Source organism: Kluyvera sp. STS39-E, assembly GCF_040932435.1.
In the GTDB taxonomy this organism is placed as follows: Bacteria; Pseudomonadota; Gammaproteobacteria; order Enterobacterales; family Enterobacteriaceae; genus Kluyvera.
On the sequence record NZ_JBFQGA010000005.1, the window covers coordinates 1 to 230,686 of the forward strand.

The following is a 230,686-nucleotide window of genomic DNA, read 5'->3' on the forward strand; positions in this document are numbered from 1 at the left end:
GTGTGCGTAGTGGCGAGTCGGGGTGTCATATTCAACGTGGGAAGTGTTGATGGTGATACCACGAGCTTTTTCTTCTGGTGCGTTATCGATCTGGTCGAAAGCACGAGCAGCGCCGCCGTAGGTTTTAGCCAGTACGGTGGTGATTGCAGCAGTCAGAGTAGTTTTACCGTGGTCGACGTGGCCGATAGTACCAACGTTGACGTGCGGTTTTGTACGTTCAAATTTTTCTTTAGACACGGCTATATTCCTTACTATAGTGCTCTCCCCTTTGGAGAGAGCACGGGACTTAGGTTTTAATCCTGTGGCTTATTTACCACGGGCTTCAATAACGGCCTGAGCAACGTTGTTCGGCGCATCGTCATACTTCAGGAACTCCATGGAGTAAGAAGCACGACCTTTGGTCAGTGAACGCAGTTGAGTTGCATAACCAAACATTTCAGACAGCGGAACTTCAGCATGAATCTGAACACCAGTAGCGTTAGATTCCTGACCTTTCAGCTGACCACGACGACGGCTAAGGTCACCGATAACGTCACCAGTGTTCTCTTCCGGAGTCTCTACTTCAACCTTCATGATAGGCTCAAGCAGAACTGGTTTTGCTTTCTTAAAGCCATCTTTGAAGGCGATAGAAGCGGCCAGTTTAAACGCCAGCTCAGAGGAGTCAACGTCATGGTAAGAACCGAAGTGCAGACGCACGCCCAGATCAACAACCGGATAGCCAGCCAGTGGGCCAGATTTCAGCTGTTCCTGGATGCCTTTATCAACGGCAGGGATGTATTCACCAGGAATTACACCACCTTTGATGTCGTTGATGAACTCGTAGCCTTTCGGGTTAACACCCGGCTCCAGTGGGTACATGTCGATAACAACATGACCGTACTGACCGCGACCACCAGACTGCTTAGCGTGTTTACCTTCGATATCGGTAACTTTCGCGCGAATCGCTTCACGGTAAGCAACCTGAGGTTTACCGACGTTCGCTTCAACGTTGAATTCACGCTTCATGCGGTCAACGATGATGTCGAGGTGCAGCTCACCCATACCGGCGATAATGGTCTGGTTAGATTCTTCATCAGTCCATACGCGGAATGATGGATCTTCTTTAGCCAGACGGCCCAGAGCCAGACCCATTTTTTCTTGGTCAGCTTTGGTTTTCGGTTCTACTGCGATGGAGATTACCGGCTCAGGGAATTCCATACGCTCCAGAATGATCACGTGGTCTGGGTCACAAATGGTGTCACCAGTGGTCACGTCTTTCAGACCGATAGCCGCAGCGATGTCGCCTGCGCGAACTTCTTTGATCTCTTCACGCTTGTTAGCATGCATCTGTACGATACGACCAAAACGTTCACGAGCCGATTTCACTGGGTTGTATACAGTGTCACCGGAGTTAACAACACCTGAGTACACACGGAAGAACGTCAGGTTACCCACAAACGGGTCGGTAGCAATTTTGAATGCCAGAGCAGCAAATGGCTCTTCATCGCTAGCGTGACGCTCAGCTGGAGTATCTTTACCGTCATCCAGCATACCGTTGATCGCAGGTACGTCGACTGGGGATGGCAGGTAATCAATTACCGCATCCAGCATCGCCTGAACACCTTTGTTCTTGAACGCAGAACCACAGGTTACGAGGATGATTTCGTTGTTCAGAACGCGCTGACGCAGAGCAGTCTTGATCTCTACTTCAGTCAGTTCTTCACCACCCAGGTATTTCTCCATCAGCTCTTCTGAAGCTTCCGCAGCGGACTCAATCAGGTTCTGGTGCCATTCGTCAGCCAGTTCCTGCATGTCTGCTGGAATATCTTCATAAGTGAAGGTTACGCCTGCATCTTCTTCGTTCCAGTTGATGGCTTTCATTTTCACCAGGTCAACAACACCGGTGAAATGTTCTTCAGCACCAATTGCCAGCTGCAGCGGAACCGGAGTCGCGCCCAGACGGGATTTGATCTGACCAACAACTTTCAGGAAGTTAGCACCCATACGGTCCATTTTGTTAACGAACGCGATGCGTGGAACTTTATATTTGTTAGCCTGACGCCATACGGTTTCAGACTGTGGCTGAACACCACCAACTGCGCAGTAAACCATTACCGCACCATCAAGAACACGCATGGAACGTTCTACTTCGATAGTGAAGTCAACGTGCCCTGGGGTGTCGATGATGTTTACACGGTGTGGTTCATACTGCTTAGCCATACCAGACCAGAATGCAGTAGTCGCCGCGGAAGTGATGGTAATACCACGTTCCTGCTCCTGCTCCATCCAGTCCATAGTAGCCGCGCCGTCGTGAACTTCACCGATTTTGTGGTTTACACCGGTGTAGAACAGAATACGTTCGGTAGTAGTGGTTTTACCGGCGTCGATGTGCGCACTGATACCGATGTTACGGTAGCGTGCGATGGGTGTTGTACGAGCCATTTGATTCCTCGTTTATCTTTTTAGGCGTTCAGTTAAGTAACCCAAAGCGGGCAGCTTCTCTGAAGCGCCCGCCTGGTGACTAATACTCCGAAGGGATTACCAACGGTAGTGTGCGAACGCCTTGTTGGCATCTGCCATACGGTGAACGTCTTCACGTTTCTTAACTGCAGTACCTTTGTTGTCTGCAGCATCAGAAAGTTCGTTCGCCAGGCGCAGAGCCATGGATTTATCACCGCGTTTACGAGCGGCTTCAACGATCCAACGCATTGCCAGAGCATTACGACGAACCGGACGGACTTCAACTGGTACCTGATAAGTAGAACCACCAACGCGGCGAGACTTAACTTCGACAGTCGGGCGTACGTTTTCGAGGGCTACTTCAAAGGCTTCCAGACCATCTTTACCAGAGCGCTGAGCCAGGGTCTCCAGTGCGCTGTATACGATGGTTTCTGCGGTAGATTTTTTACCATCTACCATCAGGATATTTACAAATTTAGCCAGCAATTCTGATCCGAACTTAGGATCCGGCAGGATTTTACGCTGACCAATGACGCGACGACGTGGCATGGGAATACTCCGTTGTTAATTCAGGATTGTCCAAAACTCTAAGAGTTTATTTTGACATTAATATAAAACGTTTGGCCTTACTTAACGGAGAACCATTAAGCCTTAGGACGTTTCACGCCATACTTGGAGCGTGATTGCTTACGGTCTTTAACGCCGGAGCAGTCAAGCGCACCACGAACGGTGTGGTAACGAACACCCGGAAGGTCTTTTACACGACCGCCACGGATCAGGATCACGGAGTGCTCCTGCAGGTTGTGACCTTCACCACCGATGTAGGAAGTCACTTCAAAACCGTTAGTCAAACGCACACGGCATACTTTACGCAGTGCGGAGTTTGGTTTTTTAGGAGTGGTAGTATATACACGAGTACATACGCCACGTTTCTGCGGGCATGCTTCCAGTGCAGGCACGTTGCTCTTTGCAACTTTGCGTGCGCGTGGTTTGCGTACCAGCTGGTTAACTGTTGCCATTAAATAGCTCCTGGTTGTAGCTTTCGCTTCGTAAACACGTAATAAATCGCCTCATGCAATATGAGGACGCGAAATTTTAGGGCTATGCCGATAGGGTGTCAAGAAATATACAACGGTACGATGTTACCAAGCGACCTGCGCCGAGTGTTTTACCGTGAGCCTGACGAAGTCAGTATAGCTGACCATGATAGCATCGCTCGAAATTTGAGCACAAAGACCGCGCGCCTGCGTATCCTCTTTCAACACATAGACAGATATGGGGGCACGGCGAAGAATTTCAACAAAGTGACTGTTTTCTACCGCGGCCAGCACGCCATCCGCTATTAGCAGTAAGTCATCGCCCTCGTCCATCAGACGGAGCATGCCAGGGATATCGGCATGCCACGGAGAGGTACTTAGCATATGCAGCATAGAAGCCTCAGAAACGTAAAATCACGTCGAATTCATTAAGCTGCTGGCGCAGCGCATCCGGTTCAAGCGGTTCAACGTCAGTCACAAAACTCACATCCGCCGCCAGCCCGCGCTCGCGCATGGAAGCGGCACAAATCCAACAGTTCTCGATATCGTAAAGGGCCAGCAGTTTGAAGGTTGCGATGTAATCGCGAGCCAGAATCACACCCGGCTTCTGCTGACTCAGCGGCTGAAACACCCCGTCGCCAATGAAAAAGACGCCGAGATCGTCGCTCAGCGCCGACGTCGCCAACAACGCGTCCAACCCTTCCCGACCCGCAGTGCTGCCATGTGGCGCAGTGGAAAAAACAAAGGCAACGCGTTTCATTAGAATTGTACCGTTCGATCACAGGTCAATGCGGCCTCAGCCAGCGCGCCTAGCCCACTCAGGGAAAAGCCCGGCTGTAGGTTGAATCCGGATAGCCCTAACCGAGCAGCTTCCTTCTCATCGGTTATACCACGACGCAGCGCCGCGGCGACGCAGATATGTAACGCCACACCGTGCTGGTCATGCAGTGACGTCCACGCACGAACAAGGTCGAATTCATCGCTAGCAGGAGAAGTCAGTTGGTTGGCGTTATACACGCCTTCGCGGTAGAAAAAAACGCAGGCTAACTCATGGCCTTCCGCCAGCACCGCCTGAGCAAACAGCAGCGCGCTGCTTGCCTGCTGTGTGCCATACGCAGGCCCCGTTACCATCAGGGCAAAACGCATTACTTATCCTGCCCCACAAAATCGCCGCTTTTGAACTGGCGAATGTAGAGGTAGACCGTATGTTTGGAAATGTTCAAACGATCGGCAACCTGGTTGATAGCGTCTTTGATATCAAAGATCCCTTTCTCGTAGAGGTTAAGCACGATCTGGCGATTTTTAGCGTTGTTGGAAACATTACGATCGGCATTCACCTCTTCGATGGTGAATTCAAGCGTCTGGGTAACCAAGTCCTCAACCGAGGAGGCAAAGTTAACCGAAGAGCCCACTTCCGGCGTTTCCGGCGGAATAAAGGTATTCATAATCTGTGAGAACGGCACATCGAGGTTCATGTTGATGCACAGCAAACCGATGACCCGGTGGTCACGGTTACGAATGGCGATAGTCTCGGACTTCATCAATACGCCACTTTTAGCGCGAGTAAAATAGCATTTGGAAACGCTGCTATCCGCTCCGGTCATATCATGCAACATACGCAGCGCGAGATCGGTAATCGGGGAACCGATTTTTCGCCCGGTATGTTCACCGTTGGCAATGCGTATTGCCGAGCACTTCAGATCCTGCAGTGAGTGCAACACAATTTCACAGTGGGAACCAATGAGCATCGCCAACCCGTCCACAACCGCTTCGTAGGATTTAAGGATATCGAAGTCTGTTTGATCGAAAGGACGTTGATCCAGTAAATCTAGTTCACTGGTTTCGTTGGTTAAAAGCGACCTGGACATGAAAAAAAGCACTCCTTTTCAGGAGCCTGTCGTTATGTTGTCAGGGCAGGCTCATCACTATTAGGGGCATCTAAAGTAATACAGCGCATACGGCGCTTTCCAGCATTAATTATATCCTGCAGATAATAAAAAGCCGCCGCCCTATAGGCGGCGGCTTTTATGCTCTTACTTTTTAGCGGCATCTGCGGCTTTCGCAGCCGGTGCTGCTTCTGGCTGCGCATCCGCTTTCGGCGCCTGTTTGATGTCTAACAATTCAACATCAAATACCAGCGTGGAGTTTGCCGGAATACCTGGAACGCCGGTTTTGCCGTAAGCCAGATCCGGTGGGATGACCAGTTGAATTTTACCGCCTTTCTTGATGTTTTTCAGACCTTCGGTCCAGCCTGGGATCACGCCATCCAGACGGAAGGAGAGAGGCTCACCGCGGGTGTAAGAGTTATCGAACTCTTTACCGTCGGTCAGAGTACCTTTGTAGTTAACCACTACGGTGTCGCTGTCTTTCGGCGCATCACCGGTACCTTCTTTCTCAACTTTGTACATCAGGCCGGATTTAGACGTTTTGACGCCCTTCTCTTTGGCGAATTTCTCGCGGAAGGCCTTACCTTTCGCTTCGCTGTCAGCAGCGTCTTTTTCCATTTTCGCCTGAGCAGAAGTCTTCACGCGAGTTTCAAACGCCTGCAGAGTTTGTTCAATTTCCTGATCGGACAGTTTGCTCTTATCCGCAAACGCGTCCTGAACACCGGCGATCAGCTGGGCTTTATCCAGTTTGATGCCCAGTTTTTCCTGTTCTTTCAGAGAGTTTTCCATGTAACGACCCAGCGATGCGCCCAGCGCATAGGCAGATTTCTGGTCGTCATTTTTGAATGCCGCTTTGCTGTCCGCAGCGGGTGCCGCTTTTGCCGCAGTATCAGCAGCAAAAGTCAGTGGCGCATTCAGTGCAACGGCCATTGTGGTTGCCAGAAGCGTTACTTTAAACAGTGATTTCATCCATCTCTCCAGGGCCGGGGCCTCTCGCCCCAATGTTAACTAAATGAGAAGCGTACTATAAAACGTTGTAGAGGAAATCTACATACGAACGCCTCTTATATCGACTCTTTTCAGACTCTTTTTGTTTAAATTAGTTTCCGCTCACGTGACACAGTGCTGCGCAAGCGAAAAAAGTTGCGTAGAATCCGCGCGTCAGAAACGATTTTGGCGATAACAGTAGAGAGAGACATCATGAAGGAAACAACTATCGAAGTACGTTTGGCTGAGCTTGAAAGCCGACTGGCCTTCCAGGAGGTAACCATTGATGACCTCAACCAAACGGTCACCGCCCACGAACTGGAAATGGCAAAACTGCGCGAACACCTGCGACTACTGACCGACAAGTTGAAGGCTAGCCAGCCGTCCAACATTGCATCCCAGTCGGAAGAGACGCCACCGCCACACTATTGAGGCGAAAAAAAAAGCGGGAATATCCCGCTTTTTTTGTGCTGAGTAGCAACGTAAACGTCCTACCCAAGCTGCTATAAGCCTGATTAGCGTAGCGCCATCAGGCAATCAGCCGATTAGTGGCAACCGCAACCGCCGTTACCGCAACCGCCTTTACCATGTTCATGACCGTGGTCGTGGTCATGGCCGTGGCCGCCACAGCAACCATCATGGCCGTGATCGTGGTCATGGTCGTGGCCGTTAGCACCGTGAACGTGGCCGTGAGCCAATTCTTCTTCGGTTGCTTCGCGGATAGCGACAACTTCAACGTTGAACTTCAGGTTCTGGCCAGCCAGCATGTGGTTACCATCAACCACAACGTGCTCGTCTTCAACTTCGGTGATTTCAACTGGAACTGGACCCTGATCGGTTTCAGCCAGGAAACGCATGCCAACCTGCAGTTCGTCAACGCCCATGAACACGTCTTTAGGAACGCGCTGCACTAGGTTTTCGTCATACTGACCGTAAGCGTCGTTAGCTTGAACAGCGACGTCAAATTTATCGCCAACTTCGTGACCGTCCAGCGCATTTTCCAGGCCGGAGATCAGGGAACCGTGACCATGCAGGTAGTCCAACGGAGCACTTACCGGAGACTCATCAACCAATACACCGTCTTCTGTACGTACCTGATAGGCCAGGCTAACCACCAGGTCTTTTGCTACTTTCATGATATCTCCTGAGCATGGGAATATTTAGTGGCGCAGATTGTAGCGGAATTCTGCACCCGTGTACCCATAAGCTTAAAAAAAGACAGCACGGATCGCTACTCCGGATGAAAAATACCGATAACTTGTTCTTCTTTGCGCACGTGTTCCTTGGCCTGTTTATCCGCCTCGCGCATCTGGTGTCCGCACTTAACGCATTCAACCACATCAATATTATTTTCGCGCCACATTGCCATCGAATCCTGTGCCTGACACGACGGGCATTTTGCGCCCGCAATAAAACGTTTACGTATCGCCATCACTCACCTTCTATTCAAATTCGTCCCAGCCGTCCAACTGCCGCCTTTCCTGCTGCATTTCGCGCTGGAAGATCTCTTCCAGCTCGCGTCGGGCTTCACGCACGCGTGAAATCTGCTGCGTATCGCTGTGCACCGGCATCAGTTCGCGCAGCATCCGCATATCCAGCCGCTTAAAGTGCAGCTGCGCACGCTGCGCCTGATGCGGATGCATGCCGGTGGAGACCAGCGCTTTGCGCCCCAGCTCCAGCGCACTGGAGAAGGTCTCTCGCGAAAACTGTACCACGCCCGCCTGCAGCAGTTCGTGCGCCTCCACACGTCCTCGCGCTCGCGCCATAATATGCAAGTGTGGAAAGTGCTGTTGACAGATATCCACCAGCTTCATGGTGTCCTCTGGCTCATTACAGGTGATAACAATCGACTTCGCCTGTTCAGCCCCTGCGGAACGCAGCAGCTCGACCTGTGTCGCATCGCCGTAATAAACCTTATAACCGTATTTACGCATCAAATTGACCGCGCTGATATCTCGCTCCAGCACGGTTATCCGCAATTTGTTCGCCATCAGCAGGCGGCCAATCACCTGACCAAAACGACCAAAACCAACCACAATCACCTGCGGTTTATCATCTTCAACCCACGGTGCCTCATCCTCTTCTTCCGGCGTGTTAAAGCGCCGTGAGAGCACCCAGTCAACGATCTTCAATAACAGCGGCGTCGTCATCATCGAAAGGGTCACGGTAACCAGCAGCAGCGACATCTGATCGCCTTTAAACACCTTCAGCGATGAAGCCGCGGAGAACAGCACGAAAGCAAACTCGCCCCCCTGGCTCAACACGCCGGCAAACTGCATGCGTTCCGAGCTGCGCAGACCGTGAAGGTGAGCAAGTAAATAGAGCACCAGCGTCTTCACCGCCACCAGCACCGCCACGCAGGCAATCACCAGCAGCAAGTGGGTATAAAGCACGCCCAGATTGAGCGACATACCTACCGAAATAAAGAACAGCCCCAGCAGCAGCCCCTTAAACGGGTCGATGGCGATCTCCAGCTCGTGGCGGTATTCGCTCTCCGCCAGCAGTACACCGGCGATGAAGGTGCCCAGCGCCATCGACAGGCCGAGCGCATCCATGAACAGCGCGGAACCGAGCACCAAAAGCAGCGTCGCTGCAGTAAACACTTCGCGAACGCCGGAGCTGGCAATAAAGCGGAATACCGGTCGCAGCAGGTAACGCCCGCCAATCAGCATCCCGGCAAACGCCAGCACTTTTAATCCTACGGTATGCCAGTCAAAATGATCCTCCCCGGTGCCCGCCAGCAAAGGTACCAGCGCCAGCGCCGGGATCACCGCTAAATCTTGAAACAGCAGTACCGAAAAACCCAGTTGCCCAGACTCGCTGCGGTTCATGCCTTTTTCGCGCATCAGCTGTAGCGCCATCGCCGTCGACGACATCGCAAGGCCAATACCGCCAATCACCGCCGCTTGCCAAGAGAAGTCCGTCAGCATCAACAAGCCGCCGAGGATCGCCGCGCTAAAAAGCACCTGAGCAGCACCAATGCCAAAGATAGGACGCCGAAGCTGCCACAGCTTCGCCGGGTTCAGCTCCAGCCCGATGATAAACATCAAGAACACCACGCCCAGCTCGGAGAAGTGGAGGATTTCATCGACGTCGCTGATAAAGCCCAGCCCCCACGGGCCGATGGCGATCCCCGCCAGCAGGTAGCCGAGCACCGCACCAATACCCAACCGCGCTGCCAACGGCACCGCGGCTACGGCAGCAAAGAGAAACAGTACCCCGGCGAGTAATAAATCAGAACCTTCCATCATCGTCCTCCTACCGCTATCGGTGCGGCCAACCAGTCGGCGTAGGCGCGAGCATGGTTTGCCAGCTCATCAGGTGGCTGGCGACGCGCCCAGTAGACGATAATCGGGCTCATCCAGTGCATATGGCACATGGCGGCGGTCAGCTCAAACGGGCGCAGAATATCGCTCATCGGATAGCGATTCAGACCATCGTGCCGATAGGCGCTTTCAGGCTCACCGGTTGTGATAACGCTACGCCAGTACTTTCCCGCCAGCTCATTGCCCCCGACACCGCTGGCAAAGCCACGGCTTAACACGCGGTCTAGCCACTCTTTGAGTAGCGACGGGCAGCTATAGGTATACAGTGGATGCTGAAAAACAATCACATCATGCTCACGCAGCAACGCCTGTTCACGAGGAATATCGATAAAGAAATCAGGATAATGTGCATAAAGATCGTGCACGGTTACGTTGCTTAACTGCGAAGCCGGTTTAAGCAGAACCCGATTGGCCACCGAGTCCTGAGATTCCGGATGGGCATACAGCAGCAACACCTTCGCTGTCTGGGACATCATTCCCCTCCCGGTTTTGTCTTTTTGTCTATTTTCGACGTTTTAGGCTACCATTGCGCCTCGGTGCGGTACATCGCGCACACATTACATTATCACAATGACAATTTAACATAGTCAGAACATACGGCGCCTTATGATTGTTTTCTCCTCGTTACAAATTCGTCGTGGCGTGCGTGTCCTGCTGGATAACGCAACGGCCACCATCAACCCTGGGCAGAAAATTGGCCTAGTGGGGAAAAACGGCTGCGGCAAATCCACGCTGCTCGCTCTACTAAAAAACGAGATTGGCGCCGATGGCGGCAACTTTACCTATCCGGGAAACTGGCAGTTGGCATGGGTTAACCAAGAGACTCCGGCCCTAGCTGAACCGGCACTGGACTATGTGATTGACGGCGACCGCGAATTCCGCCAGTTGGAAGCGCAACTGCATGACGCCAACGAACGCAACGACGGGCACGCCATCGCCACCGTACACGGCAAACTGGACGCGATTGACGCGTGGACTATCCGCTCTCGCGCTTCCAGCCTGCTGCATGGTCTGGGCTTTAGCAATGAACAGCTCGAACGCCCGGTCAGCGACTTCTCCGGCGGCTGGCGTATGCGCCTGAACTTGGCGCAGGCACTGATTTGCCGTTCTGACCTGCTGCTGCTCGATGAACCGACTAACCACCTCGATCTCGATGCGGTTATCTGGCTCGAAAGATGGCTCAAAAGCTATCAAGGCACCCTGATCCTGATTTCTCACGACCGTGACTTCCTCGATCCGGTGGTGGACAAAATCATTCATATCGAACAGCAAACCATGTTCGAGTACACCGGCAACTACAGTTCGTTTGAGCGCCAACGCGCCACTCGCCTAGCCCAACAGCAGGCGCTGTACAAAAGCCAGCAGGAGCGCGTATCGCATCTGCAAAGCTACATCGACCGCTTCCGCGCTCAGGCCACCAAAGCTAAGCAGGCGCAGAGCCGCATCAAAATGCTCGAACGTATGGAGCTGATTGCCCCGGCCCACGTGGACAACCCGTTCCGCTTCAGCTTCCGCATGCCAGAAAGCCTGCCGAACCCACTGCTGAAAATGGAAAAGGTCAGCGCGGGCTACGGTGACCACACCATTCTCGAATCCATCAAGTTGAACCTCGTGCCCGGCTCGCGCATTGGTCTGCTTGGCCGCAACGGTGCGGGTAAATCGACGCTTATCAAACTGCTGGCCGGTGAACTGGCTCCGCTGCACGGCGAAATCGGTCTTGCGAAAGGTATTAAGCTCGGCTACTTCGCCCAGCATCAGTTGGAGTTCCTGCGTGCCGACGAATCGCCAATTCAGCATCTGGCGCGCATGGCGCCGCAGGAGCTGGAACAAAAGCTGCGTGATTACCTCGGCGGCTTCGGTTTCCAAGGCGATAAAGTGACCGAGCAAACCGCCCGTTTCTCCGGCGGTGAGAAAGCGCGTCTGGTGCTGGCACTGATTGTCTGGCAGCGCCCGAACCTGCTGCTGCTCGATGAACCGACCAACCACCTCGATCTCGATATGCGCCAGGCCTTGACCGAAGCGTTGATCGACTTCGAAGGCGCGCTGGTTGTGGTTTCGCACGATCGACACCTGATCCGCTCCACCACCGACGATCTTTATCTGGTACACGATAAAAAGGTCGAACCGTTCGATGGTGACTTGGAAGATTATCAGCAGTGGCTGAGCGATGTGCAAAAACAGGAAAACCAGAGCGATGAGCCGGCGAAAGACAACGTCAACAGCGCCCAGTCGCGTAAAGACCAAAAGCGCCGTGAAGCTGAGCTGCGCACTCTGACCCAGCCGCTGCGTAAAGAGATCACCCGTCTGGAAAAACAGATGGAGAAGCTCAACGCCCAGCTAGCAGAGGCTGAGGAAAAACTCGGAGACAGCGGCCTGTACGATCCAAGCCGCAAAGCGGAGATGACCGCCTGTTTGCAACAGCAGGCAAGTGCCAAATCCGGGCTGGAAGAGTGCGAAATGGCGTGGCTCGATGCGCAAGAGCAGCTAGAGCAAATGATGCAGAACGACTAACCACGAAGGCCGGACGATGAATCTATCAATCACCGACGATATTACCTTCCGCAAGCTGACCATCTTCATGACCTTTATGGAGAAAGGCAACATCGCTCGCACCGCTGAAGCGCTGGATATCAGCGGCGTTAGCGTTCATCGAGCGCTGCATACGCTGGAAGAGAACGTTCGTTGTCCGCTGTTCGTGCACAAAGGACGAAACCTCATCGCCCAACCCGCGGCATGGACGCTGCTGGAGTACTGCCAAGAAGTGACCCAATTGATGGAGCGTGGTCTGGAAGAGGCGCGTAAAACCGCCGGCGTCGGCCAAGGCCGTCTACGCCTCGGCACGCTCTACTCGCTGACGCTAGAAACGGTGCCGCATCTGATTATGGGCATGAAGCTACGTCGTCCGGATCTGGAGCTGGATTTGACCATGGGATCTAACGAAGCGCTGCTGAAAATGCTGGAAGACGGCACGCTAGACGCGATCCTTATCTCCATCTCCGAAAGCGAAATTGACCGCAACAGCCTAGAAGTGCTGCCGCTGTTCCACGATGATATCTACCTAGCCGCACCCATGTCTGCCGCGTTAGATCCCGACATGACGGCGGATCTACGCGACTACCGCAACGAGAAGTTCGTCTCGCTGGCGGAAGGGTTTGCCACCTACGCGGGGTTCCAAGAAGCCTTTCATATAGCCGGGTTTGAACCGGAGATCGTCACCCGGGTAAACGACATTTTCTCGATGCTGAGTCTGGTGCAGGCGGGCGTCGGCTTTAGCTTAATGCCTGGCCGGATGAAAAAGATGTATGAAAATACCGTGAAGCTGCAAAAGCTGTCCGACCCGTATCAAATGCGGCAGCTCATTGCAGTGGTGTTTGCGCGCAACCGCGAGCGCGACCCAAGCCTGCTGGCGCTGGCCGCCGAAGGGCGCATGTATGCGCGTAGCCTCAGCCCCGGTGCCTGATTGCCGGATGGCGTCGCTACGCGACTTATCCGGCCTACAGCCTACGTAGGCCCGATAAGCGCAGCGCCATCGGGCAATCTCACAGCCCCCGCAGCCTTTTAGCTAAATGCACTGCAACCTCCACGCCGCTGCGCTCCAGCGAAATAGACTCCCCTTCCCACGCAGCCTGACGCGTTAAACAGGTCAGTATGCCGCCGGGCGGCATCTCAATCGCCAGCCGTGCTTCACGTTCATTGGCGGAGATCACCGCCTCCTGCCAGCGCACCGTGCGCGCCATATTCATCGCTAAATCATCGGCAATACGTTCCGGCTGCCACAGCACACGACCGGTACTACCGCTCAAGTAGGCGTAACGCGGTCGGGAAAGCGTCACATGGCTGAACGCCTCAACCAGCTTGTGCGCGGGCTCGGCCAACAGTTCACAGTGCGACGGCACGCTCACCGCCAGGCGAGGCGCTTTGCTGGCCCCTTTGGCCATCGCACGTTTCGCCACTTCGGCCATCGCTTCATCAGGACCGGCAATCACAATCTGCGTTTCGGCGTTCAGGTTGGCGATATAGGTCCCGCTGCTTTCTACCAAGCGCTCAACCTGATTCAGCGTCAGCCCCATTATCGCCGTCAGACCGTAGCCGTGCGGGTAGGCCTGCTCCATTAAATCGCCGCGCAGCGCCACCAGCCTCAGCGCATCGGCAAAATCGAGCGCACCGGCAATCACCGCCGCCGGATACGCGCCAATGGAGAGTCCACTGACGATATCAGGCGCTACACCACGACGTTCTAACTCGCGTGCCCATGCAACGCCCGCAATCAGCAGAGACAGTTGAACGGCTCGGGTATGTTTGAGCGCCTCAGGGGTATCCAGCGTATCAACCTCAGCGCCAAGCACCTCACGCGCCTGGGCCAGTTCCGTCCCCGGAAGGTTTTGCAGCATTCCTGCGTGCTGCGTTCCCTGCCCCGGGAAGGTAAACAGAATTTTCATCACTCCTCCCTGCCCCACGGGTCGCGAACCAACTGCGGCCCCTGCGAGGTTTTTAACAGTGCTTTTCCATCACGCAGCCATTCATTGAGGGCAAAGCCGCCGCGCGGCGTATCCACTTGGGTATCAGCCCGGCAAAGTCCAGCCGTTAGCTGCTTCTGCCACGTTTCCAGCGCTTCACGGGAGAGCGGCTGCGGCGCGCGGATCAATAAATCCAGATCGCTTGCGGCATGGATAACAGGGATCCCGGTCGCCAGCGCGTAGCCGGTACTGCCGGTGATGCCCCACGTCCACGTCCACGGCCATGTCTGCTGCGCCAATAACAAAGCCACCTGGACCGGTGGCTGAGAGATAAAGGGCGAGCGCAGCAGCGACAGCGGGTCCACCAGCGACTCAGGCGAGCAGACGCGGACGACCGCCTCTGCTTTCACCCAACCGGCGGCACGCTGGTCGCGTTTCATCCCGCGGACACCCACGGGAATGCGCCCCTGCGCATCAACATCACGTCGCACCACTACCGGCAGGCCGCTATGCCAGACGGTATCCACCCAGGATTCCGTGACATCTTCAAGCGCGTCGCGCGCATTCAGCCAGATAAGGTCGTGGGGACGTAATGTTGTGCTCATGATTTAAATTCCTGAAGTCAGCGAGATAAACAGCGGCAGCGACAGGATACACAGTACTGAGCTCAACAGCAGCACAGCTTCAGCATCCGGTGACTGCACGCCAAAACGGTTGCCGAACACCACGCCGAAGAAACCCGCAGACAGAGCAATCATCAAAATCGCCGTGATAGCCACGGAACCATGCAGGCCGAGGATCAGTACGATGCCCCAAGCAATGGCCGGTTGGATCAGCAGTTTGGCGATAGTGGAGGTAATCACCACGGTGTTGATTTGCAGTTTACGCGCAGAGAGGATCACCCCGGTCAGGAACAGTGCAGCAGCGGTTGCCGACAGGCCCAGCGGTTTAATCGCCGCCAGCACGAGGTCTGGCATTTTGATGCCAATCGCCGAGAGAATAACCCCCAACAGCGGGCCCATCACAATCGGTTTTTTGATAGAACGCCACATCAGCACTGGCAGCATAGACAACGTTGAACCAGAGTTACCGCCTTCCGCACGCGCTTTTTCGCGCTCCAGAATCAGCAGACAGAACGGCGTCATCAATACAGAACCACAGGCGATAGACACGGCCACAGAGAGCGAAGTGGATGACGCTTCGCCCAGCACGCTGCCTAGAATCGGCAGACCCAGCGCAGCGTAGTTTGGCAGTGCGACGGTCAGCGTCAGTACGGCGGCATCCTGCGGAGATTTTTTGAAGACCTTCGTCGCCATGAAGTAGATGGCAGCATAAGTTATCCACATTGCCAGCGTCAGCACCACAATCAGCGGCGACTGCGCAACGATACCGGCCCATGGGGTTTGAACTGTCGCGCTAAACAGCGCGGCGGGTAATGCAAAGTCCATGACGAAGATGTTGAGCAGGGAGACATTCTTGTTGTCTACCATTTTGGCCTTCCCGGCCCAGAATCCCAGCAGCATGATGACGAAAATCGGAGCAAGAGCATGAACAATTACGTAAGTCATATTTCACCTGTAATGAAAAAAAGTTAGCACTGGCGCGATGATTATTATTTTCAGGATGCAGACTGCCTCACGGGCGCAATGGGCGCGCCCGCGGGGTCTTGCATCTGGCAGGTCTCTTTTTTCTTACCAGCTTGCCCGCATGCGTTCGCGTACGATGGCAGAGCTGCGGCGATTGTCAGCGCCCAAACGGCTTTTCAGCGTCGAGTCCTGACGAGCGTCTTTGATGGCCTGTTGCAAGGTGTTCACCACCAGCGTCAGATCGTTTGCAGATGGAGCATCTGGATTGCTGATATCCAGCAGGTTTTCCAGCAGCCCCAGGGTGGCGTAGTTACTGATGTCATACGCCATTGGCGGAATGGTAGCCGCCAGTTTTTCCAGCGCGTCAACGGTACGCAGGGTGATACGCGCCGCTGACTCTTTACCCATTGCGTGGATCAGCACGCCTTTGTCGTTAAAGGCAATCAGACGGTTGGCCTGGTAGCCGTGTGCCAGAAACGCACCGGACATGGCTTTGCCTACAATCAGACCAATCACCGGGTGGCCCGCCAAACGTGCATTGGCATACGCCGCCGCAGCACCGGCCAGCGCCTGGTGAATACCAAAACCTTCTTCACGACGACCGTACGCCTGGCTTGGCACATCAATGACTGCCACAATCGGACGTTTCACCGCGCTATTGGCATCAGCAGCGATGGTTTCACTGACAACTTTCGCCAACGTCCAGCCTTCCAGCAACCCGACTTCGCCTTTTGCAGCGCGTGGATAGTGGTTATTAGCATCTGGAACCACGGCAATAAAACGCACCGCTTCACCGTTAAGTTCGCCATCAGCAGCCTGTACGGACGGGCACAGCCCTGCCAGACGTTTGGCGTTCGGTACGAGGGTTTCTAGCCATAATTCGCCACGGCTTATTGAGTTACTCATCATTTCACCTCCCGGGCGAAAAGCGCATGAATCTGTTCAGTATCCGCCTGTTTACGCGTATCGAAATTTGTCAGACGGTCGAGATACCAGTCGTAGTTATCAGTGCGATGTTTAGCCGGTACACCTTTTGCCAGCGCATCGTTCATTGCCGCTTTCACCGCATTCACGCCGTCGCCGACCAGCGCTTCCACCAGCCCACTTTGGTAGCGGATTTCACCGCCGGTCATGCTCCAGATAAACGGACGGTCACGGGAGTCGTACTCTTCAATCCCGGCTTCCTGTTCGATAACCTGCGGACCATTCAGTCCCAGACGCGCTTCACGGGTGACGATCAGATAGCTACACAGCGCCGCTGCGATAGACATCCCGCCAAAGCAACCGACCGTACCGGCAACAATGCCGACAACCGGGGTATAACGGCGCAGGTCAACAATCGCCGCATGAATATCAGCAATGGCGGCAAGACCGAGGTTAGCTTCCTGCAAGCGCACGCCGCCGGTTTCGAGGCTTAGTACCGCCTGCGTTGGAATACCATTGCGGTTGTCTTCTGCCGCCAGCTCTAACGCCGCCGCCATTTTGGCACCGGACACTTCGCCCATGCTGCCGCCTTGGAATGCGCCTTCAATCGCCACAACCACAGCCGGTTTGCCGTTGATGGTGCCTTTCGCTACCACCATGCCGTCATCCGCCTGGGGAACGATGCCCTGTGCGCCTAGCCACGGTGACATCACGCCTTCAAATGGGTCGAGCAGTTCACGGTAGCTGCCTTCATCAAGCAGCGCATGCGCACGCTGACGTGCTTTTAATTCGATAAAACTGCGGTCATCACGCATAGCTCACCTCTTCAAAAACCTGTTCGATACGAATGCGCGCCACGCCAGGCGTTGCGCCGAAATCGTGGATCGTCAGTTTCCCGGCAGGCAGACTGCTTACCGTTTCTAAACGGTTAAACAGCGCTTCCCAGCGGCTACGGCTGTTATCGACGGAAGTGGTGATATCAATGGTTAACGTCTGGCTCTGGTCGGCGGTGAATAACACCTCCATATCCCCGGAGCCCACAACGCCGGCCAGCGCTTTACCGCTTAGGGTACGGCTGGCGGGTACGGTTAACGTAATGTGTTCCATAACATCCTCTTAATGCTTTAAATAAGGCGATTCGATGCGATCGAGAAACAGGGTAGCGGCCAGCAGATCTGCCGCACCGCCCGGTGAGGCGTTGAGCGCCAGCATCTGACGGTCGAGCACCGCCAGCGCCATCTGACCTGCCGGATGCGCGCTGCCACCAGCATTTAGCACAGCGCGCGCGCCGTCCTGCATGGCATCAAGCCCTTCCAGCCCCGCGCGGGACAGCACGCAGGTGTCGGTCAACGACGTCATAATGGCCATCAGCGCATCGAGTCTGGAGTGAGTTTCTCCGCTGCCATTCAAACGGCTAAGCCGCAGTTGGGGCAACGCACGCTGCATCACGTGTGGAAACGCCTGCTGAGCCTCTTCCCGTGCGCCTGGCACCTGATATCGGTGGGTGGCGCGCAGACCTTTGCTGAAGACCTTGGGAGCCGCCGCATCCGGCAGCTTCGCAAGCTCTGCGGCAGTCGCCGCAACCTGCTGCGCGCTGCCCGTGCCACCGTGCATTGCCACGGCGCTAACCAACAGCCCCAGCGCCCAAATGGCACCGCGGTGGGTATTCACGCCGTCGGTGGCGGCCATCATCTGTTTCTCGCCTTCGCGGCCGAGTCGCCCTACGATTTGTCTGAGAGCAATATCTGCCGGACGCTGCCAGCTTTGTAGCGCCAGCGCCTGAAAGGTCGGGGTCAAACTGTGCGCAGAGCGCTCCATCAGCGCGAGCGATAGATCGTGGTGCGCGCCGTTCCCCCGACTGTCCACCAGACCGGGTTTTGGGCTTAATCGTGCTTCGTCAATCAGACACTGCGTGGCGGTTCGCGCCAGCCATTCGGCACCGCCTTCAACCTGAATCTGGGGCAGAAGTTTCATTACCAGCTCCGGAATTTCGCAGGTGGGTTGTAAAGACCGCCGGACCATTCAACCAGATCCGACACGCTACCGGCTGCCAGCAGAGAACGCGTGGCATCAGTGCGGCGAATTCCCATATCTTCTGGGTAAACGACCTTGCCGCTCTGACGCAGTTCGGCTACGCGTTTCGCGTCAACGCCCAGACCGATATCGGTAATCCCCGCGACGGCAGCCACCATCGCACGACGTTCTTCGAGATCTTTTGCGCGGTAGAGGTAGGCGATACCTTCTTCAGTCAGCACGTGGGTCACGTCATCACCGTAGATCATGACAGGAGCCAGCGGCATACCGGAGCTTTTCGCCACTTCAACGGCATCGAGTTTTTCAACGAACGTTGGTTTCGCGCCGGCTTGGAAGGTTTCGACCATCTGCACGACAAGTTTCTTACCGCGCTGCATTGGGTCTGGCTCAGTTATCATGTTCAGCCAGGCCGGAGTCGCGTGGCGGCGACCGTGCGGATCGTGACCCATGTTAGGTGCACCGCCAAAACCGGACAGACGACCACGTGTCACCGTTGATGAGTTGGCATAACCATCAACCTGCAAAGTGGAGCCAATAAACATATCGACTGCGTACTGACCTGCCAGCTGGCAGAACGCGCGATTAGAACGCATGGAACCGTCGGCACCGGTAAAGAAGACGTCAGGACGGGCGCGGATATACTCTTCCATACCCAGCTCGCCGCCGAAGCAGTGCACGCTTTCCACCCAGCCGCTTTCAATCGCTGGAATAAGCGTAGGATGCGGGTTCAGCGTCCAGTGTTTACAGATCTTGCCTTTCAGGCCGAGCTGTTCACCGTAGGTTGGCAGCAGCAGCTCAATCGCCGCGGTGTTAAAACCGATACCGTGGTTGAGCGACTGCACCTGATGTTCCGCGTAGATGCCTTTAATCGCCATCATCGCCATCAGGATATGTTCTTGTTTAATCAGGCGTGGGTCGCGGGTAAACAGCGGTTCGATAAAGAACGGTTTGTCGGCAACAACCACGTAGTCAACCCATGACCCCGGAATGTCGACGCGCGGAAGATCGCACTCGTCGTCCACCAGCTCGTTCACCTGTGCGATGACGATACCGTCATGGAACGCGGCGGCTTCTACCAGCGCTGGCGTATCTTCAGTACTTGCGCCGGTGTAAAGGTTACCTTTGCGGTCGGCTTTAAAACCGGCAATCAGCGCCACGTTCGGCGAGAGATCAACATACAGACGGGAATACAGTTCGATGTAAGTATGGATAGCGCCAATTTCCAGCAGGCCATCTTCCAGCAGCTGCGAAATGCGCAGGCTTTGGGTACCGGAGAAGGAGAAGTCCAGCTTGCGGGCGATGCCTTTTTCAAAGATATCCAGATGTTCGCTACGCCCGACGCTTGGCATGATCATGTGCAGGTCGTGCACAATCTGCGGGTTCACCTCAGCCAGCATGCGGGATAAGAAATCTGCCTGCTTTTGGTTATTCCCTTCTAATACCACGCGGTCACCCGGCGCGATCAGTTTTTCCAGCATGGCGGTCAGGTCTGCGGTCGGCAGTACCTTGCCCTGCACCGGAATGGAAGCCAGACGTCGCTGTTTTTCCGTGCGACGTGTGTTCCAGACGCGTGCTGGTGTTTGCCCAGATAACATTATTAACCTCCTGATTCAGCTAATCATTTTGATTGCTTAACACGGGAAAGAGTGTGCACCCTGGTGAGAAAGTCATCAATTAAGCGTAGGCACAAATCATTAGCTTAAGAGTAATAATTGAAGTAACAATTTGTGATTAGGATCAGATTCAGCGGGGACAAAAAGGGCTACCGATGCCTCATTTTCATAAACACGATGGCAAAGTGGCGGTATAGTAGGCGCCAGATTTTAAGTAAACATCGCCGAGTTATGACTGAAACTACCCACCACGACCTCAACATCGACACTTCTAGCAGCGCGGACTTCGTGCCGATGCGCGGCATCAGCAATCGTCATCTTCAGACGATGCTGCCGCGTCTTATCCGCCGCAAGCTGCAGTTCACGCCCTGCTGGCAGCGTCTTGAGCTGCCGGACGGTGACTTTGTCGATCTGGCCTGGAGCGAAGATCCCGAAGCCGCGCGTCATAAGCCGCGTCTGGTGGTCTTTCATGGCTTGGAAGGCAGTTTGCACAGCCCTTATGCTCACGGTCTGATTAACGCCGCGAAACAGCAGGGCTGGCTCGGCGTGGTGATGCATTTTCGTGGCTGCAGCGGCGAACCGAACCGTCTGAACCGTATTTATCACTCCGGTGAAACGGAGGACGGCACCTGGTTCTTACATTGGCTGCGACGCGAATTTGGTGAAGTGCCAACGGCGGCGGTGGGCTATTCGCTCGGCGGCAATATGCTGGCCTGCCTACTGGCCAAAGAGGGTGATGACGTTCCGGTGGATGCGGCGGTGATTGTCTCAGCACCGTTTATGCTCGAAGCCTGCAGTTATCATATGGATAAAGGCTTCTCACGGGTTTACCAACGCTATCTGCTGAACCTACTCAAAGGCAACGCCGCGCGTAAGCTCAAAGCCTATCCCGGCTCGCTGCCGGTGGATTTACGCCAACTGAAGAGCATGCGACGTATTCGCGAATTTGATGACTCGATAACCTCGAAGATCCACGGTTTCGCTGACGCCATCGACTACTATCGCCAGTGCAGCGCGATGCCGACGTTGAGCAAAATTACCAAGCCGACGCTCATCATCCACTCGAAGGACGACCCGTTCATGGATCACCACTCGATTCCTGCGCAGGAAGAGCTGCCGGAAAACGTGGTGTATCAGCTAACCGAGCACGGCGGTCACGTTGGATTTATCGGCGGCACCCTGCGTCACCCGGAAATGTGGTTGGAAAAACGCATTCCCGCATGGCTGATGACCTGGCTTGGGGCGAAGGCATGATGATCCCCTGGCAGGACCTCGCCCCAGAGACGCTCGACAGATTGATTGAAAGCTTTGTCTTGCGCGAAGGCACTGATTATGGTGAATATGAACGCTCACTTGCGCAAAAGGTCGCCGACGTAAAACACCAGCTACAAACAGGCGAAGCGGTGCTGGTCTGGTCTGAACTCCACGAGACCGTCAACATCATGCCCCGTAACCAATTTCGCGGTTAACTATACTTGTTATCAGGAGGCGCTCGCTTCCTGATAGTCCGTTCAGGGAGTTATTCGCATGTCTGCCAAACATCCAGTTATTGCCGTCACCGGCTCCAGCGGAGCGGGCACCACCACCACCAGCCTCGCGTTTCGTAAAATATTCGGCCAGCTCAATCTACGGGCTGCGGAAGTTGAAGGGGATAGCTTTCACCGTTATACCCGTCCGGAAATGGATATGGCGATTCGTAAAGCTCGCGACCTCGGTCGCCATATCAGCTATTTCGGCCCGGATGCTAATGACTTCGGCCTGCTAGAACAGACCTTTCGCGACTACGGCGTAAACGGTAAAGGACAATCGCGTAAATATCTTCACACTTACGATGAAGCGGTGCCGTGGAATCAGGTGCCGGGAACCTTTACGCCCTGGCAACCGCTGCCGGAACCTACCGATGTGCTGTTTTATGAAGGGCTGCACGGCGGCGTGGTCACACCGCAGCATGATGTCGCGCGTCATGTCGATCTGCTGGTTGGCGTGGTCCCTATCGTTAACCTCGAGTGGATCCAGAAGATGATCCGCGATACCGGCGAGCGTGGACACTCACGCGAAGCGGTAATGGATTCTGTTGTGCGCTCAATGGAAGACTACATCAACTTCATTACGCCGCAGTTCTCCCGCACCCATATCAACTTCCAGCGCGTTCCTACGGTCGACACCTCAAACCCGTTCGCCGCGAAAAGCATTCCATCCCTTGATGAAAGTTTCGTGGTGATTCATTTCCGGAATCTAGAAGGGATCGATTACCCCTGGCTGCTGGCTATGCTGCAGGGCTCGTTCATTTCACATATGAACACGCTGGTGGTTCCTGGCGGGAAGATGGGGCTGGCGATGGAGCTCATTATGACGCCGCTGGTGCAGCGTCTGATGGAAGGTCGCAACTAAACCTTAAGCCTGATAACGCTTCGCTTATCAGGCCTACAGGATATTGCGGAACGTGTAGGTCGGGTAAGGCGCAGCCGCCACCCAACAGTAGCGCGGCGTACGCCCTTGTTAAGGCTTTACCCTTCAATCACTTCGTAAGAGTGGGTAATGTTCACCGCTTTTTCCAGCATCAGCGCCACGGAGCAGTATTTTTCAGCAGAGAGATCGACCGCGCGGGATACCGCGGCGTCTTTGAGCTCTTTGCCGGTCACAATGAAGTGCAGGTTGATATGAGTAAACAGGCGCGGTGCTTCTTCACGGCGTTCGGAGGTCAGCTTCACTTCACAGTCGGTCACGTTATAGCGACCCTTTTGCAAAATCGACACGACATCAATTGCGCTACAGCCACCCGCGGCCATCAGCACGACTTCCATTGGGCTTGGCGCTTTATCACCGGAGTTGCCATCCATCAAAATCTGGTGGCCTGAAGCGGACTCACCGAGGAAGGTTAACCCTTCAACCCATTTCACACGTGCTTGCATATTTTTTAACTCCAAGGTTGCAAATTTCTTCTCAGATTACGCGTACATAACAATTCTCGCAATGGAAGGCGATCGTCGTCATGCTGAAGCGAGACACCAGGAGACACGCGGCTAAAGCTATGCTAAAACAGTCAGGATGCTACGGTAATACATAAACGTACTGCAAGTATGCAGAGGACATCACATTACAGGCTGCGGCACGACTCGACAGCCGACTTCCCAGGTAACGGGAAGGATACTATTGCAACCAGTGGCTGCAATGTTTTTGCCGCTGGGAAGAGCTTATAACAGAGGATAACCGCGCATGGTGCTTGGCAAACCGCAAACAGACCCGACTCTCGAATGGTTCTTGTCTCATTGCCATATTCATAAGTACCCATCGAAGAGCACGCTGATTCACCAAGGTGAAAAGGCAGAGACGCTGTATTACATCGTAAAAGGCTCAGTGGCAGTACTCATCAAGGACGAAGAAGGCAAAGAGATGATCCTCTCTTACCTCAACCAGGGCGATTTTATCGGCGAGTTAGGCCTGTTTGAAGAAGGCCAAGAACGCAGCGCATGGGTACGTGCAAAAACCGCTTGTGAAGTTGCTGAAATCTCTTATAAAAAATTCCGTCAGCTGATTCAGGTTAACCCAGACATCCTGATGCGCCTTTCTTCGCAAATGGCTCGTCGTCTGCAGATCACCTCTGAAAAAGTTGGCAACTTGGCCTTCCTGGACGTGACCGGACGTATCGCCCAGACCCTGCTGAATCTGGCTAAACAGCCGGACGCAATGACCCACCCAGACGGTATGCAGATTAAAATCACCCGTCAGGAAATCGGTCAGATTGTAGGTTGTTCCCGCGAAACCGTGGGCCGCATCCTGAAAATGCTGGAAGATCAAAACCTGATCTCCGCACACGGCAAAACCATTGTCGTTTACGGTACCCGCTGATCCCGCATAAACGGCATATTGTCTGAACAGTATGCCGTTTTTATCTATCCCTTATGTGGCGCAGGCTGATTTACCATCCGGAAGTCAACTATGCACTGCGGCAAACGCTGGTGTTATGTTTGCCGGTCGCCATTGGCCTTCTCTTCGGGCATCTTCAGCAAGGTCTCTTGTTCTCTCTGGTTCCAGCCTGCTGCAATATCGCCGGTCTCGACACGCCGCATAAACGCTTTTTTAAGCGTCTGACCATCGGCGGTTGCCTGTTTGCTGGATGTAGCCTTGCCGTACAGTTGCTGTTGGCACGTGACATCCCGCTGCCTTTAATACTGACCTGTCTTGCACTGCTCCTCGGCGTCACGGCGGAGATTAGCGCACTGCACGGGCGACTATTGCCGGCATCGCTCATTGCCTCAATCTTTACCCTAAGCCTCGCGGGCAATATGCCAATCTGGCAACCGCTGCTGCTCTACGCGCTGGGCACGCTATGGTATGGCTTATTCAACTGGTGGTGGTTTTGGATGTGGCGGGAACAGCCGCTGCGCGAATCGTTAAGCCTGCTTTATCGCCAGCTTGCCGACTACTGTGAAGCCAAATATAGCCTGCTGACCCAGCATACCGATCCGAATACCGCCCTGCCCCCGCTGTTGAACCGTCAGCAGAAAGTGGTGGATTTAATTTCCCAATGTTACCAGCAGCTACACATGCTGGCAGCCAATCAGCATAACGACTACAAGCGCCTGCTGCGCGCCTTCCAGGTTGGCTTGGATTTGCAAGAACATATCTCCGTCAGCCTGCACCAGCCAGAAGAGGTGCAAAAACTGGTTGAACGTAGCCATGCTGAAGCGGTGATCCGCTGGAACGCACAAACCGTCGCCGCCCGCCTGCGTGTTCTGGCGGACGATATTCTCTACCATCGCTATCCCAGCCGCTTCACGATGGAAAAACAGATAGGCGCACTGGATAAGATTGCCCACCAGCACCCGGATAACCCGGTAGGACAATTCTGCGCTTGGCACTTCAGCCGCATTGCTAAAGTACTGCGCGGGCAACGTCCCCTCTATCCGCGTAACCTGATGGCGGATAAAGAGCGTCGACTGCCGCTGTTCCCGGCGCTGAAAAGCTATCTGTCGCTGAAATCACCGGCGCTGCGCAACGCCGCTCGTCTGAGCGTGATGCTCAGCATCGCCAGTCTGATGGGAGTAGCGCTACATTTACCCAAGCCATATTGGATCTTGATGACGGTCCTGCTAGTCACGCAAAACGGCTACGGCGCGACGCGGGTACGTATTTTCCACCGTGCGGCAGGCACGCTCGCCGGCCTTGTTATCGCCGCCATCGCTCTGCACTTCCATACACCGCAGGGATTGGCGCTTTCCGGCATGTTAATCATTACCCTCGGTAGTTATCTGATTATTCGCCGTAACTACGGCTGGGCGACCGTGGGATTCACCGTTACCGCGGTATATACGCTGCAAATACTGACGCTCAACGGGGAACAATTTATCGTGGCCCGCTTTATCGATACCATCATCGGCTGCCTGATTGCCTTCGGCGGGATGCTATGGTTGTGGCCACAGTGGCAAAGCGGCCAGCTCAGGCAAAACGCTCAGGCGGCACTGGAGGCCGATCAGGAAGCGATTCGTCTGATCCTAAGCCCCGACCCGCAGGCGCCAAAGCTTGCTTACTTACGCATGCGCGTAAATCAGGCGCACAACACGCTATTCAACACGCTCAATCAGGCAATGCAGGAGCCGGGGTTTAACTCGCGCTATCTGGAAGACATGAAGCTGTGGGTGACCCACAGTCAGTTTATCGTCGAACATATCAACGCCATGACCACGCTGGCACGTGAACACGAAATGCTAACGCCCAATCTGGCGCAACAGTATCTGGAGTCATGTGAAATTGGGCTTCAGCGCTGTCAGCAGCGTCTGGAGTATGATGAGGCGGGGAGCAGCGGCGAGACTAACATTATGGAGTCGCCGGACGCGCTGTCCCACGGGCCGTTAAGCACCATGGAACAGCATCTCCAGCGTATTCTGGGACATCTAAACACCATGCACACCATTTCGTCGGTGGCTTGGCGCCAGCGTCCACGGCACCGGATTTAATACATTCATCATTTTTTGAATATTATAATTATCATTTACTTTCTGTATGTAGGTGAATGAACGTAACCGACACATCTGGAAATTAAATCATCAAGGGAATGTATATTTACAAGCAAAAACATTCATCTGGTATGTTTCTTATGTAAAAAGCAATCAAAGGCACTTTGTAAATTGATATATTCCCGCACAAAATAAAAAAAATCAAAATCATCATAGTCTCAAATAATTATTAATAGAAATCACCTACACACCCGAAAAGTCCGATTGCAGACATAAAAATAAAAACAATAAAAATAAGCTTATTTTTCATAGCATGAGCGAATTACAAAATCCAATTCATTTGTTTTTTATCACACAACAATGATTTCAATCAAATCATCACTACTCAACACAATAAATAGCCATGTAGTAGATAAGTCGAAACATTGCTATTTTCATGCCTTAAATGTCAAAATATTAAGAATTAAATTGTTTACAATTAATTATTAAAAGGTCATGCAATGAAAAAAACACTGCTAAGCGCGACTCTCGTAATGGGTTTACTTTCTATGAATTCCATACAGGCAAGTAATAACATTACTTTCAATGGTAAAATTACAAGTAGCACCTGTACACCAACTATTAACGGGCAAACTGATGGAACTGTAACCTTACCAACCGTATCGACCAACGCATTTACGGGTGAAACGGCGGGACGAACACAATTCAATATTGATGCTAAAGATTGTTTGGGCACGGTAGAGAAAACTGTAGCAGCATTTTTTGAACCTGATGCTATTAACATTGATCCTACAACTGGTTTACTGAATAACGTAGCACCCGCTACACCGACACCTGCCGATAATGTGAAGTTACAGCTACTCGATGGTAAAAATGGAAATCCAATTAAAGTGGGTTACCAAGATCAATCCGCTACAGGTGGAACCACCTTTACAGCCTGGGATGCCAGTGGTAATGCCACTTTGATTTATTACGTGGAATATAAAAAAGCGGTTGCTGGCAATGTTGTTACTGCTGGCCCTGTCGTTGGAAAAGTAGTTTACAATTTAATGTATAAATAAATATGAATGGCATGTTAAATTCACAACCTAAATTACCCGAGCTAAACAAATTTAAAAAAAACAGCATCAAATATATAAAAATGATGCTGTACACTAGCATTTTATGGATCGCTAATTCTCATGCCGCGATAAGTATTAATGGTACGCGAGTTATTTATCCATCACAAAAAAATGAAGTAACGGTAAACTTAATCAACAAAGGAGATGCCCCGGTATTGATTCAAAACTGGATTGATGCCGGTGATGATAAAATATCCTCTGGAAAAATGGCTATGCCATTTTTGGTAACTCCCCCCATCAATAGAGTTGATCCGGGTAGAGGACAAGCTTTACGCATTAGTTATCTGGGTACGCCAGCATTGCCATTAGATAAAGAATCAGTATTTTGGCTGAATGTACTGGAAATTGCAGCTGTGCAACAAGGCACAGATAATGCCAGCCATTTGGATATAGCATTCCGAACCAGAATAAAACTATTTTACCGTCCTGAAACGCTAAAGGGTGATGCCAATCGCGCGCCTGAATTACTACAATGGACAGCACACAATAACGGAGCCGTGCAGGTACTTAACCCAACATCTTACTATGTTTCTTTAGGTGTCGTGACTTACCATGAAAATGGTAAGTCTCATGAGACAGAAGGGAAAATGATTGCGCCAGGTGAAACACAAAAATATCGATTTAAAAATATTTCAACTACCAATGACATTCATAAACTAAGCTATACTGCAATTAATGACTATGGTGGCGTGACAACATATAAAGCAGGGAAAAAATAGTTTTTGTCATTCTGGAGCCACTAATGTTCTTTCTAAAAAGGAATTTTAAATATTCTCTGGCGGGAATTTTATGTACTTCCCTTCAGCTTCTTGCGGCAGAAAATATGCCACCAATCGCTAAAAATGTTAAATTCAATGAAGGTTTTTTGCGCGATGGTAATAACAACATTGATTTATCACGGTTTGCTAATGGTGCCAATGCATCACCAGGGAAATATAAATCAAGTATTGTTATCAATAAAAAACACGCTAGCTATGATGTCGTAGAATTCAAAATAGCAGAAGATAACTCGGTTTATCCATGTCTAACACTTGAAATTATTAAATTAATTAACTTTAAGCCTGAGCAACTTCCCTCCAATGTCAGAAATGCTCTTTTACCTGATACATCCTGCATTAATTTGCAATATTTAATGCCTGAAACACAAATAACTTTTGACAGCAACTTACAGCAACTAAGCATTGACGTCCCGCAAATTTACGTTGATACCCAACCACGAGGAATGGTAAACCCTAAATTATGGGATGAGGGTATTCCTGCTGCCATGCTGAGTCATTACACCAATATCTATGATTCACATTACAATAATAATACTTCACGATCTCTTTACTCGTCATTAAATGGTGGCATGAACATTGGGTCCTGGTACTTCCGGCATAACGGATCATATAACTGGGAAAAAGATAACGGCGGACACTACAACACCATTAATTCATATCTGCAACATGACGTTAGTTTTCTACGAGGACGAATGATTGTCGGCCAATCAAATACTAGCGGGCAACTTTTTGATTCAATACAATTTACTGGTGTGCAGCTTGCCAGCGATGACAGAATGCTGCCAGAATCCCAGCGAGGATACGCACCAGAAATCCGAGGCATAGCAAAAACAAATGCCAAAGTCATTATTAAACAACAAGGGCAGGTGATTTATGAAACAACTGTCACCCCTGGCGCATTTGTTATTAATGATTTATATCCCTCTGGCTATGGCGGAAATTTGGATGTTTCTATCCAGGAGGCAGATGGCTCACAACAGAACTTCACCATACCTTATGCTTCTGTCGCACAGCTATTACGCCCTGGTGCACAACAGTATAGTGTCACGGTAGGGAAACTACGTGATAATACATTATCCGATGAACCCGTATTATATGAAGCCACTTATCAACGCGGATTGACGAATACATTCACCGGGTACACCGGTGGGCAGTTGAGTCAATATTACCGGGCAATACTACTGGGCACAGCCGTAGGTACGAGATGGGGAGCATTCGGCGCTGATATCACACAAGCTTATACCCAGCTTGGATCAAATGCTGGCGGGAATCTATCCGGTCAGAGTTACCGCATAAACTACAGTAAATATATTACTGAAACTCAGAGCAATATCACCCTAGCCGCCTATCGTTTTTCCAGCCGGAATTATCTGGACTATATGACGGCGATGCAAACCAGAAACGCGGCGAAAACAAGTGATAATATCAACGCTATCCAACGCTCCAAAAATCGTTTTTCCGTGACAATTAATCAGGATATTAATGATAGCTGGGGTAGTTTTTACGCCAGTGCCTCAATGGAAAATTACTGGAATTCCTCAGCTCGTCACAAACAGTATCAGTTTGGTTATTCCAACAGCTATGGCATCGCTAGCTACGATTTCAGTGTTAACCGTAGCCAGAGCGCTTACGGTGAAGCACAAACAAGCTACTCCCTGAATATCTCCTTTCCACTCTGGATGGTGCAGAAAAACCAGCCCACCGTCAGCGTTCACTATAACCATGACACTGATGGTGCCAGCAGTGAGCAAGTGGCGCTTTCTGGTTCATTGGGCGAACAGGATAAATACGGCTATAACCTCAACGCCAGCAATGATAGTCATGCAGGAAGCGCTGGTAGCATCAGCGGCTCCTGGCTGGGAAGCATGGCGTCTGTCAGCGGAAGCTACAGCACAGGCAACGGGTATCATAGTGCTTCTATGGGGATGTCAGGTTCGCTAGTTGCCCATTCGGGCGGCATAACATTATCTCCTTATACCGGAGATAGCTTTGCGCTAATAGAAGCGAAAGGTGCAGAAGGGGCGAAAATCAGCTCATACAACGCCGCAAAAGTTGATTCCTTTGGCTATGCCTTATTCCCTACCCTGAATGCGTATCAGAACAACGAAGTCACCATTGATCCACAAGGATCTTCGCTGGACGTTGAATTTGAAAATACGTCACAAAAAGTCGTGCCTCGCGCAGGCGCGGTTGTCAAAGTTATCTTTCCCACTCGCTCAGGTACTCCGGTGTTGATTACATCGCAGTTTGATGGCGAGCCAGTTCCATTTGGTGCGGAGGTATTTGATGAAGCAGGTAATTACGTCGGCGCAGTTACGCAGGGTGGCATAATTTACGCACGCGTATCCAACCAAAAAGGCATATTGCTGGTCAAATGGGGAAGCGATCTGAGTTCTCGCTGCCAAGTCAGCTATATATTAATGCCTGCCTCCGCTAATGAATCAGCAAGAAAGTACCTACAACAATTTAATGCACCATGTCAGATGCCAGCGTCCCCCCGACTACTCGGTGATACGAACACGACAATGGCTAATAATCATTAGTGATTTGACGGGTAAAGAGGAAAAATATTATGCGGTGGTATGACAATAGAACAATATTATTGAAGCGAATAAGCCTGCCCGAAGCACAGTGGCTCAAAAAGTTAGCCCCCCTATCTTATCTATTATTACTGGGAATAGGATATGGGGTTATTTCGCCTAATCTTGCTCATGCGTTTGAGTGCGCTGGTGGTATTGTATCAGCCAAGGCTACACTGACGCCATCATCAAATGGCGCACCATATCCAGATATTATCCTAACGCCTTCAACTATTTCGTGTGACGGGAAAGCCAATTATAACGATGGGTTGCGTGTATACGGTGCGCCAACGGTCAGCGGAGTCTTAAAGGGCTATGAAGTAACGCATCTAAAAATTGCCGGAGGAGACGACATTGACGCGCCGATTAAGCTGCCGAACGGAAATCAATATTGCACATGGCCAGCTACAAATTGTAGGGCAGGCAAAACTGAGACAACACGCGCCGCCCCGGTAACCATTACATTAAAGCGAGAGAGTTATACTCCCGGAATGGGGGGATTCAGCCTTCCCACTGGGACGGTAGTCGCTGTGCTAAACCAGGATCAGCGTTCAACAGTATGCGGCGGTTGGTGCGGCAACAGGTATCGATACAATTTTACCTATAAATTGTCAGCACCGCTCGTCGTTCCCGCACATACCTGTACGGTGACAAGCGAGAGCGATCAGAGCATCACGTTGCCTGCGGTCTCAGCCACAAATATGCAGTCTCACGGGACGGGGCGTTACTCTAGTGAATCACAAGCTTTCCATATTGATTTAGCCTGCGATATTCATACGATAGTCGAGATGAAATTTGATGGCACTGCAATGTCAGGAAGCACACCAGCTAATACTGTGCTCGCCAATACGGAAAGTGGCGTTAATAATGTTGGGTTTCAGATTTTATTCAACAATGACCCCCTGAAACCCGTGATACTAGGAGCAACCACTACCGTCGTAAATGACTCTGCTGTGCAGGAGTCTCTGTCTTATACAGCCTATTATTATTTTAAGGGCGGCGCTTCCTTAAACCCTGGTGTTATAACAGCCAGAGCTGTGTATACGCTGAACTATCGTTAGCGTTCAAAAACCCGCTGACATTGTATATTGTTTTTACATGATGGTCCGGAAGCGATAAGTTTTCACAAATATAACCATTTCTGGACCATCATATTACTCAAACATCCATGATAAAAACTCAATAGTTTCTGACCACCTGCGCTACCGCCTGAGCGAAGCGTTGCATCCCTTCGTCAATATCGGCCTCTTCCACCACCAGCGATGGCGCAAATCGCATCACATCCGGCCCGGCATTAAGTACCATGACGCCGATCTCAGCCGCTGCATACAGGAAATCACGTGCCCGGCCTTTGTACTTCGCATTGAGTTCCGCGCCAATCAGCAGCCCCATGCCACGTACATCGCTGAAAACATCGCACTTCGCATTAATTTGCTGCAAATGCTGAACAAAGCGTTCACGTCTAGCGCTTACGCCGTTGAGTACTTCCGACGTATTGATAATATCAAACGCCGCACCGGCGACGGCACAGGCCAGCGGGTTACCGCCGTAGGTTGAGCCATGTGAACCGACGTGGAACGCGCTGGCGATATCTTCAGTGGTTAACACAACGCTCACTGGAAATCCGCCACCCAGCGCTTTAGCGCTGGTCAGAATGTCCGGCGTCACGCCGTAATGCATATAAGCAAACAGTGAACCGGTACGCCCCATCCCGCTTTGTACTTCATCAAATACCAGTAGCGCCTGATGCTTATCACACAACGCGCGTAGCCCCTGCAAGAATTCCGGGGTTGCCGCCAGCACGCCGCCTTCGCCTTGGATTGGCTCAACCACAATGGCGCAGGTGTGATCGTCCATCACCGCTTCTACCGCATGCAAATCATTGAACGGCACGTGGATTATGTCGGCAGGTTTTGGACCAAAGCCGTCGGAGTACTTCGGCTGGCCGCCAACGGAGACGGTAAACAGTGAGCGCCCGTGGAAGGCGTTATGGAAAGCGATGATCTTAGTTTTGTACGGGCTATGACGAGTCGAGGCGTAATAACGCGCCAGCTTGAAGGCGGTTTCGTTGGCTTCGGTGCCGGAGTTCATAAACACCACACGCTCGGCGAAGGTGGCGTCCACAAGCTTCTGGCCCAAGCGCAGCGCTGGCTCGTTGGTGAACACGTTACTGGTATGCCACAACGTCTCGCCCTGGGTTTTCAATGCTTCAACCAGCGCGGGATGGCAATGGCCCAGCGCCGTCACCGCAATACCACCGGCAAAATCCACGTACTCTTTGCCTTGCTGATCCCACACGCGGCTTCCTTTGCCCTTTACCGGAATAAATTCCGCTGGTGCATAGATTGGCAAAATGACCTGATCGAAGGTCGCGCGGGTGATTGCAGGTTGTTTGGTTTCCATGTCATGCCCTTCTTCAAACGATGAAGCAATGATTGTGAGAATATATACACAAAATATGCATAAAAAATCACATCATGGCAACTACTATCGCTGGAGAAAATTGGCCAAAAGTTCGTGACCCTGCTCGCTGAGAATACTTTCTGGATGGAACTGCACGCCTTCTAATGCGTACTCACGATGGCGAATACCCATGATTTCTCCCGCTTCGCTGCGTGCGGTGATATCAAAACAGTCGGGCAACGTATCGGGGTCAATCAACAACGAGTGGTAGCGGGTGACAGTCAGCGGGTTATTCAGTCCACGAAATACCCCTTGCTGCTGATGGGTAATCTGTGAGGTTTTGCCATGCATGACCTTCGCCGCACGAACAATTCGCGCGCCAAATGCCTGAGCGATAGCCTGATGGCCTAAGCAGACGCCAAGAATGGGAATTTCACCGGCATAGCGGCGAATGACATCGAGGGAGATACCGGCTTCATCCGGCGTACAGGGGCCTGGAGAGATAACGATGTTGTCCGGAGCAAGCTGAGCGATTTCATCAGGGGTGATGTCGTCATTACGTCTGACCGTTACGCTGGCCCCTAATTCACAAAAATACTGGTAGAGGTTCCAAGTAAAAGAATCGTAGTTATCAATCAGCAGGATCATGGCGGCTCCGGTCATTTATCTGCCGCCATTCTACCGGGTGCTTACTGCTTTAGCGATAAGAGCGGCAGCCTCATGCCGACGCCGCTCTGAATCTCTTACGGCAGCACTTTGGCAGACAGGATGACAATTGGCTTAGATGGCACATTCTGGTACGGCCCTACATTATGGCTCGGCACCTGGGAAATTTTGTCCGCCACGTCCATCCCTTTCACCACTTTACCGAACACCGCATAACCAAAATCACGCTGGCCGTGATCCAAGAAGGCGTTGTCTGCTACGTTGATAAAGAACTGGCTGGTTGCGCTATCCTTATCTGCAGTACGCGCCATCGCGATGGTGCCACGGGTATTGCGCAGGCCGTTATCCGCTTCGTTTTTGATCGGTGGGTTAGGCTGCTTTTGCTGCATCTGCTCGTTAAAGCCGCCGCCCTGAACCATAAAGCCCGGGATCACGCGGTGGAAGGTGGTGTTATTGTAAAAACCACTGTTGACGTATTTCAGGAAGTTCTCAACCGAAACCGGTGCTTTCTGGCTATCCAGCTGCAGCTCAATGTTGCCAGCCGAAGTGGTCAGCAGCACGTGAGGATTGTTGGTCGCAGCGAGCGCTGCAGGAGCCATGGTGGAGAGAGCGAAAACAGCCGCCACGGCCGCCAGTGTTGATTTGAGCATGAGAATTCCTTTAACGAGTGCAGTAGAGGTAGCAAGTGGATTGATTCTAAAGAGGCTTAGCGCCCCAGGCCAGTGCTTTACCAAAGTTTACGTGGATGTAACGCTTATAATGATCAAGGTAATGATCGTCACGCCATGTTTTGTGATCTGGATCACATTGAAAACTGTAATGCGTCATCGTTTGCGTAATAAAACTATGAATACATCACCACAGTGAATAAAATCTGCCCGCTCAGCGCAGAGTCAATGCGCTTTACACAACTATTCACAGGCCAGTCATGACTAACAGCAACCGTATCAAGCTCACATGGATTAGCTTCTTCTCCTACGCCCTAACCGGCGCACTGGTGATCGTTACCGGGATGGTGATGGGCAATATTGCCGATTACTTCAATCTCCCTGTTTCCAGCATGAGTAACACCTTTACCTTCCTGAACGCAGGGATCCTGATCTCAATTTTCCTTAATGCCTGGCTGATGGAAATTGTGCCGCTGAAAACCCAGCTGCGTTTTGGCTTTATCCTTATGCTACTTGCCGTTGCTGGGCTGATGACCAGCCATAGCCTGGCGCTCTTCTCCGCCGCCATGTTCGTTCTGGGCTTGGTGAGTGGTATTACCATGTCTATTGGTACTTTCCTTATCACTCACATGTATGAAGGCCGTCAGCGTGGCGCGCGCCTGCTGTTTACCGACTCCTTCTTTAGCATGGCGGGGATGATCTTCCCGATGCTGGCCGCTTGGCTGCTGGCGCGTACCATTGAATGGTACTGGGTATATGCCTGCATCGGCCTCATCTACGTGGCGATCTTCATTCTGACCTTCGGCTGTGACTTCCCGGTATTGGGCAAGAAAGGACAACAGGAAGACCAACCGGTGGTGAAAGAAAAATGGGGGATCGGCGTACTGTTCCTGTCCATCGCCGCACTGTGCTACATCCTGGGTCAGTTAGGCTTCATCTCTTGGGTCCCTGAGTACGCGAAAGGTCTGGGCATGAGCCTGAACGATGCCGGCAAGCTGGTCAGCGACTTCTGGATGTCTTATATGTTCGGCATGTGGGCTTTCAGCTTCATTCTGCGCTTCTTCGATCTGCAGCGCATCCTGACGGTGCTGGCGGGTATTGCCACCGTGATGATGTATCTGTTCAATCACGGTGAACCGCAGCATCTGGCGTGGTTTATTCTGACTCTGGGCTTCTTCTCCAGCGCCATCTATACCTCCATCATTACGCTGGGTTCGCTGCAAACCAAAGTTGCCTCCCCAAAACTGGTTAACTTTGTCCTGACCTGCGGCACCATTGGCACCATGCTGACCTTCGTGGTCACTGGTCCGATTGTTGCCAACAGTGGTCCGCTGGCCGCGCTGACCACCGCTAACGCGCTGTACGCCGTGGTGTTCATCATGTGCATTATCCTCGGCTTCGTGAGCCGTCACCGCCAAAACGCGGCGTCTGCCTCTCACTAATCCGCCCCGCCCCTTTTCGTCATGAGAAGGGGCGTTCTTGCCTCTTATCTCCTCAAGTGTCCACTCGCCGTTTATTTGCTCATTTTGTACAAAAAACAAACAACCCATAAAGTTGAGTATTTTCCGCAACTTACAAAACCACTTAAAAATCATCACTCTACTCATTAAGGGGTAGGCAAAGGCTAAATTGATTTGAATCAATAATCGCAATAGCTGAATCGTTAAGGTAGGCAGTATTAGAATAGAAATCGAGGCAAAAATGAGCAAAGTCAGACTCGCAATTATCGGTAATGGCATGGTCGGCCACCGTTTTATTGAGGATATTCTCGATAAAGCCGACGCAAGCCAATTCGATATTACCGTCTTCTGTGAAGAACCCCGCATCGCCTACGACCGCGTCCACCTTTCATCTTACTTCTCTCACCATACAGCCGAAGAGCTGTCGCTGGTCCGTGAAGGCTTCTATGAGAAGCACGGTGTGAAGGTTCTGGTCGGCGAACGCGCTATCACCATCAACCGCAAAGAAAAGGTGATTCACTCAAGCGCAGGCCGTACCGTCTTTTATGACAAGCTGATCATGGCGACCGGATCTTATCCATGGATCCCATCAATCAAAGGCGCCGAAACTCAGGACTGCTTCGTCTACCGTACAATTGAAGATCTCAACGCCATTGAAAACTGCGCGCGACGTAGCAAGCGTGGCGCGGTGGTCGGTGGCGGTCTGCTGGGTCTGGAAGCAGCAGGCGCGCTGAAAAACCTCGGCATCGAAACGCACGTTATTGAATTTGCCCCAATGCTGATGGCTGAACAGCTTGATCAGATGGGCGGTGAACAGCTCAAACGCAAAATCGAGAGCATGGGTGTGAAAGTTCACACCAACAAGAACACCAAAGAGATCGTGCAGGAAGGTGAGAACGCACGTAAAACCATGCGCTTCGCCGACGGTAGCCAGCTGGAAGTCGACTTTATCGTCTTCTCCACCGGTATTCGCCCACGCGATAAGCTGGCAACCCAATGCGGTCTGGACGTTGCTCAGCGCGGCGGCATCATGATTAACGATGCCTGCCAGACTTCTGACCCGGATATCTACGCTATCGGCGAATGCGCCAGCTGGAAAAACCGCGTTTACGGCCTAGTTGCACCGGGCTACAAAATGGCGCAGGTTGCCGTTGACCATATCCTCGGTAGCGAAAACAGCTTCCAGGGCGCAGATATGAGCGCCAAGCTGAAGCTGCTGGGCGTTGATGTCGGTGGCATTGGCGACGCCCACGGTCGTACGCCGGGTGCGCGCAGCTATGTTTATCTTGATGAAAACAAAGAAGTCTACAAACGCCTTATCGTCAGCCCAGACAACAAAACGCTGCTCGGCGCGGTGCTGGTCGGCGACACCAGCGACTACGGCAACCTGCTGCAGTTGGCGCTGAACGCAATCGAGCTGCCGGAAAACCCAGATGCGCTCATCCTGCCAGCGCACGCCAGCAGTGGCAAACCGTCCATCGGTGTCGATAAGCTGCCGGATAGCGCACAGATTTGTTCTTGCTTTGACGTCACCAAAGGCGCACTGGTTGCCGCTATCAACAAAGGTTGCCACACCGTGGCGGCGCTGAAAGCGGAAACCAAGGCCGGTACCGGCTGCGGTGGCTGTATCCCGCTGGTCACCCAGGTGCTTAACGCCGAACTGGCGAAACAGGGCATTGAGGTGAACCACAGCCTGTGTGAACACTTCGCCTTTACCCGTCAGGAGCTGTATCATCTGATCCGCGTCGAAGGCATCAAAACCTTCGATGAGCTGCTGGCAAAATACGGCAAAGGCTACGGTTGCGAAGTCTGTAAACCAACAGTCGGTTCGCTGCTGGCATCCTGCTGGAACGAATTCATCCTGAAGCCGCAGCATACGCCGCTGCAAGATACCAACGACAACTTCCTGGCGAACATCCAGAAAGACGGGACCTACTCGGTTATCCCACGTTCTGCGGGCGGTGAAATCACCCCTGAAGGTCTGGTTGCCGTAGGCCAGATCGCCCGTGAGTTTAATCTGTACACCAAAATCACCGGTTCTCAGCGTATCGGCCTGTTCGGCGCGCAGAAAGATGACCTGCCGGAAATCTGGCGTCAGCTGATTGAAGCGGGCTTCGAAACCGGTCATGCCTACGCCAAAGCACTGCGTATGGCGAAAACCTGCGTAGGCAGCACCTGGTGCCGTTATGGCGTGGGTGACAGCGTGGGCTTCGGCGTCGAGCTGGAAAACCGCTACAAAGGCATTCGTACGCCGCATAAGATGAAGTTTGGCGTCTCCGGCTGTACCCGTGAATGTGCGGAAGCACAGGGTAAAGATGTTGGCATCATCGCCACCGAGAAAGGCTGGAACCTGTACGTGTGCGGTAACGGCGGTATGAAGCCACGTCATGCCGATCTGCTGGCCGCTGACCTCGACCGTGAAACGCTGCTCAAGTACCTCGACCGCTTTATGATGTTCTACATCCGCACCGCCGATAAACTGACGCGCACCGCGCCGTGGCTGGATAACCTGGAAGGCGGTATCGACTACCTGCGTTCCGTGATCATCGACGACAAGCTGGGCCTGAATCAGCATCTGGAAGAAGAGATCGCCCGTCTGCGTGATGCCTTCGCCTGTGAATGGACTGAAACCGTTAACGACCCGGCCGCTCAGGTTCGTTTCAAACACTTTATCAACAGCGCACAGCGTGACCCGAACGTGCAGGTCGTTGCCGAGCGTGCCCAGCACCGCCCTGCAACGCCGTATGAACGCATTCCGGTTACTCTGGTGGAGGAAAACGCATGAGCCAGTGGGTAAATATCTGCAACATTGACGCTATCCTGCCAGCAACGGGCGTTTGCGCATTGTTGGGCAACCAGCAGGTTGCCGTGTTCCGTCCGTATGCCGACAACCAGGTCTTCGCTATCAGCAACATCGACCCGTTCTTTGAGTCGAGCGTGCTGTCGCGTGGCCTGATTGCCGAACATCAGGGCGAACTATGGGTGGCAAGCCCGCTGAAAAAGCAGCGCTTCCGCCTGCGTGATGGTCTGTGTATGGAAGACGAAAGTCACTCCATCGCCCATTATGACGTTCGCGTTAAGGACGGCCAGGTACAGCTGAAAGCCTGATCGTTTTGGGCATAAGTAATAGCTAAAACTTATGACCTTTAAGGGGTAACAGCAGGAAAAATCGTGTATCCCATACGATGACTGCTGTTATCCTTACCCGCATTATTCGTCCCCCGCATTTATCTATTCCGTGAGGTTGCCCCTTGGATCACTTACCCATCTTTTGCCAGCTACGCGATCGCGACTGTTTGTTGGTCGGCGGCGGTGATGTTGCCGAACGCAAAGCGCGTCTGCTGCTAGACGCGGGCGCTCGCCTAACGGTAAACGCACGGGATTACGTTCCACAGTTCCACGTCTGGGCTGAGGCTGGCATGCTGACGTTGGTACAGGGTGATTTCCAAACCGCGCTGCTCGACCCATGCTGGCTGGCGATTGCCGCAACCGATGATGACGCGGTGAATCAGCAGGTCAGCGATGCAGCGGAAGCGCGGCGCATCTTCTGTAACGTGGTCGATGCGCCTAAAGCAGCAAGCTTTATCATGCCATCAATCATCGACCGCTCACCGCTGATGGTTGCTGTCTCCTCCGGCGGCACCTCCCCGGTTCTGGCGCGCCTGTTGCGCGAGAAACTGGAAGCGCTACTGCCACAGCATCTGGGACAGGTTGCCGCCTATGCAGGGCAACTGCGCTCACGGGTGAAAAAACAGTTCGCCACGATGGGCGAGCGCCGTCGTTTCTGGGAAAAGCTGTTTGAGAATGACCGATTGGCGCAATCGTTGGCAAACCAAGACCAGCAAGCTATTGATGACACCACAGAACAGCTACTGAATGCCCCGCTGGACCACCGTGGCGAAGTTGTGCTGGTGGGTGCCGGTCCGGGTGATGCCGGGCTGCTGACGCTAAAAGGCCTACAGCAGATCCAACAGGCAGATGTGGTTGTTTACGATCGCCTAGTCTCCGACGACATTATGAATCTGGTTCGCCGCGACGCGGACCGTGTGTTCGTGGGTAAACGCGCAGGCTACCACTGCGTACCGCAGGAAGAGATTAACCAGATCCTGCTGCGCGAAGCCCAGCAAGGCAAACGCGTGGTGCGCCTGAAAGGGGGTGACCCGTTTATCTTTGGCCGCGGCGGTGAGGAGTTGGAAACTCTGTGCCATGCCGGAATTCCCTTCTCTGTTGTCCCAGGGATTACCGCTGCATCCGGTTGTTCCGCTTACTCCGGTATTCCGCTGACCCACCGCGATTACGCCCAAAGCGTGCGCTTGGTCACCGGGCACCTGAAAACCGGCGGCGAGTTGGACTGGGAAAACTTGGCTGCAGAGAAGCAGACGCTGGTGTTCTACATGGGGCTGAATCAGGCCGCCACCATCCAGCAAAAGCTGATTGAGCATGGTATGCAGGCCGATATGCCGGTGGCTATCGTCGAGAACGGTACCGCCATTAACCAACGCGTCGTTGACGGCAAGCTTACCCAACTCGGCGAGCTGGCGCAGCAGATGGCAAGCCCTGCGCTGATTATCGTCGGTCGCGTGGTGGGGTTGCGCGATAAGCTAAACTGGTTCTCAACTCATTAAGCTAATTGGGCGCGATACCGCTTCGGATAGCGCCCTTTTTATATCACGTTACATCTATCCCCCTCACTAATTAGTTATTCTTAATCCTTTATTTAGTTAATTACACGATTAAGTTAATTGACATACTATTTGCATTTCGCGTTATATACACACGGCCTAATTCAAACGTGTTTTCGAAGCATATGGAATTATGCATACATAGAGTCATTTAACTTATAGGGATTATAGAATGAAAAACATGCTTAAAGTTGCGGCATTGCTGCTGGCAGTCTCCACCATGACCGCCTGTACCGGTAGCGTACAGAACAAAAACAAAAGCTGCTCATACGATTATTTATTACATCCAGCTATTTCTATTTCTAAAATAATTGGTGGTTGTGGTGATGCGGCAGCGGTAGAGTAAATATAGATTTATTTATATAGAAAATAAAAAACCGGGAAACATCCCGGTTTTTTATTTATCGATACGGTTATTACGGCTTCGCCACAAAGCCTATCGCTTCGTACACCGCTTTCAGCGTTTCAGAAGCACGCGCGCTGGCTTTTTCAGCCCCATCTTTCATGATTTTCTGCAGGAAGGCTTCATCGTTACGGAAGCGGTTATAACGCTCCTGCAATTCGGTCAGCATGCCGGAAACCGCTTCAGCCACTTCGCCCTTCAGATGGCCATACATCTTGCCTTCAAAGTGTTTTTCAAGCTCAGGAATGCTCTGTCCGGTTACGCCGGAGAGAATATCCAGCAGGTTAGATACACCCGCTTTCTCTGTCTGATCGTAGCGAATAACAGGCGGCTCTTCGGAGTCGGTCATTGCACGTTTGATCTTCTTCACCACCGACTTCGGCTCTTCCAGCAGGCCAATCACGTTGTTGCGGTTGTCATCCGACTTAGACATCTTTTTCGTCGGCTCCAGCAGAGACATCACGCGCGCGCCGGACTTAGGAATGAACGGCTCAGGCACTTTGAACACATCACCATAAATCGCATTGAAACGCTGAGCGATATCGCGGCTCAGCTCCAAATGCTGCTTCTGATCTTCACCAACCGGAACCTGGTTGGTCTGATACAGCAGAATATCTGCGGCCATCAGCACAGGATAATCGAACAGACCGGCGTTGATGTTTTCCGAGTATCGAGCAGATTTATCTTTGAACTGAGTCATGCGGCTCAGCTCTCCGAAGTAGGTGTAACAGTTCAGCGCCCAGCCCAGCTGTGCATGTTCTGGCACGTGAGACTGTACAAAGATGGTGCTTTTCTCCGGATCGATACCGCAGGCCAGATACAGTGCCAACGTGTCGAGAGTCGCTTTACGCAGCGCTTGAGGATCTTGGCGAGCAGTAATCGCGTGAAGGTCAACGATGCAGTAGATGCAGTGGTAATCATCCTGCATGCTAACCCACTGACGCAGCGCACCCATGTAGTTACCGATGGTCAGTTCACCTGACGGCTGTGCGCCGCTAAATACGATGGGCTTAGTCATGTTCTGATTCCTGAATTTCAAGATTAGGCAGCCCGAGAGCGGGCAAAAGTTCATTAAAATGGTCGAAGACCACATCCGGCTCACTTTGCGCGATGGCTTCGCCGTAGTTATACCCGTAGGTTAAGCCAACGGATGGGCAACCTGCCGCTTTGGCGGCCTGGATATCATTACGGGAATCGCCAACAAACAGCAGCGCTTCCGGCATCAGCCCCAGCTTTTCAGCCACTTTGAGCAGCGGCTCTGGATGCGGTTTCTTGTTCTGCACATCATCACCGCCAATCACCACCGAGAAAAAGCGGTCAATACCCAGCGACGCCAGAATAGGCGCAACAAATGGCGTTGGTTTATTGGTGACGAGTGCCAGCGGTAGACCGCTATCATGCAGCGCCGCTAAGGTTTGCTCAACGTGAGGGAACAGGAAACTGCCCTCTTCGGCAAATTCCGCATAGTAGCGATCGAATAAACGGCGCAACACGCGCAGTTGCTCATCCTGAGGGATATCGTGGCTATCGACCGACGGTTTCCCCTGCGAGGCACGGAGCGTGGCGCGCTCTTGGCGAGCCCAATTCAGCGCACGTTCCATCAGCACGTCGGCACCGTTGCCGATCCAAGTAATCACCCGCTCTTCGCCAGCTACCGGCAGCTCAAGCGCATACAGCGCGCTATCCACTGCCGCCGCTAGTCCCGGTGCGCTATCAACCAGCGTACCGTCGAGGTCAAACGCGACGCCGCGAATGGTCTGTAATTTATCCATGACTTACCTTTGCCAGTTCACTACGCATTTCATCAATGACTTTTTTGTAGTCCGGTTGGTCGAAAATCGCCGAGCCGGCGACAAACATATCTGCGCCAGCCGCGGCGATTTCGCTAATATTGTTCACCTTCACGCCGCCATCAACTTCCAGACGAATGTCGTAACCCGATTCATCAATACGGCGGCGAACTTCACGCAGCTTGTCCAGAGTATGGGGAATGAAGGATTGTCCGCCAAAGCCTGGGTTAACCGACATCAGCAGAATAACGTCAAGTTTGTCCATCACGTAGTCGAGATAGCTCAGCGGCGTCGCGGGATTAAACACCAGCCCCGCCTTACAGCCACTCTCTTTAATAAGCTGCAACGTGCGGTCAATATGCTCGGAGGCTTCTGGGTGGAAGGTAATGATGCTGGCGCCAGCAGCGGCAAAGTCCGGAACCAGTCTGTCGACTGGCTTCACCATCAGATGCACGTCAATCGGTGCGGTGATGCCGTAATTACGCAGTGATTTGAGCACCATCGGTCCGATGGTGAGGTTCGGCACGTAATGGTTATCCATAACATCGAAATGAACCACATCTGCCCCAGCGGCCAGAACACGGGCAGTGTCCTCACCCAGGCGGGCAAAGTCAGCCGACAAAATTGAAGGGGCAATAAGGTACTGTTTCATCCGCATCTCCTCAAAGCCTATCCCATTAGGCTATTAACGTTGTTTTTTGCCAGGTGGCCGATAGAGCGCTAGCAGCTCTTCCACCTTTTTGCGCGTGCCGCCGTTGCGGCTGATGCTGCGTCGGACTTTTACGGTATGAGTATCCGTCGCATTTTTGTACCAATCCAGCGTCTGCGGCGTTCGGTGGTTAGAGATAAGCACCGGGATCCGCTTAGCCATCAGTTCCTCAGCCTTCTTTGCTAGGATTTCCTGCTGCTCCAAGCTGAAACTGTTGGTGTGATAGGCGGTAAAATTCGCCGTCGCCGAGAGCGGCGCGTATGGCGGATCGCAATAGACCACCGCATTCTTCCCAGCCCGTTTCATGCACTCTTCATAAGATTCGCAGTAAAACTCCGCATTCTGCGCCTTCTCGGCGAAGTGACGCAGCTCGGCTTCCGGGAAATAAGGCTTTTTATAACGACCGAAAGGAACGTTAAACTCACCGCGCAGGTTGTAACGGCACAGGCCATTGTAGCCATGGCGGTTGAGGTACAAAAACAGCACTGCACGACGGAACAGATCGGTGCTACGGTTAAATTCTTCGCGCAGCTGGTAGTAGCATTCAGCGTTATTGGTTTCAGGCACAAACATCACCTGAGCCTGCGCAATATACTCGTCAGCGCGAGTCTTAACGATTTTGTAGAGCTCGATGAGGTCGCTGTTGATATCAGCTAGAATATAACGCGAAAAATCGGTATTCAAGAATACCGATCCAGCACCAACGAAGGGTTCAACCAGACAATCGCCAGTCGGCAGATGATGTCTTATATCGTCGAGCAGAGGGTACTTGCCCCCCGCCCATTTAAGAAAAGCGCGATTTTTTTTCATGCGGTCTGACTAATTACACCTTCTCCGGCTGTGGAGAAAGGCTCCGACAGCATCCTGCGCTTCTACGTTCCTTCACGCGAATTAGCCACGCGAAGGAACGGTTTCTATCTTGAAACGACGATTATTTCAGGTCGGTCTGAACCTGACGCAGGGGTTTCGCCCACGGGTTCTTCGCCTGCACATCGGCTGGCAGTGCAGTAACGGCATTTTTAGCCGCATCCTTCGACGCGTAAATACCACTTACCAGCACGTACCAAGGCTGACCATTACGGGTCGTTTCATACACCACGTAGTTCTTCAGGTTCGCTTTCTTCGCCCAACCGTTCAGGTTGTCGTAGTTGGAAGAGGAGCTAAGCTGCAGCGTGTAGTTTGAAGCCGAAGCCGATTTTAAGGAATTCACGTCGCCCGCTGACTTGCCGGTTGCAGCAGCAGCCGGTGCCGCAGTCGTCGCCGTGGCCGCAGGAGCCGTCGTAGTCGCTGTCGGTTTAGCAGGTTCCGCGGTTTTCGCCGGTGCCGTAGTCGTTGCAGTTACGGTAGGCTTGGACGCGGTAACTACCGGCTTAGCTTCAGTAACAGGCTTGCTTTGCGTGGTGGTCGCTGGCGTTTTCACCGTCGCCATTGGCTGAGGTTTCGCTTCGATTACCGCATGTTTACGTTCTGGACGTGGCGTGGCTGCCGTTGTCTGACGTGGCGTTTCCGGTGCGGTAACCGCTGGGCGTGCACCATTACGAATTGGTGCAACGGTTGCAGGTTCAGTCGGCAGCGTAGAGTTCACGACGGCGTTATCAATCTGGCCCTGCTGCTGAGTCAGCGCATTGTTCAGATCGCCCTGCACTTCTACACGTTGCTGGCCATCAGGAGCGGCAGCTGCCTGACCTTCGGTCGGCGTGGAAGCGATTGGTGGCACAGAAACATCCTGCTGCGGGTTGGTTTCCTGAGCAGGCTGCGCTGTGGCGTTTTGATCGGCAGAATCACCGGAAAGAGAGATGCTCTTTTCAGTTGATGCGTTTTGATCGCTGGAGGATGAAGGGGCTTTCAATGCCGAACCGATGCCCACAATCAGCACCAGCAGCACCACAATACCCAGACCCATCATGATGTACTGACGGGAAGCCGGCTTATGCGGTGCAGCATTTTTACGTTTCCGTGGACGACGCTCTACCGCTTCATTTGCGTTATCAGCATCTTCCTCATCGGATTCGTAGTATTCGTCTTCCGGCTCAGCTTCTTCACGTACCTGACGACCACGGGAAGGACGACGCTCATCAGCATCGAGTTCCACATCATCAAAGTTGATCTGTGGCTCGCTGTCACGATCGGAAGACTGACGAGAACGACCAGAACGACGATCGCTGGGATCGGGTTTCAGCTCGTCTTCTGGTTTAAATTCATCCATTTAACACCCCACTAAAAGGCTTATGCTACGACTTTTGCACATCGCCTGAAGTTAAAACACCGCGCGAACGCGGCTAGACCTTTCTTATATTTGCGCCCGCTGGGTATCAGCGATAGCGCCAAGAACCACCTCGTGGGATACGCCACCGCGTACCTCACTCGTCCCGATGGACAGCGGCAGCACTAACCGCATTTCGCCCGCCAGAACTTTTTTATCTCGCATCATATGTGGCAAATAAGCTTCTGCCGACATTTCCTGAGGCCCAGCAACGGGTAGACCCGCACGTTTTAGCAGGGTGATAATGCGCTGCGTGTCCTCAGCGGCAAACTGTCCTAAACGTTCAGAGGCGTGCGCCGCCATCACCATACCGGCAGCAACGGCTTCACCGTGCAGCCAGTTGCCGTAACCCATCTCGGCTTCGATAGCATGACCGAACGTATGCCCAAGATTGAGTAAAGCACGTAACCCGGTTTCGCGCTCGTCGGCTGCGACAACATCGGCTTTCAGCTCACAACAACGGCGAATACAGTACGCCATTGCTTTTTCATCGAGTGCCATCAGCGCATCGATGTTCTCTTCCAGCCAGTCGAAGAACGGTGCATCAAGGATAATGCCATATTTAATGACTTCAGCTAGGCCGGAAGATAACTCACGCTTCGGCAATGTTTTCAGGCAATTCAGGTCAACCACGACGGACGCTGGCTGCCAGAATGCACCGATCATATTTTTGCCGAGAGGATGGTTGACCGCGGTTTTGCCGCCAACCGAAGAATCCACCTGCGACAGCAAGGTGGTAGGAACCTGGATAAAGCGTACACCGCGCTGATAGCTCGCTGCAGCGAAACCGGTTAAATCGCCAATAACACCGCCACCCAATGCCACGAGGGTAGTGTCACGACCGTGCGGTTTTTGCAAAAGCGCGCTAAAAACGGTGTCCATAACTGCCAGGCTTTTATACTGTTCGCCGTCCGGCAGAATGACGCTATCAACTTTCACGCCAATCTGCTCGAGCACGGAACGAACCTGGTCCAGGTAGAGAGGTGCCAGCGTTTCGTTGGTGACCAGCATAACCTGATCGCCAGACTTGAGTGGTAAGAAGGAAGCTGGATCGTTAAACAAACCAGCCGCGATGGTTATCGGGTAACTACGTTCCCCGAGAGTTACAGTAAGCCTCTCCATAACGCGACGTCCACCTTAGTAACTTATATTCGCTGGCGTTCTACCTTGCGGGCCAGTACTAGTTGCTTTCCAGCATATGAATAATCTGGTTGGCGACAACTTTTGCGCTCTGATCGTCGGTGCGGATGGTGACGTCGGCAATCTCTTCATACAGCGGATTACGTTCATCGGCCAGCGCTTCGAGCACTTCACGTGGCGGTGTTTCAACCTGCAGCAGCGGGCGTTTTTTATCACGCTGAGTACGTGCTAGCTGTTTTTCAATGGTCGTTTCCAGATAAACGACGACACCACGAGCGGAGAGACGATTTCGCGTTTCACGTGATTTTACAGAGCCGCCGCCTGTTGCCAGAACGATGCCCTGCTTTTCCGTTAACTCATTGATGATTTTTTCTTCACGGTCACGGAAACCTTCTTCGCCTTCGACATCGAAGACCCAGCCCACGTCAGCGCCTGTTCGTTTCTCAATCTCGTGATCAGAATCGTAAAATTCCATATTGAGCTGTTGAGCCAGCTGGCGCCCAATGGTGCTTTTGCCGGCACCCATGGGCCCAACCAGAAAGATATTGCGTTTCTCTGCCATTTTTTTGGTACTACTAAGACTATTCGTTAATGATAAATCCGCGCCGCAGTCGAAAGCGCGTCGCAGGACATGAACTGAAACCTCTTATGCAATAGAGCGAGAGTCAGACTGAAAATTATCTCAATACTACGACGGGTTTGGCAACAGATTAAATCAGTTGCCTGTATGAGACGAGATAGTATCAGTGACACTCAAATCGGTACTCCTTGTATGCTAAATCTGGTCCCACGTCAAACCCGAGGGGCACCTTCCCCCCTAAATAGTCCTGTTTATCGACAGCTATTGTGCAGAAATAATACGCGGTGTAATGAACACCACCAGCTCACGTCGTTCGTTATCCTTTCCGTCATGGCGAAAAAGATGGCCTAACAAAGGAATATCGCCAAGAAACGGAACGCTATCGCTCGCATTCTTATGCTTTTGCGAGAAAACGCCGCCCAGCGCCAGCGTTTCGCCGCTGACCACTTCAACCTGTGTTTCAATCTCTTGCTTATCAATGGTCATAATTTCGCCATCGGCCTGTTGCAGGACCTGCCCCGGCATATTTTCACTAATACGCAGCTTCAGACGAACGCGGTTATTTTGCAAAACCGTCGGCGTCACTTCCATGCCCAGTACCGCTTCTTTAAACTCGACCGAGGTTGCGCCGCTTTCCCCACTCGATACCTGATAAGGAATTTCGCTGCCCTGTTTGATACTGGCTGGCTGTAAATGCGAGGCCAGCAGACGAGGGCTAGCGATAATATCGACCTTCTGTTGCTGCTCAAGGGCCGAAAGCTCCAATTCCAACAGTCGTCCGTTGATGCGCCCAATATTAAAACCTGTATGCGTGGTCGCATCGGCAACCGAGAGATCGCTGTTTAAGGTCGTTATTTTCCCGGCACCGACCTTGCCTTCTGCATCAGCAAGATTCCATTTCACTCCCAACTCTCGCAAACTCTTTTCATTAATTGTCACAATATGCGCTGCCAACTCTACCTGACCGACAGGAATGTCCATCTCGTTAACCCACGCGGTAAAGGCCGTGAGATGCTCGCTATCATCGCGGACAAGCAGGCGGTTAGTGCGTTTATCCACGGTCAGGCCACCACGTTTGCTTAACAGCTTAATGCCCGATTTTGCCAGCTCGTCAGCATCGGCATAGCTCAGCGTGATGCTGCTATTTCCCAGTGGCAAGGCCTGCTGACGCCGCTCTTTCTCCTTCTCCGCCCGCCCTCGAGCTTCTTCTTGCCACGCCTTGGTGTGCACGTGCAGCACCCCGCTTTCCTGACTTAATACTAAGCTGGCGCTCGCGACAACCGTCTGTAGTGCCTGCTTCCACGCAACATTATGTAATTGAAGTGAAACCACACCCTGAACATCCGGCGCTATCACCAGGTTTTTCTGTTGTAGATCGGCAAGGCTTTGCAGCACTTGGGCGACAGGCACATCATCAACCACCAACGTGACGTTTTTCGCCTGACTCCATAGCGGCACGATCAGTAACATCAGCAGACTTATCCTTTTTACCATCATGCGTTCCTTCTCTTTTCCATTGCCAAGAGCGAGGTTCACAGCCCTCTCCAGCATCAATAATCAGATGTTCATGCGTTATTTCACTGACCAGCCATCCCGTGTTGAGCCGGTTGCCCGCCTCAATACGCAGCCATTTCTTTTCGCTATTTTGCATAATGCCAATTTGCCTTTGCGATGATTGCGTTACCCCTTGATAACGCCAAAGAGAAAGCTGCGCCGTCCGGCATGAGTCAACAACCGGCGCAAAGGGGTCGCGCATAGCGCAAATCAGTGGGATAACGAGGCACAAAAGTATCCGGTGGCTATGGCGCATCATGGCGTGCCAGTTGGAAAGTGAGGCTCAACGCCTCCTTTTCAGCACGCAGGGAGAAATCGACGACCTGCATACTGCGTTCCGCCAGCATCAAAAAAAGAGGCGGCACTTGCTGCCATGGCGCTTCCAGCGACATTTCTCCCCCAGAATCCGAAGGCACCCAACTCACTAACCGCACGCTCTGATGCTGGAAATGCGCCGGTGAAAAAGCAATGCCCGGCCTTTCGCCCTGCAACATGCCATGCTGAACTTCTGCTTGTAACGGCATGATTCGCCGCCAGCTTTCCACGCTGTGAGCTCGCTCGGCCCGCCAAGAGACGTGACTTTTCAGCGCACGATGATAGGCCTGATGCCCCACCTGATAGCTGACGTAGATACCCAGTAGGATGGCAAAACATGCGCAGCCCTTCACGGCGCCCGCCGGAGAAATCCGTAAACTGCTGTCAGGGAGCCGCATTCGCTACCCCCTCCGGCAATTGGTACTGAAACTGCCAGTACCCGTCGTTTCCGCGCACTATTTTGCCCGCTTTGCCGGGCAAAAAACCCGGAACATGCTGAAGCTCCCGGTCCGCAACCGCCAGCGCGGAAAACTGCGTCAGCGCACCGGCAAGCGACAGCACGCCACGGTGGTAGGTCAGCTCAGTCAGCCAAGCCTGTTCAGGGAGATGTTCCGCCAGCCACCCAAGCCGCGATGACCAGGCCTCGGTCATTTCTTTGTTGAGTCGACGTTTCTGTGCCTGCGCGTTTTGCTGTGCTTTCACATTGAGCCACTGTTCCCGTTGCGAAATTTGCTGACGGAGGCGCTGCTCGGCTGATACGTAAACCTCACTCAGGTTGCGCTCGGCCTGCCAATAAAGACCGGCATAAAACGCGATACAGGCGCACACCAGCCAGCTACTACAAACCAGTAGCCCCCAACGCCATAGAACACGGGTGAATTGGCGCCGCCGCCAGGGCAGAAAATTAACGGCCGTATTGATCGTCATAACTCCCCCATTGCCAGCGCAATAGCTACGGCAAAATCATCGCCACGTACCGGTAACGGCGGTTGCTTTTGGGCAACAGCATCCCAGGCGTCAAAATCTAGGCTATTCTCAGTGTACGTCTGACAGCGCACGACACGGTGCGGCTCGACGCCTAGCCTTTCGCTAAGCGTTTGCGGTGATGTCGCGTCGTCTGGTTCATATCCCCAGCCCTCCCGGCTGGCCCATAGCCACTGTGCGCCGTCACGCCAGACCAGCACCGCATTATTGACCTTTATATGCGGTAGAAAGGCGCGTAGTGCACAGGCGTCAGGGGTAATAGCTGAGATCTGGAGCCGCAACATACGCGCCAGCCGCTGAAGACGCGACACATCCTGCTGCTGGGCGGCAGTGACGTTCCAGTGCGCCGGTTCCGCCGCCAGATGATAGTCAAAACAGAGTGAAGCGGCGGTCATTTCCAACTGCTGCGACATCGCGCTGGCAATCCACGCGGACTGCTCGCTTTCCCGTAGCGTCATGGCTGCGCATGGCAGGGATTTTTGTATGGTTCGGTGAGCGGGAAAAGCGATCCTAGCCGCATGCTGTCGGGGCAGCTCACGACGCCAAGGGGAGAGAACCGCCAGCAGCGCTTCATCGGCATGATGAGCTGAGGTGGTTGGCGGCAAAGGCAGTTGCCACCAGCGCTTCAGCGACCATCCGCAGCGGTTATGTACCAGAGCCACGATAAAGACATTATCCGGCTGGAGGTGAAGACCCAGTTGCCAACATTTGAAAGCCATTTCACGTTTATCCTTACATAGCCATCATAATGACGGCTATATCAATGAGTCAGGCTTGCCTTTATACTACCGCGCGTTTGTTTATAAACTGCCCAAATGACACTCAATGGGAAATCTCCGGTGAAGTTCGTAAAGTATTTTTTCATCCTTGCAGTCTGTTGCATTCTGCTGGGAGCAGGCTCGATTTATGGCCTCTACAAGTATATTGAACCGCAGTTGCCCGATGTGGCGACGCTCAAAGACGTGCGTCTGCAGGTACCTATGCAGGTCTATAGCGCGGACGGTGAACTGATCGCGCAATATGGCGAAAAGCGCCGTATCCCAATGACCCTCGACCAGATCCCACCATTGATGGTTAAAGCGTTTATTGCTACCGAAGATAGCCGTTTCTACGAGCACCACGGGATCGACCCGATCGGTATCTTCCGCGCAGCAAGCGTGGCGCTGGTCAACGGTCATGCTTCACAGGGTGCCAGTACTATCACCCAACAGCTCGCACGTAACTTCTTCCTCAGCCCTGAAAAGACGCTGATGCGTAAAGTAAAAGAAGCGTTCCTCGCTATCCGCATCGAGCAGATGCTGAGCAAAGACGAAATTCTTGAGCTGTACCTGAACAAGATCTACCTCGGCTATCGCGCTTATGGCGTCGGTGCGGCTTCACAGGTTTACTTTGGCAAACCTGCCGATCAGCTCTCTCTCAGTGAGATGGCGGTCATTGCCGGTCTGCCAAAAGCGCCGTCAACCTTTAACCCTCTGTACTCCATGGATCGCGCCACCGCCCGTCGGAATGTGGTGCTGTCGCGTATGCTGAGCGAAGGGTACATCAGCCAGCAGCAGTACGATCAGGCGCGTAGCGAAGCGATTGACGCTAACTACCACGCGCCAGAAATTGCCTTCTCCTCGCCGTATCTCACCGAGATGGTGCGCCAGGATATGGTCAAACAGTACGGTGAGCAGGCCTACGAAGATGGTTATCGTGTTTACACCACCATCACCCGCAAGAATCAGCAGGCGGCTCAGTTGGCGCTGCGCAACAACGTGATTGATTACGACATGCGCCACGGCTACCGTGGTCCGTCTAACGTGCTGTGGAAAACAGGTGAACCCGCGTGGGATAGCGCAAAAATCCGCGCGTCGCTAAGACCGCTGCCATCCTATGGTCCAATGCGGCCAGCAGTCGTTACCGCCGCCAATGCGCAAGAGGCGACCGTTGAGCTGGCAGATGGCACTTCCGTATCGATAGCCCTAGAAGGTATGCGCTGGGCGCGCCCTTACCGTTCCGATACGGCACAGGGTCCTACTCCACGAAAAGTGACGGATGTACTGCAAGCTGGGCAACAAATTTGGGTTCGTCAAAACGGCGACAGTTGGTGGTTAGGACAGATTCCTGACGTCAACTCCGCGCTGGTCTCAATCAACCCGCAAAACGGCGCCATTATTGCGCTGGTCGGCGGTTTCGACTTCAACCAGAGCAAGTTTAACCGTGCCACCCAGGCGCTGCGTCAGGTCGGCTCGAACATCAAACCGTTCCTTTATACCGCCGCTATGGATAAAGGCTTAACCCTCGCCAGCATGCTGAACGATGTACCGATCTCTCGTTGGGATGCCGGTGCAGGATCCGACTGGCAGCCGAAGAACTCCCCACCGCAGTATGCCGGGCCAATTCGCCTGCGTCAGGGTCTGGGGCAGTCCAAAAACGTGGTCATGGTCCGCGCGATGCGCGCGATGGGCGTCGATTACGCGGCAGAGTACCTGCAGCGCTTTGGCTTCCCAGCAAGCAACATCGTCCATACCGAATCGCTGGCGCTCGGCTCCGCATCATTCACCCCGCTGCAGGTTGCTCGTGGCTATTCGGTGATGGCGAACGGCGGCTTCCTCGTTGATCCTTACTATATCAGTAAGATTGAAAACGATCAGGGCGGCGTACTGTTTGAAGCGAAGCCAAAGATTGCCTGCGCTGAATGTAATCTGCCGGTTATTTATGGCGACACCCCGAAATCTAACGTGTTGGAAAATAACGACGTTGAAGACGTTGCCGTTTCCCAAGAATCGAGAAACTCTGTGGTGCCAATGCCCGCACTTGAGCAAGCTAACCAGCAGCTTGTGGCGCAAAACGGTGCTCAGGAATACGCTCCGCACGTGATCAACACGCCACTGTCATTCCTAATTAAGAGCGCGCTGAACACCAATATCTTCGGCGAACCGGGCTGGCAGGGCACCGGCTGGCGCGCCGGTCGCGACCTGAAACGTCAGGACATCGGCGGTAAAACCGGTACCACCAACAGTTCCAAAGATGCTTGGTTCTCCGGCTATGGTCCGGGTGTCGTCACTTCGGTGTGGATTGGCTTTGACGATCACCGTCGCGACTTGGGACGCACGACAGCCTCTGGCGCTATCAAGGATCAAATTTCCGGCTATGAAGGCGGCGCGAAGAGCGCGCAACCAGCATGGGATGCCTTTATGAAAGATGTTCTGGCCGGCGTTCCCGAACAGCCGTTGACCCCGCCTCCGGGTATCATCACGGTTAACATTGACCGTAACACCGGGCAGTTAGCTAGCGGCGGAAGTAGTCGTCAGGAATACTTCATTGACGGAACGCAGCCAACGCAACAGGCGGTTCACGAAGTGGGGACGGAAGTGATTGATAACGGGGAAACCCACGAACTGTTCTAACAAAAAGGCGCCTACGGGCGCCTTTTTACAATCTTCCCTGCCCTTTCAGCCATTCACGCACCAAGAATAAGGCGCTCACGTTTCGGGCCTCATTAAAATCAGGTTCGTCCAGCAGATCCATTAGCTTTGCGAGCGGCCAGCGCACCTGCGGCAAAGGCTCCGGTTCGTCGCCCGGCAGCGATTCAGGATAGAGATCTTCTGCCACGACAATGTTCATTTTGCTGGAAAAGTACGACGGCGCCATACTGAGTTTCTTCAGGAATGTCATCTGCCGCGCCCCAAAACCAACCTCTTCTTTCAGCTCACGGTTCGCCGCTTCCATGACCGCTTCACCCGGATCGATAAGCCCCTTAGAGAAACCCAGTTCATAGGACTCGGTGCCTACCGCATATTCACGAATCAAAATGACATGATCGTCGACAATCGGCACGATCATCACCGCTTCGCGCGAGGAAGGTTTCATACGTTCATAAACGCGACGAACACCGTTGCTAAACTCTAAATCAACGCTTTCTACATTGAACAGACGAGACTTTGCGACGGTTTCAACATGATGAATGGTGGGTTTCTGTAATGATTTGCTCATTGGGTCGGGATCTTTGCTGTAGTGACTTTTATCATTGTGCGATAGGTATGCTGTTCCAGCAATGCATAAAGCGCTTTATTTACATTGTTGCAACCTTACGTCTCTCATCCCTCATTTATAGATAAATGTCAAGAGCTTGAATTACAATTGGGAATTTACTGATACTCGATGTGCTATGGGTTTGTTATGCTTACGTGTTGCAAGAGTTTATATGTACAAATTGATATTCTTTGCAATACGTGCCAATGGTTTATACAAAAAGCAGGCAACTAAAGAGACCTCTAATATAAGTATGATGGGAAAAGCATGGGCACACTGATGATCTCTACCGTAGCGATACTGATCTGCGCCGTGCTGATCGGCTGGCTATTTCGTAAAAGGACTAAACGTCTACAGCTTCCGTGGCTGCAACTGTTTCCGGGAGCGACAACACGTAAACTGACCGATGAGGAACGCCAGGGGGTTGAAAATTACCTCGGCGATCTTAACCGCGACAGGCAGGTTCCCGCTTCAGGGGCAACCATTGCGTCTGCTGCGCTGATGCTCAACGCCCAGAGCCATACTGTTTTCCGGTTGACCCGCGCAATCACTCGCTACGGCATCACCACCGACGATCCCAACAAATGGCGCTACTTCCTTGATTCTGTGGAAGTTCACCTGCCGCCGTTCTGGGAGCAACACATCACCGATGAAAACAGTATTGAGCTTATCGTCACTGACGATATGCCGCTGGTTATTTCACTCAACGGCTACTCGCTCAAATCCTACACGCCGGGTAACAGGCAGTTCGTTCTCGAGTCATCCTCCTCAACTCAAGCTTCTATAAGAGGTGAGGAAAGTGAGCAAATAGAGCTGCTTAATATTCGCCAAGAGACAAACGAAGAGCACGCACTCGGCCGCCCTGACGGTCTGCGAGAAGCGCTGCTGATTGTTAGCGCGTTCTTGCTGTTCTACTGTAGCTTGATTTCGCCCGCGGTGTTCAGCCCGTGGATATTATGCGGAGCGGTGCTGCTGCTATGCGGTGGGCTGTGGGGGCTGTTTGCGCCGCCAACCAAATCGTCACTGCGTGAGATCCACTGCCTACGCGGCACGCCGAAGCGCTGGGGATTATTTGGCGAAAACGATCAGGAACAGACCAACAATATCTCCCTCGGGATTATCGATCTCATCTATCCGCGCCACTGGCAGCCTTATGTTGCACAGGATTTGGGACAGAAAACCGATATCGATATCTATTTAGATAGGCATGTTGTGCGACAAGGGCGTTTTCTCTCCCTGCACGATGAGGTCAAAAATTTCCCACTGCAGCACTGGCTTCGCAGCATGGTTATCGGCAGCGGCGCGCTGCTGGTCGTCGTGATGATGTGGGTGAGCGTGCCGCTGAACATGCCGTTCAAATTTACAATCTCATGGCTCAAAGGCGCACAAACCATTGAAGCCAATGATGTCCGCCAACTGGCGCAGACGGGTATTCGCGTCGGCGATACGCTGCATATTCGCGGCACCGGAATGTGTAATATCCATACGCCGGGAACGTGGACGGCTCAGGAAACCTCTCCATATCTGCCGTTTGATTGCTCGCAGATAATCTGGAATGACGCGCCTCGCCTGCCGCTTCCAGAATCAGAAACCGTCAATAAAGCCACTGCGCTGGTGCAGGCCGTCAGCCGACAGCTGCACCCAACGCCGGATGACGATTCTCGCGTCAGCCCAGCTCTGCGCTCCGCTATCCAAAAATCAGGCATGGTGCTGCTGGACGATTTTGCCGATATCGTGCTGAAAACCAAAGATCTGTGTGCGGCTGCTGATGACTGCATACGACTGAAAAATGCGCTGGTAAACCTCGGCAATACCCGTGACTGGGATGCGCTGGTCAAGCGTGCCAACTCCGGCAAACTTGATGGAGTGAACGTCCTGCTACGCCCGGTTAGCGCGGAATCGCTGGATAATCTTGTCGATACATCCACCGCGCCGTTTATTCTGCGTGAAACCGCACGTGCGGCCCAGTCGTTGAATAGCCCAGCGCCCGGTGGTTTTCTGATTACCAGCGATGAAGGTAGCGATTTGGTCAGCCAGCCGTATCCCTCCACAAGCCTATATGACTACCCTGCACGGGAACAGTGGGATGAATTCCAGCGCCTAGCGGGCATGCTGATGCATACTCCGTTCCGCGCTGAAGGGATTGTGACCAATGTCTTTACCGATGCCAATGGAACACAGCACATTAACCTGCATCGGATGCCGGACAGCACCGGTCTGTGGCACTACATCGAAACCACCCTGCTCATGCTGGCGATGATCGTGTGCGCCATTTACAACGGTGTACAGGCGCTGCGCCGTTATCAGCGCCACCGAGAACGTTTGGCGGATATTCAGAAGTACTATGAAAGCTGCATCAATCCCGTTCTGATCCCAGCACCGGATAACTTTAAGTCGGACTTCCCGACGGACTAAGCCCTATCACTCGGCGCGACAGGTTGTGCTACTCTGTCGCGCATTTCTTCCGTCTGGAGACTCACCATGTATTTTGATATCGCCTGGCAAGAGGTGGATACCGTTCTTCTGGACATGGATGGCACCCTGCTTGACCTCGCATTCGATAACTACTTTTGGCAAAAACTGGTGCCGGAAACCTACGGTGAAAAACTGGGCATCAGTCCTCAGGCTGCGCAAGAAGCTATCCGTCAGGAATACCATGACGTGCAACATACGCTAAACTGGTACTGCTTGGATTACTGGAGCGACCGTCTTGGTTTGGATATTTGTGCTATGACCCGCGAACAGGGTCCACGCGCGACGCTGCGTGACGACACTATTCCTTTCCTTGATGCCCTCAAGGCCAGCGGTAAGCGGCGCATCCTGCTGACCAATGCTCATCCGCATAACCTAGCGGTAAAACTTGAGCACACCGGGCTGGACTCACACCTTGATTTATTACTTTCCACCCATACATTTGGTTATCCGAAAGAGGATCAGCGGTTATGGCAGGCAGTCACGGAACACACGGGTCTGGAAGCCGGACGCACGTTGTTTATCGACGATAGCGAGCCGATTCTGGACGCTGCCGCCCACTTTGGGATCCGCTATTGCCTCGGAGTCTCCAATCCCGACTCGGGTCTGGCGGAAAAGCAGTACCTGCGTCATCCCGCGCTTAACGATTATCGTCGTTTGATCCCCTCACTTAACGTGTAGGAGTGACCGTGAAAGAGAAGTCCATCGAAGGCGTCAGGCTGGATAAATGGCTTTGGGCCGCGCGTTTCTATAAAACCCGCGCCCTAGCACGAGAAATGATTGAAGGCGGTAAAGTTCACTACAACGGGCAGCGCAGCAAGCCCAGTAAAGTGGTCGAGCTCAACGCGCAGCTCACGCTTCGTCAAGGAAACGATGAGCGCACCGTGGTAATTAAAGCCATCACGGAGCAACGACGCCCGGCGAGCGAAGCCGTGGTGTTGTATGAAGAGACTGCGGAAAGTATCGAGAAGCGTGAAAAAGTCGCGCTGGCGCGCAAACTTAATGCGCTGACGATGCCGCATCCGGACAGACGACCGGATAAAAAAGAGCGGCGCGACCTGATGAGATTTAAATACGGCGACAGTGAATAACTGTCACCTCAAGAGAGAATATTATGACCCAACACGATCAATTACATCGCTATCTGTTCGAAAACTATGCCGTGCGTGGCGAACTGGTCACCGTATCCGAAACGCTCGAACAGATCTTGGCTGGCCATAACTATCCGCAGCCGGTGAAAAACGTGCTGTCAGAGCTGTTGGTTGCCACCAGTCTGCTGACCGCAACGCTGAAATTTGACGGCGATATCACCGTTCAGTTGCAGGGTGATGGCCCGATGACGCTGGCGGTGATTAACGGTAACAACCACCAGCAGCTGCGCGGTGTTGCGCGCGTGCAGGGTGATATTCCAGCAGATGCCGACCTGAAAACGCTGGTCGGTAACGGCTACCTGGTTATCACCATTGCCCCGGCGGAAGGTGAACGTTATCAGGGCGTAGTGGGTCTGGAAGGCGATACGCTGGCGGCCTGTTTGGAAGATTACTTCCAGCGTTCTGAACAGCTGCCTACACGCCTGATCATCCGTACCGGCGAGTCAGACGGTAAACCCGCTGCGGGCGGTATGCTGCTGCAGGTGATGCCAGCGCAAGACGCGAAACCAGAAGATTTTGAGCATCTGGCAGCGCTGACCGACACCATCAAAGCCGAAGAGCTGTTTACGCTGCCGGCCAACGATGTGTTGTGGCGTCTGTACCACGAAGAAGAGGTGACGTTATACGATCCTCAAGACGTTGAATTCAAATGCACCTGCTCACGCGAACGCTGTGCCGATGCGCTAAGAACGCTGCCTGATGAAGAAATTAACAGCATCATGGAAGAAGAAGGCGAAATCGACATGCACTGCGATTACTGCGGCAATCATTATGTGTTCAATGCTATGAACATTGCCGAGATTCGCCACAACGCTTCGCCAGCGGACCCGCAGGTACATTAATTCTGACGAAGTAACCAAAAAGGCGCCAATGGCGCCTTTTTTATTGCCCTCACCGCTGCCGGATGGCGGCGTGGCCTTATCCGGCCTACCAAGGCCGACTGTAGGCCTGATAAGCGCAGCGCCATCAGGCAGCCACGAGCTCATTTGTCGAATGCCGTCAGTCTACCGCCGATAATCCAACACCACGGTTTCATCCCCCAGCACCATATCCTGCCAGGCTTTCGGTTTCGCCCCGACTTTCCCCTGCGCCACCGCCTCAAGCAGCGTTGCCTTATTAATCTCTGCCGGCAGCGTGGCATTGGCCTTGAACGCCCAACCTTTCCCTTCACGGCTAAACACTAGCACCATACGATCGCCAAAGGCATACAGCACCCATTCAGGCTGACCGTCACCGTTCAAATCCTGGCTTACCAGCACGCAGCTGTCGCTATCGCTACATGACTCAACCAGATAGCGTCGTTCTATCACCGCCGCCCACAACGCATCGTCCGGCGACGGTTCCCCCTTCGCCACCAACACATTTTTCGCCAGTATTGCTGACGTGAGCTTTTCCGTCGGCGTGAGATCGCCGTTGATGAGCCGGGTCAGTTGCCGCTGACGTTTGGCATCTTGGATAAAGTCAGCATCATTTTGCAGCGACAACAGCGCTTTACGCCCCGGATTTCCGCTATGCGAGAGCATATAAAGACTGACCTGATCGGCGTTAATTTTGCCGCTATGATAGCGTGACATATGGCTATTAACGCTGATGCGCCAGCTATCCAGCACCGGGGTATAAAGCAGTACCAGCAGCGCTAAACCTAACAGCGATACGCCCAAATGTACCCGACCCAGCGACGCGGAAGGATCGTCACGGTGGCGTAGTAGGCTCACTAGATATCCTATCGACCACGCCAACAGCACGAAAACGACCAACACGCCATGCAGGCGGTCCGTCGTCCAGCCGTACTGATCTACACGCAGCCACAGCGCCCAGCCTGCCATCAATGCATAGACCGGGGTCAGCAAGATTGCGACGAGGATGAGATAGCGTAATGCCTGAGGATAGGGAAGCCTGGACCTCTGCGGCTCCCAGACCATCGCCGTGAGCAACAGCTGGATCAGCGCAAGCGCTGAGAGCAGCCCCGCCGCCGACACACGCTGCGAGATGACCGCCAACCCGCTAAACGCCAACGTAGCGAGGAAGAGCAGCGCCAACAATGAAACCAGCGGTAGCAGGCCGGTGGCGATAAGCGCAAGTAACTTCTGAATCGCAGCGATCAGCCGAGTTTGCTGGCGGGCAAGAATCACCGTCAGCGCGGTGACGAGGCCAATAATCAGATAGGCAAACCATTGTGTCTCGAAGAACAGCCGCGAGAAGAAGCGAATATTTGCCAGCTCAAATAGCCCGCTCCAGAGCAGCAAAATGAGCCATACCAACCCGTTGGCAACAGCAATCAGCAGCAGAGTTAGCGTGTTTTGCCACTGTTGGTTATAAAAGTGCGCGTAGCGCGCCATTTCGGGATGAGGCTGTAAACGATACTGTAACCAAGGCAGCACCAGCAGTGCCATCAACAGTAGGCACCAGCCGTAGCTCCACATCGTACCGTACTGCCGCCAGATATCCCCATCGCCAAGGTTGCTCTTAAGCCACCCGCCCATTGCGAGAACCACCACCAGAATCAATGCCAGCCAGCCCCACAGCGCCCGCTGACGAAATGAAACCACGGTAAATAGCAGCACAGAGGATAATGCCAGACTTCCCGGTAGACCGTAATACAACCAACCGCTCTCTTTCGGGATCAGGTAAACCGTCAGCAAATAGCACAGCAAACCTTGCACTATGCCCGTTAGCACCATTCCCCAGCGCGTTGAGGATGAAAGAGGCATCACAGCATCCATTTAGAAAGTCCCGTTACTGAAGAAAATAATAAGGCTATTTTGGTAGCCCAATAGCATCAAAAAAACAGATTCGGCTCAGCGAGGTGAATCGATTTTTTCCATGAAAGCATTACGTAATTTTCTTTCATAAATGCGATTAATTTCACATTTATGCCGTCAATTAAACCATTTTGTAACCATTTGAGAACATTCGTGCCAAATTCATGGCTTTTCCTGTCATAATCCCTGTCGCTTCGTGACAGGAGTCACAATGTTTCCGTAAGTAAGACGTTTGTCGGGATACGTAAATCTATGAGCCTGGTCGCGGTCAACACCCCTAAAATACCCATAGAATTTATGGTAGTACATATTGGCTAAGGAGCAGTGAAATGCGTAACGGTATAACCCCGCAGGACCTCAAGGCTTATGGTATCAACGACGCACAGGATATCGTCTATAACCCCGACTACGATACATTGTATCAAGAAGAACTTGATCCTAACCTGGAAGGTTATGAACGAGGTGTGCTGACCAGTCTGGGCGCAATTTCTGTCGACACCGGTATCTTTACCGGCCGCTCCCCGAAAGACAAATATATCGTTCGCGATGACACGACTCGCGACACGGTATGGTGGTCTGATAAGGGCAACGGGAAAAATGACAACAAACCTCTGTCCCCTGAAATCTGGCAACATCTAAAAGGTCTGGTTTCAAATCAGCTGTCTGGCAAACGCCTGTTCATCGTTGATGCCTTCTGCGGCGCCAACGAAGACACCCGTCTGTCCGTTCGCTTTATTACTGAAGTGGCCTGGCAGGCGCACTTCGTCAAAAATATGTTTATTCGCCCAACCGATGAAGAACTGAAGTCATTTGAACCCGACTTTATCGTGATGAACGGTGCGAAGTGCACTAACCCGCAGTGGAAAGAGCAGGGTCTCAACTCGGAAAACTTTGTTGCGTTCAACCTGACAGAGCGTATCCAGTTGATTGGCGGGACCTGGTACGGCGGTGAGATGAAAAAAGGGATGTTCTCTATTATGAACTACCTGCTGCCGCTGCAAGGCATTGCCTCCATGCACTGCTCTGCAAACGTTGGTGAGAAAGGCGATGTGGCGGTCTTCTTCGGTCTGTCCGGCACCGGTAAAACTACGCTATCCACCGATCCGAAACGTCGTCTGATTGGCGATGATGAACACGGCTGGGATGATGACGGCGTGTTTAACTTCGAGGGCGGCTGCTACGCGAAGACAATCAAGCTGTCCGAAGCCGCAGAGCCGGATATCTATCATGCTATCCGTCGCGATGCGCTGTTGGAAAACGTGGTGGTGCGTGAAGACGGTACAATTGACTTCGATAACGGTTCCAAAACCGAAAACACCCGCGTGTCGTACCCTATTTACCACATCGATAATATCGTTAAACCGGTGTCGAAAGCCGGCCACGCGACGAAGGTTATCTTCCTGACCGCGGATGCGTTTGGGGTCCTGCCTCCGGTATCGCGCCTCACCGCCGACCAGACGCAGTATCACTTCCTCTCCGGTTTTACCGCCAAACTGGCCGGTACCGAGCGCGGAGTCACCGAGCCAACCCCAACGTTCTCCGCCTGTTTTGGCGCGGCGTTCCTGTCGCTGCACCCAACGCAGTACGCAGAAGTGCTGGTGAAACGCATGCAGGCCGCTGGCGCGCAGGCGTATCTGGTCAATACCGGCTGGAACGGCACCGGCAAACGTATCTCGATTAAAGATACCCGCGCCATTATCGACGCGATTCTGGATGGTTCTTTGGATAATGCCGAAACCTTTACCCTGCCGATGTTTGACCTGCAAATCCCAACCGAGCTGCCGGGCGTCGACACCCATATCCTCGACCCGCGCAATACTTACGGTTCGCCGGAGCAATGGCAGGAGAAAGCCGAAACGCTGGCTAAGCTGTTCAAGGAGAACTTTGAGAAGTACACCGACACGCCAGCAGGTGCTGCACTGGTGAGTGCTGGGCCAAAGCTGTAAATCCGTAGACCGGATAAGGCGCACGCCGCCATCCGGCAAGGTGTCGCGCAGTGCCTGATGGCGCTGCGCTTATCAGGCCTACACGATCGAATCTCGTGTCATCACAAACAAAAACCGCCGGGTCTCCCCAGCGGTTTTTTTTAGCTCTCTTTCGTCGGCCCCTGTACGCGGCCTGCCGGTATCGGCAACCAGGCGCGAATCAGCAATCCACCTCGTTCGCTGGTATCCAGTTCCAGCAGCCCGTTATGGTTATCGATAATACGCTGCACAATCGCCAGCCCCAGCCCCGTTCCACTGATGGTACGTGCACTATCGCCACGGACAAACGGTTGGAACAGATGCTTACGCTGTTCGGGTTTAATCCCCGGGCCATCATCTTCCACTTGGAACCAGGCTCGATGCGCTTCACGACCGCTACTGACTTTAATCCAGCCGTTGCCATAACGCGCGGCGTTGACCACCATATTCGCCAGCGCACGTTTGATTGATAACGGATGCACACGCACCGGAATTTCATCAACCAAAAGATCGGTCTGGATTTCGCGTTCGTAGCCGCTCTCTGCCGCAATCACCTCGCCGAGCACGGCGTTGAGATCGATAAACTCCAGCGGCATCTCCTGACCGGTACGCAGATAATCAATAAACTGCTCGATAATGGCATTGCACTCTTCGATATCTTTATTGATAGATTCAGCAAGGTAGCCATCCTGCTCGCCCATCATTTCGGTGGCCAGACGGATACGCGTCAGCGGGGTTCGCAGGTCATGGCTAACCCCAGCCATCAGCAATGTGCGGTCATCGGACAACATCTTCACGCCGGCGGCCATATGGTTAAAGGCTCGAGTCACCGAACGCACCTCTGACGCACCGTATTCCCTCAGCGGCGGCGGAATGATGCCCTTACCGACCTGCAGCGCCGCATGTTCCAAATCAACCAAGGGTCGGTTCTGGATTCGGATAAACAGCCATGCGCCGCCTATTGCCAGCAGCATTATCGCAAGGGTGTAGCGGAAGAGCGGAGAGAAGTCTCCCTGATGGATTTCGGTCAGCGGCACGCGCACCCAGATATTGGGTGACAGCCAAGTTTTCAGCCAAACCACCGGCGAGCTTTTATTCACTTCAACGCGAACTTCAGTTGGCCCGCCTAACTGCTGGGCCATCTGTTGGCTGAGGAATTCATAATGCTGCGCCCAACGAAGCCCCGCTTCCTCTGCGGCTTCATCGGAATACAGTGAGATGCCTAACTCACGATAAATCTCGCGGCGAAATGCCGGCGGTACAACAAGCTGCGTACCGTCTTCCAGCTGCAGTTTATCGGTCATCAGCATACGGACTTCGTAGGCTAGGACCTTATTAAACTGCTGCAGGCTTGGCAAAATCGCGAAGTTCAAGACCACTAGATAGGTTGTCACCAAGCTGACAAACAGCAGAGTGACAATCAACAACAACGTGCGGGCAAAGGAACTTCGTGGCGAGAAGCGCAATCGCCTCATGCTTTAGCGCCATCCGGAACGAAAACATAGCCCAGACCCCAAACGGTCTGAATATAACGTGGATGTGCAGGGTCCTCTTCCACCATGCGGCGCAGGCGGGAAATCTGGACGTCAATGGAGCGTTCCATCGCGGAGTATTCGCGACCGCGCGCCAAGTTCATCAGTTTGTCGCGAGACAGCGGTTCACGCGGGTGGCTCACCAGCGCCTTCAGCACCGCAAACTCACCGCTGGTCAGCGGCATAGGCTCATCTTCACGGAACATTTCGCGCGTGCCGAGGTTCAGCTTAAACTTACCAAAGGCAATCACGGCTTCTTCCTGAGATGGTGCTCCTGGCAGTTCGTTAGCCTGACGGCGCAGTACGGCACGGATACGGGCCAACAGCTCACGCGGGTTGAACGGTTTCGGAATGTAATCATCGGCGCCGATTTCCAGCCCCACGATGCGGTCAACTTCTTCACCTTTTGCCGTCACCATGATGATTGGCATTGGGTTACTCTGGCTACGCAGGCGGCGACAAATAGACAAACCATCTTCGCCCGGCAGCATTAAATCGAGCACCATCAGGTGGAAAGATTCGCGAGTCAGCAATCGGTCCATCTGCTCAGCGTTAGCGACGCTTCGAACCTGGAAGCCCTGCTCGGTTAGATAACGTTCCAGCAGCGCACGCAGACGCATATCGTCATCCACAACCAGAATCTTATAATTCTCTTGCATTGTTTTTACTCCCAAAGGTTCGCAACAATTATTTAGTACGTATTCTCAAAAAAGCCTGAACAAACGACCAGCTAAATCTGGTATATATTCCAGGCTAAATTGTTACAAAGCATATTTAACAGCGGGTTAAGTATACAATGAATCTTAGTACACATTATTTATTCTGTCGGCGTGCTTGCGTAATACGTATTGTGCGCATCAATAACTCGGCGGCAAGGTAAGCATTTAAAGATGAAAACACCGTTGATTACCCGTGAAGGGTACGAAAAGCTTAAAAAAGAGATGGATTATCTCTGGCGCGAAGAGCGGCCAGAAGTCACCAAAAAAGTCACTTGGGCGGCAAGTCTTGGCGATCGCAGTGAAAATGCCGACTACCAATATAATAAAAAACGGCTAAGAGAAATCGATCGCCGCGTGCGTTATTTAACGAAATGTCTTGAGCAGCTCAAGATAGTGGATTACTCACCGCAGCAGGAAGGCAAAGTCTTCTTTGGCGCTTGGGTCGAAATTGAAAACGACGACGGCGCAATCAAGCGTTTTCGCATCGTCGGCTATGATGAAATCTTTGGCCGCAATGACTACATCTCTATCGACTCACCGATGGCCCGCGCGCTGCTGAAAAAAGAGGTGGGCGACCTCGCGGTGGTCAATACTCCTGCCGGGGAAGCCAACTGGTACGTTAACGAGATTGAATACGTTAAATGAGCCGGAACAATCCGAACCCCCTGCTGATGGCTGGCATTTTTGCCGGCCAATCCGTATAACTGTCTCCTGATTTTATGACCTAACAGTGAAACCAAGCCATGTTGAATGATTCGCTCTGCCGCATTATTGCGGGTGAACTTCAGGCCAGAGCAGAACAGGTGGAATCCGCCGTTCGCCTGCTTGATGAAGGGAACACCGTGCCGTTTATCGCACGTTATCGTAAGGAAGTCACAGGCGGTCTGGATGATACGCAACTGCGTAATCTGGAAACCCGACTGGGGTATTTGCGTGAGCTGGAAGACCGTCGTCAGACTATCCTCAAATCTATTACCGAGCAGGGCAAGCTGACCGATGAGCTGGAAAAAGCCATCAACGGTACGCTGAACAAAACCGAGCTGGAAGACCTTTATCTTCCGTATAAACAAAAGCGCCGTACCCGCGGGCAAATCGCTATTGAAGCCGGTCTAGAACCGCTGGCGGAACTGCTGTGGACCGACCCATCCCACACGCCAGAAACAGCAGCTGAAAAATTCATTGATGCCGACAAAGGCGTCGCCGATACCAAAGCCGCCCTCGACGGCGCACGCTACATCCTGATGGAGCGCTTCGCGGAAGACGCCTCCCTGTTGGCAAAAGTGCGTGACTATCTGTGGAAAAACGCCCACCTGGTCGCCACCGTTGTCAGCGGTAAAGAAGAAGAAGGCGCGAAATTCCGCGACTACTTCGACCATCACGAACCGATTTCGACCACCCCTTCCCACCGTGCGCTGGCGATGTTCCGCGGGCGCAACGAAGGGGTGCTGCAGCTGGCGCTGAATGCCGATCCGCAGTTTGACGAGCCGCCAAAAGAGAGCTACTGCGAACAAATTATTATCGACCACCTCGGTCTGCGTCTGAACAACGCCCCGGCGGACAGCTGGCGTAAAGCGGTGATTAGCTGGACGTGGCGCATCAAAGTACTGATGCATCTTGAAACCGAGCTGATGGGCACCGTACGTGAACGTGCGGAAGATGAGGCCATCAACGTCTTCGCCCGTAACCTGCACGACCTGTTGATGGCAGCGCCTGCGGGCCTGCGGGCCACCATGGGCCTCGATCCGGGTCTGCGTACCGGCGTGAAAGTCGCGGTGGTTGATGGCACCGGCAAGCTGGTCGCTACCGACACCATCTATCCGCACACCGGACAGGCCGCGAAAGCCGCCGTCGCCGTGGCGGCGCTGTGCGAAAAGTATAACGTTGAGCTGGTCGCTATCGGTAACGGTACCGCTTCACGCGAAACCGAACGCTTCTTCCTCGATGTGCAGCAGCAGTTCCCAAAAGTCACCGCGCAGAAGGTGATCGTCAGCGAAGCCGGTGCATCCGTCTACTCCGCATCTGAACTGGCCGCGCTGGAATTCCCGGATCTCGACGTTTCCCTGCGCGGTGCGGTCTCCATCGCCCGTCGTTTACAGGACCCACTGGCAGAGCTGGTGAAAATCGATCCGAAATCAATCGGGGTTGGCCAGTACCAGCATGACGTCAGTCAGACTCAGCTGGCGCGTAAGCTAGATGCGGTGGTGGAAGACTGCGTAAACGCCGTCGGGGTAGACCTGAATACCGCTTCCGTCGCGCTGCTGACCCGTGTGGCGGGTTTAACGCGGATGATGGCGCAGAACATTGTTGCCTGGCGCGATGAGAACGGTCAGTTCCAAAACCGCCAACAGCTGCTGAAAGTCAGCCGTCTGGGGCCAAAAGCGTTTGAGCAGTGCGCGGGCTTCCTGCGTATCAATCACGGCGATAACCCGCTGGATGCTTCAACCGTTCACCCAGAAGCCTATCCGATTGTCGAACGTATTCTTGCGGCGACCCAGCAGGCGCTGAAGGACCTGATGGGCAACAGCAGCGAGCTACGCAGCCTGAAAGCATCCGAATTTACCGACGAACGCTTTGGCGTACCGACCGTTACCGACATCATCAAAGAGTTGGAAAAACCTGGCCGCGATCCGCGTCCTGAGTTTAAAACCGCGAAGTTCGCTGATGGCGTGGAAACCATGAACGACCTGCTGCCGGGGATGATCCTCGAAGGTGCGGTGACCAACGTCACCAACTTTGGTGCCTTTGTGGATATTGGTGTGCATCAGGATGGTCTGGTCCACATCTCGTCGCTGGCGGATAAGTTCGTCGAAGATCCACACACGGTGGTGAAAGCAGGCGATATCGTCAAAGTGAAGGTACTGGAAGTGGATCTGCAGCGTAAGCGTATTGCGCTGACCATGCGCTTGGACGAACAACCGGGTGAAACTAACTCCCGCCGTGGCGCCGGTGGCGATCGCAATCAGGGCGGCAATCGCCCGGCGGCGAAGGCTGCGAAACCACGCGGTCGTGAAGCGCAGCCTTCAGGCAATAGCGCCATGATGGACGCGCTGGCAGCTGCAATGGGTAAAAAACGCTAATCATAACGCCGGGCTTACCGCCCGGTTTTTCCCTGTAGGCCGGATAAGGCGTTTACGCCGCCATCCGGCAATCCAGCGCTAATCTCTGCCTGATGGCGCTACGCTTATCAGGCCTACATTCTTACATTTGGAATAGCGCGCGCCTCAGCCATTATTATTTTATTATCAGCATTTAATAATAAGCCCCATCGCGATTTATTTTATTAACCAATGAAACCTTAATTAAACATTAAGTGATGTAAATAATATTTAATTCATTTAACGCTACAAACTATTGCTTGAGTCATATCAAAAAAAGTGCAAATTTCCGTCGAAATCCCTTCCAATCGCATGTTATGTATTGATGATAAAAACCATTCTCATTATCATTATTTCCCGTAGGTCTTAACTCTTCATTTATTGACGATATCCCTGCCGCTGCCCACAGCGCACGGCGTTATCTCCTTTGTTCAGCCAGCTGATACACAAGTAGGTTATATGCAATTTACACCTGATACTGCGTGGAAGATTGTTGGTTTCTCCCGCGAAATTAGCCCAGCTTACCGTCAGAAACTGCTCTCTTTGGGGATGCTGCCGGGTTCATCATTTAACGTGGTTCGCGTGGCTCCGCTCGGTGATCCTATTCATATCGAAACCCGTCGCGTTAGCTTGGTGCTGCGTAAAAAAGATCTCGCGCTAATTGAATTAGAAATCCTTGCACAATAACTCCAGCCTGGTACTAAGAGTCTGAAATATGAAAAAATTAACCATTGGTTTAATTGGCAATCCTAATTCCGGCAAAACAACCTTATTCAATCAGTTAACCGGTGCGCGCCAGCGCGTGGGAAACTGGGCCGGGGTCACCGTTGAACGTAAAGAAGGGGCGTTCTCCACCACCGATAATCAAGTTACGCTGGTCGACTTACCGGGCACTTATTCACTCACCACCATCTCCTCGCAAACGTCGCTGGATGAGCAGATTGCCTGTCACTACATTCTCAGCGGCGATGCCGATCTGCTGATTAACGTCGTCGACGCATCCAACCTCGAACGTAACCTCTACCTGACGCTGCAGCTTCTGGAGCTAGGCATCCCGTGCATCGTCGCACTGAATATGCTCGATATTGCCGAAAAGCAACAAATCCGCATCGACGTTGACGCCCTCGCAGCCCGCTTGGGCTGCCCGGTTGTGCCGCTGGTTTCGACCCGTGGGCGCGGCATTGAAGCGTTGAAACTGGCGATTGACCGTCACCAAGCCAATCAGCCGCTGGAGCTGGTGCACTACCCGCAGCCGCTGATTCGAGAAGCCAATATTCTGGCCGGTGAAATGGCACAGGATATGCCGATGCGTCAACGCCAATGGCTGGGCATGCAGATGCTGGAAGGGGATATTTATAGCCGCGCCTTTGCCGGCGACGCCGCACACAAGCTGGAGATTTCACTCGCTAACCTGAGTGATGAAATGGACGATCCCGCGTTGTATATCGCCGATGCTCGCTACCAAAGCATCGCGGCTATCTGTGACGCGGTCAGCAACACCTTAACCGCCGAACCAAGCCGTTTTACCACTGCGGTGGACAAAATCATCCTCAACCGCGTGCTGGGCCTGCCGATCTTCCTGTTCGTCATGTACCTGATGTTCTTACTGGCGATCAACATTGGCGGCGCGCTGCAGCCTATCTTTGATGGCGGTTCAGTCGCTATCTTTATCCACGGTATTCAGTGGATAGGCTACACGCTGCACTTCCCTGATTGGCTCACCGTCTTCCTCGCACAGGGTATCGGTGGCGGTATCAACACTGTTCTGCCGCTGGTGCCGCAAATCGGCATGATGTATCTGTTCCTCTCCTTCCTTGAGGATTCTGGCTACATGGCCCGCGCCGCGTTCGTCATGGACCGTCTGATGCAGTCGTTAGGTCTACCGGGCAAATCCTTTGTCCCGCTGATCGTCGGTTTCGGCTGTAACGTACCGTCAGTGATGGGAGCACGTACGCTCGATGCACCACGCGAACGTCTGATGACTATCATGATGGCGCCGTTTATGTCCTGCGGCGCGCGTCTGGCTATTTTCGCCGTCTTCGCCGCAGCCTTCTTCGGACAGGGCGGCGCGCTGGTTGTCTTCTCTCTGTATGTACTGGGGATTGCTATCGCCATCCTCACCGGCCTGATGCTCAAATACACCATCATGCGTGGCGAAGCGTCACCGTTTGTCATGGAGCTTCCGGTCTATCACGTGCCGCACGTGAAGAGCCTGATTATCCAGACCTGGCAGCGCCTGAAAGGCTTCGTACTCCGCGCCGGTAAAGTTATCGTTATCGTCAGCATCTTCTTGAGCGCGCTGAACAGCTTCTCGTTTAGCGGTAAAATTGTCGACAACATCAACGACTCTGCGCTGGCTTCTGTTAGCCGAGCCATTACACCGGTGTTTAAACCGATTGGTGTGCACGAAGATAACTGGCAGGCCACCGTGGGCCTGTTCACCGGGGCCATGGCAAAAGAAGTGGTGGTGGGTACGCTAAACACCCTCTACACCGCGGAAAACATCCAGAATGAAGAGTTTAATCCGCAGGAATTCCATCTCGGTGACGAACTGCTGGCAGCCGCTGATGAAACTTGGCAGGGCCTGAAAGACACCTTCAGCCTGAGCGTGCTGGCAAACCCAATAGAAGCCAGTAAAGGCGATGGCGAAATGGAAACCGGCGCGATGGGCGTGATGAGCAGCAAATTCGGCAGCGCGGCGGCAGCCTACAGCTACCTGATCTTCGTTCTGCTCTACATTCCATGCATCTCGGTGATGGGGGCTGTTGCTCGCGAATCTAGCCGCGGCTGGATGACCTTCTCGATTTTATGGGGCCTGAACATCGCCTACTCGCTCTCAACGCTGTTCTACCAAACCGTCAGCTTCAGTCAGCATCCGCGTTATAGTCTAGGGTGCATTCTGGCGGTGATTCTGTTCAACGTCGTCCTGCTGAGCCTGCTGCGCCGCGCACGTAGCCGCGTAGACATCTCACTGCTGGCAACGCGCAAAACGCCAGCATCATGCTGCTCAAGCCCTGCGGGCGATTGCCACTAGGAGTCGACATGGCATCATTGATTGAAGTACGCGATATGTTGGCATTGCAAGGACGCATGGAAGCCGTACAGCTCAGTGCCCGACTGCATACGCCACAGGCGCTGATCGATGCCATGCTGAGTCGCTTAGAAGCCATGGGGAAAGTCGTGAAGATTAGCGAAGATCCTGATGGTTGCCTTTCCGGCAGTTGCAAAAGCTGCCCGGAAGGGAAAGCCTGCTTGCGGGAGTGGTGGGCGCTGCGCTAGAAATTCCCCCGACGCAGGACCGCGCCGGGGGAGATAAATCAAAACTTATTTATACACGTCCGCGTTCGCGTGGACGGTCTTCTCGTTTTTCTCCCCGGCAATCACCACGAAGTACATCCCGCCCATTTCATCGGCTTTTTTCGACAGATCGCGCTTAGCGTCCATTGGCGAAGTGGTTTTCGAGGTGGTGATGCTGCCAAGCTTGGTCAGGCTCATCTTGGCGACATCCTCTTTTTGGATCTCTTTAGCAGCAAACGCACCAAACGACAGGGAGCCAATCACCAGAGATGCAACAATACCTGTAACAAGTTTCATAGCTTCTACTCTCCTTAAGGTTATTATTTGCGCTGGGCAGGCCGAGTGGAATAGTTACCTGCCGCAACAGCTTAAGTATTGCTATGAATGCTTTTTTTACCACTTCTTCGGGCGATTAATTCTGTAACTGCGCTTTTAGCGCAACCAGCGGCGCACAGAAAGCCTGCGGATGAGAGATAAACGGCGCATGGGCCGCCTTATCAAACATCACTGATTCACTCTGTGACCAGAGCGTATCAAGCAACGGTACGATTTTGCGCGGGACCAGCCCATCAAGCCTGCCGTACATACGTAAAAATGGCAGAGACAGCTCCGCCAGCGGTTGACGAAGATCGGCGGTTTTCAAGATCTCCAGCCCACCGTTGAGCACCTCTGATGACGGCATCGGCAGTGACAGTACCGTCTGTTTCAGCGCTCTAGCATCCTGGCGCGCGCTTTCAGTGCCCATGGTTTGCAGCGCCAAAAAGCGCTCGACAGTGCGCTGGAAATCATCGCTCAACTGCTGCTGGAAACCGCTCAACACCTCAGGCTTGATTCCCGGCCAATCATCATGGGCAGCAAAGCATGGCGATGACGCGACGTTCACCAGCGCCTGTACCCGCTCGGGGTGACGTAACGCAACCTGACTGGCGACAAGGCCGCCCAAGCTCCAGCCGAGCCAGATGGCCTGCATCGGTGCTTTCTCCAGCACCATTTCCGCCATCTCATCAAGTGATAACGCGCCAAATCCCACGCTGCGCCCGTAGCCCGGCAGATCGACTAAATGCAATGTAAAATGCGCGCTCAATTCCGGCGTAATGCAATCCCATACCTGTGCATTCAGCCCCCATCCGTGCAGCAGCACAAGATGACAATTTCCTTCGCCCGTGGTTTGCCACCAGATGTCGTTCATCAGCTATTGTTCTCATTTCTTCGCTTCAAGGGGGGATTATGCTAACAGTCCACGGCTTATGCTGGCTATGCAAAATGCCGCTAGCACTGCCGGCCTGGGGCGTGTGTTCACGTTGCGCCAAAACGTTATTTAGCAAGATGTGCGGTTGCCCACAATGCGGGCTGCCATCAACCAGCGCGGAGACACCGTGTGGTCGCTGCCTGCAAAAACCACCGCCTTGGCAGCGAATGGTCGCCGTTAACGACTATTGTCCACCGCTCAGCCAGATGGTTCATCGCTTCAAGTTCAGAGGGCAGGCCGAACTTGCGCCTACGCTGGCACGCCTGTTGCTTTTAGCGGTTCTCAAGCAAAGCGGGCTTCCACCACCCGACAGACTAATCAGCGTACCTCTATGGCAGCGACGCCACTGGCGGCGCGGCTTTAATCAAAGTGAGCTGCTGTGCCAAGCGCTGAGCGCATGGCTGCCTTGCGAATACGACAGCCAAACGGTTATTCGAATTCGCCCAACCGCAACCCAGCACGAGCTTAATGCCCGGCTACGCCGACATAACCTGAGAAATGCCTTCCAGCTTGAATTTTCGGTGCAGGGTCGCCATATGGTTATTGTGGATGATGTTGTCACGACGGGCAGCACGGCCGCCGAGATTTCCCGCCTGCTTTTGCGAAATGGCGCGGCGAGCGTTCAGGTATGGTGTCTGTGTCGCACCTTGTAGGCCCCCTACTATGGGCGTATTATAACCAACTAAAGTAGTCAACTATTAGGTCAAAGCTATGATCCGTATTTCCGATACTGCGCAAGCGCACTTTGCCAAACTTCTGCAAAATCAGGAAGAAGGGACACAGATCCGCGTATTTGTGATTAACCCTGGTACGCCTAACGCAGAATGCGGCGTTTCTTATTGCCCGCCGGATGCGGTGGAAGCAAGTGATACAGAACTCAAATTTGAACAGCTCACCGCCTATGTCGATGAACTGAGCGCTCCGTATCTGGAAGATGCGGAAATTGATTTCGTTACCGACCAGTTGGGTTCTCAGCTAACGCTGAAAGCACCTAACGCCAAAATGCGTAAGGTGTCTGACGACGCGCCGTTGATGGAACGCGTCGAGTACCTGCTGCAAGCACAGGTTAACCCGCAGTTGGCCGGCCACGGCGGTCGCGTGTCGCTGATGGAAATCACCGACGATGGTATTGCCGTTCTGCAATTTGGTGGTGGCTGTAACGGTTGCTCGATGATCGACGTGACCCTGAAAGACGGCATCGAGAAACAGCTGCTGGCCGAGTTCCCTGAACTGAAAGGCGTTCGCGATCTCACCGAACACCAGCGCGGCGAGCACTCTTACTACTAATCCACGGTTTCCCCGGCATCCGGGGGCCTTCGGTACAACTCCGGGCGAAGCGTTTACGCCAACCCCGGGGTTGCTCTCTCTCCACCCAGCCTCTCTCTATGTTACCGAGTAACATCCCTCGCATTTTTGTTTCTACAACGCTGCAATAAATCGGCAATTATTTTGACTTGAGTCTCATATTTAACATTTCTATCGCAAGGGATATTCTCACCTCGCAATGTTACCCGTATCATTCAGACCTATGCCATCGTGTTAAATAATAGCCAGCTATTCTTTATCTGGGTCATACAACATGACGGTGGCGAGAACAAGTCAGTACCTATTCCCTCTGTAGGGACAATTGGAAGTTGTCGTAGCAACAATGACGTTACCCATAACAAATTAAAGGCTGGAAAAATAATGCCATTAATCATCGTAGCAATCGGGGTTATCCTCTTATTACTGTTGATGATCCGCTTCAAAATGAACGGATTTATCGCACTGGTTCTGGTGGCACTGGCCGTCGGATTAATGCAGGGCATGCCCCTGGACAAAGTCATCGTCTCCATCAAAAATGGCGTCGGCGGCACCCTTGGTAGCCTGGCGCTGATTATGGGCTTCGGGGCCATGCTCGGTAAGATGCTGGCCGATTGCGGCGGCGCACAGCGTATCGCCACCACCCTTATCGACAAATTTGGCCGTAAGCACATCCAGTGGGCCGTCGTACTGACCGGCTTCACCGTGGGCTTCGCGCTGTTCTATGAAGTAGGCTTCGTTCTGCTGCTGCCGCTGGTGTTCACCATCGCCGCTAACGCACGTATCCCGCTGCTGTACATCGGTGTACCGATGGCTGCCGCGCTGTCCGTGACCCACGGCTTCCTGCCACCGCACCCGGGTCCAACCGCTATTGCTACCATTTTCCACGCGGATATGGGCAAAACGCTGCTGTACGGCACGCTGCTGGCTATCCCGACCGTTATTCTGGCAGGTCCGGTTTACGCACGTTGCCTGAAAAGCATCGATAAACCGATTCCAGAAGGTCTGCACAACCCGAAAACCTTCACCGAAGCAGAAATGCCATCTTTCGGCGTCAGCGTCTGGACTTCTCTGGTCCCGGTTATCCTGATGGCGCTGCGCGCAATCGCTGAAATGGTGCTGCCAAAAGGCCACTCCCTGCTGCCAGCCGCTGAATTCTTTGGCGACCCGGTGATGGCGACCCTGATTGCGGTACTGATTGCTATCTTCACCTTCGGCCTGAACCGTGGCCGTTCGATGGACCAAATCAACGACACGCTGCTCTCCTCTATCAAAATCATCGCGATGATGCTGCTGATCATTGGCGGTGGCGGTGCGTTCAAACAGGTACTGGTCGACAGCGGCGTGGATAAGTACATCGCCTCTATCATGCACGAATCCAACGTATCTCCGCTGCTGATGGCTTGGTCTATTGCCGCTGTTCTGCGTATTGCACTGGGTTCAGCAACCGTTGCGGCAATTACTGCCGGCGGCATCGCCGCACCACTGATTGCCACTACTGGCGTGAGCCCAGAGCTGATGGTTATCGCGGTGGGTTCCGGTTCCGTTATCTTCTCTCACGTGAACGATCCAGGCTTCTGGCTCTTCAAAGAGTACTTCAACCTGACTATCGGCGAGACCATCAAGTCTTGGTCGATGCTGGAAACCATTATCTCGGTTTGCGGCTTGGTAGGATGTCTGCTGCTGGGGATGGTGGTGTAAAACGCCACGCACTTTAGAAACAAAAATGCCGGGGACTTCCCCGGCATTTTTATTGGTAGGCCTGATAAGCGTAGCGCCATCAGGCAATTACCGTGCACATCGCCGGATGGCGGCGTTGCCTTATCCGGCCTACAAGAGCGTCACAAAAAACCCGGCGTCGCAGAGCTCGGCCGGGTGAGTGTGTTTTGCGGTTGTCTTTACTTCTTCCTGCCCGCCGCTTTCCGGCGCTTATCCAAATCTTTAATCAGCTTGTTCACACCCTCGTCGGCAAACATCGCCTCCAGCGAGGTGGAAAGCTTACGCCGCCAGTTCGGATACTCGGTGCTGGTGCCAGGAATATTCACCGGTGCCGACATCTGCAGCCAGTCTTCCGGTTGCAGTCCCAGCAACGCGCTATTGCTGTCAGCAATATAGCGCTGCATCCCGCGGCTTAACGTGGCGGTCATCGACATCAGCGAGGCCTTGTGACCGGCACGTTTAGGCAGCGTGCCGTATTTATGCAGAGCGTCCAAAAGCCCCTGCTTCGCCAGTTCACGATCTTGATACAGCCCGTGCAGTACATCAGCGTCAGGATACAGGCCCAGCTCGTTGCCCAAAGTCAGGTCACCGCTTTCCCAGTAGCCACGCAGCGTCGGCAGGTCGTGCGTAGTTGCCACGGCCATTGATTGTTCCGGATAAGACTTCGGCGAGCGGAAGGTCTTCTCGTGGTCGTTCTCAAAATAGAGCACTTTGTACGAGTAAACACCGCTCTTACGCAGCTTGCTGACGATCTCAACCGGCACCGTCCCTAAATCCTCGCCAATCACCATGCAGTGGTGACGTTTACTTTCCAGCGCCAAAATCGACAGCAATGCATCGACCGGATACTGCACGTAGGCACCGTGATCGGCGGTTTCACCGTAAGGGATCCACCACAAACGCAGCACCGACATCACATGGTCAATACGCAGCGCGCCGCAGTTCTTCATATTCGCGCGCAGCAGTTCGATAAACGGCTCATAGGCGCGAGCGGCGATGATATGCGGATCCATCGGCGGCAGGCCCCAGTTTTGCCCCAGCGGCCCAAGGATATCCGGCGGCGCACCGACGGAGGCCTTCAGGCAGTATAGTTCACGGTCGCACCAGGTTTCCGCGCCGCCTTCGGCCACGCCGACGGCGAGGTCGCGGTAAAGACCAATCGGCATCGCATCGCGCTGGCTGGTTTCCCAGCAGGCAGCAAATTGGGTGTACGCCAACCATTGCAGCCAGAGGTAGAAATCCACCTCATCCGCATGCTTTTGACAAAACGCGTGCACCTGCGGGCTATCGGTCGTGCGATAGGCCTCCGGCCAAGCCGGCCAGCCCCAACGCAGCGGATCTTCTTTCACCTGATGAGCGTGCAGCGTATCAAAGGCAGCCTGCCAGTAGAGGCTCTCGCCTTCTTTATCCACGAAGTAGCGGAAAGCCGCTACCTGCTCATCATTACGCTTGGCAAAGCGCTTCCACGCCATGCGTAACGCGGTCATTTTCAGTTCAGTTACTGCGGTGTAATCCACCTGTGCAACGTCGCGAGCCGCTTTCAGCTTCTGCTGTGTGCTAGGCAGTTTCCACCACGCCTGCGCCTCTTCGCTTTTAGCAAAGTCTTCCACCGCGTTAACGTCGATGTAGATAACGTTCATCCAGCGACGCGATGAAGGGCTGTACGGACTGGCGCTTTCCGGGTTCGCCGGATAGAGCGCATGAATCGGATTGAGGCCAATAAATGCGCCGCCGCGTTTGGCGACTTCCGGCAGCATCGCCTTCAGATCGCCAAAATCACCGATCCCCCAGTTTTTTTCCGAACGCAGGGTATAAAGCTGAACGCAGGCCCCCCACAGCTTTTTCGCCTCTTTCAGCGGCTGCGGCTCGTAGCAGCGCTCAGGAGCGATGATCACTCGGCAGTGCCAGCGCTCATCGTTCTGGGTCAGCGTAAGTGAGTGATAGCCTTCCGGCATGCGGGTCGGCAGACTGAGGTTTTTCCCCCCAGCAATCTGCCCCTGATGCTGCTTGCCCTCTTCGGTCGTCAGGATCCAGCTAAATTCGCCTTTTCCCGCCACCGGCAGCGCCATTTTCTTCCCATACGTCCAGACCATGACGTTCGGTACCGGCGTTGCCGTGACCGTATCGCCGTGGTGCATTGCGTCAAGCAAACGCCGTTTGGTGTCAGCACCGATAGACTGCGGCTTGCCGTGGGCATTAATGTAGTTTGGGCTAATCCCCGCCGCCAGCGCGGCTTTATCGAGGCGTTTGCTTTCCATTGCCTGTCCTTAGCGTTTTGCCTGCCAGATACGTTTTTGGTAATCGCGGATAGAGCGATCGGAGCTGAACATGCCGCAACGCGCGGTATTCAGAATAGCGGCACGAGTCCAAGCTTCTTGGTCACGGTACAGCACGTCAACCTGCTTTTGTGCTTCCACATAGGCCGCGAAGTCAGCCATCACCAGATACGGGTCACCGCCCTGCTTGCCGATGCTGTGCAGCATCTGGTCAAACGCATGCTTGTCGCCATCGCTGTATTTGCCGCTTTCCAGCTCTTTGAGCACCGCATCCAGCTGCTTGTCGGCTTTACGCCATTTCAGCGGATCGTAGCCTTTGGCCTTCAGCGCTTTCACCTGCTCTACGGTATGGCCGAAGATAAAGATATTTTCATCGCCAACCTGCTCGGCAATTTCGACGTTTGCCCCGTCCAAAGTACCCACGGTCAGCGCACCGTTCAGCGCCAGCTTCATGTTGCCGGTACCAGAGGCTTCTTTGCCGGCGGTGGAAATCTGCTCGGAAATATCCGCCGCCGGGATCAGCATCTCGGCCGCCGACACGCAGTAATCCGGCAGGAACACCACTTTCAGCTTATCGCCTACTTTCGGGTCGTTGTTTACCGCTTCAGCAACCTTGTTGATCGCCAGAATAATATTTTTCGCCAAGTAGTAACCTGGAGCAGCTTTTGCGCCAAACAGGAACACGCGCGGTACACGGTCGGCCTGTGGATTTTCACGGATCTCTTTGTACAGCGCCAAAATGTGCAGCAGGTTCAGGTGCTGACGTTTGTACTCGTGTAGGCGTTTGATCTGGATATCAAAAATCGCGTTGGTGGTGATTTCGATACCGGTACGCGCTTTGATAAATTTCACCAAGCGCTGCTTGTTGGCGAGCTTAATTTCGCGGTACGTCTGGCGGAATTTCGCGTCGTCAGCGTATTTTTCCAAGTTAATCAGTTGGTCAAGATCGTTGGCCCACTCTTTCTTCAGCGATTTATCCAGCAGCGCGGCCAAGGCCGGGTTGCACTGTTTGATCCAGCGACGTGGCGTAATGCCGTTGGTCACGTTGTGGAATTTGTTCGGCCAAAGCTGGTGATATTCCGGGAACAGATCCTTCACCACCAGATCCGAGTGCAGCGCAGCAACGCCGTTGACGGCAAAGCCACTCACCACGCACATGTTCGCCATGCGAACCTGTTTGTTATGCACCACGGCAAGCTTCGCCCACACGGCGTCATCGCCAGGCCAGGTTTTGTCGACCAGCTTCTTAAAGCGGGCGTTGATTTCATTGATTATCTGCATGTGACGCGGCAGCAACGCTTTAATCAGTTTTTCATCCCAGCATTCCAGCGCTTCTGGCATCAACGTGTGGTTGGTGTAAGCGAAGGTTTTGCTGGTAATCGCCCAAGCGTCGTCCCAGCTCAGTTGATGTTCATCGATCAGCACGCGCAGCAGTTCAGGGATGGCGATGGTTGGGTGGGTATCGTTAAGCTGAATCACTTCGAAGTCAGCCAGTTCATGCAGTTTACGGCCGGCCAAATGATGGCGACGCAGAATATCCGCCACCGAGCAGGCGCACTGGAAGTACTGCTGCATCAGACGCAGCTTTTTACCCGCGGTATGGTTGTCATTCGGGTAGAGCACTTTAGTCAGTTTTTCAGCGTCGATGCCCTGCTGTTCTGCACGTAGGAAATCGCCGTCGTTGAATTTCGTCAGGTTAAAAGGATGCGCGTGGGTGGCCTGCCACAGACGCAGCGGTTGCGCCACACCATTGCGATAACCCAGCACCGGCAGATCCCAAGCTTCACCGATAATGGTGAATGCCGGCTGCCATTCGCCTTTCACCACTTTGCCGCCGATGCCAACCTGCACATCAAGCGCTGCGTTGTGGCGGAACCATGGATAGCTACCGCGCTTCCAGTCGTCCGGGGCTTCCATCTGATGGCCGTCTTCAAAGGATTGGCGGAACAGACCATATTGGTAGTTCAGGCCGTAACCGGTCGCCGATTGGCCAACGGTCGCCATTGAGTCGAGGAAACATGCGGCCAGACGTCCTAGGCCACCGTTGCCCAGCGCCGGGTCAGTTTCTTCTTCCAGCAGATCGGTCAGGTTGATGTTATAGCCTTTCAGCGCATCGCTGACGCCTTCATACCAGCCAAGGTTGAGCAGGTTGTTGCCGGTCAGGCGGCCAATCAGAAACTCCATGGAGATGTAGTTCACATGGCGCTGGTTTTTCTCCGGCTTCGCTACAGGCTGCGCGGAAAGTTGTTCCGCCAACGCACCGCTCACAGCCTGCCACCACTGGTGAGACGTCATATCGGAAGCGGCCTGAAGGCCAAAGCGCTGCCACTGACGCGTCAGGGCAGCCTGGAATGAATCGTGATTAAAAGTAGGCTGTGACATAACGAATTAGAATCCTTTTACATAAACAATTAGCGCTAGTGTGCCTGGCTGATTGCGCGACTTCCTCCTCCTGTCCCGGATTAGCCGGGGAGGAGTCGCAGGGATGAGCGAAAAGTGTGATCGTCGCCACTATAACGTTAGCCATCAGCGGCAAAATCGCACACTTTTGAGCCGACTCTAGGGCGCTTTTATCCCGATATAGTGTCAGGGATGATGCCAACGAGAACTTCGCGCTGGCTCATAAAATGAAATGGCGTTTTGCGATAAATATGAAAATAAGGAAACTATTTCATAGCGAAAATAAGCAACAATTTAATACGTATTGTTTCTACGGAGAATGGACTGAAACGAAACTGACTTGAACAACTTTTATTCTGGGAATCATCAAAAATTCATTTCATTTGTAACAACAAATAGTTACGGAAGTCAGGATTTTCGCACCTTGCAAGCCATAATACGAAGATGGCATTAAATATAAAAATTTGTGACATATAGCAAATTCGCAAGCATGAAAACGGGACATAACTTGCAATACATAGCTAATTGACCGACCTTTATATGCATTAATTACGAAGCGCAAAAAAAATATCTTTTTCCAATCCTCACAGTGAAGTGATTAGCTATGTTGATTCCGTCAAAACTAAGTCGACCCGTCCGTCTCGAACACACCGTGGTTCGCGAGCGGCTCTTGGCGAAACTGTCAGGCGCGAACAATTATCGTCTGGCGCTGATAACCAGTCCGGCTGGCTATGGAAAGACGACGCTCGTGTCACAATGGGCGGCAGGGATGAGCGATCTCGGTTGGTATTCGCTTGATGAAGGCGATAACCAGCAGGACCGTTTTGCCAGTTACCTGATAGCGGCTATCCAGCAGGCGACAGGTGGGCATTGCGAGGCCAGCGAAAATATGGTGCAAAAGCGCCAGTACGCCAGTCTCAGCTCTCTTTTCTCCCAACTTTTCATTGAGCTTAGCGAATGGCAGCGTCCGCTCTATTTGGTCATTGATGACTACCACCTGATAACCAACCCGGTTATCCACGATGCCATGCGCTTTTTCCTGCGACACCAGCCGGAAAATCTGACGCTGGTCGTGTTGTCTCGTAATCTGCCGCAGTTGGGTATTGCCAACCTGCGCGTGCGCGATCAATTGCTTGAAGTAGGTAGCCAACAGCTCTCCTTCACGCACGCCGAAACCAAACAATTTTTTGACTGCCGCTTAGCGTCGCCAATTGAAGCGGCGGAAAGCAGCCGTCTGTGCGACGACGTTGCGGGTTGGGCCACCGCGCTACAGCTGATTGCGCTATCTGCCCGTCAGCGTAACAACGCCACCCAGCACTCCGCGCGCCGTTTGTCTGGCATTAACGCCAGCCACCTGTCGGATTATCTGGTCGATGAAGTCCTCGATAACGTCGACCCCGAAACCCGCAGCTTCCTGCTGAAAAGCTCACTGCTGCGCTCAATGAATGATTCGCTGATCGCCCGCGTCACCGGTGAAGAAAACGGCCAGATGCGCCTCGAAGAGATTGAGCGTCAGGGACTGTTTATCCAGCGAATGGACAACTCCGGCGAGTGGTTTAACTATCACCCGCTGTTTTGCAGCTTCCTGCGCCAACGCTGTCAGTGGGAACTGGCGGCCGAGCTGCCGGAAATTCACCGCGCGGCGGCAGAAAGCTGGATGGCACAAGGTTTCCCAAGCGAAGCAATTCACCACGCCCTGGCTGCTGGTGACCCGAAAATGCTGCGCGACATTCTGCTTAATCATGCGTGGGGGCTGTTCCACCATAGCGAACTGGTGCTGCTTGAAGAGTCGCTCTCCGCGCTGCCGTGGGAAAGCCTGCTCGAAAATCCACGCCTGGTGCTGTTACAGGCTTGGCTGATGCAAAGCCAGCACCGCTATAGCGAAGTGAATACCCTGCTGGCACGCGCCGAGCAGGAGATGACCTCAGAAATGGACGCGTCTCTACACGGCGATTTTAATGCTCTGCGCGCCCAGGTGGCGATTAACGACGGCGATCAGGATGAAGCCGAGCGTCTATCCACCGTCGCGCTGGAAGAGTTACCGCTAGCAAATTTCTACAGCCGTATTGTCGCCACGTCGGTGCATGGCGAGGTGCTGCACTGCAAAGGGCTCTTGAGCCAATCTATTGCCGTGATGCAGCAAACCGAACAAATGGCGCGTCGCCATGATATCTGGCACTACGCGCTGTGGAGTCTTATCCAGCAAAGCGAAATTCTGTTTGCCCAAGGCTTCCTGCAGGCCGCATGGGAATGCCAAGAGAAAGGTTTTCAGCTTATCCGCGAGCAGCATCTTGAGCAGTTGCCGATGCATGAATTCCTGCTGCGCATCCGTTCACAGTTACTGTGGGCATGGGCGCGCCTCGACGAAGCAGAAACCGCTGCCCGCACCGGTATTGAAGTCCTGAGAAATTTCCAGCCGCAGCAACAGCTCCAGTGCCTGACCTTACAGGTTCAGTGCTCGCTGGCACGTGGCGATCTAGATAACGCACGCAATCACCTGAACCGCCTCGAGAATTTGCTGGGTAACGGCGCTTATCACAGCGACTGGGTCTCCAACGCCGATAAAGTACGGGTGATTTACTGGCAGATGGTGGGCGACAAAAAATCCGCTGCCAACTGGCTTCGCCATACCCCGAAACCGGAATTTGCCAACAACCACTTCTTGCAGGGCCAATGGCGTAATATTGCCCGAGTGCAGATCCTGCTTGGCGAATTCGATTCGGCGGAAATGGTGCTCGAGGAGTTGAACGAAAACGCCCGTTCGCTGCGTTTGATGAGCGATCTCAACCGCAATCTGCTGCTGCTTAACCAGCTGCACTGGCAGTCTGGTAACAAGAATGCAGCCCAGCGCGTGCTGTTGGAAGCGCTGCAGCTGGCCAACCGCACCGGGTTTATCAGCCACTTCGTGATTGAGGGTGAAGCGATGGCGCAGCAGCTGCGCCAGTTGATTCAGCTGAATACGCTACCGGAGCTTGACCAGCACCGCGCCCAGCGCATTCTGCGCGAGATAAATCAGCATCATCGTCATAAGTTTGCTCACTTTGATGAAAGCTTCGTTGAGCGCCTGCTGAATCACCCGGAGGTTCCGGAACTGATTCGTACCAGCCCGCTCACCCAACGTGAATGGCAGGTGCTGGGGCTTATCTACTCCGGCTACAGCAACGATCAGATTGCGGGTGAGCTGGACGTCGCGGCAACCACCATCAAAACTCACATCCGTAACCTCTATCAGAAGCTCGGCGTCGCTCATCGTCAGGATGCGGTACTGCACGCGCAGAACCTGCTGAAGATGATGGGATACGGCGTCTAAAATCATGTCACCCTTATTCGGTCTACAATCCCCCGCGTAGGCCGGATAAGCGTCAGCGCCATCCGGCAAACAAAACACACCGTACCCGTACATCATAAGAGATAACTGCGTCACAATAGAGAATTAACATAATCCCAAAGTGAAAAATTAGAATACTCAGGCTCAGGCTCACCTTTTATAAATGATGTTGTATGTTGGCACGCAATAATAACAAGGTGACCCTATGTCGGCATTAACCGGAAAAATCAGTAATAAAGAGAAGTTTGGTTTTGGTTTGGGCGATGCCGCAAGCCATATCGTATTTGATTCCTCAGTAGCAATACTTGCCTATTTTTATACCAATATTTATGGTTTACCCCCGGCAGTCATGGGGACATTATTTTTAGTCGTTAGGGTATTGGACGCCATTACCGACCCAATCATGGGCGCAATTGCCGATCAAACCAAAAGTCGCTGGGGACGTTTCCGTCCGTGGTTATTAATCATTTGCGTCCCGTTTGCTGTAAGCTGCGTGTTGGTATATTCCACACCAAACTTCGAACAAACTGGAAAAATTGTTTATGCCGTCGTTGCGTATATATTTATGACTCTAATGTATACCGCAATTAATATTCCTTACTGCTCGCTGGGCGCGGCGATTACCGCCGATCCCAAAGAGAATCTGTCGCTGCAATCTTGGCGCTTTGCTGTCGCACCGATTGGCGGCGCTATGGGAACCGCGCTCATCCTGCCGCTGGCCGACCTCATCGCACCAGGCGATAGAGCCACCGGTATGCAGTGGGCGATGGGCATCTTCGGCGTCATCGGCTGCATCATGTTCCTTATTTGCTTTATGACCACCCGCGAACGTATTACGCCGGTCAAAGAAGAGAATCTGAACATCTTGCGTGATGTGCGTATTTTGATGAAAAACGACCAGTGGCGGGTATTATCAATATATAACCTCGCCATGCTATGCGGCGTGGTGGTACGCGGCAGCCTGCTGGTTTATTTTGTTCAGTATATTCTCAACCAAGGTAGCAGTATTATTTCGCTGTTTATGCTGGCGACAACCGTTGCCGCCGTTGTGGGTAGCCTGATGGCTAAACAGGTCGGTTCGTGGATGTGCAAAATTCGCGCCTCGGTTTGGGTGAATGTCTTCAGCGCATTATTTGGTTTAGCGTTCCTAATCCTGCCAACCGATTATTGGATCCCAGCGTTTATCGTCCACATTATCCTCAATATCCTGCAAGGCATTAACGCACCGCTGCAGTGGTCAATGATCACCGATGCCAATAATTACGGCGAATGGAAAACCCAACGCCGTATTACCGGAATGAATGTAGCGGCCAACATTTTCATTATCAAATTGGGCGTGGCTATCGGCGGTGCGCTCACCGGTTGGGGACTGGCGTTTTACGGCTACCAGGCAGGCGTTGAGCAGCAATCTGCGGAGGCCATCCGTGGGGTATTAATTCTGTTTACCGTGCTGCCGGCTATCTTCTACCTGATTACCGCCATCTCGATTCGTTACTATCGTCTGACCGAAGATCGCATGAATGCCATCGTCACCGATCTGAGCCAGGGCAAATTCCAACAGCAAATGTCATAAAACAAAAAAAGGGCGCTTTCTCTAGCGCCCTTTTTCTTAGCACAGCTCCAGCTGCACCTCATTATCTGCAATCACCTGCATCACGCCCGGCGGCGGCAGACCATCGGTATACACTGCATCTACCATGCTGATACTGCCCATATTGACCATTGCATTACGGCCAAATTTTGAATGGTCGACAACCAGCATCACGTGCCGGGAGTTTTCGATGATAGCGCGCTTGGTACGCACTTCGTGATAGTCAAACTCCAACAGCGAACCGTCGCTATCGATGCCGCTGATCCCGAGGATGCCGTAATCCAGACGGAACTGCGAAATGAAGTCCAGCGTTGCTTCACCAATAATGCCGCCATCTCGGCTACGCAGCTCTCCGCCCGCCAGAATAATGCGAAAATCTTCTTTGACCATCAGCGTGTTGGCCACGTTGAGGTTATTAGTCACAATGCGCAGATCGCTGTGATTCAAAAGCGCATGAGCCACCGCTTCCGGCGTAGTGCCGATATCAATAAACAGCGCAGAACCGTTAGGGATCTGGCTGGCGACCCGGTGCGCAATCCGCTCTTTTTCCGCAGTTTGTGTCGCTTTACGGTCATGCCAAGGCGTGTTCACCGAGCTTGATGGCAGCGCGGCGCCACCATGATGACGCAGGATCCTTTTCTGCTCCGCAAGGTCGTTTAAATCACGGCGAATTGTTTGCGGGCTGACGGAAAAATGCTCCACCAGCTCTTCCGTGCTGACGTAACCCTGTAGTTTGACCAGCTCGATTATCGCGTCATGACGTTGTGTTTGTTTCATGATGAATCCCTGGAAATTATGCTCGTTTTCGCACATTCAGCGTATCGACGAAGGCCATTGCCAGCCCAATCACCAGCCCGGTGATATGTGCGCCGTTCGCAATCGACATCCCAAAAACATTAAACCATCCGGCCACCAGCCAAATCAGAGAAAACATCATCAGTCCGCGTGGCAGGAAAATACCGCTTTGTGGGTCACGCTCACCGCGTAACCAGGCATAGCCCATTAAGGCATAAACCACGCCGGACAGCCCGCCAAACCACGGGCCGTTGAACTGATGCTGTATGAACCCGCTCAGCAGGGCGCTGATTAGCGTGATCACCACCAGCTTGCCGCTGCCAATGCGCTTTTCTACTGCACCGCCGAGATACCACCACCATAACAGGTTGAAGAGGATATGGACGAAGGAGAAATGCATGAGAGCATGGGTAAAGTAGCGCCAGACCTCAAATTTCAGCGAATCGTCGTATGGCCACGCCAGCATCAGCATCACCGCCTGATCGCCCACAACGCTCATCAAAATAAAAACCAGTATACAGGCCACCATGATGCCCATCGTCACCGGGCCGGCCCCGGCCTTTAGCGTAGCTAAGAAGGGAAAGCGGCGATAATGCAGGCCGCTATTGGTCTGCCCGGACTGCCAGCTCGCCGCCAAATAACGTGGGTCGGCCGGATTGGCAAGGAAGTGTTCCAACTCCGTGCGAACACGCGCCTCCTGCGAGGCATCGGAAAGCCAGACATCGCTGCGCTCATGCTGCTGGATAGTCAGAATAACGCCCTGCGTCGCCATATAGTCCACAAAGGCCTGGGCCACGCGAGGGTTGGTAAAAGAGGTGATCATCAACATTCAGCAGGTCGCTTCTATTCCACACAAAAGAGGACAGTATACCGCATTAGGCTTAAAAAGCGGCGTGTTCAACCTCTGCCGGGAAATGGCGATGCCACGCGTCAAAGCCGCCGTCGACGCTGTAAACCTGGTCATAGCCCTGCTGCAACAGATACTGCGCAGCACCTTTGCTGCTGTTACCGTGATAACACATCACCATCACTGGTGTTTCAAAATCGTTATCGCGCATAAACGCGCCTAGCGTGTCGTTAGTCAGATGAAACGCACCCGGCGTATGCCCCACGGCATAGCTCTGCGGGTCACGAATATCCACCAATACGGCGGCGTTTTGCTGCAGCTTCTGGTGCGCCTGTTCTACGTTAATACATTCAAACTGATCCATGGTGTTCTCTTATCATTATTGCAGGTGTCGTGCTGACGCTATTTTACTGCCAAGTGTACGTCTTCACGCCACGTAAACGCCAATATGTTATGCACATCACTCTAAAATGTTTTTTCTATGTTACCAATAGCGCGTTTACTTGCTATTATGAGCGATATCGAGCATTAATGAGCTATAACGAAAGTCCTTGAGGTGGCAATGATGGAAACCAAAGATCTGATTGTGATAGGCGGCGGGATCAACGGCGCAGGTATTGCGGCGGACGCCGCGGGGCGCGGTTTATCCGTCCTGATGCTGGAAGCCAGAGATCTGGCCTGTGCCACATCCAGCGCCAGCTCCAAGCTTATCCACGGCGGTCTACGCTACCTTGAACACTATGAGTTCCGCCTAGTCAGCGAAGCGCTGGCCGAGCGTGAAGTGCTGCTAAAAATGGCGCCACATATCGCCATTCCCATGCGTTTTCGACTGCCTCACCGCCCGCACCTGCGCCCAGCATGGATGATCCGCACCGGTCTGTTTATGTACGATCATCTGGGTAAACGCACCAGTTTGCCTGCCTCAAAGGGTGTGCGTTTTGGCGCAGAATCGGTACTAAAACCAGAAATCGTGCGCGGTTTCGAATATTCCGACTGCTGGGTTGACGATGCCCGTCTGGTTTTAGCGAATGCGCAAATGGTGGTGCAGAAAGGCGGTGATGTCCGTACCCGCACCCGCGCCATCTCTGCAAAACGCGAAAACGGCCTGTGGATTGTTGAAGCGGAAGATATCGACAGCGGTGAGCGCTTCAGCTGGCAGGCTCGCGGCTTGGTTAACGCCACTGGCCCGTGGGTGAAACAATTCTTTGATGATGGCATGCACCTGCCGTCACCGTACGGTATCCGCCTGATTAAAGGTAGCCATATTGTGGTGCCGCGCGTGCACACGCAAAAACAGGCCTACATTCTGCAAAACGAAGATAAACGCATCGTGTTTGTCATCCCGTGGATGGATGAGTTCTCGATAATCGGCACCACCGATGTGGAGTATCAGGGTGACCCGAAAAACGTCGAAATCGACGAGAGCGAAATCAACTATCTGTTGAAGGTCTACAACGGGCACTTCAAGAAACAGCTCGCACGTGAAGATATCGTCTGGACCTATTCCGGCGTGCGTCCACTGTGCGATGACGAATCCGACTCACCGCAGGCCATCACCCGCGACTATACGCTGGATATTCATGATGACCACGGCAAAGCGCCGCTGCTGTCGGTCTTTGGCGGCAAGCTCACCACTTACCGTAAGCTGGCAGAACACGCGCTGGAAAAACTGACGCCGTACTATCAGGGAATCGGTGCGGCGTGGACCAAAGGCGCCGTACTGCCCGGCGGTGATATCGGCGGCGATCGCGACGATTACGCAGCAAAACTGCGTCGCCGCTATCCGTTTATCACCGAGTCGTTGGCCCGTCACTACGCCCGCACTTACGGCAGTAACAGCGAGTTGATTATCGGTGAGGCGCGCGACATTGCCGGTCTGGGAGAGGATTTCGGTCATGAGTTTTATGAAGCCGAGCTGCGTTACTTGGTGGAACACGAATGGGTACGCCGTCTTGATGATGCTATCTGGCGTCGCACCAAACAGGGAATGTGGCTGGACGCGGAGCAGCAGTCGCGGATTAGCGCATGGCTGGTGAAAACGCTGGGAAAGCCTGAGCTGTCGCTGGCGTCGTGAGGTAATGTGACGCCGGAAAAAAAACGGGGCCAATCGGCCCCGTTTACTTTTTACAATTTCACCGGCTCAATATGCCAAATATTCTCGGCATACTCTTGAATAGTCCGGTCAGAGGAGAAGTAGCCCATATTGGCGATGTTGAGCATCGCTTTGTTGGTCCACTGCTCCGGTTCGCGGTACAGTTCGTCAACCCTATCTTGGCAGTCTACATAGCTGCGGAAGTCCGCCAACACCTGGTAATGGTCACCAAAGTTAATCAACGAATCCACCAGATCGCGGTAGCGTCCCGGGTCGGTTGAGCTGAACACGCCGGTGGCGATTTGCGTGAGCACCTGACGCAGCTCTGCGTCCTGCTCGTAGTAGTCACGCGGGCTGTAACCCTTACTACGCAGCGCTTCCACTTCCTCGGCGGTGTTGCCGAAGATAAAGAAGTTATCCGCCCCCACGTGCTCTTGCATCTCAACGTTAGCACCGTCCAGCGTGCCAATCGTTAACGCACCGTTGAGCGCAAACTTCATATTACTGGTACCGGAAGCCTCGGTGCCCGCCAGCGAGATCTGTTCAGAAAGATCCGCCGCCGGAATTATCATCTGCGCCAAGCTCACGCTGTAGTTCGGGATAAAGACCACTTTCAACTTGTCGCCAATCTGCGGATCGTTGTTGATCACATCGGCTACGTCGTTGATCAGGTGAATAATGTGCTTCGCCATGTAATAGGCCGAAGCCGCCTTACCAGCAAAGATATTCACCCGTGGCACCCAATCTGCCTCAGGATCAGCCTTGATACGGTTATAGCGCGCGATAACGTGCAGCACGTTCATCAGCTGACGCTTGTACTCGTGAATACGCTTAATCTGCACATCAAACAGCGCATGCGGATTCACCACCACGTTCAAATTCTGGGCAATAAAGGCGGCAAGACGCTTTTTATTAGCCAACTTGGCGTGATGCACCGCCTGGTTAACCTTCGGATAATCAATATGCTGCTCCAACTCCTTGAGCTGGCTGAGGTCGGATCGCCAAGTCTGGCCGATATTCTCATCAAGCACATCGGAGAGCGCCGGGTTCGCCAGCGCCAGCCAACGCCGCGGCGTCACGCCGTTGGTAACGTTGGTAAAGCGCATCGGGAAGATAGCGGCAAAATCGGCAAACAGCGACTGCACCATTAGATTCGAGTGCAGCTCGGAAACACCGTTCACCTTCTTGCTCACCACCACCGCCAGCCACGCCATGCGTACACGACGGCCGTTAGATTCGTCGATAATAGACGTGCGGCTCAGCAGCCCAGTATCGTTCGGATACTGTTCTTGCAGCGTTTTGAGGAAGTAATCATTAATCTCAAAGATAATCTGCAGGTGACGCGGCAGGATTTTGCCCAACATATCTACCGGCCAGGTTTCCAGCGCCTCACTCATCAACGTGTGGTTGGTGTAGGAGAAGACCTGGCAGGCCACCGAGAAGGCCTCATCCCAGCTGAACTTGTGCTCATCAATCAGCAGACGCATCAGCTCAGGAATCGACAACACCGGATGGGTGTCGTTGAGGTGGATAGCAATTTTATCGGCCAAGTTGGCATAGGTTTTATGCAACATGTAGTGGCGGCTTAAAATGTCCTGCACCGTCGCCGACACCAAGAAATACTCCTGACGTAAACGCAGCTCGCGCCCGGAATAGGTCGAGTCGTCCGGATAAAGAACGCGCGATACGTTTTCCGAGTGGTTTTTATCTTCCACCGCGGCGAAATAGTCACCCTGGTTAAATTTACCGAGGTTGATTTCGCTACTGGCCTGCGCGTTCCACAGACGCAGCGTGTTGGTCGCGTCAGTATCGTAGCCGGGGATTATCTGATCGTAGGCAACGGCGAGGATCTCTTCCGTCTCCAGCCAGCGGCTGGTTTTCCCTTCCATTTGCACGCGTCCGCCAAAGCGAACTTTATAGCGCGTGTTGTGGCGCGGGAATTCCCACGGATTACCGTATTCCAGCCAGTAGTCCGGCGACTCCTTTTGGCGACCATCGACGATATTCTGTTTGAACATGCCGTAGTCATATCGGATACCGTATCCACGCCCCGGCAGCGCCAGCGTCGCCAGAGAATCAAGGAAACAGGCCGCCAGACGGCCTAAGCCGCCGTTGCCAAGCCCTGGGTCATTCTCTTCGTCAATCAGTTCTTCAAGGTCTAACCCCATCCCTTCCAGTGCGTCTTTAACATCTTCATACAGCCCTAAAGATAACAGCGCATTGGAAAGCGTGCGGCCAATCAAAAACTCCATCGACAGGTAGTAAACCTGCCGTGTTTCTTGGGATAGCTGAGCGCGGTTCGAGCGCAGCCAGCGCTCGACTAGGCGATCGCGCACGGCAAACAAGGTGGCGTTCAGCCATTCGTGCTTGTTGGCAATGGCGGGATCTTTCCCAATGATAAACATCAGCTTATAGGCAATAGAGTGCTTTAGTGCCTCGACGCTGAGGGTCGGTGATGCATACGAAAAAGGTGCATTCATAACTAAGATCCCCATAGTTAGGTGAGGCGTTGATAAAGCTCACGATAAGAGTGCGCAGCAACCTGCCAGCTAAAATCCATGTTCATCGCCTGACGCTGAACGTAGCGCCAGAGCGAAGGACGAGACCATAATACGAAAGCACGACGAATAGCGCGCAGCAGGGACCAGGCGTTGCTGTCTTCGAAAACAAAGCCACTCGCGATACCATCGGCAAGGTTTTCCAGCGAGCTATCCGCCACGGTATCAGCCAGCCCACCGGTGCGGCGAACCAGTGGCAGCGTGCCGTATTTCAAACCATACAGCTGCGTTAAACCGCACGGCTCAAAGCGGCTCGGAACCAAGATAACGTCGGCACCGCCAATGATGCGGTGCGAGAATGCTTCGTGATAACCAATCTGTACGCCAACCTGACCCGGATGTTCAGCGGCGGCGGCGAGGAAACCTTCCTGCAAGACCGGATCGCCCGCGCCCAGCAGCGCGAGTTGACCGCCCTGCTCTAACAAGCCCGGCAGCGCTTCCAGTACCAAGTCCAACCCTTTCTGGCTGGTCAAACGGCTGACGACGGCGAACAGCGGCGCAGTCGCGTCAACCTTCAGCCCCATCGCCACCTGGAGCTGGCGTTTGTTTTCCGCCTTCTTCTCCAGCGTGTCGCGGCTGTAGCTCGCTGGCAACAGCAGATCTTTTTCCGGGCTCCAGACCTTCTCATCCACCCCGTTCAAAATTCCCGACAGACGCCCTTCACGATGACGCTGGCGCAGCAAACCTTCCATACCGTAGGCAAACTGCGGCTCGGTAATTTCCCGCGCGTAGGTTGGGCTGACGGCGGTGATGTGGTCCGCGTAATACAAGCCCGCTTTCAGGAACGAGATTTGTCCGTGGAACTCCAGCCCGTGCATGTCAAAGAACTCGGCTGGCAGCTGGATTTCGTCCATGTGGTGGCCGTAAAACAGCCCCTGATACGCCAGGTTGTGGACGGTAAATACCGACTTCGCCGGGCGACCGCGTGCCGCCAAGTACGCCGGAGCCAGTCCTGCATGCCAGTCGTGCGCGTGTACCACGTCCGGACGCCAGAACGGATCTAGTCCGCAGGCCATTTCACTTCCGACCCAGCCCAGCAGCGCAAAACGCTTCACGTTGTCAGGATAGGCGTTTTGGTGAGTGTCGTGATACGGACTCCCTGGGCGATCGTAGAGATGCGGCGCATCAATCAGGTAAATACCCACGCCGTTATAGTGGCCGAACAGCAGCGTCATACGCCCGGCAAAAGTCTCGCGACGGGCCACCACTTTGGCATCCGGAATTCCGCGACGGATGTCGGGGAACGCCGGTAACAGGACGCGTGCGTCGGTACCTTCAGCAATCTGTGCCGCCGGCAGAGCGCCAATCACATCTGCAAGGCCACCCGTTTTTAATAACGGGAACATCTCTGAACAAACATGTAAAACCTGCATCATCGCTCCTGTTTGTATCCCAACTGGCGCAGCATTTCGCGTGTAACCAGTACAATCCCTTCTTCTGAACGGTGGAAACGACGCGCATCTTCTTCCGCATCTTCACCAATCACCATGCCTTCTGGGATCACACAGGCCCTGTCGATAACGCAGCGACGCAGACGCGAGGAACGGCCCACCCAAACGTCTGGCAGTAAGACTGCCGAATCAATGTTACAAAATGAATTCACGCGCACGTGCGGGAACAGTACCGACTGCACCACCACCGAACCTGAAATAATGCAGCCACCGGAGACCAGCGAGTTCAGCGTCATACCGTGACTGCCGGAGCGGTCTTGGACAAATTTCGCCGGCGGCAACGATTCCATATGAGTGCGAATCGGCCAGTTCTGATCATACATATCCAGCTCAGGCGTTACCGATGCCAAGTCGAGGTTGGCTTTCCAGTACGCTTCCAGCGTCCCTACATCGCGCCAGTAAGGTTCTGCATGCGGATCGGACTGTACGCAAGACAATGGGAAAGGATGTGCATAAGCCGCGCCAGCTTTGGTGATTTTAGGAATTAAATCTTTGCCGAAGTCGTGGCTAGAATTTTCGTCGCAGTCGTCTTGCTCAAGCAGTTCATAAAGATAATCAGCATCAAAGACATAGATACCCATGCTGGCAAGAGACTGACTCGGGTCGCCCGGCATAGCCGGTGGGTTCGCTGGTTTTTCGACGAATTCAATAATCTTGTCGTTCTCGTCAACCGCCATCACGCCGAACGCCGTTGCCTCTTCAATGGGCACCGGAATACACGCCACGGTGCAACGCGCGCCTTTTTCGACATGGTCGATAAGCATGCGCGAGTAATCTTGTTTGTAGATATGGTCACCGGCGAGGATCACCACATATTCCGCTTTATAGCGGCGGATGATATCGAGGTTTTGGGTCACCGCATCGGCGGTGCCGCGATACCAGTTTTCGCCATGCATTCGCTGCTGAGCGGGCAGCAGATCGACAAATTCATTCATCTCTTCGCTGAATAAAGACCAGCCGCGTTGAATGTGCTGCACCAGCGTGTGCGATTGATACTGCGTAATCACGCCAATTCGACGGATCCCGGAGTTCAGGCAGTTCGATAGCGCAAAATCGATGATGCGGAATTTACCGCCGAAATGGACCGCAGGTTTTGCCCGCTTATTGGTCAGATCCTTAAGTCGCGTGCCGCGTCCGCCGGCCAGAATCAGGGCGACAGATTTGATAGGTAACTGGCGAGCCAGCATTAAGGGATCGTTTTTTTCAAGCCTAACCATGATTAACTCCTTTTGATGCTCGTCCTTCCGGGTTATTAGGTTGCCCCGCGTCACCGCAGGGTTCCGGGTAATTCAGAGACTATGACCTTTGAAATACGCACACTCCGTGCGCGGGCCCATGCCAGACATCCATGCTCACCGGGCTATCATTCCCGGTGAATGGGGAAACAGCGCGCCATTCCCCCGCGGGTAAATTAAAACTGGCCTCATCCTGCGTTGCGTTAAGCGTGATGAGCCAATCGTGAGAAAGCAGAATCTGCATTCGCCGCGCGCCGTGCTGCCATTCTTCGGCAACAAGCGGTTGCGCCTGCTGATTCAGCCATTGGACGTAACCATCGCCCTCCTGCCACCAGCGATCGTCCGTTAGCGCGGGGATCTGCTGGCGCAGATGGATCAGGGCGGCGGTGAAATCGGTCAGCGCATCATCTGCGTTTTCCCAATCAAGCCAAGTCAACGCGTTGTCCTGGCAATAGGCGTTGTTGTTGCCCTGCTGGCTGTGGCCGTGTTCATCACCGGCCAACAGCATCGGCGTCCCCTGCGAGAGCAGCAGCGTGGTTAGCAGCGCCTGAACGCTCGCTTTCCGTCGCGCCATCACTTCAGGCGTCGCGTCTAATCCTTCTATACCATGATTATTGCTATGGTTATTGCTGGTGCCGTCGCGGTTTTCCTCGCCGTTGGCTTCGTTGTGCTTTTGATTAAAGCTGACGCAGTCACGCAGAGTAAAACCGTCGTGCGCGGTCACCAAGTTGACGGCAGCGCGAGGACGGCGCTCCTGATGCTGGAAAACATCGCTGGAAGCGGCAAAACGCTGGGCAAACTCACCCAGTGATAATGATTCTTCAAGCCAGAAGCGACGAATGGCATCGCGGAAGTGGTCGTTCCACTCCATAAACGCAGGCGGGAAGTTCCCAACCTGATAGCCGCCTTCTCCGATGTCCCACGGTTCGGCAATCAGCTTCACCGTCGAGAGTACCGGGTCGGCGTGAATGGCGTTAAACAGCGGCGCATCTTGGCGATAGCCCGGCGTACGGCCAATCACCGACGCGAGGTCAAAGCGAAAACCGTCGACATGGCAGACATCAACCCAGAAGCGCAGGCACTGACGGGCATATTCCACCACGCCCGGATGGCTGAGATTCAGCGTGTTGCCGCAGCCGGTCCAGTTGTGGTAATCGCCGTCATCCCTTAACCAATAGTAGCTACGATTGTCGATTCCTCGCAGCGAGAGGGTCTGGCAGTGCAGATCCAGCTCGGCGCTGTGGTTTAGCACCACATCGAGGATGACTTCGATACCGGCCTGATGCAGCGCCTTCACCGCGTCACGAAATTCGTCCAGCGCACGCTCCGGCTGGCTGGCATAACACGGTGCCAGCGCAAATATCACCAGCGGGTTGTAGCCCCAATAGTTTCTCAGCCCCATCTGCTGGAGCCGGGGTTCATGAGCGAAATGCGCCACCGGCAGCAGCTCCAGCGCGCTAATGCCAAGCCGCTTGAGATAATCGATGATCACCGGATGGCTTAGCGCCTTGTAGGTGCCGCGAATCTCTTCCGGCAGGCCAGGATGACGCCAGGTCAGCCCTTTAACGTGCGCTTCATAGATAACGGTTTTGCCCCACGCGGTGCGAGGTGCCACGTCGTCTTGCCAGTCATACGCCAAATCAACCACCACCGATTTTGGCGCAATATCCGCAGTGTCGCGGTCGTCCGGCGAGTCATAGCCATCATGAAAACGCGGGTCGTCAATCGGTTCACCTTCGGCGCGCATGCAGCACGGATCTAGCAGCAGCTTCGCTGGGTTAAAGCGGTGGCCCTGCCACGGCTCCCACGGGCCGTGAACCCGGTAGCCGTAACGTAAACCCGGCTGTGCTTGCGGCAAATAGCCGTGCCAGACGTCGCCGCTGCGGGCCGGTAAGTCATAGCGCGACTCGTTGCCCTGCGCGTCAAACACGCAGAGTTCAACCCGCTGCGCATGGGCGGAAAAGAGCGTGAAGTTCACTCCCTCGCCGTCAAAGCTGGCGCCCAGCGGCGCGGGTTTGCCTACTGCGAGTTCAACCATGCTTAATCCCCTTCCCGCACCAGCCAGATAGTCGACAGCGGCGGCAGCGTCAGGTTGAGCGACTGGGCGCGACCGTGGCTAGCAATCTCATCGCTGTGTACCGTCCCACCGTTTCCGGCGTTGCTGCCGTGGTAGTGACCGGAGTCGGTATTTAGCACTTCACGCCAGCGGCCCGGCTGATTGATGCCGAAGCGATAATCGTGACGCGCCACCGGCGTAAAGTTGCTGACCACAATAATCTCGTTGCCCGCTTTGTCGCGACGAACAAAGGCAAACACCGAGCGCGCGCTGTCATCAACCACTAGCCATTCGAAGCCGTACGGGTCAAAGTCCAGTTCGTGCATCGCTCTGTGGTGGCGATAGGTATGGTTGAGGTCGCGCACCAGGCGCTGCACACCGTTGTGCCAATTGTCTTCGCCTTCCAGCAGGTGCCAGTCGAGACTACCGTCAAAGTTCCATTCACGGCCCTGAGCAAACTCCCCGCCCATAAACAACAGCTTTTTACCCGGGAACGCGAACATCCAGCCGTAGTAGGCGCGAAGGTTGGCAAATTTCTGCCACGCATCGCCCGGCATACGGTCGAGAATCGATTTTTTACCGTGAACCACTTCATCATGCGAAAGAGGCAACACGAAGTTTTCCGTGTAGTTGTACAGCATGCCGAAGGTCATTTTGTCGTGGTGATACTGGCGGTGAATCGGATCAAGCTTCATATAGTCTAGGGTGTCGTGCATCCAGCCCATGTTCCACTTGTACCAAAACCCTAGGCCACCCATATCGGTCGGGCGAGACACGCCGGCAAAGTCGGTCGACTCTTCCGCCATGGTGACCGCACCCGGCACCTGTTCGCCCAACACGCGGTTGGTGCTGCGCAGGAACTCGATGGCTTCGAGGTTTTCACGGCCGCCGAATTCATTGGGGATCCACTCTCCGTCTTTACGAGAGTAGTCGCGGTAAATCATTGACGCCACCGCATCCACGCGCAGGGCATCGATACCGAAACGCTCTACCCAGTACAGCGCGTTACCGACGAGGAAATTGCTCACTTCACGGCGGCCGTAGTTGTAAATCAGGGTATTCCAGTCCTGATGATAGCCTTCGCGCGGATCGCTATGCTCGTACAGGTTGGTGCCGTCAAATTCCGCCAGCGCGAAGTCATCCGATGGGAAATGCCCTGGCACCCAGTCAAGAATGACGCTCAGGCCAGCGGCATGCGCAGCGTTGATAAAGTAGCGGAAGTCTTCGCGAGTACCGAAGCGGCGAGTCGGCGCGTACAGCCCGGTCGGCTGATAGCCCCAGCTACCGTCAAATGGATGCTCATTAATCGGCAGCAGTTCAAGGTGGGTGAAGCCCATCCACTTGGCGTATGGCACCAGCTCATCCGCCAGCTCGCGGTAGCTCAGCCAGAAGTTGTTGTCGGTATGGCGTCGCCAGGAGCCGAGGTGGACTTCATAAATGGAGATAGGTGCGTCAAATTGGTTGGCTTTTTTGCGCGCTTCGCTCTGCTCTACTTTTGCGGGAAGACCGCAAATGAGCGAGGCAGTATCGGGACGCATCTGTGCTTCAAAGGCGTAAGGATCGGCCTTCACCCGCAGCGTCCCGTTTGCATCGATCATCTCAAACTTGTAGAGCTGACCGTTATGCGCGCCGGGAATAAACAGCTCCCAAATCCCCGACTCACGGCGCAGACGCATGGGATGGCGACGGCCGTCCCAGTAGTTGAATTGACCGACAACTGAGACGCGATGCGCGTTCGGTGCCCAGACGGCAAAGCGTGTGCCGGTGACGCCGTCCATCGTATCCGCATGCGCGCCCAGCGTTTCGTAAGGGCGTAAATGGGTACCTTCAGACAGCAGCCATGCGTCCATTTCTTGGAGCAGCGGGCCAAAACTATAGGGATCGTCAATCAGATTCTGTTGCCCATGCCAGACAACAGCCAACTGATAACGGAAGAAATTTTTACGACGCGGCAGAATACCGCAAAAGAAACCGCGAGCGTCAACGCACTCCAGCTTGCCGATTTTACGCCCGGTTTTCGGCTCAATAACCCAAACGTCGGTCGCGTCGGGCAGTAACGCCCGGACCTCCAGTCCTGAGTCCGTTCGGTGCATCCCCAGTACGGAAAAAGGATCCGCAAAATGGCCTGCAATCAGCGCGTTAATCACGTCTCTATCAATACGATCGGACATGCTTCATCATCCTTAGTTTTTGTATCGCCCCAATCCACTGTAAATGGCGACATTTGTGACCCGAACGGTGCGGCACAAAGTAGAGTGCTCTCTCGACCCCGCTCAACCTTCAGTCAAGGTAATAGACCTTGATTAAAGCATAGCCAACGCTTTACCTGACTCCTGAGAGAAAATTAAACATAACTGCGCTTACTCCTTGTATTACGCAAAAAAAAGGAGTGGTCCACCACCCCTTATCAATGAACAAATGTTTACGCCAACTGGCGTAACATCCGGCGCAGCGGCTCCGCAGCGCCCCATAAAAGCTGGTCACCTACGGTGAATGCGGACAGATACTCTGGCCCCATATTCAGCTTACGCAGACGGCCAACCGGCGTGGTTAGAGTGCCGGTCACCGCTGCTGGCGTTAATTCACGCATGGTGATTTCACGATCGTTTGGTACCACTTTCGCCCACGGGTTGTGCGCTGCCAGCAATTCCTCAACGGTTGTAAGGGAAATATCTTTTTTCAATTTCAGGGTGAACGCCTGGCTGTGGCAGCGCAGCGCACCGACGCGCACGCACAGACCATCCACCGGAATCACCGATGAGGTGGCGAGAATTTTGTTGGTCTCGGCCTGGCCTTTCCACTCTTCACGGCTCTGGCCGTTATCAAGCTGTTTGTCGATCCACGGGATCAGGCTACCTGCCAGCGGAACACCAAAGTTGTCCACCGCCAGGTCACCGCTGCGAGTCAGCGTGGTGACTTTACGTTCGATATCAAGAATGGCAGATGCCGGGTCAGCCAGTTCGCTGGCAACGTGATGATGCAGCTGGCCCATCTGGGTCAACAGTTCACGCATATGGCGTGCGCCGCCGCCGGAGGCTGCCTGATAGGTGGCAACGGACGCCCACTCGACGAGGTCGTTAGCAAACAGGCCGCCGAGCGACATCAGCATCAGGCTGACGGTACAGTTGCCGCCAACGAAGGTTTTAATACCGGAGTTGAGACCGTCGGTGATCACCTGTTGGTTCACCGGGTCGAGAATAATAATGGCGTCATCTTTCATACGCAGTGAGGAGGCCGCATCAATCCAATAACCCTGCCAACCGCTTTCACGAAGCTTTGGATAGATTTCGTTGGTATAATCGCCGCCCTGACAGGTGACAATAATGTCGAGCGCCTTCAGCGCTTCAAGATCGAAAGCATCCTGAAGCGTACCTCCCGTGGAGCCGCCGAATGCTGGCGCAGCTTGTCCAAGCTGGGAAGTAGAGAAGAAAACTGGGCGAATGGCGTCAAAATCGCGCTCTTCTACCATGCGCTGCATGAGTACAGAGCCGACCATTCCGCGCCAGCCGATAAAACCAACATTTTTCATAGCGTATTTTCCTGCAGATATGTGTGCTGTTTATGCTTGCCAGTCCCACTGACATCCCTTCACATTACAAAAAGCAGCTAAAGTCGCAAGTGAAATTAATCAATGATTGCGTCGCAATCAGAAATGCAACTTATTCCCCCGTCTCTGGGGGCACATTTGCCCTTGTCATAATCCGTGATAAGGGTGATGCGTAAAGCAGAAAGTCATTAACGATTATCAGGGAATTTGAGTAATGAGTGATATCTTTTCCGCCGCTGTTTTATTGATCCTGATTATGGATCCACTGGGAAATTTGCCCATTTTTATGTCAGTGCTAAAACACACGGAACCCAAGCGCCGCAAGGCGATCATGATACGTGAGCTTTTAATCGCACTTCTACTGATGCTCATTTTCCTCTTCGCCGGGGAAAAGATTCTCGCGTTTTTAAACCTGAGGGCCGAGACGGTTTCCATCTCCGGCGGCATTATTTTGTTCCTGATTGCCATTAAGATGATTTTCCCCAGCGCCACCGGCAACAGCTCTGGCCTGCCTGCGGGCGAAGAACCATTTATTGTGCCGCTAGCGATCCCGCTGGTCGCCGGACCGACGCTTTTGGCAACGCTGATGCTGCTGTCGCATCAGTATCCTAATAATCTGTCGCATCTGGTGATTGCGCTGCTGATTGCCTGGGGCGGTACGGTGGTGATTTTGCTGCAGTCGTCGTTGTTCCTACGTCTGCTGGGGGAGAAAGGTGTTAACGCGTTAGAGCGTCTGATGGGATTGATTCTGGTCATGATGGCGACCCAGATGTTCCTGGACGGCATTCGGATGTGGATGAAGGGATAAAAACAATTTGGCCGGGCAATTGCCCGGCCAAATATCATCGGTAGGCCGGATAAGGCGTTTACGCCGCCATCCGGCAATGTAGACGGTGCATCAGCTTAATAGCGTGAAGGCAATCATACCGACAATCGCGCCTACCGTGCCCAAGATGGTTTCCATCATGGTCCAGGTTTTCAGCGTCTGCGCTTCGGTCGCGCCGGTAAATTTACCGAACAGCCAGAAGCCAGCATCGTTCACGTGGCTCACCACGATAGAACCGCCGCCGATACAAATAGACAGTGCCGCCAGTTGCGCACCGTTGTAATGCAGTTGTTCAATCACCGGCATCACCAGACCTACCGCGGTCAAGCAAGCAACCGTCGCAGAACCCTGAATGATACGTACCGCAGCGGCCAGAATGAAGCAGGTCAGCGCGATAGGCAGGCCCATCCCGGTTAATGCTTCACCCAACGCAGGACCAACACCGGAATCAACCAAAACCTGTTTGAACACACCGCCAGCACCAATCACCAGCAGAATGATACCCGCAGGCTGCAGCGCGTGGCCGCAGATTTCCATCACTTTGTCTTTTGCCATGCCCTGACGGAACGCCAGACCATAAATCGCCACCAGACAGGCAACCAGAATCGCGGTGAACGGGTGACCAATAAATTCAAACCACTGATAGGTTTCTGAATCCACCGGCACAAAGCGCGCAGCAACTGTTTTCAGACCCACCAGCACCAGCGGCAGCAGGATCAGTGACAGGCTGAAGCCGAACGATGGCATTTTGCCTTCGCCGAGATGTGGCTCGGTGATGTCGTCAGGAATATTCAGTTCAACGTAACGGCTGATAAAGTTGCCCCACAGCGGTCCGGCAATAATCATCCCCGGGATTGCCGCGCACAGGCCAATCAGAATCATCCAGCCGAAATCTGCGTGCATTTGGGAAGCCAGCAGCATCGGTGCAGGCCCTGGCAGCAGGAATGCCGCCGCCGCAGCGACGCCCGCAAACAGAGGGATCACGAGCTTCACCAGGTTAGTCCCGGTGTGGCGTGCCATCGAGAACGCAACGCTAATCAGCAGTACGATAGCCACTTCGAAGAACAGCGGCAGCGCACAGATAAGACCGGCAATACCGATCGCGTAGTGCGCACGGCTGTTGCCGAACGATTTCAGCATTTTGACGGCAATCTGATCGACCGCGCCGGTTTCATGCAAAATCTTGCCGAACATCGCGCCAAGCGCGACCACAATCGCCAGGAATCCCAGCGTACCACCCATGCCTTTTTCCATGGTTTCCGCGATTTTAATCAGCGGCATACCGGAGAAAAGACCGGCACCAATAGAAACCACCATCAAAGCCAAGAAGGCGTGCATACGCGCCTTCATGACTAAAAACAGCAGCAGGACAACGGAGCCCACTGCCGTTAAAACTAACGATAAAGTTGTCACGCGTTACGGCCTTTGTTAATTACATCAATCGTGCTGTCGATAACACCATCCAGCGGCTGATCGATATCAACCACCAGCACGTCACGCTCTTCAGCGCCCGGCTCTTGCAGCGTTTCAAACTGGGTAACTAGCATCTGCGTTTTGAAGAAATGACCTTTACGCGCCTTCAGGCGGCTTTCAATCACTTCAAAATCACCTTTCAGATAGACGAAAGAAAGATTCGGGTTACCTTCACGCAGAATGTCGCGGTACGCTTTTTTCAGCGCAGAGCAGACAATCAGCGACACTTTATTGGTACGTTGCATGGCAAATGCTGCGTCATTCAACGCTTGAAGCCATGGTTTGCGGTCATCATCGTTCAGCGGCTCGCCGGAAGACATCTTGACGATATTGCTGCGCGGGTGCAGGAAATCGCCATCAAGAAATGCCGCATTCAGGCGATGCGCGACTTCGCTAGCAACGGCAGATTTACCGCTGCCGGATACGCCCATCAGTACATAGACGTGGTGATCGTGGTTAGTCGTGCTCAAGGCGTCCTCCTGTTGGGCACCAAATTGTTACGGGTAACTGTTATCGGTAACATTGTCCGGCCGCACAAGTGGATAAGCAATAACCATTCGTGCCGGAAGTGAATTCGAAGTGAATATGTGTGATCTAGTTCAAATTTGTTAGGGCTAAATAGAACCGCCCGGTGACAAAGTGAAACCTAAATCTAACATTTTCGGCGTAACTGATTCACCGCGAATGCGCGCGAGCAGCCGCTCTGCGCCAATGCGCCCCATACGTTCACGCGGGGTCAGCACGCTGGCAAGACGCGGTTCCATAACCTGGCCAATGTCATGGCCGTGGAAACCGGCAATCGCAATATCGTCGGGAATTTTCAGCCCCAGGCGCTGGCACTCAAACGCCGCGCCAACCGCTAGGTCATCGTTGGTACAAAAGATGCCATCCAGTTGGGAGAATTCGCGTCGCGCCTGACGCATCAGTTCAATACCGGAGGTATAAGAAGAGGACTGCTCCACCATCACGCTGTACGGCGTGAGGCCAGCGTCGAGCATCGCCTGTTCGTAGCCTTTCTGTTTGATGATAGTACGTTCATCAAGACGCGCCCCTAAATAGGCAATGTGACGATGGCCGCGGGCGATAATCGCCGCCGTCATCTGGCGCGCCGCCTCGAAGTTGTCAAAGCCCACGGCAATATCCAGACACGGGGATTGACTGTCCATCAGCTCCACCACGGGGATCCCGGCGACTTCAATCATCTTCAGGGTGCGAGGAGTATGGGTACGTTCGGTGAGAATAAGGCCGTCGATATTCCATGAAAGCATGGACTCCAGACGTTCCTGCTCCATCTCCGGCTTATAGCCGTAGTGCGCCAACATGGTCTGGTAGCCATAAGCATCGGTTACGCTTTCCACGCCACGCAGCACTTCTGCGAAGACCTGGTTGGTTAATGACGGCAGCAGCACGCCAATTGCGCGACTGGTGGAGTTGGAAAGGATGTCGGGAGCGCGGTTAGGGATGTAACCCAGATCATCAAGAGCCACCGCAATTTTTCCGCGCAGCGCCTCGGAAACCTGTTCCGGGTTGCGTAAAAAACGGCTTACCGTCATTTTGGTCACGCCAACGCGATCCGCGACATCCTGAAGTACGGGTCTTTTCTTTTTCATCGTCCAGAGGCAAACAAAAGTGAAATATTGCTGAAGTTTACCACGGAGATGACGCAACCTCCCCGCCAGATTGGGGAGGTTGTACTATTTATTTAAGGCGGATCAAACTGGAGGCAGATCGAAGAGCAAAATTTCACTTTCGCTGTCCGCATGCACCGAAATTGCCTGCTCATCCCAGATAGCCAAGCCATCGCTGGTGGTCGCTTTCGTACCATTGATGCTCACTTCACCTTTCACCACCTGGATCCAGACGCGGCGGTCGGCGGAGATCTGGTGAACCGACTGTTCGCCTTTTGCCAGCGCCCAACGGTACAGCTCCATATCCTGATACACCTTCAGCGAACCGTCACGCGCGTCCGGTGACAGCACCAGCTGTTTGCCCTGCTCGGCGTCAAAGCGACGCTGTTCATAGCGCGGCGTGATGCCCGTTGTTTCTGGAATGATCCAGATCTGGTACAGATGCAGTTTGTCGGTGGCGCTTGGGTTGTACTCGGAGTGACGTACGCCGGTGCCGGCACTCATAATCTGGAACTCACCCGCCGGAACCTGCTCTTTGTTACCCATGCTGTCCTGGTGCTCCACGGCGCCTTCCAGAACATAAGTCAGGATTTCCATGTCTTTGTGCGGGTGAGTGCCGAAGCCCTGACCAGCATCAATCACGTCATCGTTAATGACGCGCAGCGCGGAGAATCCCATAAAATTCGGGTCGTAATAGTCAGCAAAAGAGAAGGTATGCCAAGAATCCAGCCAACCATGATTTGCGTGACCACGTTCGTTTGCTTTACGTAAGAAAATCATTTGCTACCCCCTCATGTTTTCGATGAAACAAGTTTGGACGTAAACGGCTTGGGATGATAGTGGGTGAAAATTGACGCCTCTAGTCAAAAAATATGAACAAGACGAGAGGCGCAAATAGTGTCGACTTTAGAGGGTCACGGTGGCTGGAGATGGCTGGGCAAAGCCGCGTTCAAGGATCTCCATGTTGGTCAGAGCATCAGTTTCACTGACGAAGTTTTCGCAGCCGTTGACGATGGTGTCGTACAGCGCATCGTACACCCGTCCGTAGTCACCGGTTTCGACGGCAATCTCTTCACGGATGGTATTCCCTTCGTTATCGACGTATTCCAACAGGCCAACGCTGCTATCGGCACCAAAACCCGGGTCGCCCGGCATGATATAGGCCTTCAGACTGGTTTCCTGCTGGTCGATACCGTATTTGATAAATGAGCCCTTATGGCCGTGAACGATGAATTTCGGATATTCAAGCTTCACCAAATGGCTGCTTTTGACGATCGCTTTTAGGTCGCCGTAGAACAGCTGCGCCTCAAAGGTATCATCCGGATTGGCCTTGTTGCGTAGATGGCGAATATCGTAAGACACCTGCTGAGGGCGGCCAAACAGCGAGATGATTTGATCCATCGTATGTACACCAAGACCGTAGAACACACCATCCTGCGGCAGACCCGGCTTGCCGCCATCGACCGGACGGTAGCTGTCGAAGTGGTTTTCAATTTCCACAATCTGCCCCAGCTTACCGCTCTCGATAACCTTTTTAACCGTCAGGAAGCAAGAGTCAAAGCGGCGGTTCTGGTACGGAGAAATGGTTAACCCTTTGCTTTTTGCCAACGCAAACAAGGCTTTTGCCTCGGCAAGCGTCGGGGTGAATGGCTTTTCGACTAGCACGTTCTTACCCGCTTCCAGCGCCTGTTTTGCATATTCAAAGTGGCTATCAGCATGGGTGCACACCACCACCAGCTTCACCTGCGGGTCTTGCAGAATGTCGTCCAACTCACTGGTGAAGTGGATATGGGCGTACTGCGGGAGCTGTTCGTCCGCTTTTGGGCTACGGCGATAGATGTGCGCCACATGCCAATCGGCTTTACGGTGCAAAACATACGGAAGGTGGTAACGCGTGGCGCTTTTGCCAAAGCCAATGAAGGCACAGTGTAGGGTCATGGTTCAGTCCTTTTGAAATGGTTGCTGAACACCATAGCGTAACTGCAGACAAAAAAAAGCCAGCGTTAAGCTGGCTAAAGTAATACTGGAAGCAATGTGAGCAATGTCGTGCTTTCAGAAGCTCCGCAAGGACGCCCTGAATGCAGGACAATAATAATCATTCTCATTCGCACTTGTCCATCATTTTTTGCAAAAAAAGCTAATTGACGCACGTTTCGAAATCAATAATGTTAAAGAGGACTTTTAACCGCAAAAGGAAATGAAGAATGAGTGACATAGCGATCCGCCATGCCGAAGCCAGCGATTACGACGCAATCCGTCAAATCCACGCCCAGCCGGAGGTGTACCACAACACGCTACAGGTTCCTCATCCTTCAAGCCATATGTGGGAAGAACGTCTAGCCGACCGTCCTGGCGTTAAACAACTGGTAGCCTGCATTGACGGGCAGGTTGTGGGACATCTTACCATCGACGTTGCCCAACGCCCGCGCCGCAGCCACGTCGCCGATTTTGGTATTTCCGTTGATTCCCGCTGGCAAAATCGCGGCGTCGCCAGCGCACTGATTCGCACCATGATAGACATGTGCGATAACTGGCTGCGCGTCGATCGCATCGAATTGACCGTGTTTGTGGATAACGCCCCCGCAGTGGCGGTGTATCAGAAACATGGATTTGAGATTGAAGGCACGGGCCGCAAGTATGGCCTGCGCAACGGCGAGTATGTGGATGCGTACTTTATGGCACGAGTGAAGGGGTGACCCTCACCCCGGCCCTCTCCCTAGAAGGGAGAGGGGGAAGACAATCTCACCCACCGCACTTAACGGTCCCCTCTCCCTTTCAGAGAGAGGGTTAGGGTGATGGTAAACTAAAACCCCGCCGTTAAATCTCCAGGTGAACGCGGGTCAGATGCGCCATACAGCGTGCCGTCCGGCCCCACCATAATGCTTTGCGTGCTGCCCATCGCCTCTTTCAGCACCACTTTCTGCCCCTTTTCTTCCAGCAGCTTTATGGTATCCGGGCTAAAGCCCTTCTCCACCCTCAGCTCGTCCGGCAGCCACTGATGGTGGAAACGCGGCGCGTTAGTGGCTTCCGCCACGTTCATCCCAAAGTCGACGGTATTCACCACCATTTGCAGCACTGTCGTGATGATACGGCTGCCACCAGGGCTACCGGTCACCAGCCAGGTTTTGCCGTCTTTGACCACAATCGTTGGCGACATCGATGACAGCGGACGTTTTTTCGGCCCCACCGCGTTGGCATCACCGCCGACCAGCCCATAGACATTCGGCACGCCAGGCTTGGCCGAGAAGTCATCCATTTCATTGTTCATCAGAATGCCCGTATTCCCCGCCACAATGCCGGTGCCGAAAACGGTATTCAGCGTATAGGTCACCGCGACCGCATTGCCGTCCTTATCCACCACGGAGAAATGCGTGGTCTGGTTGCTCTCATACGGCGCCAGCTTGCCGGGCTTAATCTCGCTAGACGGTTTGGCCTTATTGAGATCAATCTCTCCGGCAATCGATTTGGCGTAGGCTTTGCTGGTCAGCGCCTGCCACGGCACCTTCACAAAATCCGGGTCGCCGAGATATTCCGAGCGGTCGGCGTAGGCGTGTTTCTCCGCTTCCGCCATCACCTGCATGGCGTCGGCGCTGCCGAAGCCGTATTTATGCAGGTCAAAATTTTCAAGGATATTGAGGATTTGCACGATATGAATGCCGCCGGAAGACGGTGGCGGCATGGAAAACACCTCATAACCACGGTATTTCCCGCCAATAGGCGTACGTTCAACCGCCTTGTAGTTTGCCAGATCGGCTTTGCTCATCAGGCCGCCGTTATTGTGCATCTCGTCGGCAATCTGAGCGGCGATTTCCCCTTTATAGAATGCATCCGGCCCGCTCTGCGCAATTAAGGTCAGGCTTTTTGCCAAATTTGCCTGTACCAGTTTATCGCCCTTCTCCAGCGGTTCGCCGTCTTTCCAGAAAATGGCTTTGCTGTTGGCGTGGTTTGGCAGCACTTCACTGCCATAGGTTTTCAGATCGTCGGCCAGCGCATCGTTAACCACAAAACCGTCCTGCGCCAGCTTAATTGCGGGCTGAATAACGGTATTTAGCGGCAGCGTGCCGTACTTTTCCAGCGCCAGTGAAAAGCCCGCGACGGTGCCCGGCGTGCCGGAGGCGAGATGTGAGGTCAGCGATTTTTTGCTATCCGGATTCCCCTGATCGTCTAGGAACATATCGCGGCTTGCCTGCTCAGGCGCCATTTCGCGGAAGTCTATCGCTGTCGTTTTGCCGTCTTTGGTGCGCAGCATCATAAAACCACCGCCGCCAAGATTTCCCGCTTGCGGATGCGTAACCGCCAGCGCATAGCCAACGGCTACCGCCGCATCGACGGCATTGCCGCCCTGACGCAGAATATCGACCCCCACCTGCGTCGCCAACCCATCGACCGAGGCCACCATGCCCTGACGGGCGCGAACCGGATGGAAGACATCTTCTTCTACGCCATAAGAAACCGGCGGCGGTGCGGAAATGGCGCTAAAACAGCTTCCTGCGAGCAGGGCAGCAAGCGCCACCCGGCATAAAAATGACGGCTTTATCATCAGCATAATTCTCCAGAGTATTGGGGGAAGCCCCGCATTAAGCCTGGTTCATAATGCTGAAATAATCCTCGTTATGGCTGGAAAGGAGTAAACTTAAGGAATCCCCTAAAAGGAGGAAAGACGATGAAACGACTATTGATTCTCGCGGCACTGCTGCCGTTCACCGCGCTTGCCGCGCCGCTTAATGTCGACAATAACCCAAACCAGCCGGGTTATGAGATCCCCAGCCAGCAGCGGATGCAGTCGCGAATGCTAAACCAACAGCAGCAAAATAAAGGAATGCTGAATCAACAGCTTAAGGTGCAGACGCAGCAACAGCAGCAGCATCTGCAAAATCAGATGAACAACAACCAACAGCGTATTCAGCAAACGCAGCCTGGCATGCTGAACACGCCGAGCACGAAGCCTGTTGCCCCTCGCAACGGCGACATGCTGAAGCAGTATTAGGGCTGGAAGTTCGGGCCAATCACATCAATCGCATCGGTACAGATGCTGTTAACGCCCCAGCGTAAAAGCTCTGCTGCGCGCTGGGGATTATTCACCGTATACACCAGAATCTTCAGCCCGGCCTCGTGCAGCGCATTGACTCGCGCTTCATCCAGCAGGCGGTGATTAAGGTGAATAGACACGCAGCCCAAACGTGTCGTCAACTCGCGCCAATCATCGCGCCACTCATCGAGCAGTAAACCACGCGGCAGCTCCGGTGCGGCAAGTTGGGCGGCTTCTAGCGCATCAATTTCAAATGATGATAATAGCGGCGGCGTCATGTCGGCCCACAGTTCACGGGCGGCCAACGCCACCACTTTGCCGGTCAGCGGCCCGGTGCCGGTGGTCGGTTTAATTTCAATATTTGCCATCATGCCGTGCTGGCGGCAGCGTTCCGCCACCTGAGAGAGCAGCGGTAACGGTTCGCCCTTAAAGCCGCTGCTAAACCAGCTTCCCGCATCTACCCGCAGCAGATCCTGCCAGCTCAATTCCCCGGCCACGCCCCAGCCATTGCTGGTGCGTTCGAGGTTGTCATCATGCAGCAAAAAAATCTGCCCATCTTTCGATAGCTTAGCGTCAAACTCGATCATCGTATGACCGTAGTGCGCGCCAGCATCAATCGCCGCGAGGGTATTTTCCGGTGCCAGTTTACCGCCGCCACGGTGGGCGACGATGTGGGGATAAGGCCAGTTATTCATACGCGTAGTCCTGTTTCACCTTCAAAGAGATGCAGGTGTTCATCCGGCAGATGCAGCCACAGCGTGGTGCCTGCATTGGGGCGTAGCTGGTGCGGCAGACGAACCACCATTTTCTGCTCACCAAAACGTCCGTGCGCTAGGTTATCAGCACCTAAAATTTCCAGCGTATCGACCACCATCGGCACGCCGTTTTCCGCCTGCGAGCTTAGCGCAATATGTTCCGGGCGCAAACCCAGCGTCATGCGACGTCCGGCAAATTCACGACGCGCCTGCGGCAGAGGCAGTTGCATACCGTTCGCCAGCACAAAGCGGGAGCCAGAATCATCCATTTGCCCATCCAGCAGGTTCATCGCCGGGCTACCGATAAAGCTTGCCACAAAGCGGCTGGCTGGCTTTTCATACACTTCCACCGGGGTTCCTATCTGCTCGGCAATCCCTTTGTTCATCACCATCACCCGCTGGGCAAGGGTCATCGCCTCGACCTGATCGTGGGTAACGTACAGCGAGGTGGTTTTCAGGCGGCGGTGAAGATGTTGCAGTTCGAGGCGCATCTGCACGCGCAGCTTGGCATCGAGGTTCGACAGCGGTTCATCAAACAGGAACACCGCCGGATCACGGACGATGGCGCGCCCCATCGCCACGCGCTGACGCTGGCCGCCGGATAGCTCCCGCGGGCGGCGTTTTAGCAGGCCATCTAGCTCAAGAATCCGCGCTGCTTCCTGCACCTTCTCGGCAATGTGCGCCTTGCCCATGCCGCGAATTTTCAGCCCCCAGGCCATGTTCTCTTCCACGCTCATGTGCGGGTAGAGTGCGTAGTTCTGAAACACCATCGCAATACCGCGATCTTTCGGCTCCATTTCGGTGACGCGCTTGCGGTCAATCCAGATGTCGCCGCTGGTCACACGCTCCAGCCCGGCTACCATTCGCAGCAGGGTTGATTTACCGCAGCCCGACGGGCCGACCATCACAATGAATTCCCCATCCGCCACGTCCAGCGTCAGCGGTTGGATAACCTGGGTTTTGCCGTCCCAGCTTTTGGTTACTGCCTGTAGTTTTAAACCAGCCATTTTTATTTCTCACTATCGACCAGGCCACGCACAAACGCGCGCTGCATGGCTAAAACGATGACAACCGGAGGGATAAGCGTCAGCAGCATCGCTGCCATCACCTGGTTCCATTGCGTGGTGCCTTCACCGGTAGCGATCATCCCTTTGATGCCCGCCACGGCGGTGCCGAGGTTCACGTCGGTGATAATTAACAGCGGCCACAGATACTGGTTCCAGCCGTAGATAAAGGTAATCACGAACAGCGCCGCCAGATTGGTTTTCGACAGCGGCAGCACGATGTCGCGGAAAAAGCGCATCGGTGACGCACCATCAATGCGCGCCGCTTCAATCAGCTCGTCCGGCAGGGTCATAAAGAACTGACGGAACAGGAAGGTGGCGGTAGCGGACGCCATCAGCGGTAGCGTCAGGCCAGCGTAACTGTCGAGCATCTTCAGGTTGGCAATCACTTCCACCGTCGGGAAGATGCGCACCTCAACCGGCAGCATCAGGGTGATAAAGATCATCCAGAAGAACAGATTACGCAGCGGGAAGCGGAACCAGACAATGGCGAAAGCCGAGAGCATCGACACCGCGATTTTGCCGACGGTAATGGCAAAGGCCATGATGAAGCTGTTGAGCATCATCAACCAGAACGGCGCGCTGTTGGCCCCCACGCCGTTGACCCAAATCGCTTTCATATTTTCAAACAGATGGCCGCCGGGGATCAGCGTCATCGGTGTTTCAAACACCGCTTTGTTATCCAGCGTCGCCGCGGTAAACGCGACGTACAGCGGGAATAAAATCACCACAATCCCGAGGATCAACATGGTGTGGCTGAATATCGTCAGCCCGCGACGGTTCTCAATCATTGGTAGCGCACCTTTCTTTCCACGTAGCGGAACTGCACCACGGTCAGGATGATGACGAGGAACATCAGCACTACCGACTGCGCGGCGGAGGCCGAGAGATCCAGCCCGGCAAAGCCTTCGCGGTAAATCTTGTAGATAAGCGTGGTAGTGGCCTGCACCGGCCCGCCGGCGGTCGCGGCGTCAATCACCGGGAAGGTGTCGAAGAAGGCGTACACAAGGTTCACCACCAGCAGGAAGAAGCTCACCGGCGCAATCAGCGGCAGCGCCAGCTTGAAGAAGCGGCGAATGGGGCCAGCACCGTCAATCGCGGCGGCTTCCACCAGCGAGCGAGGTATGGATTGCAGCGCGGCGAAGAAGAACAGGAAGTTGTAACTTATCTGCTTCCACACTGAAGCAAAGACCACCAAGAACATCGCCTGTCCACTGTTTTGCGCGTGGTTCCAGTCATAGCCGAATTCACCGAGGAAATGGGTAATCAACCCGCGTCCGGGGTTAAATAAGAAGATCCACAGCACGGCAGCGACGGCATGCGCGACGGCGTAAGGCAGCAACATCAGCGTCTGATACAGACGGCTGCCGCGCACCACGTAATCCACCAGCGCGGCAAAGAACAGCGACACCAACAGGCCGCTAATCGTTACCATGGCGCTGAATTTGATAGTCGTCCAGAAGGAATCGAGGTAGTAGCTGTCGTGGAACAGCGTGACGAAGTTATCTAGGCCGACAAACTGGCTGGATAGACCAAAGGGGTCAACGCTTTGCAGCGAATACCACAGCGCTTCGCCAGCGGGCCAGATAAAGAAGATAACGGTGATAATCAGCTGCGGGGCAACCAATGCATAGGGCAGCCAGCGGGATTTAAACACCGGACGGGATGATGACATGAAGGTTTTATTCCTGAGCAGTGCCGGATGGCGCTACGCTTATCCGGCCTACATGAACACGTAGGCCGGGTAAGGCGAAGCCACCACCCGGCATTTCACATTAAGACTTGGTCGATTGCTCGAAGCGGCGCAGCAACTGATTCCCGCGCTCAACCGCAGAATCCAGCGCCTGCTGAGGCGTTTTCTTCCCGGTCCACACGCTTTCCAGCTCTTCATCAACGATGGTACGGATCTGCGGCATGTTGCCCAGACGCAGCCCTTTGGTGAACGGCAACGGTGGCTTGTTCAGCATCTGACGAGTGGCAATATCTGCACCTGGGTTCTTGTCATAGAAACCCTGCTGACGCGTCAGATCGTAGGCTGCGGTAGTGATTGGCAGGTAGCCGGTTTTCTGGTGCCATTCGGCAGCAATTTCCGGTTTGGCCAAGAACTCGAGGAATTTCGCTACACCGGTGTAGGTCTCTTTGTCTTTACCCTGCATTACCCACAGGCTTGCCCCGCCGATAATGGCGTTCTGCGGTGCGCCCTTCACGTCGGCATCGTAAGGCATCATGCCCACGCCGTAGTTGAATTTGGCGTACTGGCGAATGTCTGCCAGCGAGCCGGAAGAGGCGGTGGTAATGGCGCAGTCGCCGTTGTAGAACTTCTCGGTGGACTCATCTTTACGGCCAAAGTAGCTGAAATCGCCCTTCTTATTCAGCTCTTCCAGCAGCGCGATGTGTTTCACCTGTTCCGGCTTGTTGAACTCCAGTACCGCGTCGGTGCCGTCGAAGCCGTTATTTTTAGTGGCGACAGGCAGGCCGTGCCAGGCGCTGAAGTTTTCAATCTGGATCCAACCCTGCCAGCCGCTGGCGTAGCCGCACTTCATTCCCGCAGCTTTCAGCTTAGCGGTGTACTCCGCCAGATCCTGCCAGGTTTTTGGCGGCTGATTCGGATCTAAACCGGCTTTTTTGAAGGCGTCTTTGTTGTAGTACAACACCGGCGTGGAGCTGTTAAACGGCTGGGAGAGCAGATGTCCAGTTTTGGAATCGGTGTAGTAACCGGAAACCGTCGGCACAAACTGAGATTCGTCGAACTTGATCCCGGCATCGCTAAACACCTGATAGACCGGCTTAATCGCCTTCGAGGCCATCATCGTCGCGGTGCCGACTTCATACACCTGTAACAGCGCCGGTGCGTTGCCGGTACGGAACGCGGCGATACCTGCGCTGAGGCTCTGTTCGTAGTTGCCTTTGTATACCGGCTGAATCTTGTAATCCGGGTTGGCGGCGTTAAAGCGCTGCGCCAGAGAATCGACCTCTTTACCCAATTCCCCTTCCATTGAATGCCAGAATGGAATGGTGGTGACTGCCATAGCCTGGCCTGCGAATGCCAAACTCATTGCCAATCCTAAAGCTGTATGTCGTAACGATATCATCGGTTATCTCTCTTTTTGTGCCGGGATGCGCGATATCACGCGTTTTATGTTCGCGGGGGTAACATGACATGCTCGAATGACAGAAAAATAACTTTTTTATTACAAAAAAAAGATAGTAAGGCGACAAAGGGATGGCAAGGCGGTGACGGCTGTAAGAAGGGAAAGTGGGAGCTAAGGCACGGATATATACGATACAGATGGTCCGCCGGATGGCGATGCTCATGCATCTTATCCGGCCTACGGGAATGTGTAGGCCAGATAAGTCGTTTACGCCGACGATATGCCGGGTGGCAAAGGGTTATCCGCCGAGGTACGCGCTGCGCACCGCTTCGTTGGCCAGCAACGCATCACCGGTGTCTTCCAGCACGACGTGACCGTTTTCCAGCACGTAGCCACGGTCAGCGAGCTTCAGCGCCTGGTTGGCGTTCTGCTCGACGAGGAAGATGGTCATGCCCTGCTCACGCAGTTGCTCGATGGTGTCAAAGATTTGCTGAATGATAATCGGCGCCAGCCCCAGTGAAGGCTCGTCCAGCAGCAGCAGTCGCGGCTCGCTCATCAGCGCACGGCCAATGGCCAGCATCTGCTGTTCGCCACCGGACATGGTGCCCGCCCGTTGCAAACGACGTTCATGCAGACGCGGGAACAAGTCATAAACCCACTTAATACGTTCCTGGAACTGGTCGCGTTCGGCAAAAAAGCCGCCCATCGCCAAGTTCTCTTCCACCGTCATGCGCGAAAAGACGCGGCGTCCTTCTGGCACGATCGCCACCGCTTCACGCATGATCTTCGCCGTCTGCCAGTCGGTAATGTCTTTATCATCAAAGACAATACGCCCACTGGTCGCGCGTGGATCGCCGCACAGCGTGCCGAGCAGCGTGGTTTTACCCGCCCCGTTCGCCCCAATCAGGGTGACGATTTCCCCCTGATTGATATGCAGACTCACATCATGCAGCGCCTGAATTTTGCCATAGTGGGCGCTGACTTTATCAAACGATAACATCACTTTATCCATTTTATGCCTCACCCAGATAAGCGCGAATAACGTCCGGGTTGTTGCGGATCTCTTCCGGTGTGCCGTTGGCCAACGGTGTGCCCTGATTCACCACATAAATGCGATCGGAAATCCCCATCACCAACTTCATATCGTGCTCAATCAGCAAAATGGTGGTGTTGTGATGATTACGCAGCTCGGCAATCAACTCATCGAGCTCCTTAGTCTCTTTCGGGTTGAGACCTGCCGCCGGTTCATCAAGCATTAGGATTTCCGGCTGTGTCACCATGCAGCGGGCGATTTCCAGACGACGCTGGTCACCGTAAGCCAGGTTACTGGCCTGACGGTTGGCGTGTTCCAGTAGGCCGATGCGCTCAAGCCAAGTGGCAGCACGATCCAGCGCTTCGCTCTGTGCACGCTTGAACGCTGGCGTTTTCAGCAGTCCGGAAAAAACGCCGGTTTTTAGCTGCAGATGCTGTGCGACCAGCAGGTTTTCAATCACCGTCATCTCGCGAAACAAGCGCACGTGCTGGAAAGTACGCACCACGCCCATGCGGGCAATCTGCTGACCCGGCAGCCCTTCCAGATGCTGGTCACGCAGCATAATGGTGCCGCCAGTCGGTTTGTAGAAACCGGTCAGGCAGTTAAAGACCGTGGTTTTGCCGGCTCCGTTCGGGCCAATTAGCGAAACAATTTCCTGAGGATGCAGTTCTAGATCGACGTTATTGACCGCCAGTAGGCCACCAAAACGCATCATCAGGCCGTTAACGGATAATAATGGCTGACTCATGCCTGCTCTCCTTCTTTCGCTTTCCCGCTTTTCATCTTCAGCTGTGGACGGGTCATCGGCAGAAGCCCCTGCGGGCGCCAGATCATCATCAGCACCATCAAACCACCGAGCATCAACATGCTGTACTCGTTGAAATCACGCATCAGCTCACGCGACACCACCAGCAGGATAGCCGCCAAGATCACCGCAAACTGCGACCCCATACCGCCCAGCACCACAATCGCCAGCACAAATGCCGACTCGGCAAAAGTGAACGATTCCGGGCTGACGAAGCCCTGACGGGCGGCGAACAGCGTACCGGCGAATCCGGCAAACGCGGCACTGATGGTGAAGGCAGTCAGCTTGATCCGCGTTGGGCTTAAGCCCAGCGAACGGCAAGCGATTTCATCTTCACGCAGCGCTTCCCACGCGCGGCCCAGTGGCATACGCAGCAGGCGGTTAATCACGAACAGGCTCAGCACTACCAGCAGCAGCGCCACTAGATAGAGGAAAATCACCCGGTCAGAAGGGTCATATTTGACGCCGAAGAAGTTGCTGAAGGTATCCCAGCCGCCTTCACGTGCGCTACGGCTGAACTCCAACCCAAAGAAGGTCGGTTTCGGGATCTGGCTAATACCGTTCGGGCCACCGGTCACTTCGGTGTTGTTCAGCAGCAAAATACGGACAATTTCACCAAAACCTAAGGTCACAATCGCCAGGTAGTCACCGCGCAATCTCAGCACCGGGAAGCCAAGCAGGAAGCCCGCCGCCGCCGAAACCAGCCCCGCCAACGGCAGGCAGGTCCAGAAGCCTAAGCCGTAGTAGTGGTTCAGCAACGCGAAGGTGTAGGCGCCAATTGCATAGAAGCCACCGTAACCCAGCACCAGCAGGCCAGACAGCCCGACCACGACGTTCAGACCCAGACCTAGGATGATGTAAATCATGGTCAGCGTGGCGATATCTACCGTCCCGCGCGAGACCATGAACGGCCACGCTACAGCGATAACCAGCAGTGCTATCAAGAACAGCTTCTGTTTAACGGTTGAGCCATCAATGGCCGGCAGAATAAACTTCGGCCCGGAGACGCTTTTCAACCCTTTCAGGAACAGCGGGCGCAGCATCTGGAAGAGAAACACCACCGCAGTGCCGATATAGATCCACTGCCAGCGGATATCCGCTGCGTTGCCAACAACCAGTTTGGTACCATCAAGCTGCAGCTGAACGCCCATAAAGACGCCCGCCAACACAAAGAACATCGCCGCCGACAGCAGCGCCATCGCAAATTGCATCGGTTTCATACTTTCTCTACCTCCGGGCGACCCAGGATGCCTGTTGGCATCACCAGCAGCACCACGATCAGCAGCGCAAACGACACCACGTCTTTGTATTCAGTACTCAAATACGCCGACGACAGCGCTTCTGCGATACCGAGGATCAGCCCGCCAATCATCGCCCCCGGAATACTGCCGATCCCGCCAAGCACGGCAGCGGTAAAGGCTTTCATCCCGGCCATAAAACCGATGTACGGGTTAATCACACCGTAGAACTGGCCCAGCAGTACGCCAGCCACCGCCGCCATTGCCGCACCGATGACAAAAGTCAGGGCGATAACGCGGTCGGTGTTGATGCCCAGCAAGCTGGCCATTTTCAGGTCTTCCGCGCAGGCGCGACAGGCGCGGCCCATCCGCGAGTAGCGGATAAACAGCGTCAGCGCCAGCATGGCGGCGAAGGTCACAATCCAGATAACCAGCTGCATGGTGGTGATAGAGGCGGAGAAATTCTCGCTCGAACCAACAATCCACTGGCCGTTGAACAGGCTCGGCAGCGCCACGTCACGGGAACCTTCGGTCAGGCTGACGTAGTTTTGCAGGAAGATAGACATACCGATGGCGGAAATCAGCGCAATCAGACGTTTGGAGTTACGCACCGGGCGGTAGGCCACCCGTTCGATACTCCAGCCGTAGGCGCTGGCAATGACGATCGCCCCGACGAACCCTGCGGCCACCAGCAGCCAGCCAGTGTCGATGCCCATCATCATCAGCGCGGCGATGATCATAAAGGAGACATAACTACCGATCATGTACACCTCGCCGTGGGCGAAGTTGATCATGCCGATAATCCCATACACCATGGTGTAACCGATGGCGATCAGTGCGTAGGTGCTTCCCAGCGTAACGCCGTTAAACATCTGCTGCACAAAGTAGAGAAGCTGCTCTGACATAAATTAGCCTTTTGCTACCCCCGCGGATCTACGCCCGTCGGGTGGGAAATGAAGGTTACTTCGCGACCGTTGACGAGCCGTCGGCGTGCCACTGGAAGACCCCGAATTCAAATCCTTTCAGATCGCCCCTTTCATCCCAGGAAAGCGGCCCAATCACGGTTTTAGCCCCGTGGGCTTTCAAATCTTTAATCAGCGCTAGTGGCTCATCGCTACCGGTGCGTTCCAGCGAGGTCGCCAGGGACTGAACGGCAGCATAGGTGATCCACACGTACGGACCGCTTGGATCTTTCTTCTGCGCTTTCAGGGCATTCACGATAGCGCCGTTTGCCGGGTCCTGGTCATAGCGTTTTGGCATAGTAACCAGCATGCCTTCACCGGCATCACCCGCAATGTTCGACAGCGAGGCGTTGCCGACGCCCTCTGGCCCCATAAACTGGGTTTTCAGGCCGACCGCGCGCGCCTGACGCAGCATCTGGCCCATTTCTGGGTAATAGCCGCCGTAGTAAACAAAGTCGATATTCTCTTTTTGCAGACGCGCCAGCAGCGCTGAGAAATCTTTTTCACCGGCAGTAATACCGTCGAAGAAGACGATGTTTGCCTTCGCCGCTTTCAGGCTTTCCTGAACCGAACGTGCCAGCCCTTCACCGTACTGCTGCTTGTCGTGAATAATGGCGATACGCTGCGGTTTCACCTTATTCAGAATATAGTTCGCCGCCGTCGGCCCCTGAGAGGAGTCGAGGCCTGCGGTGCGCATGATGTATTGATAGCCGCGCTGGGTCAGCTCCGGGTTAGTGGCCCCCGGAGAGATCATCAGGATGCCTTCATCTTCATAGATGTCAGAAGCGGGCTGTGTGGAAGAAGAGCACAGGTGGCCGATAACGTATTTAATGCCGTCGTTAACAATTTTGTTGGCAACCGCTACCGCCTGTTTTGGATCACAAGCGTCGTCGTACTCTACGCCGACCAGCTTGTCACCTTTAATACCGCCTTTGGCATTAATGTCTTTAATGGCCTGGCGTGCGCCGTTGAACTCCATGTCACCCCACTGCGCGACCGGGCCGGACATCGCCCCAACCACCGCAACTTTAATATCGGCAGCCATCGCTGCCTGTGACATAGCCAGTGCGACCATCCCTGCAATAACTGTTTTTGTATTCCTTTTCATACTTCGGGACCCCATTCGTGATGTCGTGTTTACACGTCGTTGCGTGTATATATTTTGTAATTCAGCGGTTAAAAAGCATTCTGTACTTTTAATATACAACGCTACTTTTGCCATTATCTTTAATGGGTTAGCGCAGCTTTTTAATCAAAAACAGACTAAATTCTCTATTTTTCAGTCTATTAAGAAGAGATAATATTCTGATTTTCGCTATAGATAAACAAAAAAAAGTCCACTTTACAGCATAAAATAACGACATAATGAGCCGAATAAAACGCTGGATTTCAGGTTAAAATCCTGGTTATTTTTCGATCCATGATGTTTCAAACTGCCTGTTCAGATATCGAAAAATTAATCACCTGTTGAATGAGCCAAAAAGAGCAAGCATCTGGCCGAATAAATTGAGTACACTGACCGCAATTTTTGATCGTTGAGCAAACCACCGATGAAGCTAACCATTATTCGTTTAGAGACTTTTAGCGCCCAGGATCGTATCTGCCTCGGAAAGATCTGGCCGTCTGTTGTTGCCTCCGATCTGCGACTTGATGAAGCACATCGCCTGTATGCCGCCCGTTTCAACGAGCGTCTGCTCGCCGCCGTGCGCATTACGCTGGACGGCAATCAGGGGACGCTGGACGATTTATGTGTACGCGAAATTACCCGTCGCCGCGGCGTGGGTCAGTACTTGGTAGAAGAAGTGATGCGTGATAATCCGCAAATCGCCCGCTGGACGCTCAGCAAATCTGGCGTAGAAGAAAGCCTAGAGATGGCGGCCTTCGCCAAAGCGCTGGGCTTTGCCTCGCAGACCGAAGGCTGGGTTCGCGGGTAACGTATTTCCCGGAGTCGGCATAACCGCCTCGTCCGGGCTATACGCTGTAGGCCTGATAAGCGCAGCGCCATTAGGCGGTGCGGAGCAGATTGCCGGATGACGGCGTATGCCTTATCCGGCCTACATTAGTTTTTTACTTCGCGTCGGTCGCCGTGCCGTTAGCGTGCCAGTTAAAGATACCGAACTCGAAGCCTTTCAGGTCGCCTTTCGCATCCCATGACAGCGGTCCCATCACCGTATCAACGGTGCTCGCTTTCAGGAAGGTGGCAATCTCAGCCGGATCGGATGAGTGGTTCAAACCTGCTTGCAGAGACTGCAGTGCCGCGTAGGTGGTCCACACAAATGCGCCGCTCGGGTCTTGTTTCTTGGCTTTGATAGCATCCACAATCGGTTTGTTAGCTGGAACCTGGTCGTAGTTCTTCGGTTTGGTCACCAGTAAACCTTCTGCAGATTCACCCGCGATGTTAGACAGCGACACGTTCGCCACGCCTTCCGGCCCCATGAACTGAGTTTTCAGACCAGCCGCACGGGCTTGGCGCAGAATCTGCCCCATTTCCGGGTGATAGCCGCCGAAGTAAACGAAGTCGATATTCTCTTTCTTCAAGCGTGCCACCAAGGTGGAGAAGTCTTTTTCACCGGCGGTGATACCGTCAAAGAAGACGACGTTAGCGCCGCCTTTCTTCAGACCGTCCTGCACCGAGCGCGCCAGACCTTCGCCATACTGCTGCTTGTCATGGACGATAGCGATGCGCTGTGGCTTCACTTTCTCGATAATGTATTTTGCCGCCGTTGGGCCTTGGTCAGAGTCGAGGCCGGTGGTACGCAGGATCAGTTTATAACCACGTGCAGTCAGCTCTGGCGCCGTTGCCGCTGGGGTGATCATCAGAATGCCTTCGTCTTCGTAGATATCAGACGCTGGCTGCGTGGAGGAAGAGCACAGGTGACCGATAACGTACTTGATGCCATCATTCACCACTTTGTTAGCAACGGCGACCGCCTGTTTCGGGTCACAAGCATCATCATACTTCACGATTTCCAGCTTATTACCCTTGATGCCGCCCTTGGCGTTAATATCAGAAACCGCTTGTTCTGCACCGCTGAACTCCTGATCACCATACTGCGCAACCGGGCCAGACATCGCACCCACAACAGCAATTTTAATATTTTCTGCTAATGCCATATTGCTGAATGCCAGTGCAATACATCCTGCCAGTAACGCTTTGCCCTTCATATTCATCCTGAGGTTCCCCATTGTTATGGTTATTGCATTTGTTGTGATGTTGTTATTTAGCACATTATTCTTATATATAGCCTCAGCTAAGTATAAGATATTAATATTAAGGGACACTGCTCGTGCTTTTGCAGCATACTCTGCTAGAACATACCCCATTTTTATGGATTTGAAACGCGAAATTTGACGGATTTGTAACGTAAAAATGACAAAAAAAAGCCACTCATCGGAGTGGCCTAGAGCTTGGATGCATCCTCGGTGGTCGGCGGTAGCCGGCAATATCGCCAAGGCTGCCGCTGCCCCCTGAGGAAGGCTCAAACTATTCAGTCAGCGCCCGGCGGATCACTTCCAGCGCCTGCTGGAACTGTTTTTCCGGGATGGTCAGCGGGTAAAGGAAACGGATAACGTTGCCATACACGCCACAGCTCAACAGCAGCACGCCTTCGGCCAGCGCACGTTCCTGAACCAGTTTGGTGAACTCGGGAGACGGCTCACCGGTTTGCGGATCAACAAATTCAACCGCCACCATAGAGCCTAAACCGCGTACATCGGCAATCGCCGGACAGCTCTCGCGCGCCTTATTCAGCACTTCTATCAGATGTTGTCCCAGATGATTAGCTCGCGTGCACAGCGCCTCTTCTTCAATGACATCCAGCACCGCATGTGCTGCTGCAACAGCCAGCGGGTTGCCAGCATAGGTGCCCCCCAGACCGCCTGGGGCCGGGGCGTCCATCACGTCGGCGCGTCCGACAACGCCGGAAAGCGGGAAGCCCCCCGCAAGACTTTTCGCCATGGTAATCAGATCGGGTTTGACGCTATGGTAGTCCATCGCGAACAGCTTACCGGTGCGGGCAAAACCGGTCTGCACTTCGTCGGCAATCAGCAAAATACCGTGGCTATCACACAGCGCACGCAGTCCTTGCATAAAGTCAGCAGGAGCGACGTTAAAGCCGCCTTCACCCTGCACTGGCTCAAGGATAATCGCTGCTACCTGATCGGGGGCGATATCGGCTTTAAAAATATGGGTCAGGCTCTTTAGCGCCATTTCCGTGGTAACGCCGTGAGCGGCATTCGGATAGACACCATGATAGACAGAACCGGGGAACGGACCGAAGCCGATTTTGTACGGCGCAACTTTGCCGGTCAGTGCCATGGTCATAAAGGTGCGACCGTGGAAGCCGCCGCCGAAGGTAATAAGTCCCGGACGTTTGGTGTAGGCGCGAGCAATCTTCACCGCATTTTCCACCGCTTCCGCGCCGGTGCTGAAGAATGCGGTCTTCGCATTTCCGGCAATCGGTGCTGCGGCATTGATACGTTCTGCTAATGATACATAGCTTTCATAGGGCACGATTTGATAGGCGGTGTGGGTGAAAGCCTTCAGTTGATTCTCCACGGCGGCGATCACCTGCGGGTGGCGATGACCGGTGTTCAGCACCGCGATCCCGGCGGCAAAATCAATGTATTCATTGCCCTCAATATCCCACAGAGTGGCGTTTTCCGCGCGTTCAGCGTAGAAACCACACATCACGCCAACGCCGCGCGGCGTCGCCTGTAAACGCCGATGATTCAGTGACTCGTTACTCACGGTAAACCCCCTGCCGATAAAAGACGGAAAAATTCATAGCGCATATTGAGTTTTTGCCATCGTCTGAATTAACGCCAGCGACAAATGAGAAATAAGTAGAGGAAAGCGTGATGACGGTGGGAACGAACTTACTAATGCTAACAGCCGTAGGCCCGATAAGCGCAGCGCCATCGGGCAGTCCGGCGCAGATTGCCGGATGACGGCTACGCCTTATCCGGCCTACAAAACAAAAACCCCCGAATTCACATTCGAGGGTTTATTAGGCTCTTAGCAAAAAATCAGGCTTCGATAGCCGCACGCAATTTTTTCATCGCGTTCTTTTCAAGCTGACGCACACGCTCGGCGGAAACGCCATAGCGGTCGGCCAGTTCTTGCAGCGTAGACTTGTTGTCTTCATCCAACCAGCGGGCGCGAATGATGTCTTGGCTACGTTCGTCCAGACCCTGCATCGCGTCGGTCAGTTTGTTCGCCGCCTGCTCTTCCCAGTTGTCGTCTTCAATGCCGTCGGCAAAGTTGGACGATTTATCCTGCAGATAAAGCACCGGTGCAACGGCATGGCTTTCTGAATCATCGTCAGAAGACATGTCGAATGCCATATCCTGAGCCGACATACGTGATTCCATCTCGCGAACGTCTTTGCTAGACACGCCCAGCTCACGCGCAACCATTTCAACTTCGTCCTGATTAAACCAGCCCAGACGCTGCTTGTTTTTACGCAGGTTAAAGAACAGTTTACGCTGTGCTTTGGTGGTCGCCACTTTGACGATACGCCAGTTACGCAACACGTACTCGTGGATTTCCGCTTTGATCCAATGCACCGCAAAGGACACCAGACGAACGCCCACTTCAGGGTTAAAACGACGCACCGCTTTCATCAGGCCAATGTTGCCTTCCTGAATCAGGTCCGCCTGCGGTAGGCCATAGCCCGAATAATTACGAGCAATATGAACAACAAAGCGCAGGTGTGACAGGATCAGCGTTTTCGCCGCTTCCAGATCGCCCTCATAATGCAGTCGTTCAGCAAGCGCCTTTTCTTCATCAGCCGTCAACATCGGCCATGTGTTCGCAGCCCGGATATAAGATTCCAGGTTACCGACAGGGGCTAACGCTAAATTTCGCATTTCTTTGATCATTCAAATCCTCTCAATTCACTTCATACTGACGAAGGCTTGCCGCTATACGCAACAAACATGCCAGGCTCTATGAGCAACGAGAATAACATCCGCTCTTTTATCAGACAGTGAGTTTATCCACAAGTTCACTGCAACAGAGTGAATAAATTACGCACAAAATGTGACATACGATAGCCGCGAGGGCAGAAAGATGGGGTTTAAAAACGCATCCCCTGCGGACGTGAGTCGTCGCAGGGGGAGAGTATAACAGAACTTTATCAGTCGGGGGTAAAGTGGCGTAAATGTTGGACCGTGGCAAGCCAAGCTGCCACCCAGCCAATCATCGAGCACACCAGCAGCAACAGCAGGCACTCATCAAACGACAGTCCGCTGAGATTAAACTGCGTACCGAACACCTGCGCGACTTCCGTGACCGCCGAGGACAGACGCATCACCAGAATTTCCGACAATATCAGCGACAAAAATGCCCCAGAGAAACCGAGCAAGGCACCGCCGTAAAGGAACGGACGCAGGATAAAGCCATCGGTGGCACCAATCAGTTTCTGCACGTTAATGGTATCGCGACGGGCGAAGATGCTCAGACGTACGCTGTTACCGATCACCAAGAACACCGCGGCTACCATCAGCACGCCAATCATCGCCGACACGCGCCCAACCAGCCCGGTAATGGAGGCCAAGCGGGAGAACCAGCTGTCATCCATGCGCACTTCATTCACGCCCTGAATCTGCGCCACGCGGTCTCGCAGCGTGTTTAAAGCATCGGTGGTCTGGAAGTCGATTTTGGGGATCACCACCGCTACGGCGGGCAGCGGGTTCTCTTCCAGCATATCCAGCGCGCCGCCAAAGCCCGACCAGTTGCGGAACTCGCCCAACGCTTCATCACGGGAAAGGTAGTTCACCTTATCCACGCCCTGCTCGGCTTGCAGTTGCCCAACCACCTTCGCAGCGGCATCGTCATCCAGCGTTTTTTCCAGATAGACGGTGATTTGCGGCGATGGATAGTACTGCGACGCCGCCGTATTGACGTTTTTATAGACCATATAGCAAACGCTCGGCAGCGTCAGGGAGATAGCAATAACCATCACCGTCAGAAAAGTTGCCAGAGGTTTACTTTTTAGATCCTGCACCGCACCCTGCCAAGCGTAACGAACCTGTTCATTAAACACGTTGGTTTTACGCGAGTTCGGCTTCGGTGCCGGTTTACCCCGTTTCGGCGCATTACGCCCAGCGTCGCCAGACGCTGAGACCGACTTGCGGAAACGATCGAGGCGACCGCCAAACTGGCGAATTTGATTCATTGCATCACGCTTATTCACCCGTCAAGCCTCCATGCAAGTGACCGTCGCTCAGCGTCAGCATGCGGTATGAACGACGAGAGATGAGATTGATATCGTGAGTCGCCATCAGCACCGTGACGCCCACACGGTTAAACTCTTCGAACAGGCGCAGAATGCCTTCAGACAGCGCATCATCGAGGTTACCGGTCGGTTCATCCGCCAACAGCACAGCGGGTTTATTCACCACCGCACGGGCAATCCCCACGCGCTGCTGTTCACCGCCGGAGAGCTGAATCGGCAGATTTTTCGCTTTATCGAGCAGGCCTACTTTATCCAGCGCCGCAGAGACACGACGGCGAATATCGTCGTAGCTCGCCCCCGCGATGATCAGCGGAATAGCCACGTTATCAAACACGGTGCGGTCCATCAGCAAATGGTGATCCTGAAAAATCATACCGATCTGGCGACGCAGGAACGGCACCTCACGGTTCTTCAGACGGCTGATATCGTGGCCGCTGAATAAAATTTTCCCGGCACTTGGCCGCTCAATCCCGCAGATAAGCTTCAGCAAGGTACTTTTCCCTGCACCAGAATGGCCGGTCAGGAATGCCATCTCGCCTGGCTGCAGGTGAAAAGTCACCCCCTGCAGCGCTTGTCTCCCGCCGAGATAGGCCTTGCTGACGTGTTCAAAGCGAATCATGATTAATCCTCTCGGGCAAAAAGTGCCTCAATAAAATCGCCCGCTTTAAACGGACGTAAGTCCTCAATACGTTCGCCGACGCCGATATAACGAATCGGGATGCCGAACTGATCTGCCACGGAGAAAATCACCCCGCCTTTGGCAGTTCCGTCGAGTTTGGTCAGCGTGATGCCGGTCAGGCCCACCGCTTCATGGAACAGTTTGGCCTGGCTGATGGCATTTTGCCCGGTGCTGGCGTCAATCGTCAGCATCACTTCATGCGGCGCGTCAACGTCAAGCTTCTTCATCACACGGACGATTTTCTTCAGCTCTTCCATCAAGTGCGACTTGTTCTGCAAGCGCCCGGCGGTATCGGCAATCAGCACATCAACGTTGCGCGCTTTTGCCGCCTGAATGGCATCAAAAATTACCGAAGCGGAGTCCGCGCCGGTGTGCTGGGCAATCACCGGAATATTGTTGCGTTCCCCCCAAACTTGAAGCTGCTCAACCGCCGCCGCACGGAAGGTATCTCCCGCCGCCAGCATGACCGTTTTACCCTGCTGCTCGAACTGACGCGCCAGCTTGCCGATGGTGGTGGTTTTACCCACACCGTTCACGCCGACCATCAGAATAACGAAGGGAGTTTTGCCTTCAACATTAAGCGGCTCGTCCACTTTTGCGAGGATTTCACCCATTTCATCTTTCAGCAAACCATACAGCGCTTCAGCATCTTTAAGCTGTTTACGGCTGGCTGTATCGGTCAGGCTGGTGATAATTTTACGGGTGGTCTCCACGCCAACGTCGGCAATCAGCAGCTGCTCTTCCAGCTCTTCAAACAGATCATCGTCGATTTTCTTGCCACGGAACAGACTGATAAATCCGGAACCGAGGTTTTCTTTAGTTTTTAACAGGCTGCGCTTTAAGCGCGCAAAGAAACCTTCTTTCGTCGGTTTTTCCTGCTCTTGCTGCGCGACGGGTTCTTCATCCACCGTGTCTTCGGCAACAGGCTCTTCGTCCTGCGGCTCCTGCGCGAGCGCCAGAGCCTCTAACTCTTCGTCGGTCAGCTCGGCTTCAGCGTCGTCAGCTTTGGCAGGCTCTGCTTCTGCGTCGGCAATCTCTTCAACGGCAGGCGAAATCACCTCAACAACCGGCAGCTCTTCCACCAACACTGGCGCAATTTCTTCCGCAACCGCTGGCTCTTCAACGAATTCAGGGGCGTTGTCTTCAACCACTGGCAGATCTTCCACCAGCACTGGTACAACTTCTTCGGCAACCACCGATTCTTCAACGGCGTCAGGGATGTTGTCTTCAACCACTGGCAGATCTTCCACCAGCACTGGCGCTGTCTCTTCGGCAATCGCTGGCTCTTCAACAGCGACAGGGGCGCTGTCTTCAGCGACCGGCAGTTCATCAACCACAACTGGGGCAACATCTTCCGCAACCGGCTGCGCTTTCTCACTTTCAGCAACCTGTTCGCTGACCTCAACCACATCAGCGGCAAAAACTTCACTCTCTTCAACGGAGTGCGGAGCGGACGCGTCTTCTTCAACAACGGTTTGTTCGACCGGCGTTTCAGGTGTAACAATCGGCTCTTCTACTGCCGACTGCTGTTCAATTTTTTCTTCTGATTCAACAACCTGATCCTGTTCTTTTTGACCAAAGCCCAGCCAGGAAAAAAAACCACGTTTTTTCTCTTTTGCCATTTGCGACCACACTCCCCGCTGATAATTGATGGCGCCACTTCGCCACAATCGACGCGAAGGCTAAAATAATGATGAAATTAGTTGCTTAGTCTACCACTTAACTTCCCTGGCTTCACCGCTTTCACCCGGCAGAGCAGATCGCTAGAATAGCAGGCTGAAAGAGCGATCAGAGCGAGAAAATGAAAAAACCAACCTCCGGCGGCAGTGGCCAGATCCGTATTATTGGCGGACAGTGGCGCGGCCGTAAACTTCCTGTCCCCGACAGCCCAGGGCTTCGCCCCACCACCGACCGCGTGCGTGAAACCCTTTTTAACTGGCTGGCGCCGACCATGGTCGATGCTCGCTGCTTGGACTGCTTCGCCGGAAGCGGGGCGTTAGGGCTGGAAGCGCTTTCTCGCTACGCCGCCAGCGCGACGCTTTTGGAAATGGAGCGCCATGTCGCCCAACAGTTGCAAAAAAACCTCGCCACGCTAAAAGCGCCACACGGCAAGGTGGTGAATACCAACACCCTGACCTACCTTAACCAAGGAGGTACGCCGCACGATGTGGTGTTTGTTGATCCGCCATTTCGTAAAGGGCTGCTGGAAGAGACGTTAAATCTACTGGAAGTGAACGGCTGGCTGGCGGATAGCGCGCTTATCTACGTCGAAAGCGAAGTGGAAAATGGCCTGCCACCAGTGCCTGCCAGTTGGGATCTGTACCGGGAAAAAATCGCCGGCCAGGTGGCTTATCGCCTCTATCATCGTGAAGTGCAGGGAGAAAAGGATGCTGATTAATCTGGGTCGTTTGTTGATGCTCGGCGTATGGGTTTTTTTAGTGCTGAATCTTATCCAGCCGTTCCCGCGTCCGCTCAATATCTTCGTCAATGTTGCGCTGGTCTTTATGGTGCTGATGCACGGAATGCAGATGGCGCTGTTGCAATCCACGATGCCAAAAGATGGCCCGCAGATGAGCTTCGGTGAAAAGGTGCGTATCTTCCTCTTTGGTGTGTTTGAGCTCTTGGTGTGGCAAAAGAAAACGGCCGCCGCCCTGAAAAAGAAGAAGTAATTATTCCGGCCTGGTTTTCTTGCCAGGCCATCCTTCGCTACTCAGCCTTAAAATCGACAAAACGCGAGCCTTTGTAACTCAGCATCCCCTTATCTCCTACCGTCAACTGATGATACTGCTCGGCTTCCACGCGGAAGCTCACCTCCAGCCCGCCCTGCTCAGGCTTAAAGCTCACGTCATAGCGCATCTCGCTGCCCGCGGGCGTAACAGTCTGCTGACGTGAACGGCGGTCGTTGAGGACTTTTTCACGCTTATTGCTGACCACCGCCCGCTTTTGCATCAACGGCGCGGCGTCGTTATCCATTTTTTCCCGGCGCTGCTGAACGTAGCGAAACGACGCGGCAATAACGATAATGGCCACCACAACCACGAAAAACAGAGGCATCTTGCTCATTTCAGGTTCTCATAAGAATTTACGCAAATCATAGTAAACGACGCATCCAACCATTGTCATCTGGTCGTCCACACTACTACACTGGACATTCAGGGCTGGTAATACAGCACCTATTAAGATAACAGATACAGGGACTTAATATGCTTTGGTCGTTTATCGCTGTTGTATTCTCCGGGTGGCTTTATGTTGATGCCTCCTACCGTGGCCCCACTTGGCAACGCTGGGTGTTCAAGCCTATTACCTTAATCTTACTGTTGCTGCTCGCTTGGCAGGCGCCAATGTTTAACGCCATCAGCTATTTAGTGCTGGCTGGCCTTTGCGCTTCGCTGGTCGGCGATGCGTTAACTCTGTTGCCGCGTGAACGTACGCTGTACGCCGTTGGCGCATTCTTCCTCTCACACCTGCTCTATACCATCTGGTTTGCCGGACAGCTAACCTTCACCTTCTTCTGGCCGCTGCCGGTGATATTACTGGTGATTGGCGCGCTGCTGCTGGCGGTCATCTGGACGCGTTTAGAAGAACTGCGCCTGCCGGTGCTGGCGTTTGTTGGCATGACGCTGGTGATGGTTTGGGTGGCGGGCGAACTGTGGTTCCTGCGCCCGACCGATACCGCGATGTCCGGTTTCTTCGGCGCTGCGCTGCTGCTGCTCGGCAACATCGTGTGGTTGGGTAGTCATTATCGCCGCCGTTTCCGCGCCGACACCGCCATTTACGCGGCCTGTTACTTTGCCGGGCACTTCTTTATCGTTCGCGCCCTTTATTTGTAATTTCTCGCTTGACTCTGGAGTCGACTCCAGAGTGTATGCTGCGCTTAATGAATCAACGATCATTAACCGGAGGATACGATGTCGACTCCAGAGACGCATGACAAAAAAGCCCCTCAATTCTCCTCATTCAAGCTCGCTCCGGCTGTGCAAGCGCAGGACGATTGCTGCTGCGATAGCCAGTGCGCCACCGTTCAAGCACCGGTAGAAAGCACGCTTGAAGCACGCTACAGCTGGGTGGTTAGCGGCATGGACTGCGCTGCCTGCGCCCGTAAAGTGGAAAATGCGGCACGCCAGGTCGCTGGCGTGAAGCAGGCTAAAGTCCTCTTCGCCACGGAAAAATTGCTGGTTGATGCCGACGATGACGTGCGCGCAGCCATTGAAAAAGCGGTCAGCGCCGCCGGCTATCAGCTGCGCGACGAGAACCACGCCGCTCCAGAAGCCGACGCCTCTCGCCTACGCGAGAACCTGCCGTTAATTGCGCTTGTCGTGATGATGGTCATCAGTTGGGGGCTGGAGCAGTTCAACCATCCATTCGGCAATTTGGCATTTATTGTCACCACACTCGTGGGGCTGTTCCCCGTGGCTCGCCAGTCGCTGCGCCTGATAAAGAACGGCAGCTGGTTTGCCATTGAAACGCTGATGAGCGTGGCCGCCATCGGCGCGCTGTTTATCGGCGCCACCGCAGAAGCGGCGATGGTGTTGCTGCTGTTTTTAATCGGCGAACGACTCGAAGGCTGGGCCGCCAATCGCGCGCGTCAGGGCGTAAGCGCGCTGATGGCGCTGAAGCCTGATACCGCCGTGCGGGTTCGAGACGGTCAGCGTGAAACCGTGGCGCAAAAAGATCTGCAGCCCGGTGATGTCATAGAAGTCGCCGCCGGTGGGCGTCTGCCAGCCGATGGTAAGCTGATTACAGCGTTCGCCAGCTTCGATGAAAGCGCGTTAACCGGCGAGTCGATTCCCGTTGAGCGCAATGCGGGTGAAAGCGTTCCGGCCGGTGCGACCAGCGCCGACCGCTTAGTGCAATTAAGCGTGATATCTCAAGCGGGCGACAGCGCCATCGACCGGATTTTACGCCTGATAGAAGAAGCCGAAGAACGTCGTGCGCCTATCGAGCGCTTTATCGACCGCTTCAGCCGCATTTACACACCGGTGATTATGGCGGTTGCGCTGCTGGTCGCGCTGTTGCCACCGCTGCTGCTGTCGGCATCCTGGGAAGAGTGGATCTACAAAGGGCTGACGCTGCTGCTCATTGGCTGCCCATGTGCGCTAGTGATTTCCACACCCGCGGCGATCACCTCAGGGCTTGCCACCGCGGCGCGCCACGGCGCGTTGATTAAAGGCGGCGCGGCGCTGGAACAGCTGGGACGTATCACGCAGATGGCCTTTGATAAAACCGGCACCTTGACGCTAGGTAAACCTCAGGTGACGGCAGTTATCCCTACAGCCGAGCTCGATGAAGCAACATTGCTGGCAATGGCCGCCGCCGTTGAGCAAGGTTCAACTCACCCGTTGGCACAGGCGGTGGTTCGCGAAGCACAACAGCGCAACCTCACGATTCCTCAGGCTCAGGCGCAGCGTACGCTGGTTGGTTCGGGCATTGAGGCGAGCGTCGACGGCCAGCGCATCGTTATCTGTGCGGCGGGTAAATTCCCGGCCGAAGCGCAGCAGGCACAAATCCAACAGCTGGAAAATCAGGGAAATACCGTGGTACTCGTCACTCGTGATGAAACGCTGCTGGGGATTCTCGCGCTACGCGATACGGTGCGTCAGGAGGCGCGTCAAGCGGTTGATGGCCTGCGTGAACTGGGCATTCAGGGCATTATTTTGACCGGCGATAACCCTCGCGCCGCTGCCGCCATTGCCGACGAGCTAGGCATGGCGTTCCGCGCAGGCCTGTTGCCCGCTGATAAGGTGAAAGAGGTCACCGCGCTGAACGCGCAAGGGCCGCTGGCCATGGTCGGTGACGGTATCAACGATGCCCCAGCCATGAAAGCGGCGGCAATGGGGATTGCGATGGGCAGCGGCACCGATGTGGCGCTGGAAACCGCCGATGCGGCGCTCACCCACAACCGCCTAACCGGGCTGGTACAAATAATCCGCCTAGCGCGCGCCACGCACGCCAACGTCCGACAGAACATCGCTATCGCGCTGGGATTGAAGGGGATTTTCCTTGTTACGACCCTGCTGGGGATGACCGGATTGTGGCTGGCGGTGCTAGCGGATACTGGTGCAACGGTGTTGGTGACGCTCAACGCGCTACGGCTGCTGCGGAAATAGTCGTTCAACCCTTGTGCCGGGTGGCGGCTGCGCCTTACCCGGCCTACGGAGCATGTCGACGCATGACAGTCCCGTAGGCCTAATAAGCGCAGCGCCATCAGGCAGTCGGTTTCGCTCAAGCCTGATTAATCGCCTCGAGAATCACCAGTTGGTCACTCACCCATTTTTTCGCCGCTGGCGAAGCAGCAGCCAGCTCCGCCTGTAGCGCTGCTTGTTTTTGCTGTTTTGCCTGCGGGTCTTTAAACATCAACCCCTTCACATTGAACGACGCCACGTTGCTGTAGCGCCCATCTTCGCTAGTCGGAACGCTGATTTTGCCTTCATTCAGCAGTTTTTCGACGATTTTACGCTCACGATCGTAGCCTTCCAGCCCTACCAGTTGCCAGCGTTGCACAGCCTGCCCTTGATACTGGCCTTTTTTCACTTCCGTCAGATAACGAATAGTCAGGTTGCGAATCGTCCCCGCCTCTTCGCCATATTCCGCCTTGCTGTCCGACAGCACCGGGAACTGCATCCCTTCCAGCGCACCGCCTTTTTGCGTCAGGTGTCCCATGCGGTAGCTATTCATCCCAAGGCGAATCGGCGTACTGTCGGTGACCGGCGTCCCATCGATCATTTTCAGATCGCGAATGCGCTGCCCAGTCGGCTGACGCAGGTCGATTTTGTAGGTCACGCCGTCGAAGAAGTCATTGGTTGAATATTTGGAAGCCCGGCGCTGAGGGTTAAAACTGTAGGTCACGTCACCGTCATGCAGCTGATTGAAATAGCCTGCAGACCACTCCATGTACTTTTTCAACTCTTTGCCGGTCAACTGATAGACGGTGATCTCACCGCCCGCATACTGATAGTTGAAAGCGATATCTTTCGCCGTAATGGTGCCGACGTTTAATTTAGGACGGTCGTTATCGATTTGCAGAGCGATGACCTGCGCTTTCGGCGCGTAGTGACGGCTCGCTTCCTGATACAGTTTACTGATGCCGGTATCCTGAATATGTACCTGTGGAATGCCCTTCACCGCATCTGGCGGAACCAAATCCTGACCACTGAGCTGCGCAATCGGGCGGTTGGCGTTAGCGCGTAAAATCTTGTGATACGGCTGATACACTTCTTCGAGCTTCTTATCTGAAGCCATACCTTTAATCGAATAGGTGTAGCTGTCTTTATTGATTAACACATACTTGCCGTTGTGCTGCTCAAACTGCAGATCGATGCGTGACAGCGCGCGGCCATACTTGTCCGGTTCGGTGACAATCACGCCGTTTATCACCTCTTTATCGACCTTGACGTGCATATGCCCGGCCACAATCGCTGCCAGTTCAGGGTTGGCGCGCGCGATATCGCCGACGCCGGTACCCGGCCGCTGGTTTTCGTTATCGATGCCCATATGCGCCACCAGCACAATGGCATCCACCTGCCCCTGGATTTGCTGGATGGTCTGCTTCACCGCGCCAACCGGATCGGTAAAGTTCAGCCCTTTGACGCGATCCGTTCCTTTAGCAAACTCAGCGGTCATCGGCGTATCCATGCCGATAATGCCGATTTTCACCCCTTGCCGTTCGATAATTTTAAACGCGGGCAAATAGGGCTTCCCGCTGTCCCACAGAATATTGCCGGCCAGCGCCGTGCCTTTAAACTGATTGAGCGAGGTCGATAGCGATTTCAAGCCGAAGTCGAATTCGTGGTTGCCCATAACCCAGACGTCATAATCCAGAGCATTAAAACCGAGGATCATCGGGCTGGTTTTGTCGTTTTTGAAGGTTTCGACAAAGTTGCCCTGAATGGTATCGCCTGCGTCGACCAGAATAACGTTGGGCTGTTCTTTTCGGACCTGCCGCACCTGGGTCGCAATCTGGCTCAGGCTGCCCGCCAGATTTTCGGTATCCGTCGAGTAGTCCCACGGGACAAACGTGCCGTGGAGATCGGAGGTGCCGAGGATAGTGATATTGACGGGTTCAGCCATCGCCGCAGAGGTACCCAAGCAAAGCAAAAGCGCAAGAATGGATTTTTTCATTTTTATTTGATGTGCCGGAAGGGAAGGAGGGGAAATTATGCGATTCACATCAATAAATTGGCTAGCAGCTTTACAGGTTAGACATTGAAACTGAGAGATAGCTCAAGATTAGCCACGGGCAATCCAGAACGGGGAAAGGAGAAGGTGGCTGCGTCCATCTGACTAATAAAATCAAGATATTATAATAAGCATGCTCATTAAGTACGCCGCAGCCGCCATTTGCATTAATGACTTTTACGCAGCAGATATTGATACGGCAGTGATTCGGTCTGTTCGGCAATCAGCTCATGTTCCATAAAACGGCAAAAACCGGGAATATCACGCGTTGTTGCAGGATCATCGGCAATAATCAGCAGCGTTTCGCCCACCGGCATCGTACGCACGGTTTTGCGCACCATCATTACCGGCTCCGGGCAACGGAGTCCCTGCGCGTCTAAAGTGTGGTCTGGGCTGGAGAACAAATCGGTCATTATCATCTCATCATGTGTAAAAACGGCATTAGTTTACGCCGACCCTCTCGCAACGCAACAAGGTTAACGATTGCGTGAAAAACAACCATTGCAATGGCATGGGAAAGCAGTATCATTCCGCCCCTGCAATTGATTTGCAGTTTATTGGGTTCCCTCACCCCAACCACTAAAAAGGTACAATATGACTCCCTTTACTTCAGTACAGCGCCGTCATGCGCTGGTTTGGCTATCGCTATTTCATTTACTGGTGATCACCTCCAGTAACTACTTGGTGCAATTGCCGGTTTCCATTTTCGGCTTCCACACCACGTGGGGCGCGTTTAGCTTTCCGTTTATCTTCTTAGCAACCGACCTCACCGTGCGGATTTTCGGCGCACCGCTGGCCCGTCGCATTGTGTTTGCGGTGATGATCCCAGCGCTGATGATTTCCTACGTGATTTCAGCTCTGTTTTATATGGGCGAATGGCAGGGTTTCGGCGCGCTGGCACACTTCAACCTGTTCGTTGCCCGTATCGCCGCGGCGAGCTTTATGGCCTACGCGCTGGGGCAGATCCTCGACGTCCACGTGTTCAACCGCCTGCGTCAAAGCCGCCATTGGTGGCTGGCTCCAACAGCGTCTACCCTGTTTGGCAATATCAGCGACACGCTGGCGTTCTTCTTCATCGCTTTCTGGCGCAGCACCGATCCCTTTATGGCAGCCCACTGGGTGGAAATCGCGCTCGTCGACTACACATTTAAGGTGCTGATTAGCATTGCCTTCTTCTTGCCGATGTACGGCGTATTGTTGAATATGCTGATGAAAAGGCTGGCAGATAAATCCGATTTGTCCGCAGCACAGCCCGGCTAAGAGTTCATGACATTGGTTGTGATAAGATAGCGAGATGAGCCGTTAGTGGCTGTTTATCGAAAGGAAGAAGTCAATGCGCAAATTGGTGAAATATGTTGGTATTGGCCTGCTGGTTGCGGGTCTTGCTGCCTGTGACAACAGCGATACCAACACCCCTGCTCAGGGTTCGGCTGCCGCAAGTGACGCCGCCGGTCAGGCAATCAGCCTGTTAGACGGTAAACTCAGCTTTACGCTGCCGGCCGGGATAACCGACCAGAGCGGTAAGCTCGGCACCCAAAGCAACAACATGCACGTTTATTCCGATGCCACCGGCCAAAAAGCGGTGATCGTTATCATTGGCGACGGCACCTCTGAAGACCTTGCGGTATTGACGAAACGCCTCGAAGAGCAGCAACGCAGCCGCGATCCACAGCTGCAGGTTGTCACCAATAAATCTATCGACCTGAAGGGCCATACCCTGCAACAGCTCGATAGCATCATTTCAGCTAAAGGGCAGACCGCCTACTCCTCCGTCGTGCTGGCTAAAGTCGACAATAAGCTGCTGACCCTGCAGGTTACCCTGCCGGCTGATAATCAGCAGCAGGCGCAGGCCGATGCGGAAAAAATCATTAATACGCTGGTCATCAACTAATTCAGCTTGCTGATGAAACGGCCTCTCGCGTTGCTACGCCAGAGGCCGTTTTTTTAGCTTCCAGCCCAACAGCAGTGCCAGCATCACCAGCCCCGCCGCCGCAATATAGATAGTCGACACACCCATCCACGCCATCATCAGCCCGGCGAGCGGCCCAGTAATACCCAGCGACAAATCCATAAACACGGTATAGGTCGCCAGCGCCGCGCCCTGGTTATGCTGCGGCACCGCCTTCACGGCAACTACGCCAAGCGCCGGGAAGACCAACGAGAAGCCCGCCCCAGCAAGGAAAGTTCCCACTTTTGCCATCAGCGGCGTATCAGCGACGCCCACCAGCAGCAAACCAACGATCTCCACGGCAAAACAGATCATTGCGACGTTCAGGCCACCTAACCGATTGATGCCGTTGGGGAACAGTAAACGCGTGCCGACAAAGGCGCAGCTGAACAGCGTAAGCGCAAAGGCTGCGCCGTCCCAGCCCTTGGCATCGTAGAACAGAGTGATAAACGTGGCGATGACGCCAAACCCGGCGGAAGCCATAGCCAGCGCCATCCCGTAGGGCCAAACTCGCCCCAACACGGCGCGAAATGACATTGGTTTGCCCTTCGTGGCTTTCACTTCAGCGCGTGGAAGCGCCGCCAGAATCGCGACCGCCGCAACCGCCATGATAGCCAATGACAGCCCCTGCAGGCCGATGTAGCTATAGCAAAGTACGCCCAGCGGCGCGCCCATCGCCATCGCGCCGTAGGTCACAATGCCGTTCCAAGAAATGACTCGACCAATATGAGGAGCACCAACCACGCCGACGCCCCAGAGGGTGGAGCCGGTTCCAGCAAAGCTTTGACCAATACCGAGGATGATGCGACCAACGCAGAGCAGCGCAAGACTCATCAGGGGCCAGCCGCTGCCTAATGACGCCAGCAGATAACCTAAACCGCTAAGGAAACAGCCGCATAAACCAAAGACGACGATCTTTTTAGGCCCGAGCTGGTCGGCATAGCGTCCGGCATGAGGACGGCTTAACAGGGTAGCGAAATACTGCAGGCTGATGACCAGCCCCGCCCAGAAGGCGCTATATCCCATGACATCATGGACATAGCCGGGCAATACCGCCAACGGCAGACCAATCGTCAGGTAGCTGGCGAAGTTAAAAATAACGACGGAGACAATACGCAAGTTGAGCCGCAAGCCGCTAAGCTGCACCTCTGCGTCGGCCGCAGGCATAGGTAATCCCTTATAAGCGCAACGAAAAGGGCATTATTGCATATTTTGTCGTCGGGGAGGGACGGTAGGCCTGATAAGTGCATCAGGCTGAACGGCGCCGATTGCCGGATGGCGGCGTAGCCTTATCCGGCCTACGAGGCATGAGAGGGTCTGTTGGGCCAGAAAATGGTAATGACGCCCATGACAATCACCACCACACCCAGCAAGCCGCGCCAAGAGAACGGTTCATGCCAGCCTGGCAGCAAAATAGCGGCCAGCCATACCACCATGTAACTCAAACTCAACAAGGCGTAGGCCTTCGCCAGCGGCAGGCGCTTTAAGGCAAAGAACCAGCAGGCCATCGATGCCACATAGCCCAAGAGCCCCAGCAGCAGCGCGAGCGTACCGTCGCCAAAGTGCAGCAGATGCATCGCCAACGCCCATGGCTCATTCGCCGATGGTAACGTGGTCATCGCCGTGCGCAGCGTCAACTGCGCCGCACTCACCAGCGCCACGCTCAGTAATGCCCATAACAGCCCCATCAGACGCTACTCCCTAATAGCATGATGCCAATGATAATTAACGCCACGCCCGCCCAGTGACGGCGGCTCACCGGTTCACGCCAGATGATACGCGCCGCCAGCGTCACCCACACAAAGTTCAGGCTGAGCATTGGATAGGCGACGCTGACCGGGATCTGCTGTAGCACCAGCAGCCACAGCAGCATCCCTAGCCCCAGCAGCGCCAGCGCCAGTCCAAGCCAGGTGAGCAGGTGGCGTCCGCGCCGTCCCTGCGGTGCCGGACGCGTCGCCTGTTTCTGGCACAGTTGCCCGGCACAGCTCAATAAGCTGGCGAGCAGCAGGCAAGCCCAAACAATCATTGCGGGCGATACTGCACAAACACGGTGCGGCCCATTGCATACACCTCATCAGGTTTTGGTAAAGGCAGATCTGCCAATTGCACGTTGCGGGATAGCAGCAACACCAGCGAGATAGGACCTTCCTGGCGGTGCGTCTCCAGCCACTGCGGGAAATCATCGCTGCTGACAAAGCGCCCTTTGGCATCCGGATACGAGAGGCCATATTTCAGCTCCCCCTGCTGACCATACAGCATCACGTCGCTGCGCTTAAGCTCCCACGCCAACCCTGCGGCCACGCCAACGCTGTTGCTCAGCACGTAGCGGCTAGGCGCCAGCGATTCGTTGACGATCTCCACCAAGAACTGCGGCTGCTTGCTGTCGGTTACGCGATCGGGGATCGCAAAGCCCACCAGCAACGCCAGCCCAAGCGGGCAGAGCGCGGCAAGCGTCCAGCGCTGCGTTCCGGGTTTTATCGACAGCCACCCCATCAGCGCCCAAACGAAGAACGCCACCGCAGCCAGCACGCATTTATACAGCTCGATTTGCATCCACACCGGATGCTTCATCGGTCCCCACGGCGAGACAATCACCACCGCAACGATGCCCACGGCACCGAAGACGATATTGATAATACCGTTAACCCGCAGCGCCTTAGCACCGTTTTTTGCCGCCTCTACCGCATAGCGCGCCATCAACATCGCCAGCGGCGCAAAGCACGGCAAAATATAGGTTGGCAGCTTGCCTTTGGCGATACTGAAGAACAGGAACGGCATCACCACCCAACCCAGCAGATAGAACGCGCCACCCTGTCCTTCACGCTCACGCCAGCCGCGCTTGAGCCCGCCCGGCAGCAGCGCCAGCCACGGTAAGCTCCCGACAATCAGGAATGGCAGGTAATACCAGAACGGCGCTTTGTGCTGGGCATCACTCTGGGCAAAACGCTGAATATGTTCGACCCAGAAGAAATAGCGCCAGAAATCGCCCTCACGCTGAGCAATCGCCAGCCCCCACGGTAGCACGGTCAGCACGCAGACCAGCACCGACAGCCAGCCCCAAATCAGCACTTCTCGCCAGCGTTTTTGCGCAATAACCCACGGCAGAACGCCAATCACCGGCACCGCCAGCGCGAGGAAACCTTTGGTCATCACCCCCATTCCGCAGGCAATTCCCAGCAACGCGTAGCCCCAGAACCGCTCACCGGTGGTCTTTGCAGACGAGGCCAGCCAGAAGCTAAACATCGCCAGCGTCATCCACAGCGTGATCATCGGATCGAGAACCGCGTAGGTACCAATTCCGTAGACCAAAAATGCGGTTAAAAAGATAACGCTTGAGAGGATCGCCACCTTCCGGTCGCGCCAGATTTTCCACGCCAGCCAAACCACCAGCAATGCAGAAACGGTAATGGAGAACACTACGCCAAAGCGGACGGCAAAGTTGTTGTGACCAAATAGCCACTGGCCGATGCTGTTAATCCAGTAGCCAGCAATCGGCTTTTCAAAATAGCGCAGCCCGAGGAAATGAGGCACCACCCAATCGCCCGTCGCCAGCATTTCACGGCTGATCTCCGCATAGCGGGTTTCATCCGGCTGCCACAGCAGCCGGAAATTAAGGGGAACGAGGTAGTACAGCACGAACAATGCCACCAAAGAAATTCCGTAGCGGAGGGATTTCATACGTCAGGGCTCAAAAGTTGTTGGCAACCAAGCCAGCCTTCACGGCCAGCAATATCTCCACGCACCACTTTTCCAACCGGTAGCTGACGGAAGTCATCCGGAAGAAGCTGGCTTAATGGGCAAAAATGAATGTTCTGCTGCGTCGCCAGCGTGAGCAGGTAGTCGAACTGTTCCGCACAAACGCCGCCTTCGACCTCCGCATGGATGGTATAAACCGGCGTGCCGGTATCCAGACGGATTTTCTCTAACAGCCAGCGATTAAAACCTTCTGCGCTCACCACGGTACCTACCGCTTCGTCCCAGGTCGGTAACGTCACCGGGATTTGCACCGTTGCCAGTTCGCCATTATTCAACTGCGGGAGAAACGGCTGCGTGCCACGACAATCGCTGTTGTAGTGAAAATCAAAGGACTCCTTAGCCTTCACCACCCGTTGATCGGCGCGCCAGCCGGCAACCGCCGAACAAGAGACGGGGCGCCCTAGGATAGCTTCCAGTTCGTGCAGACCACGACCGATTTCGTCCACCAGTTGCTGTTCCTTCCACACGCCGCTCCACTGCTGCCAGCGATGGTGATCCCAGGAATGCAGTCCAACTTCATGCACCTGCGCCACGCTGCGGATAATGTCAGCGTTGGCCGCCCCAATGCGTCGTCCCGGCCAAGCTGTACCGGCGAGCAAGATATCCCAGCCATACAGCGATGCCGCGCGCGAGCGCAGCATCTTCCACAAGAACTTCGGTTTTACTAGGCGCCACAGGTGGCGCCCCATATTATCCGGCCCGACGCTGAAGAAAAAACTGGCCTGGACACGGTGCTTTTTCAGCACCGACATCAGCCGTGGCACGCCTTCACGCGTGCCGCGAAAAGTGTCCACATCAACGCGCAAACCGACTTTTTTCATGATGCCTTTTCGTCCGTCAGTTCAACCGTACGCAGGAAGAAGTCCAGCGTCTCTTCCACCGTCTGCTGCATTTCAACCGTTGGCTGCCAGTCGAGGCAACGTTTGGCGTTACGAATGCTCGGCTTACGGTGCTCAACGTCCTGATAACCCTTACCATAATAGTCGCTGCTTTCCACTTCGCGGAAACCGGCAAACGGTGGGAAACGATCGCGCAGCGGGTGACGTTCGAAGCAATCGAGCAACATTTCCGCCAGCTCTTTGATGCTCGCTTCGTTGTCAGGATTACCGATGTTGATAATCTGCCCGTCACACTGGCCATCTTTGTTTTCGATGATGCGGAACAGCGCTTCGATACCGTCGCTAATGTCGGTGAAGCAGCGTTTTTGCTTGCCACCTTCAATCAGCTTGATTGGCGAACCTTCCACCAAGTTAAGGATCAGCTGAGTGATAGCGCGAGAACTGCCAATGCGCGCAGCGTTCAGGTTATCAAGGCGTGGCCCCATCCAGTTAAACGGACGGAACAGGGTAAACTTGAGACCGGTTTTATCGCCGTAGGCCCAAATCACGCGGTCCAACAGCTGTTTGGACACTGAGTAGATCCAGCGCTGCTTGTTGATTGGCCCAACGACCAGGTTCGAGGTGTCTTCGTCGAAGTTGGCATCAGTACACATGCCGTAAACTTCAGACGTAGACGGGAAGATGATGCGCTTGTTGTACTTCACGCAGTCGCGAATAATCTTCAGGTTTTCTTCAAAGTCCAGCTCGAACACGCGCAGCGGGTTACGGGTGTACTCAATTGGCGTGGCAATCGCCACCAGCGGCAGCACCACGTCGCATTTCTTAATGTGGTATTCAATCCACTCAGAGTGAATGCTGATGTCCCCTTCCACAAAGTGGAAGCGCGGGCAGTCGAGGAAACGGCTGATGGCATCTGAGCCAATATCCAGGCCATAGATTTCGTAGTTATCGTCAGCCAGCAGACGCTCGGTCAGGTGGTTACCGATAAAGCCGTTCACGCCGAGGATCAGTACGCGAGTGCGGCGTTTCACGGCGGTAAATGGACGGCTGGAAAGCAGCGCACCCGCCACCAGTCCCAGCGCCGGGGCCAACTGTGCGCCCTGCATGTAGACGCCGTTTGCGCTCTGACCGGTCATAATCTCCAGCGCGCCTTCACCACATGCCACGACCAGCGGTGCGACGGAAAGTACGGTGCCTGGTTTTGCCGCCGGCATATCGGTACGCACGCGGGACTTCCAGACAATAAATTTATTCGTGCCGACGTAGCCAAACGCACCCGGCCACGGATCGCTCACTGCGCGCACTAGGTTATGCAGGGTCTGCGCGGATTGCTCCCAGATGAGACGACCATCTTCCGGCGTGCGACGGCCCACGTAAGTAGCCTGTGCATCGTCCTGCGCCCGCTCTTGGGTCTGACCGCTGCGGATTTTCGGCAACGCATCGCCCAACAGCATTTGGGATGCAGAACAGAGCTTACGATGCAGCGACAGCGCAACGTCAGAATCCGCAATCGCTACGGACTGCTGGGCCACAATGTCCCCGGCATCGGCACGATGGGTCATACGGTGCAGCGTGACGCCGGTTTCTTTCTCACCGTTCACCAGCACCCAGTTCAGCGGCGCGCGGCCACGATAAGCGGGCAGCAGCGAACCGTGCAGGTTGAACGCGCCTTTTGGCGCAAGCTTGAGGATTTCATCACACAGCAGATTGCGATAGTAGAAGGAGAAAATCACCTCCGGTGACATCGCGCGGATACGGTCAACCCACAGCGGGTGGTTAACGTCCTCCGGTGCATACACGGTGATCCCCTGCTCCGCAGCCAGACGGGCGACGGAGCCAAAGAAATTATTCTCACCGGCGTTATCCGGGTGAGTAAAAATCGCCTCGATGTCGTATCCGGCATCCAGCAATGCCTGAATACCGGTGCAACCCATGTCGTGATAGGCAAATACAACAGCTTTCATTAACGATTTTCCTCTTCAGAGACCAGGCTTTCCTGGCGTACAACACGTTGAATAAAGTAGCGGGGACGGGCGCGAACATCGTTATAGATGCGGCCGATATATTCCCCAAGCAGGCCCATGCCAATGAACTGGGCGCCGATAAACATGAACAAAATGGCAAAAAGCATGAACACGCCGTCCCCCGCCCATTCAGCGCCGAGGACTAAACGCAGCACCACCAGCAGGATGGAGAAGCCAAAACCGAGGGCGGCGATGATGCTGCCGACCACGCTCAGCAGACGTAGCGGCGTGGTGGTTAAACAGGTCACCAGGTCGTACATCAGGTTAATCAGGCGCATAAAGCTGTATTTCGAGTCACCGAATTCGCGTTCGGCGTGGTGCACCGGAATTTCCACGGCGCGGCGAGCGAAGGTGTTCGCCAGGATAGGAATAAAGGTGCTGCGCTCGTGACAGTTGAGCATCGCGTCGATGATGTGACGGCGATAGGCGCGAAGCATGCAGCCGTAATCCCCCATCGCTTTACCGGTGGTACGTTGAATCAGTCGGTTGATCATCTTTGAGGCGGTTTTACGGAACACGCTGTCTTGGCGGTTTTGTCGTACGGTACCGACTACGTCATAACCTTCATCGGCTTTTTCTACCAAACGCGGGATTTCTTCCGGTGGGTTTTGCAAGTCGGCATCAAGGGTAATAATTAAGTCGCCTGTCACGTGGCTAAAGCCAGCCATAATCGCCGAGTGCTGGCCGTAGTTACGGTTTAAAAGCACCGCCACGACATGGCTGTCGGGCGCTTCGGCGGCTTCTACCAGCATACGCGCGGAGTCGTCGCTGCTGCCGTCATCGACCAACAGAATTTCGTAGTCGCGGTTTAGCAGCGCACAGGCTGCATCGGTGCGACGAATCAGCTCCGGCAGGCTCTCCTGCTCGTTGTAAACCGGGATAACGACGGAGACTTTGGTGACCTTCGGGTATTCAAACATATTAACGTCCTGCTAACTGATGGAGTGCCGTCATCACGCGATTGACGTCGTCATCGGTCATATCCGGGAAAAGAGGGATCGAGCAGATACGTGCGCTGTTCCATTCGGTATTTGGTAGCGACAGCTCCGGGAAACGCTCGCGGTAATATTTCTGCGTATGCGCGGCGCGAAAATGCAGACCGGTGCCGATGCCTTTGGCCTTCAACTGTTCCATCAGCGCATCGCGGCTAATGCCGCAGCGTTGCTCGTCAACGCGGATAATAAACAGATGCCAAGCGTGCAGGTGCGACCAAGTCGGTACAGCCAGCGGCTGGAACGGCGTGTCCGCCAATGCCTCGGTATAGCGCTCGGCAATTTCGCTACGGCGCTGATTGGCGTGACCCAGTTTTCCCAGTTGCACGAGCGCTAGCGCCGCATTGATATCTGCAAGGTTGTATTTAAAGCCGGGGCTAATCACCTCTGCCTGCGGCGCGCGTCCAAGGGTCTGGCGGTCGTAAGCATCAACACCGAGACCGTGGAACTTCAGACTGCGAATACGATTCGCCAGCTGTTCGTCGTCGGTGACAATCAGGCCCCCTTCGGCACAGGTCATATTCTTGATGGCATGGAAGGAGAAAATGGCCGTACCTTGCCAGCCAACATGGCGGTTTTTGTAGTAGGTGCCTGCCGCATGGGCAGCATCTTCAATCACCGCAATACCATGACGTTCCGCGACGCCACGAATGCCATCGATATCGGCCGGTGCGCCGGCATAATGCACAGGGATAATCGCTTTGGTTCGCGGCGTAATGGCCGCTTCAACGGCCTCTGGCGTCACCATCAGGTTGTCACGATCAACATCGATCATGACCGGCGTGGCGCCCAGCAACACGATCATGTTGAGGGTGGAAACCCAAGTCTGGGAGGGAGTGATAACTTCATCGCCGGGGCCAATGCCCAGTGCCATCAACGCCACATGCATCCCACCGGTGGCAGAACTGACGGCAATAGCAAAACGGTTCCCGGTTAAGGCGCAAAAGGCCTCTTCCAGCGCCTGATTCTTCGGCCCGGTGGTTATCCAACCGGATTGCAGCACTTCTTTGAGCGCTGCGAACTCCGCTTCGCCCATAGAAGGACGGGAAAACGGCAGAAAATCACTCATGAACGTTCCTTACCCTATTTCTCAAATGAGCACACCTGACGGGTGAATAAATATTAACGATAGTTGTTTTGTTAAAATCAGGAGTGACATAGACATGATATTTAAACCGGCAACATTCGATGACGGTTAAAGTAACAGCGTTATCTTAGGATAAGATTAAGAAAGAAGGAGGAGAGGAGACAATAAATAATTACTAAACAGAATCAATAGTTTATTACTCTGCCAGCTTGCTGTTTTTGTTGCAATAAAAAGCCCAGTTTACATGCTAACTGGGCGTGGGTTCACATTATTCAACGCGAGCTCAACGAAGATTTTATTTAAAGATAAAATTAATCTTCGTTGCATATTAGTGTAATAAAAAACGTATGTAGCTGCACTTAACAATTATTACAAATTAGCGGGGAAATTTTTTGGTAATTCACTCGCCGCACAGTTAATAACGCTATCGTTATTGGCACCACAGTCGCGCACAAAGGTAATGGTGGCAAATTCATCAATCACTTCCGTCGGATACGCCGGGCCGGCATCGCGGTAAGCATTCATCAGCGGAATGTGGTCGTTCTGGAAGCAGACCGTTTTTTCAGGGTTATTCATCACCCAACGCGGGAAGAAGATCGTGCCGTGGAACAGTTTATCCCCGAGATTGACGATAAGGCTCACGTCGGTGCCGGTAGGTTCCGTCCAAGAAATTTTGTAGATGCTTTCGCCAACGCGAACGATGTACGCCTGCTGGTCTTTCACCCAGCGGTTTGCCACGATGCCGCTGTGAATGCGGTAATCCAGCGTGGTGTCGTTTTTGACGTAAATTTCGTAGTTCCAGCCGTTATCGTAGGTATAGACCAGATGTTTGCCAACAAAACCGCTCAAATCATGTTTATCAAAGTTGCTCATAATGAAATCTCCTTGTGTCGATGCAGAGATCTTATTGCTTTATAAATCGAATGAATAACGCTATGTTTTAATGAAATTAATCTAAATTTTGAATCAATCATGCACAAAACGACGCTGGAACAATGGGCTTTGCTCGAGAAGGTGGTTGAGCTGGGCAGCTTTGCCAAAGCCGCCGAACAAACCAACCGTAGTCAGTCATCGGTAAGCTATAACCTGGCGCTGCTGCAGGAACGTCTGGGGGCTGCCCTACTGGTGCCGGAAGGACGGCGCGCGGTATTAACGCCGGCAGGCGAGTTGCTTCTGGGCCAGGTAAAACCGCTGCTGAAGGCCTTTACTCGCGTGGAAAGCCGCGCCGCGACACTGCGTGAGGGAATGCGCACCCGGCTCGATCTGGTCGTCGACAGCATCTTTCCCCGCCAGCGACTGTTCGCCATCCTGCGCCAGTTTCAGCAACGCTATCCGCAAACCCTCGTTCGCTTAACGGAAGTGCTGGAGAACGCCAATAGTCATGACGTGGCGCAGAGCGAGGCGGATGTGATGGTATTAACGCGCCGTCAGGACATCACCGGGCGCGGAGAATGGTTGATGAATATCGATTTTGTCGCCGTTGCTCACCGCGATCACCCTTTATTTAGCCATCAAGGGACGCTCAATGATGAGCTTTTGCGCGCTTGGCCGCTTATCCGTATTGCCGACAGCGACAACGATCGGTTGGCAGGTCGTGACGCATGGACGTTTTCCACCATTGATGCGGCGATCGATGCGGTGATGTATCAGGTGGGATATGGCTGGCTGCCGGAGGAGCGCATTCAAACGGAACTGGCACAGGGAATATTAAGGCCCTTGCCGCTGAGCCATGGCGTTCGCCGCGCCACGCCGCTGCATCTGATCGTCAAACAGGATTTAACCCCGCTCGACGACCAGGTTGAGATGCTGCTGGCGTTGTTTAGTCAGCAAGAGAAATAGTGCGTTTACTCTGTCAGTGCCTGCGCACAGGCCCAGGCGCTAGCCCAAGCCCATTGGAAATTGTATCCGCCGAGCCAGCCGGTGACGTCCATGACTTCGCCAATGAAGAACAACCCCGGCGCTTTTTTGGCTTCCATAGTACGCGATGACAGTTCGTTGGTATCAACGCCGCCGAGGGTCACTTCCGCCGTACGATAGCCTTCGGTGCCATTGGGCTGTACGCGCCAGTTAGACAGGGTTTCTACCAATGTTTGCTGCTCGCGAACATTGAGCTGCTTTAACGTCACGTCCGGGATCTGTCCAAGCTGCTGTAGACATTCCACCAAGCGTTTTGGTAGCTGCATTGCTAAGGTATTTTTCAGGCTCTGGTTAGGATGCTCGGCCCGCTGAACGTCGAGGAAGTCGGCGAGATCAACGTCTGGCAGCAGGTTAATGCTGACAAACTCACCCGCTTGCCAGAAGCTTGAAATTTGCAGCACTGCTGGCCCAGAAAGGCCGCGATGGGTGAAAAGCAGGTTTTCGCGGAAAGTCGTTCCGTCCTGCGCGGTGATGGTCGACGGTACGGAGACGCCGGACAACACCTGGAATTGTTCAAGCATCGGTTTATGCAGCGTAAATGGCACCAGACCTGCGCGGGTTGGCAGCACCTTTAAACCGAACTGTTCGGCAATTTTATAACCGAATGGTGAAGCACCCAGGCCCGGCATCGACAGGCCACCGCTGGCAATGACGAGCTTATCCGCAGCCACCACGTCGCCATTCACTTGTAGGGTGTACCCTTCGTCGTCCCGGCTCACACTGAGAATTTCGCTGCGCAAACGGGTCGTCACATTGCCCTTTTCACACTCAGCCACCAGCATTGCGACAATCTGTTCGGCGGAGTCATCGCAGAATAACTGGCCGAGCGTCTTTTCATGCCAAGCAATACCGTGCTTACCGACCAAGTCGATAAAGTCCCACTGGGTATAGCGCGCCAGAGCAGATTTGCAAAAATGCGGGTTTTGGCTGAGATAAGCGGCGGGTTCAACATAAAGGTTAGTGAAATTGCAGCGACCGCCGCCGGACATCAAAATTTTACGTCCCGGCTTTTTACCGTTATCCAGCAGCAAAACGCGACGTCCCGCCTGTCCAGCCATGGCTGCACAAAACATTCCCGCCGCGCCAGCACCCACTACAATGGCATCAAACCTTTCCACGCACTATCCTCAACATAGGTATTGTCGGGAAGTGTAAATTTTTCATGGATGTCATACCAGTGAAATATCCACAAAGCCGACTTATCTGATTGATACAATGGAAATAATTATTTGCAGTCACTGACAAGGCGCAGATAATTATCAAAAAAAATAGAGATTTCACTTTGCCCGCGCTGCCAAAGTCCCTGATAATGCCGCGCGTTCATGACCTCAAAATGGCGTAACGTCCTATGTTACATTTGTTCGCTGGCCTGGATTTACATACCGGGCTGTTGTTAGTTTTGGCACTTGTGTTCGTTCTTTTCTACGAAGCTATTAACGGCTTCCACGATACGGCTAATGCGGTTGCCACCGTGATTTATACTCGCGCCATGCGCTCGCAGCTTGCGGTTGCAATGGCAGCAATCTTTAACTTCCTCGGCGTTCTGTTGGGCGGTCTGAGTGTAGCTTATGCCATTGTGCATATGTTGCCGACGGATCTTCTGCTCAATATGGGCTCCGCGCACGGCCTAGCCATGGTCTTTTCCATGCTGCTGGCTGCTATCATCTGGAACCTCGGCACCTGGTACTTCGGTCTGCCTGCCTCCAGTTCCCACACGCTGATTGGTGCAATCATCGGTATTGGTTTAACCAATGCGCTGATGACCGGTACTTCAGTGGTCGATGCGCTCAACATTCCGAAAGTGATTAACATTTTCGCCTCGTTGATCATCTCGCCAATTGTGGGTCTGGTTGTTGCTGGCGGCTTGATTTTCCTGCTGCGCCGTTACTGGAGCGGTACCAAGAAACGCGCCCGTATCCACCTGACCCCTGCTGAACGTGAAAAGAAAGACGGTAAGAAAAAGCCGCCATTCTGGACCCGTATTGCTCTGATCCTCTCTGCAATTGGCGTGGCATTCTCCCACGGTGCAAACGACGGTCAGAAAGGCATTGGTCTGGTAATGCTGGTGCTGATTGGCGTAGCGCCCGCAGGTTTCGTGGTCAATATGAACGCTTCCGGTTACGAAATTACCCGTACCCGTGATGCGGTCAACAACGTTGAAACCTTCTTCCAACAGCGCCCTGAGCTGCTGCAGAAAGTGGCCAACAATGCTGAGCAGTTGACCCCTGAAGCGATGGCTGCCGTTGAGTTCCATTGCCATCCGGCGAACACGATGAATGCGCTCGACCGGACAAAAGCCATGCTCAATGGTATCGAAAGCTACGATAAGCTCTCTGTAGAGCAGCGTGGCCAGCTACGTCGCATCATGCTGTGCATCTCTGATACTACCGATAAAGTGGCGAAGATGCCGGAAGTGAACGCTGAAGACCAGCGTCTGCTGAAGAAGCTGAAAACCGACATGCTGAGCACCATTGAGTACGCGCCTGTCTGGATTATCATGGCCGTCGCACTGGCGCTGGGCATTGGTACGATGATCGGCTGGCGTCGCGTGGCAACCACTATCGGTGAGAAAATCGGTAAGAAAGGTATGACCTACGCGCAAGGTATGGCAGCGCAGATGACCTCTGCTGTCTCCATCGGTCTGGCAAGCTATACCGGGATGCCGGTCTCGACTACCCACGTACTGTCGTCCTCCGTGGCGGGTACCATGGTGGTTGACGGCGGCGGTCTGCAAAGAAAAACCGTGACCAACATCCTGATGGCCTGGGTCTTCACATTACCGGCATCGATTCTGTTGTCTGGTGTGCTGTACTGGCTGTCTCTGAAGCTTATCTAAGCATCAGACATAAAGAGAAACGGGTCAGGAAACTGGCCCGTTTTTTTTTGCTCAGTGCCAAATCATCAATCCAATCATACTGATGACGACCAAACCGCACAGGGCGCTGGTCAAAATAAACTGGCGACGGAGCCTTTCACAACGGCGGATAAATTCCTCGTCGTGATGATCGCGGTAGCGCTGATAGTAAATATACCCTACTAGGCGCATCTGTTTGCTGGGCTGTCCGTGCGAAGTGAAGAAACCCCCTCCATCCACATACTGATAAAGCAACGGATCGCAACCACGAAGCACCACTAATAGCGCGCGTAATGAAGAGTAGTAACGCGCCATGTTCACTATGCAAACCACGCATAACGCCCAAAACAATGCGATTGTGCTAATCATACATCCCCCCCGGCGTCCGCCCACAAAGCAAAGCTTCTGAACTACCGCATCCCAATGCCCTGTAAGACAATTCAGTGAAAGAATGAACAAAAGTCGATCCAGTTCGCGTTTTAATATCCGAACGGCTCATTTAATAGTGTAGGAGATCCGTTAAATTTTTTACCACAAGGTTAATCGTTATCAATACGTAACACGGAAAAATTTGTTTAACTAATTGGCGAACCGGATGCATTGACGGCGCCTAAAGGCCAAGATAAGGTAGAAATGTCTACTACAATTAGGTCTTTATTGGTTAACCCCGCGCATGTAGCACGCAGGACGCGGGCAAGGGACAGCGCAGGGGCTGTCCGGTCCAACAGTCATCGACAACTTTATGGAAGGAGTAACACCATGGCTTACAAACACATTCTAATTGCCGTCGACCTTTCACCGGAAAGCAAGGTACTGGTCGAAAAAGCAGTATCTATGGCTCGCCCTTACAATGCAAAAGTCTCACTGATTCACGTTGATGTGAATTATTCCGACCTCTACACCGGCCTGATTGACGTTAACTTGGGCGATATGCAAAAACGTATCTCCGAAGAAACGCACCACGCGCTGAGCGAGCTGTCGACTGGTGCAGGCTACCCTATTACCGAGACCTTAAGCGGCAGCGGCGATCTGGGTCAGGTACTGGTTGATGCGATTAAGAAATACGATATGGATCTGGTTGTTTGCGGTCATCACCAAGATTTCTGGAGCAAACTGATGTCGTCTGCACGTCAGCTGATCAACACCGTCCACGTCGATATGCTGATTGTTCCGCTGCGCGACGACGAAGAAGAATAAATCGCGTCGAGCATCGTGAAACGCCTGCGTATGCAGGCGTTTTTATTACTACCCTTTACGCCCGGCAATCCACTCCTGCACTTCCACCACGAAGGTATCCGGCGCTTTACGATACATTTTGCGCGCCAGATCGAGGATTGTATGCTGGCCTAGCGCCTCTTCCATACGTTGCTGCGCCATGTCCATCACCGAACGTACGCCGCAAATTCCTTCACAGGCCCATTCCGGCGGCTGCTCATCAAACACCGCTAAACGCTGACGAATTTCACGGCATTCGAAAATACGCTTATCGCCATCAATTGCGTTGGCCACGTCCAGCACCGTTATGTGCTCCGCCGGTTTCGCCAGTTGGAAGCCACCGCCCTTGCCCTCGATGCTGCGTACAAGGCCTGCCTTTGACAGGCGAGTAAAGATTTTGGCCAGATAGTCATAGGGCACGCTTTGCAGCTCGGCAATTTCACGCACGCTCATATCGCGGGCATCACCTTTGCTGTCCACCATACACATCAAGCTATGAATGCCGTACTCAACCCCAGAACTGTAGAATGCCATGCTCTTATCTCAGCCAAAATTAATCTGAGTTAATTGTATCTTCTTCAGCGAACGAATTCCATACAGCCGTGATAATCCGTATTTAGTTAAAAATTAATTTTATTAAATATCAGTTAGATATACAAATATCATCGTGTGATTTTGTCATTGTGTGCAGATCCACATTGCAATCTTTAACTGCGACCAATAAAATCCGAGTAAATAAATCGTAGTCATCAGTGAGAAACAACCATGCGTAAACAAATTCTGATCGTCGGTGCTGGCTTTGCCGGTATGTGGGCAGCCCTGAGCGCCGCGCGTCTGGCGGATATTAATAAGCAGTCCATTGATATTACGGTGATTGCGCCACAGCCCGAGCTGCGCGTGCGTCCCCGTTTCTATGAAAGCGCCGTCCAGACGCTGGTTGCTCCGCTGCAACCACTGTTTGACGTCACTGGCGTTAACTTCCTGCGCGGCACCGTCGAACAGATCCTTCCGGCCTCTAAAGAGGTGAGTTGGAAAGATGAAAACGGCGAAGTGCGTCTGCGCCGCTACGACCGCTTGGTTCTCGCCAGCGGCAGCCACGTTAATCGCAATATGGTGGCAGGTGCCGCAGAGCATGCTTTCGATCTCGATCAGTTGGAAAGCGCTACCGTACTGGAGCAGCACCTCAACGATCTGGCGACGCAGCCCGCGAGCGAAGCACGTAATACCGTGGTGGTCTGCGGCGGCGGCTTCACCGGGATTGAAATGGCGCTAGAACTCCCAGGTCGTCTGCGCGATATTTTGGGTGCCGATGCTAAGACAAGAGTGGTCGTAGTTGAACGTGGCGCCGAGCCGGGCGGCCGCTGGAGCAAGGAACTGCGCGATGTGATTATCGATGCCTCCGCCGAGCTGGGCGTGGAGTGGCTGGTGAATGCAGAAGTCGAGAGCGTTGATGCCTCTGGCGTCACGCTTAAAGATGGCCAGGTTATCACGTCGCAGACGGTTATCTGGACGGTCGGAGTCCAAGCGAGCGACTTGACCGCACAGATTGACGCGCCGCGCGACCGTCAAGGGCGTTTGCACGTCAATAGCAATCTGCAGGTGCAGGGCTATGAGGATATCTTCGCCACCGGTGATGTGGCCTACGCCGCGACGGACGACAAAGGTAACCACGCGCTGATGACCTGTCAGCACGCTATCCTGCTGGGTAAATTTGCCGGTAACAACGCCGCGGCGAGCCTGCTAGAAGTCGCCCCCCTGCCGTACCGTCAGGAAATGTATGTGACCTGTCTGGATCTGGGCGCATGGGGCGCGGTGTACTCTGAAGGTTGGGATCAGCAGGTGAAGCTCACGCGTGAAGAGGCGAAGAAGCTGAAAGTGTCGATTGTTAGCGAGCTGATTTACCCGCCGAAGGCCGACCGCGCCGTGGCATTTGAGACGGCCGATCCTTACGCGCCGTTTGTTTAATATCGTGCAATCATCCCCCCTCACCCTAACCCTCTCCCCTTAAGGGAGAGGGAACCGAATGAGCGGTTTGCACGTTCTGCTTTTCTCCCTCGCCCCTTTGGGGAGAGGGTCGGGGTGAGGGGACTCTACGCCACCGTCCCCGCATAAATATCAAACCGATGCCCTTTGGTCACCACAGCATTCGGCGTCGCCACGTCCGCCAGCGGTGGAGCGTAATCCGGGCGCTTCACCACCACGCGTTTGGTGGCTAAGCTTCGCGCCGGTTCCAGTAGCCCATCGGCATCCAAATCGGGCCCCACCAGCGACTGAAACACGCGCATCTCTTTCTTCACCAGCGCGCTTTTCTGTTTGTGAGGGAACATCGGGTCGAGGTACACCACCTGCGGACGCGGGGTGATATCGGTTAGCGCCGTCAGGCTTGAAGCGTGGATCAGCTGTAAACGCACCTGCAACCACGAACCAATTTCCGGGTCAGCATAACCGCGCGCTAGGCCATCATCGAGCAACGCCGCTACCACCGGATTACGTTCCAGCATCCGCACGCGACAACCAACCGAGGCCAGCACAAAGGCATCGCGGCCCAGCCCCGCCGTCGCGTCCACGACATCGGGTAAATAATCCCCTTTCACACCCACGGCTTTGGCAACGGCTTCACCGCGACCACCGCCGAATTTACGCCGGTGCGCCATCGGGCCGCCGACAAAATCCACGAAGATACCGCCGAGCTTTGGTTCATCGCGCTTGCGCAGCTCTAGATGCTCTGCTGTCATCACCAGCGCCATCAGGTTGTCAGCATCGTGCTCCAGCCCCCAGCGAGCGGCCAGAACAGATAAGGCGCCGTCTCCGGCGCCTGTCTCATCAAGTAAACAAATTTTCACTCGAGTAATCAGCCTTTAATCCCGTAATGCGCCAGCATCGCATCCAACTGTGGCTCACGGCCACGGAAGCGTTTGAACAGCGCCATCGGCGCTTCAGAACCGCCGCGGGTCAGGATGTTATCGAGGAACGATTGGCCGGTTTCACGGTTGAAGATACCTTCATCTTCAAAGCGGGAGAAGGCATCTGCCGCCAACACATCAGCCCACAGATAGCTGTAGTATCCCGCCGCATAACCGCCAGCGAAGATATGACTGAAAGCATGCGGGAAGCGGCCCCAGGTTGGGCCTGGAACCACGGCAACCTGCTTCTTAATCTCGGCCAGCGTCTCCAGAATTTTGGCCCCTTGCTGCGGGTTAAATTCGGCATGCAGGCGGAAATCGAACAGACCAAACTCCAACTGACGCAGAATAAACAGCGCCGCCTGGTAGTTTTTCGCGGCCAGCATTTTATCCAGCAGTTCCTTCGGCAGCGGTTCACCGGTTTCATAGTGGCCGGAGATAAACGCCAGCGCTTCCGGCTCCCAGCACCAGTTTTCCATAAACTGGCTTGGCAGTTCGACCGCATCCCACGGTACACCGCTGATACCGGAAACCCCCGGGGTTTCGATGCGGGTCAGCATATGGTGCAGACCGTGACCAAATTCGTGGAACAGGGTGATCACTTCGTCATGGGTAAACAGCGCCGGTTTGCCGCTAACCGGGCGGTTAAAGTTACAGGTCAGGTAGGCGACCGGTTTTTGCAGCGAGCCATCTGCTTTGCGCATCTGCCCCACGCAATCGTCCATCCACGCGCCGCCACGTTTGTGCTCGCGGGCGTAGAGATCGAGGTAGAAGCTGCCGCGCAGTTCGTTGTGCTCATCGTAAAGCTCGAAGAAACGAACTTCGGGGTTCCAAACATCGATGTCGGTACGCTCTTTGGCCGTGATGCCGTAAATGCGCTTAACCACTTCGAATAGACCGTTAACGGCTTTGTTTTCCGGGAAGTACGGACGCAACTGCTCGTCGCTAATGCTGTACAGATGCTGTTTCTGTTTTTCGCTGTAGTAGGCGATATCCCACGGCTGCAGGTCATCAACGCCAAATTCTGCTTTAGCGAAGGCGCGCAACTGGGCCAGCTCTTTTTCACCCTGTGGACGGGCGCGTTTTGCTAGGTCGGTCAGGAATTCGAGTACCTGCTGCGGATTCTCGGCCATTTTAGTTGCCAGAGATTTAAAGGCGTAGCTTTCAAAGCCCAGTAGCTGCGCCAGCTCGTGGCGCAGGGCGAGGATCTCTTCCATCACCGGGCTGTTATCCCATTTACCGGCATTCGGCCCTTGGTCCGACGCACGCGTAGAGTACGCGCGGTACAGTTCTTCACGCAGCGCTTGGTTGTCACAGTAAGTCATTACCGGCAGATAGCTTGGGATATCCAGCGTCAGGAGATAACCGTCCTGCTCTTTGGCTTCGGCCTGCGCTTTTGCGGCAGCCAGCGCACTTTCCGGCATCCCGGAGAGCGCGGATTCATCGGTCACCAGCTTGCTCCAGCCCATGGTGGCATCCAGCACGTTATTGCTGTAGAGGTTACCGAGTTCTGACAAACGAGTCGCAATTTCGCCATAGCGCTGCTGCTTTTCTTTTGGCAAGCCAATACCGGACAGTTCAAAATCACGCAGCGCGTTATCCACCGCTTTCTTCTGCGCTACGCTCAGCGTCGCGTAGTTATCGCCGTCGCGCAGGTCACGATAGGCTTTATACAGACCTTCATTCTGCCCTACCCAAGTGCTGTATTCAGACAGCAGCGGCAGCGTTTGCTCGTAGGCTTCGCGCAGCTCCGGACTATTTTTTACCGAGTTCAGGTGGCTAACCGGCGAGAAGATACGCCCCAGCACATCGTCCACTTCAGCAAGCGGCTGGCAGAGGTTTTCCCAGCTATACGGCGCGCCTTTAGCAACCACACGTTCCACATTTTCGCGGCAGTCGTTCAGCGCCTTGTTAACGGCAGGAACGACATGCTCGGGTTGAATCTGGGAAAACGGTGGCAGCTCGAAGGGCGTCAGTAATGGATTGGTCATATGCGCAGTCCTGATCTAAGAAAGAAATGAAGCGCCTAGCGGCGCTTAGCGATAGATCTAGAATGGGGGATAGTTGTTGGAATTTCAATGATAGTGGGCACTCATTTCACCTAGGTTGTAGGCAATACCGAACAACGCCACACCCAGTAAAAAGAGCGATGACAGACATTCCAGGCGTCGGCTATATCGACCGCGCGGCAAACATCTCACGGTGAGGATATACAGCGACAAAACACCAAGGTCGAAAAGCATCCACACCAGCGAGAGTGTCAGCATGCTGAGCGTGAAATGGTGGGTGACCGCGACAAACTGTGGGAAAAAAGCACTAAAGAAGAGGATATCTTTCGGATTAGAAATCCCAATAAGAAAACCCTGTACTACACCGCCGCGCGAAGGTGTCACGACGCGGGACTCACCTAGGCGCCGCAGCCCACCGATAGCGCTCCAGCCGATATATAGCGAACCGCTCAGCCCCAATAGTGTTAAAAAAAACGGCGATACGGAGACCACGCCAATAAGCATCAGTATTGCCAGCGCCATTAGTACCAGCGAAGCGGCATTCGTGCCCAACAGCGTGAGGAACGCCTGTCGGGCACCGTCACGAGCTGCGGTAGCCGTTACCAGCGCCACCACCGGACCGGGCGTCATCAACAACAACAGAATCGCCAGCATATAGGCGACAAGCAGCGAATAATTCATTTCAATACCGAACAAGCCAAGGAAGAACACCGCCATTATTAGCGAGGCATCCGGCGTTGAAAAACGTAAAAAACTGCGCTTCAATGTGAGTTAAACTCACTATTGATGATCACCATGCCGCTACCGCCGCTGTATGCTCTCCGCGCTTTTGAAGCTGCCGCTCGCCTAGGATCATTCAGCAAAGCCGCTGAATTACTCAACGTCACGCCCGGTGCCATCAGCCGTCATATCCGCACGCTGGAGCAGTGGTTTGAGTGCGAGTTGTTTCGCCGTCACGGACCACGCGTTGAGATATCGGATGCCGGTCGCGCGCTGGCCTCGCAGCTGAGCGATGGTTTTCAAAGCCTTGAACTCGCCTGTGAGGCCTTTAGTCGCCGACGCCATGAATTACGCTTAAAGGCCCCATCAACGCTCACCCTGCGCTGGCTGCTGGCGGCGCTGAAAAATCACGCCATACCGCCGGTTGAGCTGGCTAGCGTTTGGATGGATACCGATAGCGTGGACTTCCAGCGAGAGCCCTACGACTGTGCGATTTTGCTGGGCGACGGCCATTTTGGCGCAGGCACCGAAAGTCGGTTGCTGTTCGAGGAATGGCTAATCCCAATCTGCTCACCGGCTTTAGTGGCAACAGCACGCCGCCAGCTTGCCGACGGCGAGCTGATTCATCCCTCTCCTGACCGTCGGGATTGGCGACGCTGGCTTAAACGCACGCAACAACATCCTCACCTGAATATTGCTCGTGGCAAGGTGTTCGATACCCTTGAGCACGGTTATCTGGCGGCCATCGGGGGCCACGGTGTATCGGTGGGTGATTTGCTGTTGAGCCTCGATGCCATCGCTAGCGGGCTGCTGGCGCTGCCGTTTAATGAAGCGGTGTCAACGGGCGAAGGCTATTGGCTGGTGTGGCCGAAAGGCTCACCGCGCGCGCCGAGCATCAACACGCTCTATCACGGATTAGTGAAGGCGATACCGCAGCCGCTGCCGCCTTCGCTCATCTATCTACGCTAGGTGAATGTGCCCGTCGATGGGCGAGAGTAGGAATGGGCCAGCCGCCAACCTAATGCCCCGGTTTACCCGGCGCTGTTGAAAACATTCAGGTCAGGTAATCTACGCCGATCTGCGGTAAACTGTCGGTTATCTTGTTTAATTCCCGGAATCTCTGCACCCATGCTCAGTTATCGCCACAGCTTCCACGCTGGCAACCACGCCGACGTACTCAAACATACCGTTCAGAGTCTGATCATTGAATCGCTCAAAGAGAAAGAAAAACCGTTTCTCTATCTGGACACCCACGCCGGTGCAGGCCGCTATCAGCTGAGCGGCGAGCACGCCGAGAAAACCGGTGAATATTTAGAAGGGGTTGCTCGCATCTGGCAGCAAGACGACTTGCCGGAAGAGTTGAAGCCCTACATCTCCGTGCTGGAGCATTTCAACCGCAGCGGTCAGTTGCGCTACTACCCAGGCTCCCCGCTGATTGCCCGTCAGCTCCTGCGCGAGCAGGACAGTCTGCAGATGACCGAACTGCACCCAAGCGATTTCCCCCTGCTGCGTTCTGAATTCCAGAAAGATAACCGTGCGCGCGTGGAAAAAGCCGATGGCTACCAGCAGTTGAAATCCAAGCTGCCGCCAGCCTCTCGTCGCGGCCTAGTCCTTATCGACCCACCGTACGAAATTAAATCTGATTATCAGGCGGTGGTCGCAGGTATTCACGATGGCTATAAGCGTTTTGCGACCGGGACCTACGCCCTTTGGTATCCGGTTGTGCTGCGCTCGCAGATTAAGCGCATGATCAAAGACTTGGAAGCTACCGGCATCCGTAAAATTTTGCAGATCGAACTGGCCGTGCGTCCAGACAGCGATCAGCGCGGCATGACCGCTTCCGGCATGATTGTTATCAACCCGCCGTGGAAGCTGGAAGCACAGATGAACGCAGTGCTGCCGTGGCTGCACAGCAAATTGGTTCCGAGCGGCATTGGTCATACGCTGGTTAACTGGATTGTGCCAGAGTAATCGCAGACATCGGTGGAACCTATTGATTTCAGGTATACAATCGCGAGTATTTTGACGGTGAGTATGACGCTCACCCGTCCGACATTGAACGTTTGAGGAGCGGCCATGACCAAACATTACGACTACATCGCCATCGGCGGCGGCAGCGGCGGTATCGCCTCGATTAACCGCGCAGCTATGTATGGCCAAAAGTGCGCGTTGATTGAAGCTAAAGACCTCGGCGGTACCTGCGTCAACGTCGGTTGCGTGCCGAAGAAAGTGATGTGGCATGCCGCGCAAATTCGCGAAGCCATCCACCTGTATGGCCCGGATTACGGCTTTGACGCGACCATCAATAACTTCGATTGGGACCGTCTTATCGCCAGCCGTACCGCTTACATCGACCGTATTCACACCTCCTATGACAACGTACTGGGTAAGAATAAAGTCGATGTGATTAAAGGCTTTGCACGCTTCATCGATGCGAAAACGGTCGAAGTGAACGGTGAGACGATCACTGCCGATCATATTCTGATCGCCACCGGCGGTCGTCCGAGCCACCCGGCGATTCCGGGCGTGGAATTCGGCATCGACTCCAACGGTTTCTTCGAACTGCCAGCGCTGCCAAAACGCGTTGCTGTGGTTGGCGCGGGTTACATCGCCGTAGAACTGGCGGGCGTAATTAACGGCCTAGGTGCCGAAACGCATCTGTTCGTACGTAAACACGCGCCACTGCGTAGCTTCGATCCTTTGATCGTGGAAACGCTGGTTGAAGTGATGAACGCCGAAGGCCCAAATCTGCACACCAACGCCGTGCCGAAAGCCGTGGTGAAGAATGCCGATGGTAGCCTGACCTTGGAGCTTGAAGATGGCCGCAGCCAGACCGTGGATTGCCTGATTTGGGCGATCGGTCGTGAGCCGGCAACCGACGACTTCAATCTGGCAGCAACCGGCGTGAAAACCGACGAGAAAGGCTACATCGTTGTTGATAAGTTCCAGAACACCAGCGTGGCAGGGATTTACGCCGTGGGCGATAACACCGGTGCCGTTGAACTGACACCGGTCGCTGTTGCCGCCGGTCGCCGCCTGTCCGAACGCCTGTTTAACAACAAGCCGGACGAGCATCTGGACTACAGCAATATTCCGACCGTGGTCTTTAGCCACCCGCCAATCGGCACCGTCGGCTTAACCGAGCCGCAGGCGCGCGAGCAATACGGTGACGACGCGGTGAAGGTCTACAAATCGTCGTTCACGGCAATGTATACGGCGGTGACCTCTCACCGTCAACCATGCCGTATGAAGCTGGTTTGCGTGGGTCCAGAAGAGAAGATTGTCGGTATTCACGGCATCGGCTTCGGTATGGATGAAATGCTGCAGGGCTTCGCGGTGGCGCTGAAGATGGGCGCGACGAAGAAAGACTTCGACAACACCGTCGCCATTCACCCGACAGCCGCGGAAGAGTTTGTTACCATGCGCTAAGCCGTGTGAAACGGATAATAAAAAGCCAGACGACCGTCTGGCTTTTTTTATGTCTCGCGATTGGGCGCTGCGCTTAATAGGCAGCCGATTAGAAGCGCCAGCTCACGCCGGCCAGTAGGGTCAAGCTGTCATCTCTGTCGACCATCGGGCTGTTTTTAATCTCATCCGGCAACACGCTGTAGGTGGCGTTAGCCAGCAGCACCAAATTGCGGGTCAGCGGGTATTTCATCGTCAGGCCCATATACGGCATCCAGCTACTACCCGGCGACCATGACGATAAACCACTGCGTCGAGCTTCATGGCTGGAAACACCGTAGTAATAGCGGTTGAAAGCGTCATCATAATAATAAACACCAACGGCTGGCGTTATCGAGAGTTTGCCTAATGCTAGCGGGCGAAAATAGGACAACTCCCCCACCCAACCGCTGCTATTATCCAGAATATCTGCCGCCGCCGAGACCTTCAGGCTGCCCCAGTTTTCATGGTGATACCACGCCGCGCCCGCCATTGCGCTGCCTTCACGCTTATCCAATTGCTTCATGGCATTATCATCATTATCTGCCGGGTCGAATTTCAACGGCATCCATGATCCCGTCAGACTAATTTCATCACGCTTATTTTTAAATAAGGCGTAACCTAAAGTAGTCTGGCGAATATAAAATGAATCACCTTCATAACTGATTATCGGAACAGCGTGGGTATTTTCATTATATCCACGATAAATGGATTCATTATATACCGCACCCGCACCCACCGATAATTCTGACGCCGTGGCATTGACCATAAAAGAGAGCGTCAGCAGGAAGATAGCCTTCCGTTCAATTGACATTGCAGATATCCCAATCTATTATCACATTTTGATGCTGAATATGATAATGTTCGTATTAATATTGCTGCAACCTCGATATTTATATAGAACCATATCAATTCTTATATAGAGTCGAGTAATGAAAAAGCTTCAGATAAAACCACAGGAATTAAAAATAATCGCGGTCGTTGCTGCCAGTGAAAACATCAGCCATGCCGCTACAATCCTAGGCATGGCACAGGCCAATGTCAGTAAGTATCTTGCTGATGTTGAATCAAAAATTGGTTTAAAGATTTTTGAACGCAGCTCGCGTAAGGTCACCTGCACTCGCTTTGGGGAAACGCTGCTGCCTTATGTCAACGAATTACTGGAAAAAGAAAATCAGCTTAATAATTTCATCGCTGATTATAAGCATGAGAAAAATGGCAAAGTCACAGTCTACGCACCAACGATGATTAACGCTTATTTAGCTAAAAACGTCGTCAGCAAAATAACGGATATTGGTAATATTAACCTGTATCTCAAAACATTTAACCTTGAGCATAAATCCTTTCATGAAGGGTCAGACTTCCCTGATGACTGCGATATTTTAATTACCTGCGTTCAGCCCAAAAATGAATCTCTGGTTGCCAATTTTATTACCAAATATGCGGTCAGTGCCTACGCCAGCACGGCGTATCTGACACAACATCCGATAAGCACGCCGGACGAACTCGAACAACATTCTTGTATTCTGATGGACTCGATGATGATTGATGATGCCAACATCTGGCGCTTCAGCCTAGCGGGAAGCCAAGAGAGCCGCGATTTTCGCGTCACCGGCAATTACATTTGCGATAACACCCGCTCGGCGCTTGAGCTTGCGCGTCACGATCTAGGGATTATTTTTGCGCCTAAAACCAGCGTACAGGCCGATATCGAAGCAGGCGTACTCGCCCCCTGCTTTGCCGAACAGTATGAATGGTGGTTGGATCTGGTGGCTATCTATCGCAAGCGTGAATATCAGCCGTGGCGTGTGCAGTTTATTCTTGATGCACTAATGGGTGAAATGCGCCGCCAGATTGCGCAGGCCTAGCCCCCGGCATACGCCGGGGGAAGGCACGGTTTAGAACGAATAATTCAAGCTAACCGACAGGTTACGCGGTTCGCCGTACACCGCTGAGTCATCCAAGTAGGAGTAGTACTCGCGGTCGAACAGGTTGTTGATGTTCGCCTGCACCGCCAACTGTTTGGTCACCTGATACTGGGCAAACAGGCTGACCAGCGGGTAGCTGCTCTGGTAAAGGCGCTGCGTTTCGCCGTCCGGCCCGGCCACGTCTTTATAAACGCGGTTTTGCCAGTTAGCGCCGCCGCCGATGGTCAGCTCAGGCATCACCGGTACACGGTAACGGGTGAACAGTTTAAGCTGCGTTTGTGGCGCAAAACTGTTGTAGCGACCGTCGCTGTCCGTGGCGACATAGCGTGTGGCGCTGAAGGTCAGTTGCAGGTTATCGGTCACCGCGCCGTTGACTTCAAACTCGGCGCCTTTACTCACCGCACCGCTAGTTGCCCGGTATGCCTGCTCGCTCGAGCCATTGACGAATTCACCGCTCACCGCCTCGGCCACATTCTCCTGCTCAATGCGGAAAACGGCAACGTTAGTGGTCAAGCGCCCGTCCATCCAATCCGCTTTCAGACCGGTTTCGTAGTTCTTACCGGTGACTGGCGATAACCAGGTGCCGCTGGCAGAACGCTTGGTCTGTGGCGCAAAAATCGACGTATAGCTGGCGTAGGCCGACAGGCTTTCTGTCAGGTCGTAAACCAAGCCACCGTATGGCGTGATGTTGTACTTACGCATGTCGCCGCTGCTGCCATCGGTGCTGTACTGGGTGTATCGCGCACCAATAACCAACGACAGGGGATCGGCAAGGGAAAGACGAGCCGCGGTGTAGGCAGATTTCTGCCGCACGATATCATCGGCGTTCTGATACCAGTCGCCCCACGTTGGCTGCGCCACGCTTCCGTTCCAATTATTATCGAAAATACCAATCTGACTGGCATCCATCGGTCCATCTTGGCTTGAGGTCGCGTTATGCTGGCGGCTGTAGCTCGCGCCCGCCATCAGTTGGTGCTGACGCCCCAATAACTTGAACGGCCCGCTAGCGTAGGTATCGAAAGAGTCGACGGTACGCTTCCCTTTATCTTTGCTCCCCCAGCCGCTTGCACCATCGCCGGTATCCGCATCCGGATTCCCCATCACATACAGCAGGGTATCATTGAAGGTTTGCTCGCCGTGGGTTCCGTTAAAGCGATACGACCAGCCGTTATCCCAATCATGGGTTAAGTCGACAAAGACCTTACGCGATTCAACCTGGTAGCGCGTCCAGTCGGCCGCCGTGTTGGTGCTCCGGTCATAATGCGTGCGAGTGCCGTTGCTATAGAGACTTGGCAGACCGCCCCAGGTCGGGTTGCCGGTGTTGGACTTTTGGTAGTCCCAGCCCAACGACACGGTGGTGTGGTCCGTGAGATCCGCATCGACCACACCGTAGAGGAATTTTTTGGTTTTATGGTAACGGTCAAGCCAGCTGTCCTGATCTTGATAACCCGTGACGATGCGCCCACGCAGGCTGCCATCGGAGTTTAACGGCGTGGAGAGATCGGCCACGTAACGCTGGTTATTCCAGCTACCATAGCTGGCGCTAATATTGCCGGTCGCCGTTTTGCTATCTGCACGTTTACGCACCATATTAACCGTTGCGCCGGGGTCGCCAGCGCCGGTCATCAGGCCATTGGCGCCGCGAACGATCTCAATCCGGTCATAAATTGCGGTATCTTCTGCAGCATCGCCGTAGTTCCACGCATCGCCAATCGAGGTGGGGATATCGTCATAGGAAAAACTGGTGATTTCAAAACCACGTGAGTAGTAGTAAGAACGCTCTGAGTCTATCTGCTGTGAGGAGACGCCGGTGGCGTTGGTCAACACATCATCCACCGTTTGCAGATCCTGATCTTGCATACGCTGCCGTGTCACCACGCTGACGGACTGAGGAATGTCGCGCGGGGCCAAATTCATTTTGGTGCCAGCATGGGTCGTTTTGACGGCGTAATCCTGCTGTTCATCCGCCGAGCTATCCGTGCTGCCATACACCACCATATCCTGACTTTTTTCTTCCGCGTGCGCCTGCTGGACGAAACCATGAATGGCCAGCGCCAACAGCGAAACCGTCAGCGATTTCCCGCCTATTTCCCTGCCATAAAAATGCATAATTATTCCCATTAGATCTTGTTGTTGTGAGTGAAGCCGTTCCGCCCGCAGCGTCAGGAAATAACCCGCTTTTCCGTAAGCGATTGACCTGCATAAAAGCGACATAGGCAACGAATGAGAACGATAATGATAATTACTCGCTTTAAATAACGCAGGTTGTTTTATTGGTTAAATGTAAGGAAATGTATACATGTTTTATATCAATGAATTGGTAACATTTTATGCCGTCTTAGCCGCCTAAATATCGTCATGAGAGGGGCAAGAGAGACACTGTGCTAGGCACTACGTGATTATGGGGTTTGCTCATTTTCTATAAATAATTATTATTCTCATTCTTATTAAAACTCTCCCGTCGCGGTTTTGCCTCACTCGGGAATTGCTTATCCAATGATGGAGTTTCGAATGGTATCGTTATTCAGCCCGCGTAAAACGGCGCTCTCCGCCGCCTTGATTACTGCTTTCGCCCTCACCGCCCTGCCTGCTGCTGCCGAAAATGCACAGCCTGCTGAGAACGCCGCTGCCTTAAAAACCGCTTCCTCCGTCACTCAGCGCGAGCTGGGCGATGGCCTGTATGAAATGGCGTATGTGTCGGCCGAAAATGCTCTGTTTGTCGCGAGCGCGCAGAGCTTTAAAGATGTGAACGGCGGCGTGATTTATCGCCTCGATCCGGCGACACTCGCCACCAAAGGCACAACCCACACCGATCTAAAAAACTTTGGTATGGCTATCGATGACGACGGCAAGGTGTTCTACACCACCAACTCGCTGGACGGTGCGGTTTCCAAGGTGGATGCGAAAAGCGGCAAGGTGCTGCAACGTTTAGTGCTGGACGGTAAAAAAGACAAGGACGGCGACCCAACCGGCGCACGTGAAGTGTTATTCCATGACGGTCTGCTGTTTATCGGCCGCGTCGCCGAGCCTGGCTTTATCTCCATCGTAGATGCCAAAACCATGACCCTCAAAGGGCGCATTGATAACGCTGGGAAATGGGTTACCGGCATCATCTATTCGCCGCTCACTAAGCGCATTTACGCCACCAACGGCGCGGGTGAAGTGCTGGTTATCAATCCACAGAACTACAAGATAGAGCAGCGCTGGACGCCGGGCGACGACAAAGAATATCTGCTGCTGAACATGGCGGAAGACCCGAAAACCGGTCGCCTGTTTGTTACCGACGATTCAAAAGCCAAAACCACGCTGGTGTTCGATGAGCATACTGGCAAGGTGATTAAGCGCATTGATGGCGACGCGCTGGGCATTAAATTCGACGCGAAGCGCAATGAGATCTTCATTAGCCAACGCGAATCGAAGAAAGTGCTGCGCCTTGATGCCACCAGCTATGCCGTGAAACAGACCTGGGACTTCACTAGCCGTCCGAACAGCCTGCTGCTGTCAGACGATGGCAAAACGCTGTTCGTGACGCTCAAGCAGGACTTCAACAAAGATTATTCAACCAAAGGGTTGGATAGCGTGGCGCGCATTAAACTGGATTAATTCTCGTCGTCGCATCATCGCAACGCAGGGCACGGGAACCACACCGTGCCCAATATCCAGATGCCATTCACTAAACGAAAATAATAAAATCACTCGCCTTTCATTTATTTACTACGCAGCACCGGTGAATACATTAATTATGATTACCACCGACGGGTTATAAAAATAACCATCAATAGGCAGTCGCTACCTACCTTATTATTTACAAGAAGTTACTGCGGCGATCGCATATAAATCATGGTATTTTGTCGCAGCGACAAATTACGCGACCAGTAGATGCAATGCCAATAGCGCCCTATCACGTTAGTTCCATTACATCGGATATTTTAACCCCTCTTATGGATAAGAAAGCCATGATAAATAGCGCGATCTCCTTGGAAGATAAATCCATCCAAATCTTCAATCATAAAAACAAAATGGATAAATACTGGAACACGTACGCCATGGAGTTGATAACGCAAATTACCGCTACCGAACGCCTCTACAACCATCAAATCCAGCCGAGCGAAAAAGGTCGGTTGAGCGTAACGCTGTTCGGCTGCGTGGATATCAACATCGTCCGCTCACGTGCTTTTGGCGAAGTGTGTATCCATTTTCTCGTTGAGTCAGAGGAGCTTGGCGGTCTGACGCTCAAGCCCTCCAGCATTGACGCACAGGGCAACCTTGACCACCAGATCCCGGTTCACGATAAAGCTGCGGTTTTTGACCACTATCTGGAACGTCTTCAGGTGGTTTACGACGCAATTCTGGCGCTGTCACCGGAAAAGGCCTAACCATGATAGTCAGACCGGAGCAAACGTGGTTTAGAAAGCTGTTCTCATGGCGCGGGTCAATCATGAGAAAAATATCGCCGCAGCTGTGCTTCTTTATCCTGCTCAATATCGTCTATCTGTTTACGCTGCCGCTGTTGCATCTACACGGAATTATCGCTAAAGAGAGTTCGTTTTACTTCATCGGTATCTCTATTTCTATCTCAGTATTTCTCGGCTTTCGTAATAATACAGCTTGGCTACGCTACTGGGAGGCGCGCAAATTATGGGGCGATTTATTGATCGTTAATCGTTCGCTAATGCGCGAAATCATCAATACCACTCAAGCCAGCTCGCAGGAGAAAAAGGTGGTTTTGGATTTGCTGGTCACCTACTGCGAGACGCTTAAAGCGAAGCTGCGTCACGGGCCGGTTCCGGTGTGCAGGGCGCTGGACTACCAGCGCTTGACCACGCCCTGTAATGCCCTGCTGCAAAACATTGGTCAGTGGCTATACCTACATCGCCCCAACGAATTTGTGTATCGTAATTTCAATCACTATTTGAACCAGATAAGCGCGATTCAGGGCGGCTGCGAGCGAATCAGTAATACGCCAATCCCCTATGCCTATTCGCTGTTGCTCCACCGGACGGTCGGCATCTTTTGTGCGGTCTATCCACTGCTATTAATCCACGACTTTGGTTTTCTGACGCTGCTGTTTTCCATCTTCACAACCTATGCCCTCCTAGCGCTGGATGCCATCGCCACCGAGCTGGAAGATCCGTTCGGCACGGAAGACAACGATCTACCGCTAAACGCCATCTGCAACGCCATCGAAATCGACCTGCGCGAGATGCTCAAAGAAAGCGTTGTGCCGATGAAACTAAAACCAGACGCGCATTACCGCCTGCTCTGACCTCATTGCGTGACGTGAAAGACGCTGAGATACACAGACATTCTCAGCCATTTTTGCGTCGCGCATCTCGCTTATTGAATGACCTCGTAGACCGACTGTTGAATTAACAGCCATTTCTTGCTTTGCGCATCCGGCGCCGCCTTGTTGCGCTGCTGCGCCGTTTCTACTGCCAGCCGCTGCCGTTTAACAACCGCCGGGGTGGTACAAAAAGCTTGCAGGTAGGACTTGCGAATCGCATCCAGCCGCGTGCCGCGCGACAGCTCATGCGTGAGCGTATTAATAAAACGTCGGCAGGGTTTAGGCTCGTCCATCTGGCTGCGATAGCGTAGCAATAGGTTGAGCACCGCCTCATGTTGGGCGGACATTGCGAGGTCAGTCCATGCAAGTTGCCAGTTCATACCGCCGCGTAAAAAAAGCTCTGTCACCTCGACATCATTGCGATCGATAGCCGACCGCAGGGCTCCGTTATCCCAAAAAATGCCGCGTCTCGAAAGGATTTCGCGCGCCGAGGGAGCCTGTCCAACGGCTTCGGCAATGACATGCTTTGTATAGCGCTGCTCGACCGGCGGCAGAACTTCAGGTGGCGAAAAAAACATGCCAAGACCGCCGAGGGTGATGCCCAGCACCAATACGCCCACCGCACCCCATAAAAGCGCGGTGATGACCCGTTCACGGGTATCAGAATGCTCGCGCGTTTCATGGTGAACGCGCTCAATGCTGTCAGCAATGGGCAGGGCATCAACGCCCCAGTTCTTCGCATAATCAGCCGCCTGTTCCCAAAAATGCTGCACTTCGCTGCCATCCGACGCCATCAGGCTAGCCGGGTTGACGCGCGTGCGCCCCTGCTCATAGGCACGTTGAACCGGAGCAGCAATTTGCTGCGTGTAGTTCTCAAGCAGCAAACATTCAATTTCGGTGAGCGGGTGGTGAGCCAACAGCTTGTTGCGCATCCGGCGAATATCATCGAGAAATGCATGCAACGTCAGACGCTGCTCGACCAGAAAGGTTAGCGAGGACGCATAGTTAAACAGTGATGAGTAGTGGCGGGAGAAGTTTTTTTTATCGACGACCAGCAAAGCCAGTTCGCCGAAGGTCATGCCGCTGAGGATCTCCCCTGACGGACTACGCGACTGCCACCGGGCAATCTCCTGCGCACCAAACTGAGATTTGAGATAATGGTGCAAGTGCGGCGTATCCGGCCATACCTGCTCCACCAGCTCGCGTAGCATAAGCTGGATGGTCCGTATTTGCCGCTCCGACTGTTCCTGAAGCTGGTCGGCATCAAGCGAATAGCCGGTATTAAACTTCAGCAGCGGCTGCTGTTGTCTTATTTTTTCCAGCGTGACCACAAAGCGCTCGGCGGCAATCAGTTGATTCTCTGTCGCTAGCATCCCATGTTCGTACGCCGCAATTCCCTGCTGCAGATGACGCAACTGAAGCATAAATTCGCTCAGTTGGCTGTCGTTTACCTTCAGACGCTGCGCAACCGCTCCCCATCCGCCCAAATTCAGCCGAGCCTGATCGAGCTGTTCAAGAAACCAGCGTGGATCCTTGCCTTCCGTGACGTGTATTTTGAGTAATGTGAGGATTTCAATGGAGGCCTGACGAATGACGTTCAGGCAATGCTCGAATTGCTGGCCAATCTGCTGCGATGAGGTCGGCATCATCAATTTCCTTAATCAACAACAAGGCAATTTAGCCTTAGGATTAACATGTTGTTATTTTGTTATTTTTGTCGTTACACCATAGAGCAAATCAGGCAAATTAACAGTCCTGTCCTCCTATCTGAAAGGTGAATTTATGATCGCGCTCACCACGGAACGCTGTCGCTGTACGCCGATAACCTTGGCCGACTGGCCTTTTTTCCTGATGCTGCAGCAGCACCCGCAGGTCATGCACTATGTCGCCGATAATCGTAGCGAAGAAGAGATACGCGAGGCGTTTGATTCCCGGCTCAACTCTTGGTCACCCGGCGCATCGCACTGGCTATGCTTAGTCGTACGCGATGCACAAAATGTCCCCTTGGGCATCACTGGATATATTCACCGGGAAGCCGACTGCGCCGAAGTCGGTTTTTTGTTTGCCCCGGAATCACAGGGCAAGGGCTACGGTAGCGAATCGCTGCGAGCCATCTGCGATTATGCGTTCAGACAGGGAGGTATTCGTCGTTTGACTGCAACGGTCACGGTCGGGAATGTAGCTTCGCGCAAGACGCTGGAGAAAATCGGCTTTCGGCTGGAAGGAGAACTGCGCGAGAGCTATCAGATTGCGGGAAAATGGTACAACGACTGGCTTTTCGGTCTGCTTAGCCATGAGTATTAACCTGCACCGATATCCACCGCATGGCCGGATATCGGTGCAGTTATCAGATAACGTCGTGCCGCTGGCTGAGGTTACTCAGCCCAGACGTTTGTTATCTATCCCTATCTACCACTCCACCGGCAGACAGATTCCTCCCTGCATCACGCTCTTGGTGGTTTGCACAAAGACCTCGAGGTTGGCATCACGCGGGATAATCGCTTGGACGTTGAAAGTCATCATTTCGTGCAGCCATGCCCGGCTGTATTCATTCGCAACAAGGATGCCCTTTGACTCCGGAAACTGCTGATATTTTTCCTGCAATACCCACCGACAGAAATCGGGCCCCAATTCACCATCAAGGATCAGCAATGCGTCCGGGTGACGCAAAAGGTATCGCCACAGATCATCAACCTGACTGACAGCCGAAATATCAATTCCCGGAATATATTCCTGTAAGCTAATTTTCATTCCATGAATAAATATTGACTGCCTGTCAAATATGACTACCTGCATACAAACTCCCCATAAAAAAGTATTAGATGATTAGCAGGGAGGATTATACGTAGATGAACGATAAGGAAAATGCGAGGCTTATGAATGCTTACAAGCCTCTGCCAGTCATTACGCATTCACATAGACCATCACATATAAATTAAGAAAAGGATTAAATAGCGGAGCGATGAACGGCGAGAACTGAAATAAGCCCAATGCAGACTTATTTCAGCTTAATACGTTTGAAACTTATGCCAAGCTTTATAAGAACATCCCGCCGGACACTTCAATACGCTGCGCGTTCATCCAGCGCAGATTATCGCTGAGCAATGCGGCAATAGCATCCCCGATATCATCCGGCAAACCAGTGCGGCCTAGGGCCGTTTGCGAGGCCACGTAGCGGTTCAGATCCTCGTTATCTCGCAGGTGCCCGCCGCCAAAGTCGGTCTCAATCGCCCCCGGAGCAATGCTATTGACGGAAATTCCGCGTGCCCCGAGCTCTTTGGCCTGATAACGGGTCAGCACTTCCATCGCCCCTTTCATCGACGCGTACGCGGCATAACCCGGTAGGGCGAAACGCGCGAGTCCCGTCGATACATTGAGGATACGACCGCCGTCAGCCATCAGTGGCAACAGCTGCTGAGTCAGGAAGAATGGGCCTTTGAAGTGGATATTCATCAGCTCATCAAACAGAGCTTCCGAGGTTTCGGCAAAGGACGCGTAGAGGCCAATTCCCGCATTGTTCACTAAATAATCAAAAGACTCACGACCCCACACTTGGCTAAGCTGCGCTTTCACTTGTTTTGCGAACTCACCGAAGCTTGCCACATCGCTGACGTTCAGCTGCAATGCCACTGCTTTCGCCCCTGTTTGTTCAATTTCAGCGACGACCTGCAGTGCCGCATCACGCTGGCTGTTGTAGGTGAAGATGATATCCGTTCCGGACGCGGCCAGCTTCAGCACCGCATTTTTACCTAACCCACGGCTGCCGCCGGTCACTAATGCAATACATTGACTCATATAAACCTCTATCTCAGATGGTGTGCACGTTGAGAACAAGCTTATTAGGTGATTAAATAACAATAAATACCGCCAATTGCGCTTCACTGTCTCATCTACAACAACAATAGGGTGTCGAGATGGATAAAATTCACGCAATGCAACTGTTCATTCGCGTCGCGGAGCTCGAGAGTTTTACTCGCGCAGCAGACACGTTAGGCCTTCCTAAAGGTAGCGTATCGCGCCAGATTCAAGCGCTGGAAAACCATCTTGGCTGTCGTCTGCTGCACCGTACGACCCGTCGCGTACTGCTGACGCAGGATGGAATGGTCTATTACGAACGCGCCAAAGACCTGCTCAGTAACCTAGATGAGCTGGACAGCATGTTCCAAAGCGATCCCAGCAGCGTCAGCGGACGGCTGCGCGTGGATATGCCGGTGGGTATTGCGAAAAATGTCATCATTCCCCGCCTACCGGAGTTTTTGCAGCGCTATCCGGGGATTGAGCTTGAACTCAGCAGCAGCGATCGCCTCGTTGACGTTATTCGTGAAGGTTTCGACTGCGTGGTGCGTGTTGGCACGCTGAAAGACTCCGGTCTAATCGCCCGTTCGCTGGGAAAACTGACCATTATCAACTGCGCCAGCCCAGCTTATCTGGAACGTTTTGGCTATCCGGATTCATTAGACAGCCTCAGCGCCCATGCGCTGGTACACTATGCCGTCAACCTCGGCGTGCGCCCGCAAGGTTTTGAAGTGGCGAGAGATAATGGCACGCAGTGGATAAAAACCGGCGGCGTGCTGACGGTGAATAGCACAGAGACTTACCACGCCGCCTGTCTGGCAGGTTTGGGGATTATTCAGGTGCCGCGCGTCGGCGTCCGTGAGGCATTGCATAGCGGCAAACTGGTGGAAATCCTGCCGCAGTACCGCGCCGAGCCAATGCCGGTATCGCTGATTTATCCCCACCGCCGCAATCTGTCGCGTCGGGTACATCTGTTGATGGAGTGGTTAACCGAGGTGTTACACGATTACGTGGATTGAGTTCGATGGGCGCCTTGCCGGATAGCAACGAAATGTCTAATCCGGCCTGCAACGGCATGGCACCGCCGGGAATAATAAACAGATCAACGTCTATACTTAACCAAGGCCAGAAAAAAGGAAAAGAAATCTGATGACGTCAGAAAATGACGAGAAGCGTCTACAACAAAAGGCCAGCCGAGCGCTGGAAACCGTCACCGGAACGGCACAGAAAATCCAGCGTAATCCGATTATCGCCCACGTACTGCGCGCCGCAGAGCGCTTCAACGACAGAATGGGCAACCAGTTTGGCGCGGCGATCACCTACTTTTCATTCTTATCGATGATCCCCATCATGATGGTGTCGTTCGCGGCCGCCGGGTTCATTCTGGCCTCGCATCCCACGCTGCTTCAGGACATCTTCAATAAGATCCTCGTCAATGTCAGCGATCCAACGCTGGCCGCTACGCTCAAAAGCACCATTAACACCGCCGTACAGCAACGTACCACCGTCGGCTTGGTGGGGCTTGGGATTGCGCTGTATTCCGGGATCAACTGGATGGGCAACCTACGTGAGGCCATTCGCGCCCAATCGCGCGACGTTTGGGAACGCACGCCGCAGGATCAAGAAGCTCTCTGGGTTAAGTATCTACGTGACTTCGTGTCGCTGATTGGCCTGCTCGTGGCGCTGATTATCACCCTGTCCATCACCTCGGTGGCCGGTTCCGCGCAGCAGCTAATTATCTCCGCACTGTATCTCGACAGCATCGAATGGCTGAAACCGGCTTGGCGGCTGATTGGCCTCGCTATTTCTATCTTCGCCAACTACCTGCTGTTCTTCTGGATTTTCTGGCGGCTACCGCGCCATCGCCCGCGTAAAAAAGCACTGATTCGCGGCACGTTTATTGCGGCTATCGGCTTTGAGGTGATTAAAATCATCATGACCTGGACGCTGCCAACGCTGGTGAAATCCCCCTCCGGTGCCGCATTTGGTTCCGTTCTCGGGCTGATGGCGTTCTTCTACTTCTTTGCGCGCCTGACGCTGTTCTGCGCAGCGTGGATAGCCACCGCCGAATACAAAGACGACCCAAGAATGCCGGGAAAAACCCACCGTTAAGCGCCCCGCTGGGCTGAGAGATAACGAAAAATTTCAGCCCAACGCAGCGTTTCAGCAGATAAATCCAGTTGGTAACTTTTATTTAACCAAAAACTAGATTTATCATCTATTCTATAAAAAATGTGAAGCATTTCATGTTTGATAACCCGCCAGTATAGAAATTATCCACTTTTTCGCTATTTTGACCCCATTTTACATTCCTGTTACAGATTGAAATGTCGCTTTTGCTATGTCTAATATGACCGTTCGTTCGCTATAAATATTAGAAAAGACTATGACCAGCACAACACTCGATAACGAACAAAATACGGCACCGGTTAACTCGCGTAATAAAGTCGTCGTGGCTTCACTCATTGGCACAGCCATTGAATTCTTCGACTTCTATATTTACGCCACCGCTGCGGTCATTGTGTTCCCGCATATTTTCTTCCCACAGGGCGACCCAACTGCCGCCACGCTGCAATCGCTGGCGACGTTCGCTATCGCCTTTGTCGCGCGGCCGATTGGCTCTGCGCTATTTGGTCACTTCGGTGACCGCGTCGGACGCAAGGTGACGCTGGTTGCTTCACTGCTGACGATGGGGATCTCTACCGTTCTGATCGGCCTGCTGCCAACCTACGAGTCGATTGGTATCTTGGCACCGATGCTGCTGGCGCTGGCGCGCTTTGGTCAGGGTCTGGGCCTTGGCGGCGAATGGGGGGGCGCAGCACTCCTGGCGACCGAGAATGCACCGCCGCGTAAGCGCGCGCTTTACGGTTCCTTCCCACAGTTGGGCGCGCCGATTGGCTTCTTCTTCGCGAACGGCACCTTCCTGCTGCTCTCTTGGTTACTCAGCGAAGAGCAGTTCATGACCTGGGGCTGGCGTATTCCGTTTATCTTCTCTGCGGTGCTGGTGATAATCGGCCTATACGTGCGCGTTTCACTGCATGAAACACCGGTGTTTGCGAAGATCGCTGCAGCGAAAAAACAGGTCAAAGTGCCGATGGGTACGCTGCTCAGCAAACACGTTCGCGTGACGGTGCTCGGCACCTTTATCATGCTGGCGACCTACACGCTGTTCTATATCATGACCGTCTATTCAATGACCTACAGCACCGCCGCCGCACCAAATGGCCTAGGGTTGCCGCGTAATGAAGTGCTGTGGATGCTGATGCTGGCGGTGATTGGCTTTGGCGTGATGGTGCCGATTGCTGGCCTTCTGGCTGACCGCTTCGGACGTCGTCCGAGCATGATTGTTATCACCAGCCTGATTATCATCTTCGCCCTGTTCTTCTTCCAGCCGCTGCTGGGCTCCGGAGATCCGTCGCTGATTATGCTGTATCTGCTGGTAGGCTTAAGCCTGATGGGTCTGACCTTTGGACCAATGGGGGCGCTGCTGCCAGAGTTATTCCCAACGGAAGTGCGTTACACCGGGGCATCATTCTCGTATAACGTGGCGTCAATTTTGGGGGCTTCTGTTGCGCCGTACATTGCAGCCTGGCTGCAGAGCAACTACGGTCTATTCTACGTGGGTGTGTATCTGGCGGTCATGGCGGCGCTGACGCTCATTGCACTGCTGCTGACGCACGAAACGCGTCACGAATCACTGTAAGTCTCTCTTCACTGGCCTACGCACGCGTGGGCCAGTCTATTACACCAAATGAATCATCAAATTATCCAACGTCGACATCGGTACCGGTCGGGAAAGAAAATAGCCCTGCGCCGCATGAGCCGGTGACTGCTGCACCTCGCGCCACTCTTCCAGCGTCTCAACGCCTTCGACAATCACCCCTTCACAGTAGCGATTCATCAACTGTAACAGCAGGATGAACAGCTTGCGGCCTTCGGGGGTTTTGCGCAGCATAATGAACAGGTCACGCGCCACTTTGATGTAGTCATAGCGCACTTCATTAAGCGCTGAGAAGTTGGCCATGCCGGTACCAAAATCATCCAGCCACAGCGGGCCGAATTCGCCTAACGAGGCCACCGTCGAATCTTTCGGCAGCGCCATGTGTTCCACCAGCTCAAAGCGCAGCCACGGCAGCGTTTCAATCATCGTTTTCAGGATCCTATCCTGACGCATTTCCAGCAGCGTAGAGGCATCAACGTTGACCGATGCCAGCACTTTGTTCTGCACGAAGAAATGTTTCTTTTTTGCCAGCATCGCCACCTGTTCTTTGATGACATGGATCCGCTGACCAATGGAGACTTCGGCGAAGTAACGATCCGGGGCAATACGCTTTTGGGGTTGAGAGGGATGGGTCACTATCGTGAGCACTTCTATCGCCATCAGGCGACCCTGAGTGGTGTAGATAGGCTGGTAGGTATAGACGCGCTCACACTCTTGCCAATAACGCAGTTGCTGTAGGCTATCTGGCTCCGTATCAGGAACTCTCGCCCGCTGGCTCACCTGCTTTAACGTCATTTAAGCTTCCTGTGAATAGAGGGTCAGAGGGTCTGGTCATAAGGTTATCGGCGGGGTATTTGATAACTTTATGTCCAAGGCGAGCCATTTTATTTTTGATTATGGATGACAAATACGTCGTAACACGCGCTAGCTCAAAAAAAATAATGGAACGATGTTTTAATATAGTTGACCAGCAATTTGCCTCAGCGCACACTACGAAAAATTTCCCGATTCAGGTTGATGACTATGTCTAAAAAAATTGCCGTGATTGGCGAATGCATGATTGAACTGTCCGAGAAGGGCGCACAAGTTAACCGCGGCTTCGGCGGCGACACCTTAAACACGTCTGTCTATATCGCTCGCCAGGTCTCATCTGCAGAACTCAGCGTCAATTACGTCACCGCGTTAGGCACCGACACTTTCAGCCAGCAAATGATGGACGCCTGGCAGGCAGAGAACGTGAACACTGACCTGATTCAACGTATGAGCGACCGTATGCCGGGCCTGTATTACATCGAAACCGATGATACCGGCGAGCGTACGTTCTACTACTGGCGTAATGAAGCCGCCGCTAAATTCTGGCTGGAGAGCGAGCAATCTGCCGCTATCTGCGAGCAGTTGGCCGGTTTTGACTACCTCTACCTGAGCGGGATTAGCTTGGCGATTTTAAGCCCAGCAAGCCGTGAAAAGCTGCTGTCGTTGCTGAAGCAGTGCCGCGCCAATGGCGGCAAAGTCATCTTCGACAACAACTACCGCCCGCGCCTGTGGACCAGCAAAGAAGAGACGCAGAAAGTTTACCAGCAGATGTTGGAATGCACCGATATCGCCTTCCTGACGCTTGATGACGAAGACGCGCTGTGGGGCGAAAAACCGGTGGACGAGGTTATCGCTCGCACCCACGCCGCTGGCGTGAACGAAGTCGTCGTGAAACGCGGCGCCGACTCTTGCTTGGTGTCTGTAGCCGGTGAAGCGCTGGTTGACGTTGCCGCGGTGAAATTGCCTAAAGAGAAAGTGGTGGACACCACCGCAGCGGGTGACTCCTTCAGCGCCGGTTATCTGTCGGTTCGTCTGACCGGCGGCGACGCGCAGGCGGCGGCAAAACGCGGTCACCTGACGGCGAGCACCGTGATTCAGCACCGCGGAGCGATTATTCCGCGTGACGCAATGCCTGCGTAAAACGCCGGGCATAAAAAAACCTCTTCCGGTTCGGCAGAGGTTTTTTTTCGTCTGGAGTGGGGTATTCCACTCACCCCGGCCCTCTCCCCAGAGGGGCGAGGGAGAAAACAAGCGCCGAATGCCGCACAATCAGTCCCCTCTCCCCTTTGGGGAGAGGGTTAGGGTGAGGGGCAATCACCGTCACTTACTGCGCCGGCGGAATATCCGTCACATCCTGATGGCTATCGTCCACAACCGCAGCCGCTTCCGGCTTGGTGGCCTGCATGATTTTGCTCCAGGTATCCTGCAAGTCCTTCATATTGAACTCCGGCTCGCCAGTAGGCTGTTGCAGAATCAGCGCCATATCCTGCGACAGCTGCTGGCGTAGATCTTGGTTAATCATATCCAGCGACAGCGAATCAAGGAAACTCTGGCGCAGCTTCTGATATTGCTCAGGGGCAATGTCCACCACCTGATTTTGCAGCGAACGAATCCGCTGATTAATCAGTACGTCGGTATCCATGCGGGCATAAGTCGCAAACAGCTTTTGCAGCTCGAGTTTTTTCTGCGCAACCAGCGCATTAAACTCATCTTCCGGCAGACCATTATCACGTACGGCGGCCAGTTCACGCGCTACGAGCCCCAGATTGCCTTCCATCTTGTCACCCGGCGAATCCAGATTAATGCCGCACTGGGCGCGCAGATAGAGCACACGGCAGTCAAAGCCTAAGCCGATATCTTTCATATTGGTACGACTCAGCTTCTGCTGAACGTGCCAGAACAACGCCTCACGTGCCAGATCGGCGCGCCAGTATCGCAGCAGTGCTGCCGACTCGCGGATTGGCTGCCACGCATCGTCCCACATGATAGATAAACGATCCTGCTGGACCGCGTGAGTCATGATGCTTACTGCTTCAGGGCGCAGCGGTGAAAGGGTTGGCACCGCGGCTGGCGTTTCACGCTTGCCTTTCAGCTCACCAAAGATCTTGCCAATTTGCTCGATTGTCGCGCGGCTATCAACGTTCCCTACCACGATAAGCGTCATGGCGTCTGGGGTGTACCACTTGTGATAAAACTCGGTCAGCTGCTTGGCGTCAACCGGAAGCTTCAGCGGCTCGGCGGGATCGTGTCCCAGCATGGTTGAGCCTTTCAGGCGATAGCGCCACCAGCCTTCTTTGGTATCCTGCGGCCAGGTCGCGACCATATCCTGTACGCTCAGGGCGTAGCTGATAGTCTCCGACGTAATGTCCGGTTTGCCCAGCGAGTTAGCAAGCCAGGTCAACGCCTCTTTTTGCAGGTCGTTGCGGTTGTTCGGCATGCTCAAATTAAAGCGGGTGTAATCATAAGAGACAATCGCCGGTGGCAGCGGTCGTTTTGGGTCAATACCCTGTTGCCACATCGAACGCACCTGCGCTGCAGGCATGCTGCCGCTTTGAGTCAAAGCGATACGCGGAATGAGGTGGCTATAGCCGGTTTGCTGAGCGCTTTCGTTCAGCGAACCAATATCAATCGAGAGCCGGATCTCTACACGGTCACTCGGGCGCTGCGGTGTGGCAAGAACCTGCCACTGAAAGCCGTTTGGCAGCGTGCCTTGTTGCCAGGCCGGGTCCGGCTGGAGCGTTTCTGCCTGCACACAGCTGGCCGCTGCCATCATCAGCAAACCACCGGCTAAAAGTCGAATTGTTGTGCCCTGCATGTGAACCCCTGATGAACATTCCTGGTGACTCCCTTCCTAGCAAAGTCCGCAGAGCCGTAGGTAGGCCTGCGCGCCATGAAGGGTATAAAGACAGCCGTCCTCGGACGACAGCCTAAAATCTTGAAGTAAATACGTCAGTTAGACCACGCTATCGTAAAAACGTCACATGGCTAAGCAAAATAAAATATACGATAGTTGTAGGCTATCACGGCTAACAAATAACGCCGCCTAATTATGCGCAGGAGCCCGCACTCCATCAAGGGAGTACGGGCTGAAGAGGTAGGATTAAGAGGATAATTCGTGCGATTTGTTCACGGTCGGACGGTTATTGAGCACATCATCTAACTGTTTTGCATCTAATTGTTTCACGCGTTTCGCAACCACGATGGTGGCGACCCCATTACCAATCAGGTTAGTCAGCGCACGGGCTTCAGACATAAACCGGTCAATCCCCAGAATCAGCGCCAGGCCCGCTACCGGTAAATGACCGACCGCAGAAATGGTCGCCGCCAGCACAATGAATCCACTTCCAGTAACCCCCGCCGCCCCTTTAGAAGAAAGCAGCAGCACCACCAACAGGGTTATCTGATGGAAGATATCCATATGACTATTGGTCGCCTGAGCGATAAACACCGCCGCCATTGTCAGGTAGATGGATGTCCCGTCGAGGTTAAATGAATAGCCGGTTGGAATAACCAGCCCCACCACGGATTTACGACAGCCCAGCTTTTCCATCTTATCGAGCATACGTGGCAGCGCAGACTCGGAAGAAGACGTCCCCAGTACGATCAGCAGTTCTTCTTTGATGTAGCGGATAAATTTGAAAATGCTAAAGCCGGTCGCTCGGGCAATCGAACCCAGCACCACCACCACGAACAGAATACAGGTGATGTAGAAGCAAATAATGAGCTGCCCCAACTGTACGAGGGTGCCCACGCCGTATTTGCCAATGGTGAAGGCCATCGCCCCGAACGCCCCAATCGGTGCTAGGCGCATGATCATATTGATAATGCCGAAAATGACCTGCGAGAAGCTTTCAATGACGTTGAAGATAAGCTGGCCTTTATTGCCTAGACGATGCAACGCAAAGCCGAACATCACCGCAAACAGCAGCACCTGCAGGATGTTGCCGCTGGCAAAGGCGCCGATAACGCTCGACGGGATAATATCCATCAAGAAGGCGACAATCCCTTGGTCTTTTGCCTGCTCGGCGTAGATAGCGACCGCTTTGGCGTCCAGCGTTGCCGGATCAACGTTCATGCCAGCGCCCGGCTGAACAACGTTCACAATCACCAAGCCAATCAACAGCGCGATGGTGCTAACCACTTCAAAGTACAGCAACGCGACGGCACCGGTTCGGCCTACCGCTTTCATGCTTTCCATGCCGGCGATCCCGGTCACGACTGTACAGAAGATAACCGGGGCGATAATCATTTTAATCAGTTTGACGAAGGCATCGCCGAGCGGTTTCATTTGCGCGCCCAGTTCCGGGTAATAGTGGCCGATTAATACACCGACCACTATCGCCGTCAGTACTTGGAAATAGAGGCTTTTAAAGAAAGAGGTTTTCATAGGATGTCCTTAAGCTATAGCCACAGGAAAAGTAGGGATTATTTTCACCTGTGGGCACAAAATAACATCCAAGAAACATAATCGAAATATTTGTACGTGGATTTGATACTTAATTGTTAAAACCTTGAGCTGACACGCACAATCAGGACTAATTATCCTCCGGCAGCAGTGATTTATTTCGACCTAAATAGTCCAGTTCGAAGATCTCTGCCGGCACCGCCCGGGCAAACAAGAAGCCCTGTAGGACATCCACCTTCTCCGCCTTGAGCCACTCATATTGTTCTTTATTTTCAACACCCTCAGCGACCATCTTCAGATTGAGCCCGCGCCCAAGCTGGATAATCGCCGCCACCATGCTGTCATCTTCCGGCAGCGTATCAATAAAGATTTTGTCGATTTTCAGGATATCGACCGGCACCGACTTCATATGTTGCAGCTGGCGCAAACCGGCGTAGCCCATACCGAAATCATCCAGCGCAATACGCACCCCGGCGCTGCGTAACGGACGCAGAATCGCCACGGCGGCTTTCGGATCGTCAATACGGCGACTCTCGGTGACTTCCAGCACCAGCGTATCCGGCGCAATATGGTAGCGGTTAAGCAGCGCCAGCATGTCTGAAACCATATCGTGATGTAGCAACTGTAGCGCGGAAATATTCACCGACAGCGGCATCATAATGCCATGTGACTGCCATACCGCCAGCTGCCGACAGGCCTCTTCCAGCACCCAGTGACCCACGGTCACCATCAAGCCGCAAGATTCTATATTATCGATAAGATCGTTGGGCAATGCCCAACTGCCATCAAGCTGGCGCTGCCGTAGCAGCACTTCAGCGCTACAGACTTTCCCCGTCAACGTATCAACCTGCGGCTGCAGCCAGATAGTGAACTGCTGGGTATCTAACGCCGTCAGAATATCGCTCTCCTCGGTCAGGCGTTTTTGCGCCTTCACCATTTGATCGGGATCGAAGAATTCAATCTGATTTTTGCCTTTGCGCCGCGCGGTAAAGGCCGCGGAAAGTGAGCGACGATAGAACTGTTCCGCCGTCAGCCCTTCGCTGTACATGGCAATACCGATGCTCGCGCTAGGCCGTAACTGAATGCCCTGCAGCGGTAGTCGCTCATTAATAATAGTGAGTACTTGCTGACCTAGAGTAATCGCATGCCACGGCTCCTTGATGCCGTAGGCCAGAATCGCGAAATCATAGCCGCTGACCTGCGCCAGCACCATGCGCGGCGAAATCACCTGCTTCACTTTCTCCGCCAGCGTCAGCAGTAATATCTCGCGCTGCTCTTCTTTTAGCACGCCAGCGGTATCCTGGAGGGTTTCACAGGCGATAGTCAGTAAGGAGACCGGTGTTTTACCCGCCATGCTCTGCTCAAGTAACCCAAGCAGGAACGCCTTATTAGGCAGTTCAGACACCGGAAAACGGGTCGATTGGCTGCTAAGTTCGTCGTATTGGCGTAATAATGCCTGTTGGTTACGGTTATAGCTGCGCACCAGCGTGCCAATCTCATCATCATGATGCAGGCGTGGCAGCGTTAGCTGGTGCCCAATGCGGTCCGCACCCGGCAGATCGTGAATCTCATAGGCAATCTGGCGCAGCGGCCTGACAATCAGCCGGTTGATGCACCAGGTCAGCGCCACGGTAAGAATCAGCACCAAAAGAAAGTAAGCGGTCACTATCGTTGCTAGCGCACTCATCACAAACTTATACATGCGATAAGAGTCTGCCTGCAGCACTAAGTAGGCCAACGGCTGCGGGTTTGCCGGGCGTTCTAAGGAATAGAGGGGCAGCGATATTTGTACCGGTAGCTCAAAAATACGGGTGATATTCACCGGAACAGGGCGTTCCGGAATAAAGCTCATGCGCAGAGCTTGAAATTGATTTGGCAGCACAACGTCCGCACGACTGACAATTCCCGCAGGCTGAATTCGTTCGAGGATAGACTCAGCTTCGGGAATATCGGCTTTGAGAATGGCCGCTGACAGCGGCTGGCGCACAGAGCGCGCAATACTTTCGAGTTGCGCGGCGGTGTTATAGCGATCCTGCTGTACGAAGTGGAACAGTAAAATGAAGCAAAAAACAAATAAAAACAACATGGTAACAACAGCTACCATCGCCATCTGTTTTATAGTAAGTGAACGGCTGACGCGCAAAAGAGCTCTCCACTGAAACGAACGTATTGCACAGGCAATGAGAATAACGAGGCTGGTAGTAAAGTCAAAACAGACTCTGAAGTTAAGATTATAACCCGGCACGATGCCGGGTTATATAAGACGAATACCTATAACGGTGCCTTCTAAATTACCAATCTGCGTACGGAGTCAGCGGCCGCGGCGGGATATCGAGATCGCCCTGCCAGCCTGCGGCAGAGTAGCGCACATACAGCAGCGCATGGCTTGGGGTGTAGTCTTTGGCCTGCTGGATATCAACGCCCGCCCCGACAAACCAGTTGGACGTCACTCGGCGTTCCACAATCGCCCGCGCGGTATAGCCAAAGCCTTGGCTGCTCCCGCCACTGTTAGTATCGTCACTGGCGTCTTGCTTCCACTGCGATGGAATTAAGTTCATCAACGGGTAGCGCTGTTCGGTACGGTTGCGCGAATGCGACCACGAGACGGAACCACCCAGCTCCCACGACCAATTTTCAGTACGCTGACGCCAGTTGACCGGCACCGCAAATGACACGTACTCCTGAGGACTATAGTAACCGCCCTGGCCCAACGTGTAGCCGCTCAGGTCTTTTTGGTAGTGCCAAATCATATTGTTTAGCCCCACCGTTACCCGGCGATTATTCTCGTTTATCACCTTGTAGTAATAGCCGGTCATCCAGCGTACGCGCCAGTTGTCATCGACATTTCTACCGGTAAGCTGGTCGGCGCCAAGCGACGCCCACACGCCGTTGGCCTCGCCTTTATCGTAACTCAGGCTGATTCCACCGCCATCCGCACGCACGCCGCCCCAGGTGGTGCCCGGATGGTCACCGCTGGCGTTGTCTTTCTGCCCGCCAAACGCTAACAGTGAGCTGGAAATAGGACGACGGTGCGCGTTCAACGTGTAGCCGAACGGACCGATATCGTTGCTGTAGCTCAGACCACCCACCACATCGACGACTTCAAAGCCCATCGGCGTGGTGCCAATGTCCGCGCTCCAAGTATCATTTTGCCAACCGACAGCGACGCTGGCGCCGTTCCCAGATTGGTTTTTCGAGCCGTAGCAGGTGTATAAATCGCAGGTGCCCCACTGCTCTTTATAGGCATCATTTTTGTCGGCAGAGAAGCTACCGGCATTCATATTGACCAGATCCGAACGGAAGAACATTCGTCCGTCATATAACGGCGCATCCACTTGGAACATGGTGGTGTGCGCTTTCAGATCCGAGTAGCCCCCGGTACCGTTGGAGCCCCAGTATTCATGCTGCAGCGTGACGTTGAGATCCTGCTGACGATAGAGATCGGCAGCATCACTGCGCACGCCGCGTTTCAACCAGTCGTCTTTCTCATCATTACGGGTCAAGCGCGTAAAGGTATCGTTGTCCTGCGGACGCGTCGGTGAGACCTCTGCGGCCACCATCGCATCTTTATAGGTGTCCAGCGCCGACTGCGGGTTGCCGCCCTGAGCCTGATAACGTGCGGCATCACGCAGCACCATGGCGCTTTCCATTGACGGCGGCAGCGCTTTGGCCTGCGGCACCAGCGCGGTCATCATCTTCTGCGCCGTTGCTGTGTCACCAAGCTGTGCGCTGACCAGCGCAATGCGCCGTTGCGTATTGAGCGAACGTTCGCCCTCGGCCGGCAATTCCGCCAGTTGCTGGCGCGCCGCCAGTTTATTACCGTCGGCAGCATACACTTCCGCCAGCCCCAGATGCGCATCGTCATCCTGCGGATCTTTCGCCAGCACGGCCTGGTATTCCGCCAGCGCCGTGGCGGTATCGCCTCGCTGCTGCGCCCAGTCGGCCAGCGTCGAGTGAATACGCGTGGATTCCGGCTGCTGCTTTAATAACGCAATTGCCTGCGTTTCCTGGCCACCGTCACGTAGGCGGTTAGCCTGAGCAATAATCTGGTCGCTGCGCAGACGCGTATCCAATTCGCGGATGTTATCGGTCCACTGTGACGTCGGCAACGCGGCCAGATGCGTCAGCGCCGCCTGATCCTGCCCATTGCCGGACATGTACAGCCCGTAGGCATAGACCTGCTCGGCATCGGCCGGTTTTTTTCGCGCCAAATTCAGCATCAGACTGTCGGCTTCACCGCGCTGTCCGGCGCTTACCAAATCACGCGAAAGTCGATAGGTTATCCAGACATCATCTGGCGAAAGCGCCAAGCGGCGGCGCTGTATTTCTGCGGCCTGTGCCCAGCGCCCCTGATTTTCCAACGCTTCGGCCTGCTGTGACAGACGGTCGTTGGTCAGGCTACGCTCGATATCGTCGATACTGCGTCGCTGGCTGGCAGAAAGACCGCTGATAAATTCAGTGGCGCGCTCGGGAGACTGCGCGCGGTAGATATTGGCTAGGCCGCGAATTGCACTGCTATTGCTGCGGTCCAAGCGCAATGCCTGCTGGTAGTAACGTTCGGCACCGGCGCTGTCTTTGCGCGCCATCGCAACGTCGCCCAGCCCAAGAACCGCATAGCTGTCGGTAGCATCGAGTTTACGCGCCTGCTGATAGAAACCTTGCGCCTGCGCTAGGTTATTCGCCTTCAGCGCCGCGTCGCCTTTACGGATAAGCGGCCAGTACAGCTGCCAAGTCTGCGGCGTATTATCTTCCGCCTGGGCGATTTTTTCCTGCTCCACCGCCTTCTCACGCAGCACCGGATCGGCCATCTGCTTTTGCTGTTCGGCCAACATCGCGCGTGCGCTGTCTGCGGATTCGCCACTGCTGAAGTTCAGCAAGAAACGCTGCAAGGCTGCGACGCTAGATGGGCTAACCGGCTGGTCTTTAATGGCGTTGAACCAGATGTCACTGGCCGTGCCGCGACCGCTCGATGATTTCGCCATCTGCTCCAGCACGGAAAATGCCTCATCACGACGATTGGCCACCAGCAGCATGTTTGCTAGGGTCGTTTGCAGGCTGAGGTTACCGGGACTCTGCGCATTTAATGATTGCAGGTGTTTGAGCGCTTCATCGCGACGGGCAGGGATTTTCGCTACCGTGCTCCAGTATTCAATCGCATAGTCGCCGTCCGGCGGCGGGCCATTAAACGCTTTTTCGTAAGCCGCTAGGGCTTCCGGTACGTGACCGGTCGTCGCCTGTAAACGGGCTTGTTGTAGTTCCTGGCGTCCGGCATCGGTATTGAGGCCAAGTTCAATGCGCGAGGCGTTATATTCCGTTGAATTCGGTGCGACCTTTGCCAGCTTTTCTAGCTGTTGTTGCGCCCCGGCAGTATCGCCCTGGCGCAGCAAATAGCGCAGCCGAGCGGCCATCACTTTTGGATTGTTGGGGTTAATCAATTCCAGTCGATACAGCGATTGCTGCACCAAATCATCCCGTTTGCTGGCCTCGCCAAGGCGCACTTGGGTGAGCAACTGCTCTTCCGCCGAGGTGTCCGCATAGCCTGGCTGCACCAGCGTCAGGCCAATAGAGAGTGTGATTAAACTTAGTGTGAACTTGCGCATTCCTGGCCCCAGTCAGGTAGTAATTCGCCGCGGGCGCTGAAGCGAAAACGGTGTTGATCCCAGCCCTGCCCAAAGAGGGTCAGAACATAACTGTAATACGCATCCGCGCCGGGAAAACTGTCAGCAACGCGCTGGCGCTGAGCGGCCTGGGCGTCACGATTTTGTAGGAATGGAAGTAATGAAGCTGAAAAGCCAACCGGACCATCGCCGGTTATTTTCCCGGAGGCAATGGCCACTTTTTCCGGGGGAAGTCCATGCTTGGCGGTCTGCGCCGCCATCGCATTAAAGCGTTTGAGCAAGCGCGCCTTTTGCGGGTCTGCGTCGTGCATCATACCGATCCACAGGTAGACGCGAATCGCATCGTAGCTGCCGATAATATCAGGACTCTTGAGCTGCCATCCGTGGGCTTTATCAAAGCTCACCCAATCAGGGGAGAACCCTTTTGGCGCGGTCTCCATCAACATCTTCAGATTGGTCTCGCGCAGCGTCGTCCATGGCGTGCCAAAGCGGCTAAAATATTGCGCAACCTGCGGCGGCAAGTAGCTAGGGTTGAAGCGCCAGCGCGTCTCTTCGGCAAAGCCAACGCGTCCCGGCAGCAGCATCAGGCCTAAGCCCGGAACCTTCACCACCTCCTCTGCGGCAATCTTTGCGAGCAGCGCTTTGCCGGTGGCGCTGTAGTCCGCATTTTCCCACAGCCGACCGGCTTCCAGCAGCGTCCAAGCTATCCAGACATCGGAGTCAGAAGCCGAGTTGCTATCCAGCACCGTCCACTCGGTGTCACTCTTTTTACCCCATAGCCAAGCCGGGAGATGTTCGCTTAGAGAACCTTCTGCAAGGTTGTTCTGTGTCCAGCCAAGCAGCGTGGCGAACGTTTTTTTGTCGTTCGCCGCTAGAGCAAAGAACAACGCATAGCTTTGCCCTTCCGAGGTCGTTATTTTGCGTGAATCGCTGGGGTCGATAACGCGCCCTTCAGCGCTGACGAAATCCTGTTTGAACTGCTCCCAGGCAGGCCAGCTACAGGCGGCCTGAACTTGGCCGCCAAGCGCGCACAACACGACAATCCAGCGTAGCATTTTCATCACGACTTACTCGTCTTCCGGATCCAGACGGCGACGGCTGATAATACGCAGCAGGCGCCACAGTACCCAAGCCAGCAGAATAATGCTTATCGCCGCGAAGATAGCCAGCAATACAGGGTGGTTAGAGAGCGCATACCACAAGCGTTCAAACCACGGCAGATGACCCACATAGTAGACATCGCCTACGCGCAGGCTGTTCACACCGGACTCACGGATAACCGATACCGAGCCAAACATGGCTGCGCGTTTACCGCTGTCGTTCAAGGCATTATTCAGCAGGTCATAACCGCTTGAACCGTCGGCCAGCAGCGCAACCACGCTACGCTGTGGGTGATACGGCGATTCAAAACCAACGACCGCTGCCATCGGACCCGAGGAGGTTATCCCGGTTTGCACGCTGGCCTGACGGTCATCCTCGCTCATATAGATGCTCGGCAGATCGCTGTGACGCACCGGTGTTTTGACCCAGCTCTGTGTAGCATTCACTAACAGGTCGATATGCTTATCGTCCTTGAGTTTGTCCGGGATCGAACCAATCAGCAGCAGATCGGCATCTTTGCTTTGGATCTGACTCCCGTCGTCAACGATCGTCATTTTTGACCCAGCAAGACCGGTTTGACCGCCAATCACGCCTACCGCATTCAGCATCGTGCCAATCTGCGCTTCGGATGGCGTTTTCGGCATCACGATAACCGTATCGGAGAGGTCAGCCATGCGGGTGAACGGGAAGCCCGCATTCGCGAAGGTGCGCAAATCCGGCATCGGCAGGAAGTGATAGTAGTTCGAGAAATCGATAGTGGAATCTTCGCCAATCACCACATGGTTCTGCACCGGTTGGAAGGTGACGCAGCTATCCGCCGACCCGCCCGGCATCGGATTCACATACTGGAAGTCGAAGCGCAGCTGGTTCGTTGCCCCAAGACGCAGGGCTGGAATGCTGACATCATTTTTCCCGTCTAACAGACCCTGCAGAATCGGCAGACGCAGCATCAGCTTGTTGACGTCCTGCGTGCTGTTGAGGCTAAAGGACTGCAGGAACTGATTATTAAGGCTGATATCCATACGCGAGCTATCTTTCACCGGCGGCATGGTGTAGCGATATTTCAGATCCATATCGATACCGGTGCTACGCATCAGGTAGAGATCCGGCGGCAGGTTCAGCGAGAGATTTATCGACGCAGGCTCAAGCCCGGTAGACTGAAGCTGCTGTTCATAGGTTTTCAACTCGCCAAAGGTGACCGGACGGTCAGTACGTACCCAGTTTGGCGCATCGTACGGCACGCGAGCCAGCAACGGCTTCACATCGGTTACCGTCACGCTATCGCCACGGAACAGAATATTGCCCGACGAAATGCCCTGTGCGGCCTGCAGCAGATCTTTATCATCACGACCAAACACCACCAGCAGCTTCTTGTACGGGTCGCTCGGATGGTCGATCATTTCGATAGTCGGCGCTTTTACCGCTGGATGTTCGCGCAGGAAGTCCGGGCGTTTATCGTTGGTGGCAAAAACAATGGCATTGCTGTCCGGCAGTGAATTGTAGTGAACCGGGAAGGTCTGCCCACGCCAACCGGCTTTCGCACCAAACCACGAGGCGATAATCCCCGCCGCCTGCTGCTGTTGCAGATCTGGAGATGCGGCAAACACCATCGGCAGGTTCAGCGTACGGTTATCGCGCGCGTCAAAGAACGGAATTGGGAAGTGCGAGAGATCGTTACGCACTTTCAGCGATTGATAGGATAAATCCAACGAGCTGTTACGGCCGACATCCAGCCAAACCGTGGTGTTAGCCGGGTTTTCACAAACGTCGCGGTAGTGGCCAATAAACTCCAAACGCACCCGGTTAAAGTCGGTGATGTACAACGGGTCGATGGCAATCTGCGTGGTCACCTTTTGACCTAGCTGCTCTTTGGTAACCGGCAGTACGCCCATTAACTCATCGTTAAGATACACCTTCAGTTGGGACGTGACCGGCAGCAAAGACGGCGACGGCGTGTAGGTCAAATTCAGCATCGCTTTCGACACGACTTCATCGCTGCGCATACCGAATTCAATGCTACCGTTCGGGTTGGCGCCACGGAGCACCATGCTGCCAGGCGGTGGCGCAATCTCAGCAAATGAAAGCTTTACGTTGCGGCTTGGCGCTTCTTCCACCACCACCGGCGTCGCGGTGGCGGCAGGCGCCGTTGCGTCCTCCTGAACAGACGGCACCACTGACACCTCTGTCGTCGGTTCTGAATACGTCGTGAGGGGCAGTAAACTGCCCACTCCCACCGCTACTGCACAAATCCAGGAAAGGTTTCTTTTCATCGTGTAATCATCATTATTGTTGAGCCATAGCCGATAGCGGATGCTCGATGACCGCTTCACGCTCAGGGCGGCGCGGTACGAACGAGGCCACCCACGCCACCAGCAAGGTGAGCGACCGGAAAATTTCTTTTGTCACCGGCGGCGCAAACTCGGCCAAGTGACGATAACCACGGAATCCTAGCTTCAGAATATCCATCAGACTTTCCAACGGCTTATCTTCCGGGAAGCTGTCTTGCCAAAGCGCCCACGTATCTGCGCGCGCAAACGTACACTGTACAAAATCGATATGCTGACGCGTGCTCATCGGCAGCAGTTTTAGCCCCACTTCACTTCCCAGTACGCGCACAACCTGCGTCGGGAAAACATATTCTTGCTGACCGCGTTTAAGCAGTAGATTCACTTTCTGCTCTTCTAGCACCTGCGCGTCGCCGTTAATACGAACGCCTACACCGCCATCAGAGAAGTCATGTACCGTACAGGAGAAAAGGTGGCCGTCTTCACGAGCAATAGCGCCCGGCATTTTGATTTCAACGCGGTGCGAACGTCGCACCTGTTTGCTTTCCACCGATACCGCCACTGCACCGCCGAGAATCACCAGGTTGTAAAATACCCACAGCAGGCTGACACATACCGTCAAGACTTCGTCCTGCGGGCCGTACATGTATCGCCAGATACCAAACGCCACGCCGACCAGGTTCAGCAGTACGAGGTAAATGTACGGACGGGAGATAACCCAATCGACATACTCTTCTTTCACCAAACCACCTTTCGCGGTGACGTTAAAGGTCCCTTTATGGGGTGCAAACAGCGCCACCATCGTCGGCGGCGCGATGTACCAAGCCAGCACGGTTTCGTAAATTTCACTCCAGAAAGAGTGGCGATACTTGCCCTGTATTTTTGAGTTGGTCAGGCTGGCGTGGATCATGTGCGGCAAAACAAACAAAGCAATCATCAGCGCTGGCGCGTAGATGATGTAGGCATGCAGCAACAAGAAGGCCAGCGGTGCGGTGAGGAAGATAAGCCGCGGAATGCCGGATAAGAAGTGGAACATGGCGTTGAGATAACACAGTCGCTGCGGCAGCTTTAGCCCCTTACCGAGCAGCGGGTTATCCAGACGGAATATTTGCACCATCCCGCGCGCCCAGCGAATACGCTGGCCGATGTGCGCCGACAAACTTTCCGTAGCAAGCCCCGCCGCCTGCGGTAAACGCATATAGGCGGAGGTGTAGCCTAAACGGTGCAGTCGCAGCGAGGTGTGGGCATCTTCGGTCACGGTTTCAACGGCAATGCCGCCGATTCTATCCAGCGGTTCACGACGAATAACCGCGCAGGAACCACAGAAGAAAGTCGCGTCCCACATGTCATTGCCATCCTGCACCAGACCGTAGAACAGCGTGCCTTCATTTGGCGTTTTACGAAAACGCCCGAGGTTGCGTTCGAACGGATCGGGCGAGAAGAAGTGGTGCGGCGTCTGCATCATCGCCAGCTTCTTATCTTTCAGGAACCAGCCCATGGTCATCTGCAGGAAGGAGCGAGTCGGTACGTGGTCGCAGTCGAAAATCGACACAAACTCGCCCTTGGCATACTTAAGCGCGTTGTTAATGTTCCCGGCTTTGGCGTGTTCGTGGGTGGTACGCGCGATGTATTCCACGCCGACGTCTTTTGCAAACTGCCGGAACTCTTCGCGACCGCCGTCATCGAGGATCCAGATAACCACTTTGTCTTTCGGCCAGTCGATACCCAACGAGGCGTAGACGGTATTTTTCACCACGTTGAGATCTTCGTTATAGGTCGGAACAAAGATATCGACCGTCGGCCATTTTTCCATATCCTTTGGCAGCGGCACCGGATGGCGGTTTAGCGGCCAAGCCACCTGGAAGTAGCCCAGCACGAGGACTATCCATGCGTAGGTTTCAGCAAACAGTAAAATCAGGCCGCAGACCAGACTGACCGGATCGTTCCAGTTTAGCGTTGAGGTGTATCGCCACCAGATGTAGCGGCAGGACACCGTCAGCGACAGAACAATCAGCATCAGCGCAGAAAAACGCCCAGGAATGCGTCGTATCAACAAGGCCACGCCCCAGAGCAGCATCAGGAACACAAACTGCGAGAGCGGGTTGAACGGCTGAGTGATACAGACCAACGCCAGAATGAGCGAGAAGGCCACCGTTACGCCGAGGATCAGGCGGCGAACCCGTGGGCTAAGGTGCGCCAATTCCTTTTTGTGATCGTTATGGCCGGTTTTGGTGTTCATGCGCTCAGGCAGTTCATCCGCCCAGCGGTTATAGCGTTCGCGCAGACGATCAATTCCGGAAAGCGGACGCCATTGTATCTCCCTGCGCTGCTCCGGCGGCTTAGTGGCCATCAGCCATACGACCTGCAAGGCATAGCGCAGCGGGTCTAGCGGACGCGGACGGGAAAAATCAATGTGCGGAAAAAGCTCGTCACGACGCGCATACAACGACTGCCAGCGCGTGTTTTCTAGGGGTAAAAAAATCCATGCCAGCCCAACCCACAGGCATGACAGCGTCGCCGCAAGCCAAGAAGCTCCGTGACGACGATAGTCCACGTAGCGCGCACGCATACGCGCGTACACCGGCGGGACAAAAATCAAACTGCCGAGGCGAATCATGCTTCGCGCTCCGCCGCAGCATGATGCCCGGCGTAGTGCATCAGACACCAGCTAGCGAGAGTGATTAGCTCTTCAGCCGCCAGCGAGTCGTGACGATATTCGCCCAGAGGCTGTTTACTCGCCAAGCTTTCCGCCATCGCTTCATCACGGTGGATAACCACAGGAAGGAGGCGACGCTGCGTTTGCAGCCAAACCTGATAGATATCTTCTTGCAACGGGCTGCTCATGCTCAGGCCGTTAAGCAGAATATGGGTGTTGGCAGGCAGCGGCTGCTGATGCAGACGGATATGACAGTTGGCATCCGGCTCAACCACCGTCAAGGTGAAATGGCAGGCCTCAATAAGTGACGGCGTCCAAGAATAAAAGCCATGAGGGAGATCGAGCAGGACCCACTGGTATTTCCCTTCACGTTCCACTTCTCTGGCAATGGCAGAAGCTGCCATCAATTTATCGCTCAGCGTCGCAATGTTTTGCTGCTCGCCAGCCTGCAATTTGCCAAAAGGGAGAACGTCAATTTGAGAGGTATAACGCAAGCCAGCATCGCGCCAGTCCTTGCCGTCCAGCGCGGCACGCGCCCAGCCGCTTTCACGAGCGATATCGTCATTAAACGACAGACGCAGCATGTTGTCAGGGCTGGCATCAATAACTAACACCGATTCCCCGAGCAGCTGCAAAGACCACGCTAATGCCGCCGTGATGGAGGTCGTCCCCACGCCACCACGCAAGCCCTGTAATCCCAGAATAGCCATTATGGCTTCCTTATTTTTGTTTGGCTTTTTGTTCTGCAAACTCTGCCAGCAGCGGCCAACGTTTAAACGCAGCCGCTAATTTTTCACGCTGGGAAATATCAGTGTAATCTATATTAGGTAGAGAGAAAGCCCGGCTCAGTGCAAGAAAGTCATTTTGGAAAGTGTAGCCAAGTTGCGAATCTACTGATGTCACAGGTTCATTCTCTGGCATTTTGTTGTTCCCTCTGGAATCAAAGTCCGAATTCGCTGCTACGAACGATGCGCAACCTTTCTAAGGAATTAGTTTATACTCGTCATACTTCTCACTGCGAAAGTATGCCTTAGTATCTACGCATTTAGTCCACATAGTTATGCAGGTTTTGAGGGAGTTACTCACTTAACGCCCGACCTAACTCGACTTAATTAGACTATACATGCTAAATCTGATGCTATTTAATTTCAATATTAGGTTTATTCTAACGTTTACACTAGTAAACTTAGCTGCAGGATTATCGTCGATAAGAGGGACACGATGAACCCCATATTTTCTATTGGTATTGAATCGCTTTGGGATGAAGTCAGCCATATGCCCGCGGGCGGCGTATGGTGGATGAATACCGATCGCCACGAAGATGCCGTTAGCCTGCTAAATCAGACGCTTTCCGCGCAGACGGACGAGGCGAAAGTTGCCGTGGTCAGTATGGGAGAAAACCCTAATAGTCTCATAACATTAGGGGATGGAAAGGGGCCAAAAAAAATATCGCTTTTTACCATGCAGGATAGTCAAGACAGTCTATACTTCATGCGCCGCGATTTACTCTGCACCCTTGAGCCAACCCATTATCTCATTGTGCTTTTATGTTCCCACAATGCTTGGGAAAATATCCCTGCTGAAAAATTGCTCAATTGGGTGAGTAAATCCGAAAAATGGGCAAAATACTATCGGTGTACCCTTTTAGTTCTCAGTCCTGGAAACAACGCCGACGCACAAACATCACTTTTACTCAGTGAATACCGTTCCCTTTCCGGTCTCGCAAGTTTACGTTACCAGGGTGATAGTCAACTCCTGGATATATCTTACTGGGCCAATGAAAAAGGCGTTAGCGCGCGCCAGCAGCTATTTATTCAGCAAAACGAAAACGGTTGGCAGTTAAGGCAAGACGAAGTTGCCAACATCCAACCGCGTAGCGATGAAAAGCAAGTGCTCAGTAATCTCGATATTCTTGAAGGTGCTCCGGCGCTGTCAGAACATTGGTCCTTATTTGACACCAATGACGCTGTCTTTAATGCCGCACGTACGGCACAGGCCGCCACGGTTATATTCTCGCTCAATCAAAATAGCCAAGTAGAGCAGCTCGCGCGCTTTACCCATACGCTACGCCGCCAGCGCGGCAGCGCATTAAAAATCATCGTTCGCGAAGCCACACCCAGCCTGCGCGCCACCGATGAGCGATTGCTGTTAAGCTGCGGCGCCAACCTGGTTATCTCCGCGAGCGCACCGCTCTCTCGCAGTCTCACTCTGATTGAAAGCGTACAGACACAGCAGTTCAACCGTCACGTGCCGGAAGATTTAACGACCCTGCTGGCGAATACCGAGCCGCTAAAGTTAAAAGGCTATCAGAAGTGGGATGTCTTTTGCGACGCAGTGCAGAAGGTTATCAACAACACCCTGCTGCCCGCCGACAGCAAAGGCGTGTTGGTTGCGCTGCGTCCTGCGCCGGGACTGCGCGTTGAGCAGGCGCTCACGCTATGCCGACCGCACCGAATGGGCGATATTGCATCCATTGCTGACAGGCGTCTGGTCCTGTTCCTGCCCTTCTGCCGAGTGAACGATCTCGACCGAGCGCTAAACCATATTTTCCCGCTACCAACCGGAGACATCTTCTCCAACCGCACCATTTGGTTTGAAGATAAGCAAATCTCGGCGGAGTTGGTAACAATGCGCGACGTCAAGCCTGAGAAATGGACTAAGCCGTTGGAAATCGCGCCAAAACCGACAAATGTGATCAATGCGACCTACGAAGATAACAGCTGGCGGCGCTACCCTGAGCCTCACCGCCTGTCTGCTGATACCGAAGGGACGCCGTCATGATGTCAATAAACGATATTATTCAGCTGGTTGTACTTTGTGCGCTGATTTTTTTCCCGCTAGGTTATCTGGCGCGCCATCATCAGCGACGCATTAAAAACGCGCTCCGCCTGATGTTCCTCAAACCACGATATGTTAAACCCGCAGGCGTACTCCGCCGCGATCAAGCCGTCAGGGCAAAATCAAAAGATGACTAAATCGACGCAAAACGCCGCCGCTACACCTTCCTCGCTTTGGCATTATTGGCGGGGGCTGTCAGGCTGGAACCTCTATTTCCTCGTTAAATTTGGGCTGCTGTGGGCGGGATATCTCAATTTCCACCCGCTGCTAAACCTTGTTTTTATGGCGTTCTTGTTGTTCCCGCTGCCCAATAGCCGACTGCACCGTTGGCGGCAGTGGATAGCGCTGCCGTTGGGCTTCGCGCTGTTCTGGCATGACACATGGCTGCCAGGGCCTGAGAGCATCATGAGCCAAGGTTCACAAATTGCCGGGTTTAGCGCCGACTATATGTGGGATCTGGTGACACGCTTCATTAACTGGCAGATGGTTGGCGTTTTCTTCGTGCTGGTTGTGGCGTGGATGTTTTTAAATCAGTGGATCCGCATTACCGTGTTCGTTGTTATCGCGATGGTGTGGATTAATCTGACCACGCTGGTCGGCCCATCCTTCAGCCTGTGGCCTACCGGTCAGGCGACCAGTGCTCCCGCTGCGGCGACCAGTGCAAGCCCTGCCGAAGCGTCATCAGGCAGCATTGCGGCAAGCGGCGATATTCCTGCGCAAACCGCAGCGCCAACATCGGATAACCTCAATACTTGGTTGACCAACTTCTACGCGTCCGAAAGCAAACGCGTCACCGCCTTCCCCGCTCAGCTACCGGCCGACGCTCAGCCATTCGACCTGCTGATCATCAACATCTGCTCGCTAGCGAGCTCCGACGTTGAAGCCGCGGGTTTACTCCAGCATCCGCTGTGGTCACACTTTGACATTCGTTTTAGCGACTTTAACTCCGCGACCTCCTATAGCGGCCCGGCGGCAATCCGTTTACTGCGCGCGAGCTGTGGACAACCGTCGCATACCAATCTGTATCAACCGGCGGGTAACCAATGCTATCTGTTCGATAATCTGTCGAAACTGGGCTTTACGCAGCATCTGATGCTCGACCATAACGGCGTGTTCGGGGACTTCCTGAAAGAAGTGCGTGAAAACGGCGGCATGCAGAGCCCACTGATGGATCAGAGCAAACTGCCAGTTAACCTTCTCTCTTTCGATGGTTCACCGGTTTATGACGATCTGGCCGTTCTCAACCGCTGGCTACAATCGCAGGAAGTGGCCGCTGCTGGCAGTTCGGCCACCTTCTATAACATTTTGCCTCTGCATGATGGCAACCACTATCAAGGGCAAAGCAAAACTGCAGACTATAAAACGCGTGCGCAGAAGCTGTTCGATGAGCTGGATGCCTTCTTTACTGAGCTTGAGAAGTCGGGCCGTAAAGTGATGGTTATCGTCGTACCTGAACACGGCGCGGCGCTGCAGGGCGATAAGATGCAGGTCTCTGGTCTGCGTGATATCCCAAGCCCATCTATCACGCGCGTTCCGGCAGCCGTTAAGTTCTTCGGGATGAAGGCTCCGCACCAAGGCGCGGCGATTGATATCAATCAGCCAAGCAGCTACCTCGCCATTTCCGAACTGGTGGCCCGTGCAGTAGATGGGAAAATCTTCACCGAAGATTCCGTCGACTGGTCAGCCTTCACCGGCAATCTGCCACAGACCGCTGCGGTGTCGGAAAACTCCAACACCGTCGTCATGCAGTACCAAGGTAAACCTTACGTTCGTCTGAACGGCGGTGCCTGGGTACCGTATCCGCAATAACCACGAAAAAGGCCGCAGAGTTTAACCTCTGCGGCCTGGTTCGGGCGCATGCTGCCACTGCGGCGGACAGACGCCCTCAAGCGGGCGTTATTTCCGGTTACGCCACCAGCTCATAATTGCGCTGGTGATAATCCCCACCGCAATCGGAGCCGCCAGATCGTGCCAGAAAAGCACGCCAAGCTCTGCGAGCGTCATAGAGCCGCCTTGGTTGCAATAGCAACAGTTCGCGGCTATTCTCTTGATGTCTGGTCAAGTGATAGCCCCCGTTATGTTGCTGGTTTATACCAAACAACGTGCGGGGGTTTTCTCTTTCCAGCAACCGATGCCGCCGGGGATCAAGCCCCCGCAACATTGCGCCTCACCGGGAAACCCGGCTTGGCGACGATACTACTGCAATCAGCTCAGCAACTCGCCGTAGCCACCCCATTTTCAGAATTGCGCCCGGACTACACGGCCTTCGCTGGATTCACATCCTGCTCAACCGCGAAACATGCGACCAACTGACCATCATAGTCTTTCAGCTGCGGCTGTAGCTGGGTGCACGGCCCAAAGCGGCGACTGCAGCGCGCATTGAACGCACAGCCCGGCGGCGGATTCAGTGGGCTCGGCAGTTCGCCGGTCAGCTTAATACGCTCGCGACGTTCGTCTGGATTCAGACGCGGAGTCGCGGAGAGCAGCGCTTGGGTGTAAGGATGCTGAGGATTATTGAAGATCTGATCCTTGCTCCCTTTCTCCACGCAGCGGCCTAAGTACATCACCATCACTTCATCCGCAATGTGCTCTACCACCGACAGATCGTGCGAGATAAAAACGTACGACAGCCCCAGTTCCTGCTGCAAATCCATCATCAGGTTCAGTACCTGTGCGCGGACTGAAACATCTAGCGCAGAGACCGGTTCATCAGCAATAACCACATCCGGATCGAGCATAAGGCCACGAGCAATGGCAATACGCTGACGCTGCCCGCCCGAGAACATATGCGGGTAACGGTCATAATGCTCCGTTTTCAGCCCCACTTTTGCCATCATCGCCAGCGCCTTTTCGCGGCGCTGCTCTTTGCTAAGCGAAGTGTTGATCTGCAACGGTTCTTCCAGAATCTGCCCCACTTTCTTACGTGGGTTCAAAGAGCCATACGGGTTCTGGAACACAATCTGGATTTTCTGTCGACGCAGTTTCTGCGCATGCGGATCGTGTTTAAGCAGATCCTGGCCTTGGTAATACAGTTCACCGCCGGTGGGTATTTCAATCATCGTCAGCAAGCGGCCGAGGGTAGACTTCCCGCAGCCAGACTCACCGACCACCGCCAGCGTTTTCCCACGTTCAAGGGTAAACGAAACGCCGTCCAGCGCCTTCACCAAGCGTTCAGGAGCAAACATGCCCTTCTTCACCGGGTAGTGTTTTTTTAGGTCAATTGCCTGCAGCAGCGGCTGCTGCGAGGTGGCCTCGTGCGTACTCATAGTGTGGGCCTCCCGGCATCATCGAGTGGATAGTGACATTTTGACTGGCGACCATCGGCAAGCAGGTTCAGCTCAGGCTCAACGCTGCGGCATGTCTCGGTTGCATACGGGCAGCGTGGGTTAAGCAGACAGCCGTTCGGACGGTCGTACTTACCCGGCACCACGCCCGGCAGCGAGGCCAGACGCGCTTTATCCTGAGCAAACTCCGGCAGCGCACGCAACAGCGCTTGGGTATACGGATGACGCGGCGCACGGAAAATGTCGTTTGCTGCGCCGGTCTCCACTACCTGGCCTGCGTACATCACGATGATTTTGTGCGCGGCTTCCGCCACTAGCGCCAGATCGTGGGTTATCAAAATCAGCGCCATGTTCTCTTTTTGCTGCAGCTCCAGCAGCAGCTCGATGATCTGCGCTTGGATGGTCACGTCCAGCGCCGTTGTCGGCTCATCGGCAATCAACAGTTTTGGACGACAGGCTATCGCCATGGCGATCATCACGCGTTGGCTCATCCCACCGGAAAGTTGGTGTGGATAGACATCAAGACGCGATGCCGGGTCAGGAATACCGACCTGATTTAACAGATCGATAGCACGCTGACGACGCGTTTTCTTGTTGCCGCCCTGATGCACCTTGATGGCTTCCATAATCTGGAAACCTACCGTGTAGCAAGGGTTAAGGCTGGTCATCGGGTCCTGGAAAATCATCGCCACTTCGGCGCCCACCAGGTTACGACGTTCCTTCTCAGAAATACGCTTCAGATCCTGACCGTTGAATTGCATGCTTTCGGCCATCACCCGGCCAGGAAAATCAATCAGCCCCATAATCGCCAGTGAACTGACTGATTTGCCGGATCCGGACTCACCCACGATGCCGACCACTTCACCCTGATTGACGCTGTAGCTTACGCGGTCAACGGCTTTAAACGGTGTGCCTTCGTCGCCGAAGTGCACCGATAATTTATCTACATTTAATAACGCCATCTCGAACCCCTTACTGCTTCAGTTTGGGATCGAGCGCATCACGCAAACCGTCACCCATCAGGTTAAATGCCAGCACCGTCAGCAGAATTGCCAACCCTGGGAAGGTCACAACCCACCAGGCGCTTTGCGCAAACTGCAGAACGTCAGCGAGCATGGTGCCCCATTCCGGCGTAGGCGGCTGTGCGCCCATCCCCAGGAAGCCAAGGGCAGCCATATCGAGAATGGCGTTGGAGAAACCGAGCGATGCCTGAACAATCAGCGGCGCAAGGCAGTTCGGGAAGATGTTGATAAACATCTGACGCATGGCGCCTGCGCCCGCCACACGAGAGGCGGTAACGTAGTCGCGATTGACCTCAACCAACACCGCAGCACGCGTTAAGCGGACGTAGTGCGGTAAGGCCACAAAGGTCAATGCCAGCGCGGCATTGCCGATAGAAGGGCCAAAAACGGCCACCAGTACCAACGCAAGCAGTAGGCTCGGCAGCGCCAGCATGATATCGACGACGCGCATGATGATGTTGTCAATGAGGCCGCCAAAGTAACCGGCCACCAGCCCCAACACAACGCCCATCACCAGCGATAGCACAACGACCAGGCAGCCTACCAGCAGCGACAGACGCGCGCCGTACATCAGACGCGACAGCACGTCGCGGCCAACATCATCGGTGCCCAACAGATGTGCCCACGAGCCACCTTCCTGCCATGCAGGTGGAGCCAACAGCGAATCGCGGAACTGGTCTGCCGGGTTATACGGCGCAATCCAGTTAGCAAAAATAGCAATAAGCAGCACCACGACCACATACACGAGGCCAACCACCGCGCCTTTATTGCGTTTAAAGTAGTGCCAGAATTCCTGGAAAGGGGTCATTGGCACCGGTGCGGACACCGTTTTGTTTTCAGTAACTTGTGTCATGACGGCCCCTTACTTCTTATGACGGATGCGCGGGTTGACCACGCCGTACAGCAGATCAACCAGCAGGTTGACGAGGATAATCATCGTCGCCACCAGCAGAACCCCGCCCTGAACCACCGGATAATCACGGCGTTGCAGAGCATCAATCAACCAGCGTCCCAGGCCCGGCCAAGAGAAGATGGTCTCCGTCAAAATGGCCCCCGCCAGCAGCGTACCGACCTGAAGGCCAATAACAGTGACGACTGGCAGCATGGCGTTACGCAGCGCGTGGACAACAATAACGCGCATACGGGTCAAGCCTTTGGCACGCGCGGTACGGATGTAATCCTCACCCAGCACTTCCAGCATCGATGAACGGGTCATACGCACGATAACCGCCAGTGGGATAGTGCCGAGCACCATTGCGGGCAGGATCATATGCGCCAGCGCATCGATAAAGTTACCCTCTTCACCCCAGATAGCGGTATCAATCAGCATGAAGCCTGTGAGCGGATTCGTGTCATCGAGGAACACCATATCACTGACTCGCCCAGAAACCGGCGTCAGGTTCCAATGCACCGATACCAGCATAATCAGCATCATGCCCCACCAGAAAATCGGCATGGAGTAGCCAGTCAGCGCTAGGCCAACCGCAGTATGGTCGAAGATAGAGCCACGCTTAACCGCAGCCAGCACGCCCACCGGAATACCAACGGCGGTGGCAAAAATCATGGCGCAGATACCGAGCTCCAACGTCGCTTTAAAACGCGGCACGAACTCGTCCCACACCGGGAGTCGGCTTTTTAATGAAATTCCCAGATCACCGTGCAGCACGCCCCAGATATAGTGGAGGTACTGTTGCCACATCGGCTTATCAAGACCAAGTTCAGCAAGCAGCTGGGCATGGCGCTCAGGGGAAATACCACGTTCGCCGGCCATAATCATCACCGGGTCGCCGGGGATCATATGCACAAAGGCAAACGTCAGGAGGGTGATACCGATAAACGTTGGGATCACCAGACCCAACCGTTTGAGGACAAACTGAAACATAACCCTGATTCTCTCTAATGACGGCCCGCCTGGTCACAGGACGTCTGTATTGCTCACAAATCTGCCGCCTTTCGCAAACACGAGAGACGCAGATACGGCGCGGCTTCCCGCCCCAATGGGGGCAGGAAGCGTTGCGCTGCCGGTTAAGGCGTCGTCTTTATTATTCGATAGATACGTTGTCGAAGTGGTGCTTACCTAACGGGTCAACCACATAGCCTTTGACTTCTTTACGCACCGGCTCGTACACGGTGGAGTGAGCGATAATCAGCGCCGGAGCCTGATCATGCATCACTACCTGAGCCTGTTTGTACAGTTCAACGCGCTTGTTGTGGTCATCGGTCGCACGTGCCGGCTGAATCAGGTCTTCAAACGGCTTGTAGCACCAGCGGGAGTAGTTGGAACCATCTTTTGCTGCAGCACAGCTAAACAGGGTCGCGAAGAAGTTGTCCGGATCCCCATTGTCCCCGGTCCAGCCCATCATGACAGCCTGGTGTTCACCGGCTTTCGCACGCTTGAGGTATTCGCCCCACTCGTAGGTCACGATCTTGGCCTGAACGCCAATCTTCGCCCAGTCAGCCTGAATCATCTCAGCCATACGGCGAGCATTCGGGTTGTAAGGACGCTGTACCGGCATCGCCCACAGCTCAACGGTGAAGCCTTTATCCTGGCCTGCTTCTTTCAGCAGCGCCTTGGCTTTTTCCGGATCGTAGCTGTAGTCTTTAACGTCGTCGTTATAGCCCCACATGGTTGGCGGGATCAGGTTCTTAGCCGCAACGCCAGCGCCCTGATAAACCGCTTTGATGATCGCTTCTTTGTTGACCGCGTAGGTCAGAGCCTGACGCACTTTTACGTCATCAAATGGTTTTTTCTCGGTGTTGAAGGACAGATAACCCACGTTCAGGCCAGCCTGTTCCATCAGGTTGATGCTCTTGTCTTCTTTCATGCGCGCGATGTCGGCCGGGTTCGGGTACGGCATCACCTGACATTCGTTCTTCTGCAGTTTGGCATAACGCACGGAAGCGTCAGGCGTGATGGAGAAGACCAGACGGTCGATCTGCGGCTTGGTGCCCCAGTAGCCCGGGAACGCTTTGTACAGAATGCGCGAGTCTTTCTGGTATTGCTGCAGCTGGAATGGACCGGTACCGATTGGGTTCAGGTCAACTTTTTCCGGCGTGCCGGCTTTCAGCATGTTGTCAGCATATTCTTTTGACAGAATAGACGCGAAATCCATCGCCAGGTCTGCCAAGAACGGCGCTTCTGGGCGAGTCAGCACGAACTGGACGGTATTATCGTCGACTTTTTTCACTTCGCTAATCAGGTCTTGCAGACCCATGCCTTCGAAGTATTCATAGCTGCCGCCAGACACTTTGTGATACGGGTTCTGTGCGTTCTTCTGACGATCGAAGGAGAAGACGATATCGTCGGCGTTCATATCACGCGTTGGTTTAAAGTCTTTATTATCCTGCCACTTCACGCCCTGACGCAGGTGGAAAGTGTAGGTTTTGCCGTCAGCGCTGATGTCCCACTTCTCAGCCAGGCCCGGGACGATTTCGGTGGTACCAGTTTTGAATTCAACCAGACGGTTATAGATAGGCACGGAGCTGGCATCATAGGTGGTACCAGACGTAAAGAGCTGTGGGTTAAAGCCTTCCGGCGAACCTTCTGAACAATAAACCAGGGTCTTCGCCTGTACGCTGGCAGCAACGGTCATCGCGACCAAGCTCAAACCCAGCTTCAGCATCCCTGACTTCTTCAAGGAAACACTCATTATTCTGCTCCAAAGTGATATGTGTTGTTTTTACCCTTTGCATTGGGTTACACCGCCTAGCCTTTATTTGTTTTTACCCGGCCGGGTCGATGTGGAGTAGAGGCGGGATTCCTTTCACATAGAACAACTGAGTTGCAGCGCATATTCTCCATGAAATGCCCCTCATGCCCTACAATCTGTCAACAGATTGTGAAAACGTCAATACAGTTATCCGGGATTTGTATTGAAGGTGCGAATGGATGGGCAAAGATTAAAAAAACCTCGAAGGACTATTTTCAGCAGAGAAATTTATGCTATGGTCGATAAAGCAGAGTTATTCACTTAATACTTTGCAACATTCAGTGATTAACAATTAGCCAGAATGTGAAAAATTTATTTCGATATGATGAATATCTGAGCGATTAATGCCGTGAACGCTAAAACGCACAGGTGAAAATGCTAGGCTTAGTCATAAGCAGCGTGAAAAAAGATTCTGCTATGCATATAAAAATGCAATGGATTATGTCACAAAATTGTGAACAACCAGGTTAAGCGTTTGTACTAGAAGTAGGCCGGATAAGCGAAGCGCCATCCGGCCTACAAACGACACGGACAAAAAACCCGCTCGAGAGCGGGTTTTCCATTATTTGCCGGCGGGAACGTGGCACCAGTTGTTGTGCTCGTTAATCCCACCGTCCGGTGAGGTGTAACCCAGGCAGCCCATAATCGTATCGTACAGCTCCACATGACGCTTCGGCTGCTTCATTGCAGCCTGCTGCTGTAGATAAGCGAACGATTTCGCGTGGTCAGGATTTTCCAGATATTTATCCGACATCCAGACCATCATCGGCACACGGAACTGCTCTGGCGGTGCCATCTTGCGCGGCGTGCCATGCAAACGTTCATGCTCGTTGATTGACTCCCCGTGATCGGCGGCAAAGAAGACTATCGCCTTTTTATCACGCATCTGGTCAAACACATTCACCAAGAAATGGTCGACGTAGGTTATCGAGTTATCGTAGGAGTTTATCAGCTCCGCCTTGGTGCACTTGTCGTCGACGTTGATGCACTCCGGCGTCCACTTCGCGAAACTGCGTGGGTAACGCTGGGTGTAGTTAAAGTGCGAGCCTTTAGTATGGAGAATAATCAAGTGCTTGCCATCAACGCCGCTGCGTGCCAGCACATTTTTCAGCTCATCGGCCAGCAGCATGTCATCCACGCTTTTGCCACGGTTGCGCGGCTCAGCGCCAATTTGCTCACGATAAGCAATGTTATTGACCATCGTGTTGCTGTAGAACCACAGCTCGCTTTGCATCGCCAACAGATCGCCCGTGAAGCCTAGCTGGTGCAGCACGGCAAAGACGTTCTGCTCTTTAAGCGTCCGCTGCGGGTTATCGCTGGCCCCGCCCTGACGAACGAACATACAGCGTAGCGACAGCTTGGTCGCGGTGTCGCAGGAGTAGCCGCGAAACGCCACCAGGTTTTTCTCTTTTTCAAGCTCAGGCGTCGTATCTCGCCCATAGCCGAACAGCCCCATATGATCCCAGCGGGTCGTCTCACCAATGATAAACACCACGTAGGTATCATCGAGGCCTTGCGGCGCGACATAGGTGAATTTCTTCGTGGGGTCGATAAACTCTTTGGTATCGAATGACTCGTCAATCTGCGTCCAGCCGTACAGACCTAATGCAGAAACCCAGTTGCTGGGTAAATAGGAGTTAGCCAGTACGCCGCCATAGCTCGGTAAGTCGACCTGCGAGATACGTTCACTCTCCTTGAGGTGTTCTTCCATCAGGCGAATTGGCCCCCACACCACCAGCGCGCAAAGCAAAACCACCGCCACGCTGCGTACCCGCTGCCCCGGCGTACGGATCTGGTTGATAAGCGTATCACGAGCACCGTTAAGCCAGATCAGGACTAAAGGAACAACGCTGGTCAGCGTTAGCCATGAGATGAAATGCCAGCCCACAACCTCTTTGGAAAGGTCCACGTCGGTGGTCATCACCGAGGCAATAATACCGTAGCCAATGACCACATTTAGATTGGTCATGTAATAGCTTGCGCCGGCGGAAATCAGCACTACCAGCGTCGCCAGAACCTTCCATAAACGACGTCCAGTAAGCGAGAGTAGACGCAATAAGAAGAACGTGGCTAACACCGGGCCTAACAGTTCAATAGCAATGAAAATCCCTTTTTCGACGCTAAAATCCTGCAGATAGCCTTCAAACCGACGGACAAACACGGAATAGTTCAATAACCAGCCGATGTAAATCGCCAGCAGCATACTCAAGGTCTGCTGGGACATCGCTTTAATATATTTCATGCGAAAAACCCTGGGAAAAGGGAAAAACCAAAACGAGCGGCGAACTTGAGTAAGCAGACCCGTTAATAAATGTCATGAGCCGTTCAGGGCTCATTTGCAAGCGCGCTCAGTAGACAACAAGAAAGGGAAAAAGTATGTGGGAGGAATGTGATCTGGTCAGATATTTACAAAAATATCTGACCAGAATCTACTTAATTAGTGAGGAAATTATTTTCAGGCGTGGGCTTCGTGCAGAATTTCTGTTTTAGGCTGACGGATGGTGGTGGACAGTGCCAAGGAAATAATCAGCAACGCGAAGATAACGCAGAAGGTCACGTAGAAGCCGCCGAACAGCGAAGCAATCAGCGAACCACAGATGCTGCCGATACCGAAACCTAAATAAATCACGCCGTAGTTTTTCGCTAGGTTATTCAGACCAAAGAATTCGCTCACCAGCGATGGGAAGACGGTAATGGTGCCACCGAAGTTGAAGGCAACGCAGGCAATCGCGGCGAAGAAAGTCACTTCATTCAGCGGAGCGAATAACAGGGCAGCCATCCCAACCAGCGAGATAATCTGACCGATGGTGATAACACGGATACGGGCGATTTTGTCGGACAGAATGCCCAGCACCAGGCGGCCGCTCAGGTTGGCAATCGAGATAATCGTCACAGCATTGGCGGCGGTAGCGAGGTCCAGATGAACCATGCCCTGCGCAATATCTTTAGCAACGCCGATAACATACAGGCCGCTCATGCAAGCGGTCAGGAACATCACCGCCAGCATCCAATACTGAGGTTTGCGCATGGATTCAGCCAGCGTGAAGTCGTTTTCCACAACGCCGTTGTGGCTTGCCATGACTTGGTTCGGTGCGTCTTTCATCAGCATCGCGCCAAAGACAATCATCACCAGCACAATCGCGCCCCAGATCATAAAGGTTTTTTCCAGACCCACGGTTTCCAGCAGATGACTGTCGATAAATTTGAAACCAAGGCTACCTAAACCGTAAGAACCGATAGCAAAGGCGGAAATCAGCCCCTTACGTTCCGGGAACCATTTTACGCAGTTGGAGAGCGTCAGCAGGTAACCTGCACCATCGGCCAGACCCACAATCACCCCGGCGCTCAGCCACAGCATTGGCAAGCTGTTCGCATGGGCGGTCAGGAAGAAGCCGAGGCCCAGCAGAATGCCGGAGGCCATCGTCACATGCTTAACGCCAAATCGTTCCTGCAATTTCCCCGCGACGGAGGACGACACTGCCAGCCCTAGACTTAACAAACCGAAAGAGAACGCGACTTGGCTGACTGAGGCGTCCAGCTTACTGGATAGCGCGCTGTTGAACAGGCTCCAGGTGTATACGGAGCCTAACGCGAATTGGGTGATGATGGTGCCGAACAATGTCAGCCAGCGGGTATGATTTTTAGTTGCAGCGTTCATGATGAAGATGCCTTCGTAGATTAACTGCTGCCAACAATAACGAAGTAAGCATTTTCACTGGTTGAAAAAGGCATGAACTGCATTCAGGACGGAATGAAATGCATCAGCGGCGGAATGAATGGCATTGAAAAAATAGCCTACCGCCGATGCGTATAATTCAAACTCACCATTTTAGAAGCGGGCGCTGACGCCCAGCGTATAAAAATAGTTAACGCCGGTGGGCATGTTGTCTGCCTGAGAAAGTGCCGCATAGGCCGCAAGATGTGAATTGAGTAACATGTCGGCCCCGACGGTCACATCCACCCAGTTGCCATCCTGTAGTGCGGTTGGCATGCGGTTCAACCCAGACTGCGCTTTCCACTGATTTTCGCCAAACTGTTGGTTATAACTCACCTGCGCCCAAGGGCGAATGCCCAGCCAACTGTGTGAATCCACCCGCCAGCCAAGGGTGCTAACGCTGGCATGCCACAGCGGATCGGTCAGCGATGTTGTGGTCACCGGATCGCCAAACTCATTCCACATCACGCCCGGCGAGCCATCATAGCGCCACTGTGCGACAGGCCCCGTAGTGAGGCTGTTGGTCAGGGGAAAATTCCAACCAACGCTCATGGTTTTCGTCGCATCCAGCGGCATATTGTCCGGCGAATTCAGATTCACACCGGCGCCCCCCTGCACGGCTTCAATACGCTCCGCGAGGATGTCATCGTAGCGCGGTTGGTGATCGCTATCCCATGTATAGCGCTCCGCAGTATTATTTTGTGAGTCAGACACGATATATTCTTGTTGCCAGGCATTTGCATGTGGGGAAAATAACATCCACAAGAATACCGATGCTGGCGGAACAAGACGCCTGCAGCCACTGCATTTCTTATTATTCATCAATTGACTCCAGAGAAGAGCCAGATTCGGCAGTTATTGTTATGTTTTAAGAGGAAGATCCCTGTATTAACTATTGTCTCTTTATTATCGGCGTCAAGAGCAGTGTAGGGTTTTATTATTAGGCATGAGCCATTGGCAAAAGGGAGAATCACATGCAGCGTTGCGGTTGGGTTAGTCAGGACCCGCTTTACATCGAGTATCACGATACCGAATGGGGAGTCGCCCAGAAAGATAACCAAAAACTGTTTGAAATGATCTGTCTGGAAGGTCAGCAGGCCGGGTTGTCTTGGATTACCGTGCTCAAGAAGCGCGAAAACTACCGTCAGGCCTTCCATCATTTCTGTCCGGTCAAGGTGGCAGCGATGACCGAAGAGGATGTCGAGCGTCTGGTTCTGGACGCCGGTATCATCCGTCACCGGGGCAAAATTCAGGCCATTATCGGCAACGCTCGCGCCTTCTTAGCAATGGAAGCCAACGGCGAACCATTCTGCGAGTTTGTCTGGTCATTTGTTGATAACGCCCCCATTATCACGCAAGCCACAACCCTTGCAGAGATTCCCACCTCTACACCGGCGTCCGATGCGCTATCTAAGGCGCTAAAAAAGCGCGGTTTTAAGTTCGTCGGCACCACAATTTGTTATTCCTTCATGCAAGCCTGCGGTCTGGTCAGCGACCACGTAACGGGCTGCTTCTGCCATCCTGGAGTTCAGCATGATCAGAAAATGGAACAATAACCGGTTCGATTCATTACTCGAACTGTGGCTGGAAAGCACTACCTACGCACATCCGTTTATTGCCGAACAGTACTGGCAGGAGAGTCTGCCAATTGTTCGCGATACCTACCTGCCCGCTGCCGAAACTTGGGTGTGGGAGGAAGAGCAACAGCTACGTGGATTTGTCAGCGTCATTCAGGGGCGCTTTGTTGGCGCACTGTTTGTTGCACCGGAGTTTCTCCACCTCGGCATCGGCACTGCACTGCTTAACGCCGTTAAGCAGTGCTTTAACGATCTCAGTCTTGAGGTGTACCAAAAGAACTGCCGGGCAGTAAATTTCTACCACGCGCAGGGCTTCCGTATTGAAGACAGCGCGTGGCAGGAGGAAACCCGGCATCCAACCTGGATTATGCGTTGGCAGGCGGATTAAAAGCCGTCACCGCCAACGCCGGGCCGTCATACTTCTCAAGCCAAGCCAGCGCCGTATTGCCCGCGCAGCCATTCCCCAGCCGCGAGCTGGGGATATCTTTGGTCAGCACGTTAACCGCGCCGTTTTTACAAATCCCACCCGCCTGAAGATCCAAATCTGGCCAGGCGCCTTCATGTAGGCACATCACACCGGGTTTAATGTCTTCGCTGACCACCACGCCCGCCAGCACCTGCCCGCGGTGGTTCCATAGCCGGACAACATCCCCATCATTGATTTGACGCGCCTGTGCATCCTGAGGATGCACCGTCAGCGGTTCCCGTCCGGCTACCGCGTATCGCTCGCGCAGCGTGGTATGGTTAAGTTGGCTGTGCAGACGGTGCGCCGGATGCGCGGATAGCAGCTGAAGCTGCCCCGGCTGCGCGTTACCGTGCCATTCATCAGGCTCTAGCCACATTGGGTGCGGTGGGCAGTCGGGATACTGGAAGCTGGCAATCCGCTCAGAATAAATCTCAATCTTACCGCTAGGGGTTTTCAGCGGGTTCGCCTGCGGGTCGGCGCGAAATGCACCAAAACGCACGAACGCGGCATTCTGTTCGCTTTCGGGCATCTCGATCAATTGATTATCCTGCCAGAAACGCTCAAACGGCGGCAGCGTCACCTGTTGGCTAGCACCGCGTTCTGCTGCAATGTTGTAGAAGGTTTCCAGCCACTCTAGATCGCTTTTGCCTTCGGTAAAACGCGCCTGGCCACCATGCTCCCACAGCTCGCTCAGTGCGGCAAACACTTGGAGATCGTCACGCGCTTCATCTTGTGGCATCACTACCCGTTTCATCGGCACTAAATGCTGGTTGCTATAGTCGCCGGTCATGGTCAGGTCATTACGTTCAAATGAGGTGGTCGCGGGCAGGACGATATCGGCATGGCGCGCCGCTGCCGTCCAGTTGCATTCGGAGATAACCACCAGCTCCGGCTTTTGCCAAGCGCGGATCAGACGATTGGTATCCTGATGATGGGTAAAATTGGCGCCACCTGCCCACCAGACAAAACGGATATCGGGGAAATGCCTATCTAGCCCATTATGCTGATACGGCGCGCCGGGGTTTTCCAGCGCCTCAACAATACGTGCCACTGGTATTTTATCGACCGCATCGACGCCGCCTTTTACCGTACCCTGCATCGACGCCAGCACCGCAGAGCGACGGGTTGGATTACCGCCGTTGGCAAAATGGTACGAAAGACCAAACCCACCGCCCGGCGTACCAATCTGCCCCAGCATGGCGGCCAGCGTCACCAGCATCCAGTGTTTTTGCTCGCCAAACTGCTGGCGTTGCATCCCCCAGCCCGACATCAACATGGTGGTGTTGTGACGGAAAATATCCGCCAATTCGCGGATTTTCTCTGCGCTAACGCCGCAAATAGCCGCAGCCCATTCGGCGGATTTAGCTTCGTCGTCGTGTTTACCTAACACATAATCAGCGAACGTCGGGAAACCGGTGGTGTAACGCGATAAAAAGTCGGCATCGTGCCATTCATTCACCAGCAGCGTATGAGCAATGCCCAACATCATGGCCACGTCGGTTCCCATGTGCGGGGCAATCCATTCCATCGTCTCGCCGAAAAAGGCGACAGTTTCAGATCGCATCGGATCGATACAGATCAGTCGCTTACCGCTTTGACGCAGCTTTTCAAAATAGGGCAGCCCTTGTTCATCCGAGGCGTTCCATGAGATCTTAAGTGTATTCATCGGGTTGGCGCTCCACAGCACCACCACATCAGCATGTTCCAGCACCATCGGCCAGCTGGTTTGCTGCTGATAGACTTCATTGCCGCCCACCACGTGCGGCATGATTGCCTGCGCTGCGCCCGTCGAGTAATCCCCCAGATGGCCGGTGTAACCACCCGCAAGACTCATATAGCGCTGGAGTAACGTCGCCGCTTTGTGCAGCACGCCGTTGGAGCGCCAGCCATAGGAACCCGCGAAAATGGATGACGGACCATAGCTGTTGCGAATGCGTCGATGCTGCTGATCGATGAGCGCCAGCGCATCGTCCCAGCTCACCCGAACAAATTCATCCTGCCCGCGCACGCCCTGCGGGCTATCCGGCGATGCCAGAAAACCTTTGCGAACCATTGGGTAACGTACCCGCGTTTTGCTGTGAACCTGATCGTGAACCACGCTTTGCAGCGAATTCGTAAACGAGGTTTCAATCGCCCCGCGCGAGGCTATCACCTGCTCTCCGTCGGTTTCGACCCACATCGGTCCCCAATGGGCGGCGGTGAGAATGGTTTTGGTTGTCGATGAATTTGCCAAGGGATGCTCCTGGATAGCCGATGCAGGTGTTGCGGTGATATTTTGTTCACCGTTCAATATTCTTTACAAAAATTCAAATTATTCCGGGAATTTTCCTCAGATTTACACGTCATAATCAACCGCCACACCTGCCGTGGCAAAGAAAAAAAAGGATTAAGGATAGAAGATGAATAAACGCATGATCATGATCGCCGCTCTGGTAAGCGGTACGCTGGCGGTTTCCGGGTGTACCACCAACCCGTACACCGGCGAAAGCCAAGCAGGTAAAGCCGGTATTGGCGCAGGCATCGGCTCATTAGTTGGCGCAGGCGTCGGCGTACTGTCATCATCGAAGAAAGATCGTGGTAAAGGCGCGCTGATTGGCGCAGCAGCGGGCGCAGCGCTCGGCGGCGGCGCAGGTTATTACATGGATGTTCAGGAAGCGAAGCTGCGCCAGAAAATGCAGGGAACCGGCGTTAGCGTCACCCGTAACGGCGACAACATCGTGCTGAATATGCCAAATAATGTCACCTTTGACAGCTCATCCTCCACGTTGAAACCGGCGGGAGCTAATACCCTAGTCGGCGTTGCTATGGTCTTGAAAGAGTATGAGAAGACAGCGGTTAACGTGGTTGGCTACACCGACAGCACCGGCGGCCAGCAGTTGAACCAGAAACTGTCTCAGCAGCGCGCGGACTCCGTTGCCAGCTCGCTCATCACTCAGGGCGTTGCCGCTTCACGCGTCCGCACCGCTGGGATGGGCCCGGCGAATCCTATCGCCAGCAACAGCACTGAAGAAGGCAAAGCGCAGAACCGTCGCGTAGAAATTACCTTAAGCCCGATGTAATCGTTTTATACCCTAAATAATTCGAGTGATTGCCGGGTGGCGCAATGCCTCCCGGCAAAAGACTTGCTTAGCCAGATTTTCGCGTTAAGGTGTTCACACTTTCAGGCGAGAGAACTTCCATGGCAAAATCAGCGCGCCCCACCATCAGCGATGTGGCAAAAGCCGCGAAAACCGGCAAAACCAGTATTTCCCGTTATCTCAATGGCGAAAAACATCTGCTCTCCGATGCCCTGCTTGCGCGCATTGAAACCGCCATTGCCGAACTCGACTATCGCCCAAGCCTGATGGCCCGCAACTTAAAACGCGGCCGCACCCGCCTGATTGGCCTCATTATCGCCGATATTACCAACCCCTACTCCGTCAACGTGTTGAGTGGTATCGAAGCCGCCTGCCGTGAAAAAGGCTTTACTCCGCTGGTGTGTAACACCAACAACGAAGTGGATCAGGAGCTGCACTACCTTGATCTGCTGCGTAGCTATCAGGTGGAAGGCATCGTGGTCAATGCCGTGGGGATGCGCGAAGAAGGCCTGCATCGCCTGCAGCAATCTGCGCTACCGATGGTGCTTATCGACAGAAAGATCCCCGACTTTTCCTGTGACGTTGTAGGGCTGGATAACACCCAAGCTGCAACAACCGCCACCGAACATCTCATCGAACAGGGTTTTGAAGCGCTGCTGTTTGTCAGTGAACCGCTGGGCACCGTGAATACTCGTCGCGAGCGTCTGAGCGCTTTTCGTGCCACGCTCGCCCGCTATCCCGGCGTGGTGGCAGAAAACATCGAAGTGCCACTGACGGAAAACACGCAGCTCGATAACGCTCTGCGCCAATTCCACCAGCAGCATCGCGGCATGCGCAAGGCGCTTATCTCAGCCAATGGCGCATTGACGCTGCAGGTGGCGCGTTCGCTCAAGCGCATCGGCCTTAACTGGGGCAGCGATATCGGCCTACTTGGCTTTGACGAACTGGAATGGGCTGAGCTGGCAGGCGTGGGTATCACCACCCTGAAACAACCGACCTGGCAGATTGGCTACGCCGCCGTTGAACAGGTGGTTCGCCGCATCGAAGGGGCCGCAGAGACTATCCACGAACAGGTCTTTTCCGGCGAACTTATCGTGCGTGGATCAACGGCTCGTTAACATTCCTTCGTGATGGTGATCATAAATTCAGCAGCCTATGATTTTCTTTGGAACCGATTCCATTTAGCGTATTAACAACAGCGTTAGATTTGGAGCCCCTATGCAAAGAAAAATCATGGTGGTCACCGCCGCTTATGGCTATGACCTCGTTCGTGCCAAAGGCGGACAAATGGCCATGCTGCCCGTTATTGCCGATGCCGGCGCTGACGGCGTGGAAATTCGTCGTGAAATGTTCGCCCCCGACGAGTTACAGGCCCTGCCACAACTGGCATTGGCTATCGCAAAGGTAGAGCTACTCGCCTGCTACTCCGCGCCGGAACCGCTATTCATCGCCGATGGCACCCTTAATCCGAGACTCCCAGAATTACTCCAAGAAGCCAAAACGCTGAACGCGCTATGGCTGAAAGTTTCCCTAGGTCATTTTGCTAATTCAGGGGAGTTCACCACCCTGCATGATTGGCTAGACAGCAGCGGCATGAAACTGGTGGTCGAGAACGATCAAACATCCTGTGGACGGCTGCCACCAATGCGGCGCTTCAACGCGGCCTGCCACACGCAGAAGCTACCCGTAAAACTCACCTTTGATATGGGCAACTGGCTGTGGGTTGGTGACGAGCCGGAAGCCGCCGCAGAGCAGCTTGCACCAACAGTGGGCTACGTTCACGTCAAAGCCGCCGAAGCGCATGGCGATAACTATCGAGCAGTCCCGCCGGATCAAGCGGATCCTCGCTGGCTGCAGCTGTTAAATCTGCTGCCCATCGATGTTCCACGCGGTATTGAATTTCCACTGGAAGGGGCCGATCTGACAGAGGTGACCCGTCGCTACGTCGAATTATTACGTAAGGAGTGAAAATGAAAAATTCCTTGGATGTCATCACTATAGGCGAGGCAATGGCGATGTTTGTCGCCACCCAGACCGGTGATTTAGAAGAAGTGGAGCAGTTCATCAAACGCGTAGCAGGGGCCGAGCTCAACGTCGCAACCGGGCTGGCGCGTTTGGGTCTAAAAGTCGGTTGGGTCAGCCGCGTCGGTAACGATAGTTTTGGCCGCTTCGTTCTTAATTGCCTTAAAAAAGAAGGAATTGATAGCCACGGTGTCAGTGTCGATGAGCATCACACAACCGGCTTTCAGCTCAAATCCAAAGTTGAAAATGGAACCGATCCCATTGTGGAGTATTTCCGCAAAGGTTCCGCCGCGAGTCATCTGAGCGTGGACGACTACCACGAAAGCTACTTTTCCAGCGCCCGTCACCTTCACTTAAGCGGCGTTGCCGCTGCGCTTTCCGCCAGTTCTTATGCACTGCTGGCGCACACCGCCCACAGCATGAAGGCGCAGGGTAAAACGCTGTCGTTCGATCCTAATCTGCGCCCGGTACTGTGGAAGAACGAGGCTGAAATGGTTGAAAAGCTTAATCATCTCGCATTCCAAGCCGACTGGGTTCTACCGGGGCTAAAAGAAGGGATGATTTTGACCGGCCAGCAAACGCCGGAAGGTATTGCCGATTTTTATCTGCATCACGGCGTGAAAGCGGTGGTGCTGAAAACCGGCGCTGACGGTGCTTGGTATAAAACCGCCGACGGCGAGCAGGGCAACGTGGCCCCGGTACAAGTGGACAACGTGGTCGATACCGTGGGAGCCGGCGATGGTTTTGCGGTCGGCGTGATAAGCGCGCTGCTGGAAGGCCGTACGCTGCATCAGGCCGTGACTCGAGGTAACAAAATTGGCGCGCTGGCGATTCAGGTCCAGGGCGACAGTGAAGGATTACCGACGCGTGAAGCGTTAGGCGAATAACGTTACGTTACGATAACCGCCCCTCGTACCCTACATACAGCGGCGGCAATGCGACAATAGAGGCTATTTATGAACAGCTCAACAAACGCAGCAAAACGTTGGTGGTACATCATGCCGATCGTGTTTATCACGTACAGCTTGGCGTATCTTGACCGTGCGAACTTCAGCTTCGCCTCCGCCGCCGGTATTAACGAAGACTTAGGCATCACCAAAGGGATTTCCTCCCTGCTTGGCGCCCTCTTCTTCCTTGGCTATTTCTTCTTTCAAATTCCCGGGGCGATTTACGCCGAACGCCGAAGCGTACGCAAACTGATTTTTGTCTGCCTGATTTTATGGGGCGGCTGCGCATCGCTCACCGGTATTGTCAGCAACATTCCTGCGCTGGCCGCGATCCGCTTTATTCTTGGGGTCGTCGAGGCGGCGGTGATGCCGGCGATGCTTATCTACATCAGTAATTGGTTTACGAAATCGGAACGTTCGCGCGCCAATACTTTCTTGATCCTCGGCAATCCGGTCACGGTGCTGTGGATGTCGGTGGTTTCCGGTTACCTGATTCAAGCCCTCGGCTGGCGTGAAATGTTCATCATAGAAGGCTTCCCTGCCGTCATTTGGGCATTTTGTTGGTGGGTGCTGGTAAAAGATAAACCGTCGCAGGTGGGCTGGCTGAGCGAATCTGAAAAAGCGGCGTTGCAGGCGCAGTTAGAACGTGAACAGCAAGGTATCAAGGCCGTGCGTAACTACAGCGAGGCCTTCCGCTCACGGAACGTCATCCTGCTTTGCATGCAGTATTTTACTTGGAGCATTGGCGTTTACGGTTTCGTGCTGTGGCTGCCCTCCATCATCCGCAGCGGCGGCGCTAACTTAGGCATGGTTGAAGTCGGCTGGCTGTCTTCCGTACCTTATCTGGCGGCTACGGTGGCGATGATTGTGGTGTCATGGGCTTCCGATAAGCTGCAAAACCGCAAACTGTTCGTCTGGCCGCTGCTGCTTATTGCTGCCTTTGCCTTTATTGGTTCATGGGCCGTCGGTGCCGACCACTTCTGGCTCTCTTATACCCTGTTGGTCATTGCCGGTGCTGCCATGTACGCCCCGTATGGCCCGTTCTTCGCCATTATTCCTGAAATGCTGCCGCGTAACGTTGCCGGAGGCGCAATGGCACTGATTAACAGCATGGGCGCACTGGGCTCGTTCCTAGGCTCCTGGTTTGTCGGTTACCTCAACGGCACCACCGGCAGCCCGTCCGCATCGTACATTTTTATGGGGGTAGCGCTTTTTGTCTCAGTATGGCTAACTCTGATTGTTAAGCCTGCTAATAATCAACAGCTACCGATTGGCGCACGCCACGCTTAAATTTTAACTTACGGAGATTCGCATGAAGCCGTCCATTATTCTCTATAAAGCGTTACCTGACGATTTACTGCATCGCCTAGCAGAACATTTCACCGTCACTCAGGTTGCTAACCTTCGTCCGGAGACCGTCGCACAGCACCAGCAGGTTTTCGCTGAAGCTGTAGGCCTGCTGGGTTCTAGCGAAGCCGTCGACACGTCCTTGCTGGAGACGATGCCGAAGCTGCGTGCGACCTCAACCATCTCCGTGGGTTACGATAATTTTGACGTCGAGGCGCTCAACGCGCGTCGTGTGCTGTTGATGCACACGCCAACCGTGCTGACGGAAACCGTCGCCGACACGCTCATGACGCTGGTCTTAAGCTCAGCTCGCCGCGTGGTCGAAGTGGCCGAGCGGGTTAAGGCCGGCGAATGGACGAAGGGGATTGGCCCGGACTGGTTTGGTGTCGATGTGCACCACAAAACGCTGGGCATCGTTGGGATGGGCCGCATCGGGATGGCGTTGGCGCAACGTGCCCATTTCGGTTTCAACATGCCGATTCTGTACAATGCTCGTCGTCACCACCCACAAGCGGAGGAGCGCTTTAACGCCCGCTACTGTGAGTTAAATACGCTACTGGAAGAGGCCGACTTTGTTTGCCTGATCCTGCCGTTGACGGAAGAAACACACCATCTGTTTGGCGCCGAGCAGTTTGCCCGCATGAAATCCTCCGCCATCTTTATTAACGCGGGCCGTGGCCCGGTGGTAGACGAACAGGCGCTGATCGCGGCCCTGCAAAACGGTGAAATCCATGCAGCGGGCCTCGATGTATTCGAGAAAGAGCCTCTGTCGGTAGATTCGCCGCTGCTGAAATTGCCGAACGTAGTGGCGCTACCGCATATCGGTTCCGCAACACACGAAACGCGCTACAACATGGCGGCCTGTGCGGTCGATAATCTGATTGATGCGCTGCGGGGGGACGTTTCGAAGAACTGCGTGAACCCGCAGGTTGCGGGGTAAAACGAAAATGCCCGGCTGACGCCGGGCATTCTAAAGACTTATCGGGTTGCGTTCACCGCTGTCGTCCAAGCCTGACTAAATGCCTGATGCTGCGATGCCAGAGGCCCAATCAGCGTATTGTACTGGCTTGCCTGCTGCGAAGTCGGGAACTGGATACCGTTAGCCACAAAGCTGACCTCAGTGCCCTGCTGTGCGACAAAATCGCCCACCTGCACCAGCTGCTGGGTAAAGATTTGCGCAGCTGGGATAAGCGGCTGCAGCGCGTCAGACGGCGCGGTAACCACTTTAGTGAAGACCTGGTCAAATACCGGCTTCAGATCGTCGGCCTGTTTCAGCGCTGCGTGCGCGGCATCTGCCTGCATTTTCGCATTTTGCAGCTGCTGGCTCAGTACGTTCAGCGAACCATTTGCCTGACGCAGCGGCTCGCGCTGGGTCATGTAATCCTGCGGTACGCGAATCGCGTTAACGCTATCAACAACGGGGCGCAAACCTGCGTCCATCGCTTGACTCACCTGCTGTGAATAACCATAAATGACGGCATAGTCGGAAACAAACGGGCCGAATTGTTTTTTCTGATCCGCTGTCAGCGTCGGCAGACGTTCACCACCGCGCATTACCGTATTCTGTAGGAAATCGGCGAATGCTTTACGTTGATCGCCTTCCTTATCAAAACACCCACTCAGGCTAACAACCATCAATAACGCCGCAATAGGCGCAAACCAGCGAGAGCAGGACTTACCTGTCGCCATTTTCTTACTCCTTCAGCCAAAAAAAGCGCAAATTGGCACACGCGTGCCTAACGTTGACAAGGATAGTCCAGAGCCGCGTCGCAAGATACCTTTTTCATGCGTTCTCGGCGGGTTCCATAAAAATGTTAATAAGGTGTTGCGCCCATCACATTTATCGCAATGAAAATCGCTGAACAAAACCACTTCAACTAATTGATATATATATTATTTATATCACTAAATATCAGTCATTAATGCCAGAAGAACGATAATCGCACACTTCCGATTAGTGATGCATTGTGAGAAGCCCGGGTAAGTGATTTGATTAAGTGAACGATTAACGACATTACGTTCGATAATCGCCCAAAAATCTCGATACCCGCGAGAGAGAAATAGAGATATCAATCCGGCTCTCTCACATCGCCTAGCAGGAATTACCGCATGACAACACAGACAACAACGGATATTCAGGCTTTTATCAACCGCCATCCCTTCTCGAAGTACCAGTGGATGATTCTAGCGCTGTGCTTCATCACCGTCGCAATGGACGGTTTCGATACCGCCATTATTGGTTTTATTGCCTCCGACCTCGTTCAGGAGTGGGGCGTACAAAAATCTGACCTTGGTCCCGTCATGAGCGCCGCCCTCGTGGGCTTGGCTTTCGGGGCGCTAACCGCTGGGCCATTGGCCGACCGGGTTGGGCGTAAGAAGGTTCTGGTGATGTCGATTCTGGTGTTCGGCGGCTTCAGCCTCCTCACCGCCTTTGCCACATCGCTGACGCAGTTAACCATTTTGCGTTTCTTGACCGGCCTTGGGCTGGGCGCGGCAATGCCAAACGCCGCCACGTTGATGAGCGAGTACGCGCCGGAACGCCGCCGTGCACTGCTGGTCAATTTAATGTTCGTCGGTTTCCCGATTGGTTCTTCCATGGGAGGCTTTATCTCCGCTTGGATGATCCCGCATTACGGCTGGCAAAGTGTACTCATTCTCGGCGGCGTGATGCCGCTGGCGCTGGCCGTCGTGCTGATTTTCTTACTGCCGGAATCTGCCCGTTATCTGGCGGTTAAGAACCAATCGCAGCAGAAGATTGCCGGTATTCTGCGCCGCATTGCGCCGCTGCCGGATAACACGCAGTTCGTCTTACAAGAAGCGGGACAGATTAAGGCCCAGTCCGCCCTCGGCGTTATCTTCTCACCGCGCTATCTGGTGGGAACCATTATGCTTTGCCTGACCTACTTTATGGGTCTGCTCATTTTCTATCTGTTGACCAGCTGGCTGCCGCTGCTGATCCGTGAAACCGGCGCATCATTAAGCCAAGCTTCGGTGATCACCGCCCTCTTCCCACTAGGCGGCGGCATTGGTGTTCTGGTACTCGGCGCGTTAATGGACAAAATCAACCCGAATAAGGTAGTCGCTGTGGGGTATTTACTGACTGGGGTCTTCGTTTGCCTGGTTGGTTTCTCCACGCACAACCTGGTGCTGATGGGGGTCATGGTCTTTATCGCCGGCACGATTATGAACGGCGCACAATCATCAATGCCAGCGCTGGCTGCAGGCTTTTATCCAACGCAGGGCCGCGCCACCGGGGTTGCCTGGATGTTGGGATTAGGGCGTTTTGGTGGAATTTTGGGGGCATTCAGCGGCGCGTTCTTGATGCAGGCTGAACTCTCCTTTAAAACCATTTTCGCCCTGCTGGCTATCCCAGCGGTGCTATCAGCCATTGCGCTAATGGTCAAATATGCAGCAAGTAAACGCCTGTCGGTTCAATCCGACGAGGCGAAAGTCACGCTGCCAGAGTCCGTACAAAAAGTATAAATTTAGCCCCGGCGGCGTGGCCGTCGGGGCTAAATGACATTTATTTACACTCCCGAGCAAGTGCAAATACACCCTTACTTTTCAATTAATTAAAGTAAAAACATCACCACTAAAACGAAGCGGCATCATAAATTTCTTGTTGATAAGGTTTGCTTTCCAGATAAGAAGTATGCGTTAATGCATCCACGGTTTGACGTACAGACCACAAAGCAGTGAGTAAAGCAGTTCCCTTCAAGGTTATCCATTGGTACCCCTCGTAGCGACATTTTCTTTACGCTTTTAAATTCTGTAAAGCATGCCATAATGCCGTAAGGCTCACTTAATATTTAAAGGTAATTTCTATGTCCGGTAAAATGACTGGTATCGTAAAATGGTTCAACGCTGATAAAGGCTTCGGTTTCATCACTCCTGATGACGGTTCTAAAGACGTGTTCGTACACTTCTCTGCGATCCAGAACGACGGCTACAAATCTCTGGACGAAGGTCAGAAAGTTTCCTTCACCATCGAGAACGGCGCTAAAGGCCCAGCAGCTGGCAACGTAACTTCTATCTAAGTTAACGCCGCTAAGAATTTTAAATCCCTGCCTTACGGCGGGGATTTTTTTTATCTAAAACTCAGCAAAGTGCCAGCCTGACTCTTTCCAATCTAGACTGTGCGTCAGCCTTAACCCCTGCAAAAAAGCCTCATCATGAGACACGACTATCATCGCACCGGGAAAATCAGCCAGTGCGCACTCAATCGCTTGTGCCGATGTGAGATCCAGATGGTTGGTTGGTTCATCCAGCAACAGTAGCTGCGTCGACTCGCGCCGCCAGAGAACGCAAGCCAGCGCCGCTTTTAACCGTTCGCCTCCGCTGAGCATCGCTAGTGGCAAGTTTACCTTTTCGGCACCAATCTGCAGTTGTGCCAATCGGCAGCGGATCGTTCCTTCATCTAATGGCGACTCTCCTGCACGAAGATGCTCCATCACCGACAGCGATAAATCTAACTGTGTCAGATGCTGGTCCAGCCAGGCTGCTGTTACCGACAGCTGGTAGCGCCCTGATAATGGCGATTCCAGCCCAACGAGCGTTTTTAAAAACGTCGTCTTCCCACAGCCGTTTGGGCCACGCAGCGCCACACGCATCGGCCCTTCTATCCGCAGGTCGAGCGGAGATAACGCCTGATGAGCAAGCTGCAGCGCCTCTAGAACAAGGATCTGTTTCCCAGAAGCAACCTGGCTGCCCGGCAGCGTAAACATCACCGGATTATCATCTTCAACCCGCTCGCGGGCCTGTCTTACCGCGCTATCCAGCGCACCATTTTGCTCGCGATGCTGCCGTAATAGCGTGCCAGGACGCTCTCGGGCTGCACCTTTGTATTTCACCCGCTCAAACGATGCAATATTCAGGCTGTCCACGGTCCGAAGGGTTTTAGCGGAGCGCCGTTGACAGTCATCATGCTCTTTTTGCATCCGTGCGCGGGTACGCCTACGTTCGGTAGCCGCATGCTCCAGCGCCATACGCGCAGCATTTTGCTCAGCCTCACGCTGTTGCTGGTAGTCGGCAAAATTCCCGCCGTAGTGGCGCAACGCTGTTGGAGTCAGTTCCAGAATTCGCGGCATGCGTGCAAGCAATTCGCGATCGTGACTAGCGATAAGCGCGCCGCCACGCCAGCTTTCTAGCTGCCGGTAGAGCCATTCTCTTCCACGTCGATCCAGATGATTGGTCGGTTCGTCCAACAGGAGGTAGTCAGCGCCTGAGATAAATGCCACGCACAGTAATGCCTTAATGCGTTCACCACCGCTGAGAGCAGAAACAGGCTGCTGCCCGACAAACGCCCCCAGGCCGGCTTCCTGAAATGCGGCATTCAACCGCACCGGCAGATCCCAATGCCCTTCTAGCGCGTCGATGTCCTCGGCCGATGCGTTGCCACATTCAAGCCGCTGCAGGGCGGCAAAAATGGGTGCATAGCCCAGAAGTTCGACGAGCGTGGTATCAGGATCTACCTCATGCTGCTGCGCGACATAGGCGAAAGTGGAAAAGCATTCGATATGGCCAGCCGATGGCGTATCCACGCCTGCCAGCATCCGCAAAAGCCGCGTTTTACCTACGCCGTTGCGCCCGACGAGTCCACAAAGGGACCTCTCCAGCGAAAGATTGAGCGGACCAAAAAGAACCTCTCCCGTCGCGAACTGACAGGAAATTTGATGCAAAATAAAAGAAGGGGATTGCGCACAATGGGCCATAAGCACTCCTGAGTGAAATCAATAGTTCCCCTGCTCGCAGCGTGCTGCTCAGCAAGGATTCGAATTCAGCAGGTGTGTTTGTCCATTTTCAGTGTGCCTCAGTGAGACGAGGGATTCGTCGCGGTAAAGCATAAACGCAATGCATGCCGTATTTCAAGGCTCTTTTTTATGCACCCAACGACGTCATGAACAAAAAGGTCCGCACTGCTGGCGGACCTTTTAATTATCATCACAAATAAGATAGGACGCATTGAGAATACATAACATCAAAAAGTTGGCGGGAATACCTTCCCGCCAACCGCCTTACTGTTTACTTTCGCAGGCTAAAGACGCCGCGAACTCATTATTTCCTTGTTTGATATACAATTCACATAATGAATCACGAACCATCCAGGTAAATAATAAAATAGTGAGACATATCACTATTAAACTACACAACATAGATTTTTGCGGCATCCATAGCCCCTTATGTTGATTTTCAACAAGTAAGAGGCTAACCTTATGGTGTTGATGCATAGAGGAGGCCTCACTTTGATTTATAGTCAGGTGGGGCTTTTCTCTGTCTGTCTTTTGGTAAACACCTGAGACAAACAGTCTCAAGCGCCCGCCGTCATTCTATCTCAAATATAACTATCGCAACTGTTAACGTATTCCTAAAATATTTATTCAGCATCAATAGACGTGCCGAAACCGATAATTTCCAGCATTATTACTGATTCGCGTAATAATATTTTCGGCATAAAAAAACCTGCCCGAGAGCAGGTTTTTATCTACCTAAAATACGCTTACTGCAGCAGGGAAATATCCGCTACCTGCAGGAACAGTTCACGTAATTTAGACAACAGCGTCAGACGGTTGATACGTACATCTTTATCTTCCGCATTCACCATCACGTTTTCGAAGAACTTATCCACCGGTTCGCGCAGGGACGCCAGTTCAACCAGCGCTTCCTGATAACGACCTTCAGCAAAGTACGGCTGAAGCTTGTCGCGCAGAACAACCAGATGGCGCGCGAGGTCGATTTCCGCAGCCTCATTCAGCACGGAAGCATGGACGATATCGCTCAGCGTCTCATCAGATTTAGCCAAGATGTTGGATACACGCTTGTTAGCGGCAGCCAGCGCAGCAGACTCTTCCAGAGTACGGAAGTGGGATACCGCCTTCATGCGCGCATCAAAGTCAGCCGGACGAGTCGGACGACGTGCCAGCACGGCCTGAATGGTGTCGACGGTATAGCCTTCATCTTGATACCAAGCGCGGAAACGACCGAGCATGAAGTCGATAACGTCATCAACCACGTTGGCGTTAGTCAGCTTATCACCGTACAGACGTACTGCTTCTTCAGTCAGCGTTTGCAGGTCAAGGTTGAGGTTTTTCTCAACGATGATGCGCAGCACACCCAGCGCGGCACGACGCAGCGCAAATGGGTCTTTATCCCCTTTCGGATGCTGACCGATACCAAAGATCCCCGCAAGGGTATCCATCTTATCGGCAATCGCTACCGCACAGGCAACCGGATTGGACGGCAGATCATCGCCCGCGAAACGCGGTTGATACTGCTCGTTCAACGCTACGGCTACATCTTCCGCTTCGCCATCGTGACGCGCGTAGTGCATACCCATAATGCCCTGAGTGTCGGTAAATTCGAACACCATGTTGGTCATCAGGTCACACTTGGACAGCAGCCCCGCACGGGTCGCGTGGTTAACGTCTGCGCCAATCTGCTCGGCAACCCAGCCCGCTAACGCTTGGATACGGTCGGTTTTGTCGCGCAGCGTACCCAGCTGTTGCTGGAACAGTACGGTTTGCAGACGCGGCAGGTTGTCTTCAAGACGTTTTTTACGGTCAGAGTTAAAGAAGAATTCCGCATCCGCCAGACGTGGACGCACAACTTTTTCGTTACCGGAGATGATCTGGGTTGGGTCTTTCGACTCAATATTGGCAACGAAGATAAAGTTTGGCAGCAGCTTGCCAGCGTTATCGTAAACCGGGAAATACTTCTGGTCGCCCTTCATGGTGTACACCAGCGCTTCAGCCGGCACCGCGAGGAACTTCTCTTCGAATTTCGCCGTCAGAACAACCGGCCATTCAACCAAGGAGGTGACTTCTTCCAGCAGGCTTTCGCTGAGATCCGCGTTACCACCAATCTTACGTGCTGCTTCTTCGGCATCGGCCTTAATTTTGGCTTTACGCGCTTCGTAGTCAGCCACGACCATACCGCGCTCCAGCAGGATCTGCGGATACTGGTCGGCGTTGTCGATGGTGAACTCTGGCTCGCCCATAAAGCGATGACCGCGAATAACGCGATCGGACGCCACGCCCAAGATGGTTGCCGGAACAACGGCATCACCCAGCAGCAGCGTCACGGTGTGAACCGGACGCACGAAGTGCACTTCAGACGCGCCCCAGCGCATCAGCTTCGGAATTGGCAGCTTAGCCAGCGAGGTTGCGATCATATTCGGCAGCAGCGCTTCGGTGCTTTCGCCCTTCACGTGTGCGCGATACAGCAGCCACTCACCTTTATCGGTCGCCAGACGCTCAGCTTGGTCGACGGTGATCCCGCAGCCACGCGCCCAACCTTCGGCCGCTTTGCTCGGTTTGCCTTCCGCGTCAAACGCTTGGGCAATAGCCGGTCCGCGTTTTTCGACTTCGCGATCGGCCTGAGCCGCCGCGAGATTTGCCACTTTCAGCGCCAGACGGCGCGGTGCAGCAAACCATTCAACTTTACCGTGCGCGAGGCCAGCATTATCCAGCTCCGCAGTCACGTTCGCAGCAAAGGATTCAGCCAAGCTGCGCAGTGCTTTTGGTGGCAGCTCTTCGGTGCCGATTTCCACCAGGAAAGTTTTCTCAGACATGGCCGCCTCTTATTTATTCTTGTTGCACATCGGGAAGCCAAGGGCTTCACGGGAAGCATAGTAAGCTTCTGCCACTGCTTTGGTCAGGGTGCGAATGCGCAGAATGTAGCGCTGACGCTCGGTGACGGAGATGGCTTTACGCGCATCCAGCAGGTTAAAGCTATGGGCGGCTTTCAGAATACGTTCGTAGGCAGGCAGTGGCAGCGGGTTTTCCAGCGCCAGCAGCTGCTGAGCTTCTTTCTCGTACTGCTCGAAGCAGGAGAACAGGAAGTCGACGTCGGCGTATTCAAAGTTGTAAGTAGACTGCTCTACTTCGTTTTGATGGAACACGTCACCGTAGGTCGTTTTGCCCAGCGGACCGTCGCTCCAAACCAGATCGTAAACGCTGTCCACGCCCTGGATGTACATCGCCAGACGTTCCAGACCGTAGGTGATTTCACCGGTCACAGGCTTACATTCCATGCCGCCGACCTGCTGGAAGTAGGTAAACTGCGTCACTTCCATACCGTTCAGCCACACTTCCCAACCCAGTCCCCAGGCACCCAGCGTTGGGTTTTCCCAGTTATCTTCCACGAAACGAATATCGTGAATGGTTGGATCCACACCCAGCTCTTTCAAAGACCCGAGGTACAGCTCCTGGATATTGTCCGGAGACGGTTTAATCACTACCTGGAACTGATAGTAGTGCTGTAAACGGTTCGGGTTTTCGCCATAGCGGCCATCGGTTGGACGGCGGGATGGCTGCACGTAGGCAGTTGCCATCGGCTCTGGCCCCAATGCACGCAGGCATGTCATTGGGTGAGAAGTGCCCGCGCCAACTTCCATGTCCAGTGGTTGAACAATGGTGCAGCCCTGACGAGCCCAGTAATCCTGTAAGGTCAGGATCAGGCCCTGGAAGGTCCTGGTATCAAACTTTTGCATATGATTTCGTGCTGGATACGTGTGGATTTAAAGGAAGGATCCAGTATACCCGCTGGCTGCGAGATATACAGTATGAAACGGGTTTGTTTAGGGGAAATTGGGGAAACAGGCCGAATTTTACGGTATTCAGGCCTATTTTAGCGCATTGATAGATGTAAAAAGCTGCCGTCCGCATCGAAAGAGCAGACAAAGCCCTCATTCTTTGCCGTATAACCGCGCAGCTCGTAGCTCCCCTGAAAACGCTCAAAACCGGTGACATCGATTTTCTGCGTCGCCGTATTGTAGCGCTGAGCGGCGTTGTTTTTGCACAGCTGCTCCATCTCAAGCGAAAGTGCTGGGTTCACCCTGGCGCTTTGCGTTTTTTGCGCCACCGGTGGTTGTGTCATCGAGCATCCGGCCAGCAGAATGCTAGCCAACAAAAATGGGAGAGACTTCATCATCATCATTTCTATTTCCGGGCGGTTATTTTAGGCTGTACCCCTTTATGTCCCGCATTGTGCGAAGCTCATCGTAAATCGACAAGCCTGGGACGGGAAACTCAGAATTATCTTGTGAAATCGCGCCAGCAACGGCAAATATTAATAGCCAGAAAAAAGGCATCTGATGCAAGCAAAGATTAATTGGATTGATAACTTACGCGGAATTGCCTGTCTGATGGTGGTGATGATCCACACCACAACTTGGTTTGTCACGAATCCCCATGTTATCAGTCCCTTCAGTTGGGATTTTGCTAACGTATTGAACTCGGCTTCCCGCGTCAGCGTGCCGCTGTTCTTTATGATATCTGGCTTTCTGTTTTTCGGCCCGCGTAGCGCTCAGCCGCGTCACTTCCTGCGTATTGCTCTTTGTCTTTTCTTCTACAGCGCCATTGCCTTACTTTTTATCGGCGCCTTCACCCACATTAGCGTAGAAGCTTCATTAAAAAATCTGCTGCAAAAACCGGTTTTCTACCATCTGTGGTTCTTCTTTGCCATCATGGTTATCTACCTAGTTTCTCCGCTGATAGAGGTCAAGGCCATTAGCGGCAAAATGCTGCTGGCGCTGATGTTGGTGATTGGTATTGTGGCAAACCCCAATACGGTTCCCCTAAGTGGCTTGGGGGCAAAGTGGCTGCCGGTCAATCTCTATATTAACGGCGACACCTTCTACTACGTGCTTTACGGGCTGCTTGGGCGAGCACTGGGGATGATGGAAACCGGCAAGAAATCGCTGACCTGGATCTGCGGCCTGCTGTTTGTCCTCTCCGTGTGGATCATTTCGCGCGGGACGTTATATGAACTGCAGTGGCGGGGCAACTTTGCCGACACCTGGTACGTTTACTGCGGACCGATGGTGTTTATCTGTGCGGCAGCACTGTTCATTGTGGTGAAAAACACGCTAAACCAGCGCGTGCTTCCCGGGCTTGGCCTTATTTCACGTCATTCCTTGGGCATTTACGGTTTCCACGCGTTTATCATCTACGCGCTGCGCAGCTGGAATGTCGATCTTAAAAGCTGGCCAGCGCTAGATGTTATCTGGGTTTTCGCAGCGACGCTCACCTGTAGCCTGCTGCTCTCTGTAGCTTTACAAAGCGTGGATAAGCGTCGGTTGGTTAGCTAATTGGCTTTCGCGGTGCGCGCATGTAGGCGGTAAAGCCGTACATGCAAGCAAACCATGCCGCCACCGATAACACCTTGTAAATTATTGCGAATGGCATATTCCAGACACCGACTAATAACAGTCCGGCCGCCAAGAGCAGCATCAAATGACACAGCCTTGCAAACCAAGGCGTGGTCGACTGGTGGTGTGCAATGATGGCAAAAACCCCCAAGACCAGAATGGCCAGTAAATAACCTTTATATTCCAGTTGCGGACTCATCAGCCAAAGGCAAAAAAAATACAATGACAGGCTGACTAACAGCACAACACGTGGTGATCTCACGATATCCCTCATGATGAATTCCCCTCATCCATAACATCGCCATTATGGGCAGAGTTTTGTTTTTCGCCTTGTCTCAGTAGCAAAAAGCGTCATTTTCGGAATTAATCAATATGAGAAACGAATGGGATATGGTCGATAGATAGCAATTTACCTACCCCAAAAAAGGGGCAGGTAAATAATGCGGCTCAAGACATGAGTGGGAGAAGTTGCTGGTAGATCTGGCGGAATGTTTTACGCAATGGTGCGTAGTACGCTACGCGCTCAGCATCAGGATGATGTTCTTGCTCCAACGCCAGCTGTGGTAAAAGCTCCGCGTATGATTTGTCTTTACTAATAGCCAACTGCGCCAAGCGGGCGGCACCAAGCGCCGGGCCAACATCGCCACCGGTACGGTAATCGAGCTGCTTGCCGCAGATATCCGCCAGCATCTGACGCCAGTAAGCGCTACGTGCCCCTCCGCCGATTAGGGTGATACTTTTCGGCTCCACGCCGCAGGCGTGAACGACATCCATACCGTCCGCCAGTGCGAATCCCACGCCCTCCAGCACCGCACGCGCTAACTCAGCAGGACCGTGCTGATGCGTCAGGCCAAAGAAAACGCCTTTCGCCTCTGGATTGTTGTGCGGCGTGCGTTCGCCGGACAGATATGGCAAGAACCAGACAGGACCCGCGTTTGCATCTGCCGTTTGGGCGGCATCAATGAGCGCAGGAACCGTTTCTAGGCCAGTGAGCTTCGCCGCCCAATCCAAGCAAGATGCGGCACTCAACATCACTGACATCAAGTGCCAGCGCCCTGGTAACGCGTGACAGAAACTGTGCACTGCGCTTTCAGGTTTACTCAGGAAACCTTCGCTGACGGCAAAATAAACCCCCGATGTGCCCAGCGATAGCATTGCCTGCCCGGCATCCACCATTCCTACGCCAACCGCACCGGCGGCATTATCGCCACCGCCTGCGATAACTGGCACCACAGGCATTTTCCAAGCGCTGGCAACCGACTCCAACAGCTCCCCGGTAATATCACAGCCTTCGTATAGCGCTGGCATATTGTCTCTAGTTAGCCCACAGGCCGCGAGCATCTCGTCGCTCCAGTCGCGTTTGGCTACGTCCATCCACATCGTGCCTGCCGCATCTGACATATCACTGGCATAATTACCGGTCATACGCAGGCGTAGATAATCTTTAGGCAACAGAACTTTATCAACTTGGCTGAAAATTTCCGCTTCATGGTGCTGTACCCATAACAGCTTCGGCGCCGTGAAGCCCGGCATCATCAGGTTGCCAGTAATCTGCCGCGAATTTTTGACCCGCGCTTCCAGCAGTTCGCACTCTTGGGCGCAGCGACCATCGTTCCACAAAATGGCGGGGCGCAGCACGCGTTGTTGTTTATCCAGCAGCGTCGCGCCGTGCATCTGGCCGGCAATCCCCAACGCTTTCACATGCTGAAGACTATGCTGCTGACTCAGCCCTTTCATCGCACGATCCGTAGCCCGCCACCACTGTTCGGGATCCTGTTCTGACCAAAGAGGGTGCGGGCGAGAAACCGTCAGTTTTTCCGTTTGTGAAGCCAGCACGTTGCCCTGCTCATCAAGCAGGATTGCCTTCACGCCAGACGTTCCAAGATCTATGCCGATATACATGGCGACTGCTCCTTTAATGGGTACGATGCCCGGCAAGCTTTCACTCCCGGGCATTGTTTATACTGCTAAACTCAAGGCTTACTTGTCGAACAGGTAGTGATTCACCAGCCCTTCAAGCAGCTCCTGATGACCGCTGTGGTGCTGCGGCGCCAGCTGGTGCTGTTCAGCATATTTCGCCAGTTCCTGCAGCGACATTTGTCCCTTGAGGATCTGCTGACCCAGCTCGCCATTCCACCCCGCGTAGCGTTTTGCTACACGCTTATCCAGCTCACCGCCTTCAACCATGCGAGCCGCGACTTTCAGCGACAGCGCCATGGTGTCCATTGCGCCGATATGACCGTAGAACAGGTCATATTTATCAGTGCTCTGACGGCGGACTTTGGCATCAAAGTTCATGCCACCGGTGGTGAAGCCGCCCGCTTTGAGGATTTCATACATCACCAGCGCATTTTCTTCCACACTGTTCGGGAACTGGTCAGTATCCCAGCCCAGCTGCGGGTCGCCACGGTTAGCATCCACGGAACCAAACAGGCCCAGAGCAATCGCAGTCGCAATTTCGTGGTGGAAAGAGTGACCCGCCAGCGTCGCATGGTTAGCCTCAATATTCAGTTTGATCTCTTTTTCCAAGCCGAACTGTTTTAGGAAGCCGTAAACCGTGGAGGCATCGTAGTCGTACTGGTGCTTGGTCGGCTCCTGCGGTTTTGGTTCAATCAGCAGCGTACCCTGGAAGCCGATTTTATGTTTATGCTCAACCACCATCTGCATGAAGCGGCCAATCTGCTCACGCTCCTGACGCAGGTCAGTGTTCAACAGGGTTTCATAACCTTCACGCCCGCCCCACAGCACATAGTTCTCACCACCCAGCTTGTGGGTTGCATTCATGGCGGTGAACACCTGAGTGGCCGCCATGCTGAACACTTCAGGGTCCGGGTTGGTCGCAGCACCTGCGCCGTAGCGCGGGTTGGTGAAGCAGTTTGCGGTTCCCCACAGCAGCTTCACACCGCTCTGCTGCTGTTTTTCTGCCAGCACATCGACCATCTGGGCAAAGTTATTCAGATACTCTTTCAGGTTTGCGCCTTCTGGAGAAACATCGACATCGTGGAAGCAGTAGTACGGCACGTTCAGCTTGTGGAAGAATTCAAACGCGACGTCAGCCTTACGTTTCGCCCGTTCAATAGCTTCACCAGGCTGCTGCCACGGGCGGTCAAATGAGCCGACCCCGAACATGTCAGCACCATTCCAGCAGAAGGTATGCCAGTAACAGGCGGCAAACCGCAGATGGTCTTCCATACGTTTACCCAGTACCAGTTCATCCGGATTGTAGTGGCGAAAGGCGAGCGGGTTTTCGGTTTTTGGACCTTCGAAACGAACCTTTTCCAGTTGATCAAAATAAGCTTGCATTATGAACTCCATAATCTGATACGCGGCGAGGAATACTTTGTGTATTCATACTGAATACTGAATCGCCGTTACTCAATTACGTTATTTCACACTGCTATTAAGAGAATCCGCAAATGTGCGCTGGCTCGCAAAACAAAATGACGTCCTCTTCTTTTTTGTTCGCAAGTTTTGCATTTAACAAATGCAAAAGCAGATCGCGGTCATAAATTAGAAATTAAACGAAATATCATAATGGCAAGATAAAAATCTGTAATTGCCAGACGCTATATACATGTTAAGAATTTGCTGCGTGTTAAGCTATTTTTGTTTCTTTTATACCCAAAATAATTCGAGTTACAGAAAGGCAGTAAGGAAGTGACAAATTCGTCTGGAACGAATTTGACCAGCCAAAGTCTGGCCTCCGGTGAGGGACATGAATGTCCCTCATTAATCCCCAAGAGTTTACTCTAGTAAGTAACTGGGGTGAGCGAGCGTAGCCAACACACCTGCAACTTAAAGTATGACGGGTAGATCGCCAATCTCATCACCTATCCCTACAGAAGGCATTACGATTATGAAGATAAAGAACCTTTGCCTCACACTCTGCGCATCGCTTTTCCTGACCAGCATGGCAAGCAGCGCCAAAGAAGTTAAGATCGGCATGGCTATTGACGATCTCCGTCTTGAACGCTGGCAGAAAGACCGCGATATCTTTGTGAATAAAGCCGAACAGCTGGGCGCAAAAGTCTTTGTGCAGTCAGCAAATGGCAACGAAGAGACGCAAATGTCGCAGATTGAAAATATGATCAATCGCGGTGTCGATGTCCTTGTTATTATTCCTTATAACGGCCAAGTACTTAGCAACGTAATTAAAGAAGCCAAGCAAGAAGGCATTAAGGTATTAGCCTATGATCGCATGATTAATAACGCTGATATCGATTTCTACATCTCTTTCGATAACGAAAAAGTCGGTGAAATGCAGGCACAAAGCCTCGTCAACCAAGTTCCCCAAGGGAATTATTTTCTGATGGGTGGCTCGCCGGTTGATAATAATGCCAAACTGTTCCGCGCCGGCCAGATGAAAGTATTAAAACCCTATATTGATGATGGGAAAATTAAAGTTGTAGGCGATCAATGGGCTG

203 protein-coding genes (1 of these 203 cut by a window edge) are annotated in these 230,686 nt (G+C 53.7%); 75 read left to right on the plus strand and 128 right to left on the minus strand.

All coding sequences use genetic code 11. The annotated features are described in order from the left end of the window. The 9 genes from AB4K05_RS11755 to fkpA all read right to left on the minus strand — a co-directional run. Positions 1–237: GTP-binding protein (locus AB4K05_RS11755; RefSeq protein ID WP_000031668.1), on the minus strand; the 237-nt coding region annotated here is incomplete at its 3' end. A gap of 69 nt (positions 238–306) precedes the next feature. Next, on the minus strand, positions 307–2,421 hold the full coding sequence (fusA, locus tag AB4K05_RS11760) for an elongation factor G (RefSeq protein ID WP_368480163.1): 2,115 nt from the start codon (positions 2,419–2,421) through the stop codon (positions 307–309). Positions 2,422–2,517: 96 nt separating this feature from the next. After that, positions 2,518–2,988 carry a 30S ribosomal protein S7 gene (gene rpsG, locus AB4K05_RS11765; RefSeq protein ID WP_052282782.1) on the minus strand — a complete coding sequence of 157 codons (471 nt, stop codon included), beginning with the start codon at positions 2,986–2,988 and terminating at the stop codon, positions 2,518–2,520. A gap of 95 nt (positions 2,989–3,083) precedes the next feature. Further along, on the minus strand, positions 3,084–3,458 hold the full coding sequence (gene rpsL, locus AB4K05_RS11770; protein WP_003023654.1) for a 30S ribosomal protein S12: 375 nt from the start codon (positions 3,456–3,458) through the stop codon (positions 3,084–3,086). A gap of 123 nt (positions 3,459–3,581) precedes the next feature. After that, positions 3,582–3,869, minus strand: a complete 288-nt coding sequence (gene tusB, locus AB4K05_RS11775) for a sulfurtransferase complex subunit TusB (protein ID WP_368480164.1) — start codon at positions 3,867–3,869, stop codon at positions 3,582–3,584. Between the two features lie 7 nt (positions 3,870–3,876). Continuing rightward, entirely contained in the window at positions 3,877–4,236 is a 360-nt protein-coding gene (tusC, locus tag AB4K05_RS11780) for a sulfurtransferase complex subunit TusC (RefSeq protein ID WP_368480165.1), read from the minus strand. Continuing rightward, positions 4,236–4,622, minus strand: coding sequence for a sulfurtransferase complex subunit TusD (tusD, locus tag AB4K05_RS11785; protein WP_368480166.1), 387 nt, complete (start codon positions 4,620–4,622; stop codon positions 4,236–4,238). The genes tusC and tusD overlap by 1 nt, the downstream gene beginning before the upstream one ends. After that, positions 4,622–5,344, minus strand: a complete 723-nt coding sequence (locus AB4K05_RS11790) for a transcriptional regulator (RefSeq protein ID WP_368480167.1) — start codon at positions 5,342–5,344, stop codon at positions 4,622–4,624. The genes tusD and AB4K05_RS11790 overlap by 1 nt, the downstream gene beginning before the upstream one ends. A 165-nt stretch (positions 5,345–5,509) precedes the next feature. After that, positions 5,510–6,331: an FKBP-type peptidyl-prolyl cis-trans isomerase gene (fkpA, locus tag AB4K05_RS11795; protein WP_368480168.1), complete on the minus strand. Its 822-nt coding sequence runs from the start codon at positions 6,329–6,331 to the stop codon at positions 5,510–5,512. A gap of 231 nt (positions 6,332–6,562) precedes the next feature. Between fkpA and AB4K05_RS11800 the strand changes: the two genes are divergently transcribed. Continuing rightward, positions 6,563–6,781, plus strand: a complete 219-nt coding sequence (locus tag AB4K05_RS11800; protein ID WP_061282479.1) for a protein SlyX — start codon at positions 6,563–6,565, stop codon at positions 6,779–6,781. A 113-nt stretch (positions 6,782–6,894) separates the two neighbouring features. On the opposite strand, the gene slyD is transcribed toward AB4K05_RS11800, so the two are convergent. The 4 genes from slyD to kefG form a co-directional block, all read right to left on the minus strand. Beyond that, the gene (slyD, locus tag AB4K05_RS11805; protein ID WP_368480169.1) at positions 6,895–7,485 is read right to left on the minus strand and encodes a peptidylprolyl isomerase; all 591 of its coding nucleotides are present in this window, start codon (positions 7,483–7,485) and stop codon (positions 6,895–6,897) included. 95 nt (positions 7,486–7,580) lie between these two features. After that, on the minus strand, positions 7,581–7,781 hold the full coding sequence (locus AB4K05_RS11810; RefSeq protein ID WP_368480170.1) for a YheV family putative zinc ribbon protein: 201 nt from the start codon (positions 7,779–7,781) through the stop codon (positions 7,581–7,583). A 10-nt stretch (positions 7,782–7,791) separates the two neighbouring features. Continuing rightward, positions 7,792–9,597 (minus strand): glutathione-regulated potassium-efflux system protein KefB, encoded by a 1,806-nt coding sequence (gene kefB, locus AB4K05_RS11815; protein ID WP_368480553.1) that lies wholly within the window; start codon positions 9,595–9,597, stop codon positions 7,792–7,794. After that, the gene (kefG, locus tag AB4K05_RS11820) at positions 9,597–10,151 is read right to left on the minus strand and encodes a glutathione-regulated potassium-efflux system ancillary protein KefG (RefSeq protein WP_368480171.1); all 555 of its coding nucleotides are present in this window, start codon (positions 10,149–10,151) and stop codon (positions 9,597–9,599) included. The genes kefB and kefG overlap by 1 nt, the downstream gene beginning before the upstream one ends. A 130-nt stretch (positions 10,152–10,281) precedes the next feature. On the opposite strand from kefG, the gene AB4K05_RS11825 reads away from it, so the two are divergent. Both AB4K05_RS11825 and AB4K05_RS11830 read left to right on the plus strand, forming a co-directional pair. After that, the gene (locus AB4K05_RS11825) at positions 10,282–12,186 is read left to right on the plus strand and encodes an ABC transporter ATP-binding protein (protein WP_368480172.1); all 1,905 of its coding nucleotides are present in this window, start codon (positions 10,282–10,284) and stop codon (positions 12,184–12,186) included. A 16-nt stretch (positions 12,187–12,202) separates the two neighbouring features. After that, complete coding sequence (locus AB4K05_RS11830) at positions 12,203–13,135, plus strand: LysR family transcriptional regulator (protein ID WP_368480173.1); 933 nt, start codon at positions 12,203–12,205, stop codon at positions 13,133–13,135. A gap of 79 nt (positions 13,136–13,214) precedes the next feature. Here the strand turns inward: AB4K05_RS11830 and mdcH are convergent, their stop codons facing one another. The 8 genes from mdcH to mdcA all read right to left on the minus strand — a co-directional run bounded on the left by mdcH (position 13,215) and on the right by mdcA (position 20,271). After that, on the minus strand, positions 13,215–14,114 hold the full coding sequence (mdcH, locus tag AB4K05_RS11835) for a malonate decarboxylase subunit epsilon (protein WP_368480174.1): 900 nt from the start codon (positions 14,112–14,114) through the stop codon (positions 13,215–13,217). After that, on the minus strand, positions 14,114–14,737 hold the full coding sequence (locus AB4K05_RS11840; RefSeq protein WP_368480175.1) for a malonate decarboxylase holo-ACP synthase: 624 nt from the start codon (positions 14,735–14,737) through the stop codon (positions 14,114–14,116). The genes mdcH and AB4K05_RS11840 overlap by 1 nt, the downstream gene beginning before the upstream one ends. A 3-nt stretch (positions 14,738–14,740) precedes the next feature. Then, a complete protein-coding gene (locus AB4K05_RS11845) occupies positions 14,741–15,700 on the minus strand; it encodes an AEC family transporter (RefSeq protein ID WP_368480176.1) in 960 nt (319 codons plus the stop codon). A 123-nt stretch (positions 15,701–15,823) separates the two neighbouring features. Continuing rightward, positions 15,824–16,624, minus strand: coding sequence for a biotin-independent malonate decarboxylase subunit gamma (gene mdcE / locus AB4K05_RS11850; RefSeq protein ID WP_368480554.1), 801 nt, complete (start codon positions 16,622–16,624; stop codon positions 15,824–15,826). Further along, positions 16,624–17,457: a biotin-independent malonate decarboxylase subunit beta gene (locus tag AB4K05_RS11855; protein WP_368480177.1), complete on the minus strand. Its 834-nt coding sequence runs from the start codon at positions 17,455–17,457 to the stop codon at positions 16,624–16,626. Before AB4K05_RS11855 ends, mdcE begins: the two co-directional genes overlap by 1 nt. Next, the gene (gene mdcC, locus AB4K05_RS11860; RefSeq protein ID WP_368480178.1) at positions 17,450–17,749 is read right to left on the minus strand and encodes a malonate decarboxylase acyl carrier protein; all 300 of its coding nucleotides are present in this window, start codon (positions 17,747–17,749) and stop codon (positions 17,450–17,452) included. The genes AB4K05_RS11855 and mdcC overlap by 8 nt, the downstream gene beginning before the upstream one ends. 9 nt (positions 17,750–17,758) lie before the next feature. Beyond that, positions 17,759–18,616, minus strand: a complete 858-nt coding sequence (locus tag AB4K05_RS11865; RefSeq protein ID WP_368480179.1) for a triphosphoribosyl-dephospho-CoA synthase — start codon at positions 18,614–18,616, stop codon at positions 17,759–17,761. Further along, positions 18,616–20,271, minus strand: coding sequence for a malonate decarboxylase subunit alpha (gene mdcA, locus AB4K05_RS11870; RefSeq protein ID WP_368480180.1), 1,656 nt, complete (start codon positions 20,269–20,271; stop codon positions 18,616–18,618). Before mdcA ends, AB4K05_RS11865 begins: the two co-directional genes overlap by 1 nt. 249 nt (positions 20,272–20,520) lie before the next feature. Here mdcA and AB4K05_RS11875 point away from each other — a divergent pair, with 249 nt between their 5' ends. Genes AB4K05_RS11875 through AB4K05_RS11885 form a run of 3 tightly spaced genes read left to right on the plus strand, consistent with a single transcriptional unit; the run spans position 20,521 to position 22,680 of the window. Next, entirely contained in the window at positions 20,521–21,543 is a 1,023-nt protein-coding gene (locus AB4K05_RS11875; RefSeq protein ID WP_368480181.1) for a hydrolase, read from the plus strand. Beyond that, on the plus strand, positions 21,540–21,758 hold the full coding sequence (locus AB4K05_RS11880; RefSeq protein ID WP_368480555.1) for a YheU family protein: 219 nt from the start codon (positions 21,540–21,542) through the stop codon (positions 21,756–21,758). The genes AB4K05_RS11875 and AB4K05_RS11880 overlap by 4 nt, the downstream gene beginning before the upstream one ends. A gap of 58 nt (positions 21,759–21,816) precedes the next feature. Continuing rightward, positions 21,817–22,680, plus strand: coding sequence for a phosphoribulokinase (locus AB4K05_RS11885; RefSeq protein WP_368480182.1), 864 nt, complete (start codon positions 21,817–21,819; stop codon positions 22,678–22,680). 116 nt (positions 22,681–22,796) lie between these two features. Here AB4K05_RS11885 and AB4K05_RS11890 read toward each other — a convergent pair whose 3' ends face one another. Beyond that, positions 22,797–23,201, minus strand: a complete 405-nt coding sequence (locus AB4K05_RS11890) for an OsmC family protein (RefSeq protein ID WP_052282806.1) — start codon at positions 23,199–23,201, stop codon at positions 22,797–22,799. Positions 23,202–23,505: 304 nt separating this feature from the next. Between AB4K05_RS11890 and crp the strand changes: the two genes are divergently transcribed. From crp to AB4K05_RS11920, 6 genes are all read left to right on the plus strand, one after another. Next, a complete protein-coding gene (gene crp / locus AB4K05_RS11895) occupies positions 23,506–24,138 on the plus strand; it encodes a cAMP-activated global transcriptional regulator CRP (protein WP_039332728.1) in 633 nt (210 codons plus the stop codon). A 53-nt stretch (positions 24,139–24,191) separates the two neighbouring features. After that, the gene (locus AB4K05_RS11900) at positions 24,192–26,246 is read left to right on the plus strand and encodes a YccS/YhfK family putative transporter (RefSeq protein WP_368480183.1); all 2,055 of its coding nucleotides are present in this window, start codon (positions 24,192–24,194) and stop codon (positions 26,244–26,246) included. A 500-nt stretch (positions 26,247–26,746) separates the two neighbouring features. Next, positions 26,747–27,307, plus strand: coding sequence for a fimbrial protein (locus AB4K05_RS11905; RefSeq protein WP_368480184.1), 561 nt, complete (start codon positions 26,747–26,749; stop codon positions 27,305–27,307). Positions 27,308–27,318: 11 nt separating this feature from the next. Then, positions 27,319–28,086, plus strand: coding sequence for a fimbria/pilus periplasmic chaperone (locus AB4K05_RS11910; protein WP_368480185.1), 768 nt, complete (start codon positions 27,319–27,321; stop codon positions 28,084–28,086). A 23-nt stretch (positions 28,087–28,109) separates the two neighbouring features. Beyond that, on the plus strand, positions 28,110–30,689 hold the full coding sequence (locus AB4K05_RS11915; RefSeq protein WP_368480186.1) for a fimbria/pilus outer membrane usher protein: 2,580 nt from the start codon (positions 28,110–28,112) through the stop codon (positions 30,687–30,689). Between the two features lie 29 nt (positions 30,690–30,718). Further along, positions 30,719–31,786, plus strand: a complete 1,068-nt coding sequence (locus AB4K05_RS11920; protein ID WP_368480187.1) for a fimbrial protein — start codon at positions 30,719–30,721, stop codon at positions 31,784–31,786. A 118-nt stretch (positions 31,787–31,904) separates the two neighbouring features. Here the strand turns inward: AB4K05_RS11920 and AB4K05_RS11925 are convergent, their stop codons facing one another. The 3 genes from AB4K05_RS11925 to ppiA form a co-directional block, all read right to left on the minus strand. Further along, positions 31,905–33,128 carry an aspartate aminotransferase family protein gene (locus AB4K05_RS11925; protein WP_368480188.1) on the minus strand — a complete coding sequence of 408 codons (1,224 nt, stop codon included), beginning with the start codon at positions 33,126–33,128 and terminating at the stop codon, positions 31,905–31,907. 84 nt (positions 33,129–33,212) lie between these two features. Further along, on the minus strand, positions 33,213–33,776 hold the full coding sequence (pabA, locus tag AB4K05_RS11930) for an aminodeoxychorismate synthase component 2 (RefSeq protein ID WP_368480556.1): 564 nt from the start codon (positions 33,774–33,776) through the stop codon (positions 33,213–33,215). 95 nt (positions 33,777–33,871) lie between these two features. After that, on the minus strand, positions 33,872–34,444 hold the full coding sequence (gene ppiA / locus AB4K05_RS11935; RefSeq protein ID WP_061282513.1) for a peptidylprolyl isomerase A: 573 nt from the start codon (positions 34,442–34,444) through the stop codon (positions 33,872–33,874). 278 nt (positions 34,445–34,722) lie between these two features. Here ppiA and tsgA point away from each other — a divergent pair, with 278 nt between their 5' ends. From tsgA to AB4K05_RS11960, 5 genes are all read left to right on the plus strand, one after another. After that, on the plus strand, positions 34,723–35,904 hold the full coding sequence (tsgA, locus tag AB4K05_RS11940; protein WP_368480189.1) for an MFS transporter TsgA: 1,182 nt from the start codon (positions 34,723–34,725) through the stop codon (positions 35,902–35,904). Positions 35,905–36,163: 259 nt separating this feature from the next. Further along, positions 36,164–38,707, plus strand: a complete 2,544-nt coding sequence (gene nirB, locus AB4K05_RS11945) for a nitrite reductase large subunit NirB (protein WP_368480190.1) — start codon at positions 36,164–36,166, stop codon at positions 38,705–38,707. After that, positions 38,704–39,030, plus strand: coding sequence for a nitrite reductase small subunit NirD (nirD, locus tag AB4K05_RS11950; RefSeq protein WP_368480191.1), 327 nt, complete (start codon positions 38,704–38,706; stop codon positions 39,028–39,030). Before nirB ends, nirD begins: the two co-directional genes overlap by 4 nt. Positions 39,031–39,173: 143 nt before the next feature. Further along, positions 39,174–40,547: a siroheme synthase CysG gene (cysG, locus tag AB4K05_RS11955; RefSeq protein WP_368480192.1), complete on the plus strand. Its 1,374-nt coding sequence runs from the start codon at positions 39,174–39,176 to the stop codon at positions 40,545–40,547. A 229-nt stretch (positions 40,548–40,776) separates the two neighbouring features. After that, positions 40,777–40,950, plus strand: a complete 174-nt coding sequence (locus AB4K05_RS11960) for a DUF4223 family protein (RefSeq protein ID WP_368480193.1) — start codon at positions 40,777–40,779, stop codon at positions 40,948–40,950. A 70-nt stretch (positions 40,951–41,020) separates the two neighbouring features. Here the strand turns inward: AB4K05_RS11960 and trpS are convergent, their stop codons facing one another. The 12 genes from trpS to AB4K05_RS12020 all read right to left on the minus strand — a co-directional run bounded on the left by trpS (position 41,021) and on the right by AB4K05_RS12020 (position 51,061). Continuing rightward, entirely contained in the window at positions 41,021–42,025 is a 1,005-nt protein-coding gene (gene trpS, locus AB4K05_RS11965) for a tryptophan--tRNA ligase (RefSeq protein WP_368480194.1), read from the minus strand. Beyond that, the gene (gph, locus tag AB4K05_RS11970; RefSeq protein WP_368480195.1) at positions 42,018–42,779 is read right to left on the minus strand and encodes a phosphoglycolate phosphatase; all 762 of its coding nucleotides are present in this window, start codon (positions 42,777–42,779) and stop codon (positions 42,018–42,020) included. The genes trpS and gph overlap by 8 nt, the downstream gene beginning before the upstream one ends. Further along, complete coding sequence (gene rpe, locus AB4K05_RS11975; RefSeq protein WP_368480196.1) at positions 42,772–43,449, minus strand: ribulose-phosphate 3-epimerase; 678 nt, start codon at positions 43,447–43,449, stop codon at positions 42,772–42,774. Before rpe ends, gph begins: the two co-directional genes overlap by 8 nt. A 33-nt stretch (positions 43,450–43,482) precedes the next feature. Further along, on the minus strand, positions 43,483–44,316 hold the full coding sequence (gene dam / locus AB4K05_RS11980; protein ID WP_368480197.1) for an adenine-specific DNA-methyltransferase: 834 nt from the start codon (positions 44,314–44,316) through the stop codon (positions 43,483–43,485). 121 nt (positions 44,317–44,437) lie between these two features. Next, positions 44,438–45,712, minus strand: coding sequence for a cell division protein DamX (gene damX / locus AB4K05_RS11985; protein WP_368480198.1), 1,275 nt, complete (start codon positions 45,710–45,712; stop codon positions 44,438–44,440). Positions 45,713–45,796: 84 nt separating this feature from the next. Then, positions 45,797–46,891, minus strand: coding sequence for a 3-dehydroquinate synthase (gene aroB / locus AB4K05_RS11990; protein WP_368480199.1), 1,095 nt, complete (start codon positions 46,889–46,891; stop codon positions 45,797–45,799). A gap of 58 nt (positions 46,892–46,949) precedes the next feature. Beyond that, a complete protein-coding gene (gene aroK / locus AB4K05_RS11995; protein WP_062775673.1) occupies positions 46,950–47,471 on the minus strand; it encodes a shikimate kinase AroK in 522 nt (173 codons plus the stop codon). 279 nt (positions 47,472–47,750) lie between these two features. After that, positions 47,751–48,983, minus strand: coding sequence for a DNA uptake porin HofQ (hofQ, locus tag AB4K05_RS12000; RefSeq protein WP_368480557.1), 1,233 nt, complete (start codon positions 48,981–48,983; stop codon positions 47,751–47,753). Beyond that, the gene (locus AB4K05_RS12005) at positions 48,904–49,245 is read right to left on the minus strand and encodes a HofP DNA utilization family protein (RefSeq protein ID WP_368480200.1); all 342 of its coding nucleotides are present in this window, start codon (positions 49,243–49,245) and stop codon (positions 48,904–48,906) included. The genes hofQ and AB4K05_RS12005 overlap by 80 nt, the downstream gene beginning before the upstream one ends. Positions 49,246–49,288: 43 nt before the next feature. Next, positions 49,289–49,756 (minus strand): hypothetical protein, encoded by a 468-nt coding sequence (locus tag AB4K05_RS12010; RefSeq protein ID WP_368480201.1) that lies wholly within the window; start codon positions 49,754–49,756, stop codon positions 49,289–49,291. Next, complete coding sequence (locus tag AB4K05_RS12015; protein ID WP_368480202.1) at positions 49,743–50,285, minus strand: PilN domain-containing protein; 543 nt, start codon at positions 50,283–50,285, stop codon at positions 49,743–49,745. Before AB4K05_RS12015 ends, AB4K05_RS12010 begins: the two co-directional genes overlap by 14 nt. Next, positions 50,282–51,061 (minus strand): pilus assembly protein, encoded by a 780-nt coding sequence (locus AB4K05_RS12020; RefSeq protein WP_368480203.1) that lies wholly within the window; start codon positions 51,059–51,061, stop codon positions 50,282–50,284. Before AB4K05_RS12020 ends, AB4K05_RS12015 begins: the two co-directional genes overlap by 4 nt. Positions 51,062–51,181: 120 nt before the next feature. Between AB4K05_RS12020 and mrcA the strand changes: the two genes are divergently transcribed. After that, positions 51,182–53,734 (plus strand): peptidoglycan glycosyltransferase/peptidoglycan DD-transpeptidase MrcA, encoded by a 2,553-nt coding sequence (gene mrcA, locus AB4K05_RS12025; RefSeq protein ID WP_368480204.1) that lies wholly within the window; start codon positions 51,182–51,184, stop codon positions 53,732–53,734. Between the two features lie 25 nt (positions 53,735–53,759). Here the strand turns inward: mrcA and nudE are convergent, their stop codons facing one another. After that, a complete protein-coding gene (gene nudE, locus AB4K05_RS12030) occupies positions 53,760–54,320 on the minus strand; it encodes an ADP compounds hydrolase NudE (protein ID WP_368480205.1) in 561 nt (186 codons plus the stop codon). 306 nt (positions 54,321–54,626) lie between these two features. Here nudE and AB4K05_RS12035 point away from each other — a divergent pair, with 306 nt between their 5' ends. The 4 genes from AB4K05_RS12035 to hslO all read left to right on the plus strand — a co-directional run bounded on the left by AB4K05_RS12035 (position 54,627) and on the right by hslO (position 58,824). Next, on the plus strand, positions 54,627–56,774 hold the full coding sequence (locus AB4K05_RS12035; protein ID WP_368480206.1) for an intracellular growth attenuator family protein: 2,148 nt from the start codon (positions 54,627–54,629) through the stop codon (positions 56,772–56,774). Between the two features lie 66 nt (positions 56,775–56,840). Continuing rightward, positions 56,841–57,512 (plus strand): GMP/IMP nucleotidase, encoded by a 672-nt coding sequence (gene yrfG, locus AB4K05_RS12040; RefSeq protein ID WP_368480207.1) that lies wholly within the window; start codon positions 56,841–56,843, stop codon positions 57,510–57,512. 8 nt (positions 57,513–57,520) lie between these two features. Next, complete coding sequence (gene hslR / locus AB4K05_RS12045) at positions 57,521–57,922, plus strand: ribosome-associated heat shock protein Hsp15 (protein WP_368480208.1); 402 nt, start codon at positions 57,521–57,523, stop codon at positions 57,920–57,922. A gap of 23 nt (positions 57,923–57,945) precedes the next feature. Next, complete coding sequence (hslO, locus tag AB4K05_RS12050) at positions 57,946–58,824, plus strand: Hsp33 family molecular chaperone HslO (RefSeq protein ID WP_368480209.1); 879 nt, start codon at positions 57,946–57,948, stop codon at positions 58,822–58,824. Positions 58,825–58,986: 162 nt separating this feature from the next. On the opposite strand, the gene AB4K05_RS12055 is transcribed toward hslO, so the two are convergent. Continuing rightward, positions 58,987–60,705 (minus strand): DUF4153 domain-containing protein, encoded by a 1,719-nt coding sequence (locus AB4K05_RS12055; protein WP_368480210.1) that lies wholly within the window; start codon positions 60,703–60,705, stop codon positions 58,987–58,989. A 368-nt stretch (positions 60,706–61,073) separates the two neighbouring features. On the opposite strand from AB4K05_RS12055, the gene pckA reads away from it, so the two are divergent. Continuing rightward, positions 61,074–62,690 (plus strand): phosphoenolpyruvate carboxykinase (ATP), encoded by a 1,617-nt coding sequence (gene pckA / locus AB4K05_RS12060; protein ID WP_368480211.1) that lies wholly within the window; start codon positions 61,074–61,076, stop codon positions 62,688–62,690. Positions 62,691–62,830: 140 nt separating this feature from the next. Here pckA and envZ read toward each other — a convergent pair whose 3' ends face one another. Beyond that, positions 62,831–64,183, minus strand: a complete 1,353-nt coding sequence (envZ, locus tag AB4K05_RS12065; RefSeq protein WP_368480212.1) for a two-component system sensor histidine kinase EnvZ — start codon at positions 64,181–64,183, stop codon at positions 62,831–62,833. Continuing rightward, complete coding sequence (gene ompR / locus AB4K05_RS12070) at positions 64,180–64,899, minus strand: two-component system response regulator OmpR (RefSeq protein WP_006177890.1); 720 nt, start codon at positions 64,897–64,899, stop codon at positions 64,180–64,182. The genes envZ and ompR overlap by 4 nt, the downstream gene beginning before the upstream one ends. Positions 64,900–65,130: 231 nt before the next feature. On the opposite strand from ompR, the gene greB reads away from it, so the two are divergent. From greB to feoC, 5 genes are all read left to right on the plus strand, one after another. Further along, the gene (greB, locus tag AB4K05_RS12075) at positions 65,131–65,604 is read left to right on the plus strand and encodes a transcription elongation factor GreB (protein WP_368480213.1); all 474 of its coding nucleotides are present in this window, start codon (positions 65,131–65,133) and stop codon (positions 65,602–65,604) included. 98 nt (positions 65,605–65,702) lie between these two features. Beyond that, positions 65,703–68,036: a Tex family protein gene (locus AB4K05_RS12080; protein ID WP_368480214.1), complete on the plus strand. Its 2,334-nt coding sequence runs from the start codon at positions 65,703–65,705 to the stop codon at positions 68,034–68,036. 477 nt (positions 68,037–68,513) lie between these two features. Further along, the gene (gene feoA / locus AB4K05_RS12085; RefSeq protein ID WP_368480215.1) at positions 68,514–68,741 is read left to right on the plus strand and encodes a ferrous iron transporter A; all 228 of its coding nucleotides are present in this window, start codon (positions 68,514–68,516) and stop codon (positions 68,739–68,741) included. 28 nt (positions 68,742–68,769) lie between these two features. Then, positions 68,770–71,088 carry a Fe(2+) transporter permease subunit FeoB gene (feoB, locus tag AB4K05_RS12090; RefSeq protein WP_368480216.1) on the plus strand — a complete coding sequence of 773 codons (2,319 nt, stop codon included), beginning with the start codon at positions 68,770–68,772 and terminating at the stop codon, positions 71,086–71,088. An 8-nt stretch (positions 71,089–71,096) separates the two neighbouring features. Then, complete coding sequence (gene feoC, locus AB4K05_RS12095) at positions 71,097–71,333, plus strand: [Fe-S]-dependent transcriptional repressor FeoC (RefSeq protein WP_368480217.1); 237 nt, start codon at positions 71,097–71,099, stop codon at positions 71,331–71,333. 45 nt (positions 71,334–71,378) lie between these two features. On the opposite strand, the gene AB4K05_RS12100 is transcribed toward feoC, so the two are convergent. Together AB4K05_RS12100 and bioH are read right to left on the minus strand one after the other, a co-directional pair. Then, complete coding sequence (locus AB4K05_RS12100; RefSeq protein WP_368480218.1) at positions 71,379–71,648, minus strand: YdgH/BhsA/McbA-like domain containing protein; 270 nt, start codon at positions 71,646–71,648, stop codon at positions 71,379–71,381. A gap of 115 nt (positions 71,649–71,763) precedes the next feature. Further along, the gene (bioH, locus tag AB4K05_RS12105; protein ID WP_368480219.1) at positions 71,764–72,540 is read right to left on the minus strand and encodes a pimeloyl-ACP methyl ester esterase BioH; all 777 of its coding nucleotides are present in this window, start codon (positions 72,538–72,540) and stop codon (positions 71,764–71,766) included. 38 nt (positions 72,541–72,578) lie between these two features. Between bioH and gntX the strand changes: the two genes are divergently transcribed. The 3 genes from gntX to gntT all read left to right on the plus strand — a co-directional run bounded on the left by gntX (position 72,579) and on the right by gntT (position 75,603). Then, the gene (gntX, locus tag AB4K05_RS12110; protein ID WP_368480220.1) at positions 72,579–73,253 is read left to right on the plus strand and encodes a DNA utilization protein GntX; all 675 of its coding nucleotides are present in this window, start codon (positions 72,579–72,581) and stop codon (positions 73,251–73,253) included. A 58-nt stretch (positions 73,254–73,311) separates the two neighbouring features. Continuing rightward, positions 73,312–73,887: a Fe-S biogenesis protein NfuA gene (nfuA, locus tag AB4K05_RS12115; protein ID WP_368480221.1), complete on the plus strand. Its 576-nt coding sequence runs from the start codon at positions 73,312–73,314 to the stop codon at positions 73,885–73,887. A gap of 399 nt (positions 73,888–74,286) precedes the next feature. Then, entirely contained in the window at positions 74,287–75,603 is a 1,317-nt protein-coding gene (gene gntT / locus AB4K05_RS12120; protein ID WP_368480222.1) for a gluconate transporter, read from the plus strand. 197 nt (positions 75,604–75,800) lie between these two features. On the opposite strand, the gene malQ is transcribed toward gntT, so the two are convergent. Together malQ and malP are read right to left on the minus strand one after the other, a co-directional pair. Continuing rightward, positions 75,801–77,879 carry a 4-alpha-glucanotransferase gene (gene malQ, locus AB4K05_RS12125; protein WP_368480223.1) on the minus strand — a complete coding sequence of 693 codons (2,079 nt, stop codon included), beginning with the start codon at positions 77,877–77,879 and terminating at the stop codon, positions 75,801–75,803. Between the two features lie 9 nt (positions 77,880–77,888). After that, entirely contained in the window at positions 77,889–80,279 is a 2,391-nt protein-coding gene (gene malP, locus AB4K05_RS12130) for a maltodextrin phosphorylase (protein WP_368480224.1), read from the minus strand. A gap of 622 nt (positions 80,280–80,901) precedes the next feature. On the opposite strand from malP, the gene malT reads away from it, so the two are divergent. Further along, positions 80,902–83,607 carry an HTH-type transcriptional regulator MalT gene (gene malT / locus AB4K05_RS12135; protein ID WP_368480225.1) on the plus strand — a complete coding sequence of 902 codons (2,706 nt, stop codon included), beginning with the start codon at positions 80,902–80,904 and terminating at the stop codon, positions 83,605–83,607. Positions 83,608–83,830: 223 nt separating this feature from the next. Then, on the plus strand, positions 83,831–85,198 hold the full coding sequence (locus tag AB4K05_RS12140; RefSeq protein ID WP_368480226.1) for a glycoside-pentoside-hexuronide (GPH):cation symporter: 1,368 nt from the start codon (positions 83,831–83,833) through the stop codon (positions 85,196–85,198). 36 nt (positions 85,199–85,234) lie between these two features. On the opposite strand, the gene AB4K05_RS12145 is transcribed toward AB4K05_RS12140, so the two are convergent. From AB4K05_RS12145 to glpE, 3 genes are read right to left on the minus strand one after another with little or no spacing between them, the layout of a single operon-like run. Then, positions 85,235–85,993 (minus strand): DeoR/GlpR family transcriptional regulator, encoded by a 759-nt coding sequence (locus AB4K05_RS12145; protein WP_368480227.1) that lies wholly within the window; start codon positions 85,991–85,993, stop codon positions 85,235–85,237. A 16-nt stretch (positions 85,994–86,009) separates the two neighbouring features. After that, positions 86,010–86,840 carry a rhomboid family intramembrane serine protease GlpG gene (glpG, locus tag AB4K05_RS12150; RefSeq protein WP_368480228.1) on the minus strand — a complete coding sequence of 277 codons (831 nt, stop codon included), beginning with the start codon at positions 86,838–86,840 and terminating at the stop codon, positions 86,010–86,012. A 52-nt stretch (positions 86,841–86,892) separates the two neighbouring features. Then, on the minus strand, positions 86,893–87,222 hold the full coding sequence (gene glpE / locus AB4K05_RS12155) for a thiosulfate sulfurtransferase GlpE (RefSeq protein WP_368480229.1): 330 nt from the start codon (positions 87,220–87,222) through the stop codon (positions 86,893–86,895). Positions 87,223–87,423: 201 nt separating this feature from the next. Here glpE and glpD point away from each other — a divergent pair, with 201 nt between their 5' ends. Further along, complete coding sequence (glpD, locus tag AB4K05_RS12160) at positions 87,424–88,932, plus strand: glycerol-3-phosphate dehydrogenase (RefSeq protein ID WP_368480558.1); 1,509 nt, start codon at positions 87,424–87,426, stop codon at positions 88,930–88,932. A 50-nt stretch (positions 88,933–88,982) separates the two neighbouring features. Here the strand turns inward: glpD and glgP are convergent, their stop codons facing one another. From glgP to asd, 6 genes are all read right to left on the minus strand, one after another. Further along, complete coding sequence (glgP, locus tag AB4K05_RS12165) at positions 88,983–91,430, minus strand: glycogen phosphorylase (protein ID WP_368480230.1); 2,448 nt, start codon at positions 91,428–91,430, stop codon at positions 88,983–88,985. A gap of 17 nt (positions 91,431–91,447) precedes the next feature. After that, positions 91,448–92,881: a glycogen synthase GlgA gene (gene glgA, locus AB4K05_RS12170; protein WP_368480559.1), complete on the minus strand. Its 1,434-nt coding sequence runs from the start codon at positions 92,879–92,881 to the stop codon at positions 91,448–91,450. Beyond that, on the minus strand, positions 92,881–94,176 hold the full coding sequence (glgC, locus tag AB4K05_RS12175; RefSeq protein ID WP_368480231.1) for a glucose-1-phosphate adenylyltransferase: 1,296 nt from the start codon (positions 94,174–94,176) through the stop codon (positions 92,881–92,883). Before glgC ends, glgA begins: the two co-directional genes overlap by 1 nt. A gap of 79 nt (positions 94,177–94,255) precedes the next feature. Then, complete coding sequence (gene glgX, locus AB4K05_RS12180; protein WP_368480232.1) at positions 94,256–96,232, minus strand: glycogen debranching protein GlgX; 1,977 nt, start codon at positions 96,230–96,232, stop codon at positions 94,256–94,258. 2 nt (positions 96,233–96,234) lie between these two features. After that, entirely contained in the window at positions 96,235–98,421 is a 2,187-nt protein-coding gene (glgB, locus tag AB4K05_RS12185; RefSeq protein ID WP_368480233.1) for a 1,4-alpha-glucan branching enzyme, read from the minus strand. Positions 98,422–98,672: 251 nt separating this feature from the next. After that, on the minus strand, positions 98,673–99,779 hold the full coding sequence (asd, locus tag AB4K05_RS12190) for an aspartate-semialdehyde dehydrogenase (protein WP_368480234.1): 1,107 nt from the start codon (positions 99,777–99,779) through the stop codon (positions 98,673–98,675). A gap of 232 nt (positions 99,780–100,011) precedes the next feature. On the opposite strand from asd, the gene AB4K05_RS12195 reads away from it, so the two are divergent. Beyond that, positions 100,012–100,605 (plus strand): YhgN family NAAT transporter, encoded by a 594-nt coding sequence (locus tag AB4K05_RS12195; protein ID WP_062775611.1) that lies wholly within the window; start codon positions 100,012–100,014, stop codon positions 100,603–100,605. A 90-nt stretch (positions 100,606–100,695) separates the two neighbouring features. On the opposite strand, the gene gntU is transcribed toward AB4K05_RS12195, so the two are convergent. From gntU to AB4K05_RS12220, 5 genes are all read right to left on the minus strand, one after another. Continuing rightward, complete coding sequence (gntU, locus tag AB4K05_RS12200) at positions 100,696–102,036, minus strand: gluconate transporter (RefSeq protein WP_368480235.1); 1,341 nt, start codon at positions 102,034–102,036, stop codon at positions 100,696–100,698. Then, positions 102,033–102,566, minus strand: coding sequence for a gluconokinase (gene gntK, locus AB4K05_RS12205; protein WP_368480236.1), 534 nt, complete (start codon positions 102,564–102,566; stop codon positions 102,033–102,035). The genes gntU and gntK overlap by 4 nt, the downstream gene beginning before the upstream one ends. Positions 102,567–102,710: 144 nt before the next feature. Then, on the minus strand, positions 102,711–103,706 hold the full coding sequence (gene gntR / locus AB4K05_RS12210) for a gluconate operon transcriptional repressor GntR (RefSeq protein WP_368480237.1): 996 nt from the start codon (positions 103,704–103,706) through the stop codon (positions 102,711–102,713). Between the two features lie 102 nt (positions 103,707–103,808). Continuing rightward, positions 103,809–104,504, minus strand: a complete 696-nt coding sequence (locus AB4K05_RS12215) for a pirin family protein (RefSeq protein ID WP_368480238.1) — start codon at positions 104,502–104,504, stop codon at positions 103,809–103,811. 126 nt (positions 104,505–104,630) lie between these two features. Then, positions 104,631–105,662, minus strand: coding sequence for an oxidoreductase (locus AB4K05_RS12220; protein ID WP_368480239.1), 1,032 nt, complete (start codon positions 105,660–105,662; stop codon positions 104,631–104,633). A gap of 266 nt (positions 105,663–105,928) precedes the next feature. Between AB4K05_RS12220 and yhhY the strand changes: the two genes are divergently transcribed. Then, positions 105,929–106,420, plus strand: coding sequence for an N-acetyltransferase (gene yhhY / locus AB4K05_RS12225; protein WP_368480240.1), 492 nt, complete (start codon positions 105,929–105,931; stop codon positions 106,418–106,420). 107 nt (positions 106,421–106,527) lie between these two features. Here the strand turns inward: yhhY and ggt are convergent, their stop codons facing one another. Next, complete coding sequence (gene ggt / locus AB4K05_RS12230) at positions 106,528–108,264, minus strand: gamma-glutamyltransferase (protein ID WP_368480560.1); 1,737 nt, start codon at positions 108,262–108,264, stop codon at positions 106,528–106,530. Between the two features lie 123 nt (positions 108,265–108,387). Here ggt and AB4K05_RS12235 point away from each other — a divergent pair, with 123 nt between their 5' ends. After that, positions 108,388–108,711, plus strand: a complete 324-nt coding sequence (locus tag AB4K05_RS12235) for a DUF2756 family protein (RefSeq protein WP_368480241.1) — start codon at positions 108,388–108,390, stop codon at positions 108,709–108,711. Here AB4K05_RS12235 and ugpQ read toward each other — a convergent pair. The 10 genes from ugpQ to livK form a co-directional block, all read right to left on the minus strand. Further along, positions 108,708–109,448, minus strand: coding sequence for a glycerophosphodiester phosphodiesterase (gene ugpQ / locus AB4K05_RS12240; protein WP_368480242.1), 741 nt, complete (start codon positions 109,446–109,448; stop codon positions 108,708–108,710). The two genes, AB4K05_RS12235 and ugpQ, sit on opposite strands and share 4 nt — an antisense overlap. Next, positions 109,445–110,515 carry a sn-glycerol-3-phosphate import ATP-binding protein UgpC gene (locus AB4K05_RS12245; RefSeq protein WP_368480243.1) on the minus strand — a complete coding sequence of 357 codons (1,071 nt, stop codon included), beginning with the start codon at positions 110,513–110,515 and terminating at the stop codon, positions 109,445–109,447. The genes ugpQ and AB4K05_RS12245 overlap by 4 nt, the downstream gene beginning before the upstream one ends. Before the next feature lie 2 nt (positions 110,516–110,517). Continuing rightward, positions 110,518–111,363 carry a sn-glycerol-3-phosphate ABC transporter permease UgpE gene (ugpE, locus tag AB4K05_RS12250; RefSeq protein WP_368480244.1) on the minus strand — a complete coding sequence of 282 codons (846 nt, stop codon included), beginning with the start codon at positions 111,361–111,363 and terminating at the stop codon, positions 110,518–110,520. Continuing rightward, positions 111,360–112,247 carry a sn-glycerol-3-phosphate ABC transporter permease UgpA gene (ugpA, locus tag AB4K05_RS12255; protein WP_368480245.1) on the minus strand — a complete coding sequence of 296 codons (888 nt, stop codon included), beginning with the start codon at positions 112,245–112,247 and terminating at the stop codon, positions 111,360–111,362. Before ugpA ends, ugpE begins: the two co-directional genes overlap by 4 nt. Positions 112,248–112,347: 100 nt before the next feature. Continuing rightward, positions 112,348–113,664 (minus strand): sn-glycerol-3-phosphate ABC transporter substrate-binding protein UgpB, encoded by a 1,317-nt coding sequence (gene ugpB / locus AB4K05_RS12260; protein ID WP_368480246.1) that lies wholly within the window; start codon positions 113,662–113,664, stop codon positions 112,348–112,350. A 298-nt stretch (positions 113,665–113,962) separates the two neighbouring features. Continuing rightward, on the minus strand, positions 113,963–114,676 hold the full coding sequence (gene livF, locus AB4K05_RS12265; protein ID WP_368480247.1) for a high-affinity branched-chain amino acid ABC transporter ATP-binding protein LivF: 714 nt from the start codon (positions 114,674–114,676) through the stop codon (positions 113,963–113,965). 1 nt (position 114,677) lies between these two features. After that, positions 114,678–115,445 (minus strand): high-affinity branched-chain amino acid ABC transporter ATP-binding protein LivG, encoded by a 768-nt coding sequence (livG, locus tag AB4K05_RS12270; protein WP_368480248.1) that lies wholly within the window; start codon positions 115,443–115,445, stop codon positions 114,678–114,680. After that, a complete protein-coding gene (locus AB4K05_RS12275) occupies positions 115,442–116,722 on the minus strand; it encodes a high-affinity branched-chain amino acid ABC transporter permease LivM (protein ID WP_368480249.1) in 1,281 nt (426 codons plus the stop codon). The genes livG and AB4K05_RS12275 overlap by 4 nt, the downstream gene beginning before the upstream one ends. Next, entirely contained in the window at positions 116,719–117,645 is a 927-nt protein-coding gene (livH, locus tag AB4K05_RS12280; RefSeq protein WP_368480250.1) for a high-affinity branched-chain amino acid ABC transporter permease LivH, read from the minus strand. The genes AB4K05_RS12275 and livH overlap by 4 nt, the downstream gene beginning before the upstream one ends. A 55-nt stretch (positions 117,646–117,700) precedes the next feature. Continuing rightward, positions 117,701–118,810, minus strand: coding sequence for a high-affinity branched-chain amino acid ABC transporter substrate-binding protein LivK (gene livK / locus AB4K05_RS12285; protein ID WP_368480251.1), 1,110 nt, complete (start codon positions 118,808–118,810; stop codon positions 117,701–117,703). A 442-nt stretch (positions 118,811–119,252) separates the two neighbouring features. Here livK and panM point away from each other — a divergent pair, with 442 nt between their 5' ends. After that, entirely contained in the window at positions 119,253–119,636 is a 384-nt protein-coding gene (gene panM, locus AB4K05_RS12290; RefSeq protein WP_368480252.1) for an aspartate 1-decarboxylase autocleavage activator PanM, read from the plus strand. A gap of 133 nt (positions 119,637–119,769) precedes the next feature. Here panM and livJ read toward each other — a convergent pair whose 3' ends face one another. From livJ to ftsY, 6 genes are all read right to left on the minus strand, one after another. Further along, complete coding sequence (gene livJ, locus AB4K05_RS12295; RefSeq protein WP_368480253.1) at positions 119,770–120,873, minus strand: branched chain amino acid ABC transporter substrate-binding protein LivJ; 1,104 nt, start codon at positions 120,871–120,873, stop codon at positions 119,770–119,772. Between the two features lie 313 nt (positions 120,874–121,186). Further along, positions 121,187–122,452, minus strand: coding sequence for a 4-aminobutyrate--2-oxoglutarate transaminase (locus AB4K05_RS12300; RefSeq protein WP_368480254.1), 1,266 nt, complete (start codon positions 122,450–122,452; stop codon positions 121,187–121,189). A gap of 278 nt (positions 122,453–122,730) precedes the next feature. Continuing rightward, positions 122,731–123,585 (minus strand): RNA polymerase sigma factor RpoH, encoded by an 855-nt coding sequence (gene rpoH / locus AB4K05_RS12305; RefSeq protein ID WP_368480255.1) that lies wholly within the window; start codon positions 123,583–123,585, stop codon positions 122,731–122,733. Positions 123,586–123,842: 257 nt separating this feature from the next. Beyond that, complete coding sequence (gene ftsX, locus AB4K05_RS12310) at positions 123,843–124,901, minus strand: permease-like cell division protein FtsX (RefSeq protein ID WP_368480256.1); 1,059 nt, start codon at positions 124,899–124,901, stop codon at positions 123,843–123,845. Continuing rightward, positions 124,894–125,562 (minus strand): cell division ATP-binding protein FtsE, encoded by a 669-nt coding sequence (gene ftsE, locus AB4K05_RS12315; RefSeq protein WP_368480257.1) that lies wholly within the window; start codon positions 125,560–125,562, stop codon positions 124,894–124,896. Before ftsE ends, ftsX begins: the two co-directional genes overlap by 8 nt. A gap of 2 nt (positions 125,563–125,564) precedes the next feature. Further along, the gene (ftsY, locus tag AB4K05_RS12320) at positions 125,565–127,244 is read right to left on the minus strand and encodes a signal recognition particle-docking protein FtsY (RefSeq protein ID WP_368480258.1); all 1,680 of its coding nucleotides are present in this window, start codon (positions 127,242–127,244) and stop codon (positions 125,565–125,567) included. Positions 127,245–127,423: 179 nt separating this feature from the next. Between ftsY and rsmD the strand changes: the two genes are divergently transcribed. Continuing rightward, positions 127,424–128,020, plus strand: a complete 597-nt coding sequence (gene rsmD, locus AB4K05_RS12325; protein WP_368480259.1) for a 16S rRNA (guanine(966)-N(2))-methyltransferase — start codon at positions 127,424–127,426, stop codon at positions 128,018–128,020. Beyond that, positions 128,010–128,291, plus strand: a complete 282-nt coding sequence (locus AB4K05_RS12330; RefSeq protein ID WP_368480260.1) for a DUF1145 family protein — start codon at positions 128,010–128,012, stop codon at positions 128,289–128,291. Before rsmD ends, AB4K05_RS12330 begins: the two co-directional genes overlap by 11 nt. Positions 128,292–128,328: 37 nt before the next feature. Here the strand turns inward: AB4K05_RS12330 and AB4K05_RS12335 are convergent, their stop codons facing one another. Then, positions 128,329–128,685, minus strand: coding sequence for a DUF2500 domain-containing protein (locus AB4K05_RS12335; RefSeq protein WP_368480261.1), 357 nt, complete (start codon positions 128,683–128,685; stop codon positions 128,329–128,331). Positions 128,686–128,825: 140 nt separating this feature from the next. Between AB4K05_RS12335 and AB4K05_RS12340 the strand changes: the two genes are divergently transcribed. Next, positions 128,826–129,452, plus strand: a complete 627-nt coding sequence (locus AB4K05_RS12340) for a lysoplasmalogenase (protein ID WP_368480262.1) — start codon at positions 128,826–128,828, stop codon at positions 129,450–129,452. Positions 129,453–129,530: 78 nt separating this feature from the next. Then, the gene (gene zntA / locus AB4K05_RS12345) at positions 129,531–131,729 is read left to right on the plus strand and encodes a Zn(II)/Cd(II)/Pb(II) translocating P-type ATPase ZntA (protein WP_368480263.1); all 2,199 of its coding nucleotides are present in this window, start codon (positions 129,531–129,533) and stop codon (positions 131,727–131,729) included. Between the two features lie 115 nt (positions 131,730–131,844). Here zntA and AB4K05_RS12350 read toward each other — a convergent pair whose 3' ends face one another. Together AB4K05_RS12350 and tusA are read right to left on the minus strand one after the other, a co-directional pair. Further along, complete coding sequence (locus tag AB4K05_RS12350) at positions 131,845–133,740, minus strand: bifunctional UDP-sugar hydrolase/5'-nucleotidase (RefSeq protein WP_368480264.1); 1,896 nt, start codon at positions 133,738–133,740, stop codon at positions 131,845–131,847. 224 nt (positions 133,741–133,964) lie between these two features. Then, positions 133,965–134,210: a sulfurtransferase TusA gene (gene tusA, locus AB4K05_RS12355; protein ID WP_061282604.1), complete on the minus strand. Its 246-nt coding sequence runs from the start codon at positions 134,208–134,210 to the stop codon at positions 133,965–133,967. A 181-nt stretch (positions 134,211–134,391) separates the two neighbouring features. On the opposite strand from tusA, the gene AB4K05_RS12360 reads away from it, so the two are divergent. Together AB4K05_RS12360 and AB4K05_RS12365 are read left to right on the plus strand one after the other, a co-directional pair. Next, on the plus strand, positions 134,392–135,057 hold the full coding sequence (locus tag AB4K05_RS12360) for a 7-cyano-7-deazaguanine/7-aminomethyl-7-deazaguanine transporter (protein ID WP_368480265.1): 666 nt from the start codon (positions 134,392–134,394) through the stop codon (positions 135,055–135,057). Between the two features lie 73 nt (positions 135,058–135,130). Continuing rightward, the gene (locus tag AB4K05_RS12365; RefSeq protein ID WP_368480266.1) at positions 135,131–135,688 is read left to right on the plus strand and encodes a DcrB family lipoprotein; all 558 of its coding nucleotides are present in this window, start codon (positions 135,131–135,133) and stop codon (positions 135,686–135,688) included. Between the two features lie 33 nt (positions 135,689–135,721). On the opposite strand, the gene AB4K05_RS12370 is transcribed toward AB4K05_RS12365, so the two are convergent. From AB4K05_RS12370 to AB4K05_RS12410, 9 genes are all read right to left on the minus strand, one after another. Then, the gene (locus AB4K05_RS12370) at positions 135,722–136,912 is read right to left on the minus strand and encodes an MFS transporter (RefSeq protein WP_368480267.1); all 1,191 of its coding nucleotides are present in this window, start codon (positions 136,910–136,912) and stop codon (positions 135,722–135,724) included. A gap of 131 nt (positions 136,913–137,043) precedes the next feature. Then, positions 137,044–137,433: a 4-amino-4-deoxy-L-arabinose-phosphoundecaprenol flippase subunit ArnF gene (gene arnF, locus AB4K05_RS12375; protein WP_368480268.1), complete on the minus strand. Its 390-nt coding sequence runs from the start codon at positions 137,431–137,433 to the stop codon at positions 137,044–137,046. Beyond that, positions 137,433–137,771 carry a 4-amino-4-deoxy-L-arabinose-phosphoundecaprenol flippase subunit ArnE gene (gene arnE, locus AB4K05_RS12380; protein ID WP_368480269.1) on the minus strand — a complete coding sequence of 113 codons (339 nt, stop codon included), beginning with the start codon at positions 137,769–137,771 and terminating at the stop codon, positions 137,433–137,435. Before arnE ends, arnF begins: the two co-directional genes overlap by 1 nt. After that, positions 137,768–139,423, minus strand: coding sequence for a lipid IV(A) 4-amino-4-deoxy-L-arabinosyltransferase (gene arnT, locus AB4K05_RS12385; RefSeq protein ID WP_368480270.1), 1,656 nt, complete (start codon positions 139,421–139,423; stop codon positions 137,768–137,770). Before arnT ends, arnE begins: the two co-directional genes overlap by 4 nt. Next, complete coding sequence (gene arnD, locus AB4K05_RS12390; RefSeq protein WP_368480271.1) at positions 139,420–140,322, minus strand: 4-deoxy-4-formamido-L-arabinose-phosphoundecaprenol deformylase; 903 nt, start codon at positions 140,320–140,322, stop codon at positions 139,420–139,422. The genes arnT and arnD overlap by 4 nt, the downstream gene beginning before the upstream one ends. Further along, positions 140,319–142,304, minus strand: a complete 1,986-nt coding sequence (gene arnA / locus AB4K05_RS12395) for a bifunctional UDP-4-amino-4-deoxy-L-arabinose formyltransferase/UDP-glucuronic acid oxidase ArnA (RefSeq protein WP_368480272.1) — start codon at positions 142,302–142,304, stop codon at positions 140,319–140,321. The genes arnD and arnA overlap by 4 nt, the downstream gene beginning before the upstream one ends. Continuing rightward, positions 142,304–143,284 (minus strand): undecaprenyl-phosphate 4-deoxy-4-formamido-L-arabinose transferase, encoded by a 981-nt coding sequence (gene arnC / locus AB4K05_RS12400; protein WP_368480273.1) that lies wholly within the window; start codon positions 143,282–143,284, stop codon positions 142,304–142,306. The genes arnA and arnC overlap by 1 nt, the downstream gene beginning before the upstream one ends. 1 nt (position 143,285) lies before the next feature. Next, entirely contained in the window at positions 143,286–144,425 is a 1,140-nt protein-coding gene (gene arnB, locus AB4K05_RS12405; protein ID WP_368480274.1) for a UDP-4-amino-4-deoxy-L-arabinose aminotransferase, read from the minus strand. Positions 144,426–144,812: 387 nt separating this feature from the next. Next, the gene (locus AB4K05_RS12410) at positions 144,813–145,316 is read right to left on the minus strand and encodes a phenolic acid decarboxylase (RefSeq protein WP_368480275.1); all 504 of its coding nucleotides are present in this window, start codon (positions 145,314–145,316) and stop codon (positions 144,813–144,815) included. A gap of 99 nt (positions 145,317–145,415) precedes the next feature. Here AB4K05_RS12410 and AB4K05_RS12415 point away from each other — a divergent pair, with 99 nt between their 5' ends. Continuing rightward, the gene (locus tag AB4K05_RS12415; RefSeq protein WP_368480276.1) at positions 145,416–146,282 is read left to right on the plus strand and encodes a LysR family transcriptional regulator; all 867 of its coding nucleotides are present in this window, start codon (positions 145,416–145,418) and stop codon (positions 146,280–146,282) included. A gap of 5 nt (positions 146,283–146,287) precedes the next feature. Here AB4K05_RS12415 and AB4K05_RS12420 read toward each other — a convergent pair whose 3' ends face one another. Next, on the minus strand, positions 146,288–147,478 hold the full coding sequence (locus tag AB4K05_RS12420; RefSeq protein WP_368480277.1) for an NAD(P)/FAD-dependent oxidoreductase: 1,191 nt from the start codon (positions 147,476–147,478) through the stop codon (positions 146,288–146,290). A 230-nt stretch (positions 147,479–147,708) separates the two neighbouring features. Between AB4K05_RS12420 and pitA the strand changes: the two genes are divergently transcribed. Beyond that, positions 147,709–149,196 carry an inorganic phosphate transporter PitA gene (pitA, locus tag AB4K05_RS12425; protein WP_368480278.1) on the plus strand — a complete coding sequence of 496 codons (1,488 nt, stop codon included), beginning with the start codon at positions 147,709–147,711 and terminating at the stop codon, positions 149,194–149,196. A gap of 51 nt (positions 149,197–149,247) precedes the next feature. On the opposite strand, the gene uspB is transcribed toward pitA, so the two are convergent. Further along, positions 149,248–149,583 carry a universal stress protein UspB gene (gene uspB, locus AB4K05_RS12430; RefSeq protein WP_368480279.1) on the minus strand — a complete coding sequence of 112 codons (336 nt, stop codon included), beginning with the start codon at positions 149,581–149,583 and terminating at the stop codon, positions 149,248–149,250. Between the two features lie 390 nt (positions 149,584–149,973). On the opposite strand from uspB, the gene uspA reads away from it, so the two are divergent. Further along, a complete protein-coding gene (uspA, locus tag AB4K05_RS12435) occupies positions 149,974–150,411 on the plus strand; it encodes a universal stress protein UspA (protein WP_035894835.1) in 438 nt (145 codons plus the stop codon). Positions 150,412–150,459: 48 nt separating this feature from the next. Here the strand turns inward: uspA and AB4K05_RS12440 are convergent, their stop codons facing one another. Further along, entirely contained in the window at positions 150,460–150,963 is a 504-nt protein-coding gene (locus AB4K05_RS12440) for an Rrf2 family transcriptional regulator (protein ID WP_368480280.1), read from the minus strand. 231 nt (positions 150,964–151,194) lie between these two features. Between AB4K05_RS12440 and AB4K05_RS12445 the strand changes: the two genes are divergently transcribed. After that, the gene (locus AB4K05_RS12445; protein ID WP_368480281.1) at positions 151,195–152,394 is read left to right on the plus strand and encodes an NAD(P)/FAD-dependent oxidoreductase; all 1,200 of its coding nucleotides are present in this window, start codon (positions 151,195–151,197) and stop codon (positions 152,392–152,394) included. 125 nt (positions 152,395–152,519) lie between these two features. Here AB4K05_RS12445 and rsmJ read toward each other — a convergent pair whose 3' ends face one another. The 3 genes from rsmJ to AB4K05_RS12460 all read right to left on the minus strand — a co-directional run bounded on the left by rsmJ (position 152,520) and on the right by AB4K05_RS12460 (position 156,022). Continuing rightward, on the minus strand, positions 152,520–153,272 hold the full coding sequence (rsmJ, locus tag AB4K05_RS12450; RefSeq protein WP_368480282.1) for a 16S rRNA (guanine(1516)-N(2))-methyltransferase RsmJ: 753 nt from the start codon (positions 153,270–153,272) through the stop codon (positions 152,520–152,522). A gap of 8 nt (positions 153,273–153,280) precedes the next feature. Next, entirely contained in the window at positions 153,281–155,323 is a 2,043-nt protein-coding gene (gene prlC, locus AB4K05_RS12455; protein ID WP_368480283.1) for an oligopeptidase A, read from the minus strand. A gap of 84 nt (positions 155,324–155,407) precedes the next feature. After that, positions 155,408–156,022 (minus strand): LysE family translocator, encoded by a 615-nt coding sequence (locus AB4K05_RS12460; protein ID WP_368480561.1) that lies wholly within the window; start codon positions 156,020–156,022, stop codon positions 155,408–155,410. A gap of 114 nt (positions 156,023–156,136) precedes the next feature. Here AB4K05_RS12460 and AB4K05_RS12465 point away from each other — a divergent pair, with 114 nt between their 5' ends. From AB4K05_RS12465 to gorA, 3 genes are all read left to right on the plus strand, one after another. Further along, the gene (locus AB4K05_RS12465) at positions 156,137–157,030 is read left to right on the plus strand and encodes a LysR family transcriptional regulator (RefSeq protein ID WP_368480284.1); all 894 of its coding nucleotides are present in this window, start codon (positions 156,137–156,139) and stop codon (positions 157,028–157,030) included. A gap of 159 nt (positions 157,031–157,189) precedes the next feature. Further along, positions 157,190–158,032, plus strand: a complete 843-nt coding sequence (locus AB4K05_RS12470; protein ID WP_368480285.1) for a 23S rRNA (adenine(2030)-N(6))-methyltransferase RlmJ — start codon at positions 157,190–157,192, stop codon at positions 158,030–158,032. A gap of 105 nt (positions 158,033–158,137) precedes the next feature. Further along, on the plus strand, positions 158,138–159,490 hold the full coding sequence (gene gorA, locus AB4K05_RS12475; protein WP_368480286.1) for a glutathione-disulfide reductase: 1,353 nt from the start codon (positions 158,138–158,140) through the stop codon (positions 159,488–159,490). Between the two features lie 88 nt (positions 159,491–159,578). On the opposite strand, the gene AB4K05_RS12480 is transcribed toward gorA, so the two are convergent. Beyond that, a complete protein-coding gene (locus AB4K05_RS12480) occupies positions 159,579–160,319 on the minus strand; it encodes a MipA/OmpV family protein (protein WP_368480287.1) in 741 nt (246 codons plus the stop codon). A gap of 118 nt (positions 160,320–160,437) precedes the next feature. Here AB4K05_RS12480 and AB4K05_RS12485 point away from each other — a divergent pair, with 118 nt between their 5' ends. After that, on the plus strand, positions 160,438–161,373 hold the full coding sequence (locus tag AB4K05_RS12485) for a LysR family transcriptional regulator (protein ID WP_368480288.1): 936 nt from the start codon (positions 160,438–160,440) through the stop codon (positions 161,371–161,373). A gap of 30 nt (positions 161,374–161,403) precedes the next feature. Here the strand turns inward: AB4K05_RS12485 and fhuE are convergent, their stop codons facing one another. Next, entirely contained in the window at positions 161,404–163,542 is a 2,139-nt protein-coding gene (gene fhuE, locus AB4K05_RS12490; RefSeq protein WP_368480289.1) for a ferric-rhodotorulic acid/ferric-coprogen receptor FhuE, read from the minus strand. A 402-nt stretch (positions 163,543–163,944) separates the two neighbouring features. On the opposite strand from fhuE, the gene AB4K05_RS12495 reads away from it, so the two are divergent. The 3 genes from AB4K05_RS12495 to AB4K05_RS12505 all read left to right on the plus strand — a co-directional run bounded on the left by AB4K05_RS12495 (position 163,945) and on the right by AB4K05_RS12505 (position 166,699). Then, positions 163,945–165,036, plus strand: a complete 1,092-nt coding sequence (locus AB4K05_RS12495) for a YncE family protein (RefSeq protein ID WP_368480290.1) — start codon at positions 163,945–163,947, stop codon at positions 165,034–165,036. A 353-nt stretch (positions 165,037–165,389) separates the two neighbouring features. Next, entirely contained in the window at positions 165,390–165,809 is a 420-nt protein-coding gene (locus AB4K05_RS12500) for a hypothetical protein (protein ID WP_368480291.1), read from the plus strand. A 2-nt stretch (positions 165,810–165,811) separates the two neighbouring features. Continuing rightward, positions 165,812–166,699, plus strand: coding sequence for a bestrophin family protein (locus AB4K05_RS12505; protein ID WP_368480292.1), 888 nt, complete (start codon positions 165,812–165,814; stop codon positions 166,697–166,699). A gap of 71 nt (positions 166,700–166,770) precedes the next feature. Here the strand turns inward: AB4K05_RS12505 and AB4K05_RS12510 are convergent, their stop codons facing one another. Continuing rightward, positions 166,771–168,366 carry an STY4199 family HEPN domain-containing protein gene (locus tag AB4K05_RS12510; RefSeq protein WP_368480293.1) on the minus strand — a complete coding sequence of 532 codons (1,596 nt, stop codon included), beginning with the start codon at positions 168,364–168,366 and terminating at the stop codon, positions 166,771–166,773. Between the two features lie 133 nt (positions 168,367–168,499). Between AB4K05_RS12510 and AB4K05_RS12515 the strand changes: the two genes are divergently transcribed. Next, positions 168,500–169,021 carry a GNAT family N-acetyltransferase gene (locus AB4K05_RS12515; protein WP_368480294.1) on the plus strand — a complete coding sequence of 174 codons (522 nt, stop codon included), beginning with the start codon at positions 168,500–168,502 and terminating at the stop codon, positions 169,019–169,021. 105 nt (positions 169,022–169,126) lie between these two features. Here AB4K05_RS12515 and AB4K05_RS12520 read toward each other — a convergent pair whose 3' ends face one another. Together AB4K05_RS12520 and AB4K05_RS12525 are read right to left on the minus strand one after the other, a co-directional pair. Beyond that, positions 169,127–169,513 (minus strand): hypothetical protein, encoded by a 387-nt coding sequence (locus AB4K05_RS12520; RefSeq protein WP_368480295.1) that lies wholly within the window; start codon positions 169,511–169,513, stop codon positions 169,127–169,129. A gap of 240 nt (positions 169,514–169,753) precedes the next feature. Continuing rightward, on the minus strand, positions 169,754–170,512 hold the full coding sequence (locus AB4K05_RS12525) for an SDR family NAD(P)-dependent oxidoreductase (RefSeq protein ID WP_368480296.1): 759 nt from the start codon (positions 170,510–170,512) through the stop codon (positions 169,754–169,756). A 119-nt stretch (positions 170,513–170,631) separates the two neighbouring features. On the opposite strand from AB4K05_RS12525, the gene AB4K05_RS12530 reads away from it, so the two are divergent. From AB4K05_RS12530 to AB4K05_RS12540, 3 genes are all read left to right on the plus strand, one after another. Continuing rightward, positions 170,632–171,531, plus strand: coding sequence for a LysR family transcriptional regulator (locus AB4K05_RS12530; RefSeq protein WP_368480297.1), 900 nt, complete (start codon positions 170,632–170,634; stop codon positions 171,529–171,531). A 130-nt stretch (positions 171,532–171,661) separates the two neighbouring features. Further along, positions 171,662–172,624, plus strand: coding sequence for an inner membrane protein YhjD (gene yhjD / locus AB4K05_RS12535; RefSeq protein ID WP_368480298.1), 963 nt, complete (start codon positions 171,662–171,664; stop codon positions 172,622–172,624). Between the two features lie 274 nt (positions 172,625–172,898). Further along, positions 172,899–174,215 carry an MFS transporter gene (locus tag AB4K05_RS12540; RefSeq protein ID WP_368480299.1) on the plus strand — a complete coding sequence of 439 codons (1,317 nt, stop codon included), beginning with the start codon at positions 172,899–172,901 and terminating at the stop codon, positions 174,213–174,215. 39 nt (positions 174,216–174,254) lie between these two features. Here AB4K05_RS12540 and pdeH read toward each other — a convergent pair whose 3' ends face one another. Further along, positions 174,255–175,028 (minus strand): cyclic-guanylate-specific phosphodiesterase, encoded by a 774-nt coding sequence (pdeH, locus tag AB4K05_RS12545; RefSeq protein WP_368480300.1) that lies wholly within the window; start codon positions 175,026–175,028, stop codon positions 174,255–174,257. Between the two features lie 228 nt (positions 175,029–175,256). Between pdeH and AB4K05_RS12550 the strand changes: the two genes are divergently transcribed. Next, complete coding sequence (locus tag AB4K05_RS12550; protein WP_368480301.1) at positions 175,257–176,186, plus strand: sugar kinase; 930 nt, start codon at positions 175,257–175,259, stop codon at positions 176,184–176,186. Positions 176,187–176,370: 184 nt separating this feature from the next. On the opposite strand, the gene AB4K05_RS12555 is transcribed toward AB4K05_RS12550, so the two are convergent. From AB4K05_RS12555 to bcsR, 9 genes are all read right to left on the minus strand, one after another. Next, the gene (locus tag AB4K05_RS12555) at positions 176,371–177,861 is read right to left on the minus strand and encodes a M16 family metallopeptidase (RefSeq protein WP_368480302.1); all 1,491 of its coding nucleotides are present in this window, start codon (positions 177,859–177,861) and stop codon (positions 176,371–176,373) included. Positions 177,862–178,146: 285 nt separating this feature from the next. After that, complete coding sequence (locus tag AB4K05_RS12560; RefSeq protein WP_368480303.1) at positions 178,147–179,433, minus strand: dicarboxylate/amino acid:cation symporter; 1,287 nt, start codon at positions 179,431–179,433, stop codon at positions 178,147–178,149. 148 nt (positions 179,434–179,581) lie between these two features. Continuing rightward, a complete protein-coding gene (hmsP, locus tag AB4K05_RS12565; RefSeq protein ID WP_368480304.1) occupies positions 179,582–181,594 on the minus strand; it encodes a biofilm formation regulator HmsP in 2,013 nt (670 codons plus the stop codon). A gap of 148 nt (positions 181,595–181,742) precedes the next feature. Beyond that, the gene (gene bcsC / locus AB4K05_RS12570; protein WP_368480305.1) at positions 181,743–185,051 is read right to left on the minus strand and encodes a cellulose synthase complex outer membrane protein BcsC; all 3,309 of its coding nucleotides are present in this window, start codon (positions 185,049–185,051) and stop codon (positions 181,743–181,745) included. Then, positions 185,033–186,130, minus strand: coding sequence for a cellulose synthase complex periplasmic endoglucanase BcsZ (gene bcsZ / locus AB4K05_RS12575; protein ID WP_368480562.1), 1,098 nt, complete (start codon positions 186,128–186,130; stop codon positions 185,033–185,035). The genes bcsC and bcsZ overlap by 19 nt, the downstream gene beginning before the upstream one ends. Positions 186,131–186,136: 6 nt before the next feature. Continuing rightward, a complete protein-coding gene (bcsB, locus tag AB4K05_RS12580; protein WP_368480306.1) occupies positions 186,137–188,440 on the minus strand; it encodes a cellulose biosynthesis cyclic di-GMP-binding regulatory protein BcsB in 2,304 nt (767 codons plus the stop codon). A 13-nt stretch (positions 188,441–188,453) separates the two neighbouring features. Next, a complete protein-coding gene (gene bcsA, locus AB4K05_RS12585) occupies positions 188,454–191,072 on the minus strand; it encodes a UDP-forming cellulose synthase catalytic subunit (RefSeq protein WP_368480307.1) in 2,619 nt (872 codons plus the stop codon). Next, positions 191,069–191,821: a cellulose biosynthesis protein BcsQ gene (bcsQ, locus tag AB4K05_RS12590; RefSeq protein WP_368480308.1), complete on the minus strand. Its 753-nt coding sequence runs from the start codon at positions 191,819–191,821 to the stop codon at positions 191,069–191,071. Before bcsQ ends, bcsA begins: the two co-directional genes overlap by 4 nt. 10 nt (positions 191,822–191,831) lie before the next feature. Then, entirely contained in the window at positions 191,832–192,032 is a 201-nt protein-coding gene (gene bcsR, locus AB4K05_RS12595; RefSeq protein WP_368480309.1) for a cellulose biosynthesis protein BcsR, read from the minus strand. 300 nt (positions 192,033–192,332) lie between these two features. Between bcsR and bcsE the strand changes: the two genes are divergently transcribed. The 3 genes from bcsE to bcsG are packed head-to-tail and all read left to right on the plus strand — an operon-like array spanning position 192,333 to position 195,758. Further along, complete coding sequence (gene bcsE / locus AB4K05_RS12600; protein ID WP_368480310.1) at positions 192,333–193,892, plus strand: cellulose biosynthesis protein BcsE; 1,560 nt, start codon at positions 192,333–192,335, stop codon at positions 193,890–193,892. Next, a complete protein-coding gene (bcsF, locus tag AB4K05_RS12605; protein WP_368480311.1) occupies positions 193,889–194,086 on the plus strand; it encodes a cellulose biosynthesis protein BcsF in 198 nt (65 codons plus the stop codon). The genes bcsE and bcsF overlap by 4 nt, the downstream gene beginning before the upstream one ends. Continuing rightward, positions 194,079–195,758: a cellulose biosynthesis protein BcsG gene (bcsG, locus tag AB4K05_RS12610; protein WP_368480312.1), complete on the plus strand. Its 1,680-nt coding sequence runs from the start codon at positions 194,079–194,081 to the stop codon at positions 195,756–195,758. The genes bcsF and bcsG overlap by 8 nt, the downstream gene beginning before the upstream one ends. A gap of 87 nt (positions 195,759–195,845) precedes the next feature. Here the strand turns inward: bcsG and AB4K05_RS12615 are convergent, their stop codons facing one another. From AB4K05_RS12615 to AB4K05_RS12655, 9 genes are all read right to left on the minus strand, one after another. Further along, positions 195,846–195,953 carry a type I toxin-antitoxin system toxin Ldr family protein gene (locus AB4K05_RS12615; protein WP_368480313.1) on the minus strand — a complete coding sequence of 36 codons (108 nt, stop codon included), beginning with the start codon at positions 195,951–195,953 and terminating at the stop codon, positions 195,846–195,848. Positions 195,954–196,204: 251 nt separating this feature from the next. Next, positions 196,205–197,215, minus strand: a complete 1,011-nt coding sequence (dppF, locus tag AB4K05_RS12620; RefSeq protein WP_368480314.1) for a dipeptide ABC transporter ATP-binding subunit DppF — start codon at positions 197,213–197,215, stop codon at positions 196,205–196,207. Then, the gene (dppD, locus tag AB4K05_RS12625) at positions 197,212–198,195 is read right to left on the minus strand and encodes a dipeptide ABC transporter ATP-binding protein (RefSeq protein ID WP_368480315.1); all 984 of its coding nucleotides are present in this window, start codon (positions 198,193–198,195) and stop codon (positions 197,212–197,214) included. Before dppD ends, dppF begins: the two co-directional genes overlap by 4 nt. Before the next feature lie 10 nt (positions 198,196–198,205). Continuing rightward, positions 198,206–199,108: a dipeptide ABC transporter permease DppC gene (gene dppC, locus AB4K05_RS12630; RefSeq protein ID WP_368480316.1), complete on the minus strand. Its 903-nt coding sequence runs from the start codon at positions 199,106–199,108 to the stop codon at positions 198,206–198,208. A 9-nt stretch (positions 199,109–199,117) separates the two neighbouring features. Then, a complete protein-coding gene (gene dppB / locus AB4K05_RS12635; protein WP_368480317.1) occupies positions 199,118–200,137 on the minus strand; it encodes a dipeptide ABC transporter permease DppB in 1,020 nt (339 codons plus the stop codon). A 160-nt stretch (positions 200,138–200,297) separates the two neighbouring features. Beyond that, complete coding sequence (gene dppA, locus AB4K05_RS12640; RefSeq protein WP_368480318.1) at positions 200,298–201,905, minus strand: dipeptide ABC transporter periplasmic-binding protein DppA; 1,608 nt, start codon at positions 201,903–201,905, stop codon at positions 200,298–200,300. A 622-nt stretch (positions 201,906–202,527) separates the two neighbouring features. Then, entirely contained in the window at positions 202,528–204,207 is a 1,680-nt protein-coding gene (gene eptB, locus AB4K05_RS12645; protein ID WP_368480319.1) for a kdo(2)-lipid A phosphoethanolamine 7''-transferase, read from the minus strand. 213 nt (positions 204,208–204,420) lie between these two features. After that, on the minus strand, positions 204,421–205,623 hold the full coding sequence (locus AB4K05_RS12650; RefSeq protein WP_368480320.1) for an MFS transporter: 1,203 nt from the start codon (positions 205,621–205,623) through the stop codon (positions 204,421–204,423). A gap of 171 nt (positions 205,624–205,794) precedes the next feature. Beyond that, a complete protein-coding gene (locus AB4K05_RS12655; protein ID WP_368480321.1) occupies positions 205,795–206,502 on the minus strand; it encodes an autotransporter domain-containing protein in 708 nt (235 codons plus the stop codon). A gap of 152 nt (positions 206,503–206,654) precedes the next feature. On the opposite strand from AB4K05_RS12655, the gene tag reads away from it, so the two are divergent. Together tag and AB4K05_RS12665 are read left to right on the plus strand one after the other, a co-directional pair. Continuing rightward, complete coding sequence (tag, locus tag AB4K05_RS12660) at positions 206,655–207,236, plus strand: DNA-3-methyladenine glycosylase I (protein ID WP_368480322.1); 582 nt, start codon at positions 206,655–206,657, stop codon at positions 207,234–207,236. After that, positions 207,214–207,645, plus strand: coding sequence for an N-acetyltransferase (locus AB4K05_RS12665; RefSeq protein ID WP_368480323.1), 432 nt, complete (start codon positions 207,214–207,216; stop codon positions 207,643–207,645). The genes tag and AB4K05_RS12665 overlap by 23 nt, the downstream gene beginning before the upstream one ends. Here AB4K05_RS12665 and AB4K05_RS12670 read toward each other — a convergent pair. Then, positions 207,623–209,956 (minus strand): molybdopterin guanine dinucleotide-containing S/N-oxide reductase, encoded by a 2,334-nt coding sequence (locus AB4K05_RS12670; RefSeq protein WP_368480324.1) that lies wholly within the window; start codon positions 209,954–209,956, stop codon positions 207,623–207,625. The two genes, AB4K05_RS12665 and AB4K05_RS12670, sit on opposite strands and share 23 nt — an antisense overlap. 166 nt (positions 209,957–210,122) lie before the next feature. On the opposite strand from AB4K05_RS12670, the gene AB4K05_RS12675 reads away from it, so the two are divergent. The 6 genes from AB4K05_RS12675 (at position 210,123) to ghrB (ending at position 216,056) form a co-directional block, all read left to right on the plus strand. Then, a complete protein-coding gene (locus AB4K05_RS12675) occupies positions 210,123–210,782 on the plus strand; it encodes an OmpA family lipoprotein (RefSeq protein ID WP_368480325.1) in 660 nt (219 codons plus the stop codon). Between the two features lie 119 nt (positions 210,783–210,901). Next, positions 210,902–211,918, plus strand: coding sequence for a LacI family DNA-binding transcriptional regulator (locus tag AB4K05_RS12680; protein ID WP_368480326.1), 1,017 nt, complete (start codon positions 210,902–210,904; stop codon positions 211,916–211,918). A 100-nt stretch (positions 211,919–212,018) separates the two neighbouring features. Beyond that, positions 212,019–212,768, plus strand: a complete 750-nt coding sequence (locus AB4K05_RS12685; RefSeq protein WP_368480327.1) for a sugar phosphate isomerase/epimerase family protein — start codon at positions 212,019–212,021, stop codon at positions 212,766–212,768. Positions 212,769–212,770: 2 nt separating this feature from the next. After that, on the plus strand, positions 212,771–213,709 hold the full coding sequence (locus AB4K05_RS12690) for a sugar kinase (RefSeq protein ID WP_368480328.1): 939 nt from the start codon (positions 212,771–212,773) through the stop codon (positions 213,707–213,709). 69 nt (positions 213,710–213,778) lie between these two features. Beyond that, positions 213,779–215,059, plus strand: coding sequence for an MFS transporter (locus AB4K05_RS12695; RefSeq protein WP_368480329.1), 1,281 nt, complete (start codon positions 213,779–213,781; stop codon positions 215,057–215,059). Positions 215,060–215,081: 22 nt separating this feature from the next. Beyond that, on the plus strand, positions 215,082–216,056 hold the full coding sequence (gene ghrB / locus AB4K05_RS12700) for a glyoxylate/hydroxypyruvate reductase GhrB (RefSeq protein ID WP_368480330.1): 975 nt from the start codon (positions 215,082–215,084) through the stop codon (positions 216,054–216,056). 38 nt (positions 216,057–216,094) lie between these two features. Here ghrB and AB4K05_RS12705 read toward each other — a convergent pair whose 3' ends face one another. Continuing rightward, positions 216,095–216,805 carry a DUF3053 domain-containing protein gene (locus tag AB4K05_RS12705; protein WP_368480331.1) on the minus strand — a complete coding sequence of 237 codons (711 nt, stop codon included), beginning with the start codon at positions 216,803–216,805 and terminating at the stop codon, positions 216,095–216,097. Positions 216,806–217,225: 420 nt separating this feature from the next. On the opposite strand from AB4K05_RS12705, the gene AB4K05_RS12710 reads away from it, so the two are divergent. Both AB4K05_RS12710 and cspA read left to right on the plus strand, forming a co-directional pair. Next, positions 217,226–218,599, plus strand: coding sequence for an MFS transporter (locus AB4K05_RS12710; RefSeq protein ID WP_368480332.1), 1,374 nt, complete (start codon positions 217,226–217,228; stop codon positions 218,597–218,599). A gap of 341 nt (positions 218,600–218,940) precedes the next feature. Continuing rightward, entirely contained in the window at positions 218,941–219,153 is a 213-nt protein-coding gene (gene cspA / locus AB4K05_RS12715; protein WP_368480333.1) for an RNA chaperone/antiterminator CspA, read from the plus strand. Between the two features lie 54 nt (positions 219,154–219,207). On the opposite strand, the gene AB4K05_RS12720 is transcribed toward cspA, so the two are convergent. The 5 genes from AB4K05_RS12720 to AB4K05_RS12740 all read right to left on the minus strand — a co-directional run bounded on the left by AB4K05_RS12720 (position 219,208) and on the right by AB4K05_RS12740 (position 225,046). Continuing rightward, positions 219,208–220,827 (minus strand): ABC-F family ATP-binding cassette domain-containing protein, encoded by a 1,620-nt coding sequence (locus AB4K05_RS12720; RefSeq protein WP_368480334.1) that lies wholly within the window; start codon positions 220,825–220,827, stop codon positions 219,208–219,210. 303 nt (positions 220,828–221,130) lie between these two features. After that, positions 221,131–221,283, minus strand: coding sequence for a type I toxin-antitoxin system toxin HokA (hokA, locus tag AB4K05_RS12725; protein ID WP_368480563.1), 153 nt, complete (start codon positions 221,281–221,283; stop codon positions 221,131–221,133). A 329-nt stretch (positions 221,284–221,612) separates the two neighbouring features. Further along, positions 221,613–223,682, minus strand: coding sequence for a glycine--tRNA ligase subunit beta (gene glyS / locus AB4K05_RS12730; protein WP_368480335.1), 2,070 nt, complete (start codon positions 223,680–223,682; stop codon positions 221,613–221,615). Between the two features lie 9 nt (positions 223,683–223,691). Then, positions 223,692–224,603 (minus strand): glycine--tRNA ligase subunit alpha, encoded by a 912-nt coding sequence (gene glyQ / locus AB4K05_RS12735; protein WP_368480336.1) that lies wholly within the window; start codon positions 224,601–224,603, stop codon positions 223,692–223,694. A gap of 137 nt (positions 224,604–224,740) precedes the next feature. Beyond that, a complete protein-coding gene (locus tag AB4K05_RS12740) occupies positions 224,741–225,046 on the minus strand; it encodes a YsaB family lipoprotein (RefSeq protein ID WP_368480564.1) in 306 nt (101 codons plus the stop codon). Between the two features lie 160 nt (positions 225,047–225,206). Between AB4K05_RS12740 and AB4K05_RS12745 the strand changes: the two genes are divergently transcribed. Then, positions 225,207–226,202 (plus strand): acyltransferase, encoded by a 996-nt coding sequence (locus AB4K05_RS12745; RefSeq protein ID WP_368480337.1) that lies wholly within the window; start codon positions 225,207–225,209, stop codon positions 226,200–226,202. On the opposite strand, the gene AB4K05_RS12750 is transcribed toward AB4K05_RS12745, so the two are convergent. The 3 genes from AB4K05_RS12750 to xylA all read right to left on the minus strand — a co-directional run bounded on the left by AB4K05_RS12750 (position 226,195) and on the right by xylA (position 229,565). After that, positions 226,195–226,536: a hypothetical protein gene (locus AB4K05_RS12750; protein ID WP_368480338.1), complete on the minus strand. Its 342-nt coding sequence runs from the start codon at positions 226,534–226,536 to the stop codon at positions 226,195–226,197. The two genes, AB4K05_RS12745 and AB4K05_RS12750, sit on opposite strands and share 8 nt — an antisense overlap. A gap of 173 nt (positions 226,537–226,709) precedes the next feature. Next, complete coding sequence (gene xylB / locus AB4K05_RS12755) at positions 226,710–228,164, minus strand: xylulokinase (RefSeq protein WP_368480339.1); 1,455 nt, start codon at positions 228,162–228,164, stop codon at positions 226,710–226,712. 78 nt (positions 228,165–228,242) lie between these two features. Next, positions 228,243–229,565, minus strand: coding sequence for a xylose isomerase (gene xylA, locus AB4K05_RS12760; protein ID WP_368480340.1), 1,323 nt, complete (start codon positions 229,563–229,565; stop codon positions 228,243–228,245). Between the two features lie 553 nt (positions 229,566–230,118). Here xylA and xylF point away from each other — a divergent pair. Beyond that, positions 230,119–230,686: the 5' portion of a D-xylose ABC transporter substrate-binding protein gene (gene xylF, locus AB4K05_RS12765; protein ID WP_368480341.1), read on the plus strand. The gene runs 425 nt beyond the window's last position; the window shows 568 of its 993 coding nt (coding positions 1–568); it begins with the start codon at positions 230,119–230,121; its stop codon lies beyond the right edge, outside the window.

Excerpts from the sequence above, each read along its gene's own strand:
- fusA (WP_368480163.1), bottom strand. The coding sequence starts at position 2,421 with ATGGCTCGTACAACACCCATCGCACGCTACCGTAACATCGGTATCAGT.
- rpsG (WP_052282782.1), bottom strand. The coding sequence starts at position 2,988 with ATGCCACGTCGTCGCGTCATTGGTCAGCGTAAAATCCTGCCGGATCCT.
- rpsL (WP_003023654.1), bottom strand. The coding sequence starts at position 3,458 with ATGGCAACAGTTAACCAGCTGGTACGCAAACCACGCGCACGCAAAGTT.
- tusB (WP_368480164.1), bottom strand. The coding sequence starts at position 3,869 with ATGCTGCATATGCTAAGTACCTCTCCGTGGCATGCCGATATCCCTGGC.
- tusC (WP_368480165.1), bottom strand. The coding sequence starts at position 4,236 with ATGAAACGCGTTGCCTTTGTTTTTTCCACTGCGCCACATGGCAGCACT.
- tusD (WP_368480166.1), bottom strand. The coding sequence starts at position 4,622 with ATGCGTTTTGCCCTGATGGTAACGGGGCCTGCGTATGGCACACAGCAG.
- AB4K05_RS11790 (WP_368480167.1), bottom strand. The coding sequence starts at position 5,344 with ATGTCCAGGTCGCTTTTAACCAACGAAACCAGTGAACTAGATTTACTG.
- fkpA (WP_368480168.1), bottom strand. The coding sequence starts at position 6,331 with ATGAAATCACTGTTTAAAGTAACGCTTCTGGCAACCACAATGGCCGTT.
- AB4K05_RS11800 (WP_061282479.1), top strand. The coding sequence starts at position 6,563 with ATGAAGGAAACAACTATCGAAGTACGTTTGGCTGAGCTTGAAAGCCGA.
- slyD (WP_368480169.1), bottom strand. The coding sequence starts at position 7,485 with ATGAAAGTAGCAAAAGACCTGGTGGTTAGCCTGGCCTATCAGGTACGT.
- AB4K05_RS11810 (WP_368480170.1), bottom strand. The coding sequence starts at position 7,781 with ATGGCGATACGTAAACGTTTTATTGCGGGCGCAAAATGCCCGTCGTGT.
- kefB (WP_368480553.1), bottom strand. The coding sequence starts at position 9,597 with ATGGAAGGTTCTGATTTATTACTCGCCGGGGTACTGTTTCTCTTTGCT.
- kefG (WP_368480171.1), bottom strand. The coding sequence starts at position 10,151 with ATGATGTCCCAGACAGCGAAGGTGTTGCTGCTGTATGCCCATCCGGAA.
- AB4K05_RS11825 (WP_368480172.1), top strand. The coding sequence starts at position 10,282 with ATGATTGTTTTCTCCTCGTTACAAATTCGTCGTGGCGTGCGTGTCCTG.
- AB4K05_RS11830 (WP_368480173.1), top strand. The coding sequence starts at position 12,203 with ATGAATCTATCAATCACCGACGATATTACCTTCCGCAAGCTGACCATC.
- mdcH (WP_368480174.1), bottom strand. The coding sequence starts at position 14,114 with ATGAAAATTCTGTTTACCTTCCCGGGGCAGGGAACGCAGCACGCAGGA.
- AB4K05_RS11840 (WP_368480175.1), bottom strand. The coding sequence starts at position 14,737 with ATGAGCACAACATTACGTCCCCACGACCTTATCTGGCTGAATGCGCGC.
- AB4K05_RS11845 (WP_368480176.1), bottom strand. The coding sequence starts at position 15,700 with ATGACTTACGTAATTGTTCATGCTCTTGCTCCGATTTTCGTCATCATG.
- mdcE (WP_368480554.1), bottom strand. The coding sequence starts at position 16,624 with ATGAGTAACTCAATAAGCCGTGGCGAATTATGGCTAGAAACCCTCGTA.
- AB4K05_RS11855 (WP_368480177.1), bottom strand. The coding sequence starts at position 17,457 with ATGCGTGATGACCGCAGTTTTATCGAATTAAAAGCACGTCAGCGTGCG.
- mdcC (WP_368480178.1), bottom strand. The coding sequence starts at position 17,749 with ATGGAACACATTACGTTAACCGTACCCGCCAGCCGTACCCTAAGCGGT.
- AB4K05_RS11865 (WP_368480179.1), bottom strand. The coding sequence starts at position 18,616 with ATGAAACTTCTGCCCCAGATTCAGGTTGAAGGCGGTGCCGAATGGCTG.
- mdcA (WP_368480180.1), bottom strand. The coding sequence starts at position 20,271 with ATGTTATCTGGGCAAACACCAGCACGCGTCTGGAACACACGTCGCACG.
- AB4K05_RS11875 (WP_368480181.1), top strand. The coding sequence starts at position 20,521 with ATGACTGAAACTACCCACCACGACCTCAACATCGACACTTCTAGCAGC.
- AB4K05_RS11880 (WP_368480555.1), top strand. The coding sequence starts at position 21,540 with ATGATGATCCCCTGGCAGGACCTCGCCCCAGAGACGCTCGACAGATTG.
- AB4K05_RS11885 (WP_368480182.1), top strand. The coding sequence starts at position 21,817 with ATGTCTGCCAAACATCCAGTTATTGCCGTCACCGGCTCCAGCGGAGCG.
- AB4K05_RS11890 (WP_052282806.1), bottom strand. The coding sequence starts at position 23,201 with ATGCAAGCACGTGTGAAATGGGTTGAAGGGTTAACCTTCCTCGGTGAG.
- crp (WP_039332728.1), top strand. The coding sequence starts at position 23,506 with ATGGTGCTTGGCAAACCGCAAACAGACCCGACTCTCGAATGGTTCTTG.
- AB4K05_RS11900 (WP_368480183.1), top strand. The coding sequence starts at position 24,192 with ATGTGGCGCAGGCTGATTTACCATCCGGAAGTCAACTATGCACTGCGG.
- AB4K05_RS11905 (WP_368480184.1), top strand. The coding sequence starts at position 26,747 with ATGAAAAAAACACTGCTAAGCGCGACTCTCGTAATGGGTTTACTTTCT.
- AB4K05_RS11910 (WP_368480185.1), top strand. The coding sequence starts at position 27,319 with ATGTTAAATTCACAACCTAAATTACCCGAGCTAAACAAATTTAAAAAA.
- AB4K05_RS11915 (WP_368480186.1), top strand. The coding sequence starts at position 28,110 with ATGTTCTTTCTAAAAAGGAATTTTAAATATTCTCTGGCGGGAATTTTA.
- AB4K05_RS11920 (WP_368480187.1), top strand. The coding sequence starts at position 30,719 with ATGCGGTGGTATGACAATAGAACAATATTATTGAAGCGAATAAGCCTG.
- AB4K05_RS11925 (WP_368480188.1), bottom strand. The coding sequence starts at position 33,128 with ATGGAAACCAAACAACCTGCAATCACCCGCGCGACCTTCGATCAGGTC.
- pabA (WP_368480556.1), bottom strand. The coding sequence starts at position 33,776 with ATGATCCTGCTGATTGATAACTACGATTCTTTTACTTGGAACCTCTAC.
- ppiA (WP_061282513.1), bottom strand. The coding sequence starts at position 34,444 with ATGCTCAAATCAACACTGGCGGCCGTGGCGGCTGTTTTCGCTCTCTCC.
- tsgA (WP_368480189.1), top strand. The coding sequence starts at position 34,723 with ATGACTAACAGCAACCGTATCAAGCTCACATGGATTAGCTTCTTCTCC.
- nirB (WP_368480190.1), top strand. The coding sequence starts at position 36,164 with ATGAGCAAAGTCAGACTCGCAATTATCGGTAATGGCATGGTCGGCCAC.
- nirD (WP_368480191.1), top strand. The coding sequence starts at position 38,704 with ATGAGCCAGTGGGTAAATATCTGCAACATTGACGCTATCCTGCCAGCA.
- AB4K05_RS11960 (WP_368480193.1), top strand. The coding sequence starts at position 40,777 with ATGAAAAACATGCTTAAAGTTGCGGCATTGCTGCTGGCAGTCTCCACC.
- trpS (WP_368480194.1), bottom strand. The coding sequence starts at position 42,025 with ATGACTAAGCCCATCGTATTTAGCGGCGCACAGCCGTCAGGTGAACTG.
- gph (WP_368480195.1), bottom strand. The coding sequence starts at position 42,779 with ATGGATAAATTACAGACCATTCGCGGCGTCGCGTTTGACCTCGACGGT.
- rpe (WP_368480196.1), bottom strand. The coding sequence starts at position 43,449 with ATGAAACAGTACCTTATTGCCCCTTCAATTTTGTCGGCTGACTTTGCC.
- dam (WP_368480197.1), bottom strand. The coding sequence starts at position 44,316 with ATGAAAAAAAATCGCGCTTTTCTTAAATGGGCGGGGGGCAAGTACCCT.
- damX (WP_368480198.1), bottom strand. The coding sequence starts at position 45,712 with ATGGATGAATTTAAACCAGAAGACGAGCTGAAACCCGATCCCAGCGAT.
- aroB (WP_368480199.1), bottom strand. The coding sequence starts at position 46,891 with ATGGAGAGGCTTACTGTAACTCTCGGGGAACGTAGTTACCCGATAACC.
- aroK (WP_062775673.1), bottom strand. The coding sequence starts at position 47,471 with ATGGCAGAGAAACGCAATATCTTTCTGGTTGGGCCCATGGGTGCCGGC.
- hofQ (WP_368480557.1), bottom strand. The coding sequence starts at position 48,983 with ATGGTAAAAAGGATAAGTCTGCTGATGTTACTGATCGTGCCGCTATGG.
- AB4K05_RS12005 (WP_368480200.1), bottom strand. The coding sequence starts at position 49,245 with ATGCGCGACCCCTTTGCGCCGGTTGTTGACTCATGCCGGACGGCGCAG.
- AB4K05_RS12010 (WP_368480201.1), bottom strand. The coding sequence starts at position 49,756 with ATGCGGCTCCCTGACAGCAGTTTACGGATTTCTCCGGCGGGCGCCGTG.
- AB4K05_RS12015 (WP_368480202.1), bottom strand. The coding sequence starts at position 50,285 with ATGACGATCAATACGGCCGTTAATTTTCTGCCCTGGCGGCGGCGCCAA.
- AB4K05_RS12020 (WP_368480203.1), bottom strand. The coding sequence starts at position 51,061 with ATGGCTTTCAAATGTTGGCAACTGGGTCTTCACCTCCAGCCGGATAAT.
- nudE (WP_368480205.1), bottom strand. The coding sequence starts at position 54,320 with ATGAGCAAATCATTACAGAAACCCACCATTCATCATGTTGAAACCGTC.
- AB4K05_RS12035 (WP_368480206.1), top strand. The coding sequence starts at position 54,627 with ATGGGCACACTGATGATCTCTACCGTAGCGATACTGATCTGCGCCGTG.
- yrfG (WP_368480207.1), top strand. The coding sequence starts at position 56,841 with ATGTATTTTGATATCGCCTGGCAAGAGGTGGATACCGTTCTTCTGGAC.
- hslO (WP_368480209.1), top strand. The coding sequence starts at position 57,946 with ATGACCCAACACGATCAATTACATCGCTATCTGTTCGAAAACTATGCC.
- AB4K05_RS12055 (WP_368480210.1), bottom strand. The coding sequence starts at position 60,705 with ATGGATGCTGTGATGCCTCTTTCATCCTCAACGCGCTGGGGAATGGTG.
- pckA (WP_368480211.1), top strand. The coding sequence starts at position 61,074 with ATGCGTAACGGTATAACCCCGCAGGACCTCAAGGCTTATGGTATCAAC.
- envZ (WP_368480212.1), bottom strand. The coding sequence starts at position 64,183 with ATGAGGCGATTGCGCTTCTCGCCACGAAGTTCCTTTGCCCGCACGTTG.
- ompR (WP_006177890.1), bottom strand. The coding sequence starts at position 64,899 with ATGCAAGAGAATTATAAGATTCTGGTTGTGGATGACGATATGCGTCTG.
- greB (WP_368480213.1), top strand. The coding sequence starts at position 65,131 with ATGAAAACACCGTTGATTACCCGTGAAGGGTACGAAAAGCTTAAAAAA.
- AB4K05_RS12080 (WP_368480214.1), top strand. The coding sequence starts at position 65,703 with ATGTTGAATGATTCGCTCTGCCGCATTATTGCGGGTGAACTTCAGGCC.
- feoA (WP_368480215.1), top strand. The coding sequence starts at position 68,514 with ATGCAATTTACACCTGATACTGCGTGGAAGATTGTTGGTTTCTCCCGC.
- feoB (WP_368480216.1), top strand. The coding sequence starts at position 68,770 with ATGAAAAAATTAACCATTGGTTTAATTGGCAATCCTAATTCCGGCAAA.
- feoC (WP_368480217.1), top strand. The coding sequence starts at position 71,097 with ATGGCATCATTGATTGAAGTACGCGATATGTTGGCATTGCAAGGACGC.
- AB4K05_RS12100 (WP_368480218.1), bottom strand. The coding sequence starts at position 71,648 with ATGAAACTTGTTACAGGTATTGTTGCATCTCTGGTGATTGGCTCCCTG.
- bioH (WP_368480219.1), bottom strand. The coding sequence starts at position 72,540 with ATGAACGACATCTGGTGGCAAACCACGGGCGAAGGAAATTGTCATCTT.
- gntX (WP_368480220.1), top strand. The coding sequence starts at position 72,579 with ATGCTAACAGTCCACGGCTTATGCTGGCTATGCAAAATGCCGCTAGCA.
- nfuA (WP_368480221.1), top strand. The coding sequence starts at position 73,312 with ATGATCCGTATTTCCGATACTGCGCAAGCGCACTTTGCCAAACTTCTG.
- gntT (WP_368480222.1), top strand. The coding sequence starts at position 74,287 with ATGCCATTAATCATCGTAGCAATCGGGGTTATCCTCTTATTACTGTTG.
- malQ (WP_368480223.1), bottom strand. The coding sequence starts at position 77,879 with ATGGAAAGCAAACGCCTCGATAAAGCCGCGCTGGCGGCGGGGATTAGC.
- malP (WP_368480224.1), bottom strand. The coding sequence starts at position 80,279 with ATGTCACAGCCTACTTTTAATCACGATTCATTCCAGGCTGCCCTGACG.
- malT (WP_368480225.1), top strand. The coding sequence starts at position 80,902 with ATGTTGATTCCGTCAAAACTAAGTCGACCCGTCCGTCTCGAACACACC.
- AB4K05_RS12140 (WP_368480226.1), top strand. The coding sequence starts at position 83,831 with ATGTCGGCATTAACCGGAAAAATCAGTAATAAAGAGAAGTTTGGTTTT.
- AB4K05_RS12145 (WP_368480227.1), bottom strand. The coding sequence starts at position 85,993 with ATGAAACAAACACAACGTCATGACGCGATAATCGAGCTGGTCAAACTA.
- glpG (WP_368480228.1), bottom strand. The coding sequence starts at position 86,840 with ATGTTGATGATCACCTCTTTTACCAACCCTCGCGTGGCCCAGGCCTTT.
- glpE (WP_368480229.1), bottom strand. The coding sequence starts at position 87,222 with ATGGATCAGTTTGAATGTATTAACGTAGAACAGGCGCACCAGAAGCTG.
- glpD (WP_368480558.1), top strand. The coding sequence starts at position 87,424 with ATGGAAACCAAAGATCTGATTGTGATAGGCGGCGGGATCAACGGCGCA.
- glgP (WP_368480230.1), bottom strand. The coding sequence starts at position 91,430 with ATGAATGCACCTTTTTCGTATGCATCACCGACCCTCAGCGTCGAGGCA.
- glgA (WP_368480559.1), bottom strand. The coding sequence starts at position 92,881 with ATGCAGGTTTTACATGTTTGTTCAGAGATGTTCCCGTTATTAAAAACG.
- glgC (WP_368480231.1), bottom strand. The coding sequence starts at position 94,176 with ATGGTTAGGCTTGAAAAAAACGATCCCTTAATGCTGGCTCGCCAGTTA.
- glgX (WP_368480232.1), bottom strand. The coding sequence starts at position 96,232 with ATGGTTGAACTCGCAGTAGGCAAACCCGCGCCGCTGGGCGCCAGCTTT.
- glgB (WP_368480233.1), bottom strand. The coding sequence starts at position 98,421 with ATGTCCGATCGTATTGATAGAGACGTGATTAACGCGCTGATTGCAGGC.
- asd (WP_368480234.1), bottom strand. The coding sequence starts at position 99,779 with ATGAAAAATGTTGGTTTTATCGGCTGGCGCGGAATGGTCGGCTCTGTA.
- AB4K05_RS12195 (WP_062775611.1), top strand. The coding sequence starts at position 100,012 with ATGAGTGATATCTTTTCCGCCGCTGTTTTATTGATCCTGATTATGGAT.
- gntR (WP_368480237.1), bottom strand. The coding sequence starts at position 103,706 with ATGAAAAAGAAAAGACCCGTACTTCAGGATGTCGCGGATCGCGTTGGC.
- AB4K05_RS12215 (WP_368480238.1), bottom strand. The coding sequence starts at position 104,504 with ATGATTTTCTTACGTAAAGCAAACGAACGTGGTCACGCAAATCATGGT.
- AB4K05_RS12220 (WP_368480239.1), bottom strand. The coding sequence starts at position 105,662 with ATGACCCTACACTGTGCCTTCATTGGCTTTGGCAAAAGCGCCACGCGT.
- yhhY (WP_368480240.1), top strand. The coding sequence starts at position 105,929 with ATGAGTGACATAGCGATCCGCCATGCCGAAGCCAGCGATTACGACGCA.
- ggt (WP_368480560.1), bottom strand. The coding sequence starts at position 108,264 with ATGATAAAGCCGTCATTTTTATGCCGGGTGGCGCTTGCTGCCCTGCTC.
- AB4K05_RS12235 (WP_368480241.1), top strand. The coding sequence starts at position 108,388 with ATGAAACGACTATTGATTCTCGCGGCACTGCTGCCGTTCACCGCGCTT.
- ugpQ (WP_368480242.1), bottom strand. The coding sequence starts at position 109,448 with ATGAATAACTGGCCTTATCCCCACATCGTCGCCCACCGTGGCGGCGGT.
- AB4K05_RS12245 (WP_368480243.1), bottom strand. The coding sequence starts at position 110,515 with ATGGCTGGTTTAAAACTACAGGCAGTAACCAAAAGCTGGGACGGCAAA.
- ugpE (WP_368480244.1), bottom strand. The coding sequence starts at position 111,363 with ATGATTGAGAACCGTCGCGGGCTGACGATATTCAGCCACACCATGTTG.
- ugpA (WP_368480245.1), bottom strand. The coding sequence starts at position 112,247 with ATGTCATCATCCCGTCCGGTGTTTAAATCCCGCTGGCTGCCCTATGCA.
- ugpB (WP_368480246.1), bottom strand. The coding sequence starts at position 113,664 with ATGATATCGTTACGACATACAGCTTTAGGATTGGCAATGAGTTTGGCA.
- livF (WP_368480247.1), bottom strand. The coding sequence starts at position 114,676 with ATGGATAAAGTGATGTTATCGTTTGATAAAGTCAGCGCCCACTATGGC.
- livG (WP_368480248.1), bottom strand. The coding sequence starts at position 115,445 with ATGAGTCAGCCATTATTATCCGTTAACGGCCTGATGATGCGTTTTGGT.
- AB4K05_RS12275 (WP_368480249.1), bottom strand. The coding sequence starts at position 116,722 with ATGAAACCGATGCAATTTGCGATGGCGCTGCTGTCGGCGGCGATGTTC.
- livH (WP_368480250.1), bottom strand. The coding sequence starts at position 117,645 with ATGTCAGAGCAGCTTCTCTACTTTGTGCAGCAGATGTTTAACGGCGTT.
- livK (WP_368480251.1), bottom strand. The coding sequence starts at position 118,810 with ATGAAAAGGAATACAAAAACAGTTATTGCAGGGATGGTCGCACTGGCT.
- panM (WP_368480252.1), top strand. The coding sequence starts at position 119,253 with ATGAAGCTAACCATTATTCGTTTAGAGACTTTTAGCGCCCAGGATCGT.
- livJ (WP_368480253.1), bottom strand. The coding sequence starts at position 120,873 with ATGAATATGAAGGGCAAAGCGTTACTGGCAGGATGTATTGCACTGGCA.
- rpoH (WP_368480255.1), bottom strand. The coding sequence starts at position 123,585 with ATGATCAAAGAAATGCGAAATTTAGCGTTAGCCCCTGTCGGTAACCTG.
- ftsE (WP_368480257.1), bottom strand. The coding sequence starts at position 125,562 with ATGATTCGCTTTGAACACGTCAGCAAGGCCTATCTCGGCGGGAGACAA.
- ftsY (WP_368480258.1), bottom strand. The coding sequence starts at position 127,244 with ATGGCAAAAGAGAAAAAACGTGGTTTTTTTTCCTGGCTGGGCTTTGGT.
- rsmD (WP_368480259.1), top strand. The coding sequence starts at position 127,424 with ATGAAAAAACCAACCTCCGGCGGCAGTGGCCAGATCCGTATTATTGGC.
- AB4K05_RS12330 (WP_368480260.1), top strand. The coding sequence starts at position 128,010 with ATGCTGATTAATCTGGGTCGTTTGTTGATGCTCGGCGTATGGGTTTTT.
- AB4K05_RS12335 (WP_368480261.1), bottom strand. The coding sequence starts at position 128,685 with ATGAGCAAGATGCCTCTGTTTTTCGTGGTTGTGGTGGCCATTATCGTT.
- AB4K05_RS12340 (WP_368480262.1), top strand. The coding sequence starts at position 128,826 with ATGCTTTGGTCGTTTATCGCTGTTGTATTCTCCGGGTGGCTTTATGTT.
- zntA (WP_368480263.1), top strand. The coding sequence starts at position 129,531 with ATGTCGACTCCAGAGACGCATGACAAAAAAGCCCCTCAATTCTCCTCA.
- AB4K05_RS12350 (WP_368480264.1), bottom strand. The coding sequence starts at position 133,740 with ATGAAAAAATCCATTCTTGCGCTTTTGCTTTGCTTGGGTACCTCTGCG.
- tusA (WP_061282604.1), bottom strand. The coding sequence starts at position 134,210 with ATGACCGATTTGTTCTCCAGCCCAGACCACACTTTAGACGCGCAGGGA.
- AB4K05_RS12360 (WP_368480265.1), top strand. The coding sequence starts at position 134,392 with ATGACTCCCTTTACTTCAGTACAGCGCCGTCATGCGCTGGTTTGGCTA.
- AB4K05_RS12365 (WP_368480266.1), top strand. The coding sequence starts at position 135,131 with ATGCGCAAATTGGTGAAATATGTTGGTATTGGCCTGCTGGTTGCGGGT.
- AB4K05_RS12370 (WP_368480267.1), bottom strand. The coding sequence starts at position 136,912 with ATGCCTGCGGCCGACGCAGAGGTGCAGCTTAGCGGCTTGCGGCTCAAC.
- arnF (WP_368480268.1), bottom strand. The coding sequence starts at position 137,433 with ATGGGGCTGTTATGGGCATTACTGAGCGTGGCGCTGGTGAGTGCGGCG.
- arnE (WP_368480269.1), bottom strand. The coding sequence starts at position 137,771 with ATGATTGTTTGGGCTTGCCTGCTGCTCGCCAGCTTATTGAGCTGTGCC.
- arnT (WP_368480270.1), bottom strand. The coding sequence starts at position 139,423 with ATGAAATCCCTCCGCTACGGAATTTCTTTGGTGGCATTGTTCGTGCTG.
- arnD (WP_368480271.1), bottom strand. The coding sequence starts at position 140,322 with ATGAAAAAAGTCGGTTTGCGCGTTGATGTGGACACTTTTCGCGGCACG.
- arnA (WP_368480272.1), bottom strand. The coding sequence starts at position 142,304 with ATGAAAGCTGTTGTATTTGCCTATCACGACATGGGTTGCACCGGTATT.
- arnC (WP_368480273.1), bottom strand. The coding sequence starts at position 143,284 with ATGTTTGAATACCCGAAGGTCACCAAAGTCTCCGTCGTTATCCCGGTT.
- arnB (WP_368480274.1), bottom strand. The coding sequence starts at position 144,425 with ATGAGTGATTTTCTGCCGTTTTCCCGTCCTTCTATGGGCGAAGCGGAG.
- AB4K05_RS12410 (WP_368480275.1), bottom strand. The coding sequence starts at position 145,316 with ATGAGCAACTTTGATAAACATGATTTGAGCGGTTTTGTTGGCAAACAT.
- AB4K05_RS12415 (WP_368480276.1), top strand. The coding sequence starts at position 145,416 with ATGCACAAAACGACGCTGGAACAATGGGCTTTGCTCGAGAAGGTGGTT.
- pitA (WP_368480278.1), top strand. The coding sequence starts at position 147,709 with ATGTTACATTTGTTCGCTGGCCTGGATTTACATACCGGGCTGTTGTTA.
- uspB (WP_368480279.1), bottom strand. The coding sequence starts at position 149,583 with ATGATTAGCACAATCGCATTGTTTTGGGCGTTATGCGTGGTTTGCATA.
- uspA (WP_035894835.1), top strand. The coding sequence starts at position 149,974 with ATGGCTTACAAACACATTCTAATTGCCGTCGACCTTTCACCGGAAAGC.
- AB4K05_RS12440 (WP_368480280.1), bottom strand. The coding sequence starts at position 150,963 with ATGGCATTCTACAGTTCTGGGGTTGAGTACGGCATTCATAGCTTGATG.
- AB4K05_RS12445 (WP_368480281.1), top strand. The coding sequence starts at position 151,195 with ATGCGTAAACAAATTCTGATCGTCGGTGCTGGCTTTGCCGGTATGTGG.
- prlC (WP_368480283.1), bottom strand. The coding sequence starts at position 155,323 with ATGACCAATCCATTACTGACGCCCTTCGAGCTGCCACCGTTTTCCCAG.
- AB4K05_RS12460 (WP_368480561.1), bottom strand. The coding sequence starts at position 156,022 with ATGAATTATTCGCTGCTTGTCGCCTATATGCTGGCGATTCTGTTGTTG.
- AB4K05_RS12465 (WP_368480284.1), top strand. The coding sequence starts at position 156,137 with ATGCCGCTACCGCCGCTGTATGCTCTCCGCGCTTTTGAAGCTGCCGCT.
- AB4K05_RS12470 (WP_368480285.1), top strand. The coding sequence starts at position 157,190 with ATGCTCAGTTATCGCCACAGCTTCCACGCTGGCAACCACGCCGACGTA.
- gorA (WP_368480286.1), top strand. The coding sequence starts at position 158,138 with ATGACCAAACATTACGACTACATCGCCATCGGCGGCGGCAGCGGCGGT.
- AB4K05_RS12480 (WP_368480287.1), bottom strand. The coding sequence starts at position 160,319 with ATGTCAATTGAACGGAAGGCTATCTTCCTGCTGACGCTCTCTTTTATG.
- AB4K05_RS12485 (WP_368480288.1), top strand. The coding sequence starts at position 160,438 with ATGAAAAAGCTTCAGATAAAACCACAGGAATTAAAAATAATCGCGGTC.
- fhuE (WP_368480289.1), bottom strand. The coding sequence starts at position 163,542 with ATGCATTTTTATGGCAGGGAAATAGGCGGGAAATCGCTGACGGTTTCG.
- AB4K05_RS12495 (WP_368480290.1), top strand. The coding sequence starts at position 163,945 with ATGGTATCGTTATTCAGCCCGCGTAAAACGGCGCTCTCCGCCGCCTTG.
- AB4K05_RS12500 (WP_368480291.1), top strand. The coding sequence starts at position 165,390 with ATGATAAATAGCGCGATCTCCTTGGAAGATAAATCCATCCAAATCTTC.
- AB4K05_RS12505 (WP_368480292.1), top strand. The coding sequence starts at position 165,812 with ATGATAGTCAGACCGGAGCAAACGTGGTTTAGAAAGCTGTTCTCATGG.
- AB4K05_RS12510 (WP_368480293.1), bottom strand. The coding sequence starts at position 168,366 with ATGATGCCGACCTCATCGCAGCAGATTGGCCAGCAATTCGAGCATTGC.
- AB4K05_RS12515 (WP_368480294.1), top strand. The coding sequence starts at position 168,500 with ATGATCGCGCTCACCACGGAACGCTGTCGCTGTACGCCGATAACCTTG.
- AB4K05_RS12520 (WP_368480295.1), bottom strand. The coding sequence starts at position 169,513 with ATGCAGGTAGTCATATTTGACAGGCAGTCAATATTTATTCATGGAATG.
- AB4K05_RS12525 (WP_368480296.1), bottom strand. The coding sequence starts at position 170,512 with ATGAGTCAATGTATTGCATTAGTGACCGGCGGCAGCCGTGGGTTAGGT.
- AB4K05_RS12530 (WP_368480297.1), top strand. The coding sequence starts at position 170,632 with ATGGATAAAATTCACGCAATGCAACTGTTCATTCGCGTCGCGGAGCTC.
- yhjD (WP_368480298.1), top strand. The coding sequence starts at position 171,662 with ATGACGTCAGAAAATGACGAGAAGCGTCTACAACAAAAGGCCAGCCGA.
- AB4K05_RS12540 (WP_368480299.1), top strand. The coding sequence starts at position 172,899 with ATGACCAGCACAACACTCGATAACGAACAAAATACGGCACCGGTTAAC.
- pdeH (WP_368480300.1), bottom strand. The coding sequence starts at position 175,028 with ATGACGTTAAAGCAGGTGAGCCAGCGGGCGAGAGTTCCTGATACGGAG.
- AB4K05_RS12550 (WP_368480301.1), top strand. The coding sequence starts at position 175,257 with ATGTCTAAAAAAATTGCCGTGATTGGCGAATGCATGATTGAACTGTCC.
- AB4K05_RS12555 (WP_368480302.1), bottom strand. The coding sequence starts at position 177,861 with ATGCAGGGCACAACAATTCGACTTTTAGCCGGTGGTTTGCTGATGATG.
- AB4K05_RS12560 (WP_368480303.1), bottom strand. The coding sequence starts at position 179,433 with ATGAAAACCTCTTTCTTTAAAAGCCTCTATTTCCAAGTACTGACGGCG.
- bcsC (WP_368480305.1), bottom strand. The coding sequence starts at position 185,051 with ATGCGCAAGTTCACACTAAGTTTAATCACACTCTCTATTGGCCTGACG.
- bcsZ (WP_368480562.1), bottom strand. The coding sequence starts at position 186,130 with ATGAAAATGCTACGCTGGATTGTCGTGTTGTGCGCGCTTGGCGGCCAA.
- bcsB (WP_368480306.1), bottom strand. The coding sequence starts at position 188,440 with ATGAAAAGAAACCTTTCCTGGATTTGTGCAGTAGCGGTGGGAGTGGGC.
- bcsA (WP_368480307.1), bottom strand. The coding sequence starts at position 191,072 with ATGATTCGCCTCGGCAGTTTGATTTTTGTCCCGCCGGTGTACGCGCGT.
- bcsQ (WP_368480308.1), bottom strand. The coding sequence starts at position 191,821 with ATGGCTATTCTGGGATTACAGGGCTTGCGTGGTGGCGTGGGGACGACC.
- bcsR (WP_368480309.1), bottom strand. The coding sequence starts at position 192,032 with ATGCCAGAGAATGAACCTGTGACATCAGTAGATTCGCAACTTGGCTAC.
- bcsE (WP_368480310.1), top strand. The coding sequence starts at position 192,333 with ATGAACCCCATATTTTCTATTGGTATTGAATCGCTTTGGGATGAAGTC.
- bcsF (WP_368480311.1), top strand. The coding sequence starts at position 193,889 with ATGATGTCAATAAACGATATTATTCAGCTGGTTGTACTTTGTGCGCTG.
- bcsG (WP_368480312.1), top strand. The coding sequence starts at position 194,079 with ATGACTAAATCGACGCAAAACGCCGCCGCTACACCTTCCTCGCTTTGG.
- AB4K05_RS12615 (WP_368480313.1), bottom strand. The coding sequence starts at position 195,953 with ATGACGCTCGCAGAGCTTGGCGTGCTTTTCTGGCACGATCTGGCGGCT.
- dppF (WP_368480314.1), bottom strand. The coding sequence starts at position 197,215 with ATGAGTACGCACGAGGCCACCTCGCAGCAGCCGCTGCTGCAGGCAATT.
- dppD (WP_368480315.1), bottom strand. The coding sequence starts at position 198,195 with ATGGCGTTATTAAATGTAGATAAATTATCGGTGCACTTCGGCGACGAA.
- dppC (WP_368480316.1), bottom strand. The coding sequence starts at position 199,108 with ATGACACAAGTTACTGAAAACAAAACGGTGTCCGCACCGGTGCCAATG.
- dppB (WP_368480317.1), bottom strand. The coding sequence starts at position 200,137 with ATGTTTCAGTTTGTCCTCAAACGGTTGGGTCTGGTGATCCCAACGTTT.
- dppA (WP_368480318.1), bottom strand. The coding sequence starts at position 201,905 with ATGAGTGTTTCCTTGAAGAAGTCAGGGATGCTGAAGCTGGGTTTGAGC.
- eptB (WP_368480319.1), bottom strand. The coding sequence starts at position 204,207 with ATGAAATATATTAAAGCGATGTCCCAGCAGACCTTGAGTATGCTGCTG.
- AB4K05_RS12650 (WP_368480320.1), bottom strand. The coding sequence starts at position 205,623 with ATGAACGCTGCAACTAAAAATCATACCCGCTGGCTGACATTGTTCGGC.
- AB4K05_RS12655 (WP_368480321.1), bottom strand. The coding sequence starts at position 206,502 with ATGAATAATAAGAAATGCAGTGGCTGCAGGCGTCTTGTTCCGCCAGCA.
- tag (WP_368480322.1), top strand. The coding sequence starts at position 206,655 with ATGCAGCGTTGCGGTTGGGTTAGTCAGGACCCGCTTTACATCGAGTAT.
- AB4K05_RS12665 (WP_368480323.1), top strand. The coding sequence starts at position 207,214 with ATGATCAGAAAATGGAACAATAACCGGTTCGATTCATTACTCGAACTG.
- AB4K05_RS12675 (WP_368480325.1), top strand. The coding sequence starts at position 210,123 with ATGAATAAACGCATGATCATGATCGCCGCTCTGGTAAGCGGTACGCTG.
- AB4K05_RS12680 (WP_368480326.1), top strand. The coding sequence starts at position 210,902 with ATGGCAAAATCAGCGCGCCCCACCATCAGCGATGTGGCAAAAGCCGCG.
- AB4K05_RS12685 (WP_368480327.1), top strand. The coding sequence starts at position 212,019 with ATGCAAAGAAAAATCATGGTGGTCACCGCCGCTTATGGCTATGACCTC.
- AB4K05_RS12690 (WP_368480328.1), top strand. The coding sequence starts at position 212,771 with ATGAAAAATTCCTTGGATGTCATCACTATAGGCGAGGCAATGGCGATG.
- AB4K05_RS12695 (WP_368480329.1), top strand. The coding sequence starts at position 213,779 with ATGAACAGCTCAACAAACGCAGCAAAACGTTGGTGGTACATCATGCCG.
- ghrB (WP_368480330.1), top strand. The coding sequence starts at position 215,082 with ATGAAGCCGTCCATTATTCTCTATAAAGCGTTACCTGACGATTTACTG.
- AB4K05_RS12705 (WP_368480331.1), bottom strand. The coding sequence starts at position 216,805 with ATGGCGACAGGTAAGTCCTGCTCTCGCTGGTTTGCGCCTATTGCGGCG.
- AB4K05_RS12710 (WP_368480332.1), top strand. The coding sequence starts at position 217,226 with ATGACAACACAGACAACAACGGATATTCAGGCTTTTATCAACCGCCAT.
- cspA (WP_368480333.1), top strand. The coding sequence starts at position 218,941 with ATGTCCGGTAAAATGACTGGTATCGTAAAATGGTTCAACGCTGATAAA.
- AB4K05_RS12720 (WP_368480334.1), bottom strand. The coding sequence starts at position 220,827 with ATGGCCCATTGTGCGCAATCCCCTTCTTTTATTTTGCATCAAATTTCC.
- hokA (WP_368480563.1), bottom strand. The coding sequence starts at position 221,283 with ATGCCGCAAAAATCTATGTTGTGTAGTTTAATAGTGATATGTCTCACT.
- glyS (WP_368480335.1), bottom strand. The coding sequence starts at position 223,682 with ATGTCTGAGAAAACTTTCCTGGTGGAAATCGGCACCGAAGAGCTGCCA.
- glyQ (WP_368480336.1), bottom strand. The coding sequence starts at position 224,603 with ATGCAAAAGTTTGATACCAGGACCTTCCAGGGCCTGATCCTGACCTTA.
- AB4K05_RS12740 (WP_368480564.1), bottom strand. The coding sequence starts at position 225,046 with ATGATGATGAAGTCTCTCCCATTTTTGTTGGCTAGCATTCTGCTGGCC.
- AB4K05_RS12745 (WP_368480337.1), top strand. The coding sequence starts at position 225,207 with ATGCAAGCAAAGATTAATTGGATTGATAACTTACGCGGAATTGCCTGT.
- AB4K05_RS12750 (WP_368480338.1), bottom strand. The coding sequence starts at position 226,536 with ATGAGGGATATCGTGAGATCACCACGTGTTGTGCTGTTAGTCAGCCTG.
- xylB (WP_368480339.1), bottom strand. The coding sequence starts at position 228,164 with ATGTATATCGGCATAGATCTTGGAACGTCTGGCGTGAAGGCAATCCTG.
- xylA (WP_368480340.1), bottom strand. The coding sequence starts at position 229,565 with ATGCAAGCTTATTTTGATCAACTGGAAAAGGTTCGTTTCGAAGGTCCA.